The following is a 230,686-nucleotide window of genomic DNA, read 5'->3' on the forward strand; positions in this document are numbered from 1 at the left end:
GCCTTCGGGTGGCGTGTCCCTTGTCTTTTCTCCTCTCCTGTCTCTTCTCCCCACCTGTCGATTTTCTGCCAGTCGCATTGTTACCGATCTTGCGCTCGCGCATTTCTTTGGCCCCCTCTCCCGCTGGCGTTTTCGGTCGGCAGAGCCGAGGCCGTGCTACGGCACTCGCACACCTAAGTACGCTTAGCCAAGGGCGCCGACTTCGGCCCAAAGTGGAACAATAAGTTGCAGGTAAATTGCCTATGATCAGCTGCAGGGGCAAAGCCTCGACCGTGACACGCCAAGGCAACGGCAAACATGGCGACAACGACCAGTGCGGCGCCAGTGAAGAGCGCAGCGATATCGCAAGCGCATCGACACTAAAGAGCGCAGCGCCAACAAAGAGCACAGCGCCAACAAAGAGCGCATCGACAACAACAAGCACCAGGAGGTGAACGGTGATAACCCTGACGATCAACGACCAGCAGCATGAACTGGACGTGCCCGAGCAGATGCCGCTGCTGTGGGCGCTGCGCGATGTGGCAAATCTGACCGGCACCAAGTTTGGCTGCGGCATGGGGCTGTGTGGCGCCTGCACCGTTCACCTGGACGGCGCCGCCGTGCGCTCCTGCGTCACGCCGGTAGCGGCGGCAGCGGGCAAGCGAGTGACCACCATCGAGGCCATGGCCACCGACGCTGTCGGCAGCAAGGTGCAGGAGGCATGGCTGGATGTCGGCGTGGCCCAGTGCGGCTACTGCCAGGCCGGCCAGATCATGAGCGCGACCGCCTTCCTCAAGGACAACGCCAACCCCAGCGACGATGACATCGCCAGCGCCATGGGGGGCAACATCTGCCGCTGCGGCACCTACAACCGGATCCGTACCGCGATCCATCGTGCAGCCGGACAGGAGGAGCAGGCATGAACCGTACCGTCGATACGCTGCTGCTGGCCAACGTCAGCCGCAGACGCTTTCTCCAGGGACTGGCCGCCGGCAGCGCGCTGGTAGTGGCCGCCCGCTGGGACCTGGCCGCCGCCGCCGAGGACAAGCAGTACGGCGCCGCCGGTATGGCCTACGGCTGGGTCGACAATCCCAACGTGTTCATCCAGATCGACGAGGACGGCAGCGTCACCGTGACCAACCATCGCGCCGAGATGGGCCAGGGCATCCGTACCAGCCTGGTGATGGTGGCCGCCGATGAGCTGGGTGCCGACTGGAGCAAGGTCAAGGCTACCCAGGCACCGGGGGATTCCGACACCTACGGCAACCAGGACACCGACGGCTCGCGCAGCATGCGCCACTGGTTCGATCCCATGCGGCGGGCCGCCGCGTCGGCCCGTCGGATGCTGGAACAGGCCGCCGCCCAGCGCTGGGACGTACCTGTGGACGAATGCCAGGCCGGCGTCCACGTCATCGTCCACACGCCTAGCGGGCGCGAACTCGGCTTCGGCGAGCTGGCGGCGGCGGCCAGGGAGCTCGATATCCCCTCCCGGGACACCCTCTCGCTCAAGTCCGAAAGCGAATGGCGACTGATCGGCAAGTCCTTCGGCCCCAGCCACGACAGTGATAACGGCAACCTCGAGCGCGCCCCTGCGGTGGACGGTGAGGATATTGTCAGCGGCAAGGCCATCTACGGCGGCGACATGCGCCTGCCGGACATGGCCTACGCGGTGATCGCGCGCCCCGATGTGCTGGGTGCAAGCGTCGCCAGCGTCGATGACAGCGAGACGCTCAAGATTCCCGGGGTGATCAAGACCGTCAGGCTCGAGGGCACCTCCCAGCCGTCGTCGTTCCACCCGCTCGGCGGCGTGGGGGTGATCGCCGACAACACCTGGGCGGCCATCGAAGGACGCAAGGCGCTCAAGATCCAGTGGAATACCGAAGGGCTTGACGCCAACGCCGGCTACGACACCAAAAGCTACCGCGAGATGCTCGAGCAGCGCGCCGATTCCCCCGGCAAGGTGCTCAGAGCCAGCGGCGATATCGAGGCGGCGCTGGCCGACGCCGAGTCCCGCCACAGCGCCACCTACTACATGCCGCACCTGGCCCATGCCACCATGGAACCACCGGTGGCCATCGCCCGGGTGAGCGCAGACGGTGCCGAGACCTGGGCGCCGGTGCAGGACCCGCAGAGCGCCCGCGACCAGGTCGCCGAGCAGCTCGGCATCGACGGCGCCAGCGTCAAGGTCAACCAGACGCTGCTGGGCGGCGGCTTCGGGCGCAAGGCCAAGCCTGACTTCGTGGTGGAGGCGGCGCACTTGAGTCGCGCCCTCGACGGCCGCCCGGTACAGCTTCAGTGGACCCGCGAGGACGACCTTCACCACACCTACTTCCACGCGCTGTCGGTGGACCGCCTGGAAGCCGGTCTTGGCAGCGACGGCAAGGTCCAGGGCTGGCGTCATCGCACCCTGGCGCCGACCATCATGTCGATCTTCCAGGACGACCCCAGGTACAAGGCGACCTACGAACTCGGCATGGGCCTGACGCCCCTGCCCTTCGACATTCCCGCGCTATCGCTGGAAAACGGCGAGGCGCCGGCGCACAAGCGCATCGGCTGGTTCCGCTCGGTGGTCAACCTGCCCCACGCCTTTGCCATCCAGAGCTTCGTTGCCGAGCTCGCCGCAGCCGCCGGACGCGATCATCGCGACTACCTGCTGGAACTTCTGGGGCCGGCGCGCGAGATCGACCCGCTGGCCGTCGGCGCCACCTGGAACTACGGCGAGGACCCGGAGCGCTATACCATCGATGTCGGACGCCTGCGTGGCGTCGTCGAGCGGGCGACCGAGGAAGCCGACTGGGGCAAGTCGTTGCCCGAAGGCCGCGGCCAGGGCCTGGCGGTGCATCACAGCTTCTGCTCCTACACCGCCATCGTGCTGGACGTGGAGGTCAACGATCAGGGCAGTGTGATCGTCCACCAGGCGGACGTGGCCTTCGACTGCGGCCCCAGGGTCAACCCCGAGCGCATCCGTGCCCAGATGGAGGGCTCGGTGGTGATGGGCATCGGCATCGGCCTGCTGAACGAGATCAGCGCAAGCGGCGGTCGTATCGAACAGGACAACTTCCACCAGTACCTGCTGCCACGCCAGGCCAACGCCCCGCGTGAGGTGCGTGTCCATCTGGTCGACAATCCCGATGCGCCGATGGGCGGCGTGGGTGAGCCAGGGCTTCCCCCGGTGGCGCCGGCCCTGACCAACGCCATCTTCGCCGCCACCGGCAAGCGCATCCGGGAGCTGCCGGTGGGCAACCAGCTGAAGGGCTGACGTCCACCGAGGTGAGCCCCCTTGCGCGGTGACGTCCGCGCAAAAACGAGCGGCCAGGCTACCCTGAAAGGGTCGCCTGGCCGCTTTTTTACCGCCATTCCTTGACCGGACGGCTACCTCAACGTGAACGCACCTCGGTCCATAGCTGCTGCAGCATGGTCAGCGATTCCCCCTCGATCAGCGGCGTGGTCACCAGGTGACCGCTGGTCTCGGGATCGAGCCTGGAGGCCTCTCGCAGCGCCTCGTCGACCATCGGCAGGGCGGCCTCATTGGGGGTTCTGTAGTAGGCATAGTTCGCCGCCTTGGCGGCATTTTCCGGACGCATCATGAAGCTGATGAAGTCCTGGGCCAGTTGGGGATGGGGGGCTCTCGCCGGAACCACGAAGGTATCCATGCCGAGCTGGGCGCCTTCCTCGGGGGCGAAGAAGGCCAGATCACCATAGATCTCGGGGGAATCGGCCTTGCGGTAGTCCACGTCGCCGCTGTAGGTCACCGCCACTGCACTGACGCCTCGTGCCACCTGCTCCACCGCCGCGGTACTGTCGACGAAGCCGGTGAAGTTGCCCCGCTCCAGGGTCTGGCTGACCCGCTTGGCGGCGTTGATCCAGGCCTCCTGACCGACGCAGTCGAACCCAGCTCCCTGGTAGGCGCAGGCCATGCCGAGTGATACCTGGGGATCGCCACCCAGCAGCGCGAAGGGCTGGTCGGGATTGATCTCGGGGTCGAACAGCACGCTCCAGGAGTGCGGCAGCTCGGCGAAGGTGTTGGTGTCGTAGACGATACCGGTAACGCCCCACAGGTAGGGCACGCTGTAGCGCTCTTCGGGGTCATAGGGCGGCTGGCGGAAGGCTTCCATCAGATCCTCTCGCCCCTGCTGGATGCGCGGGTCGTCGAGTTCCCTCACCAGGCCGGCGTCGATCAGCCGGGTGACGTAGTAGTCGGTGGGCACCACCACGTCGTATTGAGCGTCACCACCGGCGGCCAGCTTGGAGAACATCTCGGCGTTTGAGGTGAAGTAGTTCTGCACCACCTCCACCCCGAACTCCTGCTCGAAGGCCTCGACCAGCGCCGGATCCATGTACTCGGTCCAGTTGAACAGAAACAGCTTGTCGTCATCCTGCGCCCAGACACCGGTACTGACCATGCCCAGTGCTGCCACCGCCATCCATCGTTGCATGACTTCGCCTCATTCCATGTCGTTGTTGTTTGATCTTGTCTGAAAAGCGCTTGGTTCGCAGGCAAATAATGCGCCAGCCAGACAGCGTTGTACAACGCGAAACTGACAGGCCCGCCCCTCCCCCTCACAAGGCACGACGCCGCTTGCGAGAGCGGCGTCGTGGATACTCCAGGCCTGTTACAGGATGACGGGGGCATCCAGCGCCGTTACCACCGCCTGGTCGCGGTCGTAGATATCGGGACGGAAGGCCAGGTGGCCGTCGGTCTCGGGTTGCACCGTCCAGTAGTTGAGCACCACCGGAATGCGCCGATCCAGACGCACGTTGCGGGTCTTGCCGTCGTTGATCAGGCGGCCGACGTTGGCGGAGGTGTCCGAGTCGTCGAACAACAGCTGGGCCAGCTCCGCCACCCCTTCCACGCGGATACAGCCTGAGCTCAGCGCACGCTGAGTACGGTTGAACAGCCCTCGCGACGGGGTGTCGTGCAGGTAGACCAGGTGGTCATTGGGAAAACGGATCACGACCCTCCCCAAGGGGTTGCGAGGCCCGGCCCCCTGGCGCAGCATCACCCCGCCGGGGCTCGACCAGTTGACCGAATAGGGATCAACGCGCTTGCCGGAGGGTGATAACGCCACCATGTCACGGCTGGCCAGATACCCCGGATCGCGCTTCACTCGAGGCAGAATGTCCTCACGATAGATCGTGGGTGGCACCGTCCAGGTGGGGTTGAGGGTCAGGTGGGTAATCTCCGAACGCAATGTCGGCGTGCGCCGGTAGGGTTGGCCGACGACGATACGTGAGCGCCAGACGTCGCCGTCGGGGCGGAAGTAGCTGAGCCGATAACCGGCGATATCGACCAGCACGAAAGAGTCCGGCAGGCCATGCAGCAGCCAGCGGGCACGCTCCAGGTTGGCGCGGATCTGATCGATGCGAAAGCCCACCGGAAGATTGAGGGCGGTCTGGGTATTGGGTCCGACCACCCCATCGTCGGCGAGCAGGTGGCGGCGCTGAAAACGGCGTACCGCCTCGGCCAGGGTGCTGTCGTACACCTCAGCTTCGGGGGCCTCGAGTTCCACGTGCGGGTAGTGGCCGGTGTCGGCGGACATCACTTCCAGTTCACCGATCATCGCCAGGCGCTGGCGCAACAGCGCGACGTCGGTGTCCTGATCGCCGGGACGCAGCGGCGTCTCGCGACTCGGCAGCAGTGGCCAGCCCCCCAGACGTTCGATGTTGCGATAGCGTGCCAGGGCGGCCCTTAGCTGACGATACGGCTCGAAAGGAGGCCGTGCCAGCGCCAGCGCAGCCTCGACATCGCCGTCGTCCAAGGCACGCGACAACGCCACCAGATCGAACGTCGGTGGCGCAATATCGACCTCCCAGTCACTGTCGATGCGGTGTGGATCCACCTTGCCACGTTGCAGGTGGGCCATGGCGGTCAGCAGCGTTTCGGTGGCCTCGAGCTCGAAGCCTCCGGGGGTCTCGAGATCGGCCCCCCTGGCCTGGCCAAGCAGCGCGTCGGGCGCATAGTCCGAGGGTGAGAGCCCATCGTCCTCGAGCGTCCTGAGTCCGTCGGCAAGGGCCTCCACGCGGCCCATGTCGGTCCACACCGGACGCTGGCCACGCAGACTGTAGAATCGCTGCGCCATCTCGGAGGCGCCGACCAACTCGTTGGCCAGGGGACCCGGCACGACCCCGTCGAGATCCTGAAGGTTCTGCTCGACGCTGGCATCGCTGGCAAGCCCCTGGCCGTTGGCGACCTCGCCACTGACGTCGCCTCCGTCGCTTGCCGTTGCCCCCCAGACCGGGGTAACCAGCAGACCATAACAAAGCGCTACAGCGACGCCCCTCCTTGGCATGAGTCGCAATAGAACATTTGGGCTAAACATGGCATCTACTCCCTGCAACATGACGTCAATACTGGCCATCCTGGGCGGTATTGTCATAATAGAGTCGTCGGTATCGGGTTCCGCCGAGCCGACCTGATTTTTCTAGCGTGCGCGAAGATCATGTTTCTCCGCTCTGTGTATTAGCGTATCGCGTTATTTGATCTTGCGTAACGCCTGTTCGCGTATCCGCGACATCACCGACAGGAAGCCTAGAGATGTCACGAAGCTCCTCTCATGACAATGCATCACCTCGTCTCTCGATTTTTCGTTACCTCTTATTATTGACCCTAAGTGCCTTTTTTGCGGCGCCTGTGCTCGCTCAGGACTTTCTCAGGACATCCGTCAGGGCGAATGCGCCGTCAGCCACATCGCTCGAACAGACCCTGGCCCGCCTCGCCCCCAAGGCCAACCCGGGGGTACTGCGCCTGGCCGCACGGGCGCTCAACTGCGCCGACCCCGGCGCCGAGCGCCTGGCGGTCATCGACTTTTCCCTGCCTTCAACCGAACGCCGCCTGTGGGTCTTCGACCTGCGCCAGCCCAGGCTGATGTTTCGCGAATGGGTGAGCCACGGCAAGAACTCCGGCGACGCCATGGCCACGCTGTTCTCCAACGTGCCCGAGAGCTACCAGTCGAGCATCGGACTGTTTCGCACCAAGAACAGCTATGTAGGCAGCAACGGCTATTCCCTGCGACTCGAGGGTCTTGAGCCGGGGGTCAACGACAACGCCTTCGATCGCGCCATCGTGATGCACGGTGCGGACTACGTCAGCCAGGAGTTCATCGACCGTACCGGACGCATCGGCCGCAGCCACGGCTGTCCGGCGGTACGTACCGAGGTGGCGGTACCCTTGATCAACAGCATTCGCGACAATCAGTACCTGTTCACCTACTACCCGGACCAGCGTTGGCTCAACAATTCGGCCTTTCTGCGCTGTCCGAACAGCAGTGAGCGCCTGGCCCTCAACGACTGAGTCCGTCGCTTGAGGTTCCAGCGTCGGCGTCACCCGCCAGCGGCGGGTGACCGCTCCTCCTTGTTCTCTTTTTGTTCGCATCTCTGTTCGCAGTTCTGTTCGCACATCTTCTTGAGTCGTTCTCCTTTCTCTTTCTCTCCCTTCTCTCTTCCTGTTCCTTCTCTCTTCCTGCTCCTTCTCTCTTCGCTGCGCTCCTCTACCTTCTCCCTTTGGCACCAAGTCGGCGCACTGGGGCGGTGTCGAGTGCACAATGATGCAGCGCAATGATGCGATCCTGCTGAAGTGCCATTCCGAATAAAAACCACAAGATGTTGATATAACGAGGTTTCAATAAAAACAGGCATCCCGCTTGCTTAGTAGTGGTTAGCGAGAGCCAGACGTAGACCAGGCCCCAGCGGTACGAGTGCGTCGGACCCGACCTTCAATGGCGAAGGCCACACAAGTTCGAGTGTTCGTCCACCCAGCGAGGGCTGTGTTCATGAATCTGCGCAACAAGGCCAACAGGATTCGCCTGTTTTCCTTCTCGACTCCCCAGATGCGAGCCTTTCACTTCTCCTGGTTCGCCTTCCACCTGTGCTTCTTCGGCTGGTTCGGCATCGCGCCATTGATGGCCGTGGTCAGAGATGACCTCGGACTAACCAAGACCCAGATCGGCAACACCATCATCGCCTCGGTGGCCATCACGGTAATCGTGCGCCTGGCCATCGGCGTCCTGTGTGACCGTATCGGGCCGCGCCTGGCCTACACCTGGCTGCTGTGCCTGGGCGCCATCCCGGTGATGAGCATCGGTTTCGCCGACAGCTTCGAGTCCTTTCTGATGGCCCGCCTGGCCATCGGCGCGATCGGCGCCTCCTTCGTCATCACCCAGTACCACACCTCGGTGATGTTCGCGCCCAATGTGGTGGGTACAGCCAACGCCACCTCCGCCGGCTGGGGCAACCTGGGCGGTGGCACTACCCAGATCCTGATGCCGTTGATCTTTTCTGGCCTTTTGATGCTGGGCGTCAGCGAGACCCTGGGCTGGCGCCTGGCCATGGTGGTCCCAGGTGTGGTGATGTTCATCGCCGGTCTGTGCTACTACCGCTTCACCCAGGACGCGCCCGACGGCAACTTCAAGGACCTGCGCGCACGCGGCGAGCTGCCGGAAGCCTCCGGCGAAGGCTCCATGTCCAGCACCTTCGGCGCCGCCGCCCGGGATATCCGCGTGTGGGCGCTGTTCGTGGTCTATGCCGCCTGTTTCGGCGTCGAACTCACCATCAACAACATCGCCGCCATCTACTTCTTCGACAACTTCGACCTGACCCTGGCCACCGCCGGCATGATCGCCGGACTGTTCGGCCTGATGAACCTGTTCGCTCGCACCATGGGCGGGGTCTTCTCTGACCTGTTCGCCCGCAACGCCGGGCTCAAGGGTCGCGTACGCTGGCTGTTCATCGCCATGCTGTGTGAGGGCGTGGCACTGATGTTCTTCTCCCAGATGCACGTACTGGCGCTGGCCATCGGCCTGATGCTGGTGTTCAGTCTGTTCGTGCAAATGGCCGAAGGCGCCACCTTCGGCGTGGTGCCCTTCATCAACCGTCGCGCCCTCGGCGCGGTGGCCGGTATCGTCGGCGCCGGCGGCAACGCCGGTGCGGTGGCGGCGGGATTCCTGTTCCGTTCCGAATCGATCAGCTACCAGCAGGGGCTGTTCTACCTGGGCGCGGCGGTGATCCTGGCCTCGCTGTGCGCGCTGCTGGTGCGCTTCAGCCCCGAGGTCGAAGCCGAAGAAGCCGCCGCCTACGAACAGGCTGCCTCAGGCGAGACAAGGGGCGCGCTGTCGCTGCGCTGAGTCCGCTGTTGCGACCCCTGGCAAGACGACCTGGGCCCGGCATCCTGCCGGGCCTTCTCGTATCGGGCCCAGCCTGACGAGCCCCTCCCGTGCAGGTCCGTCCGCCAATATCCGACAGGACTCATCCTTTTCTGCTACCCGATATCCGGGAAAAGATGCCCCTTGAAAGTCGCAGACGCCGCCCGAAGGATTGCAACAAAGGCAATGGACGAGCATGCTGAATCAATCATACAGAGATAGCCCGTCAAGCCCCGTCACCGAGAGACCAGGAGGAAGCGATGCGAGAACGAGTGTTGCTGATCACCGGAGCGTCAAGCGGCATCGGGGCCGCCACGGCCAGGGCGGCCGCTCGAGAGGGCTATCACCTCGTCCTGGCGGCCCGTTCGAAGGACGGACTCGAGGCCCTGGCTCAGGAGCTGGGACCGGAGAACGTGCTGACGGTCGGCGTCGACGTGACCGACATCGAGGCCCAGAAGACCATGGTGGACGAGACCCTCGAGCGCTTTGGTCGTCTCGACGCGGTGTTCGCCAACGCCGGACGTGGTGGCTCTCCCGGCGGCTTCAGCGAGGCCGACCCGGAAAGCTGGAAGTCGATGCTGATGACCAACGTGTACGGGTTGGGGCTGACCATCCAGGCCTGCCTGCCAGAGCTCAGGCGTAGCCACGGACACATCCTGCTGACCGGCTCGGCAGCGGGGCGCACCACCATCCCCGGCTCCATGTACGGTGCCACCAAGTGGGCGGTCTCCGGCATCGGCTACAACCTGCGCGAGGAACTGCGCGGCAGCGGGATCCGAGTCACGCTCATCGAGCCCGGCATGGTCAACACCCCCTTCTTCGATGAACCACCGGAACATGCTCTGGAAGATCGCGACGTCGCCAACGCCGTGATGTACGCCATCTCCCAGCCTCACCATGTCGACGTCAACGAGATTCTGGTGCGTCCCACGCCACCGCTGGAAGAGTGAGCGTCTTCACTCTTCGGACACCACCATCACCGACGCGATTTCACCACACCCTGATGGAGACCTCATGACCATTGCTACCGGCGAACGCCTGCCCGACGTGACCCTCTTTACCAACGGCGACAAGGGTCCAGAGTCACTGACCACCGACGCCTTCTTTTCGGGACGCAAGGTGGTGCTGTTCGCTGTCCCCGGCGCCTTCACTCCAGGCTGTTCCAACACCCATATGCCCGGCTTCGTGGTCAACGCCGACAAGCTGCTGGAAAAGGCTGACGCGGTCGCCTGTCTGGCGGTCAACGACGCCTTCGTCATGGGCGCCTGGCAGAAGGACCAGAACGCCGAAGCGATCACCATGCTGGCCGACGGTAACGCCGATTTCACCCGAGCCATCGGCATGGACAAGGATGCCAGTACCGCAGGCATGGGCGTGCGCAGCCTGCGCTACGCGATGATCGTCAACGACGGCGTGGTCGAGTATCTGGGCGTCGACACCGAACGCGGCGTGATCGAGGCGTCCAGTGCCGAGACGGTACTGGCCAGGCTCTAAGGCTTGTACGAAAAGTGCCTGCGCTCGGTAATACGGCGTTAAAAACCGGCTGGTGCGCCAGCCCGGTCAACATGCTCATTTACACCCGGTAAACTGCGCTTTCTCACCGATTTTTGCCTTGTCTAACCATCGCTCGCTGGCTCTTCGTATAAAGCCTGGCACTGCAAGCGGGGGCTGACGCCCCCGCCTTCAAGCCCCCGCCTTCACCCCCTTCTTCAAGGCGGTCATCCAGCACAGTTCTGCTAGCCTTGGGGAGTAGCCCCCACTGACGAGAGCACGGTCCATGAACGCGACAGCAGACCAAGCCATGCGCCTGAGCGGTACCTGCCTGTGCGGTGCGGTGACACTCAAGGTAGCACTTGAACAGCAGAGCGTCGGCGCCTGCCACTGCCAGATGTGTCGAACCTGGGGCGGCGGCCCGCTGTTGGCACTGGAGTCGGTCAGTCAGCTGACGCTCGAAGGCGAAGAGGCTGTCACCTTCTATTCATCGTCCGACTGGGCCGAGCGTGCCTTCTGTCGCCACTGCGGCACCCACCTGTTCTACCGATTGAAGAACGGCGAGCACACTTCGGTGCCCGTTGGCCTGATCGACAGCGGAGAAGCCTGGCGGTTCGACCTCCAGATCTTCATCGACGAGAAGCCCCACTGGTACCACTTCGGCAACGACACCCGCAATCTGACAGGCCAGGAACTGTTCGAGGCGTTTTCCAAGGACACCTGAGACTGGCTCCTGCCAGGCCCTTGGCCAGCGTTGGTGACTTTCGCCACTTGCGTCAGAGCCCGTCCTGTTCCCCCAGATAACACCAGGACGGCCAGCGCAATGCTGGCCGTCCTGTCTTTGTATCGAGCCGTGTCGAGCCGAGTCTTGTCCTGGCATCTCGGCACTTGCCGCTCGGGACGCTAAAGCATCCACTCCACCGGCAGCACCGAGATCAAGGTTACCGCCGCCCGGCGGAAGATGCCCACGTTGGGCTCGCCGTCGTACTGCACTACCCCTTGCGGCGTGCGCTCCAGCCAGATCATGCTGCCGTCTTCGTCCAGCTTGACCTCGTAGGCGTTGTCGAGCACGTCGGTATTGAACACCCGCTGCATTTCCTGAGCGAGCTCCGGACTCTCGATGATAAAGCCGAGTTCGGTATTCAGTCGCGCCGAGCGTGGGTCGAAATTGAACGAGCCGACGAACAGCCGATCGCCGTCCACGGCGAAGGTCTTGGCGTGCAGGCTGGCACCCGAGCTGCCGAAGGGGCCGGCAGATTCGCTGCGCCCCGGCGCATCTGGCGCCCGCTTGAGCTCGAACAACCGGACGCCAGCCTCCAACAGCTCGCGTCGCCGCTTGGCGTAGCCGGCGTGCACCGCGGCCACATCGGTCGCCTCCAGTGCGTTGGTCAGAATGGTCACCTCCACGCCGCGCGCCTCTAGATCGGCGAACATGCGAGTGCCCTTCTCTACCGGCACAAAATACGGCGACACCAGATGCACGCTGTCCCGGGGCGGCCCCAGCAGGCCACGTATGCGTCCGGTCAGCAGGTCTTCATCGGCGGCCAGCCCCAGGCCCTTGGCCGGATCGTCGCTGACCATTCTGGTGTTGGCCCAGACCAGCTCAAGGCTACCGTCCTCGATCGACTCGATGAACTGGCTTTCGTCCAGCGCCTGCCGGTACTCCAGCGAATCAGGGGTACGGACGATTTCCGCCGAGGCCTGCTCGAAGCGTGCCAGCCCCTGGCGCCCCGCCGAGTCGAGCACCCGACTGGCCGGGTAGGAGGACTGGCTGGCCCAGTACAGATCGAAGTCTTCAGAGACCTGCTCGACCACCGGCCCCACGGCGACGACATCGAGATCGGCGAACATCACGTTGTCGCCGGCGCCGAAATACTCGTCGCCGATATTGCGCCCGCCGATGATGGTGGCCTGGTTGTCCACCGTCAGTGACTTGTTGTGCATGCGCCGATTGGCCCGGGAAAAGTCGGTCAGGTAGCCGATAAACCGCGGTGAGCGCACCACGAAGGGATTGAACAGGCGTATCTCGATATTGGGGTGAGCATCCAGCGCTGCCAGCTTGTCATCGAGCCCTGCAGTGTTGGTGTCATCGAGCAGCATGCGGACGCGCACGCCACGATTGGCGGCGTCCAGCATGGCCTGATACAGCATCGAGCCGGTGATGTCGTCGTGCCAGATGTAATACTGGACATCGAGGGTCCGCTCTGCCGCTTCCGCCAGCAACAGTCGTGCGGCAAAGGCGTCGTGGGGATTGCGCAGGGTATGGATACCACTCTTGCCGGGATGGGCATCCACATAGGGTGCCAGCATCTCGCCGAGCGCCGTGTCGCGGGCCTGCTCCAGCGTCAGATGCTGTGTCTGGCTACGCCCTTCCAGGGAGGGCAGGCCGCTGCATCCAGTTAACAACACGGCCACCGATAGCCACAGGGCAAGCATCAGCGGTTTTCCGATAACGGGCATTCGAGAGTTCCATTCGTCGCTGGGTTGGCCGTTACAGCATAGCGAAGTTGAAGAAGAACCACCGCAAGGCTTTTTCTCATCGCCGGCCCCCTCGACCGCCCCCTCGATCAACCTCTCGATCAACCTCTCGATCAACCTCTCGATTGCCCTCTCGATGCCCCCCCAACGCCGCCACCGTTGCCACCCGAACGACGTATTGTCCACAACGGGCACCCGCAGCCTTCGTTCGTCGCTGCACTGATTTACGTCAAATCTAATTTTACTTTTTCTAATAGCCTTTCCCCGATCCCCTCACGCAGGCCTTCTCCACCGCCGTGAAAAGCCGACTGCCCCGAACAAGAGGAAACCACGATGCCCGTCCGTCACTTCTCCATCGCCCGGCTGAGCCTTGTCGCTCTGTTGCTTGCCGGCACCTCGGCCCAGGCCGCCGACGGTACCATCAGTTTCACCGGCGAAATCGTCGCGGCCAACTGCACCATACCGACGGCGGCCACTACCGTGACGCTACCCAAGGTGTCCACCAGCGCCTTCGGTGCCTCCGGCACCCGAGCTGGCCAGAAGGCCTTCCAGCTCGTGCTGAAATGCGCCGCCGGCACCACTGGCCGCAACAAGGTCTCGGTGCGCTTTACCGGAGATGACACCCAGGTGGATCCGGTCACCGGGCTGTTCCTGCTCACCAGCGACAGCACCGCCAAGGACGTGGGGATCGCCGTCTACGATGCCAACGACGATTGGGTCAAGGCGGCCGACAACGACAGCACCCCGCCGGTGGACATCGTGGCAGGCGATGACACGACGGTCATTTCCCTGAGCGCCTGGTACCAGTCCACCGCCGCCACGGTAACCGCCGGCACCGTCAAGGCCAGCGGCAATATCGAGATTGTCTACCAATGACCGCGATAGAAGGCCCCGGCGCCTCGCCCTTTGCCATGCGGGCGTGGCAGCGACTGGTGATACACGCCCTCGGCCTGGGTCTGAGTCTGTGTCTTGCGCTCATGATCGCGGCGTTGCCAGGCCACAAGGCCGAGGCCAGCATCACCATCAATGGCACCCGCGTCATCTATCAGGAGGCCCAGCGGGAGCAGACGCTCCGGCTGGAAAACCAGGATAGTGTCCCGGTGCTGGTCCAGGCCTGGGCCGACCGCCACGCCGGAGGGCGCCCGGCGCGGGACGCCGAGTCGCCATTTCTGGTGACGCCATCGGTATTCCGTCTCGACCCCGGTGAGAGTCAGACCCTGCGTATCCTGCGCATTCGCGACGTGGAAAGGTCCGACCAGGAGTCGCTCTACTGGCTCAACATCAAGGAGGTGCCACCGCTACCCCAGGGGACCACCAACCGACTGCAGCTAGGCATCCTGACACGCCTGAAACTGTTCTATCGTCCGACGGGCCTCGCCGGTGAACCCGGCGACGCCATCGCCAATCTTCAGTGGCATCTGGCGCCTGGCCCCGACCTGCGCCTGGTGTGCGACAACCCCTCGAACTACCACGTGTCGTTGATCGGCGGTGCCTGGCGGCAGTTCAGCGACCACGATGATCTTTCCCTCGACATGCTGGCTCCGCACAGCGAGGCAAGCTGGTCACTGCAGACGAGGCCTGCGCCAGGGTCATCACTGTGGTACCGGGCGATCAACGACTACGGCGCCGTCGTGGTGCGCGAGGCCATCCCGGACACCGAATGAACCGACGACATGGCACTACCGTCTACCGAGTCGACGCCGCTGGCCGCTACCAGACATCCTCCCCCCTGCCGGTGGTGCTTCACCGCCGGGCGCTACCGGTGGCGAGCGGCATTGGTGGTCGCGGCTGCTGTGGTGGCGACGGTAACTGGGCCACGGCCGGTCCAGGCCGACGAGGTGACCTTCGACCCAGCCTTCCTCGAAGACGCCAGTCTCGACATGCGTCGCTTCTCCCGACCGGACTACGTGCTACCAGGCGACTATCTGGTCGATCTGACCCTCAACCAGACGCCGCTGGGACGCTATCCGCTACGTGTCGAGGACATCCCGGACGGAACACAGCGACTTACCCTGCCCTTGGACGCCTGGTTGGCCGCACGCCTTGAGCCGGCCCTCGAACAGGAAGTGCGACATAGCTGCCGGCTGGACGCCAACTGCTTTCTGGGGGTGGACGCCGCCCTGCCCGGCGCCAGCCTGGATCTCGCCATCGGTGACCTGCGTGCCCACCTCAGCGTGCCCCAGGCGTTGCTTCATCGGCTGCCTCGTGGCCAGGTCGACAGCGCGCGCTGGGAGCCCGGCACCACCGCCCTGCTGGCCAACTATCAAGTGAACGGTTATCGCTCGAGCACCGACGAAGGGCACTATCAAAGTGCCTTTCTCGGCACGACGCTCGGCGCCAACCTTGGCCTGTGGCAGTTTCGCAGCAGCCTCAACGTTTCCCGCAGCGATGACGGCGACGTCGACTGGGACAGCCTTCATCACTACGTTCAGCGGCCCCTGCCGGACCAGGGCTTGCTGCTGCGGGCCGGCGAGATCAACACCCGAGGGGACTTCTTCGATTCGCTGGCGCTGCGCGGGGTTACGCTACGCACAGAGACCCGCATGCTGCCCGACAGTCGACGTGGCTACGCTCCCGTGGTCCGCGGCAGCGCCAGAACCCAGGCGCATGTCACCATCTCCCAGCAGGGACGGCGTCTGCTCGAGACCAGCGTGCCTCCCGGCCCCTTCGAGATCGACGACCTCTATCCCACCGGCTACGGGGGCGATCTTGAGGTGAAAGTCACCGAGGCCGATGGACGCGTCGAGCGTTACAGCGTGCCCTACGCTGCCGTCCCGGGCCTGCTGAGACCGGGGCAATCGCGCCTCTCGCTGGCCGCCGGTCAGTACCATGCCAAAGGCCTCGATGACCCTCCCTCACTGCTGGAGGCCGGCTATCGACGGGGGCTCGGCAACGCCATCACCGCCTACGGCGGCGCCCAGCTCAGTGAACACTATTGGTCTCCACTGATCGGCGCCGCCTTCAATACCCCCGCGGGGGCCATTGCTGTCGATGCCCAGTACGCCCATGCCGACCTTCCCCAGGGAGGGCGCAACGGCTGGAGTCTCGAGGCCTCCTACAGCCGCCACCTGCAATCCACCGATACCGACATCAATCTGGCGGCATATCGCTACTCGACCACGGGGTTCGTGTCGCTGGCCGACGCCGCCTGGATTGCCGACGCTGACGACGACGGCACTCAGGCAGACGAAGGATACGTAGACAACAGCACGACCATCGATCAACGCAGTCGTCTGCAGCTCAATCTGAGCCAGCCCCTCGGGCCACGTACACGCATCTCCGCAACCGGCAGCCTGGCGGACTACTGGCATCGCGGCGGCACCGAGTCGTCCTACCAGCTGAGTCTGAGTCACCGCATCGGGCGCGTCAGCCTGGCCCTCAACCTGTCGCGCACCGACAACCGCGAAGGAGAGGCCGAGCACCGGGCGCTGGTATCGCTGACGCTGCCACTGTCCAACGCGTCCTTCGCCCCACGTCTGGGTGTCTCCGCCAGTCGTGACAGCCGCCATCATGACGATGCCCACCTCGACCTCACCGGCACCCTGGGCGACGAACGCGAGCTGTCCTACGGGCTATTCGCCAATCAGACCCGCGGCCCGAAGGAGCGCTACCGCTCCTATGGGCTCAACCTGTCGAGCGGAACCTCCGTCGGCCGCTTCACCGCGGCAGGCTCGAAAAGCGACGACTACCGGCAACTTTCCATCGGCGCCAGCGGCGCCGTGCTGGTACACCGCCACGGCGTGACCTTCGGCCAGAGCACCGGCGATACCGTAGGCCTGGTCAGCGCCCCGGGGGGCGCCGGCGCTCGCGTCACCAACGCCGCCAACCTGACCCTCGACGATGACGGCGAGGCATTGGTCCCCTATTTGACGGCCTACCACGACAACGAGGTCCAGCTGGACCCGCGCGGCGCCGCCACCTCGGTGGAATTTCAGCGGACTTCGATCGATGTCGCGCCCTATGCCGGCGCGGTGGTGCCACTGCGCTTCGCCACTCGAACCGGGCTGCCGGTGGTGATCGTGCTGGAGCAGAACGGCCGGGGCGTACCGCTGGGCGCCGAAGTCAGCGCCACCGACGGACGCAAGCTGGGGGTGGTCGGCGCCGGCGGCATGCTGCTGCTGCGCGATCTGACGCCCGGTACCTCGCTCCAGGTGACGCTGGGGGGCGAACGACGTTGCTGGGCACGTCCTGTCTGGACGCCTCCGACGGACAGCGACGAGATACCGATCGTCACCAGCCCCTGCCAGCCGACACCACCGAAAGACCTGCTGGAGACAACGTGAATGCGCACCATCGGCTTGAAGACCCGCAGCGCGAGCGCTCCGCTGCGTTTCGCCGTCAGACTTCTCGGCTTGCTGCTGTCGATCGCCGCACTGCTGTCGGTGACCTCGGTGGAGGCCAACTGCGGACGTATCAACCCACCATGGAGTGACAAGCCTCTGACGGTAAATTTTGGCGCCGAGATCGTGCTCGACGAAAACGTGGCCGTCGGCACGCCCATCGCCACGGCGGTCATCCCCGGCAGCCAGCTCTATGCGATCAAAGGAGGCTGGGTCGCTACCTGCAACAATCAGGACGACGCGATCAAGTACTGGTGGCTCGAGCAGCACTACTCCCAGTCCAGCGGCTACTTCCCGGACCCCGGCATCAGCGTGGACAGCGCCGACGGGCGCGTCTACATCATGCAGGACAGCGGTAGCCGCAATCCCTACGGCGGCGGGGGCAGCGGCAGCGTCGGCTATACCACCGAATTGCTGGTCAACGGCAACGCCCATGCGTTCTCCTGGGTCTCCGCTTCCCCCAACAAGAACCTTCCGCCGATCGGCGAGGAGATCCACGGCATCCCCTGCCGCGACGCCCTGCTGGGGACGGGTGCCGCCGAGGGTTACCCCCCCTTGATAGAAATCAACTGCCCCATCGGCGACTACGCCGTCAACTGGCGCCAGCTTCCTCCCTTCCAGATCAAGGTCACGCTCTACCGCATGGCCGGTTCCCCCGGCACCAGCGGTGTACAGCTTCAGAACAACAACAACGCCGGCTTCAGCCTGTTCTCGTTGCTGAACAGCCAGGGCACGCCCTCCGGGGCCAACCACGAACTATTCAATCTGGTCAGGCTGCAGCTGGCCCAGAGTACACGGGTTAGAATCAATCCCTGCCATGGCATCAACAATGTCTCGGTGTCACTGGGAGAGGTGGGCAGCCATCGCTTCACCACCCTGGGCCAGCCCGCCACGGGCGTCGCCGACACCCCGGTGCACGTCACCGCCTGGTGTCACACCGACGGCGACATCAAGTGGGCCGTGCTGGGCAAGGCGGCGGCCTACGATCCCGGCGGGAATCAGGGCATTCTGGCCTTGGACAACGAAGAGCAAAGCGCCAGCGGCGTGGGTATCCAGCTGATCCACACAGGTAGCCTGGCGCCACTGCCGATCACCCCCGAAGGCAGCGCCTTCGATGCCTACCGCTGGATCGACACCAACCTTCATGCGCAGGGCGGCAACATCTTGATGCTCGACTTTCTGGCCCGCTACGTGAAGACCGGCACCGTCACGCCAGGTACCGCCAATGGCCATGCCACCCTGGTGCTGTCGCCTAAATGAGTTTCCACCGTCTTCGCTCTACGACAGGCAGGCAGCCGGTTCAGCAACGCTCGCCCGGCTGCCGGCGACCCGCGACACTACGCCGCCGACGATGATCAGGCAGGGGGATGGCAAGGGGCTCTCCGCCAGGCGCTGGTCGATATTGCCAAGGGTGCCCACCAACGAGGCCATCTCGGGAAGACTGGCGTTGGCCACCAGCATCACCGGCCAGTCCTGTGGCAGGCCTGCGCCACGCAGGCCGCGGGTAATCGCGCCGAGCTTGTTGAGCCCCATGTAGAACACCAGGGTCTCGTCGCGTCGGGCCAGTGATGCCCAGTCCGGTTCGCCCCCCTCACGACACTGCTGGGCGGTGATCAGGCGAAGGCTCTGGGCGTGGCCGCGATCGGTCAGCGGAATCCCCATGGCGGCGCAGGCGCTGGCCGCCGCCGAGATGCCGGGCACGATCTCACGCGCTATGCCGGCCTCGTCGAGGGCGTCGAGTTCTTCCCCCAGGCGTCCAAAGATGCCCGGATCGCCGCCCTTGAGGCGCACCACCGCCTTGCCCTGGCGCGCCAGCGCCACCAGCAGGGTGCCGATCTGCGCCTGATCGACGCTGTGGTGGCCCCTGGCCTTGCCGACATAGTGGCGCTCGACGCCGGCCGGAATCATCGCCAGCACCTCGGGCCCCACCAGGCGGTCGTAGACCACCGCGTCGGCGTGTTCGATCCGGTCCAGCGCCTTGAGCGTCAGCAACTCCCCCGCGCCGCTGCCCGCCCCCACCAGCGCGACCCGGCCAACAGCGCCGCCTGACCGATGGCCAGCGCCGCTGGCAGCGGACCGGGACGCCAGCCGGTCGGCCCAATGCTGGCTTTGCCATGCCAGTCGCCCCAGCAGCATCGACAGCCCGCCCAGACGACGTGCCAGCCAAGGCTTCGTCCCCGCTTCAGCAAGGTGACCCAGCCGGTCTCTAGGCCGACTGGGGTTGTGCGCGCTCGATGCGACCACGGCTCTTCTCCTCTTCCACCAGACTCTTCAATTCGGGAATACAACTGCCGCACTGGGTGCCACAGGCCAATCGCGCACCGAGCGCCTCGACGCTGTCGTCGCCGGCACGAATCGCCCGCTGGATCGGGGTACGCCCCACCTGATGGCAGCTACACACGATCGGCCCCTGGTCGGCGGCGCCGTCATGACAGGCCGCCAGCACTCGCCGCCGATGCTGCTGCCCCATGGCCTCGCCACGCGCGGCTTCGTCGAAGCGCTCGCACAGCCAGCCAAGCCCCGGCAGTTCGCTGACCGGGCCAACCATCAGCCACCAGCACAGGCGTCCTTGCTCGAACCCCGCCAGGCGCCAGCGACCGCTGGCCGGGTCCTGGGCCACCGGGCCCAGCTCCCCCGGCAACTGGCGTGCGGCCCAGTCGAGCCAGTCGCGTTCGACGCCCGCTTTCTCTACACCCTCTTGCTCAACGGGCTCACCGGCCAGTTGCCAACGCTCTGCCGAGGCTAGCGGGACCCGCGTCCAGTAGTTCGTCCCCTCGACCACCCGCGCGGCCAGGCCCGAACCCTCGGGCGGTCCCTGCTGGGCCAGTGCCCGGGAAACCACCAGTGTCGCCTCCCAGGCGTGCTGCAGCGGCGTGACCGCCACCGCGCCATGCTTGGTCTCCGGCTGGCCAGAAAGCGGATCGACTTCCGGGGCGAACAGGCTCCCCGCCAGTGGCGAGTGACTGAAGCGCGGTGTCCAGTGGATGGGCACGAACACTTCCCCACGGCGCTGGGCGGCAGAGACCCTGACGCGGGCGCGCATCTCGCCGCTGCGCGAGCGGATCCTGGCGAGCCCCTGGTCACACAGCCCCAGGGCCTCGGCGTCATCCCGATGGACCTCGACGAAGGGCTCGGAGCGGTGATTCATCAGTCGGCTGGCCCTGGCGGTACGGGTCATGGTGTGCCACTGATCGCGCACCCGCCCCGAATTCAGCCGCAGCGGAAAGTCGGCGTCAGGCGCCTGGCGCGGCGCCCGCGCGCTCACCGGCCACAACCGTGCCCGGCCGCTATCGGTGTAGAAGCGACCGTTTTCGAACAGCCGCGCGGTGCCTCGTGGTGCGCTTGCCGTCACCGGCCACTGGATCGGAGCCAGATCGTCGTACTCGACCCGGGACAGCCCCACCAGCCCGGAAATATCGAAGGCCCGCCGTCCCTGGTTGTCGAGGCCCGACAAGCGCGCATGCTCGTCGAAGATCTCGCCGGGGTGGCTGTAGGCGAAGGCCTCGCCGAAGCCCAGGCGCTCGGCCACCCGGCACAGGATCCACCAGTCGTGGCGGGCCTCGCCCGGCGGCGGCAGGAGACCGCGCTGGCGAGAGATACGCCGCTCGGAGTTGGTGACGGTACCGTCCTTTTCCGACCAGCCGCTGGCCGGCAGCACGATATCGGCAAGTTCCACCAGGTCGGTGTCGGCCATGCATTCCGACACGATCACCAGCGGACAGCGCTCGATGGCGCGGCGCACCCGGTCGGCATCCGGCAGGCTCACCAGAGGGTTGGTGGCCATGATCCACAGCGCCTGGATGTCGCCGCGCTCGACGGCCTGAAACAGCTCGACCGCCTTGTGGCCCGGCTCCCGGGGCAGCGTCGGCACCAGCGCCTCGGCGGTCCAGAAGCGCGTCAGCCGTTCGATGGCGCCCGGGGTGTGGTAGTCCATATGGGCGGCCAGCTGGTTGGCCAGCCCACCGACATCGCGCCCGCCCATGGCGTTGGGCTGGCCGGTGATGGAAAAGGGGCCGGCGCCGGGCAGGCCAATCTTGCCACCGGCCAGGTGGCAGTTGAGGATGGCCTGGCACTTGTCGGTTCCGCTGGTCGACTGGTTCACGCCCTGAGAGTAAAGCGTGACCACGTGCAGCTGGGTGGCAAACCAGTAGTAGAAGGTCTCGAGGCGCTCGGCGTCGAGATCGCAGGCCGCCGCCACCGCCTCGATGTCCGAGGCCTCGTCCAGGGCGGCGGCAATTGTCTCTTCGGCGCCGTCCACATGGCGCTTCAGATAGACCTCATCGAGCCGTTGGCGACGGGCCATCCAGGCCAGCAGGCCATTGAACAGCAAAGCGTCGCTGCCGGGACGCAGCCCCAGGTACAGATCGGCGATCTCGCAGCTGTCGGTGACCCGAGGGTCGATGACCACGACCCGCATCAGCGGATTGCGGGTCTTGGCCAGACGCAGCCGCTGATACAGCACCGGATGGTTCCAGGCCAGATTGGACCCCACCAGAACCACCAGTTCGGCCTCTTCCAGGTCCTCGTAGTTGCAGGGGACGGCGTCGGCGCCCAGGGTGCGCTTGTAGGCCGCCACCGCTGACGCCATGCACAGCCGCGAGTTGGTATCCAGGTGCGGTGTCCCGAGAAACCCCTTGAACAGCTTGTTGGCGACGTAGTAGTCCTCGGTCAATAGCTGCCCGGACAGGTAGCCGGCGATGGCATCTGGACCGCTGCCCTCGGCAATCGCTCCCAGACGCTCGGCGACGGCGTCCAGCGCGCTGTCCCAGTCGGTTTCGCGACCGTCGACCCAGGGCCGCGTCAAGCGCCCCTGGCCGCCCAGAGTCTCCGCCAGGGCCGAACCCTTGACGCACAGGCGCCCGAAGTTGGCCGGGTGATCCCGATCGCCCTGGAGGGTAACCGACTCGCCATCGCGACGAAGCTCGACGCCGCAGCCGACCCCGCAGTAGGGACAGGTGGTGCCTGTGGCCTCGCCGCCTGCACCGCTGTCGTTCTCCGTGCTGTCGCTATCCGTCCGGGTCATCGCGCTCTCCTGTCGGCCATCTTGCTGCTCTGGCATATCGGCGGTCTCTCATCGGCAGATCATCGCTCCGCTAGCGGCCGGGCCTTGATCGGTCGGGCCTTGCTGCGGCCCAAACGCACGACGCCCATCCCGTCGAGCGAGGCTCGAGGAGATGGGCGTCGTTGCCGGATGAAATCCCGCGCTGGATTTCGTGTGTGCTAGCGCCCGTTGCGGACGAGTTGTCGAACCGGCCCACGCCGCCACCAGCGTCGGGACCCTTCCTGGCTCGGCTTAGTGATGCCCATGGCACCAACAACGGCACTAGCTTTGACAGTAACCAAAGCAAACCCTGTGCCAGAACACCACAATCGCCCCATGCAGTGTGGAATGCCGGTGCCAGCCAATTGAAGCCACGACGTTTTTTTCTGACGTTTACCCAGGCGATGGTGGCGAGAAGACGTCTGACAGATCCCAGGCTCGCACCACAACGAACGATGGAGGCCACCGTTTACGCACCCTTTCGGTGCGCGAGCGCCTGCCCGGTAAATCTGCTGGGGCACGGCGGCGGCTTTGCAGGGGGTTATCTCCCTGACAAAAAACGACAAGATCGAAAATGGAATGCCTTTTGCGCTGACAGGTGCAGAGGCACCCAAGGTGCACCCCTCATCACGTCGACTCGAGCTCTATCGAGCGACAGCATCATCGAGCCACGCCCATGCCCGAACACGACACCTTGAAGGTCCTGCTGGTCGACGACGAGATAGTGCGCGCCGCCATGGTCGAAGAGGCGCTTGCGCTGGACGGACACCAGGTGGTCTGCCGACTGTCAAGCCCGGCCAGTCTCAACGACATGGTGCAGCAGCATCAACCCGACGTGGTCATCATCGACATGGAATCGCCTGACCGGGACACCCTGGAGAGCATGGCGCTGCTGCAGCGGGAAAACCCTCGACCGGTGGTGTTCTTCGCCGACCAGCATGACCCCGAATCGCTCAAGGCGGCGGTGAAGGCCGGCGTCAGCGCCTATGTGGTGGACGGTCTGGCGGCCAACCGCGTCAAGGCGGTCATCGATGTCGCCATCGCCCGCTTCGAAGCCTTTCAGGGAATGCGCCGCGACCTCGACAAGGCACGCAACCAGCTCGCCGACCGCAAGCGCATCGAACAGGCCAAGGGCCTGTTGATGAAGCATCAGAGCTGCGATGAGGAACAGGCCTACCGCATGCTGCGCAAGCTGGCCATGGACCGCGGCCAGCGCATCGCACAGGTCGCCCAGAACGTCATCGACATCCTCAAGCCACTGGAGAAGGGATCATGAGTCCATCGCTGTCTTCTGACGCGGCCAGCACGTCCAGAACTGGCGCGCCGCATCCACCCGAGCTCGCCAGCCTGACCCTGGGATTCGTGCCGCTGCTGGATGCTGCGCTGTTGATCATCGCCCGGGAAGGCGGCTTCTTCGCCGCCCAGGGGGTCGAGGTCAGCCTGTCACGCGAGAACGCCTGGTCCACCCTGCGCGACAAGGTCGCCGCCGGCCTGCTTGACGGCGCCCAGATGCTGGCGCCGATGCCGCTGGCCATGAGCCTGGGGTTGTCCCGCGCGCCTTGTGACACCCTGGCCGCCGCGGTGCTGAGCCGCCAGGGCAACACGCTGGTGCTGTCTCGCCGCCTGGCCGATGCGGTCGGCGCTTCGGTCGACAGCGGGGAGCCCGGCGCCTTCGGCGCGGCCAGCGAACTGGCCCGACGCTTCAAGGCCTCGCTGAAAGAAGGCACCCGGCCACGCCTGGCCATGGTCTACCCCTACTCCTGCCAGCACCTGTTGCTGCGTGACTGGCTGGCCCGCGGCGACATCGACGTCGACAACGAGGTCGAACTGGTCGCGCTGCCGCCCCCGCGCATGGTGGACGCCCTGCGCGAAGGCGAGATCGATGGCTTCTGCGTCGGCGAGCCCTGGGGCAGCCTGGCCCAGCATCGTCAGGTGGGTCGAGTGGTGGCCAGCGGTGCGGAACTGGTGCCGGCGCATCCCGAGAAGGTGCTGGGGGTGACGGCCTCCTGGGCGCGGCGCTACCCGAATACCCTGTCCGCGCTGCTGCGCGCCCTCCAGGCCGCCGCCCTGTGGCTGGACAAGGCGCCTGAGGCCAGACGCCAGACCCTGGCCTGGCTGGCGCTGCCCCCCTACCTCGATGAAGCCGTAGGCCATCTCGACGAGCTGCCGCTGGAAGCCGCCCCGGGCTACCCCTGCATCGGTGAGCGACTGCGCCCCCTGACGGCCGACTTCGAGGGGCTGATCCAGCGGTTGTCGCCGCTGCTCGAGGCTCGCGGGCGACAGCTCGACACCGCCACCCTGGAGGAGTGCTACAGCGCTGTGCATTACGACGCCGCCACGCACCAGTACGGTGCCGACACGCCCTGAGCCCTGCCTGACCGGTGCTGCAGCCCGCCACCATGGCCTGCACCAACAGGCTGTTTTACCTGCACAAAACGTAAAACAGGCATGAAACTTGGATAGCCTGTAGCAAGTGCCGGCGAATGCCGGCGGCGGTCAACGGCGATCGCACCGACACTAGACAAAGACGTCTCTTCACCCTCCGACGCCGGAGGTGTGAGAGACGTCTTTGGCGTTTTTGGAGCCCATGCGATGCCTTATTCCACTGGTCCTTCTGACTCCAGGCCCCGTTCCTCTGGCCTGCCTGACTCAAGGTCCCGTTCCGAAATGACCCAGGCCGGCTCGTCTTCGCCGGCGAGGTCTGATGACGCACGTCTTCCCCACCTGGTGATCGTCGGCAACGGCATGGCCGCGCATCGATTGATCGAGACCCTGGCGGCCCAGAGTGGTGCCCCACGACACATCACCGTGATCGGCGCCGAACCGCACGCGGCCTACAACCGCATTCTGCTGTCGAGCTGGCTGGCCGGCGATGTCGAGCAGGATGGGTTGACGCTGACACCGCCGCATGACCCTGACGTCACGGTCGATCAGCGCCTGGGCGCGCGGGTGGAACGGATCGATCGTACCCGGCGCCTGGTCGAGTGCGACGACGGCGAGGTGATCCCCTACGACCATCTGGTGCTGGCGCTGGGTTCGCGCAGCGCCATGCCACAGATCCCCGGCATCACGCTGACGGGCGTATCAGGCTTCCGCGACCTGGACGATGCGGCGCGCCTGGCCGAAGCAGCAAAGGCTGGCGGCGCGGCGGTGGTGGTCGGTGGAGGCCTGCTGGGCCTGGAGGCCGCCGCCGGCCTCGCCGCCAGAGGCATGCAGGTATGCGTGCTGCAACGCTCACCGCGCCTGATGAACCGGCAGCTGGACGCCACCGCCAGCACCATGCTGGCAAGCGAAATCGAAGGCCGCGGCATCCGTCTGAAGACCGGGGCGCGGCTGGCCGAGATCGTCGGCGATGAGCACGGCCAGGTAGTCGGCGTACGCCTGGAAGACGACGAGCGCCTGCTGCCGGCGAACTGCGTGGTGATCGCCGCCGGCATCACCCCCAACGCCGAGCTGGGCAGGGATGCGGGGCTCGATTGCGATCGCGCCATCGTCGTCGACGACACCCTGGCCACCTCGGACCCCGACATTTCTGCCCTCGGCGAATGCTGCCAGTTCGAGGACACCACCTACGGTCTGGTGGAGCCGATCTGGCATCAGGTCGAGGTACTGGCCAGTCGCCTGTGCGGCGAGCCCTCGGCGCCTTACCACGAACGCGCCTGCGCCACCAAGCTCAAGGTTTCCGGCGTCTCGCTGTACGCCTTCGGCCCCACCGAGGCCGAGGACGGACATGAGGTCCTCAGCTACCGCGACCAGGGGGAATACCGCCGACTGCTGCTGCGCGACGGCCGACTCGAGGGCGCCGTGCTCTACGGCGATACCCGCATGGGCCCCTGGTTATTCCGGCTCGCCGAGCAAGGCCAGCGACTGGACCGAGTGCGCCACTCGCTGCTGCTGGGCCAGGCCGATACCGAGGCCCTGCTGGCGGACGACGCCACCACCGACACCGACTCATCGACCACCGAACAGGATGCCGCCTGATGTCCAGCACAAAGCACAATCTCGCCGCACACAATGCTCTCGACAGCAACGCCGCGGATACCCGCCCCACCCTAGTCGTGGTAGGCAACGGCATGGTCGGTCACCACCTGGTCGAGCAGCTGGTCGAACGTGATCAGCACCGCCGCTACCGCATCGTGGTGTTCGGCGAGGAACGTCATCTGGCCTACGACCGAGTGCACCTGTCGGAGTACTTCAGCGGCCGCGACGCCCAGTCCCTGGCGCTCTCCACCGCCGACTACTACGCCGAGCACGGCATCGAGCTCAAGTTGCACCAGGCGGTCACCGCCATCGATCGCGATGCACGGCGCGTTCACACCGACGCTGGCTACCTCGACTTCGACCGTCTGGTGCTGGCCACCGGCTCCTTCCCCTTCGTCCCGCCGATTCCCGGCAATGATCGCGAGGGCTGCCTGGTCTACCGCACCCTGGACGATCTCGACGCCATTCGCGCCGCCGCCACCACCGCCAATACCGGCGTGGTGGTGGGGGGCGGACTGCTCGGACTGGAGGCCGCCAACGCCCTGCGCGGCCTCGACCTGGACACCGCGGTGGTCGAATTTGCCCCGCGTCTGATGCCGATGCAGGTGGACGAGCAAGGCGGTGAACTGCTCAAGGAAAAGATCGAGGGCCTGGGCGTCCAGGTGCTGACCGAAAGAGCGACCCGCGAGATCGTCCCCGGTGAAGCCAGCCGCCTGCGCATGGTATTTCAGGACGACAAGGTGCTGGAGACCGATCTGATCGTGTTCTCCGCCGGTATCCGCCCCCGGGACGAGCTGGCCCGCGAGTGCGGGCTCGAGATCGGCGAACGTGGCGGCGTGGTGATCGATGACCGCTGCCTGACCAGCGATCCCGCCATCCTCGCGGTGGGCGAGGTCGCGCTGTACAACAACAGCATCTTCGGCCTGGTCGCCCCCGGTTATCAGATGGCCAAGGCCGCGGCCGACACGCTGTGCGGTGGCGATTCGACCTTCACTGGGGCCGACATGAGCACCAAGCTCAAGCTGATGGGGGTCGACGTGGGGGCCATCGGCGACGCCCACGCCAACCGCCATCCAGGCGCCAAGCAGTACCGATACTTCGACCAGATCCAGCAGGTCTATCGCAAGCTGGTGGTCTCCGGTGACGGCAAACGGCTGCTCGGCGCCATGCTGGTGGGCGACAACTCCGCCTACGACAGCCTGATGCAGTACTACGCCAATGGCCTGGATCTGCCGGCGGACCCCGCCTCGTTGATCGTGCCCTCCAGCGAACCGGCGCCGGCGCTGGGCCCGGACGCCCTGCCGGACAGTGCCATCATCTGCTCGTGCCACAACGTCACCAAGGGCGCCATCAGCGCCGCCATCGACGCCGGCTGCGAGGACCTCGGCGCGGTCAAGGGGACGACCAAGGCCAGTACCGGCTGCGGCGGCTGTGCGGCGCTGCTCAAGAACGTCTTCGACCATGAACTGGCGGCCCGCGGCATGGAGGTCGACACCTCCCTGTGCGAGCACTTTGCCCACACCCGCCAGCAGCTCTTCGATATCGTCCGGGTCGAAGGCATCAAGACCTTCAGCGAGTTGATGACCCGACACGGCACCATCCTGGACGATGGGGCCCCGAGTCTCGGCTGTGACATCTGCAAGCCGGCGGTGGCCTCGATCCTGGCCTCCTGCTTCAACGAGCCGATCACCGACGCGGCGCATATCCCGCTGCAGGATACCAATGACACCTTCATGGCCAACATGCAGAAGAACGGCACCTTTTCCGTGGTGCCGCGTATCGCCGGCGGTGAGATCACCCCGGACAAGCTGATCGTGCTGGGCCAGGTGGGCAAGAAGTACGGCCTCTACACCAAGATCACCGGTGGCCAGCGCATCGACCTGTTTGGCGCGCGCCTGGAAGACCTGCCGGCCATCTGGGAGGAACTGATCGACGCTGGCTTCGAAACCGGACACGCCTACGGCAAGTCGCTGCGCACGGTGAAATCCTGTGTCGGCAGCAGCTGGTGCCGCTACGGCGTCCAGGACAGCGTCGGCATGGCGCTGCGACTCGAGCATCGCTACAAGGGACTGCGCTCGCCGCACAAGCTCAAGTTTGCGGTGTCCGGCTGCACCCGCGAGTGCGCCGAGGCCCAGAGCAAGGACATCGGCGTCATCGCCACCGAGCATGGCTGGAACCTGTACGTCTGCGGCAACGGCGGCATGCGTCCGCGTCATGCGGAGCTGTTCGCCACCGACCTGGATGACCAGGCCCTGATCCAGGCCATCGACCGTCTGTTGATGTTCTACGTACGCACCGCCGATCGACTGCAGCGGACTTCTGTGTGGCGCGAAAACCTCGAGGGAGGCCTCGACTACCTCAAGGCGGTGGTGCTCGACGACAGTCTAGGCATCGGCGAGGAGCTCGAACGCCAGATGCAGCACGTCATCGATACCTACGAGTGCGAGTGGGCGGGCGCCCTGGCCGATCCGGACAAGCTCAAGCGCTTTCGCAGCTACGTCAACGACAGCCGCCCCGACCCGGACATCATCGTCACCGAGGAGCGCGGTCAGCTCCGCCCAGCCTGAGCCAACCACCGTTTCCGCCCTCGTGACCGACACCACGTCACGAGACGGGCTGCCAACAACGCCACAAGGAGTTTTCCATGACCGCTTCTTCCATCAGCCGTTCGCTGGATTGGATACCGCTGTGCCAGCGCAGCGACCTGGTGCCCTTCTCCGGTGTCGCCGCCTGGATCGACAGCGCCGAGGGCCCCGCCCAGGTGGCGCTGTTCTACTTGCCCGGGCATAGCCCGGAACTGTTCGCCATCGACCACCACGACCCCATCGCCAAGGCCAATGTGCTGGCCAGAGGCATCGTCGGCGACATCCAGGGAGAGCCGGTGGTGGCCTCTCCCCTGTACAAGCAGCACTTTCGCCTCAAGGACGGCAGTTGCGTGGAAGACGACAGCGTCTCGCTGCGCACCTGGGCGGTGGCCTTCGACCAGGACAGGGTAATGATCGCACCCTGAGCGCCGCAGCATTTCGGCCCGGGCCTGTGCGGCACGAAAGCTGGCGGGCTCGGTCCTGACCGTCATCTCGGGGGATAAGTCCGTCGCGGCCGAATCGCAGAGGACCGGCCTGGCGTGAGCGGGAAGGTTGACCGAAGAATTGACCTGATAGCGCAGCGTTGACACTTCGCCCTTGCAGCATTTTTGTCATCGTCCATGCTTGACTCAAGGGCACCGCTGGACCGAATCAGGGTCCAATGTAAAGAAGCGCCGTTGGCAGCACGTCTTGCGCCACAGCGGGACAAGCTGCAAGGAACGGCCAACCCGCCCAAGGGTTCGAGAATCGATTGAGAACCAGTTGAGAATCGGTTGAGAACCGTTTCATGGCCACAGGAGGAGCCTATCGTGTGCAATCCGACACCTTGGCGGCTGTCACATTCCTGACATCGCGCGCTGAGAGTGTCGACATCAAGGCGTCATGTTGACGCCCAAGGTGACAATCAGGAGAGCTGTGCCGATGGTACGCATCGACAAGAAGGCCACCCGACTGTACGTGCTGGACACCAACGTACTGATCCATGATCCCAGCGCCCTCTACCAGTTCGAAGAGCACGAAGTGGTTATCCCCATGACCGTGCTCGAGGAGCTCGACAAGCACAAGAATGGCATCCGCGAAATCGCCCGCACCGCCCGGCAAGTCAGCCGGACCCTCTCTGACCTGACCGCCAACGTCGACATCGACCAGATACGCCAAGGTATTCCCATCACCCGCGTCAGCGGACCAGATGGCCGACTGAGACTGCTCTGCTACTCCGACCTCACCCTGCCCGACAACCTGGAAGACAGCCCCGACAATCGTCTGCTCGGCGAGACCTGCCGACTGCGTCAGGAGCGCCCCGACGCCTCGGTGATCCTGGTCACCAAGGACATCAACCTGCGGGTCAAGGCCGCCGCCCTCGGCGTGCCGGTCGAGGACTACCTGACCGATCGCGCCTTCGATGACTCCGACGCCATGACCGACGGTGTCGCTGTGTATGAGGACGCCGGCCGTGGCTTGTGGGACGCCATGGCGCTGGACGTCAAGGTCGAGCGCGACCATGACCGTGTCATCTATCGCCTGAGCGGCGAGATTCCCCAGCACTGGCACCTGGGCATGCTGGTGTCCGACGCCGACAGCGAGGCCAGCTTCGAAGCCATCGTGCGCGAACTCGCCCCCCACCAGGCCACCCTGGAGCTTCTGACCAACTATCGCCACGGCGCCAGCGTCTGGGGGGTACACGCCCACGACAGCCGGCAGAACTTCACCTTGAACCTGCTGATGGACGACGCCGTGGACCTGGTCACGGTGGCCGGTAGTGCCGGTACCGGCAAGACCTTCATGACCCTGGCCGCGGCCTTCCAGCAGACCCTCGATACCAAGCGCTTCGAACGGGTGGTGTTCACCCGAGCGCCGATCTCCATGAGCGAGGACATCGGCTTTCTGCCCGGCACCGAAGAGGAAAAGATGTCGCCCTGGATGGGCGCCTTCCACGACAACATGGACAACCTGCTGCGCGACGAGCATGACGGAAGCTCAACCTGGAACCAGGACGCCACGCGCCAACTGCTGGGCTCACGCGTACAGATCCGGGCGCCGGGCTTCATGCGTGGACGCACCCTCAACGACACCTTCCTGATCATCGACGAGGCCCAGAACTTTACGCCAAAGCAGTTGAAGAGCCTGATCACCCGAGCGGGACGCAACACCAAGATCGTCTGTCTGGGCAACGTCGGCCAGATCGACACCCCTTACCTCACCGCCAATACCTGCGGCATGGCCGCAGTGGTTCAGAACTTCAAGAACTGGCCCCATGCCGGCCATGTGACCTTGAAGAGCGTCGAGCGCTCGCGCCTGGCCCTGGCCGGCGAAGAGCTGTTGTAAGCGCCCCCAGCGGAACGAAAGCGCCCCCCAACGAAACCAAAGCGCCCCCGCCCGAAAAGGCGGGGGCGCTGGCGTCTAGAGAGCCGACATGGCATGGCGGCGGTGGTACGCTCCCTACAACACCGTCACTACAGTACCGTCAAGAGCTGGCCCCATGCCGGCCAGCTCTTCATAAGACACCTTGAAGAGCGTCGAGCGCTCGCGCCTGGCCCTGGCCGGCGAAGAGCTGTTGTAGCACCTCCCCCCAAACGAAACCAAAGCGCCCCCGCCTGCAAGGCGGGGGCGCTGGCGTTCGGCCCGGAGCTGACACGTTCACTTGTCCCGCTCACTTGTCCCGGTTCATGGCCTTCTCGATCAGTTCCTCGGACTCGCTCTTGGGTGTCTTCTCGATCATCTCCTCCGCTTCGGCGTAAAGGCAGACGTAGGTCTGGCAGGAAGCGCAGTGCACCTTTTCATCGGGATTCTTGGTGCTGGGGACTCGCATGTTGTAGCTGCCGCAGTTCGGGCAGGGCTTAGGGATCCGCAGATCTTCGCTCAACGCCATCTCGATCTCCTTGTAGATGGTGGATGATGCCAGGGCCTTGCCCAACGCGAGGTTATCGCGTTCATACTCAGGAAGGAGGCCCTTCAATTGGTTGCGACCGGCACGCTTGGCATCGTAGAGCGCTCCGTCCACACGCCGCATGGCCATGTCGAGACTTTCGTCCTGCCCGACACAGATGGCTCCCATGCTCACCGTTACCTTGAGGGCACGACGGTCGACCTTCAAGGTCGATGCTTCCACGTTGCTTCGAAGACGCTCCAGTATGTCCCAGGCGTCTTCGGCATGAACGTCACCGAGCAGTACCAGAAATTCTTCGCCCCCGATACGCGCCAGCAGGTCATAGGGGCGCAGGCTTAGACGACAGGTATCGGCGAAAGCCTTCAGCACCATATCCCCGGCGGCGTGGCCGTAGGCATCGTTCAGTGACTTGAAATGGTCAAGATCCAGCATCGCCAGCACCGCTGGCTCGCCACGGCGCCGCAATCGGGCGAGTACCCGCGCTCCTGCCTCGAGGAAGGCACGGCGATTCATCACGCCGGTGAGGACATCGGTGCTGACCAGCTTGGCGACACGCGACTCCGCCTGCTTGCGCTGGGTCACATCCAGCAGCAGGCCATCCCAGACCACGGTGCCGTCATCGAATCGCTGGGGCGTCCCCCTGGCCTCGAACCAGCGCTGTCCTTCCGCGACGGTCTCCTGAGCATCACCCAGGGTGATGTCCAGGTGCCAGGGTGTGAGGCTGACCAGCGACTGGGCGAGCGCCAGCGTCAACTGCTCACGCGCGTCCTCGTCCAGCCTGGAAAGCACGACCTCGACGTCTTCAAGGGCTCTTTGACGAGACAGCCCCGTCTGGGATTCGAAGCCAGGTCCCAGGTAGTCAAACGACAAGCCTCCCCCGGGCGACTGGCGCAGCCGGAACACCACTCCCGGGAGCCTCGCCATGCGGCTTTCAATGGTGCGGCTCAGTCGCTGAGCTGACGCCGCCTGCAGTTGCAGTCGGCTGACGTCGTGCTTCATCAGCATCCAGCGGGCAGCGCACCACGACACCGGGTGGATGCTGGTACCAAGGTGACGTAGACGACCAACCCCGTCACAGGCCACCACGCCTTCCCAGCTCCCGCCTCCCTCGCGACAACGCGCAAGGGCCAGCTCCAGTGTCTCGGCTGCCGTACTGCAATGAACATCGGTCAGGCGCAGCCCCCTGATGTCTGCCAGAGACTTGCCCAGTTCATTGCACTGACGAGCGTTCGCCCAGACGATGGTTCCTTCATGGTCAAGCAACAAGGCGGACCCCGGCGCGGCGCCCAGCAGGGCCTCGGCCCCCGACTCCCCGTCACTGACCGTCATGGTCTGTGGGGGTGCGCCACTCTCAGCCTTTGTCTTGTCGCGACGGAAAAACCTCCATACAGACATCACCCTGCATCCCGTAAGCTTTTTCTTAATTTTTTGTACGAAAAAAGCTTAGAAGAACCAGACTTCCTTCGCAGGATGAAAAGTCTCATGTTCGCAGGCTGAGCAAAGCAGCCTCAGGACTCACTGTCCCAGCAGCTCACTCATCCACTCGCCGATATCCCCGATCTGCTGCGGGCAGACCGCGTGAGCCATGGGATACTGACGATAGACGGTGTGATAGCCAAGCTCCTCCAGACGAGCGAAGGCGGCTCGGCCCAGGGATTCGGGTACCACCGGATCCATGCTGCCGTGATGGATTTCCACCCTCAGATCGCGATTGGCCTCGTTCAGCTCGATCGAGTTCGCGGTGGCAAAGTAGGTGGACATCGCCAGTAGACCGCCCAGCGGCTTGTCAAAGCTGAAGGCGGCCTCGTAGGCAACGGCCCCACCCTGGGAAAACCCGGCCAGCAGGATACGTCGGCTGTCGATGCCGGCATCGATCTGGGACTGTATGACGCCCTTGATCCGCTCGGCCGACAGCCGCAGCTGCATCTCGTCCACCCGACGGTCCAGGCTCATCTCGAGAATGTCGTACCAGGCGGGCATGACCATGCCACCATTGATGGTGACCGGCAGTCGCGGTGCATGGGGCAGGATAAATCGGATCTGAGCGTAACCGGGCCTTGGCAGCATGGGCACCACCGGCTCGAAGTCACGTCCATCCGCTCCCAGGCCGTGAAGAATGATCATGCAGGCGTCCGCTTCGCCGCGGGGCTCGATGACCAGCTGGTCGTTGTCGCTCATGGGCAGATCTCAGTCTATGTTGCAAAGCACAACCTCCTAGCCTACCGCAATGCGCCAGAGGGGACGAGCCAAACAGGTGAAGTCACCCGGCTACCGAGAAGCACACAGGGCTTTTTAGAACGGCCAGAAAAAGGGTGTCAGCACCAGCACTACCACCGCGGTCAGTAGATTCAGGGGGCCGCCGAGCTTGAGGTAATCCTGTACCCGGTAGCCACCGGGGCCCATCACCATCAGATTGGTCTGATAGCCAATCGGGGTGAGAAAACTGGCCGATGCGGCAAACATCACCACGACCACGTAGGGCAAGGGATTGACGCCGAGACTCTCGGCCCCTGCCATGGCGATGGGGAAGGTAATGACCGCTGCGGCGTTGTTGGTCACCAGCGAGGTCAGCAGCGCCACCACACAGTAGGTGCCCACCAGCAGCGCCCAGGGACTGTCGCCGACGACACTCAGCAGCCCACGGGCCACCACATCTGCTGCCCCGGACGTCTGCAGTGCGGCGCCCAGGCCAAAGGATGCAGCGATGGTCAGTAACACCTGGGTGTCCATGCCGCGACGGGCACTGCGGACGCTGACACAGCCGCTCAACAGGGCTGCCGTGGCGCCCAGCATGGCGGCGTTCATCATGCTCATCAGCCCGGTGGAGGCCAGCACCACTACCGTCGCCAGGATCGCCCAGGCGCGCAGCGCTCGGTCGAAGGCGGGCCTGGCCTGACCATTGACCTGGCTGATCAACAGGAAGTCCTGAGACTGTCGATGACGTTCAATAAAGGCCGGGCGCGCCTCGAGCAACAGCACATCGGAGGGTTGCAGACGAATCTGCCCGAGGCTACCCGCCACCCTGCGCCCGCCACGACAAACCGCCAGCACAGCGGCGCCATAGAGCGTGCGAAAATGGCCATCGCGAATCTTCTGCCCGATGAACTGGCACTGGTCGGAGACTACCGCTTCCACCAGGCGGCGCTCGCGAAACTCCTTCTCAAGATGCGACTCCCCCAGACGAGATGGCCTCAGACCGCGCATCTGCTGCAATTCCACTGCCCCCTCAGTGGTGCCGGCAAAGACCAGGTGATCCCCGCCCTTGAGACGTTCACCCGGCCCCACCACGCTGACCACATTGCCACCGCGTTCGATTTCCACCAGGAAGAGCCCGGAAAGATGCCGCAGCCCGGCCTCTTCGACGGTACGGTCGACCAGCGGCCCCTGCGGATCCACTTCCATCTCGATGGTGAACTCGCGCAGGTTGGCGAAGGCCTCCTCACTGCCGGGGCGCCTGGACAGCAGACGAGGCGTTACTACCAGCAGGTAGACGACCCCGACCAGCGCCATGGGCACGCCCACCCAGGCGATTTCGAACAGCCCCAGGTGGAGATCCGGGAAGCGCTCCTGCATCAGCGAATGCACCACCAGATTGGTACTGGTACCCATCAGGGTGACGGTGCCCCCGAGGATCGAAGCGAAGCTCAGCGGCATCAGCAACAACTGCGGGGCAATCGAGAAGCGACGCCCCCAGCTGATCACCGCAGGGATGAAGGTGGCCACCACCGGCGTGTTGTTGAGCAGCCCGCTGACGGCGGTGACTGGCCACACCAGGCGTGACAAGGCGTGACGTTCGCCGGAGGGGCGTCCCAGCACGTGACGAATGATCAGATCGATACCACCGGTATCACGCAGGCTGGCGACCAGGATGTAGAGGAAGGCGACCGTGAACAGGCCACTGTTGGAAAAGCCGCCCAACGCCTGCTCGGCGTCGATGACCCCAAGGCTCAGAAGCACCACAAGAGCCCCCATCAGCACCATGTCGGGGCCGAGGCGGGTCAGCGCCATCAACGGGAAGACGGCACAGGCAACGGAAAGGGCGATCCAGGCATCCAGCGACATGAGGTGGCCTTGCTGAAGAGAATCAGCCTATTGTGCCTCCCTCACCTTATTCTAAATAGTTACAATGTATTATTTTTTTATCTCTTTCAGGCATATAGGCCCTTCACCCTATACCTCAGCGCCTTTGCGAGAGATTCACCTCGTTTACGGGTGTCCTTCACCGGCACCCACCCGGGGCGCAGAACGACACATCAGAAACGCAAAAAGGCCCGCCGTAGCGAGCCTTTTCCATGCATCAAGTGCGATGCATCATGCCGCCTGAGCGGCCATCAAGCGATCGACTTAGTCGATGACCTTGATGTTGGAAGCCTGGAGGCCTTTCTTGCCCTGAGTCACCTCGAAGGAGACCTTCTGGCCATCCTGCAGGGACTTGAAGCCGTCGGCTTGAATCTCGGAGAAGTGAGCGAACAGGTCGTCACCGTTGTCGTCCGGAGAGATGAAGCCGTAGCCCTTAGTGTCGTTGAACCACTTGACGGTACCAGTTGCCATGATCGAATCCTCGACTAGCGTATATACATTACCGGGAGATACCCGAGTTGCAGTGGGTAAAACAAGAAACCTTCCCCCGGAACATCGTCGCCAGGATGCTTCGATGACCTCTGAGACGTTCAACTTGCTAACCAACTGCGAGCAGCATGCGCCGTCTTGGCGCTCAGGTCAAACACTATTTGCACTTGGTTACGAGACGATGACCCTTTGCAGTCACCTGCAGCAGCACCTCACGACTTGCCGGCTGCCGCCTTTAGCGCGGCCTCTCTCCCGAGCCATGCCTCCGCCTTTTGCTCCACTGTGCCTGGTCGTCACCCGGTGCCGCGTGCTCTATGCCGGTGACAGGTAATGTGCTTGCATGAGTAAAGAACACAAGAAAACCGTGACTCAGGGAGAACGACATGGCCTCGTACCTTTCACGCCACGCCTCGACCCGCTTCGGCGCCTACTACATCGCCGTCGCCGGCCTGATCGTCAGCCTGCTCGGGCTACTGGCGTCACTATGGTGGCTGACGGGGGTGCTGGCGTTTGGCGCGCTGACCGCGCTGGGCACCTATGACATCGTCCAGCGTCGCCGCACGGTCAGTCGCAACTACCCGATCCTGGCGCATATTCGCTACTTCCTGGAATCCATCGGGCCCGAGTTCCGCCAGTACTTCATCGAGGCGGACACCTTCGAGTCGCCCTTCTCCCGCGAGCAGCGCTCGCTGGTCTATCGACGGGCCAAGAGCACCATCGACAAGAAGCCCTTCGGCTCGCTCCGGGACATGAACGCCCCCGGCTACGAGTGGATGGGGCCATCGCTGTCACCGGTGGAGATCACCGATCATGACTTCCGCGTGGTCGTCGGCGAGCATCGCGCCAAGCCCTACAAGGCCAGCGTGCTCAATATTTCCGCCATGAGCTTCGGTGCCCTGTCGCCCAATGCCATCAGCGCCCTCAACGAAGGTGCCAAGCTCGGGGGCTTCTACCACACCACCGGGGAAGGGGCGATATCGCCCTACCACCTGCGCGGCGGCGACCTGGTGTGGCAGATCGGTTCCGGCTACTTCGGCTGTCGTCGCGACGACGGTGGATTCGATCGCGACAAGTTCAAGGAGAATGCCCGTCGTGACGAAGTGAAGATGATCGAGATCAAGCTGTCCCAGGGCGCCAAGCCTGGCCATGGCGGCATCCTGCCGGGGGCCAAGGTGACCGCCGAGATAGCCTCGACCCGCGGCGTGCCCGAAGGCCAGGACGTACTTTCGCCGTCCAAGCACTCCGCCTTCTCCACCCCCTGCGAGATGATCCACTTCATCCAGGAGCTGCGCACCCTGTCCGGCGACAAGCCGGTGGGCATCAAGCTGGCCCTGGGCCATCCCTGGGAATGGTTCGCCATGGTCAAGGCCATGCTGGAATGCGGCGACCGCCCCGACTATATCGTGGTCGACGGTGGCCAGGGCGGCACCGGCGCCGCACCGCTGGAATTCATCAACCGCCTCGGCATGCCGCTCAATGACGCCCTGATCCTGGTCCACAACACCCTGGTCGGCGCCGGACTGCGCGACGAGATTCGCATCGGCGCCAGCGGCAAGATCATCAGCGCCTTCGACATCGCCCGCACGCTGGCGCTGGGCGCCGACTGGGTCAACATGGCCCGTGGTTTCATGTTCTCGCTGGGCTGCATCCAGGCCCAGAGCTGCCACAACGACCAGTGCCCCAGCGGGGTCGCCACCCAGGACAAGGCCCGCGGCAACCGCCTGGACGTCGAGGACAAGTCGGTGCGGGTGAAGAACTTCCACGCCAATACCAAGTTCGCCCTGTGCGAGATGCTGGAGGCGGCGGGGCTGCATCATCCCAGCGAACTTGGCCCCGAACACATCATCAGGCGCCTCTCCAATGGCAAGGCGCTGCCCTACATCAGCCTGATCGACAGCCTGGCACCCAAGGAGTTGCTGGAGGGCGGCGCCAAGAACCATCCGCTGTATCGTGAGTTCTGGGATCTGGCGGATGCGAACAGCTTCGATGCCCCCTGCGCCCTGCACAGTCTGCGACAGACCAAGCTTCTCTAGTCGCCGGCCATCCTCGCCCTCCCTGCCTCCAGGGGGGGCGGCCACCCGCTCTTCCCTTTCGGCTTACCTTGCCCCTGCCTGACCCCACGCAGTGGTGTTGCTCAGCGATGGTCGACGCAGTCCCCCACCTCTTCCAGTTGCATCGTGACATGCTCGATATCGAACCCTTGGGTCAGCACCTCCCGCACTGCCACCAGAGTTGTCTGGTGGTCTTCTCCCGAGCGCACCCCGACGTGCATCGACACCAGATGCCGTCCGGGTGTCAGCGACCAGGCGTGAACATGATGAACGTCGCATACCGCCGGTACCGCCTCGACGACGGCCCGCTTCATGGCATCGATGTCCAGGGATTCCGGAACGCCTTCCAGCAGGATGTGCCCACTCTGGCGCGTCAGTGTCCAGGCATTCCTGAGGATCAGCAGCGCCACCAGCACCGACAGCAGCGGGTCGATCGGCGTCCATCCGGTCGCCATGATCACCAGCGAGGCAACGATCGCCGCAACGGAACCGAGCAGATCGCCCAGCACGTGCAGTGCAGCACCGCGAATATTCAGATTGTCGCGATCGCCGCCGTGAAGAATCACGAAGACCACGATGTTGACCAGCAGTCCCGCCACCGCCACCGTCAGCATGACAGGCCCCAGCACCTCGACCGGACTCAGCAGGCGGCGGACCGCTTCGATCGAGATCCAGACGACGATGGCGATCAGGGTCAAGCCGTTGACGAAGGCGGCGAGGATCTGCACCCGGTCATAGCCAAAACTGCGGGCGTCGTCGGCAGGTCGCTTGCTGAGGCGGGCGGCAAACCAGGCCAGCACCAGGGCAGCGCTGTCGGTGAGCATATGGCCGGCGTCGGCCAGCAGCGCCAGCGATCCGGAGACAACACCTCCGATCACCTCGGCCACCATGAAGGACGCTGTCAGCAGGATGCCCCAGGCCAGCCGACGCTGGCTGTCGGTGTGTACATGGCCGATGCCATGGCCATGGCGGTGCGCGTCATGGCCGTGGGGATCGTGCCGATGCTTGTCACGCTCAGCGTGCTGGTGAGCAGGGCCGCCCGCTGTGGCGCTTTCGGTCGTTCGATGTTCATGAGCCATGGGAGTCTCCCGGAAGACGCGTTCCTCATCCTTGATGCTAGCATTTGCCAGGTGCTGACCCGGACCACTCGCGCAGCCAGGTCAAGACCAGCGCTACCAGACCAGTCAGCGCAACGGCCACCTCGGGAACAGTCTGCAAGGCATACGCCGGCGCTCTGGCCTCCTTGCCGCTTACCGTTGATACTCTTGATGTATTCGCCATGCGCGAGGTCTCCCCCCGTAAAGGGGCTTACCGACAGCGAACCGACACAGGACCGCCATGACCGACACCGGAACGTCTCCCGACGACCTTCCCGCTATCCTCGCCGGCCCCATCCTGCGACGCTTGAGTCCCGAACGTCTGCGCATCTGGCTGGTGGCGAGCCGTCCGCTCAGCTTGACCCTCGAGCTGTCACCCAGCGGCGAGTCACCGCGCCGACAGCCGCTTGGTGAGGACGATTACCGGCTGGTGCCACTGGGCCGCCATGCCCTGCTCTACCTGATCGATGCGCCGCTGGATGAGCCTCTGCCCCAGGACACCCGGATCGACTACGACCTCAAGGTGACGGACGAGCGCGAAACCTCACTCGGCGAGCTGGCGCCCCATCTGTGCCATGAAGGGCACGAGACGCCGGCATTCGTGCTGGCATCGAGCCACCGACGCCTGCTGCATGGCTCCTGCCGTCGTCCTCACTACGATGGCCCGGACGGCCTGGCCCATCTGGACAGCTGGCTCGCCCAGCGTCTCGACTGTCCCGAACAGTGGCCGGCCTGGCTGTTGATGACCGGCGACCAGATCTACGCCGATGACGTCGCCGGCCCCTTGCTGGTGGCGATACACGCGCTGATCGAGCGCCTGGGGCTGTTCGACGAGACCCTCGAGGGCTCAACCATCGACGACAGCCAATCGCTCTACGCAAGCCCCTTCAGCTACTATCGACGCGAAGAATTGCTGCCCGACGTCAAGAGCTCGGCTGCCCTCAAGGATCGCTTCTTCGGGGGCGTTCGCAAGCCGGTGTTCACGTCGGCCAGCGCCGCCAATCACCTGATGACCTTCGCCGAGATGGTGGCCATGTACCTGCTGGTCTGGTCGCCGACGCCGTGGCGCCTCATCGAGTGCCAGCCTCCTGCACTTGAAGAAGAGCGACGAGAGACCTACGACGACCAGGCCCGGATCATCGACGACTTCGTCGCTACCCTGCCTGCCGCCGCCCGCGTCATGGCCCAGTTGCCGAGCCTGATGATCTTCGATGACCACGACGTCACCGACGACTGGAACCTTACCGCGCAGTGGGAAAGCACGGCTTACGGCCACCCCTTCTCCAAGCGCATCATCGGCAATGCCCTGCTGGCCTATCTGCTGTGTCAGGGCTGGGGCAACGCCCCCGAGCGGTTGAAGGCACCGCTGGACGAAGCCCAGGCGCTGTTGAGCGACGCCAACGATAACCAAGGCTGGCTCGACAAGGATCAGCAGGATGCCTGTCTCGAGCGCCTCTTTCGCTTCGAGGGCTGGGAATTTCAGGTGGAGGGCAGTCCACGTCTGGTGGTGCTGGATACCCGCACCCGACGCTGGCGCAACGGGCGCAAGCCCGAACGGCCATCCGGCCTGATGGACTGGGAGGCGTTATCGGAATTTCAGCAGGAGTTGATCGACGCGCCGTCGGCGGTCATCGTCTCTCCGGCGCCGATGTTCGGGGTCAAGCTGATCGAGACCATCCAGAAATTGTTCACCCTGGCGGGCAAACCGCTGCTGGTGGATGCCGAGAACTGGATGGCCCATCGTGGCGCCGCCAGCGTGATGCTCAACATCTTCCGCCACTCGCGGACCCCGGGGCACTACGTCATCCTGTCTGGCGACGTGCACTACTCCTTCGTCTACGACGTGCGTATCCGTCACCGGCACCAGGGCCCGATGATCTGGCAGATCACCTCCAGCGGCCTCAAGAACTGCTTTCCCGACACCCTGCTGGATACCTTCGACCGGCTCAATCGCTGGCTTTACTCGCCACGCTCGCCGCTCAACTGGTTTACCCAGCGCCGGCCCATGGCAGTGGAGCCCAGGGACCCGGACCGCGCCAAGGCCGGAGAACGCCTGTGGAACGGGCCCGGCATCGGTCTGGTCACCCTGGCCGAGGACGGTAGCCCCGAGGACATCCGTCAGCTCGACGCCCGCGGCATGGAGGTGGTATTCCCTCCGCCCGAGAAGGCGCCATAACCCCGTCCTTGGCTCGCTTGCGCTACAGCAGCCGACCCTGGCCAGGTTGGCTCAACCTTTTGTTGGGTTTGCCCAGCTTACTAGCGCTGGCTTCTGCGCCCGGTCGGTTTACTTGCGCTGGACCGATTCGACCTTTCGTTCAGGTGGTCCATATCGCTGGCTCATGCGCCCGGTCGGTTTACTTGCGCTGGACCGATTCGACCTTGCGTTTCAGCTTGCTCATACGAGCACGCTCGGCCAGTGGCCGGCTGGCGTCCTCCACCGGGCCACCCTTGGCCGGTCCCAGCAGGTGGGCCATCCAGCGGGTCTGGGGGTGGCTGTCGAGGGCGATCTTCAACGTCATCGTCAGCACCACCGACAGCAACATGCCGGTGACCCCGAAGATCCAGCCCCATACCACCAGCGACAGAAAGGCGACGAAGGTGGACAACCCCAGCGCCCGCCCCATGACCCGCGGTTCGACCAGATTGCCCATGACGAAGTTGATCGACAGATAGGCAAGGCTCAGCAGCAGAGCATCGCCCATGCCCCCGTCCGGAGACACCAGCACCAGCAGCACCGCCGGCACCGCGGCGATGGCCGAACCGATGTTGGGGATATAGTTGAGCGCAAAGGCCAGCACCGCCCACAGCAGCGGGAAGTCGACCCCCACCAGCAGACAGGCCACCCACACCAGGGCCCCGGTGACCAGGCTGATCACGGTCTTGACCGCCAGGTAACGCTTGAGGGTGTGGCTGAACTCGTTGAAGCGCTCGAGGCTCGGGGCGGGGTTGGCCAGCGCCCGGGATATCTTGTCGCGGAAGTTCAGGGTCTCGAACAACATGAACATCACCAGCAGCGCCACCACGACACTCTGCATCATCAGATTGCCGAGCTGGCTGAGCAGTGCCGGAAGCCATTCGCCAAGCTTCTGGGTGTCGAGAAACCCGGCCAGCCGCTGGGTGTCGATGGCAAGCCCCATGCTGGCCAGTCCATCGAGCAGGCGCAGGTAGTATTCGTATAGCTTTTCCTCGATCCCGGGCAAGGCCTCGGCAAAGGTACCGACACTATTGGCCAGCAACAGCGCCAGCAGGATCAGCATGCCGCCGATCACCACCAGCGTGACCCATACCGATAGTTTCAAGCCCAGCCCCCGCTCGTGCAGCCACTGCACCGGGGCGGTACACACCACCGCGATGAACAGCGACAGCAGCACCGGCACCAGCAGGTCTGCCCCCGCGCGCATGCCGGCGACGATGACCACCAGTGCAGCCAGGGCCAGCGTCAGGTTCAAGGGGAGCCTGCGCTCCTGCGCCTCGACTTCATCTTCCATGGACGGTAGCTCCTCTCGTTAACCAGCCGTCGGCTCGACGGCGTTATCGGCGCCATCATGCCCCGCCAATCGTTTCAGCACAAAGAATCATGGCACATGGCGCAACATTGCCAATGTTCCGTGTATCACTCCGGCGACATTGGCCGGCCCAGGCTCAACCATGCAAGGATCGTGGAGACGCTTGAGATCCGGGAACGTCTCGCCAGGGACACCGTCCCAGTCAGTAGGCCCTGGCCGGTGCTGGACCCTGTCAGACTTGTCTGCGACGCGCCCCCTGTTGTTCGCCCTGTCGTTCATCCCCCACGTTACAAGGAGAATCCGATGTCACTCGCCACTCCCTCCGCCCGGTCACGGGCGATGCCGAGCCTTCGCCTGCGCCACCTCAACCGGCTGGCGACAGTGGGGCTCGGCCTGGCGCTGGCTTCTCTGGCCGCCACGCCCTCCCTGGCCGCCGAGTCACCCACGCCACGCTATCTGGATATCCAGGCCCAGTCCGAGCTCAAGGTCGCTCCGGACGAGGCGACCTTGAACGCCCGACTGTGGGAGCTGACACCGGCCATCGCCCAGGAAAAGGACAGTGGTGACCACGGCCAGGCCCTGGCTGAGGCCCGCCAACGCCTGGAGGATCGTGCCGCCGAGCTGATCTCGGCGCTGGAAGACGCGGGTCTTTCCCGCGAGGCGATCAACGCCGGATCGCTGCGGGTACAGCAGGAGATGCTGCATCAAACACGCCAGGGCAACGACAACCCCATCCCCATGGTACGTACTCGCCTGGAGCGTCCGGTGACCCTGGCGATCAGCGATCTCGATAGCCTTCCGACCCTGCTCGACGCCCTGACCGAAGCCGGCGTCAATGCACTGGACGGCGTCAGCTACGATCTTGCCGACCGCGACGCGGCCAGCGACCGCGCACTGACCCAGGCGCTCGAGCGCGCCAGGGCCAAGGCCGAACTGATGGCGGACGCCCTGGGAGTGGAGCTCGGTGAGGTGATCCATGTCAGCGAGACCAACGCCCCGGTGTTTCAGCCACGCATGATGGCGATGCGCGCCGACATGGCCGAAAGCGGCGGCAACGCCGACTACAGCCCCGGCAGCATCACCATCGACGCCGGTGTCCAGGTCCGCTGGGGGCTGGCCGAGGCAACCGCGGATATCGATCAGGATCGCCAGCAGGTCCCGGCTGCGCCGCAATGACGATAGCGGCGACGTCAGCCCGACGGCCATGGCATCGGTGGCCAACGAGTCGCACCCGCCCAACGGAAAGCGGCCGGGGTCCGGTGCCATATCGCCTAAGCCCGTGACGTAAAAAGCCCGTGACGCAAAAGCCCCGGTGGTCGCGACCACCGGGGCTTTTGCTTTTGCTTGTGCTTAAGCAAGGGCAAGCGCGCCCGCCCCTCTCAAGGACGGATCAGACGTTGATGCACTCGACCCCGCCCATATAGGGACGCAGCACCTCGGGAACGGTGATGGAGCCATCCTCGTTCTGGTGGTTTTCCATCACCGCGATCAGGCAGCGGCCCACCGCCAGGCCGGAGCCGTTGAGGGTGTGCAGAAGCTGCGGCTTCTTTTCACCCTTGGCGCGGAAGCGCGCCTGCAGGCGGCGTGCCTGGAAGTCCTCGCAGTTGGACACCGAGGAGATCTCGCGGTAGGTGTCCTGGCTCGGCAGCCAGACCTCGAGATCGTAGGTCTTGGCGGCGGAGAAGCCCATGTCACCGGTGCACAGGGTCACCACCCGGTAAGGCAGCTCGAGCGCCTGAAGGATCGCCTCGGCGTGGCCGCGCATTTCCTCCAGCGCCTCGTAGCTCTTGGCCGGATCGACCAGCTGCACCATCTCGACCTTGTCGAACTGGTGCTGGCGGATCATCCCGCGGGTATCGCGACCGTGGGAGCCCGCCTCGCTGCGAAAGCAGGGAGTATGGGCGGTCAGCTTCAACGGCAAGGCGCCAGCGTCGACGATCTCGCCGCGCAGCAGGTTGGTCAGCGGCACCTCGGCAGTCGGGATCAGGTGGAACTCGCGCTCGTCGTCGAGCTTGAACAGGTCCTCGCCGAACTTGGGCAACTGGCCGGTGCCGTAGAGCGAGTCCCGGTTGACCATGTAGGGCACGTAGCACTCTTCGTAGCCGTGCTCCAGGGTCTGCTTGTCGAGCATGAACTGGGTCAGGGCGCGGTGCAGGCGAGCGATCGGCCCGCGCATCACGGCGAAGCGAGCGCCGGTCAGCTTGGCGGCAACTTCGAAGTCCAGATCGCCCTTCTTGGCTCCCAGATCGACGTGATCCTTGACCTCGAAGGCGTACTCGCCGGGGTTGCCCCAGCGCGACACCTCGACGTTGTCGTCTTCGCTTGCGCCTTCGGGCACGCTGGCGTGGGGCAGATTGGGGATCCCCGCAGCGATGTCTTCCCACTGGCCCTGCACCTCGGCCAGCGCCACCTTGGCAGCGTCCAGGCGCTCGCCCAGGTCACTGACCTCGTCGAGCAGCGGCTGGATGTCCTCGCCGGCGGCCTTGGCCTTGCCGATCGCCTTGGAGCGAGTGTTGCGCTCGTTCTGCAAACGCTCGGTCTCGGTCTGCAGCTCGCGACGGCGGGATTCCAGCGAGCCAAGCGCCTCGCTGTCGAGAGAGTAACCGCGGGTGGCCAGTCGTTGGGCGAGCGTATCGAGGTCGCCGCGCAGCAGTTTCGGATCGAGCATGGAGTCTGGTCCGTCGCCTGAGTGGAAAGAACATGTCGGATGCGGAAGGCGTCACCTGGGGCCGTGCGTCACCATCGCCAGCGTCGGACGCTGCTCTCGGGCCCCACTGTGAGGACTGCCGAAAAGCGCCCCGCTGGTGTGCCCTGGGACCACCCTCCGCGCAGGCGACACATTGTAGGCAAAAGCGAGAGGCGGCGCCATCGACCGGGGGCGAGCGCCCGCTTCTCTCGCGATCGGGATGCACCCACCCCCCGAGACGCGGTAAAGTGGACGCCCTCCCATTCTCCTGCCCTGTCGATAGCGCCAGCCGCGCCGCCGCGGGGCCTGTATCGACCGAGACCATGATCGCACCACTGCCCCTAGCTGATGCCGCGACCCCACTGGACCAGCACTATGTCGACTTTCTCAAGGCCCTGAAGGCGGAAGGTTTCGAGGGTGAAATCGCCCCGGACTACGCCAGCCGCACGGTACTGGCCACCGACAACTCGCTCTACCAGCGTCTGCCCCAGGCGGCGGTGTTTCCGCGCCATGCAGGCGACCTCGAGCTGCTCGGCCGGCTCGCCGGGCGGGAAACCTTCCGCAAGGTGGCCCTGACACCACGTGGTGGCGGCACCGGCACCAACGGCCAGTCGCTGAGCGACGGCCTGGTGGTGGACGTCTCCCGGCACATGAACCAGATCCTCGAGATCGACGTCGACAACCGCCGGGTACGGGTCCAGGCCGGGGTGGTCAAGGACCAGCTCAACGCCGCCTTGAGGCCCCATGGGCTGTTCTTCGCACCGGAATTGTCCACCTCCAACCGGGCGACCATCGGCGGCATGATCGCCACCGACGCCAGCGGCCAGGGCAGCTGCGAATACGGCAAGACCCGCCACCATGTGCTCGAGCTCGACAGCGTACTGATCGGCGGCGAGCGCCTGATCAGCGCCGCGGTCGACGAGGACGAACTCGAGACCCTGTGCGCCGAGGACTCGGCCCGGGGCCGCGCCTATCGCGCCGCCCGCAAGATCATCGAGCAGGAGCGCGAGCGCATCGAGGAAATCTTCCCGCCGCTCAACCGCTGCCTGACCGGCTACGATCTGGCCCACCTTCGCGACGACGACGGCCGCTTCAACCTCAACAGCGTGCTGTGCGGCGCCGAGGGCTCGCTGGCGCTGACCAACGAGGCGGTGCTCAACGTGCTGCCGATCCCGCGCCACTCGATCCTGGTCAATGTGCGCTACCCGAGCTTCATGGCGGCCCTCGCCGACGCCAAGGCGCTGATGGCCGGCGGCTCGTCACCAGAAAAGCCGCAGGCGCTTCGCCCCACCTCCATCGAGACCGTGGACGACAAGGTGTTGAAGCTCGCCATGGAGGACTTCGTGTGGGACTCGGTGGCCGAGTTCTTCCCGGTGGATGGCGGCCCGGCCATCGAGGGCATCAACCTGGTGGAGTTCAACGACGACGACCCCGAGCGCCTCGAGGCCCGGGTCGACGCCTTCTGCCGGGGACTCGAAAGCGACACCAGCGTCACCCGCCTGGGCTTCACCCAGGCCATCGGCCGTGACGCCATCGGTCGGGTCTACGCCATGCGCAAGCGCTCGGTGGGCCTGCTCGGCAACGTCAAGGGCGAGAAGCGCCCGCTGCCCTTCGTCGAGGATACCGCGGTACCCCCCGAGCACCTGGCCGACTACATCGCCGAGTTCCGCGCCCTGCTCGATGCCCGAGGGCTCGAGTACGGCATGTTCGGCCACGTCGACGCCGGAGTGTTGCATGTGCGCCCGGCGCTGGACATGAAGGACCCGCGCCAGCAGGCGATGATCCGCGAGATATCCGATGAGGTGGCGGCGCTGACCCAGCGCTACCACGGCCTGCTGTGGGGGGAGCACGGCAAGGGCGTGCGCTCGGAGTACGCCCCAGCCTTCTTCGGTGAGCTCTACCCCAGCCTGCGACGCCTCAAGGGTGCCTTCGACCCGCACAACCAGCTCAATCCCGGCAAGATCGCCACGCCGCTGGTGGAGACCGACGAAGCGGCCGACAGCCAGCCCAAGTCCGGCGCCAGCCAGCCCAAGCCCGGCGCCAGCCTCAGCGACCCAGGCCTGCTGGCCATCGACGCGGTGCCCATGCGCGGCGACTTCGACCGTCAGATCGACGAGCGGGTATGGCAGGCCCACGCCGACGCCGTCTACTGCAACGGCAACGGCGCCTGCTACAACTATGATCCCGACGACGCCATGTGCCCGTCGTGGAAGGCCACCCGGGATCGTGTGCACTCGCCCAAGGGCCGCGCCAGCCTGATGCGCGAATGGCTGCGCCTACAGGGGAAGGCCGGCATCGACGTGGTCGAGGAGTCACAGCGCAAGAAGGATGAGACCGCGCTCGGCTGGCTCGCCCACCTGCCCCGCCGCGCGCTCAACAGCCTGCGCGGCAAGGACGACTTTTCCCACGAGGTCTACGACGCCATGGCCGGCTGCCTGGCGTGCAAGTCCTGCGCCGGCCAGTGCCCGATCAAGGTCAATGTCCCGGCCTTCCGCTCCCAGTTCCTCGAGGTCTACCACGGACGCTACCTGCGACCGCTGCGCGACTACCTGATCGGCGGGCTCGAATTCCTGCTGCCGGCGCTGGCGCCACTGGCCCCGGCCTACAACGCGGCACTCGACAACCGCCTGGTGGACCGGCTGATGGCCCGCGGCCTCGGCATGGTCGACAGCCCCCGGCTGTCACGCGCCCGGCTCAAGAAGCAGCTCAAGGCCTGGGGCGTGGCCGAGGCAACTCCGCTGACGCTGGGACGCCTCAGCGAGCGCCAGAAGGCGCGCAGCGTGATCCTGGTGCAGGACGCCTTCACCAGCCACTTCGAAGCCAGACTGGTCGCCGACGTGGTGGAGCTGCTGTCGCGCCTCGATATCCGCGTCTTCGTCGCGCCCTACAAGCCCAACGGCAAGCCGCTCAACGTCCAGGGCTTTCTCGGCGCCTTCGAGCGCACCGCCCGCAAGCGTGCCCGAGAGCTCTCCACCCTGGCCGCCAGCGGCGTGCCGCTGGTGGGCATCGACCCGGCGATGACCCTGACCTATCGCCAGGAGTACGTGAAGGCACTGGGTGAGCAGGCGGTGCCTGAGGTGCTGATGCTGCAGGAGTGGCTTTTGAGTCTGGGCGCCTCGCTGGTGCCCTCGGGACTCGACCTGAGCGAGGAAGCCCCCTTCCAGCTGCTGTCCCACTGCACCGAGAAGACCCAGGCGCCGGGCAGCCCCAAGGCCTGGCAGCAATTGTTCGAACGTTTCGGGCTGCGCCTGGCGCCCCTGCCCTCGGGCTGCTGCGGCATGTCCGGCACCTACGGCCACGAGGCACGCAACCTTACGACCTCGCGCACCATCTACGCCCAGTCCTGGGAACCGGTGGTGCAGGAGCACGGCGGCAGCGATCGCCTGCTGGCCACCGGCTACTCCTGTCGCAGCCAGGCCCGACGCTTCTCCGACAGCCGGCTGCCGCATCCGCTGCAGGCGCTGCTCGGCGCACTTCGTCGGGCGAGCTGAGTCAGACCATCGTTGACGCCTATGATGGCGATGGTTTGCATGATCGACGCCGCGTCAGTACGCTGCGCGGCTTTTCCCGTTTCGGAGTCGACCGACCATGGAGCATGCCGGACTCACCCTGGCGGCCGTTGGCCTGCTGGCGCTGGGCTCACAGTGGCTAGCCTGGCGCCTCAAGGTCCCCGCCATCCTGACGCTGTTGATCGCCGGCATTGCCGCAGGCCCGGTGACCGGCCTGCTCGACCCCGACGCCCTGTTCGGCGAACTTCTGTTCCCGCTGGTGTCGCTGGCGGTGGCGGTGATCCTGTTCGAGGGTAGCCTCACCCTGAACTTTCGCGAGCTGGGAGGGCATGGCCGCACGGTGCGCCGCCTGGTCACCTGGGGCGCCCTGATCACCGCCCTGTGCGGAGCACTGGCCGCCCGCTGGCTGCTGGGCCTGAGCTGGGAGATGGCGAGCCTGCTGGGGGCGCTGCTGGTGGTCACCGGCCCGACGGTGATCCTGCCGCTGCTGCAGACCCTGCGCGCCCGCGAGCACCTGACCCAGATCCTGCGCTGGGAAGGCATCCTGATCGACCCGGTGGGCGCCATCGGCGCGGTACTGGTCTATGAATTCGTCGCCCTGGGCTCCGGCACCCAGGCACTGCCGCATACCCTGATGCTGTTCGCCCAGACCGCGTTGATCGGCTTCGGCTTCGGCGTCGCCGGCGGCTATCTATGGGGCCAGGTACTGCGCCAGCACCTGCTGCCGCAACGGCTGCACAGCTTCGGCACCCTGATGACCATGCTCGGTCTGTTCACCCTGTCCAACACCCTGTTTCACGAGTCCGGCCTGTTGACGGTGACGGTAATGGGCGCCTGGCTCGCCAATATGCGTGGCGTGCCCACCCGACCGATCATCGAGTTCAAGGAGACCCTGTCGATCCTTCTGATCTCGGGTCTGTTCATCCTGCTGGCGGCACGTCTGACGGTCGAGCAACTGGCACTGCTGGGCTGGCCGGCCTGGGCCTTTCTGGCGGTACTGTTGTTGCTGGTGCGTCCTCTGGCGGTGTGGCTGTGCACCCTGGGCAGTGGCCTGGACTGGCGCGAGAAGAGCCTGCTGGCGTTCATCTCGCCCCGCGGCATCGTCGCCGCCGCGGTGGCCTCGCTGTTCGCGCTGCGGCTGGAAGAGATCGGAGTGCCCGGCGCCGACCGGCTGGTACCGGTGACCTTTCTGGTGATCATCGCCACGGTCGTATCCCAGAGTCTGCTGGCCCGCCCGCTGGGCGACTGGCTGAAGGTGCGCCGTCCCTCGGCCCACGGCGTGCTGATCATCGGCGCCAATCCGGTGGCCCGGCAGATGGCCCACTGTCTGCGCCAGGCCCGACTCGGCGTGCTGCTGACCGACTCGAGCTGGGACGCGGTGCAGGCCGCCCGCGCCGAGGGGCTCTCGGCCTACTACGGTGACCCGCTGTCCGAACACGCCGCCCAGCACATGGAGCTGAGCGGTATCGGCTACCTGATGCCGCTGTCGCCCTACCGAGAGCTCAATGATCTGGCCGCGCTGCACTTCGAGCATCTGCTGGGCCAGGGCCAGGTGTTCCGCCTGGCGGTCAACCTGGGGCGCCAGGCCCGGCGCCAGCACGCCACCGCCATCGAGCATGTTCCCTACCTGTTCGGCCGCGAGATGACCTTTGCCCAGCTCTCGAGCCTGGTCGAGCGTGGGGCTCGCTTCGAGGTCGAAAGGCTCGACGAAGCCCCCCGCTCACGGGCGCTGCTGCGCGCGAGCGGCGACAAGCGTGCGAGTGGAGAAAGGGGTGAAAGACGCCCAAGTCACGTCCACAGCACAGACACCCGGCAAGCGCCCCTCCAGGCCAAGGACGTCGCCAGCGCGAGACGTCAGGGGGCTTTCCCCGGCGACACCGACTCGGCGCCGCTGATCTGTGTCGGCACTTCAGGGCGGCCGCGCATCGCCACCGCCGACGCGCCGCTGACACCACGCAAGGGCGATCATGTGATCCGCCTGGTCATGCCAGACCGGCAAAGTAGTCGGAAATAAAAACACCTCGGGCCGGTCGATGACCGGCCCGAGGTGTCTTCAGGCGAGTACAGGACTTAGAAGAACAGTCGCCGCAGGGCCTCGCCCGGATCTTCTTCGCGCATGAAGGCCTCGCCCACCAGGAAGCCGTGGACGTCGTTCTCGCGCATGCGCAGCACATCGTCTCGGCTGTGGATGCCGGACTCGGTGATCACCGTGACCTCGGGCGGAATCCGCGGCAGCAGTTCCAGGGTGGTCTCGAGTCGGGTATTGAAGGTATGCAGGTCGCGGTTGTTGATCCCGACCAGATCCAGATCGAGCGCCAGCGCCCGCTCCAGTTCCTGGGCGTCGTGGACCTCCACCAGCACGTCCATGCCAAGCTCGCCAGCCTGCTGGTGCAGGTCGCGCATCTGGGCGTCCTCCAGGGCGGCGACGATCAGCAGGATGCAGTCGGCGCCGATGGCCCGCGCCTCGCTGACCTGGTAGCCGTGGACGATGAAGTCCTTGCGGATCACCGGCAGGCTGCACGCCTCGCGGGCGGCAATCAGGTAGTCCTCATGGCCCTGGAAGAAGTCAGCGTCGGTCAGCACCGAGAGGCAGGCCGCCCCACCCCGGGCGTACTGAGCGGCGATCTCGGCCGGGCGAAAGTCCTCACGGATCAGCCCCTTCGAGGGTGACGCCTTCTTGACCTCGGCGATCACCGCGGCGTCGCCGTCGCGGATCCGCTCGGCCAGCGAGATGACGAAACCGCGCGGTGCATCCTGCTCTCGCGCACGCGCGAGCAGCGCCTGCTCGCTGACCTGGCGGCGTCGGCTGGCGACCTCCTCGTCCTTGCGCTCGAGGATTCGCTCGAGGATCGTCGGGGTGGCATTGGCCATGTTGTGATTCTCCTTGCGGCCCGTCGGGCTCTTTTCAGAAAGGTCCTACTGAGCGAACACCCGGGTAAAGTGGGCCAGTTCCTTCATCTTTTCCAGCGCCAGCCTGGTTCCCTGGGCGTCCTGGGCCATCAGCACGCCTTCCTTGAGGGAATCGGCCACGTCGGCGGCGTAGAGGGCAGCGCCGGCGTTGAGGGCGACGATATCCGCCGCAGGCCCCTCGCCGGAAAGCGCCTTCTCGACCAGGCGCAGGCTGTCTTCGGCGGTCTTGACCTTGAGCGGAGCGAGCGACTGACGCTCGATACCGACATCCTCGGGGGTCAGGGTATAGCGGTGGATCTCGCCATCCTTGAGTTCGGCGATGCGGGTCGGCGCCGCCAGCGAGATTTCGTCCAGGCCGTCTTCGGCGTGGGCCACCAGCACATGCCGACTGCCGAGCTGACGCAGCACCTCCACCATCAACTCCAGCAGGTCGGCGTGGTAGACGCCGAGCAGCTGATTGGGCGCACTGGCAGGGTTGGTCAACGGCCCCAGAATATTGAACAGGGTGCGCACACCCATCTCGCGGCGCGGACCGATGGCGTGACGCATGGCCGGGTGGTGATTGGGCGCGAACATGAAGCCGACGCCGACCTCCTCGATGCAGCGGCCTACCTGTTCGGCGTCCAGATCCAGGCCGATGCCGGCCACCTGGAACAGATCGGCGCTGCCCGAGGACGACGACACCCCTCTGTTGCCGTGCTTGGCCACATGGGCGCCGGCGGCGGCGGCGACAAAGCTCGAGGCGGTGGATACGTTAAACAGGTTGGCGCCGTCCCCACCGGTGCCGACGATATCCACGACGTTGTCGCAGGACAGCGTTACCGGCGTCATCAGGTCGCGCATCACCTGGGCGCAGCCACTGATTTCCTCGGCGGTCTCGCCCTTCATCGCCATCCCCATCAGAAAGGCGGCGACCTGGGCGTCACTGGCCTCGCCGGTCATGATGGTGCGCATCACCGCATAGGCCTGCTCTCGGCCCAGGTTCTCCCGGCGCATCACCGCCGCGATGGCATTGGTCATCTGCATGCAAGTCTCCTGATGGTAGTCAGTGGCGCTCGAGGAAATTGGCCAGCATCTCGTGTCCCTGTCGCGACAGGATCGATTCCGGGTGGAACTGCACCCCTTCGATGGGCAGCTCCTTGTGGCGCAGGCCCATGATCAGGCCGGGGGTGACGTCGTCGTCATCGGTCCAGGCGGTGATCTCGAGACACTCCGGCAGACTCTCGCGCTCCACCACCAGCGAATGGTAGCGGGTCACCGAGAGCGGATCATCGAGGCCCTTGAACACGCCCTGTCCGGCATGGCGAATGTCGGAGGTCTTGCCGTGCATGACCTGGGGCGCGCGGACCACCTTGCCGCCGAACACCTGGCCGATGGCCTGGTGGCCGAGGCACACACCGAGCAGCGGCAGCTTGCCGGCGAAGTGGCGAATCAGCTCCAGCGAGATGCCGGCCTCGTTGGGCGTGCAGGGCCCCGGCGACACCACGATGTGGCTGGGCGCCATGGCCTCGATCTCGTCGAGGCTGATGGTGTCGTTGCGTCGGGTTACCACCTCGGCGCCCAGTTCGCCTAGGTACTGGACGATGTTGTAGGTGAAGCTGTCGTAGTTATCGAGCATCAAGATCATGGTGGCTCCAGGATTCAATATTGGGCTTCACCCAGCGAGACGACCCACACACAAAAATGCCGCCTCGCGGGCGGCACTTTCGCTGTCCTGACCGTCGTTGTCCAGACCGTGGTCCGCGACACCCCGGCGCTCAGGGTTCCTCCGCCCGCTTCAGTCGAAGGGGCGCCACCACTGCTGGCGATCACGGGACGGTGCGGAGGTCATATTCATCATGGGCTTATAGTGTGTGTCGTGGTCATGGCTGTCAAGCGGATGTCAGGCCGAACTCAGCGCAGTCCCTGCTCGGCCATGGCCACGGCACGAAACAGCGCACGCCCCTTGTTCAGGGTCTCGTCCCACTCGGACTGGGGCACCGAGTCCGCCACCACGCCGGCGCCACACTGGACGTGCAGCTGACCGTCCTTGATCACCGCGGTGCGGATGGCGATGGCGGTGTCCATGTTGCCATGCCAGGACAGGTAGCCGACGGCCCCGGAGTAGACGCCGCGCTTGACCGGTTCGACCTCGTCGATGATCTCCATCGCGCGGATCTTGGGCGCTCCGGACAGGGTGCCCGCCGGGAAGGTGGCGCGCAGCACGTCCATGGCGCTGTAGCCCGGCTTCAGCTTGCCGGTGACGTTGGAGACGATGTGCATGACGTGGGAGTAGCGCTCGATGGCCATCTGATCGGTCACCTCGACGCTGCCGGTCTCGGAAATGCGGCCGACGTCGTTGCGGCCCAGGTCGATCAGCATCAGGTGCTCGGCGACCTCCTTGGGGTCGGCCAGCAGGTCCTCCTCCAGCGCCTTGTCCTCGGCCTCGGTCTTGCCGCGCACCCGGGTGCCGGCGATCGGACGCACCGTCACCATGCCATCCTCCAGGCGGGTCAGGATCTCCGGCGAGGCACCCACCACATGGTGGTCGTCAAGGTTGAAGAAGAACATGTAGGGCGACGGATTGAGGCTGCGAAGAGCCCGATACAGGTCCAGCGGCTCGGCCTGGAACTCGATCGACATGCGCTGGGACGGCACGCACTGCATCACGTCGCCCGCCAGCACGTACTCCTTGATCCTTTCCACCGCCGACTTGAAGCCCTCTTCGGTGAAGCCGGAGGTGAAGTGTCCCTCCTCCACCGCCGGGCGCGCGTCACCGGGCACTCGCGAGGCCACCGACAGCGGGCTGCGCAGGGCGTCTTCCAGGGCGCTCAGCCGGGCCTGGGCGGCGCTGAAGGCCGAGGGCGTGGAAGGATCGGCGTGGGTCCACAGGGTCAGACGCCCATAAAGGTTGTCGAACACCACCAGCTCATCGCACACCATCAACAGGATGTCCGGCACCCCGATGGGGTCGTCCTTCTCCACACCGGCCAGGCGCGGCTCGATATAGCGGATGGTGTCGTAGCCGAAGTAGCCCACCAGTCCGCCGTCGAAGATCGGCTGGTTGTCGAGCACCGGCACCTTGAAGCGACGCTGGAACTCCTCGATCCAGGCCAGCGGATCTTCCACTTCGGTGGCGCCGGTCACGTCACCATCGACAATATGCTGAACCTGATAGCCCCGCACCTCGATGCGTTCGCGACAGGGCAGACCGATGATCGAGTAACGCCCCCACTTCTCGCCGCCGGTCACCGACTCGAGCAGAAAGGTCCAGGGTTGATCGGCCAGTTTCAGATAGGTGGACAGCGGCGTGTCCAGGTCGGCCATCATCTCGCGGGTGATGGGAATACGGTTGTAGCCGGCCTGGGCCAGCTCATCGAAACGCTCGGGGGTCATCATGCCCAGATCCTCAATTCAAGAGACGAAAGTGACAACGACAAGAACGGAGAAACGGTCACCATCGCCAACCGCAGGACGTCGTAGGCAGCGACGCAGACAGATGCGGACAGGACATCGAGGAGAAGCAAGGCTGGGCCATGGGCAGTCCACCAGCGAAACGAATGAATGAAGCCAACGAGTGACAGACCGCTACCGCGAGACCCGTGCGCCGCGCTCGCGGATTCCACACGACGGGATTCCCTGTGACGGGCGCCTGGCAAGGCCTGCAATAGCGAGGATTTATCGGCATGACGCTAACGACAGTGTCATGCCAAAAAACCCTAAACGAGTTGTTCCAGCGATTCAACCACCAGATCCGGCTCGCTCAGGCTGATCGGTTCACCGTGATTGTAGCCGTAAGGCACCGCCACGGTACGGAAACCGGCGGCCTTGCCCGCCGCGACATCGTGACGGGAGTCGCCCACCATAAGACAGTACGAGGGACAGACGTCGAACTGCTGGGACAGGTGTCGCAGCGGCATGGGGTCAGGCTTGCGACGAGGCAGGGTGTCGCCACCGAGGCAGGCGGAAAAGAAGCCATCGATACCCAGATGCTCGAGGATCGGGTGGATGAAGGCCTCGGGCTTGTTGGTGACCAGACACAGGATCAGACCCCGCCCGAACAGCCGCTTCAAGGTCTCCGTCACCCCCGGATAGAGCCTCGTCCTGTCGCAGGGACGGCGATGGTAGTGCTCGAGGAAGCGCTCGTGGGCGGTCTTCAACAGCACCTCGCTGGGGGCCTCGCCCAGTGCATCGGTCAGGGCACGTTCCAGCAGCACCCAGGCACCATTGCCGACCCAGTCGCGCACCCTGGCTTCGCCTGCCGGCGCCAGTTCGACGTCGATCAAGGCGGAATCCACCGCCGCTGCCAGGTCCGGGACCGAATCGATCAGGGTGCCATCCAGATCGAAGGCCACCAACAGCACCCCCTCCAGGGCGTCACCCATAGGCCGTCTCCTCGACTATGCCGAAATTGGAATATCTATGCGCGGCGCACATTCTGGCGCAAGCGCCGTGGTCAGCCAAGCACTTATCTGTCTATGATGGCGCTCCACCTTTTTTCTGGAGCTCATCATGAGCAAACCCACCATCGTGGTTGTCGGCGGCGGCGCCGGCGGCCTTGAGCTGGTCACGCGCCTGGGACGACGGCTCGGCAAGAAGGACAAGGCCGACATCGTGCTGGTCGATCGCAATTCGACCCACATCTGGAAACCGCTGTTGCATGAGGTCGCCACCGGCGTCCTCGACTCGGGCCTCGACGAGATTTCCTATCAGGCCCACTCGGCGGCCAATGGCTACCGCTTCCAGCGCGGCACCCTGTGCGATCTGGATCGTGAGTCCCGCCAACTGACCCTGGCCCCCATCGTCGATGACGAGGGCAACGAGATCCTGCCGGCGCGGCGTCTCGACTACGATCACCTGGTACTGGCGGTCGGCAGCGTCAGCAACGACTTCGGCACGAAAGGCGTGGCGGACCACTGCCACTTCCTCGACAGTCCTGCCCAGGCCGAAGGCTTTCGACAGGCACTGCTCAATACCTTCATGCGCTACAGCACCCGGCTCGAGGATCAGGATCCCTGCATTACCGTGGGCATCATCGGGGCCGGGGCCACCGGCGTCGAACTGGCCGCCGAGTTGCACGACGCCTCGCGCATGCTCAAGAGCTACGGCTTTACCGCGCTGGGCCGCGAGCACCTGCGGGTCCACCTGATCGAGGCCGCGCCCAAGGTGCTGCCGGCGCTGCCGGACCGCATCAGCGGCGCGGTGCACAAGGAACTCGAGAACCTGGGGGTCAAGGTCCATGTGGACACCCGGGTGACCATGGTCGACGAGCGCGCCATCCACACCACCGACGATGACGCCATCGAAATCGACCTGGGGGTGTGGGCCGCCGGCATCAAGGCTCCGGCCTTCCTGGCAGAACTGGGGCTGGAGGTGGAGCGCAACAACAGGGTCAAGGTGGCCGCCACCATGCAGAGCATCGATGACCCGCACATCTTCGCCTTCGGCGACTGCGCCAGCTGCCCCCAGGAAGACGGCACGGTGGTGCCGCCCAGGGCCCAGGCCGCCCACCAGCAGGCCGGCGTGCTCTACCGTAACCTGTGTGCCGTGGTCGACGGCAAGCCGCTCAAGGAATTTGTCTTCCGCGACCGAGGCTCGCTGATTTCGCTGGCCCACTTCGACGCCATCGGCAGCCTGATGCGCGCCGCCTCGGCCCGTAGCCTGTTCATCGAGGGTAACCTGGCGCGCTTCTTCTACGCCTCGCTCTACCGCATGCACCAGCGCGCCATCCACGGCACGGTCAAGACCGCGATGATGGTGGTGGTCGATGGGCTTAACCGCTTCCTCAAGCCCAGGCTAAAGCTGCACTAGGGCTCGTCTGAAAAGTGCCTGCACTCGTCGACTTTTCGGACAGAGCCTAGTCCCTGCCCGCACTCCCCTGGCAGACATCGCACGCACGTTCACAGCTAGAGAGGCTGCCCCAGGGCAGCTTCTCTCGTTTGTCGTCATCGACAGCACCACATCCTGCTCAGGCGTTGGCCTGGGGCTCGTCCTTGGCGTGGTGATAGAGATGCACGTCGCGCTGGGGAAAGGGAATGCTGATACCTTCGCGATCGAAGCGACGCTTGATCTCCTCGGTCATCTCCCAGTAGACGTCCCAGTAGTCGGATGCCTGCACCCAGGGCCGCACGATCCATGTGATGGAGGAGTCGCCCATGGCATTCATGCGGATATTCGGCGCCGGTTCGCTGAGCACGCGAGGGTCGTCGGCGACCACGCTCTCCAGCACCCGACGCACGGTATCGATGTCGTCGTCATAGCCGACCCCCACCGTCAGATCGACCCGACGAGTGGCGTGGGCAGAATAGTTGACCACGGCACCGCTCATCATCTGGCCGTTGGGCACGATGATCTTGCGATTGTCCGGCGTGCTCAGCTCGGTGCTGATGATCTGCACATCCTCGACGGTGCCGCTGACCCCACCTGCCTCCACGTAGTCGCCGATCCGGTAGGGGCGGAAGATGATGACCATGACCCCGGCGGCGAAGTTGGCAAGCGACCCCTGCAGGGCCAGACCCACCGCCAGACCGGCGGCACCGATCACCGCGATCAACGAGGCGGTCTGGATACCGATCCGGCTGATGGCGGCCAGGATCACGAAGGTCAGCAGCAAGGCATACAGGATGTTGCCGAGGAACTTGACCAGCAGGGGTTCGACGTCGGCACGCTGCATGCCCTTGACCACCACCCGGTGTACCGCCTTGGCCACCCAGCGACCGATGATGAAGATCGCCGCCGCGGCGACCAGATTGATCAGAAACTGCAGCCCGGTGGTCGAGGCAAACTCGATCAGGGCCTCCACGTCCAGCTTTTGCAGGAACTCCATCTACCTCTCCTTGTATGTCGTTTTCGTTATCGAAGTACGATCCTGCTCGACCACCGCCCTCGCTTCGTCAGTGCTGATGCGCGCTGCCAGCCACTGGCGCTTGCGACGCACCGACATGCGCTTGACGGCGATTTCCAGCCGGCTGGCGTCACCTCGCGTGCCGACCGGCTCCTGATGGCGAAGCGTCAGCGGGCCCTTGCCACGCAGCGCCTTGGCGCCCTTGCCGCTGCGGTGTTGCTCGACACGTCTGGCGACATCGGTGGTAATGCCGGTATAAAGCGCCCCGGCCGCCGTCTCGACGATATACAGGTACCACGTCGTCGTTGCCGCCGCCGGCAGCTCGGGTACTGGCTCGCCTGAGACAGGCTCATCTGAGACAGGCTCGACTAAGCCCGGCTCATCCAAGCCCGGCTCGCCTAAGCCCGGCTTGCCTGAGCCAGCATAGTCCGAATCGCCAATCACCGCGTAGAGGCCAGGCGCGAGCGAAAGTCGGCGATGATGCTGTCATAGCCGTGGGGGTCCTCGTCGCGACGCGCGCCGAACACCGCGGAGCCCGCGACGAAGGTGTCCGCCCCGGCGCGCGCGATCTCGGCGATATTGTCTACCTTCACGCCACCATCCACCTGCAGACGAATGTCCCGTCCGCTGGCGTCGATGCGCGCACGCGCCTGGCGCAGCTTGTCGAGCGTCGCCGGGATGAACGACTGCCCGCCGAACCCCGGATTGACGCTCATCAGCAGCACCATGTCGACCTTGTCCATCACGTAGTCCAGGTAGGACAGTGGCGTCGCCGGGTTGAACACCAGTCCCGCCTTGCAGCCGCCGTCACGAATCAGCTGCAGCGAGCGATCGATATGTTCGGAGGCCTCGGGGTGGAAGGTGATGTAGCTGGCACCGGCATCGATGAAGTCACCGATCAGTCGATCCACGGGCTTGACCATCAGGTGGGCATCGATGGGCGCGGTGACGCCATGCTTGCGCAGCGCCTCACAGACCATCGGCCCGATGGTCAGGTTAGGCACGTAGTGATTGTCCATCACGTCGAAGTGGACGATATCGGCACCCGATGCCAGCACGTTGTCGACCTCTTCTCCCAGGCGGGCGAAGTCAGCGGACAGGATCGAAGGCGCGATCAGGAAGTCGTTCATGGAGTCATCCGAGGAGAGAGTCATGGTGGAGGCCACAAGGGCTCGACGAAAAGCGGCATTCTAGCAGTTGGTCCCGCCCGCATCAGCGATCTTCCTCCACATCTTCTGCCGATTCGTCCGGTTGCAGTCGTCTATAGTATGCGCGTTGCGACATCTTATATTCCAAACAGTTTTAACAAACAGGATTGTAATTCCTTAAAATTAGCCTTAGCCTTCGTTGCGATCCGCCGATTTCCCCGGCCCACCCCCGACGTCAAGGAACCCCGACATGAAGCTGCCCCCGATCCTGCGCCGTACCGCCCTGTCCCTGTCCCTGGCCGCCGGCCTCGGCGGTGCCATGGCCTCGCCGGTAATGGCCGAGGACAAGGAGCTGCTCAACTCGTCCTATGACATCGCCCGCGAGCTGTTCGCCGCCATCAACCCGGCGTTTCAGCAGCACTGGCAGGCAGAGAATGACGGTGAGCTGACCATCAAGCAGTCCCACGGCGGCTCTTCCGCCCAGGCCCGCGCCATCCTGCAGGGCCTGAAGGCCGACGTGGTGACCTACAACCAGGTCACCGACGTCCAGGTACTGGCCGATGCCGGCCTGGTCGCGGAAGACTGGCAGAGCCAGTTGCCCAACAATGCCTCGCCCTACTACTCCACCACCGCCTTCCTGGTGCGCAAGGGCAACCCCCAGGGCATCGAGAGCTGGGAAGACCTGGCCGCCGAGGGCGTCGAACTGGTGTTCCCCAACCCCAAGACCTCCGGTAACGGCCGCTATACCTACCTGGCCGCCTGGGGTGCCGCCGAGCGCAACTTCGACGGCGACAAGGACCAGGTGCGCGAGTTCATGAGCGACTTCCTCGGCAATGTGAAGGTGTTTGACACCGGCGGTCGCGGCGCCACCACCAGCTTCATCGAACGTGGCATCGGCGACGTGCTGATCAGCTTCGAGTCCGAGGTCAACAATATCCGTGACGAGTACGGCAGCGACGAATACGACGTCATCGTGCCGCCGGTCAGCATCCTCGCCGAGTTCCCGGTGGCGGTGGTCGAGGAAAACGCTGAGCGCAACGGCAACCTCGAGCTCGCCCGTGCCTACCTCGACTACCTCTACACCGAGGAGGCCCAGCGCCAGCTGGCAGGCTTCAACTACCGCGTCCACAACGAAGCGGTGAAGGAAGAGTTCGCCGATAGCTTCCCCGAGACCGAGCTGTTCGAGGTCCAGGACGTGTTCGGTGGCTGGGACAGCGCCATGGACACCCACTTCAAGAGCGGCGGCGAGCTGGACCAGCTGCAGCGTCGCTGATCGTCAAGGCAAGCGACCTATCCCATGCACAAGGCCATCTCCCTGCCCTTTGCCCGATCCGCCCGGCGCCGCGTGCTGCCGGGCTTCGGCCTGTCTCTGGGCATCAGCCTCACCTTCGTCTCGCTGGTACTGCTGCTGCCGCTGACCGGCCTGGTCGGCCAGCTCAAGGGGCTGTCGCTGTCCGAGTACTGGTTCATCATCAGTGAACCCCGCGTGGTGGCAAGCTACGTCACCACCATCGGTGGCGCCCTGGTGGCGGCGCTGGTCAACGCCGTGTTCGGGCTGTTGATGGCCTGGGTGCTGGTGCGCTACGACTTCCCCGGCAAGCGCCTGCTCGATGCCCTGATGGACCTGCCCTTCGCGCTGCCCACGGCGGTCGCCGGCATCACCCTGGCAACGCTCTACTCGTCCAAGGGCTGGATGGGACAGCTGCTGGAGCCGTTGGGCTGGCAGGTGTCCTACACCTGGGTCGGCATCGCCCTGGCCATGGCCTTCACCAGCATCCCCTTCGTCGTGCGCACGGTGCAGCCGGTGCTCGAGGACCTGCCCGCGGAAATCGACGAAGCCGCCATGAGTCTGGGCGCCCGCGACGGTGTGGCCTTTCGTCGGGTCATCCTGCCCCACCTGTGGCCGGCCCTGGTCACCGGCACCGGGCTCGCCTTCGTGCGCTCCCTGGGCGAATTCGGTGCGGTGATCTTCATCGCCGGCAACATGCCCTACGAGACCGAGATCACCTCGCTGATGATCTTCGTCAAGCTGCAGGAGTACGACTACGTGGGGGCCTCGGCCATCGCGTCGGTGGTGCTGGCGACCTCGCTGGCGCTGCTGCTGGCGATCAACCTGTGGCAGGGACGCTTTATTCGCCGACTGCACGGAGGACGCGGCTGATGCAACGAATCGGTGACGCCCCCTGGCTCAGGCGCAGCCTGATCGCGCTGGCGGTAACGCTCTCGGCACTGTTTCTGCTGCTGCCGCTGCTGGCCATCTTCGCCCAGGCCCTGGCCGAGGGTGTCGGGCCCTTCATCGCCAATGTCACGGATCACTTCACCCTGGCGGCGATCGGCCTGACCCTGTTCATCACCCTGCTGACGATCCCGGTCAACCTGGTCTTCGGAGTCATGCTGGCCTGGCTGGTGACCCGCTTCGCCTTCCCCGGACGGCGCCTGCTGCAGACACTGATCGACATCCCCTTCGCCATCTCGCCGGTGGTGGCGGGCCTGGTTTACCTGCTGCTCTACGGCCGCAACGGCTGGATCGGCGGCTGGCTGGATGCCCACGACATCCAGCTGATGTTCGCCTGGCCCGGCATCTTGATGGTGACCATCTTCGTCACCTGCCCCTTCGTCGCCAGGGAGCTGATCCCGCTGATGCAGGCCCAGGGCTCCCGCGAGGAAGAAGCGGCGGTAACCCTCGGCGCACGCGGCTTTACGCTGTTTCGCCGGGTGACCCTGCCCAATATCCGCTGGGCCCTGCTCTACGGCGTGATCCTGACCAACGCCCGGGCGGTGGGTGAATTCGGCGCGGTCTCGGTGGTCTCCGGGGCCATCCGCGGCGAGACCAACACCCTGCCGCTGCACGTGGAGCTTCTGTATCAGGACTACAACACCGTCGGCGCCTTCGCCAGCGCCGCCCTGCTGGCGCTGATCGCCCTGCTTACCCTGGCCGCCAAGGCCACGCTCGAATGGCGCGCGACGCGCCGGGAGGCCCTGACATGAGCATTCGTCTCGACCATATCCAGAAGCACTTCGGACGCTCCCAGGCGCTGTCTCCCATCGACCTGGACATCAACAGCGGCGAGCTGATCGGCCTGCTGGGCCCGTCCGGTTCCGGCAAGACCACCCTGTTGCGGATCATCGCCGGGCTCGAGACACCGGACGACCACCCCGACTGCCGCATTCTGTTCGGCGAACGCGACGTGACCCATGTCCACGTACGTGACCGGCGTATCGGCTTCGTGTTCCAGCACTACGCGCTGTTCCGCCATATGAGCGTGTTCGACAATGTCGCCTTCGGCCTGACTGTGCTGCCCCGCCGCGAGCGTCCGTCCAGCGGTGAGATCCGCTCCCGGGTCATGCAGCTACTGGAGATGGTGCAGCTGTCTCACCTGGCCGAACGCTTCCCGGCGCAGCTCTCCGGCGGGCAGCAGCAGCGTGTCTCGCTGGCACGCGCCCTGGCCCTCAAGCCAGAGGTGCTGCTGCTCGATGAACCCTTCGGGGCGCTCGATGCCAAGGTCCGCCAGGAGCTGCGTCGCTGGCTCAGGCACCTGCACGACGAGCTGGGCTTCACCAGCGTGTTCGTGACCCACGACCAGGAGGAAGCGCTGGAGCTGTCTGACCGTGTGGTGGTGATGAGCAACGGCCGTATCGAGCAGATCGACACCCCGGAGACGCTGTACCGTCAACCGCGCAATCGCTTCGTGTTCGAATTCCTCGGCGACGTCAATCATCTGGAAGGCGAGGTTCGCGGCGGCGTGCTGACCTGCGGTGAGGCGCGCCTGACACTGGACCTGGACGACGGCCCTCAGGAAATCCTGCTGCGCCCCCACGAGGTACAGGTGGCCGCCGCCCCCAGTGCCGACGCTCACCTGCCCGCGGTGGTCACCGCGGTGGTCCCGGTGGGCGCCGAAGTGCGCATCGAGCTGAACGCCGACTGGATGGACGAGCCCTGGATGGCGACCCTGAGCCATGGCGACGCCGAACGCCTGGCACTTGGCCGTGGCTCCCGGGTCTACGCCCTGCCCCGCCGCTGGCACCACTATCCAGACAGTCGGCCCGATAGCCAGCAACCGGACGTGTCGGGTGATAGATCCGCCAAGAGTGGTGCCAAGCGCCGAGAATCCGGCGCAACTGTCTAAGCGCCGAGAATCCGGCGCAACTGTCTAAGCGCCGAGAATCCGGCGCCACCGTCTAAGCGCCGCCAAGGGTGGCGCCACTGTCCAAGCGCCGCTAATCCGGCGCAGACGCCCGCCTGGCGGGCCTTGTCCGCTTCGATCAGCCCAGGAACTTTTGCTGCACGCCCCCCTCTGATAGACGTACTATCGCCCGTCCAGGCAAAGCCTCGTCCGACGAGTGCGCACTACGGTGCGATTTCTACCGATAACACGACAAGGAGTTCCCCTATGCTTCGTCGCCTTCTGTTGGGCGCCGCTGGAGTGACCGCGCTGCTCGCGCTCAGCGCCTGCTCGAGCCCCCACCATCTGCAGCCCGACCCCAAGCGCAGCGTGGCCGTGCCGGCCTCCGGCTCTGGCCAGGCGGTCACCGTCATCGCCGCCGATGACCGCCCCTCGGACGTGCTCGGTACCCGCAGCGGCAGCGCAAGCTCCACCGCCACCATCAGCGTCAGCCCCCACGAGATCGTGCCGAGGCTTCAGGCCGAGGTGGAGCGGGCAGTGCGCGAGATGGGCTTCAGCCCCACCGCCGAACCGGCTCCGGGCCGCCCCAGCCTGACGCTGACGCTGAAGAAGCTGAGCTATGAACGCGGCCAGAGTCAGCCGCTGGTGGACGAGGCCAGACTGGAAAGCGTCATCGAGGCCGAAGCCAGCAATGACGGCCAGACCTACACCGGCACCTACACCTCGCGCCGCGTGCAGAGTTATGCGGTGAAGCCGGACAAGGCAACCAATCAGCGCATGGTCACCGACCTGCTCACCGACGGTCTGAACCGGGCCTTCGCCGACCCGGAGCTGGGCCAATTGCTGGCCCGCTGACGCTCGCCCGCCCCGCGGGGCGGGCCAGGCAGGCACACGACAGCGCGCCGCCCCTTGTGGGTGGCGCACTTTGGTTGGATGCACTCAATCACTCGTCGGTGGTGGGACCACGCCGTACCAGCGCCCAGACCGACTCACGAAAGCCATTGGCTTCGGGCTCGCCGTCTTCCAGGTGGGTGACGATGAAGTTGGGGTCGAACAACCGCCTCACCTCGGCGCCGTCCACATGGAACGGCGGACCTTCGTCGCCGCTCCGACTCAGACTGACCAGCAGCCCCCGCGCGCCAGGCGGTATCAGCTGGGCCAGGTGAAAGGCGTAGCGCTGGCGGGTGGCCTCGGGCAAGGCGATCAGGGCGGCGCGATCATAGAAGGCGCCGATCTCCGAGGCCTGGGCGATATGGAAGTGAAAGAAGTCACCGCACCATAGCTCGATACTGCCCTGACGCAGAATCGCGAAACCGTCCTGCTGGTAGCGCGACACCTCCCCTCGGCCATCTTCCACAAACTGTTCGAGCGCGCGCTCCGACAGCTCGATGCCGAGCACCGGATGTTGATGCTCGGCCAGCCAGCGCATGTCCAGACTCTTGCCGCACAGCGGCACCAGTACCTTGGTCCCGGGAACCGCCCCGAGCATCGGCCAGTGGCGGATCAGTGCAGGATGAACGCTATCGCGATGAAAGCCGATGCGCCCCTCTTCCCAGCGTTTCAACCAGTGTTCGTGCATCGAATTCTCTGTCCCGGGTGCTAGAACCAGCGGTCGCGCTTGCGCCGACGCCGCGGCAGGTGCGGCACGATCAGGCCGACGATCAGGCCCGCCCCGGCGACGCCCCCGCCGTACATGAAGTAGCGCATCAGCAGGTCTTCCTTGCGGGTCTCCAGGCGAGCCTCGAGGTCCTTGTTGGTCTCGCTGATATCGCTGAAGGCGCTCTCCAGCTCATGATTGCGTGCTTCCAGTTCGGCGATGCGGCTCTCGCGCACCTCGAGGGTCTCGGTCATGGTCCGAGTGCGCTCTTCCCAGCTTTCGTTGATGCCGTCGAGCTCCTCGGTGAGTTCTTCCACCCTTGCCTCGAGCTTGGGCAGCTGGTCGCTGGCGCTGGGGGTCTGTTGCAGTTCGCTGCTGGGGACCCAGACCACGTCTCCGCTGTCGCTTCGGACCTGGGAATAGTCGCCGGAGGTGTCCAGCAGGGTCACCGGCTGGCCGGCGGTCAAGGTGCCGACGATGCGGTAGCCGTCGGTGGGACCACTACGCACATAGGTGGTGAGTTCGTCCGACACCCACCGTGAGGTGCCGTCGTCCTGAGCCATCGCCGGCAGGGCGGCGCCGGTCAGGGCGAGGCCCAGGGTCACTGTCTTGAGAAATTGCGTTTTCATGCCGTCTTTCCTGGCTAATCTGGGCTCGGTTGCGACTCGAGTGACGCTGCGCCGGCTTCCTGCCAAGCCGCAACGTGCGATGAGACCAAGGAGGGTGACAAACGTTCCACAGCTCCTGTGGACAAGTGTCGGGAAAACCGCTGGACATCGCTGTCCTGCGGGCGAGACACCTGGGGTTGGCACAAAATGGTCATAAAATAGCCAGCCCGCGTTCCCATCCGCCCGCAAGACTATCACATTGGCTCACCGGGATACCCCGGCCGGTGGACCAAGATCCACCGGGATCTCCGCGCGCCCTGCCCTGGTCCCTGGCCGGTACTTCGGCAAACTGGCCCCACCCGGGCCGGGTGCGTATAATGCGCCACCATGCGCCACGGTCGTTCGACCGCCAGTCTCGCGCCCATTCACCACCACTCACGTGACCAGGCACCCCTGGTGCCCATCGGGCCGGGAGCCCGACATATTGCTATGACGAAGAAACTCTTCATCAAGACCCACGGCTGCCAGATGAACGAGTACGACTCTGCCCGCATGGCGGATCTGCTCGGCGACTCCCATCAGATGGAACTGACCGACAACGAACAGGACGCGGACGTGATCCTGCTCAACACCTGTTCGATTCGGGAAAAGGCCCAGGAGAAGGTTTTCCACCAGCTCGGTCGCTGGAAGAAGCTCAAGCAGTCCAACCCCGATCTGGTGATCGGCGTCGGTGGCTGCGTGGCCAGTCAGGAAGGCGAGGCCATTCGCAAGCGCGCCCCCCACGTCGACATGGTGTTCGGTCCCCAGACCCTGCACCGGGTGCCGAGCATGCTCGACGCCAGCCGTGACAACCAGATCTCGGTGGTGGACGTCACCTTCCCCGAGATCGAGAAGTTCGATCACCTGCCCAAGCCCAGCTCCGACGGCGCCAGCGCCTTCGTCTCGGTGATGGAAGGCTGCTCCAAGTACTGCACCTTCTGCGTGGTGCCCTACACCCGTGGCGAGGAAGTCTCGCGGCCGTTCGAGGCGGTCATGGACGAGGTTTTCCACCTGGCCGACCAGGGCGTTCGCGAGATCAATCTGCTGGGCCAGAACGTCAACGCCTACCGCGGGCTCAACGACGACGGCGACGAAATCGATCTGGCCGAACTGATCGCCTGCGTGGCGGCGGTCGACGGCATCGACCGTATCCGCTTCACCACCTCGCACCCGGTGGAATTCAGTGACAGCCTGATCGAGGCCTACGCCGAGATTCCGGAGCTGGTCAGCCACCTTCACCTGCCGGTGCAGGCCGGTTCCGACCGCATCCTGGCGGCGATGAAGCGCGGTCACACGGTCGAAGAGTACGTCGACAAGATGGAGCGCATCCGCGCCCTGCGCCCGGACATCAGCTTCTCCTCGGACTTCATCATCGGCTTCCCGGGCGAGACCGAGGAGGACTTCGAGGCGACCATGGACCTGATCCATCGCATCGGCTTCGACGTGTCCTTCAGTTTCGTCTACTCCGCTCGCCCGGGCACGCCGGCGGCGGCGCTTGACGACGAGACCCCGGAGGAGATCAAGAAGCAGCGCCTGGCGATCCTGCAGGAGCGCATCAACCAGCAGGCGATGCAGATCAGTCGGCGCATGGTGGGCACTACCCAGCGTGTGCTGGTCAGCGGCTTCTCGCCCCGCGACCCGGGCCAGCTGTCCGGACGCACCGAGAACAACCGGGTGGTCAACTTCCGCGCGGCCAACCCCACCGAGCTGATCGGCTACTTCGTCGACGTCGAGATCACCGAGGCCCTGCCCAACTCGCTGCGTGGCGAACTGGCTTCCGGCGAGCGCTACTGAGGCTCGCCCTGCTCCGGGACGGGCGGCTTGGCCGTTTCACCATGACGATCGCCAACGCACAGGACCCGGAGCATTGCCCTGGCCCACGCCGGGGCAGTAAGCTGAACCTTCAAAGCCACCCAAACACGGATTCTTCACGCCTTGAGCCAGCCATCGACCCAGGCCAACCGCATCATCACGCTCAACCTCGAACCCAACGAGCCCCGCCGTCTTGCCAACCTGTGTGGCCAGCGCGACGAGCATCTGAAACTGATCGAAAGCCGGCTCGGCGTCACCCTGCGCAACCGCGGCAACATGTTCCAGCTGGCCGGCCCCGGCGCTCGCGTCAAGGCGGCCGCGAACCTGGTGGAACACCTCTATCGTGAGGCCGAGGCCACCGAGCTGACCCCGGACACCGTGCACCTGTTCCTGCAGGAAGCCGGCATCGAGGCCCTCGACGAGGACGCCGAAGAAGACGCCGGCGAGGGCGAGGTGCTGATTCGTACTCCGCGCACCCTGATCAAGCCGCGCGGCCTCAATCAGCAGGGCTACGTCACCAGCATCCGCAACCACGACATCAACTTCGGCATCGGCCCCGCCGGCACCGGCAAGACCTACCTGGCGGTGGCGGCTGCGGTGGAAGCGCTCAACCAGCAGCAGGTGCGACGCATCCTGCTGGTGCGCCCGGCGGTGGAAGCCGGCGAGAAGCTCGGTTTTCTGCCCGGTGACCTTGCCCAGAAGATCGATCCCTACCTGCGCCCACTGTATGACGCCCTGTACGAGATGATCGGCTTCGAGCAAGTCGCCAAGCTGATCGAGCGCCAGGTGATCGAGATCGCGCCGCTGGCCTACATGCGCGGGCGCACCCTGAACAATGCCTTCATCATTCTCGACGAGAGCCAGAACACCACTCGCGAGCAGATGAAGATGTTCCTGACCCGCATCGGCTTCGGCTCCACCGCGGTGATCACCGGCGACGTGACCCAGGTCGACCTGCCCAAGGGCCAGAGCTCCGGCCTGATCCAGGTGCTCGATGTGCTCAAGGACACCGCCGGTATCGGGGTGACCCACTTCGCCGCCAAGGACGTGGTTCGCCACCCGCTGGTGCAGCGTATCATCGAGGCCTACGACCTGTTCGAGGCCAACCAGGAAGCCGAGGAGCGCGCTCGCCGCGAGGCGCGTGCCGAAGAGCGTCGGCTGGAGCGTGCCGAGCGTCTACAGTCCATGAACGGTGACGGAGACGCCCACCGATGAGCGCCTGCGTGGACCGTCAGGTGGCCAGCGAGGCCAGCGACCTGCCAGAGGTCGATGACCTCGAGCGCTGGGTCGACGCCGTGCTGGCCCACTTCCCCGAACGGGCGGAGTCGGAACTCACGATTCGCCTGGTCGACGCCGACGAGAGCCAGACCCTCAACCGTGACTACCGTGGCAAGGATGCCCCGACCAATGTCCTGTCATTCCCCTTCGAGGCCCCGCCAGGCCTCGAGCTTCCGCTGCTTGGCGATCTGGTGATCTGCCATCCGGTGGTCGTGCGCGAAGCACGCGAGCAGGACAAGTCGCTGATCGATCACTACGCTCATATGGTCGTGCACGGCACCTTGCATTTGCTGGGCCATGACCATATCGAGGATGAGGAGGCCGACCTCATGGAAGGCCTCGAGCGCAGTATCCTTGCCGGCCTGGGCATTGACGACCCTTACGCCCCGCCGGCCCCATCTCCGGATCCCGGTAGCGAGGACGAGAGAGCCGACGCATGAGCGAAGACCGATCGAGTAGCCAGGCCCCCAACAAATCCTGGTTCGACAAACTCTTCAGTGCCCTGTCCAGCGACAGTGACGAACCCAGTTCGCGAGAAGAGTTGCGCGAATTCCTGCGCCAGGCGGGCAGCCGCCTGAAGCTTGAGCAGGATGCCATGACCATCATCGAAGGCGCCCTGAACATCAGCGACCAGCAGGTCAGGGAGGTGCTTATCCCGCGCTCCCAGGTCACCGCCCTGGAGCTCGATCAGCCGCTGGAGGACTACCTGCCGATCATTCTCGAGACCGGTCACTCACGCTACCCGGTGATCGGCGAGAACCTCGACGAGGTTAAGGGCATCCTGCTGGTAAAGGACCTGCTGCCGTTGCTGCAGGGGTCCAGCGACGACCGCCCCTTCCAGCTTGAAGAAGTCCTGCGCCCTGCCATGTTCGTACCCGAGTCGAAGCGCCTCAACAGCCTGTTGAAGGAGTTCCGCGACACCCACAGCCATATGGCGGTGGTGGTGGACGAGTACGGCGGCACCGCCGGGATCGTCACCATCGAGGACATCCTCGAGGAGATCGTCGGCGACATCGAAGACGAGCACGATACCGACGAGGAAGAGGACATCCGCCAGCTGGGCGATGACCGCTACGCGGTGCGTGCCCTGACCCCCATCGAGGACTTCAACGAGCGCTTCGGCACGCGCTTCTCCGACGACGAGTTCGATACCCTGGGAGGACTGGTGATGCAGCGTTTCGGCCACCTGCCGGCGCGCGGCGAACATACTCTGATCGGGGGCTGGCGCTTCACCGTGCTCAACGCCGACAATCGGCGTATCCGGCTGCTCGAGGTCGAACCCGAAAGCCGTACCGACGACTGAACCCGTGCGTCCCCGCCCGGGGACGCCTTGCCTTTCTCGCCCACACCAAGGATGGACCCCATGCTCGAGCGAGTGCTCGGCGGCAGGGCCGGCTACCTTGCCGCCCTGATCGCCGGAGGGCTGACGACCCTCGCCGCCGCCCCCTTTTCCTGGTGGTGGCTGGCCCCGCTGGCCGCCGCCCTGGTCTACGCCGGTCTCTATCGGCGGGGCGCACGCCAGGCGCTGCTGCGCGGCTGGTGTTACGGCCTCGGACTGTTCGGAAGCGGCGCCTCCTGGGTCTACGTATCGATCCACGACTATGGCTACACCAGCGCACCGCTGGCGTTCTTCCTGACCGCCCTGTTCGTGGCCAGCATGGCGCTATTCGTCGCCTTGCCGATGGGGCTGTTCCGTCGCCTGATGCCGGCCCGCCCCACCGCGCTGGCGGGCGGGCTCGGCTTCGTCGGCTTCTGGGTACTGATGGAGTGGATCAGGACCTGGCTGTTCACCGGCTTTCCCTGGCTGCTGCTCGGCAGCACCCAGGTCGACTCACCGCTGTCGGCGCTGGCGCCCCTGGGCGGCGTCTACCTGCTGTCGCTGGTGGTGGCGGCCAGCGGTGTGCTGCTGACGGAGCTCGCGCGGCCACGACCGCTGGCCGCCCTGCCGCTGGTGGCGCTGTGGGGCCTGCCCTGGCTGCTGCCGAACCAGTGGACCTCGCCCACCGGTGATCCGCTGAACGTGGCTCTGTTGCAGGGCAACCTGCCCCAGGAGATCAAGTGGCTGCCAGAAGGCCAGCGCCAGGCGGTCAATACCTATCTGGGCATGACCGGTGACCTGGAGGCGACCGTCCCGGTGGAGCCGGACATCGTTATCTGGCCCGAGGCCGCCCTGCCGATGTTCGAGGACCAGGCCCAGCCGATCATGGCCCGCGCCCAGGCGGCGCTGGCCCCCGAGACGGCGCTGCTGACCGGCATCCTTCAGCGCGACGCCGACGGGCGTTTCTTCAACGCCGTGAGCGCCTACGGCAACGCCAGTGGCGCCTATCGCAAGGCCCACCTGGTGCCCTTCGGCGAGTACCTGCCACTGGAAAGCCTGCTCAGGGGCGCCATCGCCTTCTTCGACCTGCCGATGCCGGCCATGACGCCGGGACCGGATACGCAGCCGCCGATGACCGCCGCCGGTCACACCCTCGGCAACGCCATCTGCTACGAGATCATCTACGCCGACCTGGTGGCCGAGCGTGCCCGTGATTCGGAACTGCTGCTCACCGTCTCCAACGACAGCTGGTTTGGCGATTCGATCGGCCCCCACCAGCACCTGGAAATGGCCCGGCTGCGCGCCCTGGAAAACGGCCGCTACGTGATGCGAGCCACCAGCAATGGCATCACCGCCATCATCGACGATCAGGGCCGCCTGCTCGACCAGCTGCCCCAGTTCGAGACGGCGCGCCTGGACGGTCAGGTACAGCCGATGCAGGGGCTGACGCCCTTCACCCGCACCGGTAGCTGGCCCACCTGGCTCGTCGCCGGGCTGATGCTGCTGGCGGGCGCACTGTGGCGCCGGCGGGACTGAGCCAACGCAAGCCGACGCAAGCCGACGCAAGCCAACGACCGTCGACGGCGCTCTGGCCGCGAACGACATTCACCACAAACGACAACGCCGCGAGGGCTCGCCCTCGCGGCGTTGTTGTGTTGCAACCGTGTTACAACAGTGGGGATCAGTGTACGAGCGTCAGGCGGGTATCAAGGGCCAGATGCGTTCCTCGGATACCCTCCTGCCTGTCACGCTGACGAACGTTACTCGGCGGCCTCGTCGTCCTCCGCCTCGCCCAGCACTTCAGGGATGCTGGTCTTGACGAAACGCCCCGGCGCGGGCTCCAGCAGCGGCAGCTCACCGCCACCAGGCTCGCGGGCATCGACCATCTTGTCGGCGTCCACGTAGCCACCCTTGACCATCCACTCCTGCCAGTGGGGCCACCAGGAGCCTTCATTGGCCTTGGCCCCGGCCAGCCACTCTTCGTGGTTGTCGGGTAGCTCGTCGTTGGTCCAGTAGCCGTACTTGTTCTTGTGCGGCGGGTTGACCACGCCAGCGATATGGCCGGAGCCCCCCAGCACGAAGGTCACCGGGCCCTTGGGCAACAGCGCGCCGTAGTAGCTGCTGTTCCACTTGGCGATATGGTCTTCCTTGGTGGCGATGAAGTAGCTCGGCGTCGACACCTTGCGCAGGTCGATCTTGACGCCGTCGAGCTCGACACCGCCTGGCTCGACCAGCTGGTTCTCCTGATACAGGTGGCGCAGGTACCAGCCGTGGGTGCCCGCCGGCAGGTTGGTGCCGTCGGTATTCCAGTACAGCAGGTCGAAGGCCGCAGGATCCTCGCCCTTCAGGTAGTTGTTGACGTAGAACGACCAGAACAGATCGTTCTCCCGCAGCAGGTTGAACGAGTAGGCCATGACGCGGCCATCCAGGTAACCGTCCTGCTCGAGCTTGGCTTCGATGCCCTGAAGTACCGGTTCGCTCAGGAAGACGCCGATCTCGCCGGGGTCACGGAAGTCCTGCAGGGTCGCCATGTAGGTCACCGACTTGGCCTTGCGCCCGCGCCGGGTACTGGTCAGGTAGGCCATGGTCGAGGCCGTCAGGGTGCCGCCGATGCAGTAGGACAGGAAGTTGGCCGACTTCTCGCCAGTGGCCTGCTCGATACCGTCCAGCGCCGCGATCGGGCCAAGCTGCATGTAGTCCGCCCAGGTCAGATCGCGCTGCTCCGGTCCGGGGTTGCGCCAGGAGATCAGGAACACGGTGTGGCCCTGGTCCACCAGCCACTTCACCAGCGAGTTTTCCGGGCGCAGGTCGAGCACGTAAAACTTGTTGATCCAGGGTGGCACGATCAACAGCGGCGTCTTGAACACCTTCTCGGTGGTGGGCGCGTACTGGATCAGCTGGATCAGCTCGTTTTCCATCACCACCGCGCCTTGTGACACCGCGATGTTTTCACCGACCTCGAAGGCGCTGCGATCGGTCATGGTGACGTTGAGACCCTCGGCCGAGTTGGCCAGGTCTTGGCGCAGACGCGACAGACCGTCGACCAGGTTCTGGCCCCGGGTCTCGAGGGTCTTGCGCATGACTTCGGGATTGGTGGAGACGAAGTTGGTCGGCGACATGGCGTTGACCATCTGACGCGCGTAGAAGGACAGATTGCGCTTCTCGCCGGGGCTCAGATCGTCGAGCTTGTCCACCAGAGTCTCGACGGTGTTCGAGAACAGCAGATACTGCTGCATGATGGCGTTGTAGCCAGGATCGCTGGTCCAGGCCTCGTCCTTGAAGCGGCGATCGCCGCGGGACGGCGTCACCAAGGGCTCGAAAGCGCCACCGCTGGCCGCCGCCATGGCCTGTTGCCACAGCGCCATCTGATCCTGCATCAGCTTGGCCTGGGTCTCCCATAGCAGGGTGGGATTGCGCATCAGCGATTCGGCACCGGCCTGGAAGCTGTTGCGAATGTCCTCCATCACCGAATCCGCTGCGTCATTGGGCACCATGCGCGAAAGGAAATCTTCCATCAACGCCTGGTACTCGGCGCCCAGCACCGATAGCTGGTTGCCCCATTCCTCCGGGTTGTCCGCCGCCTGATCACCTGCCGCCATTGCGTTCTCCTCTGGCCTGCCCTGCAAAAAAGGGTGGACCACCGTCGGCCTCGCGGCGTCACAGCTATCCACCCTCGTTTCGTCATCGTTGTTGGGGGGCGAGTCGGCCGCCGCTGTCTATACCGTCGTGCGGCAGGCGCTTCACACCAATGCCTGCACTCGCCTGCGGCCGCTCACTCATTGGCACGTCCAACAGTACTCTTGTCTCAGATCCGCTTGCCTCAGACCCGCTTGGCTCAGGTGCGCTTGCGGCTGGAGGTCGCCTTGGCGGTTCCGCCGGTCGACTTGCTGGCGCTGCTGGTCTGAGACGAGGCCTGGGAGGCAGCCTGTGAAGTCGCCTGGCTGGCCTGCTGGGTGGCCTTTTCGGCTGCCTCGGTGACCTGCTGGGTGGCCTTCTCGACCGCCTCGGTCGCCTGGTCGCGGGCCTGGGTCGCCTGATCGGCAAGCTGCTGGCCGGACTCGGCAAACAGCGACTCCAGTTCGCTCTTGAACTCGAGGCTCATTTCGCTCATGGCGCGGGCATCTTCGAGCATCTGCGCCGACAGTTCGTTGAGCATCTCGGCCTGACGGGTAGAGAAGTCGCGCAGCCCCTCGGCGTCGTTGATCGCGGTGGCTTCACGCATGCGCTCGGTACCCATCTGGCTGTAGCGCTTCATCGACTCCATCTGGTACTGGGACATCTTCTGCATGTTGTCCAGCATCAGGGAGTTGAGTTTGCGCATCGGCTCGAAGAACTGACGAGTCTGCTCGTTGAAGTTGTCGAACATCTTGTCTTGCATGACCGAACCTCCTGGAATCGTGTCGATGGTGTCTGTCCACTCGGCAATCCGCTGCCACTGTCCGCAGGGCGCCTCCGTCCAGGAAGCATGCTGAGGACAGCGTTGTTGCAGCGCAACAAACTCAGTCTGGCACACCCTCGGTGACAACGCCATGACAGGCGTCGCCTCCTGCGCGATTGTGCATCAAGACGCCCCGCACCCTCGCTATCGGCGAATCTGCCCTCCCCGTCATACCCGAGGCCGCTTTCCTGCGGGCCCCTGGCAGGCACTTGACGAGCACCTGGCTAGCTCTTGCCGCCCTTGGCGCTGCGCGAGCTGGCCTTGGCCGCCCCACTGGACCGCGGCGCCGTGGAGCTTGACGCCTCCTCGGCCTTGTCATCCTTGGCAGAAGACCCCTTGGCGCTCTGGGCGGCCTGGGTCAGCATATCCATCATCATCTTCTGATAGTTGCCGAAACTGGCAAGCCCCTGGGACAGTCCCTGCTGCAGCGCCGGCTGTTGCAGGAACGGCTGCATCAGGCTCATCGGATCGTAGCCTTCGACACCGGACTCCATCTGCCGATGAATGCGATCGAGCAGGTCCTGCTGGAAGGCCTCGATATTGGGAAGCCCCAATGCCTGGCGTAACTCTTCCGGGGTCAGATCGAATTCGACGTTGATCTTCATGCTGGCCTCGTGATCCTTGTATGGCGGTGTGTGGCGCCGGTAGCCCGCGCTATCGGGCGCAAAGATGCCTGCATCCTGCACCTTCCCTGCCACCGTTACTTGAGTGTAGCAGTCCTGTCATGCTCTGCGATTCAGCGTAGCCGTGGTGTGCTGACTCGCACATCACTGTTCTGTGCGCGATGACGCAGCAGGTGGTCCATCAGGGTCAGCGCCATCATCGCTTCGGCGATGGGCGTGGCACGAATCCCCACGCAGGGATCGTGGCGTCCCTTGGTCACCACCTCCACCGGGTTGCCATCCACGTCGATGGAGCGCCCAGGAATGGTGATGCTGGAGGTCGGCTTGAGCGCCAGGTGAGCGATCAGCGTCTGGCCGCTGGAGATGCCTCCCAGTACGCCACCGGCATGATTCGACAGAAAACCCTCCGGGGTCATCTCGTCACGGTGCTGGCTGCCACGCTGGGCCACGCTGGCAAAGCCGTCACCGATCTCGACGCCCTTGACCGCGTTGATGCTCATCAGGCCGTGGGCCAGTTCGGCATCGAGGCGGTCGAACACCGGCTCGCCAAGCCCGGGCGGCAGCCCTTCGGCGGTGACGGTGATCTTCGCCCCCACCGAGTCCTGGTCACGGCGAAGCTGGTCCATGTAGGCCTCGAGTTCCGGCACCCGTTCGGGGTCGGGACAGAAGAAGGGGTTGTCGTTGACCGCTTCCCAGTCACGAAACTCGATGGCCAGCTCGCCCAGCTGACTCATGTAGCCACGCACCACGATGCCCTGGCTCGCCAGGTACTTCTTGGCGATGGCCCCGGCGGCCACCCGCATGGCGGTCTCGCGGGCACTGGAACGTCCGCCACCGCGATAGTCGCGCTCGCCGTACTTGTGGTGATAGGTGTAGTCGGCGTGGGCCGGCCGGAACTGGTCCTTGATCTTCGAATAGTCCTTGGAGCGCTGGTCGGTGTTCTCGATCAACAGGCCAATCGAGGTACCGGTGGTGCGCCCCTCGAACACGCCCGACAGGATCTTCACCTGATCAGGCTCACGACGCTGGGTGGTATGGCGCGACGTGCCTGGACGGCGACGATCCAGGTCGGCCTGCAGATCGGCCTCGCTGAGCTCGATGCCAGGCGGGCAGCCATCGACGATGGCGCCGAGCGCAAGCCCGTGACTCTCGCCGAAGGTGGTGACGGTAAACAGCTTGCCGAAGGTATTGCCGGACATGGGCGCTCCTCTATTGTTGTGCAAAGGACGCCGCATGGGCGTCGAGTTCTTCGGCGGTGAGGGCAAACACGCCCTGACCGCCGCGCTCGAATTCGAGCCACAGGAAGGGAACCTCGGGGAAGGCCGCTTCCAGATGATGATCGGAGTTGCCGACCTCGACGATCAGCACGCCGTGGTCGCTGAGGTGCGCTCTTGCCTCGCGCAGGATACGTCTGACGATATCAAGGCCATCGCTGCCCGCCCCCAGCGCCAGCGCCGGCTCATGACGGAACTCCTCCGGCATGGTGGTCAGGTCGCGGATATCGACGTAGGGCGGGTTGGACACGATCAAGTCGTAACGCTGCCCTTCCAGGCCATCGAAGACGTCGCTGTGCACCGCGCGCACGCGCCGGCCTACGTCGTGGCGATTGATGTTCTCACGGGCCACCGCCAGGGCGTCCTGGCTGATATCGGACAGGTCCACCTCGACGGTAGGCAGATACTCGGCGCAGGCGATGCCGATACAGCCCGAGCCGGTGCACAGGTCGAGGATGCGCCGAGGCGGCTCCTCGGGGAACCAGGCCTGAAAGCCCGACTCGATCAACTCGGCAATCGGCGAGCGCGGAATCAACACCCGCTCGTCCACACTGAACACAAGCCCGGCGAAGAAGGCCTCGCCGAGCAGGTAGGGCAAGGGCCGCCTGTCGCTGATCCTGGCGCGCACCAGGCCGACGATGCGCTCGCGTTCCATCGGCAGCAGCCGCGCATCCAGCACGCCGGGGTCCACGTTCCAGGGCAGATGCAAGGCGCCAAGCACCAGGGCCACCGCCTCGTCCCAGGCGCTGTCTGTGCCGTGGCTATAGGTCAGCCCCGCCAGGTGAAACTCGCTGGTTGCCCAACGCAGACAGTCGCGCAGGGTGAAAAGGCCGTCGGCCAATTCAGCGTCGGGGAGCGCCAGCGTCGAAGACCTGGAAGTGGACGGAGAGGAGGAAGAGTCGGCCAAGAGGGCATCCTGTCGATCGGGTTCAAGAAGAGGCGTGCGCCAGGATCGCATGGACCATCACCGCCTTCGACGACCTTCACGCGAAGGTCCCTTCCGTTCCAGGGGCGAAGGCAGATGCAAGATCCTGGATAGCGATATAGATAGAGATCGAGATAGCGATATAGATGGCTATCTGACTCGCAAGGCATTGTATCCGTGCCGGCGGTTCACTGCCACGGCCACCACGGTATACTGGGCCTCCCTTTTACCGGACCCGAGGACCCCATGAGCCAGCGCCAGCCACCGCCCGACGACGAGATCAGCGCGTTTCGCCAGGCCCTGGAGCAGGCAGGTGTCCGTCGTATCCGCCACAACCGCGCCGACACCGGCAAGCCGCGCCCGACCACCCGTGCCCAGCGAGATCAGGCCGCCGCCGCGCGCCGCGCTGCCGCCGTCAGCGCGGGTGATGACGTGGCCACCGGGCGCACCTCGGATGGCCGAGTCGAGCCGGTACGCCCATCGGAGTATCTGGACTTTGCCCTTCCCGACCTGCCCTATCGCACCCGTAGCCAGTTGAAGCGCGGGATGATCGGCTGGGAAGGCGGTCTGGACTTGCACGGCTACAGCCTCGAGGAGGCTCGCTCGGAACTCGAGAGCTTTCTGCGTGACTCGGTGGCCAGTGGCCATCGCTGCGTGATCGTGGTCCACGGCAAGGCCTGGGGCGCCACCGCCGACTATCCGGTGATCAAGAGTCACGTCAATGCGTGGTTGAGAGAATGGCCGAGCGTGCTGGCCTTCTGTTCGGCCACCGACGCCGAAGGCGGCACCGGTGCGGTTTACGTGCTGCTGAGACGGCGCGGACAAACGCCCTGAGCCCCGGTCAGACAGACACCCTGCCCCCCTGTCAGAAGGTGCATCGGTGCGACCCAGATGCTGCTGAGGCGGCGCAGTCGATATGGGCCTGGAAGTCGCGGCCGATGCCCTGGGTCAGCCTGCTGGCTTTTCGGTCTGCTCGACGATACCACAGGTCTCGATGCGATCCAGCGCCTGGCAGGTCAGGTGACGCCCCAGACGGATCAGATCCCTGGCACGGTGGAATTCGAAGGAACCGCAGACGGTCTTGGGTATCTCCACCAGGATGTCCGGCGGATAGCCCGCCTCCTTGTAGCGCGCCAACGCGGCCTGGGTGATGTCGAAGGAGGTCAGGATGGTGGCCAGCCGCCCCCAGTCCTTGCGCCCCAGCGCGGCATTACCGCGCTCGGCACGGTCGGCTTCGGCCTCCGATTCGGCGCTTTCCTGAAAACGCCGCGCCATCAGCGCACCGCGTCGATCGCCCCTGCGGCGCTCTCCGTTGGTACCTTTACCGCCCCGGGCCTCATCGCAGCTCGGGCACTCCACCGGCAGCAACTCCTCGAGAGAGACAAGGTTGGGGCTGTTGGCGGTGACGTTGACCGCCATCACCAGGTCCGCGTGGACCGACACGTTGGAGATGATCGGCAGCGGATTGAGCAGACCGCCATCGACCAGCAGCCGAGGCCCATCCTCGACCGGCGTGAAGACCCCGGGTATGGCGATGGAGGCACGGATAGCCTTGAGCAGGGACCCCCGCTGAAACCACACTTCTCGCTGGCGCATCAGGTCGGTCGCCACCGCGGTGAAGGGAATGGGCAGGTCCTCGATGGCGACGTCACCGATAAACGACTCGATCTTGCTCATCACCTTCCTGCCCTGCATGGCACCCATGGAGGTGAACGACATGTCGAGCAGGCGAAGTACGCCGAAGGAGCCCAGCTCCTCGACCCACTGACGGTAGGGCTCGAGCTTCCCCGCAGCAAAGATGCCCCCGACCAGGGCGCCCATGGAGCACCCCGAGATAGCCACCACTTCATAGTCGCGGGCGACCAATTCCTGCAGCACACCGATGTGGGCATAGCCTCGGGCACCACCACTACCCAATGTCAGCGCAATGCGCTTGCCGCTCGATCCCGGGGGACAATCGTGGCGATAGACGGTCATGGCAATGCCCTCCTGCTGCGGATTGGCCGCGCGGGCAGCGCTTGAACAGCGCATGCCTCGCACTCGCAGGCCTGTCTATAAGCTTAGACTAACCCACCGTGGAAAAGCTTACGCGGCCTGTCACGGCGCAGCGGCCAAGACTCATCCACCGACTGGCTGCCAAGATCGTCTTTTCGATCAAGGTGTTGCGGACAACACCTCGACGATGGCATCGGCCACCGCGGGGGCGTGCTGCGGCGAGGCATGAAGATGGTGTCCGCCCTCCAGCACGCGACGGGTCAGGCGGCGAACGCGTGCTCGCGAAGCCACCCCTCGTGGACGTTCCCCGAGAATACCGTCACGCCCTTCGACCAGCAGTACCTCGCAGGCAATAGCCTCGAGCAGATTCGCGACCTGGTCATCGGTCAGCCGCACGGGGGAGGGGCGCAGCAGGCGCGGGTCTGTGCGCAGCCGCAGGCCGCCCTCGTCGCAGGGGGTCAGGTTCCTGGCCACGATGTCGCGCACCGTCTCGGCATCCACCGGGGTGGCGCCACCGGCGACCCGCGCCGCCACCGCGGTATCCAGATCGGCATAATGAGGAATCCGCGAGCGACGGCGACGCTGGGCCCGCAACGAACGCCCCAACTGGCCAGCGGTATCTTCAGGTGGGGTGGTCAAGGCCCCCAGACCGTCGATCAGCACCAGGCGCTCGATGCGTTCGGGCCAGGCCGCGGCGACCAGGCAGGCCACCCCGGCGCCGAGGGAGTGAGCCAGCACCGGGGCACTATCCAGTCCGAGATCATCCAGTGCATCGAGCAGGTCGTGGCAGTAGTCCCAGATGGCGTAGTCGTAGTCACCGGGCAGCCGCTCGGAGTGACCATGGCCGGCCATGTCGATGGCCACCAGGCGTATATCGAGCCGTTCGGCCAGCACCGGCGCTAAACGCGCAAAGCTTGCGGCGTTGTCGAGCCAGCCGTGCAGCGCCAGCCACACCGGCGCCTCCGTGCTTCCCCAGGCCAGTGCGGCCAGGCGCCCCTGTGCCAGGCGAAGCGCTTCTCCCGCTGGCTTCATTGCGTTGCCCCTTCGCCCAGCAGACGGTCGATCATGGCAAGCAAGGCGCGTCGCGTTGCCTCGGGCTGCTCCATCGGAAACATATGACTGCCGGGCACCCTGTCCAGGGCGATACCGCGCCGGCTGAGACGTCGGCAACGTGCCTCGGTCAGCAAGTCAGACGTCTCCCCTGCCAGCACACCCAGAGGTACTCGTACCTCCGTGGGCAGACGATCCAGATGGTGGGGCAGATGACGGAAGATCTCGACCTCGATATCCGGGTCATAGCTCAACACCACCGCGCCGTCCTCCAGGGTCGTGGTGCCGGCATCGATGTAGTCGTCCAGCGCCTCCTCGGTGAAGCTGCGAAACAGACCCTTGCGCCGAAGTTGAGCGCGCATCGCATCACGGCTTTCCCAACGGGTACGGCGCCCCTTGCTCTTGCCTGCCGGCGTCACTCGATCCACCATGCCGAGCCACTTGCTGACGCGCATGGCCAAGGCGTCGATGCCCAGCATCAGCGGCGGGTCGAGCATCACCACCGCCAGGAACCGCTCCGGCTCCTGGCGCGCCGCCATGGCGGTGATCACCCCGCCCATGGAGTGGCCGACACCGATAAAGGGTCCGGCCAGGTGGCGGGTGCTCTCGAGGTATTCATCACGCAATGCCAACCAGTTGTGGCCCACGGGAAAATCGGGATGGTGGCCGAGGCGATCGAGCGGCTGGACGTCGAAGCGCTCTGCGAGTGGTGCCAGCAGGCTTCTGTAACTGCCGCCGGGAAAGCCATTGGCGTGGGCGAACAGCAAGGTTGGGGTATCTGGCATGATTCTGTCTCATCCGATGAGAGGCGGCGACCCGCCGCTGTAGCCTTGGCAGGCTAACGGCATTACCCTAGGCCGCCAAGTGAACCAAAGCCTAGATTCCCCGGAATTCCCCCTGACTCCCCGCTACCAAGGAGCAACGCGTGTCCCGTAAACCCGCCCGCGATACCCGCCTGCGCAACCGTCTGTTCTTCACCACCGTGGCCGTGGCGGTGGTCATCGGACTCTGGCTGGCGCGCTGAACTCTCTTGACAAGGGCGCACCAGAAGCCCCGACGTGCGCCCTCTTCAGTCGTTCTCTTCACCTCATCTCCACGTCCTCTTCACCTCCTCTTCTTCGACCGGCCCTCTCTCTGGTCGAACCGCACCTCGATTGGCCCTCAGATTCCTGAATCCAGCCACCATCGAAGTCCCGCGCTCCCGGTCATACCAGGAACCTCACCCGACGCCGTCCACCCAAAGGCTTCCCAATTATAAATCATACATAGTATATTAGGTCCTTTAGCGTGCTATCCGAGCAGGAGGGTCTCCCCATCGATATCAGCATCCTTGCCAGCACCCTCGGCGTCAGTCTGCCCGTTTTCGCCATGGTCTTCATCGGCGCCGTTCTGAAGCGTCTGGGCTGGATCGATCAAGCCTTCGTCGACACCGCCTCGAGCCTGGTGTTTCGCCTGACCATGCCAACGCTGTTGTTCCTGAGCCTGCTGCGCGCCGATCCCGGCCAGGACCTGAAGCTCGGACTGGTCGGTTTCTATCTGGTCGTCTCGGTGGCCATCTTTCTTGTCATCTGGGGCTGGGCCCTGTGGCGCTGCCCGCGAGTGGATCGCGGCGTCTTTGTGCAAGGCGCCTTTCGCGGCAACTGCGGTATCGTCGGGCTGGCCCTGTCGGCCAACATGTACGGCGACTTTGGCCTGTCGCTCGGCAGTGTCATGGCCGGCGGCATCATCATCGTCAACCTGGTAATGTCGGCCATTGTACTGTCGGTCTACAGTCCGGTGGTCAGCTCACGTCCCATGGCGATCCTCAAGGACGTCGCCACCAACCCATTGATCATCGGTATCGTCGCCGCCCTGCCGCTGACCTACCTTCACCTCGACTTGCCGCCCTGGCTGATGACATCCGGCGACTACCTGGCCTCGCTGTCGCTACCGCTGGCGCTGATCTGCATAGGTGGCAGCCTGAGCCTGCAGGCCGCCCGTGAGAGCGGAACCCTGGCGCTGTCGGCCAGCCTGTGGAAAGTTGCCGTCATGCCGGCCATCGGTGTTGCACTGGCACTGGCGGTGGGCTTTCGGGGCGCCGAACTCGGCATGCTGTTCCTGTTTCTCGGTAGCCCCACCGCCGCCGTAGCCTACGTCATGGCCAGGGGGGCCGGCGCCAATCAACGCCTCGCCGCCAGCATCATCATGCTCAGCACCTTGCTTAGCCTGGTCTCCATCAGTGTGGGGATCATGGTGTTGACGGCTGCCGAACTGGTGTAAGAAAAGGGTCCAGCACACCCCATGCGTCCAGCAATCTCGGTACGTTTTGACCTCAATTCATCGACGTCACGTCGATAGCTCGTTCTCTAGCGCAGTCGTCATCAACTGATTCAGGCTGATGCCGCGGGCCTTGGCTGCATCAACCGCCTGCTTGTGCATCGATTCGGGAACGCGGACCTGGAACTTTCCAGAGTACGCTCTGACAGGATCGATCCCCATCTCGCGGCAAGTATCCAAGAAGACACGCAGCGATATCTCCCCTTCCTTGCGCAAGGCACAGACACTATCGGCATAGAAATCGGCGCCCCCATTGAGTCCCGTGAATTCTCCGCGAAACATCTCGAATTCGGGGTCATACTGAATAATGGCGCGATAACCATTGATCATCATGACATTGTTCATGGCATCAATCCGTTTGCTTCCAGCCATTTACGAAGGCTTGCGACGGCCCCCTTATCCGTATCCGGTGTCGGGTGTGGACGATGAAACACGCGCACTTCTCGAAACTTGCGTGTTTTCGTTTCACGCACCGACAGTACCAAAGCTTAGGCGCTGTCCGAAAAGTCGACGAGCGAAGGTTAGACAAGGCAAAAATCGGTGAGAAAGCGCAGTTTACGGGGTGTAAATGAGCATGTTGATCCGATTTTTAACGCCGTATTACCGAGCGCAGGCACTTTTCAGACAAGCCCTAGTACCACCTCGAGTCAAATGAACGCTCCTGCGCAACCTGAAAAGTGCGAGCGTCAATGCAATACCAGCAAGGCCCGGTGATCGACTCACCGGGCCTTGCTGTTTTCACGTCAGCGGTGTCACCACCGAGCGCGTCTGGCGCTGTCCATCAGTCCCTTCACCTGTCCCGTTTGCCGTCCACCAGGCGGCTGACGTTCAGCGGGTTGCCATCCTTGAGCGCCTGCGGCAGCAAGGCGTCCGGCAGGTTCTGATAGCACACCGGGCGCAGGAAGCGGTGGATGGCGGCGCTGCCGACCGAGGTGGTGCGCGAGTCAGAGGTGGCCGGATAGGGGCCACCGTGGACCATGGCGTGGCACACCTCGACCCCGGTGGGCCAGCCGTTGGCCATGACCCGACCGGCACGCCGCTCGAGGATCGGCAGCAGGCCACGGGCCGCGTCGATGTCGCCGTCGTCCATCTGCAGGGTCGCGGTCAGCTGGCCCTCGAGCCCCTCGGCCAGTGCCTTGACCTCGTCCAGGTCGGCACACTCGACCACCAGCGAGGTCGAACCGAATACCTCGGCCTTGAGCGCCTCATCATTGAGGAAGTCGCTGGCCTTGGCCACGAACAGGCCGGCCTGGCACTGGTTGGGTCCGTCGCCCTGTGGGCCACGCGCCACTTCACGGGCCTTGTCGCTGCCGCCAAGGGTGTTGACGCCCTGGGTGTAGGCGTCGTGGATGCCCGGCGTCAGCATGGTCTGGGCGCCTGCGCCCTTGACCGCTTCGGCGGCAGCCTCGACGAAGCCGTCGAGCGCCTCGCCCTTGACCGCGATCACCAGCCCCGGGTTGGTGCAGAACTGGCCGGCCCCCATGGTCAGCGAGCCGACGAAGGCCTCGCCCAGCGCCTTGCCACGGGCCTTGAGCGCCTCGGGCAGCAGGAACACCGGATTGATCGAGCTCATCTCGGCGTACACCGGGATCGGCTCGGGACGCGCCTGAGCGGTCTTCATCAGGGCGGTGCCACCGCTGCGCGAGCCGGTGAAGCCCACCGCCTTGATCCGCGGGTCGCTGACCAGGCCTTGGCCGACCTCGCGACCGGAACCGAACAACAGCGAGAACACGCCTTCCGGCAGTTCACAGCGGGCCACCGCCTTCTGCAGCGCGCGGCCGACCAGCTCCGAGGTGCCGGGGTGGGCCGAGTGGGCCTTGACCACCACCGGACAGCCGGCGGCCAGGGCGGAGGCGGTGTCGCCGCCGGCCACCGAGAACGCCAGCGGGAAGTTGGAGGCGCCGAACACCGCCACCGGACCCAGGGCGATATGGCGCTGGCGCAGGTCGACCCGCGGCATCGGTTCGCGGTCCGGCAGCGCCGGATCGTGACGCACGTCGAGCCATTCGCCGGCGCGTACCACCGAGGCGAACAGGCGCAGCTGGCCGCAGGTACGGCCACGCTCGCCCTCAAGACGTGCCTGGGGCAAGCCGGACTCCTGCATGGCCCGCTCGATCAGGGCGTCACCGAGCGCCTCGATCTCCTCGGCGATGGTCTCGAGAAAGGTCGCACGGGCCTCGAGGCCGGTCTCGCGGTAGCTATCGAAGGCCGCCCAGGCCAGTTCGCAGGCGCGCTCGACCTCGGCCTTCGCGCCTGCCTTGTAGCCAGGCTCGAGGGTCTCGCCGGTGGCCGGATTGACGGCGTGGATGGGCTCGCCCTTGGCCTCGACGGCCTGGCTGCCGATCAGCTGCTTTCCTTCCAGTTTCATGAATCTTCTCCTGTCGTGTGACGTTCGACGGGGTGAGCGTCGGTAAAGGCCGTCGGCTTTCGTCCTCACCGGGGCTTTCGCACCTGAGCCATCGAGTCGAGGCTAACGCACCAGGGCAGGACGCTTGGGATCGAACTCCCAGCCGTCGATCAGGTACTGCATGGCCATGGCGTCGTTGCGGCTGGTGACATCGAGGCCCTGGTACTTCCGATGGGCCTCCATCAGCTTGTCGTCGTCGAGCTCGACGCCAAGGCCTGGCGTGGTCGGCACCTTCAGCTTGCCGCCTTCGATCTTGAACGGTTCCTTGGTGATGCGCTGACCGTCCTGCCAGATCCAGTGGGTATCGATGGCGGTGATCTCGCCAGGACAGGCAGCGGCGACGTGAGTCATCATCGCCAGCGAGATGTCGAAGTGGTTGTTGCTGTGCGAGCCCCAGGTCATGCCCCATTCGTTGCACAGCTCGCCCACCGCCACGGCCCCTTGCATGGTCCAGAAGTGGCAGTCCGCCAAGGGGATGTCCACGGAGTTAAGCTGGACCGCCAGCTTCAGCTGACGATAGTCGGTGGCGATCATGTTGGTGGCGGTGGCAAGGCCGGTACGACGCTTGAACTCGGCCATGGTCTCGCGACCGGAGTAGCCGCCTTCCTGGCCGCAGGGATCCTCGGCATAGCTCAACAGTTCCTTGATCGGCTCGAGCACTCGCACCGCCTCATCCAGCGACCAGGCACCGTTGGGATCCAGCGTCAGACGTGCCTCGGGGAAGGCCTCGTGCAGGGCGCGGATGCAGTCGGCCTCCTCTTCGCCGCGCAGCACGCCCCCCTTGAGCTTGAAGTCCTTGAAGCCGTAGCGCGCGTAGGCGGCCTTGGCCAGGTTGGCCACCGCCTCCGGAGTCATCGCCTTCTGGTACCGCACCTCGTCCCAGGCGTCTATCGGGTCGCTGACCTTGGGATAGGGAAGGTCGGTCTTGTCCGGATCGCCGAGCAAGAACAGGTAGCCCAGTGCCTCTACCTCGTCACGCTGACGTCCGTACTGGCCGAGCAGGTCGGCCACTGGCATGCCCAGCGCCTGGCCGAACAGGTCATAAAGTGCCGACTCGATGGCGGTAACCACGTGTACCGCCACGCGCAGATCAAAGGTCTGCCGACCGCGCTCCTCCGGGCCGTTTTGCGACAGCGCCTGGCGAGCCTGGCTCAGCACCTGCTTGACCTCGTTGACCCGTGCGCCCTCGACCAGCGAACGACACTGCTCAAGCCCCTTGAGGATGCCGTCACTGGAGGGAATCTCGCCGACGCCGCGATTGCCGGACTCGTCTTCCAGCACCAGCACACAGCGGATGAACCAGGGGGCATGGCCACCGCTCAGGTTGAGCAGAAAACCGTCTTCGCCGGCCACCGGCACGATGTTCATCTTGGTGATCTTGGGGAACATGGAATCTTGCCTCTTGGTAGTTCGGTTAAGGATGATGAAGCGCTCAGGTGACCGGCGCCGGGTTGAACAGCACCAGGTCGTTGTAGAGACCCAGGCGGTCGGCGGCGACCTGGTGACGGCCGCTTGCCACCTCGAGAATCAGCTCGAACAACTCCCAGCCGATGTCCTCGATGCTGGCCTCGCCGGTGGCGATGCGCCCCGCGTCCAGGTCGATCAGATCGTGCCAGCGACGTCCCAGGGTCGAGTTGGTGGAAACCTTGATCACTGGCGTCATCGCCAGGTTGTAGGGGGTACCGCGCCCGGTGGTGAAGACCTGCAGGTTCATGCCCGCCGCCGCCTGCAGGGTGCCGCAGATAAAGTCGCTGGCCGGGGTGGCGGCAAAGGTCAGCCCGCGCTTGCGCAGGCGCTCGCCGGGTCCTATGACGTCGACGATCGGTGAATTGCCAGACTTGATCACCGAACCGAGCGCCTTCTCGACAATATTGCTGAGCCCGCCCTTCTTGTTGCCCGGCGACGGATTGGCGCTGCGATCGGCCTGGCCCTGGGCCAGATAGTCGTCGTACCAGGCCATCTGCTCGATCAGCGCCCGAGCGACCTCCTCGTCTACCGCTCGAGGCGTCAGCAGATGGATAGCGTCGCGCACCTCGGTGACTTCGGAAAACATCACGCTGCCGCCGGCACGCACGATCAGGTCGGTGGCAAATCCCACCGCCGGATTGGCGGTTACCCCAGAAAAGGCGTCGCTGCCGCCGCACTGCATGCCCACCGTCAGCTCCGACACCGGACAGGTCTCCCGGCGGCGACGATTCAGCCGCTCAAGGTGGCGCTCGGCCATGGCCATGATGCCGTCGACCATCTCGCCGAAACCTTCGAAGGACTCGTGCTGCAGGCTCAATACGTTGGCGTCGTCGTTGGCGGAACCTGTGGCGGCATCCTCGCTGCGCTCAAAAATCTTGACCGGGCGGTCCTCGATAAGAGTCGAGGGCTGCAGTTTCTCGCAGCCAAGGCCGATGACCATGACCTCGCCACCGAAGTTGGGGTTCAGCGCCAGGTTCCTGAGCGTGCGGATGGGCACGATCGCCGCCGGTGCGCCGATCGCCACCCCGCAGCCGTAGCTGTGGTTGAGCCCGACCACGTCATCGACGTTGGGGAAGCGCGGCAATAGCTCTCGCTTGATCTTCGCCACCACGTGATCGACGGTACCGGCCACGCACTGCACGCTGGTGGTGATGCCGAGCACATTCCTGGTGCCGACGCTGCCGTCAGGGTTGCGAAAGCCCTCGAAGGTGTAGCCCTCGAGTGGCTCGACCACCGGCGCCTTGCGGGTCGCCAGAGGCAGCTCGTCGAGCTTCGGTGGTATCGGCAGCCTGACGTTGTTCTCGTTGACGTGGCCACCGCGCGGGATGGCCGACAGCGCCGTGCCGATCACCTCGTTGTAGCGCAGGATGCGCTCACCTTCGGCGATATCCGCCAGGGCCACCTTGTGGCCCTGGGGAATGTCGCTCACCAGCGCCACGCCATCATCCAGTTGGGTACCCCGTGGCAGTCCACCCTGGCCCACCACGATGGCGACATTATCGCCGGGATGGACGCGGATCACGCGGCTCTCGTTGGTCCTGGGTTCAGCCGTCATGACGTTCTCCCGATCCAGAAGTGGTGCCACCGGAAGTACTGCCGGACACCTGGCTCAATTCCATCTTCTGGCGCGCACGGGTCTTGATGCCCAGCACGATGGAGAAGGCGATGGACGCGGCGATCAGCCCCCACAGCACCAGCGCGATGGGGCTCTTGGTAAAGAAGATCGAGAAGGTGCCGAAGGATTCCAGGCTCTTGACGAAGTACACCTCGGCGGAGCTGCCCAGAATGAAGCCGATGATCAAAGGCGCGACCTCGAGCCCGATCTTCTCGATCAGGTAACCGAAGATGCCGAAAATCAGCAGCGTCCAGACGTCGAACATGATGCCGTAGTTGATGGCGTAGGCGCCGACCACGCACATCATCACGATGATCGGATAGAGCACGTACTTGGGCACCAGCACCACCCGGGCGATGTACTTGATGGCGTAGAACATCAGGAAGAACATCACGATGTTGGCGAACACCAGAGCGATCATCATCACCGTCCAGGTGTCCTGATTTTCCGGGATGAACAACGGCCCCACCTGGATGCCCTGAAGGGTGAAGGCACCGATCAACACCGCCGTGGTGGAGTCCCCGGGGATCCCCAGCGACAACAGCGGGATCAGGGCGCCACCGGTCAAGGCGTTGTTGGCCGACTCGGAGGCGATCAGCCCCTGGGGCGCCCCCTTGCCCATCTGGCTGGAATCCCGCGACAGGTTCTTTTCCTGGGTGTAGGCAAGCACCGAGGCGGCGCTGCCGCCGACGCCCGGCAGCATGCCGACGAAGGTGCCGATAAAAGACGAGCGCATCAGGTTGGTCAGTCGGCCCTTGAACAGGCCGAAGGTGAAACCACCGCCCTTGCCCATCTCGATCTTGGCGCCGGACAGGCCGCTCTTCACACCCTTCTCTGCCTCCAGCAGGATGGTCGAGATGCCGAAGATCCCGATCAACACCGGCAGCAGTGCAAAGCCGTCCACCAGATAGGGCTGCATGAAGTCGAACATCAGCCGCGTCTTGCCGTTGCCGCCGTCGGACAGGCTGTAGGTGCCGATCAGACTCAGCCAGATGCCCAGTACACCGCTGAAGATACCGATCAACATGTTGCTGGACATGGAGGCGATGACCGTCAGCGCCAGCAAGATGATCAGAAACTTCTCCACGTAGGAGAACTTGATCGAAAACTCGGCCAGCAAGGGAGCGAAGAAGAACAGCACCAGGGCGCTGACAAGTCCACCCACCAGCGACGCCACGACGCATACGCGCAGGGCCTTTTCGCCCTGGCCCTTCTGCGCCATGGGGTAGCCGTCGAAGGTGGTGGTGATCGACGAGGGCGTGCCGGGAATATTGAGCAGCACCGCCGGCACCATACCGCCGGAGATGCCGCCGACATAGAGGCCAAGCAGCAGTGCCAGGCCATGCTCGAGGCCGAGGGCGTAGGTCAGCGGCAGACACACGGCCACCGCCATGGTGGCGGTCATGCCGGGAATAGCGCCGAAGATGATGCCGATCAGCGCACCGATCGCGGCCAGCAGGAAGAAGGTGATATCGAGGTAGGACAGAAGTTCCATGGGTCAACTCTCCCCTACGGCAAGGTGATGTAAAAAAGCTTGGCGAAGATCAGCCAGGCCAGTGAGGGTGCCACCACGGCATTGATCGCGGCGGTGATCACCTTGCGGCGGGTGCGGGTGTGCATGTACATCATCGACATCAAAAACAGAAAGACGATGGACACGAACAGAAAGCCGTAGCCGGTATAGGGGAACAGGTTCCCCACCACCGACATGAGCACGAAATAGGCGGTGATCAGCACCAGGGTGCCGAAGAAACGAAATCCGTCCATGGACTCGCCGATGATCGGCAACGTTTTCTCGCCGCGTTTGACCGCAGCAAAGAAAGGAACAAGGCGAAACACCACGATCAGGGCGAACAGCAACGCCAGTACCCAGTGAATGATCGTGGGGAAGAACAGATGAGAGCTGTCGAAGTCGATCGACACACTCAACGGTGAGGTTTCCATAGCGGCTCCGGGGCAGGCCTGACGGGAGAGCCTTGCGAGTTGTGTGGACGGACAAGAACAGGGATGCCGGCGGGCCAAGCCGCCGGCAGCGGTCCCTTACTTGATGCTGTCGATGATGTCGGCGTAGCGGTCGGCCTTCTCGCGCAGGTGGGCCTGGGCTTCGTCGGAGGGCATGAAGTCAGGAATAAAGAACGACGTCTTCTGGGTCTCCTGGATCTCGCCTTCGGCGTAGATCTCTTCCAGGGTGGCGTCGATCTGCTCGACGATCTCTGGATTCATGTCCTTGTTGTAGAGGAAGAAGAATTCCTTATCGAAGGCGAAGTTCTCGCCCTCTCCCATGGTCACCTCGACGTTGGGCTCGACGAACTGCAGCAGTGTCTCGCGGTCGGTCTGACCCAGACCTTCCTCGTTCGCCTGCTGCAGGGTGTCATGGCGTGCGGTCAGCCAGACGAAGCGCATGGCCTTCTGGTCATCCTCAGGCAGACGGGTGTACTGCTCGTTGGCCTGCACCGAGCCGTTGATCAAGTCCGCCTGGTCATCGAACAGCAGCTGGTTCTTGTCGGCCTGGGAGCCGGTATTGACCGCCACCAGGTTGTCTTCCGTACCGGGGTGCTCGATGCGGATGGCGTTCTTGAGTGCGGTGTAGCCAATCTCGGAGACGCCACCAGGCTGGATCGCCACGCGCACGGTCTCACCGCTGCCGACCGCTTCGATGATGTCGTCCAGGGTCTGGTAGGGCGAGTCCTTGGGCACCAGGTAGGCATTGCCCGGATTGATCGCAATGGTCGGACCGATGATGTAATTCTCGAACGGGTCCTTGTAGCCCTCGACCCCGTACTGATTCCCCAGGTAGGCCTGGTCATGGAAGATCATCAGAGTGTTGCCGCGAGGATCACGATCCAGGGCGCGATAGGCAGCGCTGACGCCCACCGCGTCGACCTTCATGTTCAGGTCCAGCGCCTCGGACAGCTGGTCCACCACGATGGCCGAGTTCTGGTAGGTGTCGCCACCGGTGGAACTGGAGCCGATGACCACACGGATGTTACCGCGCAGGGGCCCGTCGGCGGCCAGCGCCGCAGCGCTACCCAGGGCCAGCGAGGTCGCCAGGGCGGTAGCGGTCAGGGTCAGGGGCAGAGAGAGTCTTGGCATGCTCATGAAGTCACCTCATTGAAATGGTTGTTGGTGGCTGGACGAGTGGTGCCCTTCGATACGGGAGGATCGTGACGAAGGGCCAGATCGAGGAGCGGTCTACACCGTAGCGCTAGCGACCGCCCTCGGTCAGAAGGAACGGGCGCGCTCGATCAGCTGCTCGAGCTGCTTGCGCTCATCATCGCTTGGCATTTCCAGCGGGGCACGCACCGCGCCGGACGGACGGCCGATCAGGTCGGTGCCGGCCTTGATCAGGCTGACGGCGTAGCCTGCCTTGTGGTCACGCAGGGCGACGAAGGGCAGGAAGAACTCGCGGGAGATCTTGCGCACGGTATCGCTGTCACCGGCACGCAGGGCCTTGTAGAAGGTCACCGCCATGTCCGGCACGAAGTTGAACACCGCGCTGGAGTAGGTGTTTACGCCCACCGCCAGGTAAGCCTCGGCGATGATCTCGGCGGTGGGCACGCCACCGACGTAAGCCAGTCGATCGCCGACGGTCTTGATCACGCGGTTGAGCGCCTGCATGTCGCCCTTGCCGTCCTTGAGCCCCACCAGGTTGGGGTTGGCGTCGGCCAGCCGCTTGGCGGACTGAGCGTTGAGCACGCCGTTGCCACGGTTGTAGTAGATCACGCTGACGCTGGTGGACTGACAGATCCGGCTGGCGTATTCCACCAGGCCGTCCTGGGGACACTCTGTCAGGTAAGGCGGCATCAGCAAGATACCGTCGGCGCCCTCTTCCTCGGCGATGCGGGCGAACTCGGAACCGGTGGCCACGCTCAGACCGGCGCTGGCGATCACCGGCAGCTTGCCATCGACGACTTCCACGGCCAGACGGACGATCGCACGGAATTCTTCCAGCGACAGGCTGAAGAACTCGCCGGTGCCACCGGCGACGAACACCGCCGAAATCTCGTGACTGATGAACCACTCGAGACGCGCGCGATAACTCTCGGCGTCGAAACGTCCTTCGGCGTCGAAGTCCGTGACCGGAAAGGACAGCAGACCATCGCTGATCGCCTGCTTGACCTGTGCATGGGAAAATTTCACCGAAACGTCCTCCTGTCTTCGTCGTGAACGGACATGAGGGTTTCGATTCCCCGTCATGTCATACATCATACAAAGTACAAGTTAGCGACTTGTTTCAGGACTGACAAGGGACGCTATGGTAAATTGAGACCAAAGTTCAAGGCGCACCTCTCTGATCCCTTGTGGACGACCCGGCGCCACCATCAAGAGGCTTCACAGCGCGCCCATGTCATTGATCGATGTCTTCCTGTCGACGCTCAACATCAGCCTGCCGGTGTTTGCCATGGTGTTTATCGGCATTGCGCTCAAGCGACTCGGCTGGATCGATCAGGCCTTCGTCAATACGGCGTCGCGACTGGTGTTTCGCGCCACCCTGCCGGCCATGCTCTTTCTCAGCCTGATCCGCGCCGATCTGGAACGCACCCTGAACCCCTGGATGCTGGCCTTCTTCGCACTGGCCACCATTGCAAGCTTCGTGCTCGCCTGGGGCTACGCTGCGCTTCGGGTCAAGCGTCACCAGCGCGGGGTCTATGTACAGGGCGCCTTTCGCGGCAACTGCGGAGTGGTCGGCCTGGCACTCGCCCACGGCATGTACGGCGAGGTAGGGCTATCGCTGGGGAGTCTGCTGCTGGGGGTGGTAATCCTCTGCTACAACGTGCTGTCGGTGGTGGTGCTGGCGGCATACCAACTGGACGAGGACGGCCGGCGCAAGGCCATCGACTGGAACAGCATCTTCCGCCATATCCTGACCAATCCGCTGATCCTGGCGGTTGTGGTCGCCACGCCCCTGGCGGCGCTGCAGGTCAGCCTGCCCGAGTGGATCGAGACCACCGGTGACTACTTTGCCTCCTTGACCCTGCCGCTGGCGCTGATCTGCATCGGCGCCACCATCTCCACCCGGGCGCTCAAGACCAGCTATCGCACCGCCGTCAGCGCAAGCTTCGCCAAGATGGTGGTGATCCCGCTGGTGGCCACCCTGGCGGCGCTGGGGCTTGGCTTTCGTGGTGCCGAGCTGGGCGTGCTGTTTCTGTTCTTCGCAAGCCCCACCGCGGCGGCGGCCTTTGTCATGGCCAAGGCCATGGGCGGCGATGAGATCCTGACGGCCAATATCATCGCCCTCACCACTCTGGTGGCCAGTATCAGCGTGACGGTGGGTGTCTTCGCCCTGCGGCTCAACGGGCTGATCTAGTTCAGCCCTTGGCTTCAGTCCCCTCGACCACCTCAAACTGCTCGATACCGCCGCCCTCGCGGGTGGCCTCTGCCGGCAGCGGGTTGGCGTGGGCACGCTTGAAGTCGTCGCTGCCGACCCAGGCACGAAACGCCGCCTGGCTCTCCCACTGGGTCTCCACCACGTAGGGCGCCTGGTTGCCCAGCGGCCTCAGCACACGCATGGCGACAAAGCCCGGCTGCTTGTCGATCTCTCCGGCGCGACGGCGAAAGCGCTCTTCGAACTCGTCCTCGAAGCCCGGATTGACGAAGATGCGGTTGTTGACGAAAAAGCTCATGGGCGTCCCTTCAGGTGAAAGCCCGCCAGTGACGGGCCCGTTCTATCGAGTGCGAAATATGTCAGACACGTCGCTTACACCACGCCAACCACTGCGGTCAGGGTCAGCGAAGTGACGATGGCGTGGTCATGCCCACCAGCCGCGCACAACCAGCGGCTCTGACGTCGGCCTCCAGTTCGGCGATAGCCGCGGTGACAAAGCCCACCCCGGCCCCTGCCCTGCCCTCCGCCAGCAGCCCGGTCAGGGCCGCGACCAGCGGCATATGGCTGACCAGCAGCAGCGGGCCCTCGTCACTTTCCAGCGTCAGCCAGTCCACCACGGCCTCGGGGGAATCGTCGGGGGTGATGATGTCCAGGGTATCGAGGCTCACCTCGTCCGGCAGAGCGTCGAGCACCAGGGCGGCGGTCTGCTGGGCACGCACGTAGGGACTGGCCAGCACCTTGAGCCGGCCCCAGTCGATGTCGTCACGACTCGCCAGCCAGCGGCCCATGGCGCGAACTTCGTCCTCGCCGCGGGTGGTCAGCCTGCGCGCCTCGTCGGGAAAGCCCGGAGTGGCCTCGCCGTGACGCATGATCCAGAGTCTATCCGCCATTCTTGGCCTCCGTCTGCCGCCGGTCCTGCTTGACGTCCTCGCGGGGGAGCACGAACTCGACATCGCTGCTCTGCTCGCCGCGCATCAGCAGCTTGGCCATGTCACGGGCCGGCACGCCGCGAAACAACACCTGATAAAGCCCTTCCGCCAACGGCATGTAGACGCCTTCGGCGTCGGCCTTGTCGCGCACCAGCTTGACGGTATTGACCCCTTCGGCCACCTGTCCGAGAGACGCCACCGCCTCGTCCAGGCTCTGCCCCTTGCCCATCGCGAAGCCGACGCGATAGTTGCGCGACAGTTCCGACGAGCAGGTCACGATCAGGTCGCCGACGCCGGCCAGCCCAAGGAAGGTCATCGGATTGGCGCCCTGGGAGACGGCGAAGCGGCTCATCTCGGCCAGTGCACGGGTCATCAGCATGCTGCGAGTATTCTCGCCCATGCCCAGCGCCGCTGCCATGCCGGCGGCGATGGCGTAGATGTTCTTGAGCGCACCGCCAAGCTCGACCCCGTAGCGGTCATTGCTGGCGTAGACGCGGAAATAGTCACAACCCAGCGCCGCCTGCACCCGCGATCGCGTCTCGGCGTCGTGGCTGGCGATCACCGTGGCGGTGAGCTGCTTCTGGGCCACCTCGGAGGCCAGGTTGGGCCCGGACAGCACGCCCACGTGGGCAAACCCCGTCTCGTCCTCGAGGATCTGGCTCATCAGCTTGAAGCCATCCTCCTGGATACCCTTGGTGGTGCTGACCAGAATCTGCTCGGGCTTGAGCCAGGGACGTGCCTGGCGCACCACCTCGGCGAAGGCCTTGGAGGGAATCGCCACCAGCACCAGGATGGCCTCCTCGAGCACCCACTCAAGTTCGGTGGACGCCTCGACCCTGGGGTTGATGGCGTAGTCGGGCAAGTAGCGCGGATTGCGATGATCACGATTGATGCTTTCCACCAGCGCGCCGTCCCTGAGCCATTGGCGCACGTGGAAGCCGTTATCGGCGGCGATGCTGGCCAGAGCGGTGCCGAAGCTCCCGCCCCCCAGCACCGCCACCCTGGTGTCCATGTCGGTCATGCTTGCTCCGCAGTCGATGAGTCTTGGTGGATTGTACCGAATCTGACGTCACGACGAGGGATCTCGTCGCCACTTTGACTGACCTGGTGCCACAACGAGCAACGCCCCTCGAAAGGGGCGTCGTCGGGCCCCTGTGAAGAGGGGCGTCTATTCGCCCCCTTGAAGAGGGGCGTCTTCGGGCCCCTACAAGGAGGGGCGTCTTCGGGCCCCTTTAAACAGGGGCGTTGTCGGGCCCCTCTAAAGAGGAGCCCTGTACTACACGCGGCTCAGTTCAGTCGATCAGCGGAATCAGCGAATCGATACTGGCCCGGGCATCGCCGTAGAACATCCGGGTGTTCTCCTTGAAGAACAGCGGGTTCTCGATGCCCGAGTAGCCGGTTCCCTGACCACGCTTGCACACGAACACCTGCTTGGACTCCCACACCTTGAGCACCGGCATGCCGGCGATGGGGCTGTTGGGGTCTTCCTGGGCGGCCGGGTTCACGATGTCGTTGGAGCCGATGATGATGACCACGTCGGTGGAAGCGAAGTCATCATTGATCTCGTCCATCTCCAGCACGATATCGTAGGGTACCTTGGCCTCGGCCAACAGCACGTTCATGTGACCCGGCAGACGACCTGCCACCGGGTGGATGCCGAAGCGCACCTCCTTGCCGGCGGAGCGCAGCTTGCGCACCAGTTCGCTGACCGCGTTCTGGGCCTGGGCCACCGCCATGCCGTACCCCGGCACGATAATCACGCTGTCGGCGTCGTTGAGGGCGCTGCTGACGCCACCGGCGTCGATCGACACCTGCTCGCCCTCGATCTCCTGGGCCGGCCCCTGGGTACCGCCGAAGCCACCGAGGATGACGCTGACGAAGTTGCGGTTCATCGCCTTGCACATGATGTACGACAGGATGGCACCGGAGGAGCCCACCAGCGCACCGGTGACGATCAGCAGGTCATTGGACAGGGTGAAGCCGATAGCGGCCGCGGCCCAGCCCGAGTAGCTGTTGAGCATCGACACCACCACCGGCATGTCGGCGCCGCCGATGCCGAGGATCAGGTGCCAGCCGATGAAGAAGGCGAGCAGAGCGATCAGCAACAGTGTCCAGAAGCCGGCACCGTTGAGGTAGGCGATGGCCAGCACCAGCGAGAGAATCGCCGCACCGGCGTTCAGGGCATGACCGCCGGGGTACTTCTTCGGCTTGCCGTCGATCTTGCCGGCCAGCTTGCCGAAGGCGATCACCGAGCCGGTGAAGGTCACCGCACCGATGAACACGCCCAGCACCACCTCGACCTGCAGGAAGGTCAGCTCGGCAGGTGTCTTGTAGGCCAGAGTAGCGGCGAACGCCGACAGGCCGTCGAGGGACTCACCGGCCGCCTTCAGCGCCAGCACCCGGGCACGTTCCATCTCGGCGTTCCAGCCGACGAACACCGCCGCCAGACCGACGAAGGAGTGCAGCGCCGCCACCAGCTGCGGCATCTGGGTCATCTCGACCCGCTTGGCCACCATGGTGCCGACCACGGCACCGACGATCATCAAGGGGATCATCAGCCAGTAGTTGCCGATGTTCGGGCCGAGCATGACGGAGAACACCGCCAGGCCCATACCGACGATGCCGTACCACACCGCGCGCTTGGCCTTTTCCTGATTGCTCAGTCCCCCCAGCGAGAGGATGAACAGCACACTCGCCGCGATCGCCGCGGCGGTTACGAATTGTTGTCCTAGCATTTCGTCTCTCCGCGGTTCAGGACTTCTGGAACATGGCCAGCATCCGGCGTGTCACCAGGAAGCCACCCACGACGTTGATGGAAGCGATCAGCACCGAGATGCCCGCCAGCAAGGCGACCAACCAGCTACCCGAGCCCACCTGGAGCACGGCACCGAGGATGATGATCCCGGAAATCGCATTGGTCACCGCCATCAGCGGCGTGTGCAGAGAGTGACTGACGTTCCAGATGACCTGAAAACCGACGAAGCAGGCCAGCGCGAAGACGATAAGGTGCTGCATGAAGGACGCCGGCGCCACCAGACCGAGCAGCCCCATGACGATGCCGCCGACCGCCAGCATGGTGACCTGGCTCTTGGTCTGCTTCATGAAGGCAGCGTGTTCGGCAGCCTTGCGCTCCTCCGGTGTCGGCTCCTTCTCCTTGGGCTTCGGCTTGGCCGCGGCGATGGCCTTGACCTTGGGCGGAGGCGGCGGAAAGGTGACCTCACCCTGGTGGGTGACGGTAGCGCCACGGATCACATCGTCTTCCATGTCGTGAACGATCTTGCCGTCCTTCTCCGGCGTCAGATCGGTCAGCATGTGACGGATATTGGTCGAGTACAGCAGCGACGACTGGGTAGCCATGCGCGACGGGAAGTCGGTATAGCCGACCACGATGACGCCGTTGTCGGTGACCACGCGCTCATCAGGCTTGGTCAGGTCGCAGTTGCCGCCCTTCTCGGCGGCCAGGTCGACCACCACAGAGCCAGGCTTCATCGCCTTGACCATGTCCTCGAGCCACAGCTTGGGAGCCGGGCGTCCGGGGATCAGGGCGGTGGTGATGACGATATCCACCTCGGGGGCCTGCTGACGGAACAGCTCGAGCTGCTTTTCGCGGAACTCGGGGCTGGAGGGCGCCGCATAGCCACCGCTTTCGGAGCCGTCCTGGGAGTCCTCGAAATCGAGGAACAGGAACTCGGCGCCCATGGACTCGATCTGCTCGGAAACCTCGGGGCGCACGTCGAAGGCACGCACCACCGCACCAAGGCTGGTGGCGGTACCGATGGCGGCAAGACCGGCAACGCCGGCACCGATGATCAGCACCTTGGCCGGCGGCACCTTGCCCGCGGCGGTGACCTGACCGGTGAAGAAGCGCCCGAACTGGTTGCCTGCCTCGATCACCGCGCGATAGCCGGCGATGTTGGCGGTGGAGGACAGCGCATCCATCTTCTGGGCGCGGGAAATCCGCGGCACCATGTCCATGGCGACGACGCTGGCACCCTTGTCCTTGCAGGTCTCGAGCATCTCCTCGTTCTGGGCCGGCCAGAAGAAGCTGATCAGGGTCTGGCCCTGGCGCAGCAGGTCGGACTCTTCCTTCTGTGGCTCGCGCACCTTGACGACCACATCGGCCTGCTCGAATACCGCCTCCATGCTGTCGACGATAGTGACACCGGCCTCTTCATAGGCGGCGTCGGTAAAGCCGGCAAGCTCACCTGCGCCCGTCTCGATCAGGCACTCGTGACCCAGCTTCTGAATGTGTCCGGCGCTCTCGGGCGTCAGCGCGACACGCGCCTCGCCCTTATGCCGTTCCCTTGGTGCTCCTATCTTCACGATGGATCTCCCATGTGGCCAACGTTATTACGATTGCTTGTTATGGTTTCTTGTTGTCATTCCTACCAGTGTTACCTCTTGTGGCTAGTCTGCACAAGAGGGGATCGCCAGTAATTTGTGCACTGCAATGTGAGAGCAACCACCTGAATCCATTAAGAGAACCGGCACGAAGCGGGGTGTAACCTTATGCCCTTCCGAGCCTCCCAGGCCCGGCGTGCCCGGCCTGGCGGCGTGATCACACCCTGAAGGCAACCTCCAGCGAACAACAACGGAAAATTCAGCCTGAGGTCGACCTCCCTTTCGCGATTGAACAAGCGCTCACTCAGCTATCTATTCGCTCAGAAAAATCGTCGAACATCTGCGCCACCTTGCCGACAGGATGAACCCAGAAGATAGCCGGAAGGATGACGGATAGCGCTGGCGACAGGACTGGCGAAAGGATGACAGATAGCGCTGGCAAAAGCGCTGGTGAAGCAACAGGCGACGCCAAGAGTGTCCACTCGACATCGCCTGTTCAAAGCGCTGCTCGGTGCCAACGCGGCCCTTACGGATACAGAATGACCTTGGCGGCGGCGCTGCGCCCGCTTGCCAGCTCCTCGAAGGCGGCCGGCCCCTCGGCCAGAGGCCGCTTCTCGACCCAGGACAGCTCCCCCAGCGCACCGGCGTCGAGCAGTGCGACGGCAGCGCGAAGATCACCGAAGCTGTAGGTGTAGGCACCAAGAAAACTCAGCTCCTTCAAGGTGATGGCGCGGGTATCCGTGACCCCATCGTTGTCCTGCAGACCAAGGTGCATGATGGCGCCACCAGGACTAGCCGAGGCCACCGCCATCTTGCGCGTGGGGCCAGCTCCCACACAGTCGAACACCGCTTCCACCGAGTCGGCCCGGGGCGGCGCTTCGCGCGGGTCGAAGGCCTCGAGCCCGACCCTGAGCGCCGCCTCCCGGCGCAGCGGGTTGAGATCGGCGATACGCAGCGAGCGCACCCCGCGCTGGCGCAGGATCAAGGCGGTCATCAGGCCAATGGCGCCGGCACCGATCACCAGCACCCGGGACTCCGCCAGCGGGCGATCGAGCACCCGCTCCAGGCGGTGAATACCATGCACTGCAGTCGCCACCGGCTCGGTCATGGCGGCGACCTCGGCGCTAAGCGTCTGTGGCAGCTCGATCAGGCTGTGATCGGCGATGTTGACCGTCTCGGCGAAGCTGCCGGGGCGATTCATGCCGATCATGCTGCGGTTCTCGCACAGATTCTGGCGCCCGGCCTGGCAGTACTCGCAGTGGCCGCAGACGATCAGCGGGTTCATGGTGACCCGCTTGCCCTTCCAGGCGCCCTCGACCACCCGTCCCGCGACCTCGTGGCCCAGGATCATCGGCGGCACCCGCCGGGGATCATGGCCATGGTAGGCATGCAGGTCGGAACCGCAGATGCCGGTGGCCTCCACCTGCACCCGCGACTCCCCCGGCTTGAGCGGCTCGGGTTCGGTGCCACGCATCTCCATCTGCTCGCGACCGACGTAGAACAAGGCTTGCATGGTGAGTCTCCTGAATCACTTGGCGGTAAAGCCGCCATCGACGTGAAGGATCTGGCCGGTGACGTAGGCCGAGGCCGGGGACGCCAGGAATACCGCCGGTCCCGCGATATCCTCAAGCCTTCCGTTACGGCCGATGGCGGTCTGGCGCGCCAGCGCCTCGGACCTGGCCGCATCGTCGAACACCGGTGAGGTCAGCTCGGTAGGAAAGAATCCCGGCGCCAGCGCATTGGCGTTGATACCGTGGCGCGACCAGGCCTCGGCCATGGCGCGGGTCAGCTGGGCGATGCCACCCTTGCCGGCGCCATAAGGGGCGCTGTCGGGAAAGGCACGACTGGACTGCAGCGAGGCCAGGTTGATGATGCGACCGTAGCCCGCCGCGCGCATCCCAGGCACCAGCGCCCGTGACAGAAAGAACGGCGTGCCCAGGTGGAGCTGCAGGGTCAGCTCCCACGAGGCCAGATCGACCTCTTCTGCCGGCTGGCGCAGGTTCACCCCGGCGGCGTTGACCACAATCTGGGGATCGCCAAACGCCTCGGTGGCGCGATGTGCCACCTCTTCGAGGCCCCTGGCGTCGGCCAGGTCGGCGCTGAGGGCGGCCGCCTGGCCGCCCATGCTCCGAATCCGCTCCACTCCCGCATCCAGCGCGTCCTGACGCCTGGCGGCGAGCAACACCCGGGCGCCGCTCGCCGCCAGTGCCTCGCCGATGGCAAGACCCAGCCCGCTGCTGCCCCCGGTGACCAGCGCCACCCGTCCGTCGAGGTCAAAATCGGGGCGCATGGTCATACGTCCTCTTCCACCGCCAGCACAAAGCGCTCATCGGGATAGTACTTGGCCAGACGGATATCGCCGGTTCGGGCATGGCCTTCCATGCCCTCGCAGCGCGACAGCCTGGCGGCGGTAGCGGCTACGGTGCGGGTGGCCTCGCGGCTCTGGCGCTGGTAGGTCACGATCTTGAGGAACTTCTGGGCGCACAGCCCGCCGGTGTAACGCGCCGCCCCCTTGGTCGGGAGGATATGATTGGTGCCCGAACACTTGTCGCCGAACGCCACCGAGGCTTCCTCGCCGACGAACAGCGAGCCGTAGCTGTTGAGGCGCTCCATCCACCAGTCCAGATCCTCCACCTGCAGTTCCAGATGTTCGGAGGCATAACGATCGCTGACCTCGACGGCTTCCTCCCGGGTATCGCAGACGATGATCTCGCCGTAGTCGCGCCAGGCGGCGTCGGCGGCCTTGCGCTGGGTTTCCGGCAGATCATCGATACGCGCCTGGATGCGCTGATCTACCGATTCGGCCAATTCACGCGAGGTGGTGAACAGCCAGGCCGGCGAATCCGGGCCGTGCTCGGCCTGGCCGACCAGGTCCTCGACCACGATATCGGGATCGGCGCTGTGATCGGCGATGATGCCGATCTCGGTGGGCCCGGCGAACATGTCGATGCCGCAGCGTCCGAACAACTGACGCTTGGACTCGGCGACGAAGCGGTTGCCCGGGCCGACCAGAATGTCGGCGGGCTTGCCGGTGAACAGTCCAAAGGCCATGGAGGCGATGCCCTGAACCCCGCCCATCTGCAGGATGACGTCGGCACCGGCGAGATCCATCGCATAGAGGATGGCCGGGTGGATGCCGTTCTCGTCCCGCGGCACCGAACAGGCCACCACGTTCTTGACCCCGGCCACCTTGGCGGTGGCCACGCTCATGATCGCCGAGGCAATATGCGCGTAGCGGCCACCGGGCACGTAGCAACCGGCGGTCTCCATCGGGATCAGCTTCTGCCCGGCGAACAGGCCCGGAGACAGCTCGGTCTCGAAGCCCTGGATGCTGTCGCGCTGGGCAGCGGCAAACCGGCTGACGCGCTCATAGGCGAAGTGGATATCCTGCTTGAGCTGCTCGGGGACCTTCTCCCTGGCCGCCTCGATCTGGTCACGGCTGACGATGACGTCGCCTTCCCAGCCGTCGAGTTCGCGACAGTACTCCCGCGCCTTGGCCTCTCCCCCGGCCTCGATCTCGGCGAGCATACGCGAGACGACTTCATGGGTCTGGGTGTCGTTGCTGGAGGCATTCTTGTCGGCTTGCTTGTAGTAGTGAATCGCCATGTTGAGTCTCCTTGAGGTCATCGGCCGGTATCGGTCGCCACACATGCTTGAGTCTTGAGCATGCGCAGTGCCTAGGGTGTGCCGTCGACTCGGCCGTGATGCGCCGACGGCGTCGTTGTTTTGGTGAGCGTTGCTCTGGCGAGGCGTGGACCAGCCAGTCGCCAAGCGTCGCCCTCGCCCTCGCTTCGTACCTTTACGCCTTCACTTTTGTAAGCGCTTACAAATCCGTTGAAAAAAAGGGGGAAGACAGCTCTCCCCCAACCTCTCCTTACCCTATCGCCCAAATCGACAACCAAGGGGTGTAAACGAGCATTTTTACCGGGCTGGCGCACCAGCCAATCTTTAACGCCGTATTACCGAGCGCAGGCACTTTTCAGACGAGCCCTACCCTATCGCCCAGGTCGACAACCAAGGCAAATAAGCGATCATCAACACCACGATCAGCATCCCCAGCACGAACGGCAGCGCGTAGCGAGCGATCGACAGCACCGAACAGCGGGTCAAGCCGGACACCACGAACAGGTTGAGTCCCAGCGGTGGCGTGATGAAGCCCAGGCCCAGGGTGGTGACCATCAGGATCGCGAAGTGGAACTCGTTCATCCCCGCCTCCAGCGCCAGCGGCAGCAGCAGCGGTGCCAGGATGACGATGTTGGGGGTGGTTTCCATCACGCAGCCAGCCAGCACCAGAATGCCGATCATCATCAGGATCATCAGCCAGGGGGCGTCGGTGACACCGCTGATTCCGCTGACCAGGGTCTGGGGGATATCGAGGCTGGCCAGGCTCTGCGCCAGCGGCAGGGACACCGCGATGATCGGCACGATGACGCCGCACACCCGCGCCGAGCTCTCCAGCATGCGCGGAATGTCACCCAGCGTCAGGCGCCCCTGGCGCAGGCCGATGATGACCACCACCACCACGGCCACCGATGCCGCCTCGGTAGGAGTGAAGATGCCGGTGTAGATGCCGCCCAGGATCACCACCGGTACGAACAGCGCCCAGCGGGCGTCCCATACGGTGTCGATCCAGCGTCGCCAGGAGAAACGCTCGCGATCGCCTTCGAAGCCGTAGATGCGATTGAGCACCATATTGGTGGCCATGACCGAGATCATCACCATCACCCCGGGGATCGCCGCCGCCAGAAACAGCGTCGAGGCGGACATGCCGAGCACCAGGCCCATCACGATATAGGCGATCGATGGCGGGATCAGGATGCCGGTGCAGGCACCGGAGGCCACCAGCGCACAGGCCGCCGGCAACGGATAGCCGCGCTCCACCAGCCGGGGAATGGTCATGCGCCCCACCGCCGCGGCACCCGCCGCGTCCGAGCCGGAGATGCAGGCAAAGAAGCCGCAGCCCAGCGTCGTCGAGCTGCCAAGGCCGGTCTTGAGCCCGCCGACGCTGGCCTCGGCCACATCCAGCAACTTGCCGGAAAGCCCCGAGCGCACCAGGGCATCGCCGGTCAGGATAAACAGCGGCACCGCGATCAGCGCAAAGGCGTTGATGCCCTCGAACAGCGACTCGCCGAACACCGACAGCGGCAAGGTCTCGGTAAAGGTCAGCATGCCCAGGGTGCCGAGACCGATGGCGACCCACACCGGCACCCCGACCAGGATCATCACGATCAGCGCCGCCAGCGGCGCATAGAAGGTCCAGTCCAGGGAGGCCGCGGCCTGTTGAAGTTCCATGAATTCCATGACGGTCCCCCTCAGTCGAAGAGCTTCTGGCCATCGAAGACCGGATCACCACGCTGCATGCGCCGGATATCCGCCAGCATGCTCTGCACCACTCGCCAGGCGATCAGCAGAAAGCCCACCGGGATGGCGGCCAGAAAGAACGCCTGGGAAACCCGCAGTCCCGCGGTGACCGAACCGAAGTTGATCGATGTCAGCACCGGTGCGATTGACAGGTACAGTGCCCACACCGCCAGCACCAGGGTGGCGATATCCGAGATCCACCAGCCCAGGCGCTTCATGCGAGGCCCGCCCAGGTTGATCAGCACATCGATGCGGATATGGGCGCGGTCCCTGACCGCCGCGGCAGCGGCGAGCCAGGCCAGGTAGATAAAGGCATAGCGCGCCAGCTCCTCGCCCCAGACAGAGGAGTAGTTGAGGGCAAAGCGGCGGATGACTTCCACCGCCACCGTCAGGATGATCAGCGCGTAGAAGGTCAGCAGCAGCCAGCGCTCGGTGCGGCGATCGACGTCGTCACAGCGCAGGCGCAGGGCGCGCCAGCGCGTGTCCTTAGGCGTTGCTGTCGACGAAATAGCCATTTTGCACCTCCGTGGCGGCCAGCAGTTTGTCGAATGCCTCCAGCGACCCCGCCAGTTCACGCTTGGTCTCGTCCCAGGCGGGCAGCTGATGGCCGCAACGCTCGACCCACTGGGCCTTTTCCTCGTCGCTCAGGGAGTAGACCTCGACGCCGGCCAGGCGCATCTGGTCATGGGCGTAGGCTCGCGCCGCCGGGACCTTGGCGAGGTTTTCGCGGAAGGTGACATCAGACGCCTGCATGACAGCGTCCTGAAGCGCGCCATCCAGGCTGTCGAACCAGGCCTTGTTGCAGGTGTAGACCTGGGCATCCGGCACCGACTGGATGGTGGAGATGCTCGACAGCACGTCGGTGAAGCCGAACACCAGCAGGGCCTGGACACTGGGGTCGAGGGCATCGGCCACGCCCTGCTTGATCGCCGACGAGGTCTCGCCCCAGGCCACCGGCGTCGGGTTGGCACCGGCCAGTCGATAGACCTGCTGCAGGATCTGCGAGGACGGCACCCGGAACTTGATGCCGGAGATGTCATCGGGGACCCGCACCGGGCCATCGAGCAGCCCCTCGCGCACGGCGACGGTCCTCGGGTCGATGCAGATATAGGACAGCACCTTGAAGCCGCGCTCCTCGACCTTGTGGTGAACGGTGTCGCGCCAGGCGTCCGAGGTCACCAGATTGATCAGACGCTGGTTCTCGCCACACCAGTAGGGAATGTTCACCAGGTCGGCTTCCGGGGCGAAGGACGACAGGTTGGACAGCGAATGCTGGGCGATGGCGATGGAACCGTTCTGGACCATCGAGATCAGCGCCCCGCCGGTGGCGAGCTGACCACCGGGCGCCAGCTTCACGTAGAGCCGACCGCCGGAGAAGTTCTGCAGGTTCTCCTTGAAGTTGAGCTGCATGATCGGATAGGCCCGCGAGGCGCCCAGGGTATAGCCAGTGGCGAGCACGATGGTGCTCTCGGCCGCGTTCTCTCGCTCGGACTCTTCCTTGGCGGTGGCCGCCATGGCGCTTTCCGAGAACAACGCACCGCCGACCGCACCGACCACCGCGGCGGTAAAACCGAACTTCGCCACGGTGCCCATGAACAGCCGTCTTTCCGGCTGACTGGGAGCACCGCTGTCATTGGTGATGAAATCTCGCATGGTCATTGTCCTTGTTGTGTGGTTGGCGTGCCCGGCTCGGCGCCAGACGGCGCCTTGCCCTCGAACTTGAGGCAGGCAGAGACGAAGAAGGCGGTAGCGAGCGTCAACAGCACCGCCTCGTAGGCGGCTTCCAGCGCCCACATTCCCGGTACATAGCGCTGGATGGCGACGTTGACGAAAAAGGCGGCGAACAGACATATCGACAGCCATAACATCAACTTGGCTGAGGACGAAGACGACCTGGACATGGGTGGCGACTCCCGACTCTCGTTGTATTTGGTGGTACGCGTCGTTGTCGATCTTGCTGAGCCTGGACCGGCTCCGCTCGAAGCCGTGGTCAGGCTAACGAGGCAAAAATGCAGCAGTGAACTACGATCAACGCTGTCTGCTGCTATAATTGTAAGCGCTTACATGGCGCACTATTCAAGGTAGATTCCTCTATAGGACTTGTCCAGCCAGAATCCTGTAAAGGACCTTCGACTTTAGCCGCAACCGTGGCGCCGATCGGATCACACCGGTGGCGCCACCCAGGAGAGGCCAGATGAACGATCGTCCCACCAGAGCGTTGCTGGAAGATGTGGCCCGGGAGGCCGGGGTCTCGACGGCGTCTGTCTCGCGGGTGCTCAACGGCGCACCCCACGTCAGCGACCGCCTGCGAAAGAAAGTGGAGGCTGCCGTCGGCCGCCTCGGCTACGTGCCGGATGGTTCGGCCCGTGCACTGGCCTCACGCCGCATCGGCGCCATCGGTCTGCTGGTACCGACCCTCGACAACCCGATCTTCGGCACCATGGCCAACAGCCTGGAGCGGCGCCTCAAGGAGCATGACTGTCGTCTGCTGCTGGCCACCTACCGCTACGACCTCGAGGACGAACTGCAGGCGTTGCGGACGCTGGTCCAGCATGGCGTGGACGGCGTCGTGTTGATCGGCCATGAACACCTTGCCGACGCCTACCGTCTGCTTCACCAGCGTCAACTGCCCTTCCTCACCAGCTGGCAGACCCATGACAAGGCCGAAGCCCCCTGTATCGGCTTCGACAATCGCGGCGCCGCCAGACAGCTGGCGAGCCACCTGATCGACCTGGGCCACCGCCACCTCGCCATCGTCACCGCACCCTATGAACACAATGACCGTGCCCGGGCCCGCTTCGAGGGGTTCAGCGATGCGATTGCCGCTGCCGGTTGCCCGGCGCCAGACGTCGAGGTGGTGGAGTATGGTGTCGCCGAGGGCGCCGACGCCTGCGCCCGACTGCTGGAGATGCCCTCCCCGCCCACGGCGCTGCTCTGCGGCAATGACACCCTGGCCTTCGGCGCCCTGCTCGAGGCCCAGCGACGCGGGCTCGACCTGCCTCGGGAACTGTCGATTACCGGCTTCGACGACCTGCCCCAGGCGGCCTACATGTCGCCATCGCTGACCACCGTCTCGGTGCCCGCCAGTGACATCGGAGTGCATGCCGCCGACGCCCTGATGACGTGGATTCGCCATCGCGAGCGGCCCAGCGACCTGCACCTGGATGCCAGCGTCCAGCTACGGGGATCGACGGCGCCGCCACCTGCCGGAATCGGCCAGTAGGGTGGCTGAGCTGGCTGATAAAGCCATTCAGCAAAGCTATTCGAGAAAGTCGTTCTAGGCGCTGTCCGCGAACTGTATCCGCGAACGCTATCCAGGAAACCGCACGTCTAGGAAGCCGCAATGGCCGTCAGGTCATCCACCACCGCCGTCGGCAGCGTCAACCGATCATGGCTCTGGCGTCGCAGCTGGTGGCGCCGGTCGCCGGGCAGGCGTACGCCCGGCTGCTCGAGCATCGCGGCGAACAGCACTTCACAGCGCGCGAGTACATCGGGCGCGAAGCGATCGACGTCGAACAGCAGCATCAAATGACCGACCCCGGGTGGCTCTCCCTGCGCCTCGAAGAAAGACCCCGCCTCGAAACCGAAGCGACTACCGGAAAGCCCCGCGCACAACAGCTCCACCATCATCGCCAGCGCCGCCCCCTTGGCGTCTCCTGCCGGCACCATGCTGCCCTGGATGGCGGCCTCCGGATCGGTGGTAGGCGCCCCATCCGGCCCCACCGCCCAGCCCTCGGGAATCGGCTTGCCGGCCTTGCGCGCCAGCATCACCTTGCCCCTGGCCACCTTGGACAGCGACAGGTCCAGCAGCATGGGTTCGCCCTCGGGTCGCGGACAGGCGAAGGCGATGGGGTTGGTGCCGTAGAGCGGCTTGTGACCACCCCAGGGCGCCATGGCCGACGGTGCATTGCTGAATGCCAGCGCCATGAAGCCCTCCCGAGCCGCTCGCTCCACCGGCGCACCGGCCACACCAAAGTGGTGAGAGCGTCCGATGGAAACCGCGCATAGCCCCTGCTGCCGCGCCACCTCGAAGCCGGCTTCCAGCCCGCTGGCGATGGCCGGAAAGGCCAGTCCATGGTCGGCGTCGACCCGCACCACCGCGCCATCGGCTTCGGCCCTGGGTATGGCACCGGCGTTGACCTTGCCGCTGGCGGCCTGGTCCAGATAGAACGGCAGGCGCGAGAGCCCGTGGGACGGCAGACCGTCACGCTCGGCGTCGAGCAGCGCCTCCACCGTGATGGCGGCCTCGCGCTCGGGGAAGCCTCTGGCACGCATCGCCTCCATGGCGAGTTCCCGCGCCTGTTCGCGGGCAAGTGTTGTCGTCTGGCTCATGCCACCCCCTCCGGCGTCAGTACCGCAACCACGTTCTCGGCGGTCATCTGGCTGATACGCGCGTTGGACTCCTCGGTCACCCCGGCGATATGCGGGGTCAGTACCAGATGGGGCACCCCTTCGAGCACCGAGCCTGCGCCAAGTGGCTCCTGCTCGAACACATCGAGCATGGCCCCCGCCAGGCGTCCACTGGTGAGCGCCTCGGCCAGTGCCGGCTCGTCCACCACCCCACCGCGGGCGGCGTTGATGACCACTGCGCCGGGCTTCATGACGGCCAGGCGATCGGCGTCCAGCAGGTGTCGGGTCTGGTCATTGAGCGGCACGTGGAGACTGACCACGTCGGCCTCGGCCAACAGCGCTTCCAGCGTCTCGCAGCGCTGGGTCTGGCCCCAGGCCGCAGACTCGGCCGGCAGGTGGGGATCAAACGCCAGCACCTCCATACCGAGGGCCCGGGCGAGCCCGGCGGTGACCTGGGCGATGGCACCAAAGCCCACCAGACCCAACCTCGCGCCGCTGACCTCACGCCCCATCAGCGCCTGGCGGGGCCACTCCCCTGCCAACATGGCCGGGGTCGAGGCGTAGGCACCTCGGCGCAGCATCAGCGCCCCGGCGATCACGTACTCGGCCACCGAGCCGGCGTTGCCACCCTGGGCCGGCTTGACCTCGACGTCGCGCTCGGCGCAGGCTCCGAGGTCGATATTGTCGAGTCCGACACCAAGACGCCCCACCACCTTGAGGCGCGGCGCCCTTGTCAGCAGTTCGCTATCGACCTGGGTCCGATTGCGCACGATCAGCGCATCGGCGTCGGCCACCGCGTCCAGAAGGCGTCCTCGATCCTCGACCAGACGGGTGTCACACAGCACTTCGTGGTGCTCACCGAGCCAGGCCACCGCCTGCTCGTCCATGAATTCCGAGATAACTATCCTGGCCATCGTTTTACTCCCTCGATAATGGCGTCGAATCGGCCTCACAGCGTGAACCAGCGACCCGCGGGCAGCGGAACATTGAGTACCAGCGCAAACAGGGCATAGAAGAAGGCCACCAGCACGGCGCCGGTTGCCAGGTGTCCGGCCAGGCGACGTGGATGCCAGCGCCGGTACTGCGCCACCACCATCAGCCCGACGAAGCTTGCAAGGCCGGTCAACAGGAAGCCGAGCCAGGGCAGCGCCAGGGCCCAGGCCAGCATGATTCCGACCAACGCCAGACGCCGCGGGGTCGAGCCGGAGCCCGAGTCCGAGCTCGCATCAGAGCTTGAATCAGAACTTGGATCAGAACTCGAATCAGAGCCCCGCTCATGGTTGGCCACCACCCCGCGCAGCCCAAGCTGCCCCAGGCGCAGCAGTCCCGCGACGATTACCACCAGCGAGATCACCGCAGGGAATACCGCCCCGAGCTGACTCATCTCACGGGTCTCCCACAGGCATAGAGCGGCGCCGGCGACGAATAGCGTCGGCAGCAGATACTCGCTTGCTCGGGAGCAGGAGGCCTGGATGGCGTGCTTCTTCTTGCTGGCAGCGCTGGCGTTGTGGCCAGTGCTCGTGTCGTGACCAGTGCTTCTGTTGTGAACAGCGCTCATGGCGACGCCTCCCCATTGATCGTCTTGTCCTGACGTCTTGCCTCACGCCGTGCCTTGACCATCGGGTAGAAGACGCTCAGCAACGACAACGCAATGATCGTCAGGCTGATCGGACCACCGAAGAAGGTAGCGAACAGCGATCCGCTGGCCCGCCCCATCAGGAAGCCCTGGACGAAGCCCTGCTCGGCGATGGGTCCGAGGATCAGCCCCAGCACGATGGGCGAGGGCCGAAAGCCGTAGCGATTGAGCACCCAGCCCAGCACCCCCAGGCACAGCATGATCACCACGTCGCTGGCGCTGTTGCGGATGGCGTAGGTGCCGATCACCGTCATGAAGGCGATGGTCGGTACCAGCAGCGCCTTGGGAATGGAGATGATCGACTTGAAGGCGTAGCGCCCGATCAACAGACCCAGCGGCAGCAGCAGGCAGGTGGCCAGAAACAGCCCGGCGACGAAGGTGTAGGTGATACCGGCGTTGGTGGTGAAGAGCTCCGGTCCGGTACGAAAGCCCTGCACCAGCAAGGCCCCGAGGATCACTGCATCCGGCGGCGTGCCCGGGATGCCCAGCACCAGGGTCGGAATGAAGCCGCCGCCCACGGTGGCATTGTTGGCGGCCTCGGTCGCCAGCACCCCCTGAGGATTGCCCTTGCCGAAGCTCGCCGGTTCGTCGGCCACCCGGCGTGCCTCCGAATAGGACACCAGGCTTGCAATCGAGCCGCCCGCCCCGGGCAGGATGGCGACACCGGTGCCGATGGTCGCCGAGCGCAGCAGGTTCAGCTTGCCCTTGATGGCGATCGCCATGCCCTCGCGAAAGCGCACCCCGCGCGACACGCCATCCACCTTGAGGTGAGCGGCGGGTGTTGCCACCAGATCGATCAGCACCGGAATGCAGTACAGGCCGATCAGTGCCGAGACCGTTTCGATGCCACCAAGCAGCACCGGCGAGCCGTAGGTGTAGCGGATATCGCCGCCGATCACCGCGACGCCCACGGTGGACAGCAACAGGCCGAAGCCCGCCCCCATGAACCCCTTGAGGGTCGAGTCCTCGGACAGCGCCGAGATCAGCGTCAGCCCGAAGATCGCCAGCCAGAAGTACTCCACCGGCCCGAAGCTGAGCGCGACCTGGGCCAGCAGCGGCGCCAGCAGCAGCAGCGCCAGCACCCCGACCAGCCCACCGACCACCGAGGCGATGGTCGACAGGGTGACGGCCAGATCACCGTCACCGCGGCGGGCCATGGGATAGCCGTCGAAGGTGGTGGCGATGGCCGAGGGCGTACCTGGCGTATTGACCAGTATCGCCGAGTAGGAGCCGCCGTAGATGGCCCCGGTATAGATGGCGCCGAGCATGATCAGGGCCGACTCCGGCGCCATGCCGAAGGTCACCGGGACCAGCACCGCCACCGCCATGGTGGCGGACAGCCCCGGCAGGGCACCGATGACGATGCCCGCCGTTACCCCGAGCAGGGCCAGCGCAAGATTGAGCGGCGACAGAGCGCCGAGCGCGTGAACGATAAGATCCATGGCGTTGACCTCAGTCGATCAGGCCGAGTTCTCGCGCGCTGGTCTCATACTGCTGGCTCTGTTCGGCCAGAAAGTCGGCAACGTCATCATTGCCGACGTCCATCAACACGAAACCCAGATCCTCCATCTCCTGGCGGAACTGGGGATTCTGGTTGATCTGATCGAAGATCTCGGACAACCGCGCCTGAACGTCTGCCGGCGTCTCGCTGGGCACCGCCATGCCACGATAGGCGCCGCCCACCATGTCATAGCCGAGTTCCTGGAAGGTCGGCACGTCGGGGAACAGCGGATGGCGCTCCTCGGCGGCCACCGCCAGCATGCGCACCTTGTCCTGATGGTTGGCAGCCACGGTGGTATAGCCCCACTCGGCCTGGACCTGGCCACCCAGCAGAGCGGTGACCGCCGCGCCGGTGCCCTTGAAAGGGATGTAGGTGGTGGTGACGTCGGCCAACTGCTGGAAGCGCGTATTGGCCACGTCATTGGCACTGTAGGTACCGCTACCGGAGAAGGTCACCACACCGGGCGCCTGGCGCGCCGCCTCGACCAGATCTTCCAGGGTCTGGTAGGGGCTGTCCTCGCGGACCAGGATGGCGTCCGGCGAGTAGTGGAAGAAGTAGAAGTTGTTGACGTCCTCGGTGGCAAAACCGGCGTCCTTGCCCATCGGCTTGAGCACGATATGGGGCAGATTGGAGCCCATGATGGTATGGCCATCGGCGGTCATGTCGTTGAGCTGGGACCAGCCCACCGCGCCGCCGCCACCGGGCATGTACTGGATGATCAGCTGCTGGCCGGTGATCTCCTCGAAGTACTTCTGCTGCAGTCGGGCACTGATATCGGACTCGCCGCCCGGACCGAAGGGGATCACGTACTGCACGTCCTTGGCGGGAAAGTCCTCGGCGTCGGCGAGAGCCAGTGGGGCCACGAGGGTTGACGCCGCCAGCATCGCGGTCAGGGTCAAGGTGTGGGAAAGGCGCATGACGTTACTCCTGATGTTGTCGTTATGGGGTGGTCAGGATCTTCGCTACGAGCAACACGCTTTCATTGCTCGCCGTTCTTGCACAACCTTCTTTACTACAACGGCCTGCCCCTCCCGACGAACGGCGGGAGGAGCCGGTTTTTTTGCCAGATCGCCGCCTCGGGCGTTGGCTTAGGCGCTTTCGTACAGACGGGTCAACACAAACTCCCGATGCCCCAGCGCCTCGGCGGCGGTATTGCGGCCATTGGCGGTGCGCAGCATCATTTCAAGCAGCTGATCACCGGCCTCTTCCATGTTGATCTCGCGCTTGAGGATCGAGGACACATCGACGTCGATGTGCTCGCTCATGGTGCGCACGGTGCGCGGGTTGGCGCAGATCTTCACCACCGGCAGGATCGGGTTGCCGATGACGTTGCCCTGCCCCGTCGGGAAGAAGTGCACCACGTAGCCGGCGGCGGCGCACAGGGTCACCATCTCGGCGGCGGCGGAAGACGAGTCCATGAACCACAGGCCCGGCTTGTCCGGCGTTTCGGCCTTGTCCAGTACGCCATCCACCTTGCAGCGACGGCCGATCTTCTGGATGTTGCCCAGCGCCTTCTCCTCGATGGTGGTCAGGCCACCTTCGATGTTGCCCTTGGTCGGCTGGGACTCGGACAGGTCGCTGGTCTTGTGGCGGTCGATCATGTCGCTGTAGCGATCGAACATCGCCTGGAACTGTTCGCGCACCTCGGGGGTGGCGCAGCGCTCGGCCACCAGGTGTTCACCGCCGGTCAGCTCTGAGGTCTCGCCGAATACTAGGGTGCAGCCGGCGTCGTACAGCTTGTCGAAGGCGTCGCCCACGGTAGGGTTGGCGCCGCAGCCGGAGGTGGTGTCCGACTCGCCGCACTTGGTGGATACCCACAGCTCGCTGACGTCGCACTCCTCGCGCTGGATCTCGCTGGCGTACTGGACGAATTCCTTGGCCTTCTTGGAGGCGGCACAGATGGTGTTGTGATCACCATTCTGTTCGATCCAGAAGCCTTCGACCGGCTTGCCGGTGGCCTTGATGCCGTCCACCACCTTGTTGGTCCAGCCTGGCTCGATACCGATCACCACCACCGCCGCCACGTTGGGATTGCAGCCGGTGCCGATCAGCGTGCGGAAGTGCAGGTCCAGATCGGCGCCGAACTGCAGGCGGCCGTAGGGATGCGGCAGCGCCAGTGCGCCCTTGATGTTGTTGGCAACCGCTTCGGCGGCAGCATTGGAAATGTCGTCCACCGGCAGCACGATCACGTGATTACGGACCCCTACACGGCCGTTTTCACGCCGATACCCCTGGAACTTGCGACCCTTGATTTCCATGCTTACCACCTCTTTGTCTTGACGTTGTGTACGTGCAGGTGCTCGCCCTGCTTGATCGGCTGGACGACGCGCCCGATATCGACGCCGTACTTCATCACGGTGTCGCCCTCATCGAGGTCACGAATGGCCAGCTTGTGACCGATGGGAATGGCGTCGCTCACCTCGAAGGTGACCGTCTGGTCCTGATGCATGACCCAGCCTGTCAGGGTCTGCCCCGCCTCGACGCCTTCGACCACCACGACCCCGACACTGTCGTCGGCATCGTGCACTACGAAATCGATGCTCATGCTGCCCCTCTCCTGAACGAATGTTGTTGACGTTGTGATATCGCCGGTTGGCCCTGGGCAGGTCTCGTTTGCTGCCCTCACAACTCATGTATAGGACATAGGATATAGGTTAGTCAAGTATCAACTAGATTTCCCTCGAGCTATACTGGCGGCGAAGAAACGGGCCTCGCCCAACGCAAAGAAGGAACCCGCATGGATCAGCCAAGCCTCAGCTACCGACCGCTCTACCAGCAGATCAAGGAGGTGCTGCTTCAGCGCATCGTCTCGGGAGAGTGGGCACCCGGCACCTTTATCCCCAGCGAGTCGGCGTTGGCCAAGGAGTATCAGGTCAGTGTCGGCACCCTGAGAAAGGCGCTGGACTCCCTGGCCAGCGACAACGTGGTGATCCGCTACCAGGGCAAGGGCACCGTGGTCGCCACCCACGATCAGGACAGCTCGCTGTTTCGCTTCTTCCACCTGACCCGGCTCGATGGCACCCGCTCGCTACCGACGTCACGCATCCTGGTGCGCGAAAGGCGTCCGGCCAACGAAGAGGAAATGGAGGTGCTGGGATTGGAGGATGCAGACGACGTCATCCATATTCGCCGTGTCAGGGAGCTCGACGAACGCCCCGCCCTGCTCGAGGACGTGGTGGTCGCGGCGACACGCTTTCCGACGCTGGAAAGCCTGCCGGAGACCCTGCCAAACACCCTCTATCAGCTGTATCAGCAGCGTTTCGGCTGCAACGTCAGCCACGCCGAGGAACGCCTGTTCGCGGTGGCGGCGGGCAAGGACGAAGCCCACCACCTGGAGATCGACGAAGGCAGTCCGATCCTCGAGATCCGGCGGGTAGCAAGAGATATTCAGGAGCAGGCGCTGGAGTACCGAGTGTCCCGTTGCGAGACCCGGCATCACTGTTACTTCAACGAGTTGTAGCGCCCCGACCCAGCCAGGCTTGCTCGATTGATGGCCAGGCAGCGTGCCCGATGTGGGCAGCCACTACTGGCCTTGAAGGGTCGATCATTCTCTCCCCCGTGGACGATATCCTGGCCACGGGGGAGCCTCTCTCGTCAGCGGCTCTCCTCATCTGCGCCAACGCAGCGCCCCGCCTTGAGCCGCCACGTCCCCGCCAGAGATACCGCGCGAGCCACTTCGTCACTCCCGGTTAGTTTGTACTGATCTTCTTACAAATCCACCGCTTCCATTCATCCATCCATATCACCGATTCCCCCAGACAACCGATGATGCCTAATGTAGCGATAACCATTAGATAACGGTTCGCCGTCGCTCGCCCCGTACAAGTCCGACCCGAAGTTCGACACACCTGAAGAGCGTTCCCGGACACGTTCTGGCGGAAGCGTGGGCATGGACACGCACAGGGAGCGCAAAGCAATGGAGAATGGCTCGGGCCGCTGGCTGGGATCACTGTTCGATACGGAACTCACGCAGGACGAACGACTGCTGAAACTCAGCGTCGGCAAGCATCCACTGATTCCCCATCGACTGGTGGGCAATGAGCGAATGTCCCACCCCTTCCGCTACACCCTCGACTGCATTTGCCAACGCGGAGATATCGAGCTCAAGGCCGGATTCAAAATTAGAGTATAAAAATGCCTTCTATCAACAAAGTCCTATCATTCATCCTGACATTATTTTTAACAACAACACTACATGGCTGCGACAACTTATCGAACATCCATAAAAATGACGAACAAAGCACAGCCTTTATAGAAATGGAAAATTCTCCATATTTTATTGCCAATGCGCCCAGTCGATACGCACTGTCGGATAGACTTGAAAATATCGACATGACGCAACTAACAGAAGATAGCAAAAAAACGACGGAGAGGCCAAACTTATCCTTGGATTGATATATTTAGATATGGTCACAGGGATTGAAGAACCCGTGGACAAAGCATACGGGTTAACACTGCTTCAGGAAGCATGGCAGCTTGGCGTGGTGGATGCGGGCCATATCTTATTCAAAGTTTACTTCTACGGACATGGCGTCCGCGTCAATCACCCCCTTGCATTGGCCTATCTCGAAGCATCGGCAGAAAAAGGCTACATACGTTCGCAAAAAAACCTTGCTTATGCTTATAGGGGAAATAGCCAAGGTCCTCAACCACGAGGCATCGTCGAGCTGGATATCGAGAAGGCACGATACTGGTTTACCAAAGCGGCGGAACAGGGCGATGCCGAGTCTGCCACTCAGTTAGCACAAATTTACTATAAGGGATTAGGAGTACCTAAGGACGACAAAGTCGCTTTTGAATGGCTAAAGCGAGCAGAGAACATGCCATTTGAAGGACGCATGAGCCATAGTGGTCTTGCCATGTGTTACGAGCAGGGTATCGGCACCGAGGTAGATCTGGTTCAGGCATATAAGTACTACGATCTTCAGGGCACCGCTGGCGTACCCGACAAACGCCGACTGGAGGCCCAGATGACGTCGGAACAAGTGCAGCAGGCCATTACCCTATCCCGAGTTTGGCAGGAAGAGAATCGCGCGTTTTTCCCGAGCTACTATGGCCTGAAGCACCAGCCGGATGGTAGCTACAAGTAGCAAGAATGCTATGTCTTCGTTTTATATGTTCGTTTCCCTACCCCAGTACTACCACACATCCAGTTTTTGGGGACGCTTCGACACTTTATATAGACGTATGCTGTCACCTTACATATGTGAAATTCACTCAGGAAAAAAGGAGCTTTGATAAACCAGCCGTAACTTATTGCAGGAAGTAAACTACACAAAGGAGTGTGTAATGCCTAAACGCCCTATTTCCATATCAATCATCTGCTGCGCCTTGATGATACTTTCCACAGTACAATTTGTATTAATGATGAGAGGCTATGAAAGCATCGACTTTACCATAAAAATGCACATGATTGGGCTGCCTAGGGGAATGCAGTCATTATTACTAACCGTTAATGCTACTATGCTACTATATGCAGCAATGATGATATTCGCTCGTCTAAAAAGAGGGAGAAATATCTTTATATTTTGGCACGGCTTCACTCTTCTGTTTTTGTTTTTCATTAACTTCGACAAATCAATAACAAATTTATTATTGTTGTTTTTTATAATATCCACCTTTTTCCTATATCGTCAGAAAGCCAATATCTATTTTAATTCTCTCGTCTCATGACGGTATCATCATGAGAAAATTATTTGTTATTCTCTTTCTAACGATCTGCGCCTTTTTCGTATATACAGTGGGCCTGCTGGCCTTCTTCGATGTCCCAGAAACCGGGAATGTAAAATTTGAAGTAATGGGGGAATATTGCATACCTCTGGCAGGATTCCTGTTACTTGGCCTGGTGGTATACCCTGGGTCAAATTGGATGACATTGTCAGGCATCACGCTACTATCAGGGCAGGCAGTCAATGTCTTGATTACTTTTCTATTGATATCGTTCAAGCGATCGGAAGAGCTTTCTAACGTTATGGACACAAGCGCTTTCGATTATTTCAGCGACTATCTCTCCGGCTTCTCGATCATGATCGGCGTCGCTTTGCTTGGCGTCATTCTGCTTGCTTTGGGGCGCGTATACAGAAAATCACACGAGGCTCTCGATGGAGTGCCGCCGTAAATTCACCAGCAAAGGGAATCGGTGAGGGTTATCGATAGAGGGCGAAAGGCCGGCATCACTGCCGGCCTTTTCTGTTGCGCCCGTCGCTTGGGTCAGGCGACCTGACGATCAGTCACCGAAGGGATTGCGCAGGACGATAGTCTCGTTGCGGTCCGGGCCGGTGGAGATGATGTCGATGGAGGTGCCGACCTGCTCCTCGAGGAAGCTGATGTAGGCGCGGGCGGCGTTGGGCAGGTCCTCGACGCGCTTGACGCCCAGAGTCGACTCGCTCCAGCCCGGCAGGTCCTGGTAGACCGGCTCGATGGCCTCGTAGCCTTCGGAATCCACCGGGTTGTCGAGCACTTCACCGTCCTTGCTGCGATAGCCCACGCAGACACGGATGTTCTCGAGGCCGTCCAGTACGTCGAGCTTAGTCAGGCAGATGCCGGATACCGAGTTGATCTGCACCGCGTGACGCAGCGCCACGGCATCGAACCAGCCACAACGACGGGCGCGACCGGTGGTGGCACCGAACTCGTGGCCCTTCTCTGCCAGGTGACGGCCGTGCTCGTCGAACAGCTCGGTGGGGAACGGACCAGAGCCGACACGGGTGGTGTAGGCCTTGGTGATACCCAGCACGTAGTCCAGATACAGCGGGCCGACGCCTGAACCGGTAGCGGTGCCGCCGGCGGTGGTGTTGGAGCTGGTGACGTAGGGGTAGGTACCGTGGTCGATGTCCAGCAGCGAGCCCTGGGCGCCTTCGAACAGGATGTTCTCGCCACCCTTGCGCAGGTCGTGGACCAGGCTCACGGTGTCGGTGACCATCGGACGCAGCTCTTCGGCCATCTCCATGGCGCTTTCCAGGGTCGCCTGGAAGTCCACCGGCTCTTCGCCGTGGTACTTGGTCAGCACGAAGTTGTGGTAGTCCAGCACCTCGCCCAGCTTGGAGGCGAAGCGCTCACGATGGAGCATATCGCCCAGACGCAAGCCACGGCGGGCAACCTTGTCTTCGTAGGCCGGACCGATGCCGCGACCGGTGGTGCCGATCTTGGCGATGCCACGAGCCTTCTCGCGAGCCTGATCCAGACGCACGTGGTAGTCGAGGATCAGCGGACAGGCCGGCGACAGACGCAGGCGCTGGCGCACCGGTACGCCCTTGCTCTCGAGCTCGCGGATTTCCTTGATCAGTGCCTCCGGCGACAGCACCACGCCGTTGCCGATGACGCAGGTCTTGTCCTCGCGCAGCACGCCGGACGGAATCAGGTGCAGGACGGTCTTTTCACCGTCGATGACCAGGGTGTGGCCGGCATTGTGACCGCCCTGAAAACGCACCACGGCGGAGGCGGACTCGGTCAGCAGGTCGACGACCTTGCCCTTGCCCTCATCGCCCCATTGGGTACCCAGTACGACTACGTTCTTGCCCATTGCAGTTCTCGTCTCTTCTTGGTTGCGCCTTGGCGCCACAGTCGATTAAAGCGCCACGCCCCGGCGCCCCGGTATTGCTTGCCAGACAGTGCCAGGCACTGCCGGCAGGATCATGTCGCCAGCGGTTCGAGCACCCAGCGCTGGTCTCGGGCCACCAGCTGCTCGCTGCAGCCGTGTCCCGCAGCGCGCTGGCCGGGCAGCCCCTGGATCACCCGGCGCCCCTGACGCCTCAAGGCCTGAACCGCCTCGTCGAGGCCCTCGGCGTCACCTTCCGCCGGCGCCCAGACGCTGTCGCTGGCGGCTTCGCTGGAGGCCAGCGTCGCCAACAGCTTCAGATCCATCGAGAAGCCGGTAGCAGGCCTGGCGCGACCGAAGGCACGGCCGGTGTCGTCGTAGCGCCCGCCCTTGGCCAGGGCTTGACCGTACCCCGGCACGTAGGCGGCGAACATCATGCCGGTGTGGTACTGATAGCCGCGCAGCTCGGCCAGGTCAAAGTAGCAGGCCACCTCGGGGTGTTCGCGATGCACGCCCTGATACAGCTCGCACAGCTTGTCGAGGGCGTCGTTGACCGCCTGGGGCGCCTCGGCAAAGGCTTCGCGGGCCTGGTCGAGCACCTCGGGGCCGCCGTGCAGCTCGCCCAGGGTGCGGAACATGGCCGCCAGAGCGGGATCGCTTACCGCCCTGGACACCTCTGCCTCGAGCTGCCCCGGCGACTTCAGCGCCAGCGCCGCGGAGATGGCGTATTCGGCCTCGGCGTCGAGCTCGGCGACCTCGACCAGGTTGCGGTAGATGCCGACGTGGCCAAGCGCCAGGTGCACCTCGCCGGCGCCGGAGGCAGAGAGGCTCTCCAGCGCCAGGCGCAGGATCTCGAGATCCGCCGCCAGGCTGGCGCTGCCGAACAGCTCGACACCGACCTGGACCGGGCTGCGCCCGCCCTGATGCTTGTCGGCCTTGGCCCGCAGCACGTTGGTGCAGTAGCACAGACGCACCGGCCCTTCGCGCTTGAGCGAGTGGGCATCGATGCGCGCCACCTGCGGCGTGACGTCGGCGGTCACCCCCATCATGCGCCCGGTGAGCTGGTCGGTGAGCTTGAAGGTCTGAAGGTCGAGATCGGTGCCGGTGCCGGTCAGCAGGGAGTCGAGAAACTCCACCGGGGGCGGCATCACCTGGTCGTAACCCCAGAGATGGAAGAGGTCGAGCAGCGCCCGGCGCAGCTCCTCCATACGACTGGCCTGAGGTGGCAGCACCTCGTCCATGCCGTCGGGCAGGAGCCAGCGGTCAGCGATGGTCATGTCGATATCCTGCTTGGTCGATATCTTGCTTAGACGGTGGGCCTGGTCCGCGCGCACGCAAAACCTCGCGCACTGGTGAAATCCGGGAACTCATCTCGGAGCGGTCTCGGAACTTCTGGCGTGCTGGCGAATGCGTCGGACGGAACGATGTCGGGAATGACGGCCACAAAAAAACCGGGCCACGCCCGGTTTACCGATTCTATCACGTTTGGCCGCCAGTTGAACCCCGCAAGGGCGGCATTCGCCCTTGCGGTCGGCGGCCAGGGGCCACCGCTAGCCCTGGGGCTGGCTGCCAGCTCCCTGGGGATCGGCGCTCTTGAGGTAACGGAAGAAGTCGCTGGAGGGATCCAGCACCATCATGTTGCCCTCGCCGGCACCGAAGGAGTCGCGATAGGCGTTGAGGCTACGCCAGAAGCGATAGAACTCGGTATCGCCCTCGTAGGCGTCGGAGTAGATACCGGCGGCCTCGGCGTCACCCTCACCACGCAGGGTCTCGGCACGCTCGTTGGCCTGGGCCAGCAGCACCTGACGGCGGCGATCGGCGTTGGCACGAATCCGCTCGGACTCCTCCTGACCCTGGGCACGCCACTCGCGGGCCTCACGCTCACGCTCGGAGCGCATGCGATCGTACACCGCCGAGGACACGTCCTCGGGCAGGTCGATACGCTTGACCCGCACGTCGAGGATGGCCACCCCGATCTCTTCGCGCATCAGCTTGTCGAGCTCCTCGGTGGGGCCGGACATCAGCTCGTCACGCTTCTCGGAGATGATCTGCTGCAGGTTCAACTGGCCGAACTCGTTACGCAGGCTCTCGTCGACCCGCGGCTGGATCAGGCGAACCGCCATCAGTTCGTCGCCGGCCGTGGCCTCGTAGTAGCGAGTGGGGTTGACCACCTGCCACTTGACGTAGGAGTCCACGATCACCGCCTTCTGCTCCTGGGTCAGGTAGCGGCTGGCGTCGGTATCCAGTGTCAGCACCCGGGTGTCGAACTTGCGAATGGTCTGGGTGATCGGCACCTTGACGTGCAGGCCCGGCTGGATATTTTCCTCGATGATCTCACCGAAGCGCAGCTTGACCGCACGCTCGGTCTCGTCGACCACGTAGAGGCTGTTGCTGGCCAGCCAGGCGGCGGCGGCCAGGCCGCCGACGATGAGCAGGGATCGATTATTGATCATTTAGCGACCCTCCCGCTGAATACCGGTGTCACGACCGTTGCGGTTCGAGCTTGAATTGGAGGCCGCGTTGGCGGACTCGGCACGGATGCGCTCCAGCACCTGCGGATCGAGCTGATTCTCGGCGTCGGCAGCGGTGGACGTGCCCAGACCACGGCCGATACGGTCCATCGGCAGCACCATCAAGGGGCCATCCTGATCGACGTCCACCAGTACCTTGTTGGTCTGGCCGAGCACCTCGGAGATGGCGTCGAGGTAGAGACGCTCGCGCATCACCTCGGGGGCATTGCGATACTGGGTCAGCAGTGCGGTGAAGCGGTTGGCCTGACCACGCGCCTCGGCGACCACTGATTCGCGGTAACCCTGGCCCTGCTCGACGATACGCTGCGCCTGACCCTGAGCCGCCGGGATGATGGCGTTGGCGTAGGCCATGGCCTGGTTGATCGTGCGCTGACGATCCTCGCGGGCACGGATGACGTCATCGAAGGCATCCTGCACCGCATCGGGCGGCGAGGTGGACTCGACGTTCAGGGTCACCAGACGGATACCGGTACCGTAGTTGTCCAGGTAGGTCTGCAGACGGCTGGTCACGGCACTGCCGAGGATCTCACGACCCGAGGTCAGGATGTCGATCATGTCGGTGCCACCGACCACGTGACGCAGCGCCGAGTCGAGGGCGTTTTCCAGCGACAGCTCGGGATCACGCACGTTGAGCACGTAGTCACGCGGCGCTGCCACCTGGTACTGGGCCGAGATCTCGACCGAGACGATGTTCTCGTCCTGGGTCAGCATCGACTGGGTCTGGCTGACCGAGCGCACGCGGGTAACGTTGACCATGCGCACGTCGTCGATCAGCGGCGGATTCCACTGCAGACCCGGGGTGACGACTTCCTGGAACTTGCCGAAGCGCAGCACGACGCCCCGCTCCGACTGGTCGACCAGATAGAAGCCACTGGCCGCCCATACGGCGAGACCGATGATGATCAACAGTCCCGGCAAGGCGAAGGTATTGCGCGGGCGATTGCCGCCGCCCTTGCCGCCATCCTTGCCACCGCCGCGCTTGCCGCCGCGGCCGCCGAGCATGCCATTGAGCTTGTCCTGAAACTTCTTCAGGGCCTCATCGAGGTCGGGGGGACCCTGATTGTCGCCACCGCGGTTGCCACCGCCCCCATTACCGCCACGGCGCCCCCCGCCACTCCAGGGGTCGTGCTGGTTGCCGTTGCCGCCACCAGGCTCATTCCAGGCCATACGTCGTCTCCACTCTGTGCCCCCGCCTAGACGAGGCGCATCGATTGCGATCCTTGGAAAACACTGCATACATTGCTGCGCTCGGCATCTCGGCCGCCGGCGGTGCTCAAGGTTCTCATTTAACCCTGTGTCAACTCCGACCTTTGCGCTCCGGCGGCGACCAACCTGTCGTCGCTCGCGACATTTCTTCAGTGCTTTCCTTGTGGCGTCACCATCCGGGCGACGCTCTTGCCGACCCGTCAGGCGGGTCGGTTCAGGCTTCCCAGACGTCGCGTTCCTGCAGCGCGACGGGAAGGTAATCGGCGGCACGCTCGCCAAGGCGTGCCATCAACTGATTGAAGTCACGACGCGGCAGACGCACATCCAGCTGCGTCTGGCCGTCCTCGTCGAAGGACTCGTCGCGCACGGCATTCAGCTCATGCAGCGCCGCGCGCAGCTTGCCCTGCTCCGGCGTCAGGGTCAGCGAGAAGTCGATGATGTCTTCCGCCAGCCGCTCGGTCAGGGCCTGGGTCAGCAGGTCCAGCCCCAGCCCCTTCTGCGCCGACAGCCACACCGTCTGCGGTACCCCGTGCTCGTCGCGCTCGATGCGTGGCGAACTGTCGAACAGGTCGATCTTGTTCATCACCTTGAGCGTCGGCACGTCCAGCGCGCCGATCTCGTCGAGCACCGCCTCCACCTGGGTGACGTTGAGCTCACGATCAGGATCCGCTGAGTCGATCACATGCACCAGCAGGCTGGCCTCGGCGGCCTCCTGCAGGGTGGCACGGAACGCCTCGACCAGCTTGTGCGGCAGGTGGCGGATAAAGCCCACCGTGTCCGCCAGCACCACCGGCCCCACGTCCTCGACCTCAAGACGCCGCAGCGTAGGGTCGAGAGTAGCGAAGAGCTGGTCCGCCGCATAGACCTCAGACGCCGTCAAGCTGTTGAAAAGCGTTGACTTGCCGGCGTTGGTGTAGCCCACCAGCGAGACGCTGGGGATCTCGGCACGCGAGCGGGCGCGGCGATTCTGACTGCGCTGGCTACGCACCTTGTCCAGGCGCTTGTGGATCGACTTGATGCGCGCACGCAGCAGGCGGCGGTCGGTCTCGAGCTGGGTTTCACCCGGACCGCGCAGGCCGATACCGCCCTTCTGGCGTTCCAGGTGGGTCCAGCCTCGCACCAGCCGCGTGGACATGTACTCGAGCTGGGCCAGCTCCACCTGCAGCTTGCCCTCGTGAGTCCGCGCCCGCTGGGCGAAGATATCCAGAATCAGGCCCGTACGATCGAGCACACGACACTTCAGCGTCTGCTCGACGTTGCGTTCCTGGGAAGGACTGAGCGCGTGGTTGAAGATCACCAGCTCGGCCTTGTGTACCGCCAGGGCCTCGCCGATTTCCTCGAGCTTGCCCGACCCCACGAAACTCCTGGGGTCGGGTCGTTGCCGCGAGCCGGTCACGAGGGTTGCGGGTTCGGCACCCGCCGACCTCACCAGCTCGTGGAACTCACCGGGATCTTCGCGCTCCTTCTCGTCCTGAAAGTCGATATGGACGAGTACCGCCGTTTCACCGGCGTCGGGACGTTCAAAAAACAATCAATACCTCACGAAATATCAGCTCTCCGGCTGCGCAGCTGGATCCTGGGCCGGCAGACGCACATTGCGTGACGGCACCACCGTGGAGATGGCGTGCTTGTAGACCATCTGGCTGACGGTGTTGCGCAGCAGGATGACAAATTGGTCAAAGGATTCGATCTGGCCCTGCAGCTTGATGCCGTTGACCAGGAAAATCGATACCGGAATGCGCTCCTTGCGCAGAATGTTCAGGTACGGGTCTTGAAGGGACTGCCCTTTGGACATGTTGCTCTCCCTGAAGTGTCTTAGGGTTTTAGGTTATGGTGCCGCCCGCCGAGGTCTTCAAGACGGCGGGCGACAGGTATTCGGTTGTTCGGCGGGACCCTGCAAGTGGTCGCACGAACTCGTTATCTTACGCTAAGTCCCCGCTTCGCGCACGAGTTTCACGAGGCGCTCGGCGGGGTCGGCCGCCAACGGGTCCACCCAGGTCAGCGCAGGCCAGCTACGCATCCAGGTCAGCTGCCGCTTGGCCAACTGACGCGTCGCCACCACGCCACGATGAATGAACGTCTCACGATCAAACTCGCCATCCAGGTACTGCCATGCCTGACGATAGCCCACGCTCTTCATCGATGGCAGCGACAGCGTCAAATCGCCACGCGCCTTGAGCGCCGCCACTTCATCGAGAAATCCGCCGTCCAGCATGGCGGTGAAGCGCCTGGCGATTCTCTCGTGCAGCACGGAGCGCTCGGCGGGAGCGAGCCCTATGGACAGCAGACGAAAGGGAAAGGTTTCACGACGCTGCTCATTCCACAGCTCGCTCATCGGCCGCCCGGACAGCTCGAACACTTCCAGCGCCCGCATCAGGCGCTGAGGATCATTGGGGTGAATGCGCGCGGCCGACTCGGGATCGACCTCGCCCAGGCGCCGATGCAACGCCTCGAGGCCGTCCTGCTCGGCCTGGCGGGACAGGCGTTCACGCACGGCGCTGTCCGCCGAGGGCAGGTTGGCGACCCCCTCGACCAGGCGCTTGTAGTACATCATGGTGCCACCGACCAGCAGCGGCAGCCGACCACTGGCGGCGATATCGTGCATCTCGGCCAGGGCATCGTCGCGAAACTCTGCCGCCGAGTAGGCCTGGGCCGGATCACGGATATCGATCAGTCGATGGGGCGCCCGGGCGAGTTCCTCGGCCGAGGGCTTGGCCGAGCCGATGTCCATGCCGCGATAGATCATCGCCGAATCGACGCTGATGATCTCGCCACCCAGGCGCTCGCGGATCTCGATGGCAAGATCGGTCTTGCCCGCCGCCGTGGGGCCCATCAGCAGCAGCGCCAGCGGTCGGTCGTCCTGCGCAGGCGGCGTGGCCGCGGCCGGAGCGTCTGTCGGCGCCATCATTGCCCTCGCAGAAACAGCCGGTCCAGATCCTTGAGGCTCATCTGGGTCCAGGTGGGGCGGCCATGGTTGCACTGGCCGCTGCGCTCGGTGCGCTCCATGTCGCGCAGCAACGCGTTCATCTCGGCAATGGTCAACTGGCGATTGGCGCGTACGCTGCCGTGGCAGGCCATGGTCGACAGCAACTCGTTGATGTGGGCCTCGATGCGATCGGAGCGGCCGTAGCGCTCCAGGTCCGAGAGCATCTCGCGCACCAGCGGTTCCACATCGGCATCGGCCAGCAGCGCCGGCACCTGGCGCACCAGCAGGGTCTCTGGACCGGCGGCATCGAGTTCGACACCAAGCCGGGTGAAGGCTTCGCGCTCGCGCTCGGCGGTCTCGACCTCGGCGGCGCTGACCGCCAGCGACACCGGTACCAGCAGCGGCTGGGCGTCCAGCGCGCCACCGTGGACCTGGGTCTTCATGCGCTCGTAGACGATCCGTTCGTGGGCCGCGTGCATGTCCACCAGCACCAGCCCCTGGGCGCTCTGGGCCAGAATGTAGATGCCGTGCAACTGGGCGATGGCGTAGCCCAGTGGCGGCGCCTGGGTGGCGTCGTCTTCCGGCATCACCTCAGGCGTCGACGAGGTGAGCGATGCGCCGCCGACCCCGGCAGGGGACTCACTAGCCGCGCCAGCGGCGCCGGGCCAGGTTCTCGGCGTGGGGCTATGGCGCTCGGCCTGGGCCGTGCCGGCGGCCAGACCGCCGGCGCCAGGGCCTCCTGGCTGCGGCGTCAGCAGGCTGTCTTCGTGGTCCGGGTGCAGCTTGCGGTAGCCGTCCATGAAGGCGCGCACCCGGTCCGGGGTGACACCGCCCTCGCCCTCGTCGCGGCGCGGGTGCAGCGCCATCGGCTGCTGCTGCCAGGAAGGCTGTTGCCGGGACGGGTGTTGGCCGGGATTCCCGCCCTGGGGGGGCGGTTCGCGGATCTCGCCGGTCTCGGGGTCGACGTCGAGGCCATCACTCTGGATGCTCGCCTGCTGCTGCGAAGACTGACCATCCTGATGCCCTGCGCGGGCCTCGCCCAGCGCCCGGTGCAGGCTCGAGAACAGGAAGTCGTGGACCATGCGCCCGTCGCGAAAGCGCACCTCGTGCTTGGTCGGGTGAACATTGACGTCCACCACCGTGGGGTCCACGTCCAGATAGAGCACGAATACCGGGTGGCGACCATTGAACAGCACATCGCGGTAGGCCTGGCGGATGGCGTGGGCCACCAGCCGGTCGCGCACCACCCTGCCATTGACGAAGAAGTACTGCTGGTCGGCCTGGGCGCGGGAGTGGGTCGGTAGTCCCACCCAGCCCCACAGGCGCAGGCTGCCGGTGGCGATGTCCAGGGTCAGGGCATTGTCCAGGAAGTTCTTGCCCAGCAGCGAGGCGAGACGTCGCTCCACCGCGTGGTCATCCCGTGCCACCGGCAACTGGTGAATGGTCTTCTGGTTGTGGCGAAGGGTCCAGCCGATGTCGAAGCGCGACAGCGCCTGGCGCCGAAAGGCCTCCTCGACATGGTTGAACTCGGTCTTTTCGGTACGCAGGAACTTGCGCCGGGCCGGAGTGTTGAAAAACAGATCACGCACCGCCACCGAGGTGCCACGAGGATGGGGTGCCGGCGTGACGCGGGGCTCCATGCGCCGCCCTTCGGCCACCACCCGCCAGCCGCCCTGAGGGTCCTGCTCGACGTTGGAGGTCAGTTCCAGTCGCGACACCGAGCTGATCGAGGCCAGCGCCTCGCCGCGAAAGCCGAGGCTGGCGACGCCCTCGAGCTCCTCCAGCGACAGGATCTTGCTGGTGGCGTGTCGTGACAGCGCCAGCGGCAGGTCCTCCTCGCCAATGCCGGAGCCATCGTCACGGATCCGGATCAACCGGGCACCGCCGGACTCGATGTCCACCTCGATGCGGGTGCTGCCGGCGTCGATGGCGTTCTCGATCAGCTCCTTGACCACCGAGGCCGGGCGCTCCACCACCTCGCCGGCGGCGATCTGGTTGGCCAGCCGGGGGTCGAGAATCTTGATCGAGCGGCGCTGTGACACCTGGACGCCAGGCTCGCTCTCACACGGGATATCACTCATGAACTGGGAATCCTCAACACCTGGCCGACGCGAATGACGTCCCCCGACAGCTCGTTGACCTGCTTGAGCGCGCTGAGCGCCACGCCGTGACGCGAGGCGATGGCGGACAGGGTGTCGCCTGGCTGGATGCGATACTCGTTGGTAGCGGTGGACCGCCCCTGATCGCGCTGCCAGGCCAGCAGGCTTGCCGGTGGCGGGTTGCGCTCGAAGTGCGAGCGGATGCCGCCGAACACGGCGCTCATCATCCGCTGCTGGTAGCCGCCGTCCTTGAGTCGTCGCTCTTCCTCGGGGTTGGAGATAAAGCCCGTCTCCACCAGCAGGGAAGGAATGTCCGGAGACTTCAACACCACGAAGCCGGCCTGCTCGACCCTGGGTTTATGCAGATCATTGATGCGCCCGATGCGACTGAGCACCTCGTCGCCGATGGTCAGGGAGTCATTGAGGGTCGCGGTCATGGTCAGGTCCAGCAGCACGCCCCTGAGCACCTGGTCCTTGTCATCCAGCGACAGGTTGCCATCGACCCCGCCGATCAGATCCGAGCGGTTCTCGCTGGCCGCCAGCCACTTGGCGGTCTCCGAGGTCGCTCCGCTCTGGGACAGCGCGAACACCGAGCTGCCGTGGGGACGCGGACTATTGAAGGCGTCGGCGTGAATGGAGACGAAGAAGTCGGCCTTCTGCTCGCGGGCGATCAGGGTGCGCTGACGCAGCCCGACGTAGTAGTCGCCGTCGCGGATCAGCACCGCCTTGAAGCCGGGGGAGTCGTTGATCATGCGCGCCAGGCGATCGGCCATCTGCAGCACCACGTCCTTCTCGCGGGTCCCGCTCGGGCCCAGCGCGCCGGGGTCCTCGCCACCGTGCCCGGCATCCACGGCGATGATGATGTCGCGCTTGGGATGGGGCTGAGCGGTGTCGATCACCGGTGCTGCCTCCACCGGGTCACGGCCCTCGGCCACCGCCACGGTCTTGGCCCGCTCGGCGGCGATCTCCTGCTCACGGATCATCGACTCGATGGGATCGATGGGGTCTTCCACCGCGCTCTCGCCGGGGTACTCCAGATCCACCACCAGACGATCGCCGTACTGGTTGTTGGGCGCCAACGAGAAGTGACGCGGCTCGATGGCGCGGCTGAGCTCGAGCACCACGCGCAGATCGCCGCCATCGCGCACGCCTGTGCGCACCGAGCTGATGGCGCTGTTGGACAGGTCCATGCTGGCAGGATCGGCGGCCAGGCTGGTGCCACTGAGATCGATGACCAACCGGCGCGGGTTGTCGAGCTCGAACACGTTGGCGGTGGCCGGCGCCGACAGGTCGAACACCAGCCGCGAGTGATCCGGCGCGGCCCACAGGCGCATGTTGTCGACGCTGGCGGCCTGGGCAAGGCTCGAAAGCGTAAGGCCCAGTGTGGCCACCAACGTCAATAGACCAGCACCCATACGGGCCGGAAGGCGACGCCTCATGCCTTGCCTCCCGCCAGTCGTTGATCGCGGGAGACTTCGTCTTTCAGGCGCGTCAGCAGCGCTTCGCCCAGGGTCGTGGCGGCGCTGATGCGCGCCTCGCGCCCTTCTGTCTCGGCGTGGCTTAGCGCCACCTCGAGATCCGGCGGCGTCAGCCAGCCCTCGCCGCGCTCGGCCCACTCCACCAGGCACAGATGCCCCTCGGCGAGCAGATCGCGCCCACCGATGAACTCGAGCTCCTCGGGATCGCCCAGGCGGTAGAGGTCGAAGTGGTGCAGCGTGACCGGCTCCCCGTCCAGCGAAAGCTCGTAGGGCTCCACCAGGGTATAGGTAGGACTCTTCACCGCACCTTGATGGCCGTAGGCGCGCAACACACCGCGAGCCAGGGTGGTCTTGCCGGCCCCCAGCTCTCCCGACAGGTGGACGCGTCCTCGTCCTTGCAAGGCCCGTCCCAGGCACTCCCCCAGTGCGACCTGGCGGTCTTCATCATCGAGTCGCAGCTGCATCTTCCTCGCCCATCGTCGGATTGACCAATTTTCGTGCACAGGATGCCAGATCGCTGGCCAACAGACCACGCTCACCGCCCTCTCTCGCCGCCATGTCACCGGCCAGGGCGTGTACCAGCACGCCCAGCCGCGCGGTGCGTTCCAGTGACCAGCCCGGGGCCTGGCCCTGGGCCATCAGGCCCGCCAGCACACCGGTCAGGGTATCGCCCATGCCGCCGCTGGCCATGCCCGGGTTGCCGAAAGGACACAGCGCCAGGCCCTCGGGACCCGCGATCAACGTTCCGGCCCCCTTGAGCACGATCACCCCGCCCCAGCGTTGCTGCAGGGCGCGCGCGGCACCGGGGCGGTCCGCCTCGACCTCGGCCACGCTGGTCTCGAGCAGGCGTGCCGCTTCTCCCGGGTGGGGGGTCAGGATCCAGTCGTCACGTCGCTGATCGGCAAAACGGCTGACCAGCAGGTTGAGGGCATCGGCGTCCAGCACCAGCGGAATCGAGCGCTTCAGCGCGGTCTGCAATACCGACTGGCCCCAGCTCCCCTGGCCAAGCCCTGGCCCCACGGCGAGCACACTAAGGCGATCGAGCAGCTCATCGAGTTCGCTGGCATGGGTCACCCCACGCGCCATGACCTCGGGGCAGCGCACCAGACTGGCGCCGACGTGTTCCGGCGCGGTGGCCAGCAGCACTCGGCCAGCGCCCACCCTGGCGCAGGCCTCTGCCGCCAGCAGCGCCGCCCCGCCGAACCCGGGTGCGCCACCGAAGATGCCGGCGAATCCGGCGGCGCCCTTGTGCATGTCGCGCTCACGCGGAGGCAACGCCAGGTTCACCAGGCTCGACTGCAGGCGCCAGGCGGTGGGCGTGATATCGTCATGGGCCAGGGCGTCCACCCCCAGTGATTCCACCACCACCTCGCCGGCCAGGGCGGCGCCACGCCCGGTGTGCAGTCCCAGCTTGTCGGCGATGAAGGTCACCGTCATCACCGCCCTGACCGCCATGCTGGGCTCGGCGCCGCCGTCGGCGGTGATGCCCGAGGGAATATCCACTGCCAGCACCGGACACCGGCTTTCATTGATGGCGGCGATGGCCGCGGCGTAGGTCGGACGCAGGTCGCCGGCAAAGCCGGTGCCGAGCATGGCATCGACCACCACGTCTCCCTCCACGCGCAATCCTTCTCGCCATTCGATAAAGCCGACCCCGGCGTCATCGGCCATCTCGGCCGCGCGCAAGGCGTCACCCTTCAAGCGTTCACGCGGGGTCAGGGAAATGCGCTGCACCTGGCGCCCTTCGGTCGCGGCCAGCGCTGCCAGCACATGGCCGTCGCCGCCGTTGTTGCCGCCACCGCAGAACACCGTCAGCGACTTGGTCGCCGGCCAGCGCGCCTTCAGCCAGCGCCAGGCGACGCCGGAGGCCCGGTGCATCAGGGCGAAGCCGTCGCTCTCGCCGGCGATCGCCCGTCGGTCCAGCTCGCGCACCTGCTCGGCGGTGTACAACGGAGTCTGTCCTGGCTCAATCACGCCGCCGTCCAAGATGTCCATGCGGTTCTCCCTTCGATCGTGATGGTCTACCATGGCGGTCACTTCCTTCCCTATGAAGTCTAAGCCCTTCTCCTCTCGCGCCAAGCGCAGAGCCGGGCTGTCTTGCCATTTGCCGGGTATGTCCTCATTTATGTCTGCATCGTCCCCGTCCACCGACGTCGACTTCAACGACCTGGCGGCGCGCATCCGCACCTGGGGGCGGGAGCTCGGCTTCCAGCAGGTCGGCATCACTGACGTCGACTTGAGCGACGATGAGGCCCATCTCGAGCGCTGGCTGGAGGCAGGTTTCCACGGCGAGATGGGCTTCATGGCCAAGCACGGCACCAAACGCACCCGTCCGGCCGAGCTCGAACCCGGCACCATCAGGGTCATCAGTGTGCGCCTGGACTATCTGCCGCCGGAGGTGGAGACCACCAAGGTGCTGGGACAGCCCAGCCGCGCCTATGTGTCACGCTATGCCACCGGGCGTGACTACCACAAGCTGATGCGCAAGCGGCTACAGCGCCTGGCAAAGACCATCGAGGCGGAAGTCGGGGACTTCGGCTACCGCGCCTTCGTCGACTCGGCCCCGGTGATGGAGCGCGGCCTGGCGCGCAAGGCCGGTATCGGCTGGTTCGGCAAGAACGCCATGCTGCTCAACCCCAGAGCCGGCTCGATGTTCTTTCTCGGTGAGCTTTACACCGACCTGCCGCTGCCGGTGGACGAGCCATTCGAGCAGGAACACTGTGGCAGCTGCAGCGCCTGCCGCACCGCCTGCCCCACCGGCGCCATCGTCGAGGACAAGGTGGTCGACGCCCGCGCCTGCATTTCCTACCTGACCATCGAGCTGTTCGGCGCCATTCCCGAGCGCTATCGCGAGGCCATGGGCAATCGGGTGTTCGGCTGCGACGATTGCCAGTTGGTGTGCCCCTTCACCCGCTTCACACGGGCAAGCAGCGAACCTGACTTCGCGCCGCGCCACGATCTCGACCGGGTAGAGCTGCTGACCCTGTTCGGCTGGAGCGAGGAGGAGTTTCTCGAGCGCACCGCCGGCAGCCCGATTCGGCGTATCGGCTACGAACGCTGGCTGCGCAACCTGGCGGTGGGGCTCGGTAACGCCCCCTGGAGCGCCGCCATCGAACGCGCCCTGCTCACCCGCCTGGCCTATCCCTCCGAGCTGGTGCGCGAGCACGTACGCTGGGCGCTCGCCCGCCAGCGCCAGCGGCGCGCCGAGCTGATCACCTCTGCTTGAGCGTGTCGAGCCGAGCGCCTCAAGCTGAACGCGCCCCTCGCCTCGAACCTGGCGTCAACTGCTGACTATTCCCCAGCCTTGAGGAACGTCTTGCGATAGTGCGCGAGTTCGGCGATGGATTCCTTGATGTCGTCCATGGCCAGGTGCACGTTGCGCTTGGAAAAGCCCTCCAGCGCCTGGGGATTCCAGCGCTTGGCCAGCTCCTTCAAGGTCGAGACGTCGAGATTGCGGTAGTGGAAAAACGCCCACAGCTCGGGCATCTCGCGCTCCAGAAAGCGCCGGTCCTGGTGGATCGAGTTGCCGCACATCGGCGAGGTTCCCCGGGCCACATGGGCTGAGAGAAACTCGAGCGTCCTGCGCTCGGCCTCGCGGGTATCGATCTGGCTCTTGCGCACCCGCTCGACCAGCCCGGAATTGCCGTGGGTACGGGTATTCCACTCATCCATGCCGGACAACAATGCGTCGCTCTGGTGAACCGCGATCACCGGCCCCTCGGCGATGACATTGAGCTCGCCGTCGGTGACCAGGGTGGCCACCTCGATGATGCGTTCACGCTCCGGGTCGAGCCCGGTCATCTCCAGGTCGATCCAGATCAGGGCGTCGTTTCGCGGGCCGGTCTTGGCATCGTCAGGACGCGGGTTGAGGGTATCGTCGGGGCTGGCGCTGGCATCGGACATCGTCGCTTCCTTGATCAGGCGGTGGCCCTTGTCGGGACAGGGGCCGTGCGTGTAGGTACAATGCCGACCATTGTACCGACCATCGGGTGCTCATGAGCAAACGCAAGTTGAGCCGCCAGCAGCGCTGGCGCATCGAGAAGATCCAGGCCGAACGCGCCGAGCGCGCCGCCAGAAAGGCCGGCCAGGACGACGAAAAGCTTGCCGCCGGCGAATACGGCGCCGAGCGAGACGGCCGAGTGATCGCTCACTTCGGACGGACCCTGGACGTCGCCAGCCGTGCCGGCGAGACGCCCACCCGCTGCCATCTGCGCGCCAACCTCGAGGGCCTGGTCACCGGAGACCGCGTCATCTGGCGGGCCGGCGAGGACGGCAGCGGCGTGGTGGTGGCCCGAGGCGAGCGCGACAATGTGCTCGAACGCCCGGATATGCGCGGGCTACTCAAGCCCGTGGCGGCCAATATCGACCAGATACTGATCGTCTTCGCGGTGGAACCCGAGCCCCACGCCGGCCTGATCGATCGCTACCTGGTGGCGGCCGAGGCCACCGGCATCACCCCGGTGCTGGTACTCAACAAGACCGACCTGCTGCCCGACGAGGGCGGCGAACTGCGCGGGCTGCTCGATCGCTACCGCGGCATCGGCTACCAGGTGGTGGCCACCTCCACCGAGGTCGACGGCGGACTCGACGCCCTCTACGCCCAGCTCGCCGACCGCACCTCGGTGTTCGTCGGCCAGTCCGGGGTCGGCAAGTCCTCACTGATCGACCGCCTGCTGCCCGACGAACAGTTGCGCATCGGCGCGCTGTCGGAGGACTCGCGCAAGGGTCGCCACACCACCACCACCGCCCAGCTCTACCACCTGCCCGCACCGGACGAGAGTCTGGCCTCGGGCGAGCTGATCGACTCCCCCGGCATCCGCGAGTTTGGCCTCACTCACCTGACAGAGCGCGAGGTCACCGAGGGCTTTATCGAATTCGCCCCTTACCTCGGCCTGTGTCGCTTCCGCGACTGCCGCCACCGGCAGGAGCCGGGCTGCGCCATTCTCGACGCCATCGACGAGGGGGCGATTCACCCGGAACGCTTTGCCAGTTATCGTCGTATCGTCGATAGTCTGGATAGCCAATAGGGAAACGCCAGTAGCGTCCCCTCGCGAAGTGCCAGGCGCCAGACACAGCGCCCGCCCCTTTCATCCGTGTGGATCCGCCAGGAGAGAACCATGAGCTCAGAAGACAATCTGTTGCCCTTGATCGCCGAGCCCGAGGAACTCGCCGGCGTGCTGGATCACGAGGACATCCTGGTGATCGACGTGCCGCTGAAGGCGGAAAGCTACGCCGAGGGCCATGTGCCCGGCGCGATCTTTCTCGACCATCGTCGTCTGCTGAAAGGTTCCGGCGACGTCCCCAACGACGTCCCCGATGAAGAGGCCCTGTCACAGCTGTTCTCGTCGCTGGGCCTGACCCGGGACACCCACGTGGTCGCCTACGATGATGAGGGCGGCGGCTGGGCCGGGCGCCTGCTGTGGACGCTGGAGTTGATTGGCCACAAGCGCTATTCCTACCTGAATGGCGGCATTCACGCCTGGCGTGACGAGGGGCTGCCCCAGTCCACCGAAGACCATGCGCCGAAGCCCTCGGACTACCAGGCCGAGGTCCTCAATCCCGAGGTCGCGATCGACCGACTCGAGCTTGAAGAGCGCCTGGGCAGCGACAACTTCGCCATCTGGGATGCCCGCTCCGTCGACGAGTTCGATGGCAACAAGGGCCAGAACCGGCACCTCGGCCACCTGCCCGGAGCGGTCAACATGGAGTGGACCGACGCCATGGACCGTGAACGCTCACTTCGCCTGCGTGACTACGCCGAGCTGATCACCGAGCTGGGTGCCATGGGTATCACCCCGGATATGGAAGTGGTCACTCACTGCCAGACCCATCATCGCAGCGGCTTCACCTGGCTGGTAGGCAAGGCACTGGGGTTCGAACGCATGCGTGCCTACCCGGGCTCGTGGAAGGAGTGGGGCAATCGCGACGATACCCCCATCGAACACTGACCCCCTTGTCCCTCTGCCCATCTAGGGCTTGTCTGAAAAGTATCTGCGCTCGTCGACTTTTCGGACTGAGCCTAGGGCACTTGATTGCACCAGCGGCGCGGCCGTGAGGCCGCGTGCGCGTCATTGACCACCCGGAGATCGTCCCTTCGTGACCCTCGCCAAGCTGTTTTCCCTGATCCAGTACCCCATCCCCCACCACCTGCTGTCGCGCCTGGTCGGCCTGCTTGCCGACTGCCGTATCGGCTGGCTCAAGAACCTGTTGATCCGCGCCTTCATCAAGCGCTTCAAGGTCGATATGAGCCAGGCGGTGGAATCGGACCCCAGGGTCTACCCGAGCTTCAACGCCTTCTTCACTCGGGCGCTGGCGGCCGGCGCCCGTCCGCTGGAAGACGGCCTGTTGTGCCCCGCCGACGGCACCCTGTCCCAATGGGGCGCCATCGACCATGGCCGGCTGGTCCAGGCCAAGGGCCATCGCTTCAGCATGACCGAGCTGCTCGGCGGCGACCCCAGGGCGGCCACCCGCTACCAGAGCGGCAGCTTCGCCACCGTCTACCTGTCGCCCAAGGACTACCACCGGGTGCATATGCCGCTTGCCGGCACCCTGACCGAGATGGTCTACGTGCCCGGGCGCCTGTTCTCGGTCAACGACGCCACCACCCGCCACGTCCCGGGCCTGTTCGCCCGCAACGAGCGGCTGGTGTGCCACTTCGAGACCGAACACGGCCCCATGGTGCTGGTGCTGGTGGGCGCGATGATCGTCGCCGCCATTGAAACGGTGTGGGCCGGCCAGGTGACACCGCAGTCCGGTCGGGTCGAGCGTGTCCGCTTCGATCGCCCGATTCACCTCGCCAAGGGCGCAGAGATGGGCCGCTTCAAGCTCGGCTCCACCGTGGTCATGGCCTTCGCCGAAAAGGTCGACTTCGATGCCTTGAGCGGCAAGGCCGGCAGCCCCGTCGCGGTGAGCATGGGCCAACGCCTGGGCGGCGAGCCGAGAACTAGCGCAGCGCCGGCGACGGCAGACGGCGAAGCGACCGCCAGCGCTGACTGAAGCGCCAAGGCGTATTGGTAGCACCTTTGACAGGAGCGGCTATGGCCGCCCTTCTTGGCGCAGCTGTCAGGTCCCGGATGATTGCATGATCCGGACGCTGTCTGGATCACCACCCCACGAGGTGCCCAGCCCCCTCAACAGCGCGGTGTGGGAAAGGCGATCACCTCTTCAAGACGCGACTTGCACAGCGCCAGCTGGATCAGCCGGTCGAGTCCCAGGGCGACCCCGCTGCCCTCGGGCATACCGGCGTCCAGAGCCGCCAGCAGGCGCTCGTCGACGTCGACCTCGGCAAGGCCGGCCTCACGCCTGGCACGATTGTCACCGGCGAAGCGTGCGCACTGTTCGTCCACATCAGTCAGCTCGTCGTAGCCGTTGGCAAGCTCGAGCCCGTTTAGATAGACCTCGAAGCGCGAGGCCACCCAGGCGCCGTCGCGGGGGTCCTGGTGACGCCTGGCCAACGCCGCCTGGCTGGCCGGGTAATCCAGCACCACGTCGATGCCGTCGCGGCCTAGCTCGGGCTCGATGACGAGGCTCATCAGCAGGTCGAGACACTCATCCCGCGGCGCCTCGGCCATGTCGAGGCCGCCGCGTTCACCGGCAATATGGCGAAGTGATGCGATTTCCACCTCAAAAGGATCGATACCCAGCACCTCGCCAAACAGCTCGCGATAGCGACACTTTCGCGTCGGGCCGGGATTAAACGGCAGCACCTCGCGGATCAGCGCCTGGGTTTCCTCGATCAGCGCGTCGAGACTCCAGCCCGGGCGATACCACTCCAGCATGCTGAACTCGATATTGTGACGACGACCCACCTCGCCGTCGCGAAAGCTGCGGGCGATCTGGAAGATCGGCCCACTGCCGGCCGCCAGCAGGCGCTTCATGTGAAATTCCGGCGACGTCTGCAACCACAGGGTCTCGCTGCCCGCCGGGGTGACGGCTTGGCAAGACAGCGACGCCAGGTGCACGTCGGTGCTGCCGCCGTGACCGAGACAGGGGGTCTCCACCTCGAGCACGCCGCGCTCGACAAAGTAACCGCGCACCCGCTGCATCAGCACGGCGCGGCGGCGCAGGGTGTCCAGCGAGGCCGTGGGTTGCCAGTCTGTCATCGTTCGTTCCTTACCACTTGCCCAAACGACAAAGGCCACGCGATCGCGTGGCCTTTGTCTGTATCTCGATCTGCCGATCCGGGGATATCGCCCTCGCCTCAGGCGCGGGAGACGTAATCACCGCTACGGGTGTCGATCTTGAGCACTTCGCCCTGGTTGATGAACAGGGGAACGCGCACCACCGCACCGGAAGACAGGGTCGCCGGCTTGGAGCCGCCCTGGGCGGTGTCGCCCTTGAGGCCCGGGTCGGTCTCGACCACTTCCAGCTCGATGAAGTTGGGCGGGGAGACCGAGATGGCGTTGTCGTTCCACAGGGTCACGGTGTACACCACCTGCTCCTTGAGCCACTTGTCGCTGTCGCCCAGGGCTTTCTTCTCGACGGCGTACTGCTCGAAGGAACCGTCGGTCTTCATGAAGTACCACATGTCACCGTCGGTGTAGAGGTACTCCATGTCCAGATCCATGACGTCGGCGCCTTCCAGCGACTCGCCGGACTTGAAGGTACGCTCCCACACGCGGCCGGTCATCAGGTTGCGCAGCTTCACGCGGTTGAAGGCCTGGCCCTTGCCGGGCTTGACGAATTCGTTCTCGACGATGGCACAGGGGTCACCGTCGAGCATCACCTTCAGACCGCCCTTGAATTCGTTGGTAGAATAGTTCGCCATGAGATCTCGTTCCTTTCGGTGCCCGGCCCGGCCATCGGCTCAGAGCGGCACTCAACTGACATTTTGCGAGGACAAGCCCCTCGCACGCATCGATGGATGGCCCGCATGATAACCCGAAGCTCGACGCTTTTGCATTGCTCTGCCCCGGATGAGCCGGGACTTCCCGCCCCCGGTGGCTGGCAGCGACAGCTGGCCGGCGCCATTCGTGACCCGCGCGAGCTGTGCCGCCGCCTGGGGCTCGACGCCTCCCTGATCCCCGGCGCCGAGGCCGGCCACTCCCTGTTCGAGGTGCGTGTGCCCGAGGCCTTTGCCGCGCGCATGAGCCACGCAGACCCGGACGACCCCTTGCTGCGCCAGGTGCTGCCCCTGGATGCCGAGCAGACAAACCCCGAAGGCTACGTCACCGATCCGCTGCAAGAGGCCCAGCACACCGCCCGTCGCGGCCTGATCCACAAGTACGCCGGGCGGGTACTGCTGATCACCAGCCCCGCCTGCGCGATCAATTGCCGCTACTGCTTCCGTCGCCACTTCCCCTACCAGGAAAACGCGCCCTCACGCAGCCAGTGGGACGACACCCTGGACTACCTGCGCGAGGACGACACCCTGCGCGAGGCGATCCTGTCCGGTGGCGATCCGCTGGCCGCCAGCGATCGCCAGCTGGCCTGGCTGGTCGAGCGGCTCGACGCCATCCCCCATCTCAAGCGACTACGCCTGCATACCCGGCTGCCGGTGGTGATCCCCGATCGCGTCGACGGCCCCCTGCTCGAGTGGCTCACCGGCACCCGCCTGCAGAAGGTCCTGGTGCTGCATATCAACCACGCCAAGGAGATCGACGAGGCCGTAGCCGGCGCCTGCGCGCGGCTCAAGCAGGCCGGCGTGACCCTGCTCAACCAGAGCGTGATCCTCAAGGGAGTAAACGACTCGGTAGATGCACTGGAAGCGCTCTCGGAGCGGCTGTTCGAGGCCGGCGTACTGCCCTACTACCTGCACGCCTTCGACCCGGTGTCCGGGGCAGCCCACTTCGATGTGGCCGACGCCCGCGCCAACGCCCTGGTCGACGAGTTGCGCACCCGCCTGCCCGGCTTCCTGATGCCGACCCTGGTCCGCGAGGTCCCCGGCGAAGCCAGCAAGACGCCGTTGTAGCTGTGACGCAATCGTCAAAGTACGCTGGTTATCAGGCCCGTCGTGGGGCGAGGGAAGCTGCAACAGCCTCTCGTCCTCTTTTGTGATATCGACCGATGCCACAAGGAAAGGTGAAACATGAAGTCTGCCATCAAGGTTTTCCGACCGAAGCAGGCCGACCACAAAAGTGACCTCTGGCACGCCATTGGGCTTCCCCGGCGAGGCCCGCAACTGCACGAAGCGTTAAGAAATGGTGTCGCCTACGAGGTGTACTCCATGCTCGCCTCCTTCACGGGGTTAGGAAAGCAGGACCTGAGACGCTTTGTCGCCATCTCCCCCACCACACTGAGGCGTCGAGCGACGACTGGCCGCTTCACCGTGGACGAGGGCGACCGGCTTTATCGTGTTGCCGAGGTATACCACTGCGCCATTGATCTGTTCGAGGGTGACACGCAGCAGACTAACCAGTGGCTGCTTACCCCTGCCCCTGGTCTTGGAAACACGCGGCCGGTGGATATGGTGGTGACATCGGCTGGTACAGCTGCCGTGCTGAACCTGATTGGACGGCTCGAGCACGGCGTCTGCGTGTGAGTATCGCTCATGACAGACACTCGCCTTGCGAAAGCAGTTAATCCACAACGTCGGTGACGAATCTCGCGGTGCCAAGCGTCATCGTGCCGAGGGAAACGAACTACCTGATCAACCCGGCGCATTTCAGCTTCAAGGCGATGGTCGATAAAGCCCGAGAGATGCCCTTCGCTCCCGATAAACGTCTTTAGTAACGACTGCTGGTGACCCACTCCGCAGAACGCCCCTCCCTGGACCACACCAAGCTTGCTGCAAAAAAACCGCCCCCGGGGTTTCCCCCGGGGGCGGTGCGTTTACGCCATTTGCCAGCGGCGCGGATCAGGCCACGCTATCGGCGGTGACGTTGGGCGCCACCTCTTCGGTGGACAGGCAGCGGTTGATCGCGCTCATCACACCCTTGATCGAGGCGCTGGTGATGCTCTCGTCGGTACCGACGCCGAACACCGCCTCTCCCTTGACCCGGACCTCGACGTAGGCGATCGCCTCGGCGTCGGCGCCCTGACCACGGGAGTGCTCGTGGTAGTCGATGATCTCGATGTCGTGGTCTTCACTACGCAGCGCCTTGACGAAGGCCGCCAGCGGGCCGTTGCCTTCGCCGCTGATGGTGTGGCGCTCACCGTCCTTGGCGATGCAGGCTTCCAGCGTCACCGTCGGGCTGTCCGGCTCGGACGACAGACGGTGGCTGACCAGGCTGTAGGGCTCGGTCTTGGCCAGGTACTCGTCGACGAAGGTCTGGTAGATCATCGCCGAGGTGATTTCCTTGCCGACCCGATCGGCCACCTCCTGCACCACCAGGCTGAACTCCATGGACAGCCGGCGCGGCAGTTCGATGCCGTGCTCCTGCTCCAGCAGGTAGCTGACGCCGCCCTTGCCGGACTGGCTGTTGACGCGGATCACCGCCTCGTAGCTGCGGCCAACGTCGAGCGGGTCGATGGGCAGGTAAGGCACCGCCCAGACGCTGTCCGGGTCTTCCTTGCGCAGCGCCATGCCCTTCTTGATGGCGTCCTGGTGGGAGCCGGAGAAGGCGGTGAACACCAGATCGCCGACGTAGGGATGACGCGGGTGGACCGGCAGCTGGTTGCAGTGCTCGACCTCACGCATGATCGGGGTGATGTTGGAAAAGTCGAGGCCCGGATGGACGCCCTGGGTGTAGAGGTTCATCGCCAGGGTGACGATGTCGACGTTGCCGGTGCGCTCGCCGTTGCCGAACAGGGTGCCCTCGACTCGGTCGGCGCCGGCCATCACCGTCAGTTCGGCGGCGGCCACACCGGTACCACGGTCATTGTGGGGGTGGACGCTGACGATCAAGTGATCGCGGTGCTCGACGTTGCGGCAGAACCACTCGATCTGGTCGGCGTAGTTGTTGGGGGTGGCGCACTCCACCGTGGCTGGCAGGTTGACGATCATCTTATTGTCGGCGCTGGCCCCGAAGGTCTCGCGCACGGCATTGACGATCTCCACCGCAAAGTCCATCTCGGTGGTGGTGAACAGCTCCGGAGAATACTGGAAGGTCCAGTTGGTCTCGGGGGCCGCCTTCATCAGGTCACGGATCTGGGTGGTGGCATCGACCGCGATCTGGATGCACTGGGGCTTGTCGACATTGAATACCACGCGACGGAACACCGGATCGGTGGCGTTGTAGACGTGAACGATGGCGTTCTTGGCGCCCTTGAGCGATTCAAAGGTGCGCTCGATCAGGTGCGGGCGGGCCTGGGTCAGCACCTGGATGGTCACGTCGTCCGGGACCTTGTCTTCCTCGATCAGGCTGCGCACGAAGTCGAAGTCGGTCTGGGAGGCGGAGGGGAAGCCCACCTCGATCTGCTTGAAGCCAATCTTGACCAGCAGATCGAAGAAGCGCTGCTTGCGCTCCTGGTCCATCGGATCGATCAGCGCCTGGTTACCGTCGCGCAGATCGACGCTGCACCACTGGGGCGGGGTCTCGATGCGCTGGCTGGGCCACTGCCGATCAGGCAGGTCCACGGCCACGAAGGGGCGGTACTTGGTCGAAGGGTCCTTGAGCATCATGGCGTTTTCTCCGGAATAGGGTGTGTCGAGCGAAGAGTTATTGGAAGGCCTGTTGGGCGGCCCGGCCAGCGCCTTGTGAGCAAAGGCCAGGTGAAAACGGCGACGCCCCGCTCGCCAGAGGCGAGCGGGGCGTCATAAGTCGTTCCAGGACCGAGACGATAGCGACCACGACAATTCGCGCACCAGCCATCCGTACATCGTCACAACGACGAGAGCGGACACCACAGGTGGCGTGACGGGACGGGTTCATGGTGGGGCACTGGGTACTGACGGACATCTTGCAACCTCGACTCAACCTGACTGGTGGCGATCCTGCCGGCGACGCAAGCACAAAGGGCGTCGCCACGCGCATTCAAACGCGTAGTAGTAGTCGTAGGTCGAGGTGGCGAGATGTCATGTTCATGCGCTCTAGAAAATCAGTCTTCAGCGACGTTGTCAACTGCGGCGCGCCAGCGCGGGCGCCACGAGCGCTCGCTGTCATGTGAATGTCCTCGAGCCGGACTAGGGTAATAGAGCGATTCCGGCGCCCCGGAACCACCGTAATCTCTGACAACACCACCAGACTCGTGCTGATGGTTCAGCATGGCTGACACAAAGGAGACGCTCCATGGATGCCCATCACCACCGCCGCCCCGCTCCCCTCGCCGCGTTACTGTCATGCGCGATCACTGCCATCGCGCTCTGCGGGGCCAGTGTCGCGCCCGCCATGGCCGAGGACAACGCCTCCAACGCCAGCGCTTCTTCCTCCCTGCCGGTCAGTCTGGGCCCCCGCCCCTACTTCCTGATCGACGACATGGACGAGGACAATGCCCAGTCCGCGGAGCTCAAGGCGACCCTTGAGCAGTGCGCGGCCAACCTTGAGCAGCCCACCCGGAGCGACTTTTCCATCGGCCACCGCGGCGCCCCCCTGATGTTCCCCGAGCACACCCGGGAATCCTACCTGGCCGCCGCGCGCATGGGCGCTGGCGTGCTCGAGTGCGACGTGGCCTTTACCGAAGACAAGGAACTGGTCTGCCGCCACTCCCAGTGCGACCTGCACGGCACCACCAATATCCTCGAGACCGAGCTTGCCGAGCAGTGCAGCGTGCCACCGACCTTCGATGCCGATGGCAAGTTGACCAACGCCGCCGACGTCCAGTGCTGCACCAGCGACATCACCCTGGCCGAGTTCAAGACCCTGGAAGGCCGCATGGACGGCGTCGACACCAGCGCCGACACCCTGGAGGCCTACCTGGCCGGCAACCCGCGCTGGCGCACCGAGCTCTATGCCGATCGCGGTACCCTGATGAGTCACGCCGAAAGCATCGCGCTGTTTCAGGACCTGGGCGTCAAGATGACCCCGGAGCTGAAGACACCGAGCGTCGAGATGCCCTTCGACGGCATGAGCCAGCAGGACTATGCCCAGAAGCTGATCGACGAGTACGTCGAGGCCGGCGTGCCCCCGGAAGACGTCTTTCCCCAGTCGTTTCTGCTCGATGACGTGCGTTACTGGGTCGACAACACCGAGTTCGCCGACCAGGCGGTGTACCTGGACGATCGCTATGACGTGGAAGGCTTCGACGTGACCGACCCCGCAAGCTGGGAGCCGTCGATGCAGGAGCTGGCCGACATGGGGGTGAAGATTCTGGCCCCGCCGATGTGGATGCTGCTGGCCGAGGGGGACAGCGAAGACCGGCCCATCGTGCCATCGGTCTACGCCGAGAAGGCCAAGGAGGCAGGACTGGAGCTGATCGCCTGGTCCTTCGAGCGCTCGGCGCCGCTGACCCGTGACGGTGCCTGGTACCACCAGACCATCGACAATGTCGTCGACAACGATGGCGACAAGATGGTGGCGCTTGACGTGATGGCCCGCGATATCGGGGTAAAGGCGGTGTTCTCTGACTGGCCGGCGGCGGTCACCTTCTACGCCAACTGCATGGCCGACGAGCTGGCAAAATAAGCGGCAATGACCACCAGCGAACCTGGTCGGAACGCATAAAAACGGCCGGGTGGATAACCACCCGGCCAGAACGCCTTCCGTGGCGTTGGCGCCCCTAACGCCATTCCGAGGGCTCCATCCTAACGATCGTCAACCTGGAGAGCGCTCCCCCATCGGCGGTAGCCAGCCGCCTCCAGACGAGGGCAGGCAACCAGGCATGTCCCGCTCCTCCTTCAAGGAGTCGTCGTCTCCTGGGCGAAGCTTATGCCGGTGGCCCTGACACTCACCCGAGTGCCGGCGTGGCCGGCGACGATAGCCTCGATATCGGCCAGCGCCCCGATAACTGCAGTCTTGCCGCTTGAACGAGCAAACTCACAGGCCGCCTGCACCTTGGGCCCCATGGATCCTGCGGCAAAACCCTGGGCTTCCAGGCTATCGGGATCAGCCATCGCCACCCGACGGCTATGCGGGGTCCCCCAGTCCAGATAGACCCCGTCCACATCGGTGGCGATGATCAAAAGATCGCTGGCGAGTTGCTGTGACAACAGCGATGAGCACAGGTCCTTGTCGATCACCGCCTCGATGCCCTCGAGCTTGCCATCCTCCCCGTAGACCGTGGGGATGCCGCCACCGCCGGCACAGATCACCACGGTGCCCTTCTCCAGAAGCCAGCGCAGCGGGCGAATCTCGAAGATCCGCTTGGGTCGAGGGCTCGGCACCACCCGGCGGTAGTGATCGCCGTCTCGCGCCATGGTCCAGCCCTTGAGCTCCGCCAGCCGGCAGGCCTCGTCACGCTGGTAGATGGGGCCGATGGGCTTGCTCGGCTGCTGGAAGGCCGGGTCGTCGGCGTCCACCTCGACCTGGGTCAACAGCGACGCAAAGGGCACCTCCGGCGGCAACAGATTGCCGAGTTCCTGCTCGATCATGTAACCGATCATGCCTTCGGTCTCGGCACCCAGCACATCCAGAGGAAAGGCATTGTCCTCATCGTAGGCCGCCCCTTGCAGGGCCAAAAGGCCCACCTGGGGCCCATTGCCGTGGGCAATCACCAGCTCGTTGCCCGATGCGATGCGCGCGATCTGCTCGCAGGCGATACGAATGTTGGCGCGCTGGGCCTCGCCGTTCATGACCTCGCCACGCCGCAACAGGGCGTTGCCACCAAGGGCAATCGTGATACGCATAACAGTGTCCTTCCCGTTCGGGGTTGCTGGCGGCCCAGGGGCCGCCAGGCTATCTTGCCGATCCGTTGGTGCGTGGCTTACACATCGCCGAGGGTCGAGACCATCACCGCCTTGATCGTATGCATGCGGTTCTCGGCCTGTTCGAAGGCGATACAGGCCGGCGACTCGAACACCTCCTCGGTGACCTCGATGCCGTCCTTCAGCATCGGGTACTGCTCGGCGACCTGGCGCCCCACCTTGGTGTCACAGTTGTGGAAGGCCGGCAGGCAGTGCATGAACTTGACCCTGGGGTTGCCGGCGGCCTCCATCAGCGCCTTGTTGACCTGGTAGGGCAGCAACTGGTCGATGCGCTCGGCCCAGGCCTCCACCGGCTCGCCCATGGACACCCAGACGTCGGTGTGGATGAAGTCAACGCCCCTGACCGCCTCGCGGGGGTCCTCGGTCAGGCAGATGCGCGCGCCGCTGTCCTCGGCGAAGCGCCGGCAGTTGGCCAGATGCTCCTCGTCCGGCCACAGCGAACGTGGCGCGGCGATCCGCACGTCCATGCCCAGCTTGGCGCCGATCAGCAGAAGCGAGTTGCCCATGTTGTTGCGGGCATCGCCCAGGTAGGCGAAGGAGATCTGGTGCAACGGCTTCTCGGCGTGCTCGCGCATGGTCAGGACGTCGGCGATCATCTGGGTCGGGTGGTACTCGTCGGTCAGGCCGTTGTAGACCGGCACCCCGGAGAACGCCGCCAGCTCCTCGACCACCTCCTGACTGAAGCCGCGGTACTCGATGGCGTCGTACATGCGCCCCAGTACCCGGGCGGTGTCACGCATGGACTCCTTGTGCCCGATCTGGGACGAGGTGGGATCGATGTAGGTGACGTTGGCGCCCTGGTCATAGGCGGCCACCTCGAAGGCGCAGCGGGTCCGGGTGGAAGTCTTCTCGAAGATCAGGGCGATGTTCTTACCCTTGAGTCGCTGGGCCTCGCAGCCGCTGTACTTGGCCCGCTTGAGGTCCCGCGACAGGTCCAGCAGGTAGCGCAGCTCGCGCTCGGAGTGATGCATCAGCGACAGCAGGTGACGGTTGTGGATATTGAAGGACATGAGGGTCTCCTTGACGGCCACCAGGGCAGCCGTCGATTCACAGTTAAAGAAGCGAAGTAACGCGTAACGACGTCGTCAGAAGTCGACGGGATCTCGCTGAATCGGACAGGTCATGCAGTGACCGCCGCCTCGCCCACGGCCCAGTTCACTGGCGCTGATGGTGATCACCTCGACCCCGGCCTTGCGCAGCAGGGTGTTGGTGTAGGTGTTGCGGTCATAGCCGACTACCACGCCTGGCTCCAGGGCGACCACATTGTTGCCGTCGTCCCACTGTTCGCGCTCGGCCTCGAAGCTGTCGCCACCGGTCTCCACCACTCGCAGTTTCGGCAGCCCAAGCGCCTCGGCTACCACCTCGATGAAGCTCCCCTTCTCGCGGCGCACGTCGATGCCACTGGGCTTGCTCTCGTCGGGGCGCAGACTGAAGGGGACGATGTCCTTGACCACGTCAGGGAAGACCGTCACCAGGTCGCGATCGCAGAAGCTGAAGACGGTGTCCAGGTGCATGGCGGCACGCGACCGGGGCAGTCCCGCCACGATCACCCGTTCGGCCTCGCCGGCCCTGAACAACGCGCTTGCCACCTGGCCGATAGCCTGGTGCGAGGTGCGCTCACCCATACCGATCAACACCACGCCATTGCCCACCGGCATCACGTCGCCGCCCTCCAGGGTGGCCGAACCATGGTCCTGGTCGGGATTGCCGTACCACACCTTGAAGTCGGCACCGGCGAAGCGCGGGTTGAAGCGATAGATCGCCGAGGTCAGCAGCGTCTCCTGGCGACGGGCCGGCCAGAACATCGGATTGAGTGTCACCCCGCCGTAGATCCAGCAGGTGGTGTCGCGGGTAAACAGGGTGTTGGGAAGCGGAGGCAGCACGAAGCTGGACTGTCCCAGATAGTCACGGAAGGTCTTTAGGGTCTCGCCTCCGTGGCTATCGGTGATGTCGGCCCAGGACACCCCGCCGATCAGGAACTCGGCCAGACGCCGTGGCTCCAGTTCACTGAGCCAGGCGCGGACCTCATCGGCAAGGTCGAAACCGACCAGGTTGGAGGTCACCTTGCGCTCGAGAATCCAGCGCATGGCGTCGCGATTTTCGAGGGTTTCGGTGAGCAGGTTGTGCATCTCGAGCACTTCGATGTCACGCTCGCGCATCTTGGTCACGAAGTCGAAGTGGTCGCGCTTGGCCTGGTTGGTCCACAGCACATCATCGAACAGAAGGTCATCACAGTTGCTGGGGGTCAGCCGCTGATGAGCAAGCCCTGGCGAGCACACCATGACCTTGCGAAGCTTGCCTACCTCGGAATAGACGCCCAATCGTGAAGATCCACTTTTCATTCTGTTTCTCCTTCCCTATTGCGGGACTGTCACTACCGCATCATCAATGAACCTGACCGCTGTAACATGTTGAACATCGAGGTCTAGCTACAGACTCAACCACCCCTGATAGAGCCCCAGCGTGGCCGCCAGCGCCGAGGCGATAGTGACCGCGAAGATAATCTTCTCGATGGGGGTAAAGACCTTTTCATCACGCTCGCTCTTGGCCTTGTAGAAGAACACGGCACCAGGGGCGTAAAGCAGCGCCGACAGCAACAGATAGTCGATACCGCCAGCAAACAGCAGCCAGATCGCGTAGAGAGTAGCCAGGCCGCCGATAAACAGATCCTTGCGGCGTACCTCGGGCTCCTTCTCGTAGGTTTCTCCCTTTACCGCGAGCAACAGGGCGTAGGCCGCCGACCACAGATAAGGCACCAGGATCATCGAGCTTGCGAGGTAAAGAAGGCTCAGGTAGGTGGACTCGTTGACCAGTGTCAGCAGCAGAAAGAGCTGGATCAGGCCGTTGGAAAGCCACAGGGCGTTGACCGGCACCTTGTTGGCGTTTTCCTTGCTCAACAGTTCAGGCATGGTGCCGTCGCTGGAGGCCGCGTGAAGAATCTCGGCGCACAGAAGTGTCCAGGACAGCAAGGCGCCGAGCAGCGAGATCACCAGGCCCAGGCTGATCAGATGACCGCCCCAGGGGCCGACCACCTGGCTCAGCACCAGCGCCATGGACGGGTTCTTGAGCTCGGCGAGTTCCGGCTGGCTCATGATGCCCATGGACAGCACATTGACCATCACCAACAGCAGAAGCACACCGACAAAGCCGATCACGGTGGCGCGCCCGACATCGCGACGATCGCGAGCCTTGGCGGAATAGATGCTGGCGCCCTCGATACCGATAAATACCCAGACGGTGACCAGCATCATGTTGCGAACCTGGTCCATCACGCTGCCAAGATCGGCGTTGCCGGTACCCCAGAAGTCCATGGTGAAGACGTCCAGGTGAAACCCGATGGCGGCCAGCACGATGAACATGATCAGCGGGACGATCTTGGCGATGGTGGTCACTAGATTGATGAAGGCCGCCTGCTGGATTCCCCTGGCCACCAGGAAGTGAACCGCCCACAACAGGATCGATGCACAGCCGATGGCCGCCGGCGTATTACCCTCGCCGAAGATGGGGAAGAAGAAGCCCAGGGTGCTGAACAACAGAACGAAGTAGCTGACATTACCGAGCCAGGCGCTGATCCAGTAACCCCAGGCGGAAGAGAAGCCAAGATAGTCGCCGAAACCGGCCTTGGCGTAGGCATAGATGCCGGCGTCGAGTTCCGGCTTGCGATTGGCCAACGTCTGGAAGACGAACACCAGTGCCAGCATGCCGACCGCGGTAATTCCCCAGCCGATCAGCACCGCCCCTGGTGCGGCGCTCGCCGCCATATTCTGCGGAAGCGAAAAGATACCGCCCCCGATCATCGAGCCGACGACCAGCGCGAGCAAGGCGCCGAGTCTCAGCTTTCCTGTGTCATTTTCCATGGGAAGGGTTTCCTCGTGGGGACCAAAAGTTTGCCAATTCAGGCTACTCTCTTTTTGGCCCCTTGAGGCTACCGAAACCGCCGTACACACCTCTCTGCTGACTCGTGTCAACTACGCCTTTCGACGTACATAATAACGACCCCGATCAGGTTATATCGCTCCACCACCACTGTTTGATCTCGGCCGCTTGCAACGACCTTTCCCTCGGACTTGCGGTCAGTGGCTCGTCCCGAACGAGGGAACTTTGCTTCGCGGGTGCCTGCAGCGCCATGTCGCTACCAGGCTCGCGACAGCGTCCAGGCTCGCTGGCACCGTGCGGGAATGGGAGACACAAAAAAAGGGAGCCCTGGGCTCCCTTGCAGTAGAAGTGAACATCGCGTCCGAGCGGCGATGACGTCCGGGCTAGTCGTGGCCCGGCGCCTGGCAGGACAGATCCGCCTGGCGATAGCCGATCAGATAGAGCACGGCGTCAAGCCCCAGGGTCGAGATGCTCTGACGGGCCTGGGCACGCACCAGCGGCTTGGCCCGAAAGGCGATACCGAGTCCGGCGGCGGCCAGCATCTTGAGATCGTTGGCGCCATCGCCCACGGCGATGGTCTGTTCCATGGCGATCCCCTCGCGCTGGGCGATCTGGTGCAACAACGCGGCCTTGCGATCGGCATCGACGATCGGCTCGCGCACCTCGCCGGTGACCTTGCCGTTCTCGATCACCAGCTCGTTGGCGTGGATCTCGTCGAAGCCCAGCCGCTGTTGCAGATGGCGGGCGAAGTAGGTGAAGCCGCCGGACAGGATGGCGGTGCGGTAGCCCAGCCGCTTGAGCTGGGCCATCAACTGTTCCACCCCGTCCATCAGCGGCAGCTCTTCGGCGATCTCGGCCAGCACCGACTCGTCCAGGCCCTTCAGCTTGGCCATGCGCTCACGGAAGCTCTGCTGGAAGTCGAGCTCACCGCGCATGGCCCGCTCGGTAACCTCGGCCACTTCGTCGTAGACCCCGTGGCGGCGCGCCAGCTCGTCTATGACCTCGGCCTTGATCAAGGTCGAGTCCATGTCGAAGCACACCAGGCGACGGTGGGTGCGCCAGATGGAGTCTTCCTGCAGGGCGATATCGACCCCGTGGGTCGCACCCAGCGCCAGCGCCTTCTCGCGCAGCGACTCAAGGTCGACGTCCTCGCCGCGCAGCCAGCACTCGACGCAGCTGCCTTGGGCCGGTGCCTCGCCGTCCAGCGGCTCGCGCCCGGACAGGCGATGGATCAACTCCACCGTCAGCCCGTGCTCGGCGGTCAGCGCCCCCACCTCGGCCAGGATGCCGGCAGGCAGTCGCGGCGCCAGCAGGGTCATGATCAGGCGCGGCTGACTCGCGGTCTCGCTCCAGCGATGGTACTCCTCGGCGCTGATCTGGATCGCCTGGACATCCAGGCCCAGCTCATCGCCGGCGCCCGACAGGGCGCCTTCCAGGTCGGCCTCGTGGTCAAGCGCTACCAGCGCCTCCAGCGAGACGATACCGAAGGTCACGCTCTGGTTGATGTCCAGAAGGCGCGCGCCGCTGCGGGCCAGGATCCGCCCCAGGCCGGCCAGCTGGCCGGGCCGGGCCCGGCCGGTGGCGCGCATCAGGATTCGTCGTGTCATGGTGTGTCTTCCTTGGGCACCCGCAGCAACCGGCGGGCGCCGTACCGTCGTAAGGGTTACGCCTCGAGGCGCTCGAGCCGGTCGACCTTCTGCAGCCCGCGTGGCAGCTTGCTGCCTCGCCGTCCGCGATCTCCCCGATAGTAGTCGAGCTCACCGTTCTTGAGCGACAGCTTGCGCTTGCCGGCGTGCACCACCAGGGTATCCCCTGGCGCCAGCACCACCAGGCCGCGCACAAACTCTTCGCGCCGGGCCGCCCGGGCGCCGGGAATATCCAGCATCTTGTTGCCCTTGCCCTTGGACATCTCCGGCAACTGGTCCAGCGGGAACAGCAGCAGTCGGCCTTCATTGGAGACCGTGGCGACGGTCAATTCCTCGGCCGCCGGCAGCTCCACCGGGGGCAGCACGTTGCAGCCCTTGGGCAGGCTCAGCACCGCCTTGCCGGAACGGTTCTTGCCGGTCAGGTCCTCGAGCCGCGCGACGAAGCCGTAGCCGCCGTCGGAGGCCAGCAGGAAGCGGGCATTCCCCGGCGCCAGCATGACGCCGGCCATGTGCGCGCCGGCCACCACGTTGACCTTGCCGGTGACCGGCTCGCCCTGGCCGCGGGCACTGGGCAGCTGGTGGGCCGGCAGGGTATAGGCCCGGCCGGTGTCATCGAGCAGTACCAGCGGCTGATTGGTCTTGCCTCGCGCGGCCAGATGGAAGGCGTCACCGGCCTTGTAGGACAACCCGGAGGGGTCGATGTCGTGGCCCTTGGCGGCACGAATCCAGCCCTTCTCGGACAGCACCACCGTCACCGGATCGGCGCCTACCAGCTCGACCTCGGACAGCGCCCTGGCTTCCTCACGCTCGACGATCGGCGAGCGGCGCTCGTCGCCGTGCTCCTCGGCGGCCTTGCGCAGCTCCTGCTCGATCAGGTCGGTCATCGCCGCCTCGTTGCCGAGCAGCTCTTCAAGACGCTTGCGCTCCGCCTCGAGCTCGTCCTGCTCGGTGCGGATCTTCATCTCCTCGAGCTTGGCCAGGTGGCGCAGGCGCAGCTCCAGGATCGCCTCGGCCTGACGGTCGGTCAGACCGAAGGCCGCCATCAGCGCGCTCTTGGGCTCATCCTCCTCGCGGATGATGCGGATCACCTCATCGATATTGAGGTAGGCGATCAACAAGCCTTCGAGCAGGTGCAGGCGATCGTTGACCTTGCCCAGCCGGTGCTCGAGGCGACGGCGCACCGTGGTGCGACGGAAGTCGAGCCATTCACCGAGCAGCTCCGGCAGCGGCATCACCCGTGGGCGGCCGTCGAGGCCGATCACGTTCAGGTTAACCCGCACGTTCTTCTCGAGGTCGGTGGTGGCGAACAGGTGCGCCATCAGCGACTCGATATCGACCCGGTTGGAGCGCGGTTCGATCACCAGACGGGTCGGCTCCTCGTGGGTCGACTCGTCGCGCAGGTCGGCCACCATGGGCAGCTTCTTGGCCTGCATCTGCGCCGCGATCTGCTCCAGCACCTTGGCCCCGCTGACCTGGTAGGGCAGCGCGGTGATCACCACCTGGCCCTCTTCCTGCTCGTAGCGGGCGCGCATCTTGACGCTGCCGCGACCGCTCTCGTAGAGCTTTCGAAGGTCCGCGCGCGGGGTGATGATCTCCGCCCGGGTGGGAAAGTCCGGGCCAGGCAGGTGCGCCATCAGGTCGGCGGTGGTGACGCCGGGATTACGCAGCACCTCGCAGGTGGCCTCGACCACCTCGCGCACATTGTGCGGCGGAATATCGGTGGCCATGCCCACGGCGATGCCGGTGCCACCATTGAGCAGCACGTGGGGCAGACGTGCCGGCAGCACCACCGGCTCGTTCATGGTGCCATCGAAGTTGGGCGCCCAGTCCACGGTGCCCTGGCCGAGTTCGCTGAGCAGTACCTCGGCGAACTTCGACAGCCGCGCTTCGGTGTAGCGCATGGCGGCGAAGGACTTGGGATCGTCCGGGCTACCCCAGTTGCCCTGGCCGTCCACCAGCGGATAGCGATAGCTGAACGACTGGGCCATCAGCACCATGGCCTCGTAGCAGGCGCTGTCGCCGTGGGGATGGAACTTGCCGAGCACGTCGCCGACGGTACGCGCCGACTTCTTGTACTTGGCGTTGGCGTTCAACGCCAGCTCGCGCATGGCGTAGATGATGCGCCGCTGCACCGGCTTCATGCCGTCGCCGATATGGGGCAGGGCCCGGTCGAGAATGACGTACATCGAATAGTCGAGGTAGGCCTTCTCGGTGTATTCGCGCAGGGACAGTCGCTCGACGTCGCCCTCCGCCACCTCAATGTCCAGAGTCATGATCCCTCGTTCTCAATCCTGGTCGCCTGAACCGACGACGTGAAATCCGGGAGCGTCACTGCGTGCAAGTCACCGCGATGGCGGCCCGTCACACTTCGATATCCGCCAGGTTGCCGTAGTCCTCGAGCCAGCTCTTGCGGTCCGAGGCGCGCTTCTTGGCCAGCAGCATGTCCATCATCTCCATGGTGCCGTCGCCCTCCTCCCGGGTCAGCTGCACCAGCCGCCGGGTCTCCACCGCCATGGTGGTCTCGCGCAGCTGCAGCGGGCTCATCTCGCCAAGGCCCTTGAAGCGCTGCACGTTGGGGGTGCCGCGCTTGCCTTCCAGCTTGCGCAGGATGGCCGCCTTCTCGCTCTCGTCCAGGGCGTAGTAGACCTCCTTGCCAAGGTCGATGCGGTAGAGCGGCGGCATGGCGACGAAGACGTGGCCGGCGTCGACCAGTGACGGAAAGTGGCGCACGAACAGCGCACACAAAAGGGTGGCGATGTGCAGCCCGTCGGAGTCGGCATCGGCGAGGATGCAGATCTTGTGATAGCGCAGCTTGGACAGGTCGGCACTGGCCGGGTCGGCGCCGATGGCCACGGCGATGTCGTGGACCTCCTGGGAGCCGTAGATATCGTGGGAGTCGACCTCCCAGGTGTTGAGGATCTTGCCGCGCAGCGGCAGGATCGCCTGGGTCTCGCGGTTGCGCGCCTGCTTGGCGCTGCCCCCGGCGCTGTCACCCTCGACCAGAAACAGCTCGCTCAAGGCCGGGTCCTGGCCACTGCAGTCGGCCAGCTTGCCGGGCAGCGCAGGGCCGGAGGTGACCTTCTTGCGCGCCACCTTCTTCGAGCTCTTCTGGCGCCGCTGGGCGGCGCTGATCACCAGCTCAGCCAGGGCCTCGGCCTGGTCGACGTGGTGGTTGAGCCACAGCGAGAAGGCGTCCTTGACGACGCCGGAGACGAAGCCCGCCACCGTGCGTGACGACAGCCGCTCCTTGGTCTGGCCGGCGAACTGCGGATCGAGCATCTTTACCGACAGCACGTAGGCGACCCGCTCCCACAGGTCCTCGGCGGTCAGCTTGACCCCGCGCGGCAGCAGGCTGCGGTACTCGCAGAATTCCTTGAGTGCCTCGAGCAGGCCGGAACGCAGGCCATTGACGTGGGTACCGCCCTGGGCGGTGGGGATCAGGTTAACGTAGCTTTCCATCAGCGAGTCGCCACCTTCGGGCAACCACTGAATCGCCCAGTCCACCCCCTGCTCGTCGTCGGCGAAGTGACCGACGAAGGGCGAGCTCGGCAGCACCTCGTAGCCGTCGGTGGTCTGGGCCAGATAGTCGCGCAGACCGTCCGCGAACTGCCAGGTGGTGGCGGTGCCGTCGGCTTCCACCAGCTCCACCTTGAGCCCGGGGCAGAGTACCGCCTTGGCCCGCAGCAGGTGCTTGAGCCGCCCTACCGCCAGGTTGGGGCTATCGAAGTAGCTGGTATCCGGCCAGAAGCGCACCAGGGTGCCCTTGGCACGCTTGGCCGCGGTGCCGATGACGTGCAGGTCCTCGACCTTGTCGCCGTGCTCGAAGGCCATGGCGTGGCGCTCGCCGTCGCGCAGGACCTCGACCTCGAGGCGTCGCGACAGGGCGTTGACCACCGACACCCCGACCCCGTGCAGACCGCCGGAGAAGCGGTAGCTCGACGAGGAGAACTTACCGCCGGCGTGCAGCCGAGTCATGATCAGCTCGATCCCCGACACCCCGTGCTCCGGGTGAACGTCGATGGGCATGCCGCGACCGTTGTCCGTCACCTCGATGCCGCCGTCGTCCCGCAGTACCACGCGGATCTCGTTGGCGTGTTCGGCGAGCGCCTCGTCGACGCTGTTGTCGATGACCTCCTGGACCAGGTGATTCGGACGGGAGGTGTCGGTGTACATGCCGGGGCGCTTGCGAACGGGCTCCAGCCCGGAAAGCACCTCGATCGAACTGGCACTGTATTGGGTCATGCGTGGTCCATCATCAGGATGACTGGGATCGTCTTTGCGCCGTCGACTGAACGGCTCACTCGGCCGGTACCGGCGCCACTCGCCCGGGCGCCAGGGCGTGACCACCGTGGGCGAACACCGCCGGCAGGTAGTCGGCCAGGGCATTGAAGCCGTGCTCGCCGCCGGGATGCAGGATCGCCTTGGCCCCACGGTAGGCGGCGAAGGCGTCGGCGCTGTCCAGCGTCTCGTCCTCGGTCACCAGCAGCAGCAGATAGCGCCCGGGTGTCACCACCTCCGGCGTCATCTCGGCGATCTGGTCGCGGTGGCCCTGCTCGACCACGAAGCGCTCACCGGTGTAGGCGTTGACGAAGCTCTCGCCGAGCATGGTGTCGACCAGCCTGGCCGGTCGCACCGCCGGATTGACCAGTACCGCCGGCAGCTCATGGCGCTCTGCCAGCACCGTGGCCAGAAAGCCGCCCATGGAGCTGCCCATCAGCATCGGGCTGGGCCCCAGCCGGGGTAACAGCGATTCGGCGAGCCGCAGGGCGTCGGCCGCCTGCGAGGACAGGTCCGGGGTCTCGCAGGGAAGCCCCAGCTCCGCACAGGCGGCCTTGATCAGCCGCGCCTTGGGCGAGGCGCCGGCACTATTGAATCCATGCAGGTAGAGCACGCCGCTCGCTGCGGCAGCACTCGACGCTGTTGATGGGCTCAGCATAACGGAAAACCTGTATAAATGGCCAGTTTTCGACCCTCCCCTGCGCCTGCAGGGGCGCTGTCGCCATCACGCATGCCAACGGCCATCAGTCCCGCGCGGCTTGCCAGGTGGCCTCGATCAGCCCACGGGTGGAGTCATCCATCGCCTCCAGGCCCTGGCGCCCCTCGATGATGTCACGGGTCTCGTTGGCGATCTTCTTGCCCAGTTCAACGCCCCACTGGTCGAAGGGATTGATGCCCCAGATGGTGGCCTGGACGAACACCTTGTGCTCGTAGAGGGCGATCAACGCGCCCAGGGTCTGCGGGGTCAACCGCTCCAGCAGCAGGGTGGTCGAGGGCTGGTTGCCACGATAGCGCTTGTGCTCGGGCCTGGGACCGTCATCGGCGATGGCGTCGTCTCCGAGCATCAATACACGGGACTGGGCGAAGCAGTTGGCCAGCGTCAGCCGGTGCTGGCCCATCAGGTGCTCGCGGGTGGCCGGATCCTCGACGTCATCGTAGCGGGCCAGCGGCGCGATAAAGTCGCACTCCACCGCCTGGGTGCCCTGGTGCAGCAACTGGTAGAAGGCGTGCTGGGCGTTGGGCCCGAGCTGGCCCCACAGCACCGGACAGGTGGAGTAGTCGACGATATCGCCGTCGTTGGTCACCGACTTGCCGTTGGACTCCATCTCGAGCTGTTCGAGGTAGGCAGCGAAGTATTCCAGGCGTCCGTCGTAGGGCAGAATCGAGTGGGCACGGATATCCAGGAAGTTGTTGTTCCAGATACCGGCCAGCGCCAGCAGCACCGGCAGATTGTCCTCGAGCGGCGCCTTCTGGAAGTGCACGTCCATGGCGTGGGCGCCGGCCAGGAAGTCGCGGAAGCCGTCCATGCCGATGACCAGGGCGATGGGCAGGCCGATGCCACCCCACAGCGAGTAGCGCCCGCCGACCCACTCCCAGAACTCGAGCTGGTGGTCGCAGGCGATGCCCCACTCGGCCATCTTGTCCGGGCTTGCCGAGACACCGATAAAGTGCTGGCGCAGCACCAGTTCGCGATCCACGCCCTCCTGGCGCGCCTCGACCAGCCGGGACAGCAGCCAGTCCCGCGCGGTGTTGGCGTTTGACAGGGTATCGATGGTGGTGAAGGACTTCGACGACAGCACGAACAACGTGGTCTCGGGGTCGAAGCGCATCAGGTAGTCGACCAACTGGGAGCCGTCCATGGTCGAGGCGAAGTGGACCTCGACCGGATGGGTATCCGCCGGGCGATAGTCGGCCAGGGCGTGGGTCACCATCAGCGGCCCCAGGTCGGAGCCCCCGACCCCCAGGTTGACCACGTCACGGATCGGCTTGCCGGTGGCGCCGCGCCACTGGCCGGAATGGAAGCGCTCGACCATGGTCGCCATCTTGTCCAGGGTGGCGTGCACCGCCGGCACCAGATCCTCGCCTTCGACCACCAGAGACGCATCCTGCGGCAGACGCAGCGCGGTATGCAGCGCAGGACGGTCCTCACTGACGTTGACCCGCTCACCGGCCAGCAGCCGACGGATGGCGTCGGGCACGCCGGCCTCGTCGGCCAGCGCCAGCAGATCCTCGAGGGTCTGCTGGTCCCAGCGCTGCTTGGACAGGTCGAGTTTCAGCCCCGCAGCCTCGTGGCTGAAGGTGGCAAATCGCCCGGCATCCTCGCGAAACATGTCGCACAGGTGGCGCTTGCCGACTTCCTGTGCCTTCTGCTTCAACGCCTGCCAGGCCGGCGTTTGATCGATCGATGGCATGATTCCTCTCCTTGGGCCCTGTCTGGTGGGCAAAGCTGGGCCGAACGGCGACGGCAAGCCTCATCGTGCAGCCTGACCGCGGGGCGCGTACAATCACTCCCCCCGAGCCCGACAACACTGGCAATCCATGAGTGACGCATCTTACCGTGACGCCATCTTTTCCACACCCCTGGACAAGGTGGCGCGCTTTTCGTTCGACGAGCGGGTCGTCGCCTGCTTCCCCGACATGATTCGCCGATCGGTCCCCGGCTACGGCCAGATCCTCGGCATGCTGGGGGTGATCGCCGAGCGCCACCTGCGCCACGGCGCCCACGTCTATGACCTTGGCTGCTCGCTTGGCGCCGTGGGCCTGGCGCTGGCCGGCCAGCTACCCAGGGACGCCTTCAGCCTGACCGGGGTCGACCTGTCCCCAGCGATGGTCGAGCGCGCCCGCCAGACCCTCGAGCACGAGTGCCCCGACCACGCCATCGAGGTGATCGAAGGCGACATCCGCCACCTCGACTACCGTCCCAGCGGCATGATCGTGTTGAACTTCACGCTGCAGTTTCTGGCCCCGGAAGACCGCGACGGTGTACTCGAGAAGCTCTACCAGGCGCTGGAGCCCGGCGGTGTATTGATCCTGTCGGAGAAGATCAAGGCCGGTGACGAACAGGACAATGCCTGGCTGGTGGAGCGCTATCACGACTTCAAGCGCGCCAATGGCTACAGCGACCTGGAGATCAGCCAGAAGCGCAACGCACTGGAGAACGTGCTGGTGCCCGACACCCTGGAGCAGCACCACCAGCGCCTGGCGCGGGTAGGCTTTGCGCGCTCGCTGACCTGGTTTCAGTATCTGAATTTCGCCTCCATGGTGGCCTTCAAATGATTCCCGAGCATCAGCGCGATGTGTACCGCGCCTTTCTCGAGCAATCCTTCCGCCACGCCGGCATGGGCGACTGGCTTGCCCGCCTGCCCGAGCAGTTCGCCCGTGGCCTCGACCGCCAGCGTCACGGCGACCTGCCGGCCTGGGAGAAGGCGGTGGCCAAGCTGCCGGCGCTGCCCGACAAGCGCCATGTCCAGCTCGATCGCGACGAGGTCACGGTCGAGCTGGAGCTTGATGACAGCCGTCGTCGCCAGAGCGAGAACCTGCTGCGCGCGCTGATGCCGTGGCGCAAGGGCCCGTACCGGCTGGCAGGCATCGCGATCGATACCGAGTGGCGTTCGGACTGGAAGTGGCAGCGGCTGGCGCCGCACCTGTCGCCGCTGCGCGGTCGACGGGTGCTCGACGTGGGTGGCGGCAACGGCTATCACGCCTGGCGCATGGCCGGCGCCGGCGCCGACTTCGTGCTGGTGATCGATCCCTCACCGCGCTTCTACTGGCAGTTCCAGGCGGTCAAGCACTTCGTCGGCGATGCCGACGGCGGGCGCACCCACTTCCTGCCGGTGGGCATCGACGATGTGCCCCAGGGCCTGGGCTTCTTCGACAGCGTGTTCTCCATGGGCGTGCTCTACCACCGCCCTTCCCCCCTCGACCACCTGATGCAGCTACGCGACGCCCTGCGTCGGGGCGGCGAACTGGTGCTCGAGACGCTGGTGGTGGAAGGCGACGAGACCCGAGTGCTGGTGCCGGGCGATCGCTACGCGGCGATGCCCAATGTCTACTTCCTGCCATCGTCGCGCGCCCTGGTGGGCTGGCTCGAGAAGGTCGGCTTTTGCGACGTTCGGGTGGTGGATGAAGCCCCCACCAGCCTGGAGGAGCAGCGCTCCACCGACTGGATGACCTTTCAGTCGCTGGGTGACTTCCTCGACCCCGAGCGCCCCCACCTGACCCGCGAGGGACACCCGGCCCCGCGTCGGGCCGTAGTGATCGCGACGCGCCCAGCCTGATTCCGCGCCCCCTCTGCCCCCCCTGCCCCCATAACGCGCGACGCCCCGCTGATCCAGTCAGCGGGGCGTCGTCGTCAGGGGCTGTGTCAGGGGCTGTGTCAGGGGCTGTGTCAGGGGCGGTGTCAGGGGCGGTGTCAGGGGCGGTGTCAGGGGCGGTGTCAGGGGCGGTGTCAGGGGCGGTGTCAGGGGCTATGTCAGTGGCGGATCCGCGTCAGACGAAGTCCAGCACCATGAAATGGGGGTTGTCGACCAGCACTTCCATGCGGGTAATGTCGTCGAGCACTATCATGCGCTCGCCGCGCTCTGTCTTCAGCGACAGACACTCCTCGCGATCCTCGTTGAAGGCGGTATCCAGTGCCTCGCCGTGCTTCTCGTCACCGTCTCGCAGCGACAGCTTGACCGGAAAATGGTACAGGCAGGCGATTTCGATATTGTCATAGAGATGGCAGGCCACCATGTTCGTGCCCTCCCTGCTTCCGTGGGGGAATGGAAGACGTCGTCATGACGTCACACGCGACGCATCCTGCCTTTGGTCTAGCCCAGGCACCAGCCCGCCACCATCTAGCTGCTCAGTTGGAGTTAAATCCATCGGAAAGCACTAGTATCCTGATTCAACCAGGCCACTGAGACGCCGCTGTTACTGTGCTCTTTCAGTGCTCATCTGACAGCGGCCCCTGCGCCGTAGCGCAGGGGCCGCTGTTGCAGCGAACCAACGATGGTGAAGCCGGTCGCGGACGTCAGCGCTTGAGCAGCTCGCGCACGTCCTTGGCCTCCCAGTGGGGGAAGTACTTGCGCACCAGGGCGTTGAGTTCCAGCTCGAAGCCGGCCCAGTCGACCTGCTCGGCAGCGCCGCCTTCGACACTGGCCGCACCGCGAATCATGCCGGCGCCCACGGTGACGTTGGTCAGCCGGTCGATGACGATAAAGCTGCCGGTGCCAGGCACCCGCGCGTAGTCATCGATGGGCACCTCTGCGGTCAGCGCCACCCGGCAGCGGGCGATGGCGTTGAGCTCGAGTCGCTCGGCGCCATGACGCTCCAGGCTGTTGACGTCGACCTGATAGTGGATGGCGTCGACGTGGCCTGCCACGGCACGCCCGGCCATGCGGATATCGTACTGACGCCCAGGCTCGAGGGCGTCGTCGTGCATCCACACGATGTCGGCGTCGAAAGCATTGGACAGGGTGATGTCCGCGTCCGCCGCCACCAGCCAGTCGCCACGCGAGATATCGATCTCGTCTTCCAGGGTTACGGTGATGGCCTGGCCCGGGTAGGCGTCGTCAAGATCGCCTTCGAAGGTGACGATGCGCTCGACCCGGCTGAGCTTGTTGGAAGGCAACGCCTTGACCGCCTGGCCGGGACGCAGGATGCCCGCCTCCAGGGTGCCGGCGTAGCCACGGAAGTCGAGATTGGGGCGATTGACATACTGCACCGGGAAGCGCAGATCGCTCAGGTTCTGGTCGTGGCTGACCTCCACGGTCTCCAGAAGCTCCAGCAGCGCCGGGCCCTGGTACCAGTCGAGGCGCTCGCCGCGATCGACCACGTTGTCACCCTTGAGCGCCGACAGCGGCACGAAGTGAATGTCGCTGGCGTCAAGCTGCTCGGCGAAGGCGCGGTAGTCGGCGACAATCTCGTCGAAGCGCGCCTGGGAGTAATCGACCAGGTCCATCTTGTTGACCGCGATGACCAGATGCTGGATGCCCAGCAGGTCGGCGATGAAGCTGTGACGACGGGTCTGGGTCTGCACGCCGTAACGGGCGTCGATCAGGATCACCGCGAGGCCGGCGGTGGAGGCACCGGTGGCCATGTTACGGGTGTACTGCTCGTGCCCCGGGGTGTCGGCGATGATGAACTTGCGCTTGTCGGTGGAGAAGAAGCGATAGGCCACATCGATGGTGATGCCCTGCTCGCGCTCCGACTGCAGACCGTCGACCAGCAGCGCCAGATCCACCTCTTCGCCGGTGGTGCCCTTGGTCTTGGAGGCCTGGGTGATGGCCGCCAGCTGGTCGTCGAAGATCATCTTGGAATCGTGCAGCAGGCGACCGATCAGGGTCGACTTGCCGTCATCGACGCTGCCGCAGGTGATGAACCGCAACAGGTCCTTGTTTTCGTGCTCGTGCAGATACTGCTCGATGTTGTCAGCAATCAGACTGGACTGGTGAGACATGCTGTACCCCTGATGGTGACCCGACGTCGTGCTGGACGCCGGGCCCTTGATCTGTCATCTGCGTCCTCGCTCCGGATCACTGTCGGCCGGAGCAAGGCGCGTGGCTGCGTGCGGTCGGTGCCGGCGTCAGAAGTAGCCTTCGCGCTTCTTCTTCTCCATGGAACCGGCCTGGTCATGATCGATGGCACGGCCGGAGCGCTCGCTGGTACGGGTCAGCAGCATCTCCTGGATGATCTCCGGCAGGGTCTGAGCCTTAGACTCCACCGCACCGGTCAGCGGATAGCAGCCCAGGGTGCGGAAGCGCACCCACTTCTGCTCGGGCTCTTCGCCCTCGGCCAGGGGCAGGCGCTCGTCATCGACCATGATCTGCATGCCGTCGCGTTCCACCACCGGGCGCGGGGCGGAGAAGTAAAGCGGCACGATGTCGATGTTCTCGAGGTAGATGTACTGCCAGATATCCAGCTCGGTCCAGTTGGACAGCGGGAAGGCACGGATCGACTCGCCCTTGTTGATGCGGGCGTTGTACAGATTCCACAGTTCCGGACGCTGGTTCTTGGGGTCCCAGCGGTGGTGGCGGTCGCGGAAGGAGAACACCCGCTCCTTGGCACGGCTGGCCTCCTCGTCGCGGCGGGCGCCACCGAAGGCGGCGTCGAAGCCGTACTGGTCCAGCGCCTGCTTGAGGGCCTGGGTCTTCATCACGTCGGTATAGCCGCTGGAGCCGTGGTCGAAGGGGTTGATGCCGGCGGCACGACCTTCCTCGTTGGTGTGGACGATCAGCTCCATGCCCGCTTCCTTGGCCATGCGGTCGCGGAAGGCGATCATCTCGCGGAACTTCCAGGTGGTATCCACGTGCATCAGCGGGAACGGCGGCGGGCCAGGATGGAAGGCCTTGCGCGCCAGGTGAAGCATCACCGAGGAGTCCTTGCCGATGGAGTAGAGCATCACCGGGTTCGAGAACTCGGCGGCCACTTCACGGATGATATGGATGGACTCCGCCTCGAGCTGCTTGAGGTGGGTCAGTCGCTTCGGCGTGAGCGACGCCTGGGCGGCGCGCTCACGGGCTGGTGCGGAAAGGCTGGTCATGGCCGGACACCTCGCATGACGGGAAAAGTGGAGATGTCAGCGAGGATACTGCGGGGCGAGTAATAACGTAAAAGAATTAATAACTATCTTTTTAGAACCAAGCGTAAGACTCCTAGATATCGACGCGCTCCACCCAGGTCTGCCACTCTCCCTCTCGTTTCAACTCCACCACCCGGTAGCCGGGGCGCGACGCCTCGTCCACGGCGAAGTCCTCGCTGCCGGGCAGGAACTGGTCAGAGGTGGAGGGACAGGCGTAGACGTCGACCCGTCCATGGGCCAGAGACATCACGCCGTGGAAGGCCTGATGCACGTGACCGCACAGCACCATCTTCACCTGAGGATAGCCGTCCAGCACCTCCCAGAAGCCGTCGGCATCTACCAGGCCCAGGGCGTCGATCCAGGCGCTGCCCACCGCCAGCGGCGGATGGTGCATGGCGATCAGGGTCGGCCGGTCGTCCTCGGCCAGACGCGCGCCGAGCGCGGCCAGGGCCTCTTCTCCGAGCTGCCCGGTGGCCTCACCGACAAGCTGGGTGTCGAGCTGCAGAAGCCGCCAGTGGCCGGCCTCGACCTCGGGCAGGATGTCCCGCTCGGCGCCCATCAACGCCACGTCGTCGTGATTGCCGGGAATCCAGAACCAGGGACAGTCGAGCTCGCTCAATCGCTCGGTGGCGAGCCGGTAGGCGGCCTCGGACTCGTCCTGGCTGATGTCACCGGTGACCAGCACCAGGTCCGGGCGGTCGGCGTCCACCGCCTTGACCACCGCCTCAAGCTGATGGGCGGGCAGGCCTCGGCGCGAGCGCGCCATCGGGTCGGCGTACAGGTGGCAATCGCTAATCTGGATCAGGCGCATGGAGATCTCTCGACGGGCGGCAACGGCGAACCGGCTCAGGGCAACTGCGGCAGATCCAGCGAGTGGCCGTGGGCCAGCCCGTGATCGAGCCATTCGCCGAGGAAGCGATTGATCTGCAGCTTCTCGTCGGGCTGGTGCATATGCGCGTTGGGATAGCGGTAGCGGCCATCGAAGTGGCGCCGGCGCTGAAAGTCGGTGACCTCGGCCATGCGCACATCGTGATAAAGGTGCACGCGCATGCGCGGGCTGTCGATGACGCCGTCGAGGATACCCTCCTGGCTGACGCGAATGATGCTGGTATAGGGCGCCAGCTCTTCGACATGCAGACGCAGGGCACCGAGTCGACGCTCGCCGTTGAGCAGTTCGACCTCGCGACTTTCGCCCTCTTCCAGCTCGCCCAGCAGGCGCGTCAGGCGGATGTAGTTGGCCGTGCACTCGCTCTGCAGGGTGCGCAGATCGGTGACGTAGGCGCTGCGTTGGGTCACGCTACCTCCTTGCTCTCAACGACGCCCGTTCGGCGGCCAGCCAGTAAAAGCCGATCAGGCACATGGCGTTATCGAGTCTCCCTTGATTGAGAAGTTCCCAGGCACGATGAAATGGCAACACATGGACGCGGATATCCTCGTGCTCTTCGTCCAGGCCATGCACCCCACCCAGTCCGCTGGTATCGACGAGACCGCAGAAAAGCGTCACACGTTCGTCGCAGGCACCCGGACTAGGATAGTAGCTATGCAGCAAGATGAGGTCCCCGACCTCGCAACCGGCCTCCTCGAGGGCCTCGCGACGGGCCACTTCCTCGGCAGACTCGTCCTTGTCGACCAGTCCGGCCACGCACTCGAGCTTCCACGGGGTGTGGGCGTCTTCCATTGCGCCGGCACGGATCTGCTCCACCAGCACCACGCTGTCGCGTTCGGGGTCATAGAGCATGACGCCCACGGCGTCGTGCCGGCTATGCACCTCGCGCACCACCGCCTCGCTCCAGCCACCTTCGAACTTGCGATGGCGGAAGGTCAGCTTGTCCAGACGAAAGAAGCCCTGGTGCAGGCAATCGCGTGACACCAGTTCGACGTCCTGGGCGGTAAAGGGGGCATCGATGTTGCTCGTTTCCGGCATGGGGACCTCCGCAGACAGATCGGCCCATTATCCGGATCGGTCAGGGGCCCCACAAGGCGAGTCCAGGTGGGGCCTCCTGTCAAGGCGGGAAACGACAGGGAAATCGGCGCGGGTCAGAGCTCGTTGAGCGCCTGATCATAGCTCGTTGAGCAGGGCGCGCGCCTCGGCCTTGAGCGCCTCATCAGAGGCTTCGCGTCCGGCGCGAACCGCGCCGGCGATGGCCTTTTCTGCGTGCTGGCGGGCCTCGGCGTCGCGGCCCTCGTCGGCCAGGTAGGCGGCGTAGTAGTAGTTGACGTCGATACCGCCGGGGCGAATCGTCAGCGCGCGCTTGAACATTTCCTCGGCCTTGTCGTCATCACCGAAGGCCACCGGCCAGCCCGGAGCACGGTCATACAGCGCCCCCAGGGTCACGTAGGCCGAGCCATCGAGGCCATTGGCGTCCAGTGCGATGGCCCGCTCCAGCGCCCGCCGCGCGGCCTTGGCGTTGTCCAGCGCGCCGAGCCCGCCCTTGGCCTTGGCCAGGGACGCCTCGATGATGCCCTCCCACACCAGCAGCTCGCTGACGTTGGGATTGGCCGAGCTCAGCTCGTGGGCCTCGGCGGCCAGCGCCGTCAACGGGGCTTCCTGGGCCGACAAGGCGCTCGAGGTGGTGACGCTTTCCCAGCGGTTCTTGAGCTGGTCGAGCTCACCCTGCCAGGCCAGCGCCACGCCGCTGGCGAGGCAGGCGGACAGGGTAACAAGCGTCAGCGCCGTCGTGGCCAGCAGCCGACGCGGGCGTCGACGCAACGCGGTAGATGGAACATCAGGCGAGGCGGAAAACAGGGTTCGTGACATTTGGCGGCTCCGGATACTGTTATTGTGATGCACCCTGATGCTGGGTGGTCATGGTGGGCGGCCGTAGTGCGCAATCAGGCCGAGCGGTCAGGCCGAGCGGTCAGGCCAAGCGATCAGGCCAAGCGATCAGCCCGAGCGATGCCGAGCACTGACCCAGGCGTTGTGACCCGATACGGAAAGCCACACGCGTTCTGGCGCCCTCCCCGAAATGTAACGAACGTTTGATTTATTCGCCAGTCGCATTCTTCATTGACCGCTCACTGCCTCGCTCCCCCTGACCTTTCCCCCACCACCCAAAGCGCTTGCGACCTGACCCAAGTCGCGGCACCCTCGTGGACCTTGTCTGATTCAACGACTCACCGAGGATCGCCATGAAAGGCCGCAACATGACTCGCTGGCGTGACCCGGCGAAGGATCCCCGTCAGGAACCCAAGAGCAACCTGATCACCCTGGAAGGTGCCGAGCGCCTGAGGGGTATTCTCGACCACCTGAGCCGGGTCAAGCGACCGCAGCTATCGGCCAAGGTCGGCGAGGCGGCGGCCCTTGGCGACCGCAGCGAGAACGCCGATTACACCTACAACAAGAAGGAACTCAACCGGGTCATCGGTCGCATTCGCTACCTGACCAAACGGCTGGATGAGTTGCAGGTGGTGGACCGCCTGCCGGCGGACACCGATCGGGTGTTCTTCGGCGCCTTCGTCACCCTGGAGGACGAAGACGGCGAAGAGATGTCACTGCGCATCGTCGGCCACGACGAGACCGACACCAGCAAGCGCTGGATCAGCGTCGACGCGCCGCTGGCCAAGGCGCTGCTGGGCAAGTCGCTGGACGACGAAGTGACGGTGGCCGCCCCCGGTGGGGAGACCACCTGGCTGATCACCGAGATCCACTACCGAAAGCCGGGTCAGAACACCTAGCCCGGCAGACGCCTAGCCCAGCAGGCACCTAGCCCCTGGCGAGGCGGGCACGGTAGACCCGAAAGCGGCCATTGTCGGCCAGAATCTCGAAGCCGCCGAAGGCCTTCTCCAGGGGATCTGCGTAGGGCAGGAAGGCGTTGGCCACCAGGATCAATTGCCCGCCTGGCGTCAGGTGCTGGGGCGCCTCCTGGATCAGACGGGCCGCCGGGCCGTAGTCGATGGAGCGCTCCTGGTGAAACGGCGGATTCGAGACGATGGCGTCGAAGCGACGACCCGCCAGCGCCGAGTAGACGTCGCTTTCCAGCGCCTCGCCGTTGAGCCCATTGGCCGCCAGCGAGCGCCGGGTCGCTTCCACCGCAAAGGCACTGACATCCACCGCGGTGACATCACGCCCCTGCTGCGCCATCCAGGCCGCAAGAATGCCGTCACCGCAGCCCATGTCGAGCACCTGGCCCCGGGGCGAGGCGGTCTCTAGCTGCTCGATCAGCAGCCCCGTGCCCTCGTCGAACTTGCCGTGTCCGAAGACGCCCGGGTGGCTTGCCAGCGTCAGGCCAGCGGCCTCGAAGCGCGTCCACACCCCTTCCGGGTCGAGGGGCTGGGGCGCCGAACGGGTCGCGAACAGCGAGCAGCGCCGGGCGCTGTCGAGCTTGCGACAGCCCATGCCCAGGGCCGCCAACACCTTGAGTACCCGCTTGATGCCGCCCTGGTGCTCGCCCACCAGCTGCATCGGCGTGCCCTCGGGCAACACCTGACACAGCCACAGCAGCCACCACTCCCCCAGGGCGTGGGACTTGGGCCAGAACAGCACCACACCCGGCGGCGGCGACGCCTCGGGCGAGAACGGAGACAGCGCCGGGCGCCCCTGGGCCTGCCACGCAGCACGCACCGACACATCGGCGCTGATCAGGGTCCCTTCGCCCTGCTCGAGCCAGCCATCCCGAGGCGGCGCCACCCACCACCAGCCGCGATAGTCGGCGTCCTGACGCTCGAGCAGTTGGCAAACCGGGGTTTCGGCACTCATGTCGGGGTCTCCTCACGGGTGTCAGCGCCGCCGTCGCGCGGCGATGGACTCCCCTCGGGGTCGGCCGGACGGCGGAAGGTATAGAGCAGATAGCGGCCCAGCCGCCAGTGGGGGTCCAGGCGGCAGTAGGCGTGCTCCAGCGCCACCAGCTTGTCGAGATCCTTGTCGTTCTGGGGCGGGTGGCGCAGGTAATCGTGGAACACCCTGATCCCCGCCACGCCCTCGCAACGAAGCCCGGCTTCTTCGGTCCAGGCCATCACCTGGTCATGGGTCAGCGGCGAGATCGGTGTCAGCCGCTGACGCTGCCCCTTGCCCTCGAGCCGATCCTCCAGCGCCTTGTCCAGGTTGCCCTTGACCACGTTGGACAGCCGCAGGGCGTCGCGGTTGAACACCATCAGCGACAGTTGAGCCCCTGGCGCCATCAGCGCGGCCAGACGATCGATGGCCGCCCTGGGGTCGCCCAGCCATTCGAGCACCGCGTGGCACACCACCAGCGGCCAGGGCCCAGGGGCCTCGCCCGCCAGGTCCTGCAGCGGCGACGTCAGATAGCGGACCCGGGACGCCTCGACACCCTGGGCGTCGATCGCCTCCCGGGCCCGGTCGAGCATTTCGCCGGCGGGCTCGGCCAGCGTCACCGCATGCCCACGCTCGAGAAACCACTGGGCCTGCTGACCGAGCCCCGCCCCCACGTCCAGCACCGGCTGGCCTTCGAGATCGAGCATCTCCGGCAGTAGGCGGTCCAGCAACGACAGGCGCAGCTCGCCGCGCAGGTGCCCGTAGAGCGACGCCGAGAACTTGTCCGCCAGTCCATCGAAGTGGCGATCGCCATGGACAGACAGCGGCGCACCGCCGGACGCATGACCAGCAACAGAAGCGGCAGCATCAGAAGCAGCGACAGAACCAGCAGCGGGAGTGACGGCAGCGTCACTCGTGGGGTGTTGAGACATCGAAAACGCCAGACAGGTGTGGATAACAAAGAGCCGTGGCGCGCATTCTACCGAGCCAGGCCAGCGCTGACACCCGCCCTCATCACCTGCCTAGCCACCATCCCTGCCACCGTCCCAGTCACCTTCCCTGCCAACTGCGGGTTTATCTTGGCGAGTCAGCCGCTTATAATGCCGCCCCAACGCCCTCTTAGCTCAGCAGGATAGAGCAGCCGCCTCCTAAGCGGCAGGTCGCAGGTTCGAATCCTGCAGAGGGCGCCATGTCGGTCCTGCCACCATTGCTCCCTCCCTTCCGTGCAATTGCCGCCCCTGGCTCCCCTCCCTGTCTGCCTGTCCACGCTGACGCATCGTCTGTCACATGTTCTCGCATGTCCTTCTGGCTGACTGTTCCCCTGACTTTGCCCCCTGACCCTCCCCCCATGCAGCAGTCCACAGCCCTGCTCGAAAATACTATGCAAAATCGGCAGTAGCCCGAAGGCGGCTTAGTGGCGGGATCTCGGGCTCTGTGCCAGCTTTCTAAATCAGAAATATTTTGAAGACGATTCTCGAGCGGTGGCGAATCAGGCGCCGCGCCGGGCGGGCTTTGTTGCGTCCTGTCGATGCGCAGTGCCCCCACACGAGGCTCGGACGCAACCAGGCACGACCGGATCGACAGCACGACGGTGCGGATTAGCGCGATGGAGGCGAACTCCGCCCGGCTCAGACCACCATCGATAACAGAAAGGGAGTTCGGGAAGATGCTTCATCACATGACCACGGCCACCGTCGCCGGGGCGCTGCTCTGCGCTTCGGGGCTCGCGCAGTCGGCCGTTCCACTCGATCAGGCAACCCTCAACGGCGACGAGGTGATCGAGACGCCCGCCGGCGAGATCGAACTGCAGGACAGCTACTTCGATGAACAGGCGTCGCAGCGACTGTTCGACACCATGGACGTGCAACGGGCCGCCCAGGCCTATATCTGGTCGACGCCGCTGGTCAGCACGACGACCTGGCGCGACAACCAGGGCGAAGCCTTCGGTACCGATGAACCCGGTGCCTTTGCTGTCCTCGAGACGCTCAAGGAAAAACGCGGCATCGTCACCGCCAACCTGACCACCCCCTACATCTTCAACTTCACCGATCTTTCCGATGGACCGGTGCAGATCGACTACCCACCCGGCCAGACCGCCGGCGGGGTGCTCGACATGTGGATGCGCCCGGTATTCGACCTCGGCCTGACCGGCCCCGACAAGGGCGAAGGCGCCACCTACATCGTGGTCGGCCCCGGTGATGATCCCGACGACTACCGCGAAGAAGATGCCCACGTCTTCCAGAGCGAGACGAACAACGTGCTGGTGGGCATCCGTATCCTCGATCCCGACCCGGCCTACTACGACACCTATGTGTCCCAGTACCAGATGGGGCCGGTGGGTGACACCTCGCCCAGCACCTTCGTCAAGGGCAAGGACGTCGAGTGGAGCGCCACCGCCCCGCGGGGCCTCGCCTACTGGGAAAAGCTCGCCTCGATCATCGACGAAGAGCCGGTACGCGAGATCGACAAGGCGTGGATGGCGATGCTCGCCCCGCTCGGCATCATCAAGGGAGAAGCCTTTGCACCGGACGAGCGCCAGCGAGAGATCCTGCTGCAGGGCGCGGCCCTGGGTGAGCTGATGACCCGCAACCTGCAGGTGAATCCGCGCTATACGGATGTCTGGTGGGAGGGCACCTCCTGGTACAAGAGCTTCGACTTCGTCGTCGCCCAGGCCACCGATACGCTGCAGCAGATCGACGAACGTGCGACCTGGTTCTACGAGGCGGTCGGCTCCAGCGAGGGCATGGTCAACCCGACGCCCGGCGCGGGACAGGTCTACATGACCACCAAGCGTGACGCCAATGGCGACATGCTGCGTGCCGATCGCAACTACGTGCTGCATGTCCCGGCGGAGGTTCCGGTGGAGCAGTTCTGGTCGCTGACGCTCTACAGCGAAGACACTCGCCGCCCCTATGACAACGGAGGAACGGAGATCTCCGATGTCAGCCTCGACAGCCGCATGGAACAGCTCCAGTACAACGAAGACGGCTCCATCGATCTCTACATCGGTCCGGATGCCCCGAGCGGCCTGGAAAGCAACCACATGAAGACGGTCGAGGATGACGGCTGGTTCGTGTACTTCCGCCTCTACGCACCAGGCCAGGCCTTCTTCGACAAGTCCTTCTCACTCCCGGACTTTGAACTCGTCGAGTAATCCCCTGTTCGACCCGCCGCCCTTGCCGGCGGGTCGCCCCTTTTCACGCCGCGGGAGCCGATCATGAAATGCCTGTCCAGACCCCTTCTGTGCGCCGGTCTTGCCCTGACCCTGCCACTGGCCCTGACACCGGTCGCATTGGCCCAGTCCGAGCGCGCGACGGAACTTGCCAACCTGCCCTTTGAACAGAACCGTCCCACCGAGCAGACCGCCCAACAGTTGATGGAGGAGCTGACCTTCCAGCGAGCGACACAGACCTATCTGTGGGCGCTGCCACTATTGAACACCATGGGAATGCGCGACGGCGCGGCGGAAGCCTTCGGCACCGGCTACAACGTCATGCCCATCTGGACCGAGCGCCTGGACGCCAGGACGCTGATCACGACGCCCAACTCGGACCTGATCTACGGCATGGTATTCGCCGACCTGGGCGAGAGCGGCCCGCTGGTCTTCGAGGCGCCACCGAAGCTGCAGGGTATCCTGCTGGATGCCTGGCAACGCCCGATTCCCGTCGATGGCGGCAACTACTTCGGTGATCTGGGCCTGCCGGGGCCAGACGGTGGCAAGGGCGGCAACTTCCTGATTGTGCCGCCGGGCTGGGAGGGCGACGTTCCCGAGGATCATTACGTCTATCGCTCGGGCACCAACAACGTCTTCTTCTTCCTGCGCTCGTTCTATCAGTCCCTCGACAACATCGCGCCGGCGACGGACCTGTTGAAACAGTCGCTGATCTATCCCCTCGGCGAGAAGGATAGCGCCAGGCCGATGGAATTCCCGGACGCCGCGGGCGGCTCCTACAACATGCTGCCGCGCTCCGATGCCACGGCATTCGACCAGCTCAAGTATCTGGTCGATACCGAAGGAGAAGCCCTGGCTGGCCCCGATTGGCTGGGCATGCTCGAGGGTATCGGCATCGCCTCCGATCGGGACTTCGCCCCGGATGAGTCGACCCGAAAGACACTGGAAGCCGCCGCCCAGACCGGCTACAAGACCAGCCGCGTCATCGGCTTCCAGCACGGTCTGAACGGCGAGGACTTCCGCGTGTACGAGGACCGCCAATGGCTGAATCCGGTCAACAACGTCTCGGCCCGCTGGCCCGACGTGCCGGTCGGGCTCGACTGGATGTCGAGCGAGGCGGGATACCGTGAACTGGACGCTCGCGCCTGGTTCTTCACCGACTACTTCTCGATCAGCCCCGGCATGGTGTCGATGACCCCCGGCAAGGGCGCCTTCTACATGATCGCCTTCGAGGATGCGGACGGCGAGCCACTGATCGGCGACCAGCACTACACCCTGACACTGCCCCCCGATATCCCGGCGGAACTGTTCTGGTCGGTGACGTTGTACGAGGCTGAGAATGCCTCGGGCCTCGACAATGGCCAACCGTTTCCCTCGCTCGGCAAGCTCGATGAACCCGCCCAGGAGGATGACGGCAGCACCCGGCTTTACCTCGGTCCCGAGGCCCCGGAGGGCCAGCAGGACAACTGGCTCGCCACCGCCCCGGGGCGCGGCTTCTTCGCCATCCTGCGCCTCTATGCCCCCGCCGAACCGGCGCTGGATGGTAGCTGGAAGCCTGGCGATATCGAGAAGGCGCAGTAGCTACCGATCCCACCCGAGAATGTGTGAGGGCACCTGGCCAGGTGGCAACGCCCTCACTCGCTATCGCCTTGATGGAGAAAAGCAGAAGGCCCGCCATAGGCGGGCCTTCTGTTTGATCAGCCATGCTGCAGGCCAAGTGGTTCGAGGGCCGTGCTTGGCTACTGGGCTTGGCACTGCAGGGCTTGAGCTCCTGGCCTAGCTTTCGCAGTTCTCGCCGACCCAGTGACCTTCCTGCTCGATGGTGACCTGCTGGCCGTTGTCCATCTCGATCATGCTGTTGAAGTGCTCGTCACTGTGCATCGTGATACTGGCATCGAAGGTGGTCGTGCGAGCGCCGGCGGGACAGGTTGCCTGGGCATCGATGATATCGCCATTGCGTCTGATCTTGATGTCTTCGCAACCTGACGATGTCCAGTCCTCGCGCAACGTGGCGATCATGTCACTGGATTCTTCCGCGGTCATGCACTGCGTCTCGGTCGTCTCCTGAGTCATCTGCTCAGGCATCTGGTCGCCTGACATGCTTTGGATAATTTCCCATTGTCCAGGCTTGAGGTCGCTGGCCATGGCGCTGGTGGATACCGCGATCAGCAGAGAGGCAAGCAAGAGGTGTCGTGACATGGATCCTTCCCGTCTTTTTTTGGTGAAAAGTCGCCGAGGTACCGGCGCCCCCAGCCTATCTCACCAATGACCGGCAAAACGGAAAAACATCCAAAAGAAAGCAATTAAACAACAGAACGTTACATCAAGGATCGTGCTGTCGATGTCGGCACGCTCGCACGCGGGAAGCCATGATCCTGCCGACCCGGGAGGTTCACACCGGGCTCGTCATACCGTCTGTCATGTCGCGCGTCATTCCTCGCGACTAGGCCAGGGCGAAGCCTGGGTAATCCGTCTGCGCATCTTCCCTTGGGCTATCGTGCAGGGGTGTAGACGCAGGGTCGATGTCTCTGCGTTCATCTGTCACGCCGGTCTGGCCCGTCAGGCGTCTCACCAGATCATCGACATAGGCGGCGACATCTTCCGGGTCCAGGGCACGGTGAATGGTGCCAAGATATTCCGCCTGATCGGCTCCGTAGTCTCGGCTACCCAGCAAGGAACTCAGTCCACCGACCGGACCCACACGATTCTCGTGCCCGTAAGACTCGCCACGGGCCAGCAGCCCCGTCAAGCCCACCTCCATCGGCACGAATCTCGCAAGGCCTCTTGCGGCAATGCGCACGTCACACGCCATGACGAGCTCGTGGCCACCATACCGGGCCATGCCTTCCACCTTGGCGATGGTGGTCTGCGGGAGGTCTTCGATTCGCGCAAGAAGACGCTTGAACTCACGTTTTCTGCTGTCGTCATCGCCGACCTGGGGGAACGAGGCACCCTTCAATATCTGGTATCCCGCCAGGCGCGAGAACACTTCAGGGAACCGAGACTGAAAGACGATGGCATCGATTCTGGCATCGCGCTCGAGATGATCCAGCAGCTTGCTCATCTCGTCGAGAAAGATGGCACCGCTCGGGTCCAGCGGGGCCTCCAGGAAGGTCACCCAGGCGGCACCTCGGCGTACCGATACGTTAAAGGTAGTGAAATTTCTGTACTGCATGACAATCCCCTCGGACAGATTCGTGAATCCGTCGCCGGCCTGGCACTGCGGATGGTCGAGCCATTCTGCGCCTTGCACGCCGGCCTCCCGTGGCTACCGTTCAGCTCGATGACACTCGGACCAACTTAGCCCAGTCGAGATGGCTTCAGAATGGCCGCTTTCCGGTTTCAGAATTCGCAAAATCCGTATAATGGGGACCAATTTTTGCCCTTTCAGGCACTTCCCTCACATTCTCTCCCCCGACAAGACGCACGGCAGTGCCAGCTCTCTGTACCAGCTCTCTCTACCAGTTCCCTCTGCTAGCTCTCTACCAGCTCTCTCTACCAGCTCTCTCTACCAGCTCTCATTACCGGTTCTCTCTGTCAGCCCTGTAGGCCGAGACGGCCTGCTCTCTGGCAGACAGCTCCTGGCAGAGCGCTTCGGCAAACGCCTTCACCCGCCGGGGTTGGTCGCGAGCGGGAGGAAACATCAGCTGCAAGGGCTTGGGGGGCGCCGCCACGTCCTCGAGCAGTGGCACCAGCCGTCCCTGTTCAAGGTCTTCCTGGACGTCCAGCTCGGACTTGAGGCAGATGCCATGACCTTCCACCGCCCACTGGCGCACCAGTGAGCCGTCGTTGGCGATCCGATTGCCCTTTACCGTCACTTGCTGCGGTGCGTCCTCAGGCCCAAAGCTCCAGACGTTGTCCAGCGCCGCACCAAAACGCATCACCAGGCAGTTGTGCTGTGCGAGTTCCGTGGGAGTGCCAGGAACGCCATGGCGCTCCAGGTAGGTAGGGGCGGCACAGACGATCCGGCGAAACGATCCCAGCTGGCGAATGCGCAGGCTGCTGTCCAGCACTTGCCCGAACCGAAGCGCCAGATCAAAGCCCTGACCGACGATATCGGTGAAACCGTCCGACAGCGACAGTTCGAGCGATACGTCCGGGTTTTCGCGGGCAAAGTTCGCCATCACCTGGGACACCACCCCGCGGCCCAGGTCGATGGGCACGCTGATGCGAATCGGCCCGGACAGGGTCTGGGCGCCATGACGAATGCGAGATTCCAGCTCCTCAAGCTCTGCCAGCACCTGCTTGCCGCCCTCGACCAGGGTACGGCCTTCTTCGGTGAGGCTGATGGAGCGGGTCGTGCGATTGATCAGCACCACGCCGAAGTACTGCTCCAGCGACGCCAGGCGCTCGGACACGGTGGTACTGGAAAGCCCCGTCTCTCTGGCCGCCGCCACCAGGCTGCCCTTTTCCACGATGGTCAGAAAGAGGCGCATGTTGTGAACGAGCATTATTCGGATTCTCCGGATTTATTTTTCGAATATAGGCGGTTTATCCCCCCAACCCCAGCCGCTACCGTTCATCGCCTCACTGCTGGGCCGGTAACCATGCTCCTCCCTGCGGTGCCTTGAACGAGGCTTCGGTTGCCGACCTCGCATTCCGAAGATCCGGCCCCTGCCGTCCGTCCAGCGTCTTCTCAGGAGTGACCCCATGCGCTTATCTGCTCTTCCCTTGCTTGCCACCAGCGTCGCGATGGCAACGCTCTCGATCGCCGGCCCGGCCACCGCCGCCACCGAGGTGGTGCTGCGCTCGGAGGTGACGCCACAGCCGCTGAACCCTGCCAGAGGCGACGCCAGTCCCCAGGCCAGCGTGCTGTGGGGCGACATCACCAAAGATGTGCCCAGTGGCGCCATCATCGAGTTCAAGGAAGGCTTTGCCTCGCCCCCACATATTCACAACATCACCTACCGTGCGGTCGTCATCGAGGGTGCCGTGCACAATGATGACCCGGATGCCGCCACCATGTGGATGGGTCCGGGGTCGTTCTGGACACAGCCGGCTGGCGAGGATCACATTACCTCCGCCATCGCCGAAGAAGGCGCCACCATCTTTCTGGAAATTCTGAAGGGCCCCTACCTGGTCCAGCCCTCGGACCAGGCCTTCGACAATGGCGAGAAACCCGTCAACCTGGAAGCCGGCAATATGGTCTGGCTAGATGCCGATGCCATCAACTGGCTCGAGGTACCCGGCCAGTCGCAGGAAAAGGGCGCCGAAGTGGCCTTTCTCTGGGGAAGCACCGCGCCCGGAGAAGCCAACGGCTCCCTGCTGAAGCTCCCGGCAGGAGCCTCGGGGACCATCAGCGGGGACGGTGATACCTTGCGCGCGGTTGTCATCCAGGGCGACGCCGAATTGAGCGGGGCCGATATTCAGGGCTCGTCACCGCTTCCCTCTGGCAGCTATTTCAGCGCGAATGACGACTCGGCTCCGCTCTTGACCTGCACCTCGGACGCCGAATGCCTGTTCTACGTGCGCACGGATGGCAGCTTCGACTTCGCGTCGCGCTGACCTCCCGACGCCTCGCGTTCGCCGTGCCCCCGGCCTCCCGGAAAGATTCGTGCAGGCTCGATACCGCGCCTCTGCCCCGGGGGCCGCTCGGTGCTGCCGCCCGGCCCGGCCGGGGGGCGTTGCGCACGGTGAAGGCATGGTTAAAGCAAGGTCGAGGCAGGGTAAGGCATCGCCGGAGCGCCACCGCGACGCGGCCCTTTCATGCCCTGCCTCGGCTCAGCAGCTAACCGCGCTATCTGCGGCGTGGCGCTTGCCTTAAGCTGGTGCCGGGGCCATCAACGTCACCGGGAGCCTAGTGAATGGACACAGATGGACTACGCCTGTTTGTACTGGCGGCCGAGACGCTGAATATTAGCGCGGCGGGACGCCAGCTCGGCATCGCGCCGGCGGTCGCCAGCGCTCGACTATCAAAGCTCGAACATCAGGTCGGCGCCGACCTGCTGCATCGCTCTACCCGCAAGGTATCGTTGTCCCAGGAAGGGGCAGCCTTTCTTCCCTTCGCCAAGGAGATGCTGGCCCAGGAGGACGCAGGGCTCGCCGCCCTCGGCAAGGACAGCGAAGAGGCGACCGGGCGCCTGCGATTCGCCGCCTCCAGCACGTTCGCCCAGCTCTATGTCGCACCGATTCTGCCGGAATTTCTCGAACGCTATCCCAGCGTCAGCCTGGAGTTGCGACTGTCGGATACCCAGACCAACCTGATCGAGGGTGGGTTTGACCTGGCCCTGCGCAACTACCCAATCGAGGACAGCAACCTCAAGGCGCGCAAGCTGGCCGACGACAAGCGCGTACTGTGTGCCTCCCCCGACTACCTGAAGCGCCACGGCGTTCCCAGGACGCCGCAGGACCTGCAAAGCCATCGGCTGGTGGTCTTTCAGGGTGGCACGCCGCGGGCATTATCAAAGAACGGGATGCGCACCCCTCACACCTTTCCCCCGGCCGGGGCCAAGCCCCGCGTCTATTGCGACGATGGCGCCAGCATGAGGGTGGCCGCGGTGGCGGGCACCGGCATCACCATGCATGCGCTGTGGAGCATCCACAAGGACCTGGAGCAGGGGACACTGGTCAGAGTTCTGCCCGACCACGAGGTCGACGATCATTCCGCCATCTGGCTGGTTTACCCGAAAGCCAACGTGCTGACCGCCAAGGTCCGGGTGTTCATCGACTTCCTGCTGGAGAAGATCGGCACACCACCGATCTGGGACAGGCACTGACAGCACTACGCCCTACTACGCCGTACTACGCAGTAGCCGGCGCGCACTGTCAGCGATTTCCAGAAACTGATTCCCGGGTCATGGCGTTTTTTTCCAAGGCGGCATCGGCAATCCTGTAGGCATTGATCCACACCCTCTACAGGAGACCGACAATGTCCACCTCATCGATGTCCGCCATGGTCCTCAACCGCTACGGCGAGGACGCGCCGTTCGAATCCGCCACACTGCCTCGCCCCCAGGTCAGCGCCGGTCAGGTGGTGGTGCGTATCGCCGCCACCAGCGTCAACACCATCGACACCATGATCCGTCAGCTGGGCCAGGAGGAGCTGCCGATCGCACCGGATCTGCCCGCCGTGCTCGGCATGGACTTTGCCGGCACCATCGAGGAAGTCGGCGAAGGCGTGACCGGCTTCGCCCCGGGCGATGAGGTCTACGGCTGCGCCGGCGGGCTCACCGACCTCAAGGGCAGTCTGGCCGAGTACATGCTCGCCGACGCCCGACTGATCGCGCACAAACCGCGTTCCCTGTCGATGCGTGACGCCGCGGCCCTGCCACTGGTCGCCATCACCGCCTACGAAGGCCTGACCCGCGCAGGCGCAGGGACCGGCGATAAAGTGCTGGTGCATGGCGGTGCTGGTGGCGTCGGCCATGTGGCGGTGCAGCTTGCCCGCCATCTGGGGTGTGAGGTCTACGCCACCGGTTCGGGAGAGCATCAGCGCGAACTGATCGAAGGCTTCGGTGCCACCGCCATCGACTTCAAGACCCAGAGCGTCGACGACTACGTCAACCAGCACACCGACGGTGCCGGCTTCGACGTCATCTTCGACAGCGTCGGCGGCCCCAACCTGATCAACTCCTTCAATGCGGTCAAGCTCAACGGCCAGGTGGCGACGACCATGTCGCTGGCCGAACTGGACATGACGCCGGCGCACTTCAAGGGCGCCTCGCTGCACGTGATCTTCATGCTGATTCCGATGATCCACAACGTCGGCCGGGAAGTGCACGGCACCATCCTGTCGACGCTCGCCGAGATCATCGATTCGGGGGCACTGACGCCGCTGGTGGACGACAACCGCTTCGCCCTGGCCGACGTCGGCAAGGCCTACGCCCACCTCACCTCGGGCAAGGCCGTCGGCAAGGTGGTCGTGGACGTCGAGGGCTGATCAGGAAAACCAGCGTTTCAAGGTAGCGCTGGCCCTGTCCTTGTGCTCGTCCTTGACGTAGGCCGCCACGGTCATCAGCGCCACCGCCAGCATGCCCATGTCGTCGGTGTAGCCGACCAGCGGGGTCAGATCCGGCAGGGCATCCAGCGGTGAGATGAAGTAGCCGAGCGCACCGTAGATGGTGGTCTTGGCCCACACGGGGGTGTCCTTGTCCCGGGCGGCGTAGTAGAGCGTCAGCGCCCGGGACAGGGTGACCTCGCCGGCGGCCTTGGCGTAGCGCCCGACCTTGGCCCAGAAGCGCTCGTCGGAATAGTGGCCCTGGTGCTCTTCGATCGGCTCTCCGGCCAGGATGACCTGCTGGGTTGTCTCGTCTTTCATTGTTTCCTCCCGTTGCGCCGTGGCATCGCCCGCTGCCCTTCCCTGAGCCGGCCCCAGTCGGCGATACTTTTATCGGCGATACCTTTATCGCCGATACCATTGTCCTAGTGAAGCAGGACTCCCGGTGTCGGTTCAATGGTGTCGCCCTGCCCCGTGCCTGCTACAGCGTCATCGGGTGCTTCGTGTCGATTGTTGCCGCAAACGAAAAAGTGATTCCGCCGCGAGCCTCTTTTTCCCCGCCTCTGACGGCGCCACACTCCATTACAACGATTAGGGCTTGTCTGAAAAGTGCCTGCGCTCGGTAATACGGCGTTAAAAATCGGCTGGTGCGCCAGCCCGGTCAAAATGCTCATTTACACCCCGTAAACTGCGCTTTCTCACCGATTTTTGCCTTGTCTAACCTTCGCTCGTCGACTTTTCGGACAGCGCCTAGCGTTCTATCGAACTGATACGCCTCCCCTCGAGGCAGGAGCCAAGATGAGCTTGCAACGACTGACCAGTGGCCCCTTGACCCTGGGTCTGGAGCTGGCGCTGGACAATGACTGGAGCCCCGCCGGTGAAGCCGCCCGCCTGCGCGATGGTCGCGCCTTCGGCGTCCCCGATCTGAGCGAACACCTTAACCGTGTCCAGCTGGCCGATCGCCTCGGCTTTCGTGCGCTGTGGCTGCGCGATGTACCGCTCTACGACCCGCACTTTGGCGACGCCGGTCAGGTGTTCGAGATGTTCACCTACCTGGGCTATCTGGCGGCGTCCACGCAGCGTGCACTGTTGGGCACCGCCGCTGCGGTGCTGCCGCTGCGTATGCCCTGGCTGGTCAGAAAGGCCGCCGCCAGCGTGCAACAGCTCAGCGGTGACCGGCTGCTGCTGGGTGTCGCCAGCGGTGACCGTCCGGTGGAATATCCGCTGTTCGGAATACCCTTCGAGCAGCGCGGTGAGGCCTTCCGCGACGCCGTCGCGGTGCTGAGGGGCGATCAGGATGCGCGGCTGGACGCCGGCCAGGCGCTGCTGCCGATGGCGACGCCACCGCCCCTGCTGGTGGCCGGTCTGGCCCAGCAGCGCCCGGACTGGGTCGGTCAGCACATGGATGCCTGGCTGGCCTACCCCGGCACGCCGGAGGACCACCGCCGTCGGGTCGGCCTGTGGCGCGAGGTGGCCGGCGACAAGCCCTACATCAGCTTCCTGCACCTGGACCTGGCCGAGCGCGCGGACGAACCGCCTCGCCGCCACCGCTTCGGGCTGAGGGTCGGCAGCCAGGGATTGATCGCCGAGCTCGAGGCCATGCAGGCCGCCGGCGTCAATCACATCGGCCTGAACCTGCGCCGCAACCAGGCGCCGGTGGAAGAGACCCTGCATCGCCTGGCCGAGGAAGTGTTGCCGGCCTTCGATGCTGGCTAGGCTCACCTTGCAGCGACGTGCGACTAACAGCCGGCTCGTCACCCTTGCCACACTCAGGACGCCAGGCCCATCCCACCAGTGCCCTTGCCGTACATTTCGGCAAAGCCGGGGATGCGTGCCTCCCACTGGGGTGGCGAGCCGACCATCTCGCGCAGAATCTCGATAAAGCGCCGGGTACGCAGCGGCATCTCGCGGTGGGGATAGAGCAGCGTGATGACGCCGAACTCCGGCAGTGCCAGGTCGGTCATCAGCGGCACGATACGTCCGTCGCTGACCTCGTTGTACATGGCGAATGCCGGCAGTACCCCGATGCCCATGCCTTCCATCACCCCACGCTTGATCACCTCGGCCTCGCTGGTGCGCACCTGGCTATTGAGCGGCAGCTTCTGCTCCCGCCCCTGGTCATCCAGGTAAGGCAGATAGTCGAGCTGGAACTGCTGTGAGCTGAAGGTCAACGCCGGCAGCCGGGCCAGGGTGGCGAGGTCTCGTGGCTCGCCATGACGCTCGATAAAGGCTGGACTGGCGCCGATCAACAGATGATTGGGCGCCAGTGGCGAGGCCACCAGATTGGAGTCCTTCAGGTCGCCGACCCGCAGCACCAGGTCGTAGCCTTCACCGATCACGTCGACCCGTCGTTCTTCCAACTGCAGGTCCACCTGCACATCGGGATAGTGCTGGCGAAAGCGTCGCATCGCCTCGAAGCCCAGGCAGCGGCCGAGGATGCCCGGGGCGCTCACCTTGAGCCGTCCGCTCGGCATCTGCTGCAGGTTCTCCGCCAGCGCCTGGGTGTGGTACATCCAGTCACGCAGCTCACGCCCCTGCTGCACCATCGCCTGCCCCGCCTGGGTCAGTGACAGCGAGCGCGTCGAGCGATTGAGCAGGCGCACCCCCAGCTCCTGCTCGAGGCGCGCGATATGCTTGGACACCACCGAGCGATCCAATTCGCGGCGCTTGGCGGCCTCGGAAAAGCTGCCAAGCTCGGCCACATCGACCAGCAGCAGCAGACGACTCGGTTGGTCCATGAAGGTCTCCACAGAAGGTACAAGCGCACAGATGCGTGCATATTTGGCATCAATAATGTGCGACCAACCGGTCTAATACAAGCCTCAATCGAGGATTACACTGGCGAACCTTTTGCTCAGGAGTCGCCAGATGTCCGACCAACGCCCCCCGTGCGACCCCCAGGTGGTGTCGCCTGCCCCCTCCCCTGCGCTTGCCGTATCGCCACCGCAGCCTGACGACCAGCCTGCTCGAGGGGGTGCCGATAGCGCTGGCCGCACTGGACATCGCAAGGCGAGTCGCACGGCACGTCGTACAGCACCGCGTAAGACACCTCGTGCAATACGTCGCCTGGCCCGTGGCCTGGGGCTCGCCGCCCTGGCGCTGTTGCTGGCAGCCTGCCAACCCGGCAAGGGCCAGGGAGGACAGGGTGACGCTGCCGATGGCGCGGGCTCTGCGCCCGCGCCTCGGGTCGAGGTGGTTCAGGCGGTGCGTCAGCCGGTCTCGAACTGGTATCGCTACACCACCCGCCTCGAGGCTCCCGAGCGTGTCACCCTGCGCCCCCGGGTCACCGGTCAGGTGGCCGAGATCCTGTTCGAGGAAGGCTCCCTGGTCGAACAGGGCCAACCGCTGGTGCGCCTGGACCTGGCGCCCTTCGAGGCGCGGGTGCGTGAGCTGGAGGCGGGGCTTGCCAGGGGCCGGGCCGAGCTGGCCCGCGCCAACGGTGAGGCCAACCGTGCCAATCAGCTGGTCGGGCGCAACCTGATGGCCCGCGAGGAAGCCGAGGCCCGGCGCGCCAGTGCCCAGGCCCAGAATGCCGAGGTCGCCTCGCTGCAGGCACAGCTCGACAGTGCTCGTCTCGATCTGGCCCACGCCGAGGTCAGCGCGCCGATCAGCGGTCGCGTCTCCCGCGCCGACCTGACGGTGGGCAACGTGGTCAGCGCCGGCCAGAGCGTGTTGACCACCATCGTCAGCACCGACCAGGTCGACGCCTACTTCGATATCGACGAGCGCAGCTGGAACCGCGACTTTGCCGAGATTACCGCCGATCAGGGCTGGCCGGTAGAACTGCAGCTCGCCGGCCAGGACGACTTCGCCTACCAGGGCGAGCTCGACTTTATCGACAACCGGGTCGATGAGGCCACCGGCACCCTGAGGGTGCGCGCTCGCTTCGACGCCGGGCATCCCTCGCTGCGCCCCGGCGCCTTCGCCCGGGTGCGAATCGCTGCCGCCCGCCATCGCGATGGGGTGCTGGTGCCCGACCGCGCCATTGGCACCGACCTCGACGCCAACTTTGTACTGGTCGCCGACGAACAGGGCAAACTCGCCTACCGCAAGGTCACCACCGGCGCCCGCTTCGGGGCCTGGCGCGAGATCAGCGAAGGGCTCGAGGGCGGTGAGTCCGTGGTCGCCGCCGGTCCTTCGAAGTTCGGCCCCGGCATGGCGATCTCTCCTGCGCTGGTCGACGGCCCCGACCGCGCCCCGCTGGAGCAACTGCGAGAGCGTACCCGTCGCCTGGCCGAACGCCTCGACGCCAAGCACCTCGATCAGGAGCCTGCGCGCACATGAACCTGTCGAACTTCTTTATCAGACGCCCGGTGTTCGCTGCGGTGCTGTCGATCCTGATCGTGGTGGCTGGCAGCCTGGCGCTGTTCAAGCTGCCGGTCTCTGAATACCCCGAGGTGGTGCCGCCCACCGTGGTGGTCAAGGCCAACTACCCCGGCGCCAATCCGGAGGTCATCGCCAAGACCGTGGCCACCCCGCTGGAGCAGGAGATCACCGGGGTCGAAGGCATGCTGTACATGGACTCCCAGTCCACCGCCGACGGCAACCTGACGCTGACCGTGACCTTCGCCCTCGGCACCGATCTGGACCAGGCCCAGGTCAACGTCCAGAACCGGGTGGCCCGCGCCACGCCTCGCCTGCCCCAGGAGGTCCAGGCGCTGGGGGTGACCACCGAGAAGTCGTCGCCCAACCTGACCATGGTGGTCCACCTGACCTCACCGGATGGGCGCTACGACCAGCTGTGGCTGTCGAACTTTGCGCGGCTGAACCTGCAGGACGATATCGCTCGCCTCGAGGGCGTAGGTGACGTCGGCCTGTTCGGGGCCGGCGAGTACGCCATGCGGGTGTGGCTCGACCCGGACGCCATCGCCTCCCGGGGCCTCGGCGCCAGCGACGTGGTGGCGGCGCTGCGTGAGCAGAACCAGCAGGTCGCCGCCGGCAGCCTGGGCGCCCAGCCAGCCCCGCGCGAAAGCCAGTTCCAGCGCCTGCTCAACGTCAAGGGACGGTTGTCCTCGCCTGAAGAATTTCGCCAGATCGTGATCCGGGTGGACGACGACGGCCGCATCACCCGCCTGGGCGACGTCGCCCGGGTGGAGCTCGGTGCCGACCAGTACGCCCTGCGCGCCCAGCTCGACGGCAAGGACGCGGTGGCCTTGCCGGTGTTCCAGCGTCCGGGCTCCAACGCCATCGCCCTGTCCGACGGCGTGCGCGACTATATGGCCGAGGCCGCCGAGACCTTCCCCGACGGCGTCGACTACGACATCGTCTACGACCCCACGGTGTTCGTGCGGGGCTCCATCGAGGCGGTAGTGCATACGCTGCTGGAGGCGGTGCTGCTGGTAGTGGTCGTGGTAGTGCTGTTCCTGCAGACCTGGCGGGCCTCGCTGATTCCGCTGATCGCGGTGCCGGTCTCGCTGATCGGCACCTTCGCGGTGATGCAACTGATCGGCGTATCGATCAATACGCTGTCACTGTTCGGCCTGGTGCTGGCGATTGGCATCGTGGTGGACGACGCCATCGTGGTGGTGGAGAACGTCGAGCGCAATATCGAACTCGGCCACTCGCCTTATGAGGCCACCCGCATAGCCATGAGCGAGGTCACCGGGCCGATCATCGCCATCGCCCTGGTACTGACCGCGGTGTTCGTGCCGACCGCCTTCATCAGCGGTCTGACCGGCCAGTTCTACCAGCAGTTCGCGCTGACCATCACCATCTCGACGCTGATCTCGGCGTTCAACTCGCTAACCCTGTCACCGGCACTGTCGGCGCTGTTGCTCAAGCCCCACGGGGCGAAGCCCGACTGGCTGACCCGGCTGATCGACGCCCTGTTCGGCCGCTGGCTGTTCAGCCCCTTCAACCGGGCCTTCGCTGCCATGTCGCGGGGCTACACCGGGCTGATTCGTCGCCTGCTGCGCTTCGGGCTGATCGTCGGTCTTGGCTACCTGGCGTTGCTGGGACTCACCGGCAAGCTGTTTCAGGAGGTCCCCGGCGGCTTCATTCCGTCCCAGGACAAGCAGTACCTGGTGGCCATGGCCCAGTTGCCCGACGCCGCGAGCCTCGAGCGCACCAGCGAGGTGCTCGCCGAGATGCAGGAGATCGCCCTGGCAACGCCGGGGGTAGCCAACACCGTGGCCTTCCCCGGTCTTTCGGTGAATGGCTTCGTCAACGCCTCCAACTCGGGCATCGTCTTTACCCCGCTTGCGCCCTTCGACGAGCGCCAGTCGCCGGAGCTTTCGGCCGGCGCCATCGCCGCCCGCCTCAATGCCCAGTTCGCCCAGATCGACGAGGCCTACGTGGCGGTGTTCCCGCCCCCGCCGATCCTTGGCCTCGGCACCACCGGGGGGTTCAAGCTGCAGCTACAGGACCGCGGCAACGTCGGCTTCGACGGGCTGTTCGAGGCGACCCAGGCGGTGGTCGGCGCCGCCAACCAGGATCCGCGGCTGGCCGGTGTCTACTCGAGCTACCGCATCCAGGTGCCGCAGTACGACGTGGAGGTGGACCGCGAGCAGGCGCTGGTGATGAATGTCTCGCTGGACGCGGTGTTCGACACCCTGCAGATCTACCTGGGGTCGCTCTACGTCAACGACATCAACCGCTTCGGGCGCACCTACCAGGTGCGCGCCCAGGCCGACGCCGAATACCGCCTGGACGCCGAGGCCATCCGCCAGCTCAAGGTGCGCAGCAACGACGGCCGGATGATCCCGCTGGGCAGCTTCGTCGAGGTCAGCCCGACCACCGGGCCGGACCGGGTCATGCACTACAACACCTTCGTCAGCGCCGACATCAACGGCTCGCCGGCACCGGGCGTGTCCAGTGACCAGGCCAAGCAGGCGATCGAGGAGGTGCTGGCCACCACCCTGCCGGCCGGCGTGGCCTACGAGTGGACCGAGGTCACCTACCAGCAGGTGCTGGCGGGCAACACCATGATCTACGTCTTCCCGCTGGTGGTGCTGCTGGTGTTCCTGGTGCTGGCGGCCCAGTACGAGAGCTGGTCGCTACCGTTCTCGATCATCCTGATCGTGCCAATGACGCTGCTGTCGGCCATGGCCGGTGTGTGGCTGACCGGCGGTGACAACAACATCTTCACCCGCATCGGCTTGATCGTGCTGGTGGCGCTGGCCTGCAAGAACGCCATCCTGCTGGTGGAGTTCGCCCGCGAGCAGCAGAGCCAGGGACAGTCGCGACTGGACGCTGTGCTGACCGCCTGCCGCCTGCGCCTGCGGCCGATCCTGATGACCTCGGTGGCCTTCACCGCGGGCGTCATCCCGCTGATGCTGGCCTCCGGTGCGGGTAGCGAAATGCGTCAGGCGATGGGCGTGGCGGTGTTCTACGGGATGATCGGGGTGACCCTGTTCGGGCTCTTGCTGACCCCGCTGTTCTATGTGGGCGTGCGTCGCCTGGTGGAACGTCGCCGGCCACGCTCAGGCGATAGCGATACCGCGTCACCCGAGGCGACATCACCCTCCGCCTCCTGAGGCCCTGCCCGCTGCCGAGTCTGGCGTTACCTGCGTCGGACTCGGCAGGCAGCCCACCATTGGCGGACGTGCATCAGAACAGGCGCGCCGCTATCAGGGAAGCCGCAGCGCTTCGATCAGAACAGGCGCGCCGCTATCAGGGAAGCCGCAGCGCTTCGATCGACCGGGCCATATCGTCGGCCAGGGCGTGCACCGCCTGGCTATCGACCTCGCGCTGGGCGTAGGCGCGAAGACCCATCACCTCGGCCTGTAGCCGCCGTCCCAGGCGCACCGGGTCGGCGCTCGGCTCAAGCTCTCCGGCGTCCTTGGCTGCGCGAAACTGCTCGACGAAGCCGGCTTCCATGGCCTCGAGCAAGGCCTCGGCCTTGCCCAGCGCCGCCTGCTCTCGCTCGCCCAACTCCAGCAGGCTCTTCACCAGCATGCAGGCCCGGCTGGGAAGCTCCTGGTCCCGCAGACAGCCCAGCTTGCGCAGGTAGGCGGCCAGCCCCGCCAAGGGCGAGTCGTACTCGGCCAGGGTACGCTCGAGCTCGACCAGCCCGAGCCGGGCATAGCGTTCCAGCGCCTCCTGAAACAACGCATCCTTGCTGCCGAAGGCGGCATAGATGCTGCCCGGCCGCATATCGAGGGTGCGTTCCAGGTCCTTGAGCGAGGTAGCGTGGAACCCCTTCTGCCAGAACAGGTGCAGGGCACGTTCAAGCGAATCCTGACGGTTGTGTAGTGTCGCGCGCGGCATGGATGGGTCCGGTGTCGTGGCCGGTACGGCCTTCAGAAAATTGAGCAACTGCTCAAATTTTAACTTGAGTGATCGCTCAGGTATAGCTAGAGTATGCCCGAACGGCTTTCAGCAGGGTCTGCTGGCGGCCAATTTTGAGCAATCGCTCAAAAAATCGGAATCAATGGCGCGTGCACCGCCCCGGTCTGCAACGGTCTGCGGCTTTACCACAGGCGCCATCACACAGGAGAACCCGATGACCGACTTTAGCCTCCACGACAAGCAAAGCGCCCCCGAAGAGAGCCAGGCACTGCTCGACAACTCGGTCAACGCCTTTGGCATGATCCCCAACCTGCACGCGGTCATGGCCGAGGCACCGGGCCTGCTGGAAGGCTACCAGCGCCTGCACCAGCTGTTTCTGGATTCCTCCTTCGATGCCGAGGAAACCACCGTGGTGTGGCAGACCATCAACGTCGAGCACAACTGCCACTACTGCGTGCCGGCCCACACCGCCATCGCCAAGCAGATGGAAGTGGATGACGCCGTCTCCGACGCCCTGCGCAACGAAGACCCGCTGCCCAACGAGCGCCTCGAAGCGCTGCGTACCTTCACCCTGTCAGTCGTGCGCGAACGTGGCAATGTCGATGACGACGCCGTGCAGGCCTTCCTCGACGCCGGCTACACTAAGCGCCAGGTGCTCGAAGTGATCCTGGCCCTGTCCCAGAAGGTCATGAGCAACTACACCAATCACCTGGCCAACACCCCGGTGGACGAACCCTTCGCCAAGTTCGACTGGAAGAAGGCCGAGTAACGACCACCCTATCGACAGGACGCTACCGTGGCGTCCTGTCGTGGTGCCTGGTCGTGGTACCTGGCCGAGGCCACCGAAGGCCCCGTCGATCGCGACGGGCTCGATCAAGGAGACGCCATGACTGCCCCAGAACGCCCCGACGTGCTGGTCTTCGACGTCAACGAGACGTTGCTCGACCTGACCCACCTTGAGCCGCTGTTCGATCGGCTGTTCGGCGACCCGGCGATGCTGCGCGAATGGTTCGCCCAACTGATCCTCTACTCCCAGTCGATGACCCTGTCGGGACTCTATACGCCCTTCGGCCAGCTCGGCGCAGGCGCCCTGCGCATGACCGCCGAGATTCACGGGGTCACCCTCGAGCAGAACGATCTCGACGAACTGGGTGAGCGCATCGGCTCCATGCCGGCGCACCCCGACGTGGCCCCGGCACTCGAGCGGCTTCGCCAGGCCGGCTTTCGCCTGGTCACCCTGACCAACTCGGCACCGGGCGCTGGCCCCACGCCGCTGGAAAAGGCAGGACTGGCCGAGTATTTCGAACGCTCATTCAGCGTCGACCAGGTCAAAAAGTTCAAGCCCGCGCCGGACACCTACGCCCAGGTCGCCGAGGCCATGCAGACACCGCCATCTAGACTGTGCCTGATTGCCTGCCACCTGTGGGATACCATCGGCGCCCAGGCCGCCGGCTGGCAGGGTGCACTGGTGCTCCGGCCCTACAACGCCATGTTGCCGGCGGACGGCGTCCCGGTACCGGACTACAGTGTCGACGATATCAGCAAGTTGGCGGATCGGTTGATTGGTTCCTGATCAAGCAGCTCCGCTACTTGATTCGGCGGCCAGTCCCGCAGGCCGGGCCTGGTACTGCCTCCCGAAGACACCTTGCGAAATCACATTCTTTGCTCTACCATGCGCAGCCTCTCGACGCCGCATCCCCTGCGGCATCTGCGCGCCCGTAGCTCAGCTGGATAGAGTACCTGACTACGAATCAGGTGGTCGGAGGTTCGAATCCTCCCGGGCGCGCCATCGATTGTCTTTCCTGCATCTTGTCTGCCTGGCTTTTCTTTCTGGCCTTTCTGTCGGGCTTTTCTGTCTAGCCTTTCTGCCTGACCTTTCTAACTGACCTTTCGTTCGACGCCCTTCCGATCTTTGTACCGACGTCGACCGCGTCATCAGAACACTTTTTTACAAAAATACGACAACCCAGCAACTCCTTGTATTTGGCGCGAAACGTCCGCCAACATCGGACTTTCTCGCCGCAATGAGACGCTTTCTCTCCTTACCCTGATTATCCTCCCCCGCCTTACCTCTTCTGTTGCACTGAATCGTCAACAACTCCTCCTATACTCGAGCGATCGGGCTCCCTCGGAGCCTCTCATCGCGTCAAATCACTGGTCATCGTGGTACGTGACCGGGTCAGGGAGACAGACGGTGTTCGCATTCAGTCCTTATCGCAACAGAGCGCAACGCTGGAGCGGTTATCTAGCGGCCAGCCTTATCATGACGATGTCCACGTCGGTGCTTGCCCAGGAGAATGACTCCCAGCAGCAGGACAATGGAAACTCGTCCAAACCCAACATTCTGGTGCTGTGGGGCGACGATATCGGGCAGTCCAACATTTCGGCCTTCACCCACGGTCTGGTGGGCTACCAGACCCCCAATATCGACCGCATCGCCGACGAAGGCATGATGTTCACCGACTACTATGGTGAACAGTCCTGCACCGCCGGCCGCTCGTCCTTCATCACCGGCCAGAGCGTGTTTCGCACAGGGCTATCCAAGGTCGGCCTGCCGGGCGCCGCTCAGGGCATCAGCGAGAAGGACCCGACCATCGCCGCCCTGCTCAAGGCCGAAGGCTACGCCACCGGCCAGTTCGGCAAGAACCACCTGGGCGATCGCGACGAACACCTGCCGACCAATCACGGATTCGATGAATTCTTCGGTAACCTCTATCACCTCAACGCCGAGGAAGAGCCCGAGCACCCGGACTATCCCGCCGATATGGAAATGCCGGGCGGGCGCACCTTCCGCGAGGCCTTCGGACCCCGTGGGGTGATCAAGTCCAGCGCCGACGGGCAGATCGAGGACACCGGACCGCTGACAAGCCAGCGAATGGAGACCATCGACGAGGAATCCTCCGCCGCGGCGCTGGACTTCATCGAGCGCAAGACCGCCGAGGGCACCCCCTGGTTTGTCTGGTGGAACGCCACCCGAATGCACTTCCGTACCCACGTCAAGGACGAGCTGCGTGGTATCTCCGGTCAGAACGAATACGCCGACGGCATGGTCGAGCACGACATGCACGTGGGCCAGTTCCTCGACAAGCTTGACGAGCTGGGCATCGCCGACAACACCATCGTGTTCTACTCCACCGACAACGGGCCGCACATGAATACCTGGCCCGACGCTGGCATGACGCCATTCCGCGGCGAGAAGAACACCAACTGGGAAGGCGGCTGGCGCGTGCCCGCCATGGTCCGCTGGCCAGGTCAGATCGAGGAAGGCGCCATCTCCAACGAGGTCATGCACCACATGGACTGGATGCCGACCTTCATGGCCGCCGTCGGCAACGATTCCATCAAGCAGGACCTGCTGGAGGGTGGCGTTCAGGCCATCGGTCGCGAGTACAACGTACATCTGGACGGCTACAACTTCCTGCCCCTGCTCACCGGGGAAAGTGAGGAAGGCCCCCGTCATGAGGTGTTCTACTTCTCCGATGACGGTGACCTGACCGCGCTGCGCTACGATGACTGGAAGCTGGTGTTCATGGAGCAGCGCATCGAGGGAACCTTCGAAGTGTGGGCGAACCCCTTCACCCCGCTGCGTGTCCCCTTGATGTTCAACCTGCGCCGCGATCCCTACGAGCGTGCTCAGCTGACCTCCAACACCTACTATGACTGGTTGCTGGATCACTCCTTCCTGGCCCTGCCCGCCCAGTCCTATGTGGCAAACTTCCTGGAGACCTTCAAGGAGTTTCCGCCACGCATGAAGGCAGCAAGTTTCAGTCTGGATCAGGTAATGGAAGCCCTGGAACAACCCGCCAGCGTTCACTGACGCCGGCTTGAACGCCACGAGCCGCTCCTCCGGGGGCGGCTCGTCGGTGAAAAAAGACGGGTCGAAGAGCCCCTTCCATTCTCTCAAGGAACCGAGTGCATGAATCCCCCTAATCCAAGCATCCTCCAACGACAGGCACTGGCAACGCTGCTGCCCGCGGTGCTGTTGTCTCTGCTTCCTGCGATGGCACTGGCCGACCCGCTGCCTTCCTGGAATGCCGGTCACAGCAAGAGCACCATCGTCGACTTTGTCGAGTCCACCAGCGATCCGGACAACGATGACTTTGTGCCACAGGAGCGACGCATCGCGGTGTTCGACAACGATGGCACCCTGTGGAGTGAACAGCCCGCCTACACCCAGTTGCTCTACGCCCTGGACCGCGCCAGCGAGGCCGACCCCGAGGCGCTCGACACGCCGCTCAAGAAGGCCGCCGCCGAAGGTGACATCGACACCCTGCTGGAAGCCGGCGAGGAAGGCATCCAGGCGCTGCTGTCGCTGTCCCACCAGGACCTGTCGCTGAGTGACTTCCAGCAGGACGTGAGCGACTGGCTGGCCAACGCCACCCACCCCGCGACCGGCCGCTTCTACACCGACATGGTCTACCAGCCGATGCTCGAACTGCTCGGCTATCTGCGCGACCACGGCTTCTCGACCTACATCGTCTCCGGTGGCGGGCTCGAGTTCATGCGCGTCTTCGCCAGCGACGTCTATGGCGTGCCGCCCCAGAACATCATCGGCAGTACCGGCGAGATGGAACTGGTCGATCTCGAGGACGATCCGCAGCTCTACAAGCAGGGCGGCGACATCTGGCTCGATGACGGCCCCGGCAAGGTGATATCGATCAACCGCCATCTGGGCCAGCGCCCGATTCTCGCCGTGGGCAACTCAGACGGCGACGTGCCGATGCTGATCTGGACCACCGAGGGCGAAGGCCCGCGCCTTGGCGTACTGGTTCACCACACCGATGGCGAGCGCGAGGTCGCCTACGACAGCGACAGCCATATCGGACGTCTGGCCGATGGCCTGGAACAGGCTGAAGCGCGCGACTGGCAGTTGATCGACATGGCCCGCGACTGGCAACGCCTTTACCCGGAGAAACCATGAGCCTCAACGACGACATCAAGGGACTCGAGGCCGCCATCGGCGAGTCGATCATCGGCCAGCGCGACGTCATTCGGCGGCTGGTGATCGGCCTGCTGGCCGGCGGCAACCTGCTGATCGAAGGCCTGCCGGGACTGGCCAAGACCCGCGCGGTCAAGGCCATGGCGCGCCACCTGGAGGCCGACTTCAGTCGTATCCAGTTCACGCCCGACCTGCTGCCTTCCGACGTGACCGGCAGCGAGGTCTACCATCAGGGCGAGGAAGGCGCGGTATTCCGCTTTCACCCGGGCCCGCTGTTCGCCAATCTGGTGCTGGCCGACGAGATCAACCGCGCCCCGGCCAAGGTGCAGTCGGCCCTGCTCGAGGCCATGGAGGAGCGCCAGGTCACGGTGGGCGGCACGACCCACAAGATGCCGGAGCTGTTCATGGTGCTGGCCACCCAGAACCCGATCGAGCAGGAAGGCACCTACCCGCTGCCCGAGGCGCAGATGGACCGCTTCATGATGCATGTGCGGGTCGACTACCCCAGCCGCGAGGAAGAGGTCCAGGTAATTCGCCTGGTGCGTCAGGAAGAGCAGGCCAAGAATCGCGAGGCAAGCCCGGCCGCCGGCGACGCTCCTGCTCAGGTCCCCGTGGCCCTGGCCCAGGAGGCGATCTTCGCCGCCCGCCGCGAGATCGCCGCCCTGCACGTGGCCGAGCCGATGGAGCAGTACATGGCAACGCTGGTGGACGCCACCCGTCACCCAGCGGACTTCAGCGACGACCTGGCCCGCTACATCGAACTCGGCGCCAGCCCGCGCGCCTCGCTGGCGCTCGACCGTTGTGCCCGCGCCCACGCCTGGCTCGAAGGCCGCGACTACGTGGATCCGGTGGACGTCCAGCAGGTGGCACCGGAGGTGCTGCGCCACCGCATCGGGCTGAGCTTCGAGGCCCAGGGCCAGGGCTTCAGCGCCGACGACGCGGTCGCCACCCTGCTTGGCTGCGTGGCGCTCCCCTGAGGTCTGGTCTCGTGCAAACCCGGTCCGTACACGCTTTCTAGCCGCCAGACTTCGCCACGGCTTGAGCCTCGCCCCGGCAAGGGACGGATCCCTGGACAAGAGGTATCGATGCGCCTGCCATTCGCCAGACACCCGGCTTCCCGGACGGTGCCCGGCTCCACGGAGCGAACCACGCTGGATCCGCGCGTGCACCTGGACCTGGCCCAGCTGACGGCGCTGGAACCCCAGGGCCGCCGCCTGCGACTGCTGCCGCGCCAGCCGGCTCGCAGCGTGCTCAATGGCCGCCATGGCTCGCACCTCCGGGGGCGCGGCCTGGACTTCCTTGAACTACGCGACTATCAGCCATCGGACGACGTGCGCAACATCGACTGGCGGGTCACCGCGCGCACCGGCACTCCCCATGTACGGGTTTTCACCGAAGAGCGCGATCGCCCTGCCCTGTTGGTGGTCGACCAGCGCATGTCGATGTTCTTCGGCAGCCGCCACGCCATGAAGTCGGTCACCGCCGCCGAAGCCGCCGCGCTGCTGGGCTTCGCGGTGCTGGAGCAGGGCGACCGGGTCGGCGGCATCGTGGTCAGCGACGAGGCCGTCGAAGAGTTCCGGCCGCGTCGCTCCCGGGCCCAGCTGATGCGCTACCTGAGCGTCCTGGCCCAGGCCAACCAGGCCTTGCATCCACAGCACAAGGCACCCGCGCCGACCTCGCTGGATCAGGTACTGACGTCGGTGGCACGCCTGGCCAGCCGTGACCACCTGATCATCCTGCTCAGCGATTTCGACGTTCCGGGCCCGCGCACCGAAGCGCTGCTCGGCGCCATCCGCCGCCACAATGACCTGATGCTGGTGGCGGTCAGCGACCCCTTGTCCGAGCGCTTGCCTGACGACCTCGCCTGCGTGGCCACCGACGGTCAGCGCCACGCCCGCTTTGATACCTCCGACGCCGATCAGCGCCGGGCGTTGGAAAGCGTGGCCAGGGAGCGCCGCCAGCAGCTCGAGCGCTGGTCACGTCAGCTTGGCGTGGGCCTGGCGTCGCTGTCTGCTGGCTCCCCCACCCTGCCCCAGCTGCGTACCTTACTTGGGCTGCCGTCCGAGGGTGCTGCTGGTTCAGACGCTGGCGATGACCGGGCGACAGGGGGGCCGCGATGAGTACCGCTGCGAGCAACGACGATATCGTGATGTTGCCCGACCTGATCGATCAGCTGTCCGAGGCACCGGTTCCCCCTGCGATCCCCTGGATACCCCAGACCTGGGGCTGGTCGCTGCTGGCCGTCGTGATAGTGGCGCTATTGGCGCTATGGGGCATCCGTCGGTATCTGCGCTGGCGTGCCGATGCCTATCGCCGCGCCGCCCTGATCGAGCTCGACCAGCGCCTGGATGACGAAGGAGCGATCGCCCTGGCGGAGATCCTCAGGCGGACCGCCCTCTCTGCCTATCCGCGAGAGCGTGTCGCCGGCCTGACCGGCCAGCGATGGTGGCGCTTTCTCGATGCAAGCCTGGGCGACAGACGCCCCCCGCATTTCGACGGCCCGCTGGGCCAGGAGCTGTCCACGGCGCCCTACCGGGCCACCCCGACAGACGGCACCACGCCCCCATCGGCGGAACTCGTGGCACTGAGCCGACGCTGGATCCGCCGCCACCGTCGCGATATTCCCCAGGAGTCGGCGTCATGATCGAACTGGCGACGCCCTGGGCGCTGGCCCTGCTGCCGCTGCCTTTACTGGCCTACTGGCTGCTGCCAGCCCACCGCCAACGGCTGGCAGCGCTGCGCCTGCCGTTCTTTCAGCGACTGGTGGAGGCCGCCGGTGTCTCGGTTCCGCGCGGCCGCCAGCGCTCGCCGCTGGCTCGGCTGACACAGCCGCTGGTGTGGGGACTGATCGTGCTGGCCCTGGCCCGTCCGGAGAAACTCAGCGAACCCATCGTCTGGCAGAGCGCCGCCCGCGACCTGATCCTGGCGGTGGACATCTCCGGCAGCATGGATGAGTCCGACCTGATCGATGCCGAGGGTGAGCCCCGCCAGCGCCTGGCGGCGGTCAAGGAGGTCATCGCCGACTTCGTCGCCGATCGCGAGGGCGAGCGTCTGGCGCTGATCGTGTTTGGCTCGCGGGCCTACGTCCAGGCGCCGCTGACCGAGGACCTCAAGACGCTGACCACGCTGCTCGACCAGACCGAGGTCGGCATGGCCGGCCCGCATACCGCGCTGGGTGACGCCATGGGTCTGGCCATCCGCCAATTCGAGGCAAGCGACGTGGAACAGCGGCTGTTGATCCTGCTGTCCGACGGCGCCGACACCGGCAGCCGCATGAGCCCCATCAACGCCGCCTCCATCGCCGCCGAGCGCGACGTGCGGGTGATCACCATCGCCATGGGTGATCCTCAGGGCAGCGGCGAAAACCGCGTCGATAGCGAAACCCTCGAGGCCATCGCCGAGACCACCGACGGCGCCTTCTTCACCGCCACCGACCAGCAGGCACTTGCCGCCATCTACGCGCGGATCGATGAACTGGCACCGCGTGAGGTCGCCACCCACAGCTATCGCGAGCACCGCTCGCTGAGTCACTGGCCGCTCGCTCTGGCGGCGGCGCTGGTGCTGCTGACCCTGGCGCTCGATCGCCGGCAGTTGGTCCGCTCGCGGACGGCTGGCGCTCCCTCTGGCGGGAAGGCAGATGCCCGGACAGACGTCGCCGAACACCCTGATACCAGCCGCGGTGACAACACGCAGGAGGGCACGCCATGAGCGAATGGCTCGACGGTCTCTCTGCGCTGCACCTGCTGCGTCCACTGTGGTGTCTGCTGCTGCCGCTGGTGGTGGTGCTGTGGTGGTGGCGCCGCCGGACTCCCTCGGCAGACATCGGCGGTGACCATTTTGCCCCCCACCTGGCCACTGCCCTGCGTGCCGATGGGCACGACCGTCGCCGACTGCGGCCGCTGGACACCCTGGCGCTGCTGGCCATCCTGCTGATCCTGGGCGTTGCCGGTCCCGCCTGGACGCGCATGCCCAACCCGCTGATCGCCCAGAGCGCCCCGCTGGTGGTGGTGCTGGAGGTCAGCGCCAGCATGGACCAGAGCGACGTGCCACCAAGCCGCATGGAGCGCGCCAAGCACAAGATCCAGACCCTGCTCGAGCGTCGCGACGGCGCCCGTACCGCCTTGATCGCCTACGCCGGCAGTGCCCACCAGGTGGTGCCGCTGACCGACGACCCGGCGCTGGTCACGCCCTACCTCGAGGGGCTTTCCAGCGACGTCATGCCGGAAGACGGCGACGCCGCCGGGCAAGCGCTGGCGCTTGCCGCCAGCGTGCTCGACGGGGCTCGACGCGACAACGCAGGGCTTCCCGGCGCGGTACTGCTGGTGAGCGACGGCGTCACCGCGCAGGGTTCCGTCACGGCCGGTCTCGGCGAGGATGACACCCTGCTGGTGCTGGACATGAACGCTCCCGGCAGCTCCGGGACAAGCACGGCGTCGGTGGCAGGCGCGACCCGCGTGGGGCTGAGCGTTGACGACGCCGACGTGGACGAGATCACCCGCCGTCTGGCCGCCACCTACCAGCAGGCGCTACGCGATGACGACCGCCTGGCCTGGGAGGATCGCGGCGTATGGCTGGCCTGGCCGGCGGCACTGCTCGCTCTACTGGGCTTTCGCCGCGGCTGGCAGCTCGGCCTGTCCGGCCTGGCGCTGCTGCCGGTGCTGTGGGCCGGGCCCGTCACGCCGGCCCTGGCCCAGGAGGCGTCCCGGGCCACCGAGACCCTCGACACCAGCCTGGCGGGAAGGCTGACCCAGGGCCTCGCGGACGCCTTTCTGACGCCGGATCAGCAGGGCCGATGGTGGGCCGAACGCAACGACTACGGCCGTGCGGCCCGCCACTTCGAGGATCCGGCCTGGCTCGGCTATGCGCTCTACCGCGATGGCCAGTACCAGGCGGCGGTCGAGGTGCTCGACCGGCTCGACAGCGCCGATGCCGCCTTCACCCAGGGGCTGGCGCTGATCAAGAATCGTCAGTACCGCCCCGCCATCGACGCCTTCGAGACGGTGCTCGCGCGCGACCCCGACTATCCCGAAGGTCAACGCAACCTGGAACTGGCCAGGGAGATTCTCACCTACGTCGAGGACACCCGTGAGCAGTCCGATACCGGCGAGGAGCTCGGCATCGGCGCCGACGACGTGGTATTCGACAATGAAGAGGCCCGGGGTGAGGACACCGAACAGCCGGTGGAGGAACCTGGCCAGCAGATCACCGCCGAGCAGTGGATCGAGACCCTGGACACCGATACCAGCGACTTCCTGCGCCAGCGCTTCGCCATCGAGGCGCAGGCTCCCGCTAGCTCTGATAGTGATAGCGACAACGACAGGGAGACGGCGCCATGAACCCACGTCGAGTCAGCCGCGCCTCGCGCCCTGGCAAGAGTGCGCCGCGTCTGGCGGGGCTCATGCTGCTGTCGTTGCTGCTGTCGTCGCTGGCGCTGACGTCGACGCTTTGCTCGGCCGCAGCGACAGCGGCGGATACCAGCTCGTCCCCGGTCCGGCTCACGGTCGAGCTCGAGCCGCAGGAGCTGGCGCCCGGCGACAGCGCCGAGCTGCGTGTCCAGGTGCTGGTACCCACCTGGATGCCTGAGCCGGTGACCTTTCCGAGCCTGGACCAGCCGGGGCTCAGGGTGACCCTGGGCGATCGCGCCACCACCCCGACCAGCCAGCGCGTCGATGGAAAGACCTGGTCCGGTGTCTCGCGCCGCTATCGCCTGACGCCACTGTCCGCCGGACGCTTCGAACTGGGCAGCGGCAGCCTCGAGGTCACCTATGCCTCTCCCGAGGACAACTCCCCGACCCAGCAACGCCTCACCCTGCCACCGGTGACCCTGACGGCCCAGCTGCCCGAGGCCGCCGAGGGACTCGAGCCCTATCTGTCGGCCCGCGACATCGAGCTGACCCAGACGCTCGAGATCGTGCGAGCGGGCAAGCACGGAGAGAACGGCAAGAACGGAGAGAATGGCAAGAACGGAGAGCAGGCGCAGGGCCAGAAGGGAGACGATGGTGATGCTGACGACACAGAAAACGCGGGCGACGACCGACAGTCACCTGAGCAAGACGATGCCGACGACGACAGCGGCCCCATCGAGCTCGAGGCCGGCGACAGCGTCACCCGCACGGTCACCGCGCGACTGAGCGGCGGCAGCGCCCTGCTGCTGCCCGACCTGCTGTCTGCAACGGCCAAGGAGGCAGGCGACGAGACAGCAATGGCCCCGCTCGGGGTCTATCCCGAGACACCACGCCTTGAAGAGTCCAGCGATGGCGGCACCCGTACCGACCGCGTGACCTATGTGGCAGAAACCGGTGGCAAGAGTTCTCTGCCCGGAGTCTCGCTGCGCTGGTACGATCCCGAGAGCGACAGCCTGGCGCAGGCAGAGCTTGCGCCGATCGAGGTCAGCGTCTCGGCGCCCCGCGCCGCTCGCAGCGCAGAGGACTGGTCGCGCCTCGTTCTCGGCGTCTTGCCCTGGCTGCTGGGACTGGTGCTGCTGGTGTCGCTCGCCACCTGGCTGTGGCGGCGCCTTGCCATCGGTGCCAAGGTGCGTGCGCATTGGCAACATCACCAGCAACAACAGCGCCAGCGTCGCGAGGCCAGCGGCGTGGCCGGGCTTCAGCGCCTGAAGCGATCCCTCGATGCCCGCGACCTGGTCGCGGTGCGCCGACACTGGGAGGCCCTGGAACCCCATCTGGACAGCAATAGCGAGGCGCGCGCCCGCTTTGCCAACCAACTCGACGCCCTGTGTCGCGCCTGCCTCGGTCCCGACCGCGAGATCGCCAAGCCAGCGGCAGGTTTTCGCGATACTGGTGGCGATGGCGGCGGCGATGGGGATGGCGGCGGCGATGGCATAGACAATAAAGAATCCCTCTGGCAACGCCTGGCACAGGCCCTGCCAAGTGCACGAGAACTTGCATCATCGCGCCCTGCAAACCGACAGCTTGCCCACGACCGCCTGACGGCGTTGAACCCGACTGCACAAGTGACCCGACGTAATGCGTGAACCTGGCCGTTTATCCTTTCTTCGATGCCTGCGTGCTCGACTTGCGACGCTCCTTCCGAGCGTCGAGTCCACAGGGCCCGCACCAGCGCTTTCGTCGACGCTGACACCAGCGCTTTCGATGGTATCGGCACCAGCGCTTGCCATGGCCCTGATGGCGGGGTTGCTGGCCGCACCGGAGAGCATTGCCCAGACGCCTCAGGGAACGCCCCAGGGAACGCCCCCGACGACGGCCACCGAAGCCAAGGGCTACGCCCCCGAAGGAAGCTGCGCCTCCTGTCACGAGGCCGAGACCCAGGCATGGCAGGATTCCGACCACGCCTGGGCGCTGCGCGACGCCACCCCCGACAACGTACTGGGCGACTTCGACGAAGCCAGCTTCGAGGATGGCGAGGTCAAGGCACGCTTTCACCGCCGAGGCGATACCTTCCTGGCGACCCTGGAAGGACCGCAGGATCCCGCCGAGACCTTCGAGATCCGCCACACCTTCGGCGTACGCCCGCTGCAGCAGTATCTGGTGGAGCAGCCAGGGGGACGACTGCAGAGTTTGACCATCGCCTGGGACTCGCGCCCCGCAGGCGAAGGTGGGCAGCGCTGGTTCTCGCTCTACCCGGGCCAGGCGTTTACCCCCGATGACCCCCTGCACTGGCGCGGGCGCTACCAGAACTGGAACGCCATGTGCGCCGACTGCCACTCGACCAACCTCGAGAAGCACTACGATCTTGAAAGCGACAGCTTCGCCACCACTTGGCACGAGCAGAGTGTCGGCTGCCAGAGTTGCCACGGCCCCGCCCAGGATCACCTGGACTGGGCGGCCCAGTGGCAGGCCGACGAAGACGCTCCCGAATCCTCTCCCGCCTCAAGCGGCGATATGGGCCTTGCCCTGGATCTCGCCGAAATGGACGCCCCCGAGCTGGTCGAGCAGTGCGCTCGCTGCCACAGTCGTCGCCAGATGCTGGGCGCGGGCCCGGTGCATGGTGCTCCGCTGACCGATGCCGCCCTGCCGAGCCTGTTGGGCGAGGGCATGTACCACGCCGACGGCCAGATACAGGGCGAGGTCTACGTCTATGGCTCGTTCACCCAGAGCCGCATGTACCAGCAGGGTGTCGGCTGCGTGGACTGTCATGACCCGCATACCAGCGAGGTAAAGATCGAGGGCAACGGCCTGTGCCTGCAGTGCCACAACCCGGCGCCTCCGCCGCGTTTCCCGACCATGCAGCGCAACAACTACGACAGTCCCGAGCACCATCACCATACCCCCGGCAGCGAAGGCGCCCAGTGCGTGAGCTGCCATATGCCCGAGACCACCTACATGGTGGTGGACCCGCGTCGCGACCACAGCTTCCGGGTGCCCCGCCCGGATCTCGCCGAGGCCACCGGTAGCCCCGACGCCTGCACCGGCTGCCACCAGGACCTGTCGCCCGCCGACGCCGCGGCGCAGATTCGTGAGTGGTTCGGTGACGACAGCCGCAGCGCCAGTCGTTCCCACTACGGTGTGGCGCTTCAGTCGGCCCGCCTGGGCCGCCCTGAAGCGCCGGACTACCTCAAGGCGCTGATCGAGGATGACGATACTCCGGACATCGTGCGCGCCACCGCGGTGGACGAGCTCACCCCCTTTGCCGGCGACGCCCTGCCGACGCTTGAGCAGGCGTTAAAGGACGAGTCCCCACTGGTCCGCGCCGCCGCAGCGCCAGTATTCGCCCAGGCCCCCGAAGGCGCCAGGGTCGAGCTGCTGCTTCCACTGATCGATGACGAACGCCTGGCGGTCCGCGACGAGGCGGTCAAGGCGCTGGCCGGCACCTCGTTGATGGTCATGCCACAAGAGCGTCGTGCAGCCTTTCTGGAGGCACGTCGCGACTACGAGCGGCGCCTGGAGCAGAACGCCGACCTGCCCGGCAACCGCCTCAACCTGGCGGTACTGCTGGCGCGCACCGGACGCGAGGACGAAGCCGAGCGACAGTATCGTGCGGCGCTGGCGATGGACCCCTACTTCCTGCCGGCCCGCGCCAACCTGGTCACCCAGCTCAGCGCCGAAGGCCGCCAACAGGACGCCCGAGCACTGCTGAAGGACGGCATCGCCCTCGATGGCATGCCCGCGCCGGATCGAGGCCACCTGGCCTACCTGCTGGCGCTGTCGCTGGCAGAGGATGGAGGGATGCAGGAGGAGGGTGGGATGGAAGAGGCCCTGTCCTGGCTTGAGAAGGCCGCCGAATGGCGCCCGGACCACGCCCGCACCCACTACAACCGCGGACTGATGCTGGACCGCCTGGGACGCAAGGACGAGGCCCTGGCGGCGCTCGAGCAGGGACGCCGGCAGGCACCCGGTGATCCCGACCTGCTCTACGCCCTGGTCTACGTCAACGCCACCAGCGGGCGCATCCCCCAGGCGCTGTCGGCCCTGGCCGAGTTGCGCCGGCTGCGCCCCGACGACCCACGGCTGGGGCAGCTGGAGCGCCAGCTACGCGGCAATCAATAGCATCCCTGAAGATGCCCTGCCCCCTTCGGCCTGGACGGAAAGTACCTGGGCACGTCGACCGACGACGCCCAGGCGCTGATGCGACAGCCAAAGAGTCGTCGGGTGGTTGGCGGTGGGGTCGTCGGTGGCGTCGTCGGTGCAGCCGGCCTTACGCCTCGCTCTCGTCCACCACCAGGCGATTGCGCCCCTGGCGCTTGGCCGCGTAGCTGGCCGCATCGGCACGTTCGATGGGGGCGTGAATATCGGCATCGCCTTCACGAAACTCGGTGATGCCGAGGCTCGTGGTGACATGGTATTCACGCCCCTCGTGGACCACACAGGTGTCATTGATCGCTGTCAGGATGTCTTCGCCGATGCGTTGCGCCTGGGCCAGCGTGCAACTTGGTAGCAGCACCGCGAATTCATCGCCGCCCTGGCGTGCCACGTGATCGCTGCTGCGCACACAGCGGCCGACTTCCCGAGCGATGCGACGCAGCATCTCGTCACCGAGCGGGTGGCCACCCTCATCGTTGATCGGCTTGAACCGATCCAGGTCGAACAGCATCAGAACGGAGGGCTTGGCCATCTTGCGCCAGTCCGCCATGGCCTCTTCGAGGCGACGCTCGAAGCCTCGTCGGTTCAAGAGGCCGGTAAGGGGATCGTGTTCGGCCTCCCACTGACGTATTGCCTCCTGCTGACGACGGGCGGTGATGTCCTTGACGGTACCGACGAAGCCAATCACCTCGGTATCGATGGCGACCTGGCTGGCGTGAACCTCCAGCCATAGAAGCTCGCCATCGGCCCGCCAGTAGCGGTATTGACGCAGAAAGTCCTTCCCTGAGGCCATGCTGTAGCGCCACAGCTCGATCGCCGCATCGCGATCCTCGGCGTGGATCGCCTGGACCCAGCCATAGCGGTCCTGCCCTTTCATGGTACGACCGGTCAACTGGGCCAGGGCGTCGTTCATGTAGGTGATGCGCCCCTGGGTGTCGGTCACGAACATGCCCACCGGCGAGGACGCCAGCACGCTGTCGAGGAACGCCTGACGTCCGCGCAGATCATTCAGCGCCCGGTTTCGCTCGACCTCCACGGCATTGAATGCCTCGGCCACCTGGGTCAATTCCTTCATCTCGGTACCCAGCGAGACGCGACCACGCAGCCCCTTGCCTACCTGGGCGATCTGCGACTGCAACTGGTAAAGCGGCCGTAGCAGCAGCCACACCATCCAGCCAAGAAGCGGCAGCAGCAATAGCGCGATACCCACCCCGACCCAGCTAAGGCGTTTCAGCAAGCCCCACAAGGGCGCCAATACCTGGCCTTCCGGTAAGAACACGCCGACGATCCAGTCCGCCGGCCACACCTGCCGGTAGGCCTGAAAGGTCATTTCGCCATTTACCGTAGGTCCATAACGCTCGCCCTCCCAGCCATCGAGGGCCAGGTCCAGGGCCGGGTTGTGCGAAAGGTCTCCCAGCGTCCCCATCACGCGCTGGCGGTCAGGGTGATAGAGCACCTGCCCTGAGGCGCTGAACACGGCTGCGTAGCCTTCGTTACCCAGCCGGACCCGGCTCAAGCGTCGGAAGATACCGCCCGAGTGAACTTCGACTACGCCTCCCAAAGCCCCCATGAAGCGACCATCGTCGCCCTTCAGCGGCACCAGTAACAGCACCAGCGGAAGCCCGGTAATACGCCCATAGATGGGGTCACTGACGTAGGGCCGCCCGACCTCGCGCAAAAAACTGAAGTACTCGCGATCGCTGATATCGAGCCCTTCGCGCCCCGGTGTCACCGGCCAATCGGTGACCACCCTGCCGTCGCCGTCGAATACCACCAGGCCGTCGAACAGCTCGAGCAATACGCTGTTTTCCTTCAACACCCCACCGCCGGGGTCGAGCAACGCGCCACTCGGGTGCCTGGACGCCACCCGCTCAAGCATCGCCAGGCGTGTCTCGATCTCTTCGGTCACCTCATCGGCGATTAGATGCGTCTCGTAACGCAGGTGAGAAAAGTTCACCTCACGCACCAGGTCCTTGCCGGTGTACCAGCCCCACGCCAGCAGGATCGTCACCACGACAACCCAGGTCATCGCCAGGCCAGTCATCATTCTCAGTTGCAGCGAGAGCGAAGCGACAAATCTGCACAGCTTGGGCACGAAGGCTTTCCTTCAGGGTCGAACCGCCGGTGGCGGTGGTGCGAAATACGTTACATGCATCGTGAATAGCATAAATAGTAACGCTAAACATCCATTTCCTATAAACGAAATAGAAAGGTTCGATTGTTCTTCGTCGACAGCGGTCTATACCTTATATCGGACCAGACCAAGAGCAGGAGACGCCACATGACCCGCAAGACAATGACCACCAGCGCCGGTGCCCCCATCGGTGACAACCAGAACAGCCTGAGTGCGGGCCCCCGTGGACCTCTGCTGCTCGAGGACTACCAGCTTCTCGAGAAACTCGCTCACCAGAACCGCGAGCGCATCCCCGAGCGCACCGTCCACGCCAAGGGCTGGGGCGCCCACGGCACCCTGACCATCACCCAGGACATCACCCGCTACTCCAGGGCCAAGGTCTTCACCCCGGGTAGCCAGACGCCGATGCTGGCCCGCTTCTCCACCGTGGCCGGCGAACAGGGTGCGGCGGACGCCGAGCGTGACGTGCGCGGCTTCGCCCTGAAGTTCTACACCGAGGAAGGCAACTGGGATGTGGTCGGCAACAATACGCCGGTGTTCTTTATCCGTGATCCGTCCAAGTTCCCGGACTTCATCCATACCCAGAAGCGCCACCCGCGCACCAACATGCGCTCGGCCACCGCGGCCTGGGACTTCTGGTCGCTGTCGCCAGAGTCACTGCATCAGGTGACCATGCTGATGTCGGACCGTGGCCTGCCCACCGACGTTCGTCACATCAATGGCTACGGTTCCCACACCTACTCATTGATCAACGCCGACAACCAGCGCGTGTGGTGCAAGTTCCACTTCCGCACCGCCCAGGGTCACAAGCACTTTACCGATGCCGAGGCCGAACAGGTGGTGGGCAAGAGCCGCGAGACCACCCAGGAAGACCTCTACAACGCCCTGGAAAACGGCGACTACCCGCGCTGGAACTTCTTTATCCAGGTGATGACCGAGGAACAGGCCAGGCAGGCGCCGTTCAATCCCTTCGACCTGACCAAGGTGTGGCCCCATGGCGACTACCCGCTGATCGAGGTCGGCTACTTCGAGCTCAACCGCAACGCCGACAACTACTTTGCCGAGATCGAGCAGGCTGCCTTCTCACCGTCCAACAAGGTGCCGGGCATCGGCTTCTCGCCGGACAAGATGCTGCAGGCACGGGTGTTCTCTTACGCCGACGCCCACCGCTACCGCCTCGGCACCCACTACGAGGCGCTGCCGGTCAACCAGCCGAAGTGTCCGGTCCACCACTACCACAAGGACGGCCCGATGCGCTTCTTCGCCAACGGAGAGCAAAACGGCGACGCCTACTACGAGCCCAACTCCTTCGATGGACCGACCGAGGACCCGAGCGTAGTGGAACCGCCGCTGCCGCTGGAAGGCGACGCCTGGCGCTACGACCATCGCGAAGGCAACGACGATTATTCGCAGCCGCGCGCCCTGTTCGAATTGATGAGCCCGGAGCAGCGGGAGCGACTGTTCGGCAATATCGCCCGGCATATGCAGGGTGTCCCGGACTTTATCAAGGAGCGTCAGCTCGGCCACTTCGAGAAGTGCCACCCGGAGTATGCTGCCGGTGTCCGTGAGGCCATCGCAAGGGTCGGTGACTGACCCATCTTGCCACCAGGCGAGAAGTGCCACCCGCTGACCAATCCCGTCACAGCACGTCCCCATGCCCCCGCCTAAAGGCGGGGGTATTTTTTTGTGTCCACCGTGGTGGCATCGTTCGGCTTGTCGGGCGACCCCACCGGCCAGAGACCAACGTCTTGCACAAAAAACGGGCCCCGAAGGGCCCGTCCTGTTGTCACCACTCGCGACGATACGTCGCTCGCGATATCAGTTGTCGAGCACGACCTTGAGCTCGTAGTTGTTGGGGCCGTCCTGCGCGTTGCCGAACTTCTGACCGGTGACCCGAATGTGGTACATACCCGGATCCAGCTGGGTGGTCAGATCGACGTTGCCGTTGAAGCCCTGACCTTCACCCTCGGCGACGATACGCCCGGAGGCATCGGCCACCTCCATGGTCAGGCGATAGGTGTCTTCGTCGCCCGGCGGGAAGGTCGAGGTGGTGATACGCACGCTGCTCGGCTCGGCCACGTTGAAGCTCAGTACCTCACCACGAGCGCGAATCTTGACGTCGGTCTTGACGCTCTGCACCTGACGCTCATCCGGGTTATCGCTGCGCGCTGCACTACCGCTGACGCTGGCTGCCGCGCCAGCGCCGGCGGCTGCACCTGCTGTGGCACCGGCCGCCGAGGAGGAACCCGCCACCCCGGCCGTGGACGCCGTGGTGGCCGCCGAGGCACCTGCGCTTGAGGCCACTTCGCCTGCTGCCGCTGCGGAGGAGGCAGACGCAGAAGTCGCTGCTGCGCTGGAGGACTGGGCTGCGGCAGACTGAGTCGCGGCGGCCCCGGAGGCACCGGATTGACTACCCAGGGTAACCACGGCGTCACGACTGGTGACAAAGGCGCTCTGGCTCCCGTCACGATCCGAGCCCACGAACTGCAAGCCGGTGCCATCATCCACCTCGATACGATTACCACGATCATCGAGACCCACCACGGCGATGCTGTAGCCGTCGCCGGCGCGACCGCGTCGACCAAAGCGGGTGCCCTTGACCTGCAACTCGTACTTGCCGGGTGTCAGGCGACTCTCCAACTGGAGACCACCATCCTGGCCGTAGCCCTCGCCCCGAGCGATCACGTTGCCGGCATCGTCCATCAGCACCGCATCGATCTGGTAGCTGTCTTCATAGCCTGCGCTGACACGGCTCTCGAAACGATAGACCCCTTCTTCCTCTACCTCGAAGTCATGGGCATGGGGGGACCCGAACATGAAGCTCTGGCTGCGGGCGTCACTCTCCGGCTTGAAGAAGCCGGTCAGATCGAGCTGGCGGTTCTCCTCACGGAAGCGCTCGGTCATGGCACTGTCAGAAGCCTGTACGGTGGTACCTGCAAGGGCAACACCAAGCGCCAGCAGCGCCGCGGGTAGGGTGACGTCTTTCATGGATCCTCACATGCTTGCCGATTGAGAGCAGAAAAAAAGCCGATCCCGGAGGATCGGCTTTCGTTTATAGCGTTCCAACGCTAGGGGGTCAAACCTGTCGGATTAGAACAGGTAGGTCAGACCCACGGCGTAGCCGTCACCCTGGTCGTTGTCACGGTCACGCACGGCGCCTTCCACGTAGGTGTACATGGCGTCGGAGATGTTGTAGGTCACGCCGGCAACAAACTCGTTGTGGTTGTCGTCGTCGTTCTCGTCATCGTTGGCGCTGTCGAAGTCGCTGAAGCCGCTGCCACCGAAGTCGATGTACTGGTAGGAGCCGTAAACGTCACCCATACCGTCCAGGTAGCCGTAACGGGCACCGATGGCGTAGTAGTCAGCGTCTTTCAGCAGGTCGTTGTCGGACTCGAAGCGCTCGTACTTGACGGCAACGCGCAGGCTGTCCCACTGGTACTGCATGGTGACACCGTACTGGTCGCCCAGGTCGCTATCGATGTCCACCGTTTCTACACTGTTAGTGACGCTATCACCATCAACATCGGTAGCGATGTAGGTGAATGACTGATCTTCGATGTCGTAGATACCCAGATCGTCGTAGACACCGGCGATGGAGAAGCCGCCGTAGGTGTACTTCAGACCACCGAAGATAGAGGCCTCACCGGAATCGGTCAGGTTCTCGGACTCGCCGTCACCCTTGTACTGGGTACCCAGAGCGAACTGGAAGCCGCCCCAGACCGGAGAGGTATAGGTGATCTTGTCGCCTTCGGGATCACCGACGATAACGTCAGCGTCGCCAGCTTCGTCACCCGGAGCACCCTTGAAGGTGTTGGAGTCGGAAACGTCGAAGTATTCGTTGTTGGAGATCGGATCCTGGATCCAGTCGTCCAGCAGGGAATCGTAGGAACCAACGCGAGCGTCACCGAAGTTGCCCTTCAGGCCGATGTAGGCGGTGTCGCCTGCATCACGACCGGCGACCTTCATTTCGTCGGCCTTGAAGTCGTCGATTTCGATCTTGGCGTAGCCGATCAGACCGTTGTAGATGACGTGCTCGGCGGCGAAGCCGAAGGTAGAACCGTTGTCGGCGATCTCGTCACGAGTTTCGCCATCGTCATCCTTGACTCCGGCGTAGACCAGCTGGACGTTGCCGTAGATGTCGAGTTTGGTGCCGTCTTGGTTGTAGACGGTGGCGGCCTGGGCACTGACGGCGGTAAAGGCGGCAGCACCGGCGATGGCAGTCGCTAACAGTGTCTTTTTCATTGCTGAGTTCCTTTTGACTAGCTTGCTGTTTCGATCGTTGCTGCGCTTGGCAGCCTTGGCTTGCCGGTCGTTGCCGGCTCGTTTTTCTGGCCTTGTGGTTCCTGGCAGGGAACCGAGGCAGCGAGCCTGACAGCGGCGAAGCCTTGTTATAGTCCAATGCTCGCAAGGGCAACCATATACCGGGATTCTCAGGAGCGCAACAAGAAAAAAACACTGTTTTCGTTCCCGCCGCCCCTCGATTCGACACCGATCCCTGCGAAGGCGCCGCCAGCGCTGGAACCGGAAAAACGACTTAACGAACATTGTTCGCTAACCTCGAACCGATTCTGCACAAAGTGCTGCGCCGGGCATAGCGACTACATCATGCCCCGCTGATGTGACGCTTTCAAGTCAGCTGGGTTGAACACTGTCGACAGTCGTCAACGGCGGCGGCCGTCCATAAGGACCGCACAATTGAGGACCGCACATCAGGACCAGGCATAAAGCGCCCAGACAACGACCACACCCAAGGAGCGCGGTCAGTGACTACCATTGTGGCGGGCCATCAGGGCGTCGAGTTTGCGCTGTAGCCGCGACTCCTCGCTGTCGTGGCCATGAGACTGGTGCCTGGACTCGTTCTGCGGCTGGTGGAGATGCGGGGGGCGCCCCTGTGACATCGCCGTGCGGCTGCTCTGTTCACTCTCGACTTCCCGATGGGGCTGCGGGTCGGCCTTTGATGCCCCCTGGGGTTGATTGCCCTTGCCTGCGCCAGCGCGCCGCCGGCCCTGGCCGCTGCGCCGCTGCGACACCTTGCCGCGCCCTTGCTGCTCCGCCTGCAGGCGGTCCAGCTTGCGCTTGGCGTGTTCGGCGGCCTGGGCATCGACCGCTCCGACCAGCGCGCCCTGCAGATCGATACGCTCGGCGCCTTCCCTGACCGACTTGAGATACCGCGGCAGGTTGACGTAGCAGGCCAGGGCCCGCCGCACCAGCTTCTCGGGCCAGGGCTCGCTGGCCGCCAGGTCCTCGTGGATGCCCACCTTCAAGGGACGGGTGTGGCCCTTGAAGAAGGTCTTGTCATAGCGCTGGTACCACTCACCCAACAGCGCCTGGGGAGACGGCGCCTTGTCGATGGCCAGATCCCCCTGGCGGCCAGCCTCGTCGGAGGCCGTCGCTTCGGATGTATCACCCTGGAGGTCAGCGTCCCTGGAAGGCGCCCCTTGGCTTTGTTGGCTTGACTGCGACCGAGAGGCGTCGGATGACACCGTCGCGTCAGTGGACGGTTCCGGGGACGCCTCGCTGGCCGTTACAGCCGATGCGACCTCGCCGGCAGGCCCGTCCACTCGCCCAGCATCCAGGTCAGAGGCTTGCTCAGGAGACTGGACAGGGGCTTGCTCACCGCTGTGCTCGGCAGATGTCTTGTCGGCTTGCTCGGTTTGCTCAGCGGCTGTGGAAGCCGCTGTCTGGTCAGAGGCCTGGTCGGCTGCTTGTTCAGTCGTCCGATCGCCTGTCTCGTCGGCTGACTGATCATCACTGGCATGACGCGGGCGATGCTGCATCAATGCAGCCAGGCCCTGGGCGCGTCGCTTGGGACGTACAAAGGCGGGGGACTGAGGCTCGGCCTCGGGATGTTCGACGCGCTCACGCAGCCTGGCGTTGTGGGCCTCGAGTTCACGATTCTGTTCGTCGAGTTCGCGATTTTCCTCGGTCAGTTCGCTGTTTTCTTCAAACAGCGCCTGGCGCTCGGCGCGCAGTGCCTCAAGCTCCGTCTCGAGCTGTCCGCTGCGTTCGACGGCGCTGCCAAGCTGCGACTCAAGCTCGCGCTGACGCTCTCGGGCGGCGGTCAATTCGGCGTTCAGCTCAGCGCTCAACCGCTCTCGCTCCGACGCCAGCCGTTCGCACTCCTCGACCAAGCGCCGGCGCTCGTCGGCCATACGCTGGTGCTCGCTGGACAGCTGCCGCTCGCGCCGACGCCCCTCACGCAGTCCGTCCAATAGCGTCGCCGTGCGTTGCTCGAGCGCCTCCAACGGGTGTTCTGCGTGTGTCTCGATCACGTCGACTCCTCCAGGCTCAGCAAAATGCCGCGTTGCAGGGGTGACTCCGGTCACGCCCCGCTGTTGTCAGGGTTGTCGCCACAGTCTGTGCCAGGGCTTGCGATGTCGCAATTGTCGCCGCTCGGCGACGCTCATCGTGTCACCTGCAAGACGCCAATTTCGTCCCGTGGCGACTACCGCAAATCCGCAACCAGGCATTAGGCGCTTCAGCTCTCGGCTGAACGCTCGTAGCGAACGAAGCGGTAGGCGGGCTGGCCTTCGCTCGGCGAGCCGGCTTCGCTGGCGACTTCCTGCCAGTCGCCTTCAAGCGCCGGGAAGTGGGCGTCACCTTCGATATCGACATCCACCTCGGTGAGATAGAGCCGCGATGCGATCGGCATGGCCTGGGCGTAGATCTGAGCCCCGCCCATGACCATGATCTCTTCGGCGGCCTCGATGGTGGCCTGACGGTCGGCCAGTTCGATCGCGCTGGCCAGGTCGTGACAGACCCTGACGCCATCGTGATGAAAGGAGGTGTCACGGGTGACCACGATATTCAGCCGGTTAGGCAGCGGACGGCCGATGGACTCGAAGGTCTTGCGTCCCATCACCAGGGGCTTGGCCTGGGTCATGCGCTTGAAGAACTTGAGGTCCTCCGGCAGGTACCAGGGCAGCTGGTTGTCGACCCCGATGACCCGGTTACGCGACATGGCGGCGATCATCGCCACCGGCACGAAGGTGTCGAGCCTCGCCAGATCCTGGCCTTCGCTCGCATTGTCGGCGCTGCTCATACCGCTACCTCGGCCTTGATATGGGGATGGGGTTCATAGTCGTGGATGCTGATGTGCTCGAAACGGAAGTCGAACAGGTTATCCACCGACGGCTCCAGCTCCAGGCGAGGCGCCCGGGTGGGCGTTCGACTCAGCTGCAACTCGGCCTGTTCGAGATGGTTCAGATAAAGGTGGGCATCCCCCAGGGTGTGAACGAAATCACCGGGGACAAGACCCGCCACCTGGGCGATCATCCGAGTGAGCAGCGCGTAGCTTGCGATATTGAAGGGAACGCCAAGGAAGATGTCGGCACTGCGCTGATAGAGCTGGCAGGACAGCTTGCCGTCGGCCACGTAAAACTGGAACAGGCAATGACAGGGAGGCAGTGCCATCTCGTCCACCAGCGCCGGGTTCCAGGCGGACACGATCAGCCGCCGTGAGCGCGGGTTGGTGGCAAGCTGGTCGAGCAGTGTCTCGATCTGATCGACGCTGCCACCGCGAGGATCCGGCCAGCTACGCCACTGATAGCCATAGACAGGGCCGAGGTCGCCGTTCTCGTCGGCCCACTCGTCCCAGATACGCACGCCGTTTTCCTTGAGGTAGGCGATATTGGTATCGCCCTTCAGAAACCACAGAAGCTCATGGATGATCGAACGCAGATGCAGCTTCTTGGTGGTCACCAGCGGAAAGCCGCGGGACAGATCGAAGCGCATCTGATGACCAAAGATCGAGCGTGTGCCCACGCCGGTGCGGTCGTCACGCTCGATACCTTCGTCCAGCACCTTGCGCATCAAATCCAGATACGGCTGCTCCAGGGCGGGAAGGTCGGTGGCTTCGGCAGCGCTATCAACAGGCATCGGGATTCACTCGCTTGGTCGTGACGGATTCGGGACGGTTTCTCGAAACCAGAAAAACCGGCAATTGTACTGCTCGGCATGCTTCGATGCCAGACGCGGCCAGCTTGGCGCGGCCAGCTTGGCGCGGCCACCGGGGCCCGGTCTGCGTGACGCAGCCTCTCGGGCGTGACCAACTGGGCCCGGCCAAGGCGGCCGCATCATGCATCGGCGGATCGTCAGCGCCTAGCCGGCCGCAGGCACCTTGCTGGCATCCACCGGCTGGCGGCGAGACCAGGCCACCAACAGCACGCCGAACAGGATCATCGGCAGGCTAAGCAGCATGCCCATGGTGACCCAGCCAAGGGCAATGAAGCCAAGCTGCGGGTCCGGCTGACGCACGAACTCCACGGCGAAACGGCTCAAGCCGTAGATCAACAGGAACAGACCAGAGACCAGGCCGCGACGTCGCGGTGTGCTCGACACCCACCACAGCACCACGAACAGTACCAGGCCTTCGAGCAGCGCCTCGTACAGCGAGGAAGGATGGCGCGGCTCGGGGCCGTAGCCAGGGAACGGCATGCCCCAGGGAAGGTCAGTGACGCGGCCTGGCAGTTCGTGATTGATGAAGTTACCGATGCGCCCGGCCCCCAGGCCGATCGGCACCAGCGGCGCGACGAAGTCGGTCAGGGTGAAGAACGCCAGGTTCTTGCGCCGGGCGAATAGCAAGGCCGCCAGCAACACCCCGAGCAGGCCGCCATGGAAGCTCATGCCGCCGTCCCACACCTTGACGATCCACAGCGGGTCCGCGAGCCACTGATCCAGCCCGTAGAACAGCGCGTAGCCAAGGCGTCCACCGAGCACCACGCCGAGGGCGGCGTAGAACAGCAGGTCGCCCACGTCGTCCCGGGTCAGGCCGATGCGGTGGGCGCGTCGACAGCCCAACCACCAGGCAGCGACAAAGCCCACCACGTACATCAGTCCATACCAGTGGACCTGGAGCGGACCCAGCGAGATGGCAACGGGATCGATCTGGGGATAAGACAGCATAGTCGGTAGATTTCCTGAAAGTGACCGAGGTGACCAGAGAGTAACGTAGCGCTATACAAGCGGATGACCGCCAGAAAAACGCCACAGCGGCAATAGGACAGCAAGCGGCGGCGACGGTTCGCTACAGCAGGAAGCCGAGCCCCACCACCGTCAGCAACAGCGCGAACGACAGCTTGAGCACCCGAGCGGGCAACCGATGCGCCAGTCGCACACCAAGCCGCGCACAGGGAACGCTGGTCAGGGCAATCCCCAAAAGCGCCGGCAGCATGACAAAACCGAAGGCGCCATCGGGCAGTCGCGGATCACCAAGGCCAACGGCGATGAAGGTCACCGCGCCGACCAGGGCGATGGGCAGTCCGCAGGCCGCCGAGGTACCGACCGCCTGGGTCATGCTGGCACCGCAGCGAATCAGCCAGGGAACGCTCAGTGTCCCCCCACCGATACCGAACAGGGCAGAGACACCTCCGATGACACCGCCGGCGACGACCATGCTGCCACGCCCGGGGGCCTGACGCCCCGCCTTGGGCGAGCGCCCCAGCACCAGCTTGGCGGCGACCAGCAGCAGAAAGACGCCGAACAGCGTGCCGAGCAGGCCGCCCGACAGGGCGCCGGCAACGAACACCCCAAGCACGGCGCCCATCACCAGCCCCGGCAGCAGCGCTACCAGCCAGTCACGCCGAATGCTGCCCCGGCGAAAGTGGCCCCAGGCGGACGAGGCGCCGGTGATCACAATGGTCGCAAGCGAGGTCCCCACCGCCAGGTGCATGGCCACCTCGCCGGACACCTGTTGCAGCGCGAATACCGTCATCAGGCTGGGCACGATGATCAGCCCGCCACCCACGCCGTAGAGACCGGCCAGGAAGCCCGCCGCGGTACCGAGCGCCAGATAGGAGACCAGGGACGCCAGCATCAGACCGACCTCGTCGGCAGCGGCAACCAGTGATCGAGCAGTTCGAGCAGCGCCTGGGGACGATAGGGCTTGGCCAGCCAGGCGTCCATGCCGGCCTGCTGAAAGCGCGCCTGGTCCTGGTCGCTGGCATTGGCGGTCAGGGCGATCACCACCGCACGCCGGCGGCCAGAGTCCGCCGCTTCCATCGCGCGTAGACGACGGCAGGTCTCGACGCCGTCGATATCCGGCAGCACGATATCCATCAGCACCAGATCGACGGCAACCGCCGCCAGCCGCTCCAGCGCTTCCTCTCCGCGGGTCGCGGTCACCACCTCGACGCCTCGGCGCTCGAGAACCTCCCGCGCCAGCATCAGGTTGACCGGACCGTCGTCGACGATCAGCACCCTGGGTGTCGCTTCGTCGGCCGATGACTCGGAAGGCTCTGCCACAGGCGCCGTGTCGGTGCCGTCCTCGAGGTTGTCGAGCAACAACCGTATATCGCTCAGTCGGCGTAACGCCTCGGGCTCGGCGCCGTCGCCGGCCCGGTTGATCAGCTGATCGAGCTCGGCGATCAAGGGCGCCAGTGCCTTGCCGACGTGGCTCAGGTAGCTCGACTTCAGACGCGACTCTTCTCTGGCGCGGGACAGCGCCGCGGCCAGGCGCCGGCTTTCGTGCTCCCAGTCGCTGGGCTCGCCCAGCGAATCCGGCGTGTTCTCTGCTCGGCTATCTACTCGGCTATCTACTCCGATATCTGCTCTGACTTCCACCTGGCTTTCGAGCCAAACCGCATCACCGCTCTCGACGTCAGGCGGACTGCCACGCCGTCTTTGGCCTGCCTTCGGTCGAGCGTCGATGGCCTCGAGCAGCCACCTGACTCGCTCCATCAGCGAGTCTTCCGGCGAGGGGGCTTCGTGCCGCCCATCGAGTTGTGGCGACAACTGGCTCTCGACCCGTTCGAGCAGGCTGTCGAAGTCACGCTGAGCGCGGGATAGGCGATGCTTGAGCAGCACCAGGAAGACGAGGATGTTGAGCGTGGTGCCCACCAGCAGACCCATGACGATCCACAGGGTGGTGCTCCAGCCGGCGGCGGCGGGCATCAGCCAGTGCAGCGAGGCGCCCAGCACCAGACACAGCGCCAGCAGCACCCCCTGGGCGGCTACCACCGGCCACAGGATGGGAATCACCAGCCTGCGCCAAAAGCGATCCCTGCTATCGTCGCCTTCCATCTTCCATCCTGTTGAATGAAGAAGCCAAGAGTGTACGTTGCCGGCCGCAGCCTGTCATGGTGGCACAGTTGCAGGCTCTCCCCGGATTCCCCTGGGCAGAAAATCCGGCTACGCTGCGCCCATGTGCCTGATTGCCTTTCACTTCGCCCCGGACAGTGCGCGGCCGATCACCTTGATCGCCAACCGCGACGAGGTCCACGCGCGCCCCACCGCGCCCCTGGCCGCCTGGCCGGACGCCCCGGGACTGGTCGCCGGTCGCGACCTCGAGGCCGGCGGGACCTGGCTCGGCATCCATCGTCGCGGCCGCTTCGCCGCCATCACCAATGTTCGCGACCCGGAACTGATACCACCGCAACCGAGCGAAAGCCGCGGCCTGCTGGTGCGCCGTGGCCTTGAAACCGATGACCTCGAAGCCTGGCTCGAATGCCAGAGTGCGGGCGAGGCATTGCGCTACGGTGGCTTCAATCTGCTGATCGGCGACGGCAAGCGGCTTTGGCACCTCGAGCGGCATCGCCACGGCTGCGCACTGCAGGCGGTCGAGGCCGGAGTGCACGGCCTGTCCAACGCCTCTCTGGATACCCCCTGGCCCAAGCTGGTCCAGGTGCGCAACGCCCTGGCCGAAGACATCGCCGAGGCCAGACACGCCTCCCTGGCAAACGCCCGCCAGGGCTTCCTCGACCGCCACCCGGCGCCGGACGCTAGCCTGCCGGACACCGGCGTGGGGCTGGAGCTCGAACGCTTCCTGTCACCGGCCTTTATCGTCGGCGACGACTACGGCACCCGTGCCACCAGCGAGTTGACGCTGCACCGCGACGTGAACGGCGAGCGTTTCGACATCTCTGAACGGCGCTTCGGCCCGGGCGGGCGGCCTCAGGGCGAGACTCGGCTGGCGCTGACCATCGAACGAGACGGCTGAAGCGTCGCTGGCCACGCTGCGAGATGCCAAGGCGCGCGGCCTTCCTTGACGGCCGCTGCCTCGCTCAATCCCTGGGCGGCAGCAGATGGGCCAGCTGCCAGGCCTGCATGCGGTTCGCCAGGTGGGCGCGCACCTCCGCTGGCGTATCCAGCGCAAGGGTCTGCTCCACCAGCTCGGCTGCCGCCTCCCGCGATATCCGGCGAATGGCCGCCCGCACACGGGGCAGGTTGGGGCCATTCATCGACAGCACCCGGAAGCCCATGCCCATCAGCAGCAGCGCGCCAGCCGGGTCGCCGGCGAGTTCGCCACACACCGAGGTCGGCACGTTCAGCTCGCTGCTCTCGGCGGCCAGGCGATGCAGCGCCGACAGCACCGCCGGGTGACAGGAATCGTAGAGGTCGGCGACCCGCGGGTTGTTGCGATCCACCGCCAGAAGGTACTGGGTCAGGTCGTTGCTGCCCACGGAGAAAAAGTCGACCCGCGCCGCCAGTGCCTTGAGCTGGTAGAGCGTCGCCGGCACCTCGAGCATCACCCCGAGGCGCGGCCGGCGCACGTCCACCCCCTCTTCACCCAGCTCGATGATCGCCCGCTCGATCAGCTTCAGGGTGTCATCGACTTCATCGACATTGGTCACCATGGGCAGCAGCAGCTCGAGGTTGTCGAGCCCCTGGGAGGCCCGGAGCATGGCGCGCAGCTGTACCATCAGCACTTCGGGGTGGTCCAGGGTGACGCGAATACCGCGCCAGCCGAGGAAGGGGTTGGCCTCTTCGATGGGGAAGTACGGCAGGTCCTTGTCGCCACCGATATCCAGGGTCCGCATCACCACCGGAAGCGGTGCAAAGCTCTCGAGCTGCTCCCTGTACAGCCGGGTCTGCTCCTGCTCGCCGGGGAAACGTTCGGTGATCATGAACGGCACTTCGGTGCGATACAGGCCAACCCCGCCGATACGCGTCTTGAGCGATGCGACCGTATCGACGGTCAGTCCGGTATTGACCATCAGCGTCATGGCGTGACCGTCCGGGGTCACGCTGGGCAGGTCCTGCTCGTGTTCGAGCAGCGCCGCCAGGGCCTTCTCCTCGTCGATCTGGCTCTGGTAATGGGCCACCAGCTCCGGACCAGGACGCACGAACACGCGCCCTCGGTGACCATCCAGCACCAGCGGGGCGCCGTCGAGTCGCGGCAACGGCAGGTCGATCATCCCCGACACCAGCGGAATACCCATGGCCCGGGCGATGATGGCCACATGGGAGTTGCTCGACCCTCGTACCGAGATCAGTCCGCCCAGTCGGTCCCGGGGCACCTCGCCAAGCAGCGCGACGCTGATCTCGTCACCGATCAGGATGGCCCCCTGGGGGTAGTGTTCGGGCAACCGCGGCGACTCTTCCTGCAGATGGGCCAGCACTCGACGTCCGAGATCGCGCACGTCGGCGGCACGCTCTCTCAGGTAATCGTCGTCCACCCGCTCCAGATACTGCACATGGCGGCGCACCACGTCGGCCAGGGCGCCGGGCGCCCACTGGCCCTCGCGGATGCGCTTTTCGACTTCCTGGGACAGCGCCGCCTCACCGAGCATCTGCTGATAGACGTCGAACAGCGCCAGTTCCTGGGCCGAGATACGATTGGCCAGCCGCTCGCCGGCGGCACGAATCTCTTCGCGCACCCGAGCGATGGCGTCCTTGAGCCGTGCGATCTCGAACTCGACGTCGGTGGGCACCAGATCCGGCACGCTGTCGAGATCGGCCGGCGGTGACAGCACCACCGCCTCGCCGATGGCCATGCCGGGTGAGGCGGCGACCCCGATGAAGGTCGCCTGGACGCCGGGAAAGGCCGGGCAGGTCAACCCACCAGTGGCCAGCGCATGGGCCAGCACGCCGGCAAGCTGGGCGCCCATGGTGACCAGGAAGGCCTCGTCGGATTCATCGTAACGACGACGCTCTGCCTGTTGCACCACCAGTACACCGAGCATGCGGCGCTGATGGATGATGGGCACACCGAGAAAGCTCGAGTAGCGCTCTTCACCGGTGGCCTCGAAGTAACGGAAACTGGGGTGAGCCTGGGCGTCCTCCAGGTTGAGCGGTTCCTCGCGGCGAGCCACGGTGCCGACCAGCCCCTCCCCTACCGGCAGCGCCACCTGGCCCACCGCCTGGGTTCTCAGGCCGATGGTCTCCATCAGCACCAGCGCATCGCGTTCGCCGTCAAACAGGTAGAACGAACAGACATCGGTCTGCATCGCCTTGCGTGTCCGGCGCACCAGGGTCGCCAGCGCCGCGTCCAGGCTGCGCGCGCTGTTGACCTCCTGAATGATTCGTTGCAGGACCTTGAGCATGGAAAGGTCTCACCCCTGTTCTTGTACTGGTCCGGCCATGGGGCGACCGAACGATAAGTGGGAGGCAGCAACGCCACCGGCCTCTCGCCGACGTGGCTGATGTGCTGCCGCGGGCGCTGGATTCATCCCTTCTCCAGCGCCAGGCTCTGGGCGCGAGGCAATAGCTCACGTAGTGCTCGGCGGTAGACCTCCCTCTTGAACGGTACCACCTGCCCCAGCGGATACCAGTAACTGACCCAACGCCAGCCATCGAACTCGGGCTTGGGGGTGCCATCCACACAGATGCGGCTTTCCTGGCAGCGGATCCGCAGCAGGAACCACTTCTGTTTCTGTCCTATGCACACTGGGCGCGAATGTGTGCGAACCATGCGTCGCGGCAGGCGGTAGCGTAGCCACCCCCTGGTGCAGGCCAGTACCTCCACATCCTCGGCGGTCAGGCCGATTTCTTCGTGGAGCTCTCTGAACAAAGCCTGCTGGGGCGTCTCATCTGACTTGATGCCTCCCTGGGGAAATTGCCACGCGTTCTGCCCTACCCGACGCGCCCATAGCAGCTGCCCCTGGTCGTTGACGATGATGATGCCAACGTTGGGGCGAAAGCCGTCTGCGTCGATCACGGGCTTCACCTTTCCAATCGGTATTGACTGCATTCTTCCACAATGGCTCGAAGCGCATCAATACGACATCTCGAACCCCTGCCGAGGTTCTGACATAATCGCCCCCTTTGTGGCCTTCCCGGGCCAGGGGCCCATGGGCATGACGTACGCCTGTTGCTGGCCACTCCGACACAGATCGCCGGGCCGGGAGGTCGCCTCACCCAAGCGCCGGGAGACACACCTTGAGTCTGGCCATCTTCGATTTGGACAATACCCTGCTGTCGATCGACAGCGACCATGCCTGGGGCGAATTCCTGCTCGAGCAGGGCGCCGTGGACGCGGTGGCCTATCGCGAGGCCAATGACCGTTTCAAGGCCGACTACGACGCCGGTCGTCTCGACATGATGGCCTTCCTGGAGGTGGCCCTGAAGCCACTGGCGGACAATTCCATGGAACAGCTCGCCGCCTGGCATCAGCAGTTCATGGCCAGCAAGATCGAGCCCGCCATCCTGCCCCAGGCCGAGGAACTGATCGCCCGCCACCGCGCACGGGGCGACACCCTTCTGATCATCACCGCTACCAATCGCTTCATCACTGGCCCCATCGCCGAACGCCTGGGCATCGATGACCTGATCGCCGTGGAACCGGAGCTCGTCGATGGCCGCTACACCGGCCGGGTCAGCGGCGTGCCGAGCTTTCAGCAGGGCAAGGTGACCCGCCTGGAACAGTGGCTTTCTGAGCGCGACGACACCCTCGACGGCGCCTGGTTCTACAGCGACTCCCACAACGACCTGCCGCTGCTCGAGCAGGTCGATCATCCGGTCGCGGTGGACCCGGACCCGGCCCTGCGCGAAGTCGCCGAGGCCAAGGGCTGGAAGATCATCTCCCTGCGCGGTTGAGCCAAGCGCGGTTGAGACAAGCCCCTCGCACGACACCGACGCCATCCACAAAAGAACCCCGCCACATTGTGGCGGGGTTCTTCGTTGGCACGATGACCGCTGGTCGACGTGCAGGCGATGCTCTGCAAGGCCCTGTCGGGCCTTGCGAGACCGATATCAGCCCAGCAGGTGCTCGACCGCAGCGCGCTCTTCGCGCAGCTCGTCTTCGGTCGCCTTCATCTTGGTGCGGCTGAACTCGTCGACCTCGAGGCCCTGGACGATCTCGTACTTGCCGTCCTTGCACACCACCGGGTAGGAATACATGATGCCCGGCTCGACGCCGTAGCTGCCGTCGGCAGGAATGCCCATGCTGACGATGCCGTCGCTGCCCAGCGCCCAATCACGCATGTGATCGATGGCGGCGGATGCGGCGGAGGCAGCGGAGGATGCACCACGCGCCTTGATGATGGCGGCGCCACGCTGCTGCACGGTCGGGATGAAGTCGTTTTCGTACCAGTCGCGCTCGACCAGGTCGAAGGCCGGCTTGCCGTCCACCTTGCAGTGGGACAGATCCGGGTACTGGGTCGCGCTGTGGTTACCCCAGACGATCATGCTGTCGACGTCGGTGACGTGCTTGCCGGCCTTCTGCGCCAGCTGGGTCTTGGCCCGGTTGTGGTCCAGACGCATCATCGCGGTGAACTGGCCGGCGTCGAGGTCCGGCGCGTTGCAGGAGGCGATCAGGGCGTTGGTGTTGGCCGGGTTGCCCACCACCAGCACGCGAATGTCACGGCTGGCGTTGTCGTTGATGGCCTTGCCCTGGGCGGAGAAGATGGCGGCGTTGGCCTCGAGCAGGTCCTTGCGCTCCATGCCCGGACCGCGCGGACGAGCACCCACCAGCAGGGCGAAGTCGGCGTCCTTGAAGGCCACGTTGGCATCGTCGGTGGCGACGATGTCCTGAACCAGCGGGAAGGCGCAGTCGTTGAGCTCCATCACCACGCCATTCAGCGCTTCCATGGCCGGAGTGATCTCGAGCAGCTGCAGGATGACCGGCTGGTCCGGGCCCAGCATATCGCCGGCGGCGATACGGAAGGCGAGAGAGTAGCTGATCTGACCGGCGGCACCGGTGATGGCAATACGTACGGGGTCTTTCATCATGGCTCCTTGGGATTGTCGCCGTGAAGGGGCCCGGGCGGCATCATGCAGACGTCGGCCGACACCTTGGCTGCCTCGGGCGGCGTTCAGGACGCGGAAAATCTTATGCTTGCAGTGCACAAAACTCAATTGGCCCGACGCAATTGACCTGGCCTCGCACCGCCGACCTGGGCTGTCGCCAGACACGTCCGCCTGGACGACCTGACGTGGCGGCCCTCAAGAGCCAGATCCAGAAGTGTCGGATCCTCTGAGTATCGGGAGCGGGCGAAATCGGCGGCCTGGTGCGAACGACGCCACCAAAGCCTTCGGTGTTATCGAAAGCGATCAAGGCGCCGCGTTGGACTTGCGCGCTCACTCACCCTCTCACTCACTGTCCGCCCTCACGGTCCGCCCTCACTACCCTCCTTCACCGCCGGCACCCCCTGTCAGGAGATGCCTTCGGCGGGGGCGTGCTCGTCGTGGAGCCGTGCAATCAGCTGATCTTCCAGGCCGAAGCGCTCCGACAGGCCCTTCTTCAGACGCTCGAGCCAGGCCGGCAAACGCGGCAGAAAGCGTTGGCAGCGCACCGGAGTAGAGTAGTCCTCGTCAAAGGACAGCACCAGTTCGGTGGACATCTCGAGGCGTTCCAGCAGACGATCGGCGATATTCAGTGCCGACGTGTCATCGAAGGCACGCGCCTCTTCCCTCAGTTGCGGATAGACCTCGAAATGGCCGGCGCTGATGTAGTCCATCAGCGTCTCGCTGAAGGTGTCGATGCGTTCCTTGGTGATGGTTTCCAGATCCGCATCGCATGACTGTTCGAGCTCATTCAAGACAACGAGCAAACCCTCGCGCTGCTCGAGCCAGCGGTCGATCAGTCGATGGACGCCTCCCCAGCGTTCGCGAGCGGTCTTGCAATCTTCCAACATGGCGGCCTCCCTAGCACTGCCTCACCCCGAATCCAGGCGGATGAACAGACTCCCTCGTGCCGCCGCCCCTGTCAACGAATGCATGCCAAGTACCTGATTGGCCGTCATCACCGACAGCAAAACGGCGCAGAGAACGCCTCTACCGCCAAGCTTCAGCCGTTCCAGCGATAGCCGCTGGTCGTGGCCCGCAGCGTCGTGAGCATGCCCACCGGCACCGCCAGCAGTACCACAAAGCCGATCATCGTCCAGCCTGGCAGCGACAGCCCGAGCAGGGTAGCGCCGACCTCGGCGCACTCGCCGGAGCCGGACAACACCGAGGCGATGACCTTCTGCAGCGGCAGCACATCGATCATGTAGTCAAGACCGGGGCCACAGCTCGGCACCTGATCCGCCGGCAGCGACTGCAGCCACAGATGACGCCCGGCGACAGCGATCCCGGAGAACACCGCCAGGGCCGCCAGACCGCTGTAGGCCACTGTGGCGAATGCACCACGAGGTCCATGCAGCGCGGCCACGGCAAACACCAGCCCCGCCGCGATCACCGCCACCCGCTGAAACACACAAAGCGGACAGGGCTCGAGCCCGACCAGGTGTTCAAGCCCCAGGGCCACGGCCATCATTGCCACGCAAAAGCCCAGTCCCGCCAGGCTCCACTGCCGCAGGCTCCACTCGCTCATTTCAGGCTCTCTCCGCTATGGGTCGGTTGATCCGTGGGTGCCAACGCCCGGGTCTCCCGGGCTCGGCTGAAATAGTCGCTCAGGAATTGAGCAAAATCGCTGGTGTCGGATGCCTCGATCTCCCGCTGCTGCTGATGAGAGGTCTCGACCAGGTCTTCCAGCATGGACGCACGACACCGATTGAGCGGCTCGTCAGCCAGCGCAGCGGCCTGCTCACGGGCGATGGCGACCATGGCCTCGACAAACTCCTCACCGTTGTCCTCGAGGCGCGCCAGCACGCGAGCAGAAGGCGTCAGCGACGGATCATCGATGCGCGGCGCGATCGCGTCCACCGCCTGCTGGTGGGGACTGCCATCCTCGAGCTGGTCGAGCAGCGCGGCGACCTCGCGCATCTCGGCGACGATGGCACGACTCCAGTCGACCAGACCGCGGCGGTTGCCTCGGTCATTGAGCTCGAGCCCGGGCTCGCGACCGCGCTCCACCACCAGGCGCCGATTGTCGTCCAGGTGGTCACACTCCTCGTCGGAGATCCAGGGACTGTCGGACAGCAGGCACCACACCAGGAAGGTGTCGAGAAAGCGGGTCTGGGCGGCATCGATCCCCAGGGTAGCGAAGGGATCGATATCCAGACAGCGGACCTCGATGTACTCGACACCACGGGCCTCGAGGGCCTGGCTCGGTGTCTCGTCGTGACGGGTGACCCGCTTGGGACGAATATCGCTGTAGTACTCGTTCTCGATCTGCAGGATGTTGGCGTTGAGCTGACGCCAGCTATCGCCATCACGCACACCCAACGCCTCGTAGTCCGGCCAGCCGGTGGCGATGGCATGGCGCAGGGTGTTGACGTAATTCGACAACGAATTGAAGCAGATCTTGAGCTGATCCTGCACCTTGTTCTGGTAGCCCAGATCGGACATCCGCAAGCTGGTCGCATAGCGAGATACCAGGGTGCGCTCGCCGAGACGTTCCAGACCCTCGGGAATCTCGCCGTCATCCAGAAAGCTGTCATCGATGGCCGGAGAGGCACCGAACAGATACAGCAGTAGCCAGCTATGACGCCGGAAGTTGCGGATCAGTCCGAAGTAGCGCGACGAGCGGTACTCGCCCATGGACACCTGCTCCTGCTCGTCCAGGGTCTGCAGCAGCGTCCACAGGTCGTCTGGCAGCGACACGTTGTAGTGGATGCCGGCGATCGACTGCATGATCCGCCCGTAGCGAGCGTCCAGGCCGCGACGATAGACATGCTTCATGGTGCCGACGTTGGAGCTCCCGTAGTCGGCAATGGGCACGCTGTCGTTGCCATTGAGCCGGGAAGGCATGCTGGCCGGCCAGATCCACTCTCCGTCCAGATGGCGATAGGTGTAGCGATGGAGATCGGCCAGAAATTCCAGCGCCTCGTCGGGACGGCTGTAGACCGGCGTGATGTACTCCAGCAGCGCCTCGGAGTAGTCCGTGGTGATATGGGGGTGGGTCAGTTTGGAGCCCAGCGCCCGGGGATGGAAGGTCGCCGCGATCACGCCGCGGTCGTCGACCCGAAGCCCCTCCTTTTCAATGCCGCGGCGCAGGCGGCCGAAGCGTCGTGCGGCCGCCGGGCCGCGCAGGCGTTCGAGGAGCGAAGAAAGCTGAGTGGACAAGGTGAACACCCCGTGTCGTGGAAGGGCCCGGGGGCCTGCTTCGAATGGCGGCGACGGCAACGGGCGCTCAGGCGCCCGTTGTTTCAGTCGACAGATACGGTCGACAGCGAAGGTCGACAGTCGAGATCGCTGGATAAGGTCGACAGATTATGGCGTTCCATTGGCAGGTTTCAAGAACGACCCTGCTTCGCCTTGAGCAGAGCAGCACCCAGAGCGCCCATGGGAGCGGCCTCGTCGCGCCCTCCCTTGCCTGCCTGACCGCGACCCTGCTGGCTCCGAGGGCCCTTGCCCTTGCCACCGCCTTCGCGACGTCTGGGGGCCTGGCGAGCGTCACCTCCGTCGGCGCTGTCGGGAGTATCGTCCATGCGCATGGACAGCCCGATACGCGAGCGCTGCAGATCCACGTTCATCACCTTGACCTTGACGATGTCGCCCGCCTTGACCACGGTGCGTGGATCCTCGACGAAGCGGTCCGACAGCGCTGAAATGTGCACAAGACCGTCCTGATGCACACCGATATCGACGAAGGCACCGAAGTGGGTGACATTGGTCACGGTACCTTCCAGCACCATGCCCGGCTCGAGGTCCTTGAGCGTCTCGACGCCCTCGCGGAACTGCGCTGCACGGAACTCGGGACGAGGGTCGCGGCCAGGCTTGTCGAGCTCGGCGATGATATCGCTGACGGTGGGCACCCCGAAGCGCTCGTCGGCAAACTCGCTGGGCTTGAGCGCCTTCAGCGTGGCGCTGTCGCCGATCAGCCCGGACAGCTCGCGCCCGCTGCGCTCGGCGATGCGCTCGACCAGCGGATAGGCCTCCGGGTGCACGGCGCTGGCGTCCAGCGGATTGGCGCCGTTCATGATGCGCAGGAAGCCGGCGCACTGCTCGAACGTCTTGGGCCCCAGCCGGGACACCTCGAGCAGATCACGGCGATCACGGAAGGCGCCCTTGGCGTTGCGCTGGGTGACGATGTTCTCGGCCAGCCCCGGATTGAGCCCCGCCACCCGCGAAAGCAGCGCCGAGGAGGCGGTATTGAGGTCGACCCCCACCGCGTTGACGCAGTCCTCGATGACCACCTCGAGGCTGCGTGACAGCTGGACCTGGGAGACATCGTGCTGGTACTGGCCGACGCCGATGGACTTGGGTTCGATCTTGACCAGCTCGGCCAGGGGGTCCTGCAGGCGGCGCGCGATCGACACCGCGCCACGAATGGTCACGTCGAGATCAGGCAGCTCACGGGAGGCATATTCTGAGGCAGAGTACACCGAGGCCCCCGCCTCCGAGACCATGACCTTCGACAACCGGGGATCCTTCATCGCCTTGAGCAGATCCCCGGCCAGCCGATCGGTCTCCCGGCTGGCGGTGCCGTTGCCCACGGCGATCAGCTCGACGCCGTGTTTCTTGACCAGTTTCGCCAGTTCGGCAAGCGACGCATCCCACTGATTGCGCGGGGCGTGGGGAAAGATGGTGGCCTGCTCGAGGAACTGCCCGGTGGCATCGACCACCGCCACCTTGCAGCCGGTGCGCAGGCCGGGATCGATGGCCAGCGTGGCCTTGGGGCCGGCCGGCGCCGCCAGCAGCAGATCCTTGAGGTTGGCGGCGAAGACGTCGATGGCCTCGCCTTCTGCCCGCTCACGCAGACGCCCCATCAGCTCGGTCTCGAGATGGGTGTAGAGCTTGACCCGCCATGTCCAGCGCACCACCTCGGCCAGCCAGCGGTCGGCCTTGCGCCCCTCGTCGCGAATCTCGAAGTGACGCGCGATGGCGACCTGGGCTGGGTGCACCGGCGCCTCGTCTTCGCCAGGCAGGCGCAACGCCAGCGCCAGCACACCCTCGTTGCGGCCACGGAACATCGCCAGGGCGCGGTGAGAAGGCACCTTGGCAAGCCGTTCGTCGTGTTCGAAGTAGTCGGAGAACTTGGCACCTTCCTGCTCCTTGCCGGCGATCACGCGGCTGGACAGCTCGCCCTCGCTCCACAGTCTCTCGCGCAGGCGCCCGACCAGCTCGGGGTCCTCGGCGAAGCGCTCCATCAGGATCTGCTTGGCACCATCGAGCGCCGCCTTGGCGTCTTCGATCGCCGGCGTCTCGCCTTCGGCAGGCCGCAGGTAGCCCGCGGCTTCGGTGTCGGGGTCGAGGGTCGGATCGGCCAGCAGCGCGTCGGCCAGCGGCTCGAGACCCGCTTCCCGGGCGATCTGTGCCTTGGTCCGGCGCTTCTTGCGATAGGGCAGGTAGAGGTCTTCCAGGCGCTGCTTGGTATCGGCGGCCCGGATGCTGGCGGCCAGCGAGTCGCTGAGCTTGCCCTGCTCGTCGATGGCCGCAAGCACTGTGGTGCGGCGCTCTTCCAGTTCACGCAGATAGCCCAGGCGCTCTTCCAGGTTGCGCAGCTGGGTATCGTCGAGTCCTCCGGTCACTTCCTTGCGATAGCGCGCAATGAACGGCACCGTCGCGCCGCCATCCAGCAGCTCGACGGTCGCGGAGATCTGAGGGGCATTGACCGCCAGTTCTTCGGCCAGGCGGGCAATGATCTTGGCTGTAGCGTCCATGAAATCCTTGGCAATACGACGTCTGTGATCCGGCCAAGGTATCACAAAGCGCCCTTTTGCGCCGCCGCCACCCGCTGCCCGGCGTCATCCCCCGGGCAGCTTTTCGTTCAGGCCGGGACGAACTTGAGCGCGACCCCGTTGTTGCACCAGCGCAGACCGGTGGGATCGGGCCCATCCTCGAACACGTGCCCCTGATGACCACCACAGCGAGCGCAGTGGTACTCGGTACGCGGCCACAGGATCTTGTAGTCCACACTGGTCAGCAGGTGGCCCTCCACGTGCTCGTAGAAGCTCGGCCAGCCGGTGCCGGAGTCGTACTTCATGGCGCTGGTGAACAACAACAGATCACAACCTGCACAGCGAAATTCACCTTCACGCTTCTCGCCGTCGAGCGGACTGGAGCCTGCCGGCTCGGTCCCTGCCTCGCGCAGCACATCGTACTGGGCCGGGCTCAGGCGCTCACGCCACTCGCTCTCGCTCAATTCCAGCGGCTCGATATCGGGACTTGGCGAAAGCTCCAGCTCCGGGCGGGCATTGGCCACCGCCGGCACCATGCTGGCGAGGCCGCCGAGCCCGAGCAGTGCGAGGAAGTTGCGTCGTTTCATTGTAGAGTCTCCTGCGTCAAGGATTGTGCTGGGTCGGTCTGCCCCTCCCCTTCCTTACACTCGATCGTCGCTGTCCGTCCGGACCTTCGCCAACTATCGGCGGCAAGGCGCTGGAACAAGCGCAAAAAAAGAGGAGAAGGCCATCGCCTTCTCCTCTTCTCGACCCCTGCCTCGCGGCAAGGTTCAGTCGTTTACTGCCTTGGCAACCCGCAGGTTAAACCAGGCCCGGAGCCGCCTAGACCAGGCTCGGGCCTGCCTTGACGATGGCGTCGCTGACGCCGTCGAACTTCTTGAAGTTCTCTACAAACTTGCCTGCCAGTTCGCTGCGCTTGCGATCGTAGGCCGCCTGGTCTTCCCAGGTCTGACGCGGGTCCAGCAGGCTGGAGTCGACGCCGGGCACGGACACCGGCACCGACAGGTTCAGGCCGTCGATGTGGCGGGTTTCCACGTCACGCAGCACGCCGGTCTGGATCGCGTGGATGATGGCGCGGGTGGTCGGGATGGAGAAGCGTGAGCCGCCCTCGCCGTAAGCACCGCCGGTCCAGCCGGTGTTGACCAGGTAGACCTGGGCGTCCTTCTCGGCCACGCGCTTGATCAGCAGATCCGCGTACTCGCGAGCCGGGCGCGGGAAGAACGGCGCACCGAAGCAGGTGGAGAAGGTCGCTTCCAGACCGCTGGAAGAGCCCATCTCGGTGGAGCCCACCTTGGCGGTGTAGCCGGACAGGAAGTGATAGGCGGCGGCTTCCTTGGACAGCACCGACACCGGCGGCAGCACGCCACTCATGTCACAGGTCAGAAAGACGATGGCGTTGGGCTCGCCGGCGCGGTTCTCGGCCACACGCTTGTCGACGTGCTCGAGCGGATAGGCGGCGCGGGAATTCTGGGTCAGGCTGTCGTCGGCGTAGTTCGGCTCACGACGATCGTTGAGCACCACGTTCTCGAGCACGGTACCGAACTTGATGGCGTTCCAGATGACCGGCTCGTTCTTTTCCGACAGGTCGATGCACTTGGCGTAGCAGCCACCCTCGAAGTTGAACACGGTACCGACGCCCCAGCCGTGCTCGTCGTCGCCGATCAGGTAGCGACCCGGGTCCGCTGACAGGGTGGTCTTGCCGGTGCCGGACAGGCCGAAGAACAGGGTGGTCTCGCCGTCTTCGCCGACGTTGGCGCTGCAGTGCATGGGCAGCACGTCGGCCTCGGGCAGCAGGAAGTTCTGCACCGAGAACATGGCCTTCTTCATCTCGCCGGCGTAACGCATGCCGGCGATCAGCACCCGGCGCTTGGCGAAGTTGATGATCACGCAGCCATCGGAGTTGGTGCCGTCACGGCTCGGCTCACACACGAAGTGCGGGGCATTCTGGATTTCCCACTCGTCCTTGCGTGACGCATTGTAGGCCTCGGGACGCACGAACATGGTGCGGCCAAAGAGGTTGTGCCAGGCGGTCTCGGTGGTCACACGAACCGGCAGGTAGTGGGTCGGATCGCTTCCCACGTGAAGCTCGCTGACATAGCTGTCCTTCTCGCCCAGGTAGCCTTCCACTCGCTCCCACAATGCATCGAAACGCTCGGCGTCGAAGGGACGGTTGACGCTGCCCCAGTCGATCTGTGCGCTGGTGGACGGTTCGTCGACGATGAACCGGTCCTTGGGGGAGCGCCCGGTACGTTCACCCGTCTTGACCACGAGGGCGCCGTGGGAGGCCAGTCGGCCCTCGCCCTGGGCCACCGCACGCTCGATGAGCTCGGCAGTGCTGAGGTTGACGTGAACGGTAGAAGACTGCGTGGTGGTGGTCATAGGATTCCTGGGCCTTCGGCTTCTCTCTCGTGGACTGGCGCCATCCGACAGGGCGAACGGCGCAAGGGATCCGGCGAGTCGACTACGCGGTTCGACCGTCTTCTTCGACTGACGACGCGTCCGGGATCGGCGGGGATTATGGCAAAAAACCCCGAGACAGGAAATGCCCATTTTTCAAGACGTTATTGTAGTTTAATTACAACATTTCGGCCTTTTTGGTGCATTTCCTGTCATTCCACTACAAACCTGCAACCGCCACCGCAGTCCCGATAACCTCGAGCCTGCCATTCATGCCAGCGAAACGGCTCGGGCCTGGACGCTGCAACCGCTCAATGCACCGTTGGGCTGCCGTCGCTGGGGTCCTCGATCAAGGCTTCGACATCGGCCGCGGTGAAGGCGTAGCGGGTGTTGCAGAAGTGACACTGGGTCTCGATCGTACCTTGCTCCGCGACGATCTGACGCAATTCCTCGTGCCCCAGCGACATCAGTCCCCCGGCGATGCGCGAACGAGAACAAGTACAACCAAAACGCAACGCCTTGGATTCGAAGGTACGCAATGGCTCCTCATGGAACAGCCGCACCAGCAAAGTTGCCGCATCCAGTTCCAGCAATTCCTGTTCGCTGAGGGTGGCAGCCAAGTGATAGGCGCGATCCCAGGCGTCGTCATCCTGATTGAGCGACTCGTCGGGCAGTCGCTGCAGCAGCAGGCCACCGGCGCTGACACCGTCCGCCGCCAGCCACAGCCGCGTGGGCAGCTGCTCGGACTGGGTGAAGTAGGCTTCCAGGCAGCCGGCCAGGCGATCGTGCTCGATGCCGACGATACCCTGATAGCGCCGCCCTTCCTTGGGGTCGAGGGTGATCACGATCTGGCCTTCTCCCACCAGCTCGCGAAAGCCGGCCTCATCGCCGGGCAGTGCCGCATCTTCGGCGAGGCGGGCGATGGCGCGAAGCTCACCGCCAGGATTGGACTCCGCCATCATCAGGGAGACGTCACCACTGCCGCGCACCTCGAGGGTCATGGTGCCGTCAAGCTTCACGGTGTCGGTCAACAGAGCCACCGCCGCCAGCAGTTCACCGAGCTGACGATTGACGGCGGCCGGATACTCGTGACGCTTGAGCACCTCGTCGTAGGCCTCGGACAGGCGGGTGACTTCGCCGCGGACGTTGGTGTCATCGATAATGAATCGCTGTATCTGATCAGCCATGAAAAACGATCTCTGCTGGGCGCGCCCCGGCGGGCGCGCGTCTGACGAAAAGAAGGGTGTTCGACGAGGGCGCTGGGATGAGCGCGACGCGCGCCGTCAGGAGCCGCCCTCGCGCTGGAAGCGCTTGATATCGCGGCGCGCCCGCTTGTCGGGGCGCTTGAGCGGATGCTTGAAGACCTCGTTGGCCTGGCGGCGCTGATCGGCCTCGCGCTCGCGACGTTCGCGACTCTGCTCGGTCTCCTGGTACAGCCGCCGCGCCTCCGGCGCCCCACGACGCTGCTCGCTGACCTCGAGCACCTCGACCTCCCACACATCCCAGCCCTGAGGCGCACGTATCAACATGCCGGGGCTCACCGACTTGCTGGTCTTGGCCCTGGCCCCGTCGACCTCGACCTTGCCACCCTCGATGGCCTTCTTGGCCAGGGCGCGGGTCTTGAAGAATCGTGCCGCCCACA

General features: G+C 64.8%; 190 protein-coding genes and 2 tRNA genes (1 of these 192 running past the window's edge). 76 read left to right on the forward strand and 116 right to left on the reverse strand.

The features are described 5' to 3' along the window. Window positions 1-437: 437 nt before the first annotated feature. Window positions 438-902: a (2Fe-2S)-binding protein gene (locus tag NFH97_RS03035; protein WP_349624416.1), complete on the forward strand. Its 465-nt coding sequence runs from the start codon at window positions 438-440 to the stop codon at window positions 900-902. Beyond that, window positions 899-3,238 carry a xanthine dehydrogenase family protein molybdopterin-binding subunit gene (locus tag NFH97_RS03040; protein ID WP_349624417.1) on the forward strand — a complete coding sequence of 780 codons (2,340 nt, stop codon included), beginning with the start codon at window positions 899-901 and terminating at the stop codon, window positions 3,236-3,238. The genes NFH97_RS03035 and NFH97_RS03040 overlap by 4 nt, the downstream gene beginning before the upstream one ends. Before the next feature lie 118 nt (window positions 3,239-3,356). Here NFH97_RS03040 and NFH97_RS03045 read toward each other — a convergent pair whose 3' ends face one another. Both NFH97_RS03045 and NFH97_RS03050 read right to left on the reverse strand, forming a co-directional pair. Beyond that, window positions 3,357-4,415 (reverse strand): polyamine ABC transporter substrate-binding protein, encoded by a 1,059-nt coding sequence (locus NFH97_RS03045; RefSeq protein WP_349624418.1) that lies wholly within the window; start codon window positions 4,413-4,415, stop codon window positions 3,357-3,359. A 177-nt stretch (window positions 4,416-4,592) separates the two neighbouring features. Next, window positions 4,593-6,299, reverse strand: a complete 1,707-nt coding sequence (locus NFH97_RS03050; RefSeq protein WP_045992597.1) for a L,D-transpeptidase family protein — start codon at window positions 6,297-6,299, stop codon at window positions 4,593-4,595. A 311-nt stretch (window positions 6,300-6,610) separates the two neighbouring features. Here NFH97_RS03050 and NFH97_RS03055 point away from each other — a divergent pair, with 311 nt between their 5' ends. The 5 genes from NFH97_RS03055 to NFH97_RS03075 all read left to right on the forward strand — a co-directional run bounded on the left by NFH97_RS03055 (window position 6,611) and on the right by NFH97_RS03075 (window position 11,331). Then, complete coding sequence (locus NFH97_RS03055; RefSeq protein ID WP_342586432.1) at window positions 6,611-7,270, forward strand: murein L,D-transpeptidase catalytic domain family protein; 660 nt, start codon at window positions 6,611-6,613, stop codon at window positions 7,268-7,270. A gap of 478 nt (window positions 7,271-7,748) precedes the next feature. Next, window positions 7,749-9,098 carry an MFS transporter gene (locus NFH97_RS03060; protein ID WP_045992599.1) on the forward strand — a complete coding sequence of 450 codons (1,350 nt, stop codon included), beginning with the start codon at window positions 7,749-7,751 and terminating at the stop codon, window positions 9,096-9,098. Between the two features lie 278 nt (window positions 9,099-9,376). Continuing rightward, the gene (locus NFH97_RS03065; protein WP_045992600.1) at window positions 9,377-10,066 is read left to right on the forward strand and encodes an SDR family oxidoreductase; all 690 of its coding nucleotides are present in this window, start codon (window positions 9,377-9,379) and stop codon (window positions 10,064-10,066) included. 64 nt (window positions 10,067-10,130) lie between these two features. After that, window positions 10,131-10,610: a peroxiredoxin gene (locus NFH97_RS03070; protein ID WP_108131510.1), complete on the forward strand. Its 480-nt coding sequence runs from the start codon at window positions 10,131-10,133 to the stop codon at window positions 10,608-10,610. Between the two features lie 283 nt (window positions 10,611-10,893). Further along, entirely contained in the window at window positions 10,894-11,331 is a 438-nt protein-coding gene (locus NFH97_RS03075; protein ID WP_045994383.1) for a GFA family protein, read from the forward strand. A gap of 179 nt (window positions 11,332-11,510) precedes the next feature. Here the strand turns inward: NFH97_RS03075 and NFH97_RS03080 are convergent, their stop codons facing one another. Further along, window positions 11,511-13,067, reverse strand: coding sequence for a phospholipase D family protein (locus tag NFH97_RS03080; protein WP_249743055.1), 1,557 nt, complete (start codon window positions 13,065-13,067; stop codon window positions 11,511-11,513). 351 nt (window positions 13,068-13,418) lie between these two features. Between NFH97_RS03080 and NFH97_RS03085 the strand changes: the two genes are divergently transcribed. Genes NFH97_RS03085 through NFH97_RS03100 form a run of 4 tightly spaced genes read left to right on the forward strand, consistent with a single transcriptional unit; the run spans window position 13,419 to window position 18,685 of the window. Next, entirely contained in the window at window positions 13,419-13,961 is a 543-nt protein-coding gene (locus tag NFH97_RS03085) for a fimbrial protein (protein ID WP_045994382.1), read from the forward strand. Then, window positions 13,958-14,749: a fimbrial biogenesis chaperone gene (locus NFH97_RS03090; RefSeq protein ID WP_052704486.1), complete on the forward strand. Its 792-nt coding sequence runs from the start codon at window positions 13,958-13,960 to the stop codon at window positions 14,747-14,749. The genes NFH97_RS03085 and NFH97_RS03090 overlap by 4 nt, the downstream gene beginning before the upstream one ends. 9 nt (window positions 14,750-14,758) lie before the next feature. Further along, window positions 14,759-17,368 (forward strand): fimbria/pilus outer membrane usher protein, encoded by a 2,610-nt coding sequence (locus tag NFH97_RS03095; protein WP_349624419.1) that lies wholly within the window; start codon window positions 14,759-14,761, stop codon window positions 17,366-17,368. Beyond that, a complete protein-coding gene (locus NFH97_RS03100; RefSeq protein WP_349624420.1) occupies window positions 17,369-18,685 on the forward strand; it encodes a fimbrial protein in 1,317 nt (438 codons plus the stop codon). It abuts the gene before it with no gap. 18 nt (window positions 18,686-18,703) lie between these two features. Here the strand turns inward: NFH97_RS03100 and cobA are convergent, their stop codons facing one another. Both cobA and NFH97_RS03110 read right to left on the reverse strand, forming a co-directional pair. Then, window positions 18,704-19,669 (reverse strand): uroporphyrinogen-III C-methyltransferase, encoded by a 966-nt coding sequence (cobA, locus tag NFH97_RS03105; protein ID WP_349624421.1) that lies wholly within the window; start codon window positions 19,667-19,669, stop codon window positions 18,704-18,706. After that, window positions 19,632-22,448: a nitrate reductase gene (locus NFH97_RS03110; protein WP_349624422.1), complete on the reverse strand. Its 2,817-nt coding sequence runs from the start codon at window positions 22,446-22,448 to the stop codon at window positions 19,632-19,634. Before NFH97_RS03110 ends, cobA begins: the two co-directional genes overlap by 38 nt. Before the next feature lie 694 nt (window positions 22,449-23,142). Between NFH97_RS03110 and NFH97_RS03115 the strand changes: the two genes are divergently transcribed. From NFH97_RS03115 to NFH97_RS03140, 6 genes are all read left to right on the forward strand, one after another. Beyond that, window positions 23,143-23,742: an ANTAR domain-containing response regulator gene (locus NFH97_RS03115; RefSeq protein WP_045994380.1), complete on the forward strand. Its 600-nt coding sequence runs from the start codon at window positions 23,143-23,145 to the stop codon at window positions 23,740-23,742. After that, window positions 23,739-24,833, forward strand: a complete 1,095-nt coding sequence (locus NFH97_RS03120) for a CmpA/NrtA family ABC transporter substrate-binding protein (RefSeq protein ID WP_349624423.1) — start codon at window positions 23,739-23,741, stop codon at window positions 24,831-24,833. The genes NFH97_RS03115 and NFH97_RS03120 overlap by 4 nt, the downstream gene beginning before the upstream one ends. Window positions 24,834-25,133: 300 nt before the next feature. Then, on the forward strand, window positions 25,134-26,447 hold the full coding sequence (locus tag NFH97_RS03125) for an NAD(P)/FAD-dependent oxidoreductase (protein WP_222515460.1): 1,314 nt from the start codon (window positions 25,134-25,136) through the stop codon (window positions 26,445-26,447). Then, window positions 26,447-29,014, forward strand: coding sequence for a nitrite reductase large subunit NirB (gene nirB / locus NFH97_RS03130; protein WP_222515461.1), 2,568 nt, complete (start codon window positions 26,447-26,449; stop codon window positions 29,012-29,014). Before NFH97_RS03125 ends, nirB begins: the two co-directional genes overlap by 1 nt. 77 nt (window positions 29,015-29,091) lie before the next feature. After that, window positions 29,092-29,457, forward strand: a complete 366-nt coding sequence (gene nirD, locus NFH97_RS03135) for a nitrite reductase small subunit NirD (RefSeq protein WP_108450113.1) — start codon at window positions 29,092-29,094, stop codon at window positions 29,455-29,457. Window positions 29,458-29,953: 496 nt separating this feature from the next. After that, complete coding sequence (locus tag NFH97_RS03140) at window positions 29,954-31,357, forward strand: PhoH family protein (protein ID WP_124802560.1); 1,404 nt, start codon at window positions 29,954-29,956, stop codon at window positions 31,355-31,357. A gap of 325 nt (window positions 31,358-31,682) precedes the next feature. On the opposite strand, the gene NFH97_RS03145 is transcribed toward NFH97_RS03140, so the two are convergent. The 4 genes from NFH97_RS03145 to NFH97_RS03160 all read right to left on the reverse strand — a co-directional run bounded on the left by NFH97_RS03145 (window position 31,683) and on the right by NFH97_RS03160 (window position 36,470). Next, window positions 31,683-33,248 carry a sensor domain-containing diguanylate cyclase gene (locus tag NFH97_RS03145; protein WP_222515462.1) on the reverse strand — a complete coding sequence of 522 codons (1,566 nt, stop codon included), beginning with the start codon at window positions 33,246-33,248 and terminating at the stop codon, window positions 31,683-31,685. 186 nt (window positions 33,249-33,434) lie between these two features. Continuing rightward, window positions 33,435-34,097: an alpha/beta hydrolase gene (locus tag NFH97_RS03150; RefSeq protein WP_108131499.1), complete on the reverse strand. Its 663-nt coding sequence runs from the start codon at window positions 34,095-34,097 to the stop codon at window positions 33,435-33,437. 114 nt (window positions 34,098-34,211) lie between these two features. Beyond that, window positions 34,212-35,981 carry an SLC13 family permease gene (locus NFH97_RS03155; protein WP_045994374.1) on the reverse strand — a complete coding sequence of 590 codons (1,770 nt, stop codon included), beginning with the start codon at window positions 35,979-35,981 and terminating at the stop codon, window positions 34,212-34,214. A gap of 282 nt (window positions 35,982-36,263) precedes the next feature. Further along, the gene (locus NFH97_RS03160; RefSeq protein WP_045994373.1) at window positions 36,264-36,470 is read right to left on the reverse strand and encodes a cold-shock protein; all 207 of its coding nucleotides are present in this window, start codon (window positions 36,468-36,470) and stop codon (window positions 36,264-36,266) included. 401 nt (window positions 36,471-36,871) lie between these two features. On the opposite strand from NFH97_RS03160, the gene NFH97_RS03165 reads away from it, so the two are divergent. Further along, a complete protein-coding gene (locus NFH97_RS03165; protein WP_045994372.1) occupies window positions 36,872-38,521 on the forward strand; it encodes an FMN-binding glutamate synthase family protein in 1,650 nt (549 codons plus the stop codon). A gap of 101 nt (window positions 38,522-38,622) precedes the next feature. Here the strand turns inward: NFH97_RS03165 and NFH97_RS03170 are convergent, their stop codons facing one another. Next, on the reverse strand, window positions 38,623-39,618 hold the full coding sequence (locus NFH97_RS03170; RefSeq protein ID WP_349622317.1) for a cation diffusion facilitator family transporter: 996 nt from the start codon (window positions 39,616-39,618) through the stop codon (window positions 38,623-38,625). 259 nt (window positions 39,619-39,877) lie between these two features. Between NFH97_RS03170 and NFH97_RS03175 the strand changes: the two genes are divergently transcribed. Next, window positions 39,878-41,812, forward strand: coding sequence for an alkaline phosphatase D family protein (locus NFH97_RS03175; protein ID WP_349622316.1), 1,935 nt, complete (start codon window positions 39,878-39,880; stop codon window positions 41,810-41,812). A gap of 178 nt (window positions 41,813-41,990) precedes the next feature. On the opposite strand, the gene NFH97_RS03180 is transcribed toward NFH97_RS03175, so the two are convergent. Next, window positions 41,991-43,124, reverse strand: a complete 1,134-nt coding sequence (locus NFH97_RS03180; RefSeq protein ID WP_349622315.1) for an AI-2E family transporter — start codon at window positions 43,122-43,124, stop codon at window positions 41,991-41,993. A gap of 321 nt (window positions 43,125-43,445) precedes the next feature. Between NFH97_RS03180 and NFH97_RS03185 the strand changes: the two genes are divergently transcribed. Continuing rightward, window positions 43,446-44,318 (forward strand): SIMPL domain-containing protein, encoded by an 873-nt coding sequence (locus tag NFH97_RS03185; RefSeq protein ID WP_231498481.1) that lies wholly within the window; start codon window positions 43,446-43,448, stop codon window positions 44,316-44,318. 214 nt (window positions 44,319-44,532) lie between these two features. Here NFH97_RS03185 and serS read toward each other — a convergent pair whose 3' ends face one another. Next, entirely contained in the window at window positions 44,533-45,810 is a 1,278-nt protein-coding gene (gene serS / locus NFH97_RS03190; protein WP_108131496.1) for a serine--tRNA ligase, read from the reverse strand. Between the two features lie 341 nt (window positions 45,811-46,151). On the opposite strand from serS, the gene ydiJ reads away from it, so the two are divergent. Both ydiJ and NFH97_RS03200 read left to right on the forward strand, forming a co-directional pair. Beyond that, a complete protein-coding gene (gene ydiJ / locus NFH97_RS03195) occupies window positions 46,152-49,319 on the forward strand; it encodes a D-2-hydroxyglutarate dehydrogenase YdiJ (protein ID WP_349624424.1) in 3,168 nt (1,055 codons plus the stop codon). A gap of 97 nt (window positions 49,320-49,416) precedes the next feature. Beyond that, window positions 49,417-51,351 carry a cation:proton antiporter gene (locus tag NFH97_RS03200; protein WP_222569213.1) on the forward strand — a complete coding sequence of 645 codons (1,935 nt, stop codon included), beginning with the start codon at window positions 49,417-49,419 and terminating at the stop codon, window positions 51,349-51,351. Between the two features lie 56 nt (window positions 51,352-51,407). Here NFH97_RS03200 and trpC read toward each other — a convergent pair whose 3' ends face one another. The 5 genes from trpC to NFH97_RS03225 all read right to left on the reverse strand — a co-directional run bounded on the left by trpC (window position 51,408) and on the right by NFH97_RS03225 (window position 56,611). Next, complete coding sequence (gene trpC, locus NFH97_RS03205) at window positions 51,408-52,208, reverse strand: indole-3-glycerol phosphate synthase TrpC (RefSeq protein WP_108131493.1); 801 nt, start codon at window positions 52,206-52,208, stop codon at window positions 51,408-51,410. 45 nt (window positions 52,209-52,253) lie between these two features. Further along, on the reverse strand, window positions 52,254-53,273 hold the full coding sequence (trpD, locus tag NFH97_RS03210; RefSeq protein WP_045994365.1) for an anthranilate phosphoribosyltransferase: 1,020 nt from the start codon (window positions 53,271-53,273) through the stop codon (window positions 52,254-52,256). 19 nt (window positions 53,274-53,292) lie between these two features. After that, complete coding sequence (locus tag NFH97_RS03215; protein WP_045994387.1) at window positions 53,293-53,874, reverse strand: anthranilate synthase component II; 582 nt, start codon at window positions 53,872-53,874, stop codon at window positions 53,293-53,295. 266 nt (window positions 53,875-54,140) lie between these two features. Next, on the reverse strand, window positions 54,141-55,622 hold the full coding sequence (trpE, locus tag NFH97_RS03220; RefSeq protein WP_045993597.1) for an anthranilate synthase component I: 1,482 nt from the start codon (window positions 55,620-55,622) through the stop codon (window positions 54,141-54,143). A 323-nt stretch (window positions 55,623-55,945) separates the two neighbouring features. Further along, complete coding sequence (locus tag NFH97_RS03225) at window positions 55,946-56,611, reverse strand: phosphoglycolate phosphatase (RefSeq protein WP_045993566.1); 666 nt, start codon at window positions 56,609-56,611, stop codon at window positions 55,946-55,948. 127 nt (window positions 56,612-56,738) lie between these two features. Between NFH97_RS03225 and NFH97_RS03230 the strand changes: the two genes are divergently transcribed. Beyond that, window positions 56,739-58,037, forward strand: a complete 1,299-nt coding sequence (locus tag NFH97_RS03230) for an NAD(P)/FAD-dependent oxidoreductase (RefSeq protein ID WP_045993565.1) — start codon at window positions 56,739-56,741, stop codon at window positions 58,035-58,037. A 157-nt stretch (window positions 58,038-58,194) separates the two neighbouring features. On the opposite strand, the gene NFH97_RS03235 is transcribed toward NFH97_RS03230, so the two are convergent. From NFH97_RS03235 to rpe, 3 genes are read right to left on the reverse strand one after another with little or no spacing between them, the layout of a single operon-like run. Beyond that, complete coding sequence (locus NFH97_RS03235; RefSeq protein ID WP_045991780.1) at window positions 58,195-59,052, reverse strand: mechanosensitive ion channel family protein; 858 nt, start codon at window positions 59,050-59,052, stop codon at window positions 58,195-58,197. Next, entirely contained in the window at window positions 59,053-59,457 is a 405-nt protein-coding gene (locus NFH97_RS03240; RefSeq protein ID WP_231498480.1) for a GIY-YIG nuclease family protein, read from the reverse strand. Window positions 59,458-59,510: 53 nt separating this feature from the next. Beyond that, complete coding sequence (gene rpe, locus NFH97_RS03245; protein ID WP_083970258.1) at window positions 59,511-60,200, reverse strand: ribulose-phosphate 3-epimerase; 690 nt, start codon at window positions 60,198-60,200, stop codon at window positions 59,511-59,513. Window positions 60,201-60,537: 337 nt separating this feature from the next. Here rpe and cysP point away from each other — a divergent pair, with 337 nt between their 5' ends. From cysP to NFH97_RS03270, 5 genes are all read left to right on the forward strand, one after another. Next, a complete protein-coding gene (cysP, locus tag NFH97_RS03250; RefSeq protein WP_502878708.1) occupies window positions 60,538-61,491 on the forward strand; it encodes a thiosulfate ABC transporter substrate-binding protein CysP in 954 nt (317 codons plus the stop codon). A gap of 24 nt (window positions 61,492-61,515) precedes the next feature. After that, a complete protein-coding gene (gene cysT / locus NFH97_RS03255; protein ID WP_108131489.1) occupies window positions 61,516-62,379 on the forward strand; it encodes a sulfate ABC transporter permease subunit CysT in 864 nt (287 codons plus the stop codon). Next, entirely contained in the window at window positions 62,379-63,206 is an 828-nt protein-coding gene (cysW, locus tag NFH97_RS03260) for a sulfate ABC transporter permease subunit CysW (protein ID WP_108449783.1), read from the forward strand. Before cysT ends, cysW begins: the two co-directional genes overlap by 1 nt. Then, complete coding sequence (locus tag NFH97_RS03265; protein WP_108131487.1) at window positions 63,203-64,345, forward strand: sulfate/molybdate ABC transporter ATP-binding protein; 1,143 nt, start codon at window positions 63,203-63,205, stop codon at window positions 64,343-64,345. Before cysW ends, NFH97_RS03265 begins: the two co-directional genes overlap by 4 nt. Window positions 64,346-64,609: 264 nt before the next feature. Continuing rightward, window positions 64,610-65,197 (forward strand): YajG family lipoprotein, encoded by a 588-nt coding sequence (locus tag NFH97_RS03270; protein ID WP_045991784.1) that lies wholly within the window; start codon window positions 64,610-64,612, stop codon window positions 65,195-65,197. Window positions 65,198-65,285: 88 nt separating this feature from the next. On the opposite strand, the gene NFH97_RS03275 is transcribed toward NFH97_RS03270, so the two are convergent. Together NFH97_RS03275 and NFH97_RS03280 are read right to left on the reverse strand one after the other, a co-directional pair. After that, complete coding sequence (locus NFH97_RS03275) at window positions 65,286-65,921, reverse strand: class I SAM-dependent methyltransferase (protein WP_108131486.1); 636 nt, start codon at window positions 65,919-65,921, stop codon at window positions 65,286-65,288. A gap of 20 nt (window positions 65,922-65,941) precedes the next feature. Then, a complete protein-coding gene (locus NFH97_RS03280) occupies window positions 65,942-66,568 on the reverse strand; it encodes a TIGR04211 family SH3 domain-containing protein (RefSeq protein WP_108131485.1) in 627 nt (208 codons plus the stop codon). Between the two features lie 468 nt (window positions 66,569-67,036). On the opposite strand from NFH97_RS03280, the gene miaB reads away from it, so the two are divergent. The 5 genes from miaB to lnt all read left to right on the forward strand — a co-directional run bounded on the left by miaB (window position 67,037) and on the right by lnt (window position 72,530). Then, complete coding sequence (gene miaB / locus NFH97_RS03285) at window positions 67,037-68,380, forward strand: tRNA (N6-isopentenyl adenosine(37)-C2)-methylthiotransferase MiaB (RefSeq protein WP_045991787.1); 1,344 nt, start codon at window positions 67,037-67,039, stop codon at window positions 68,378-68,380. Between the two features lie 141 nt (window positions 68,381-68,521). Next, window positions 68,522-69,613, forward strand: a complete 1,092-nt coding sequence (locus tag NFH97_RS03290) for a PhoH family protein (RefSeq protein ID WP_045991788.1) — start codon at window positions 68,522-68,524, stop codon at window positions 69,611-69,613. Next, window positions 69,610-70,116 (forward strand): rRNA maturation RNase YbeY, encoded by a 507-nt coding sequence (ybeY, locus tag NFH97_RS03295; RefSeq protein ID WP_222515513.1) that lies wholly within the window; start codon window positions 69,610-69,612, stop codon window positions 70,114-70,116. Before NFH97_RS03290 ends, ybeY begins: the two co-directional genes overlap by 4 nt. Continuing rightward, window positions 70,113-70,979 (forward strand): CorC family transporter, encoded by an 867-nt coding sequence (locus NFH97_RS03300; protein WP_045991790.1) that lies wholly within the window; start codon window positions 70,113-70,115, stop codon window positions 70,977-70,979. Before ybeY ends, NFH97_RS03300 begins: the two co-directional genes overlap by 4 nt. Before the next feature lie 60 nt (window positions 70,980-71,039). Beyond that, a complete protein-coding gene (gene lnt / locus NFH97_RS03305; RefSeq protein WP_222515514.1) occupies window positions 71,040-72,530 on the forward strand; it encodes an apolipoprotein N-acyltransferase in 1,491 nt (496 codons plus the stop codon). 224 nt (window positions 72,531-72,754) lie between these two features. Here lnt and phaC read toward each other — a convergent pair whose 3' ends face one another. The 5 genes from phaC to prmB all read right to left on the reverse strand — a co-directional run bounded on the left by phaC (window position 72,755) and on the right by prmB (window position 78,236). Continuing rightward, a complete protein-coding gene (gene phaC, locus NFH97_RS03310) occupies window positions 72,755-74,593 on the reverse strand; it encodes a class I poly(R)-hydroxyalkanoic acid synthase (RefSeq protein WP_222515515.1) in 1,839 nt (612 codons plus the stop codon). Window positions 74,594-74,829: 236 nt separating this feature from the next. Further along, the gene (locus NFH97_RS03315) at window positions 74,830-75,372 is read right to left on the reverse strand and encodes a phasin family protein (protein ID WP_045991793.1); all 543 of its coding nucleotides are present in this window, start codon (window positions 75,370-75,372) and stop codon (window positions 74,830-74,832) included. A gap of 284 nt (window positions 75,373-75,656) precedes the next feature. Then, window positions 75,657-76,037, reverse strand: a complete 381-nt coding sequence (locus NFH97_RS03320; RefSeq protein WP_045991794.1) for a hypothetical protein — start codon at window positions 76,035-76,037, stop codon at window positions 75,657-75,659. 131 nt (window positions 76,038-76,168) lie between these two features. Next, window positions 76,169-77,254, reverse strand: coding sequence for a chorismate synthase (gene aroC / locus NFH97_RS03325; protein ID WP_108131481.1), 1,086 nt, complete (start codon window positions 77,252-77,254; stop codon window positions 76,169-76,171). Window positions 77,255-77,264: 10 nt separating this feature from the next. Further along, entirely contained in the window at window positions 77,265-78,236 is a 972-nt protein-coding gene (prmB, locus tag NFH97_RS03330) for a 50S ribosomal protein L3 N(5)-glutamine methyltransferase (protein WP_231498478.1), read from the reverse strand. 264 nt (window positions 78,237-78,500) lie between these two features. On the opposite strand from prmB, the gene NFH97_RS03335 reads away from it, so the two are divergent. After that, the gene (locus NFH97_RS03335) at window positions 78,501-79,088 is read left to right on the forward strand and encodes a Smr/MutS family protein (protein WP_045991797.1); all 588 of its coding nucleotides are present in this window, start codon (window positions 78,501-78,503) and stop codon (window positions 79,086-79,088) included. 114 nt (window positions 79,089-79,202) lie between these two features. Here the strand turns inward: NFH97_RS03335 and NFH97_RS03340 are convergent, their stop codons facing one another. The 3 genes from NFH97_RS03340 to NFH97_RS03350 all read right to left on the reverse strand — a co-directional run bounded on the left by NFH97_RS03340 (window position 79,203) and on the right by NFH97_RS03350 (window position 82,084). After that, a complete protein-coding gene (locus tag NFH97_RS03340) occupies window positions 79,203-80,231 on the reverse strand; it encodes a patatin-like phospholipase family protein (protein ID WP_045991798.1) in 1,029 nt (342 codons plus the stop codon). 177 nt (window positions 80,232-80,408) lie between these two features. Next, complete coding sequence (locus NFH97_RS03345) at window positions 80,409-81,281, reverse strand: alpha/beta fold hydrolase (protein WP_349624426.1); 873 nt, start codon at window positions 81,279-81,281, stop codon at window positions 80,409-80,411. Then, the gene (locus NFH97_RS03350) at window positions 81,278-82,084 is read right to left on the reverse strand and encodes an alpha/beta fold hydrolase (RefSeq protein WP_349624427.1); all 807 of its coding nucleotides are present in this window, start codon (window positions 82,082-82,084) and stop codon (window positions 81,278-81,280) included. The genes NFH97_RS03345 and NFH97_RS03350 overlap by 4 nt, the downstream gene beginning before the upstream one ends. Before the next feature lie 502 nt (window positions 82,085-82,586). Between NFH97_RS03350 and NFH97_RS03355 the strand changes: the two genes are divergently transcribed. Next, window positions 82,587-83,558: an AEC family transporter gene (locus tag NFH97_RS03355; protein ID WP_301271179.1), complete on the forward strand. Its 972-nt coding sequence runs from the start codon at window positions 82,587-82,589 to the stop codon at window positions 83,556-83,558. A gap of 66 nt (window positions 83,559-83,624) precedes the next feature. On the opposite strand, the gene NFH97_RS03360 is transcribed toward NFH97_RS03355, so the two are convergent. The 8 genes from NFH97_RS03360 to kdgD all read right to left on the reverse strand — a co-directional run bounded on the left by NFH97_RS03360 (window position 83,625) and on the right by kdgD (window position 93,244). After that, entirely contained in the window at window positions 83,625-83,960 is a 336-nt protein-coding gene (locus tag NFH97_RS03360; protein ID WP_253555581.1) for a type II toxin-antitoxin system HicB family antitoxin, read from the reverse strand. Window positions 83,961-84,405: 445 nt separating this feature from the next. Further along, window positions 84,406-85,983 carry an aldehyde dehydrogenase (NADP(+)) gene (locus tag NFH97_RS03365; protein ID WP_349624428.1) on the reverse strand — a complete coding sequence of 526 codons (1,578 nt, stop codon included), beginning with the start codon at window positions 85,981-85,983 and terminating at the stop codon, window positions 84,406-84,408. A gap of 102 nt (window positions 85,984-86,085) precedes the next feature. Next, entirely contained in the window at window positions 86,086-87,411 is a 1,326-nt protein-coding gene (locus NFH97_RS03370; protein WP_348827701.1) for an enolase C-terminal domain-like protein, read from the reverse strand. A 43-nt stretch (window positions 87,412-87,454) separates the two neighbouring features. Then, window positions 87,455-89,044: a galactarate dehydratase gene (gene garD / locus NFH97_RS03375; protein ID WP_349624429.1), complete on the reverse strand. Its 1,590-nt coding sequence runs from the start codon at window positions 89,042-89,044 to the stop codon at window positions 87,455-87,457. Continuing rightward, a complete protein-coding gene (locus tag NFH97_RS03380) occupies window positions 89,034-90,599 on the reverse strand; it encodes a tripartite tricarboxylate transporter permease (RefSeq protein ID WP_349624430.1) in 1,566 nt (521 codons plus the stop codon). Before NFH97_RS03380 ends, garD begins: the two co-directional genes overlap by 11 nt. A gap of 14 nt (window positions 90,600-90,613) precedes the next feature. Beyond that, entirely contained in the window at window positions 90,614-91,048 is a 435-nt protein-coding gene (locus NFH97_RS03385; RefSeq protein ID WP_213231548.1) for a tripartite tricarboxylate transporter TctB family protein, read from the reverse strand. Between the two features lie 96 nt (window positions 91,049-91,144). Then, on the reverse strand, window positions 91,145-92,203 hold the full coding sequence (locus NFH97_RS03390; protein ID WP_213231550.1) for a type 2 periplasmic-binding domain-containing protein: 1,059 nt from the start codon (window positions 92,201-92,203) through the stop codon (window positions 91,145-91,147). 123 nt (window positions 92,204-92,326) lie between these two features. Further along, on the reverse strand, window positions 92,327-93,244 hold the full coding sequence (kdgD, locus tag NFH97_RS03395; protein WP_045991809.1) for a 5-dehydro-4-deoxyglucarate dehydratase: 918 nt from the start codon (window positions 93,242-93,244) through the stop codon (window positions 92,327-92,329). Window positions 93,245-93,449: 205 nt separating this feature from the next. Between kdgD and NFH97_RS03400 the strand changes: the two genes are divergently transcribed. After that, window positions 93,450-94,412, forward strand: a complete 963-nt coding sequence (locus NFH97_RS03400) for an AEC family transporter (protein ID WP_045991810.1) — start codon at window positions 93,450-93,452, stop codon at window positions 94,410-94,412. A 1-nt stretch (window position 94,413) separates the two neighbouring features. Here NFH97_RS03400 and NFH97_RS03405 read toward each other — a convergent pair whose 3' ends face one another. The 12 genes from NFH97_RS03405 to NFH97_RS03460 form a co-directional block, all read right to left on the reverse strand. Next, on the reverse strand, window positions 94,414-94,728 hold the full coding sequence (locus NFH97_RS03405) for an antibiotic biosynthesis monooxygenase family protein (protein ID WP_045991811.1): 315 nt from the start codon (window positions 94,726-94,728) through the stop codon (window positions 94,414-94,416). Between the two features lie 103 nt (window positions 94,729-94,831). Then, the gene (gene sixA, locus NFH97_RS03410; RefSeq protein WP_349624431.1) at window positions 94,832-95,320 is read right to left on the reverse strand and encodes a phosphohistidine phosphatase SixA; all 489 of its coding nucleotides are present in this window, start codon (window positions 95,318-95,320) and stop codon (window positions 94,832-94,834) included. Continuing rightward, window positions 95,310-96,380: an NAD(P)H-dependent glycerol-3-phosphate dehydrogenase gene (locus tag NFH97_RS03415; protein ID WP_045991813.1), complete on the reverse strand. Its 1,071-nt coding sequence runs from the start codon at window positions 96,378-96,380 to the stop codon at window positions 95,310-95,312. Before NFH97_RS03415 ends, sixA begins: the two co-directional genes overlap by 11 nt. A 271-nt stretch (window positions 96,381-96,651) precedes the next feature. Beyond that, the gene (locus tag NFH97_RS03420; RefSeq protein ID WP_045991814.1) at window positions 96,652-98,094 is read right to left on the reverse strand and encodes an NAD(P)(+) transhydrogenase (Re/Si-specific) subunit beta; all 1,443 of its coding nucleotides are present in this window, start codon (window positions 98,092-98,094) and stop codon (window positions 96,652-96,654) included. A gap of 16 nt (window positions 98,095-98,110) precedes the next feature. Then, on the reverse strand, window positions 98,111-99,682 hold the full coding sequence (locus NFH97_RS03425) for a Re/Si-specific NAD(P)(+) transhydrogenase subunit alpha (RefSeq protein WP_108131474.1): 1,572 nt from the start codon (window positions 99,680-99,682) through the stop codon (window positions 98,111-98,113). A gap of 544 nt (window positions 99,683-100,226) precedes the next feature. Continuing rightward, on the reverse strand, window positions 100,227-101,213 hold the full coding sequence (locus NFH97_RS03430; protein ID WP_348815532.1) for an alcohol dehydrogenase catalytic domain-containing protein: 987 nt from the start codon (window positions 101,211-101,213) through the stop codon (window positions 100,227-100,229). Between the two features lie 15 nt (window positions 101,214-101,228). Continuing rightward, complete coding sequence (locus NFH97_RS03435) at window positions 101,229-101,990, reverse strand: SDR family NAD(P)-dependent oxidoreductase (RefSeq protein ID WP_349624432.1); 762 nt, start codon at window positions 101,988-101,990, stop codon at window positions 101,229-101,231. A 2-nt stretch (window positions 101,991-101,992) separates the two neighbouring features. Further along, the gene (gene hisD, locus NFH97_RS03440; protein WP_348815531.1) at window positions 101,993-103,306 is read right to left on the reverse strand and encodes a histidinol dehydrogenase; all 1,314 of its coding nucleotides are present in this window, start codon (window positions 103,304-103,306) and stop codon (window positions 101,993-101,995) included. 384 nt (window positions 103,307-103,690) lie between these two features. Further along, a complete protein-coding gene (locus tag NFH97_RS03445) occupies window positions 103,691-104,992 on the reverse strand; it encodes a TRAP transporter large permease (protein WP_231498473.1) in 1,302 nt (433 codons plus the stop codon). 20 nt (window positions 104,993-105,012) lie between these two features. Further along, complete coding sequence (locus NFH97_RS03450) at window positions 105,013-105,576, reverse strand: TRAP transporter small permease (RefSeq protein WP_083970439.1); 564 nt, start codon at window positions 105,574-105,576, stop codon at window positions 105,013-105,015. After that, window positions 105,548-106,714, reverse strand: a complete 1,167-nt coding sequence (locus tag NFH97_RS03455; RefSeq protein ID WP_045993115.1) for a TRAP transporter substrate-binding protein — start codon at window positions 106,712-106,714, stop codon at window positions 105,548-105,550. Before NFH97_RS03455 ends, NFH97_RS03450 begins: the two co-directional genes overlap by 29 nt. A 2-nt stretch (window positions 106,715-106,716) precedes the next feature. Next, a complete protein-coding gene (locus NFH97_RS03460) occupies window positions 106,717-106,962 on the reverse strand; it encodes a hypothetical protein (RefSeq protein ID WP_045993114.1) in 246 nt (81 codons plus the stop codon). A gap of 293 nt (window positions 106,963-107,255) precedes the next feature. Here NFH97_RS03460 and NFH97_RS03465 point away from each other — a divergent pair, with 293 nt between their 5' ends. Continuing rightward, window positions 107,256-108,284, forward strand: coding sequence for a LacI family DNA-binding transcriptional regulator (locus tag NFH97_RS03465; protein WP_348827691.1), 1,029 nt, complete (start codon window positions 107,256-107,258; stop codon window positions 108,282-108,284). 107 nt (window positions 108,285-108,391) lie between these two features. On the opposite strand, the gene NFH97_RS03470 is transcribed toward NFH97_RS03465, so the two are convergent. From NFH97_RS03470 to NFH97_RS03500, 7 genes are all read right to left on the reverse strand, one after another. Further along, window positions 108,392-109,393, reverse strand: a complete 1,002-nt coding sequence (locus NFH97_RS03470; RefSeq protein WP_348827690.1) for an Ldh family oxidoreductase — start codon at window positions 109,391-109,393, stop codon at window positions 108,392-108,394. Further along, window positions 109,390-110,325 carry a hydroxyacid dehydrogenase gene (locus tag NFH97_RS03475; RefSeq protein WP_349624433.1) on the reverse strand — a complete coding sequence of 312 codons (936 nt, stop codon included), beginning with the start codon at window positions 110,323-110,325 and terminating at the stop codon, window positions 109,390-109,392. The genes NFH97_RS03470 and NFH97_RS03475 overlap by 4 nt, the downstream gene beginning before the upstream one ends. A gap of 35 nt (window positions 110,326-110,360) precedes the next feature. Then, window positions 110,361-110,969, reverse strand: coding sequence for a tripartite tricarboxylate transporter TctB family protein (locus tag NFH97_RS03480; RefSeq protein ID WP_349624434.1), 609 nt, complete (start codon window positions 110,967-110,969; stop codon window positions 110,361-110,363). After that, window positions 110,966-112,489, reverse strand: coding sequence for a tripartite tricarboxylate transporter permease (locus NFH97_RS03485; RefSeq protein WP_045993110.1), 1,524 nt, complete (start codon window positions 112,487-112,489; stop codon window positions 110,966-110,968). The genes NFH97_RS03480 and NFH97_RS03485 overlap by 4 nt, the downstream gene beginning before the upstream one ends. Before the next feature lie 10 nt (window positions 112,490-112,499). After that, a complete protein-coding gene (locus NFH97_RS03490; RefSeq protein WP_045993109.1) occupies window positions 112,500-113,465 on the reverse strand; it encodes a tripartite tricarboxylate transporter substrate binding protein in 966 nt (321 codons plus the stop codon). Window positions 113,466-113,636: 171 nt separating this feature from the next. Then, a complete protein-coding gene (locus NFH97_RS03495) occupies window positions 113,637-114,806 on the reverse strand; it encodes a UxaA family hydrolase (protein WP_045993108.1) in 1,170 nt (389 codons plus the stop codon). 2 nt (window positions 114,807-114,808) lie between these two features. Further along, window positions 114,809-115,093 carry a UxaA family hydrolase gene (locus tag NFH97_RS03500; RefSeq protein ID WP_045993107.1) on the reverse strand — a complete coding sequence of 95 codons (285 nt, stop codon included), beginning with the start codon at window positions 115,091-115,093 and terminating at the stop codon, window positions 114,809-114,811. 192 nt (window positions 115,094-115,285) lie between these two features. Here NFH97_RS03500 and NFH97_RS03505 point away from each other — a divergent pair, with 192 nt between their 5' ends. The 5 genes from NFH97_RS03505 to NFH97_RS03525 all read left to right on the forward strand — a co-directional run bounded on the left by NFH97_RS03505 (window position 115,286) and on the right by NFH97_RS03525 (window position 118,666). After that, window positions 115,286-116,008, forward strand: coding sequence for a GntR family transcriptional regulator (locus tag NFH97_RS03505; RefSeq protein ID WP_108131464.1), 723 nt, complete (start codon window positions 115,286-115,288; stop codon window positions 116,006-116,008). 456 nt (window positions 116,009-116,464) lie between these two features. After that, window positions 116,465-116,680, forward strand: a complete 216-nt coding sequence (locus NFH97_RS03510) for a hypothetical protein (RefSeq protein ID WP_348827687.1) — start codon at window positions 116,465-116,467, stop codon at window positions 116,678-116,680. Between the two features lie 2 nt (window positions 116,681-116,682). Further along, window positions 116,683-116,943 (forward strand): hypothetical protein, encoded by a 261-nt coding sequence (locus tag NFH97_RS03515; protein WP_348827686.1) that lies wholly within the window; start codon window positions 116,683-116,685, stop codon window positions 116,941-116,943. Window positions 116,944-116,978: 35 nt separating this feature from the next. Further along, window positions 116,979-117,638 carry a tetratricopeptide repeat protein gene (locus tag NFH97_RS03520; RefSeq protein WP_348827685.1) on the forward strand — a complete coding sequence of 220 codons (660 nt, stop codon included), beginning with the start codon at window positions 116,979-116,981 and terminating at the stop codon, window positions 117,636-117,638. Window positions 117,639-118,231: 593 nt separating this feature from the next. Next, on the forward strand, window positions 118,232-118,666 hold the full coding sequence (locus NFH97_RS03525; protein WP_286985161.1) for a hypothetical protein: 435 nt from the start codon (window positions 118,232-118,234) through the stop codon (window positions 118,664-118,666). Between the two features lie 108 nt (window positions 118,667-118,774). Here the strand turns inward: NFH97_RS03525 and NFH97_RS03530 are convergent, their stop codons facing one another. The 11 genes from NFH97_RS03530 to NFH97_RS03580 form a co-directional block, all read right to left on the reverse strand. After that, entirely contained in the window at window positions 118,775-120,070 is a 1,296-nt protein-coding gene (locus NFH97_RS03530) for an adenylosuccinate synthase (protein ID WP_045993100.1), read from the reverse strand. A gap of 110 nt (window positions 120,071-120,180) precedes the next feature. Beyond that, window positions 120,181-121,362: an ATP phosphoribosyltransferase regulatory subunit gene (locus tag NFH97_RS03535; protein WP_045993099.1), complete on the reverse strand. Its 1,182-nt coding sequence runs from the start codon at window positions 121,360-121,362 to the stop codon at window positions 120,181-120,183. A 273-nt stretch (window positions 121,363-121,635) separates the two neighbouring features. Beyond that, window positions 121,636-122,538 (reverse strand): protease modulator HflC, encoded by a 903-nt coding sequence (gene hflC / locus NFH97_RS03540; RefSeq protein WP_045993098.1) that lies wholly within the window; start codon window positions 122,536-122,538, stop codon window positions 121,636-121,638. Then, window positions 122,539-123,783, reverse strand: a complete 1,245-nt coding sequence (gene hflK, locus NFH97_RS03545) for an FtsH protease activity modulator HflK (RefSeq protein ID WP_045993097.1) — start codon at window positions 123,781-123,783, stop codon at window positions 122,539-122,541. Window positions 123,784-124,036: 253 nt separating this feature from the next. Further along, complete coding sequence (gene hflX, locus NFH97_RS03550) at window positions 124,037-125,353, reverse strand: ribosome rescue GTPase HflX (protein ID WP_045993096.1); 1,317 nt, start codon at window positions 125,351-125,353, stop codon at window positions 124,037-124,039. Between the two features lie 18 nt (window positions 125,354-125,371). Continuing rightward, window positions 125,372-125,617, reverse strand: coding sequence for an RNA chaperone Hfq (gene hfq, locus NFH97_RS03555; protein WP_045993095.1), 246 nt, complete (start codon window positions 125,615-125,617; stop codon window positions 125,372-125,374). Between the two features lie 132 nt (window positions 125,618-125,749). Then, window positions 125,750-126,727 (reverse strand): tRNA (adenosine(37)-N6)-dimethylallyltransferase MiaA, encoded by a 978-nt coding sequence (gene miaA, locus NFH97_RS03560; RefSeq protein WP_045993120.1) that lies wholly within the window; start codon window positions 126,725-126,727, stop codon window positions 125,750-125,752. Next, a complete protein-coding gene (gene mutL, locus NFH97_RS03565; protein ID WP_349624435.1) occupies window positions 126,727-128,829 on the reverse strand; it encodes a DNA mismatch repair endonuclease MutL in 2,103 nt (700 codons plus the stop codon). The genes miaA and mutL overlap by 1 nt, the downstream gene beginning before the upstream one ends. Further along, window positions 128,826-130,262: an N-acetylmuramoyl-L-alanine amidase gene (locus NFH97_RS03570; RefSeq protein ID WP_108131638.1), complete on the reverse strand. Its 1,437-nt coding sequence runs from the start codon at window positions 130,260-130,262 to the stop codon at window positions 128,826-128,828. The genes mutL and NFH97_RS03570 overlap by 4 nt, the downstream gene beginning before the upstream one ends. A gap of 20 nt (window positions 130,263-130,282) precedes the next feature. Beyond that, the gene (tsaE, locus tag NFH97_RS03575; protein WP_348827683.1) at window positions 130,283-130,789 is read right to left on the reverse strand and encodes a tRNA (adenosine(37)-N6)-threonylcarbamoyltransferase complex ATPase subunit type 1 TsaE; all 507 of its coding nucleotides are present in this window, start codon (window positions 130,787-130,789) and stop codon (window positions 130,283-130,285) included. Next, window positions 130,770-132,320, reverse strand: coding sequence for an NAD(P)H-hydrate dehydratase (locus NFH97_RS03580; RefSeq protein WP_306168859.1), 1,551 nt, complete (start codon window positions 132,318-132,320; stop codon window positions 130,770-130,772). Before NFH97_RS03580 ends, tsaE begins: the two co-directional genes overlap by 20 nt. Window positions 132,321-132,450: 130 nt before the next feature. On the opposite strand from NFH97_RS03580, the gene queG reads away from it, so the two are divergent. Continuing rightward, window positions 132,451-133,551 (forward strand): tRNA epoxyqueuosine(34) reductase QueG, encoded by a 1,101-nt coding sequence (gene queG, locus NFH97_RS03585; RefSeq protein ID WP_045993091.1) that lies wholly within the window; start codon window positions 132,451-132,453, stop codon window positions 133,549-133,551. 65 nt (window positions 133,552-133,616) lie between these two features. Here the strand turns inward: queG and orn are convergent, their stop codons facing one another. After that, window positions 133,617-134,228, reverse strand: coding sequence for an oligoribonuclease (gene orn / locus NFH97_RS03590; RefSeq protein WP_348827681.1), 612 nt, complete (start codon window positions 134,226-134,228; stop codon window positions 133,617-133,619). 92 nt (window positions 134,229-134,320) lie between these two features. On the opposite strand from orn, the gene rsgA reads away from it, so the two are divergent. The 3 genes from rsgA (at window position 134,321) to asd (ending at window position 137,321) form a co-directional block, all read left to right on the forward strand. Then, on the forward strand, window positions 134,321-135,352 hold the full coding sequence (gene rsgA / locus NFH97_RS03595; protein ID WP_213227717.1) for a small ribosomal subunit biogenesis GTPase RsgA: 1,032 nt from the start codon (window positions 134,321-134,323) through the stop codon (window positions 135,350-135,352). A gap of 90 nt (window positions 135,353-135,442) precedes the next feature. Then, complete coding sequence (locus tag NFH97_RS03600) at window positions 135,443-136,273, forward strand: sulfurtransferase (RefSeq protein WP_045993089.1); 831 nt, start codon at window positions 135,443-135,445, stop codon at window positions 136,271-136,273. Between the two features lie 148 nt (window positions 136,274-136,421). After that, window positions 136,422-137,321 (forward strand): archaetidylserine decarboxylase, encoded by a 900-nt coding sequence (gene asd, locus NFH97_RS03605; protein WP_349624436.1) that lies wholly within the window; start codon window positions 136,422-136,424, stop codon window positions 137,319-137,321. Between the two features lie 134 nt (window positions 137,322-137,455). Here asd and epmA read toward each other — a convergent pair whose 3' ends face one another. Both epmA and efp read right to left on the reverse strand, forming a co-directional pair. Then, window positions 137,456-138,427 (reverse strand): EF-P lysine aminoacylase EpmA, encoded by a 972-nt coding sequence (gene epmA, locus NFH97_RS03610; RefSeq protein ID WP_349624437.1) that lies wholly within the window; start codon window positions 138,425-138,427, stop codon window positions 137,456-137,458. Between the two features lie 98 nt (window positions 138,428-138,525). Continuing rightward, window positions 138,526-139,092 carry an elongation factor P gene (gene efp / locus NFH97_RS03615; protein ID WP_045994506.1) on the reverse strand — a complete coding sequence of 189 codons (567 nt, stop codon included), beginning with the start codon at window positions 139,090-139,092 and terminating at the stop codon, window positions 138,526-138,528. 105 nt (window positions 139,093-139,197) lie between these two features. Between efp and epmB the strand changes: the two genes are divergently transcribed. Together epmB and NFH97_RS03625 are read left to right on the forward strand one after the other, a co-directional pair. Continuing rightward, on the forward strand, window positions 139,198-140,235 hold the full coding sequence (gene epmB / locus NFH97_RS03620; protein WP_349624438.1) for an EF-P beta-lysylation protein EpmB: 1,038 nt from the start codon (window positions 139,198-139,200) through the stop codon (window positions 140,233-140,235). Between the two features lie 117 nt (window positions 140,236-140,352). Then, complete coding sequence (locus NFH97_RS03625) at window positions 140,353-140,805, forward strand: Xre family toxin-antitoxin system antitoxin (RefSeq protein WP_108449818.1); 453 nt, start codon at window positions 140,353-140,355, stop codon at window positions 140,803-140,805. A gap of 315 nt (window positions 140,806-141,120) precedes the next feature. Here NFH97_RS03625 and leuA read toward each other — a convergent pair whose 3' ends face one another. After that, window positions 141,121-142,827 carry a 2-isopropylmalate synthase gene (gene leuA, locus NFH97_RS03630; protein ID WP_349624439.1) on the reverse strand — a complete coding sequence of 569 codons (1,707 nt, stop codon included), beginning with the start codon at window positions 142,825-142,827 and terminating at the stop codon, window positions 141,121-141,123. Window positions 142,828-143,434: 607 nt separating this feature from the next. On the opposite strand from leuA, the gene NFH97_RS03635 reads away from it, so the two are divergent. Next, on the forward strand, window positions 143,435-144,766 hold the full coding sequence (locus NFH97_RS03635) for a glycerophosphodiester phosphodiesterase family protein (protein ID WP_349624440.1): 1,332 nt from the start codon (window positions 143,435-143,437) through the stop codon (window positions 144,764-144,766). Window positions 144,767-144,978: 212 nt separating this feature from the next. Here NFH97_RS03635 and arcC read toward each other — a convergent pair whose 3' ends face one another. From arcC to pgi, 9 genes are all read right to left on the reverse strand, one after another. Continuing rightward, complete coding sequence (arcC, locus tag NFH97_RS03640; RefSeq protein WP_349624441.1) at window positions 144,979-145,926, reverse strand: carbamate kinase; 948 nt, start codon at window positions 145,924-145,926, stop codon at window positions 144,979-144,981. Between the two features lie 77 nt (window positions 145,927-146,003). Beyond that, on the reverse strand, window positions 146,004-147,014 hold the full coding sequence (locus NFH97_RS03645; protein ID WP_045994511.1) for an ornithine carbamoyltransferase: 1,011 nt from the start codon (window positions 147,012-147,014) through the stop codon (window positions 146,004-146,006). Between the two features lie 75 nt (window positions 147,015-147,089). Continuing rightward, window positions 147,090-148,346 (reverse strand): arginine deiminase, encoded by a 1,257-nt coding sequence (gene arcA, locus NFH97_RS03650; protein WP_349624442.1) that lies wholly within the window; start codon window positions 148,344-148,346, stop codon window positions 147,090-147,092. Between the two features lie 87 nt (window positions 148,347-148,433). Continuing rightward, window positions 148,434-149,861 carry an arginine-ornithine antiporter gene (gene arcD, locus NFH97_RS03655; RefSeq protein ID WP_222568121.1) on the reverse strand — a complete coding sequence of 476 codons (1,428 nt, stop codon included), beginning with the start codon at window positions 149,859-149,861 and terminating at the stop codon, window positions 148,434-148,436. A gap of 402 nt (window positions 149,862-150,263) precedes the next feature. After that, window positions 150,264-151,487: a phosphoserine phosphatase SerB gene (gene serB, locus NFH97_RS03660; RefSeq protein ID WP_348827673.1), complete on the reverse strand. Its 1,224-nt coding sequence runs from the start codon at window positions 151,485-151,487 to the stop codon at window positions 150,264-150,266. 56 nt (window positions 151,488-151,543) lie between these two features. Next, window positions 151,544-153,799 carry a DNA topoisomerase IV subunit A gene (gene parC, locus NFH97_RS03665; protein WP_349624443.1) on the reverse strand — a complete coding sequence of 752 codons (2,256 nt, stop codon included), beginning with the start codon at window positions 153,797-153,799 and terminating at the stop codon, window positions 151,544-151,546. An 88-nt stretch (window positions 153,800-153,887) separates the two neighbouring features. Further along, window positions 153,888-155,768 carry a DNA topoisomerase IV subunit B gene (parE, locus tag NFH97_RS03670; protein ID WP_045994516.1) on the reverse strand — a complete coding sequence of 627 codons (1,881 nt, stop codon included), beginning with the start codon at window positions 155,766-155,768 and terminating at the stop codon, window positions 153,888-153,890. A gap of 55 nt (window positions 155,769-155,823) precedes the next feature. Then, on the reverse strand, window positions 155,824-156,462 hold the full coding sequence (locus NFH97_RS03675; RefSeq protein ID WP_108131440.1) for a YqiA/YcfP family alpha/beta fold hydrolase: 639 nt from the start codon (window positions 156,460-156,462) through the stop codon (window positions 155,824-155,826). An 85-nt stretch (window positions 156,463-156,547) separates the two neighbouring features. Beyond that, window positions 156,548-158,215 carry a glucose-6-phosphate isomerase gene (pgi, locus tag NFH97_RS03680; protein WP_045994518.1) on the reverse strand — a complete coding sequence of 556 codons (1,668 nt, stop codon included), beginning with the start codon at window positions 158,213-158,215 and terminating at the stop codon, window positions 156,548-156,550. Window positions 158,216-158,342: 127 nt separating this feature from the next. On the opposite strand from pgi, the gene cmoA reads away from it, so the two are divergent. Next, window positions 158,343-159,080, forward strand: coding sequence for a carboxy-S-adenosyl-L-methionine synthase CmoA (cmoA, locus tag NFH97_RS03685; protein WP_108131439.1), 738 nt, complete (start codon window positions 158,343-158,345; stop codon window positions 159,078-159,080). After that, window positions 159,077-160,081: a tRNA 5-methoxyuridine(34)/uridine 5-oxyacetic acid(34) synthase CmoB gene (cmoB, locus tag NFH97_RS03690; RefSeq protein ID WP_045994520.1), complete on the forward strand. Its 1,005-nt coding sequence runs from the start codon at window positions 159,077-159,079 to the stop codon at window positions 160,079-160,081. The genes cmoA and cmoB overlap by 4 nt, the downstream gene beginning before the upstream one ends. Before the next feature lie 211 nt (window positions 160,082-160,292). Here the strand turns inward: cmoB and NFH97_RS03695 are convergent, their stop codons facing one another. From NFH97_RS03695 to NFH97_RS03725, 7 genes are all read right to left on the reverse strand, one after another. After that, a complete protein-coding gene (locus NFH97_RS03695) occupies window positions 160,293-160,538 on the reverse strand; it encodes a Rho-binding antiterminator (RefSeq protein WP_045994521.1) in 246 nt (81 codons plus the stop codon). A 280-nt stretch (window positions 160,539-160,818) separates the two neighbouring features. Continuing rightward, window positions 160,819-162,246: a sulfate adenylyltransferase subunit CysN gene (gene cysN / locus NFH97_RS03700; protein ID WP_349624444.1), complete on the reverse strand. Its 1,428-nt coding sequence runs from the start codon at window positions 162,244-162,246 to the stop codon at window positions 160,819-160,821. Window positions 162,247-162,372: 126 nt separating this feature from the next. Then, window positions 162,373-163,329, reverse strand: coding sequence for a sulfate adenylyltransferase subunit CysD (cysD, locus tag NFH97_RS03705; protein ID WP_045994523.1), 957 nt, complete (start codon window positions 163,327-163,329; stop codon window positions 162,373-162,375). A 112-nt stretch (window positions 163,330-163,441) separates the two neighbouring features. Next, complete coding sequence (locus tag NFH97_RS03710; protein ID WP_222515553.1) at window positions 163,442-164,179, reverse strand: metallophosphoesterase; 738 nt, start codon at window positions 164,177-164,179, stop codon at window positions 163,442-163,444. A 35-nt stretch (window positions 164,180-164,214) separates the two neighbouring features. Next, a complete protein-coding gene (locus NFH97_RS03715) occupies window positions 164,215-164,664 on the reverse strand; it encodes a DUF1249 domain-containing protein (protein WP_045994525.1) in 450 nt (149 codons plus the stop codon). A 1-nt stretch (window position 164,665) separates the two neighbouring features. Continuing rightward, entirely contained in the window at window positions 164,666-165,292 is a 627-nt protein-coding gene (locus NFH97_RS03720; protein ID WP_108131435.1) for an NUDIX domain-containing protein, read from the reverse strand. A 135-nt stretch (window positions 165,293-165,427) separates the two neighbouring features. Further along, complete coding sequence (locus tag NFH97_RS03725; protein ID WP_287162919.1) at window positions 165,428-166,126, reverse strand: hypothetical protein; 699 nt, start codon at window positions 166,124-166,126, stop codon at window positions 165,428-165,430. Window positions 166,127-166,497: 371 nt separating this feature from the next. Here NFH97_RS03725 and greB point away from each other — a divergent pair, with 371 nt between their 5' ends. Beyond that, on the forward strand, window positions 166,498-167,043 hold the full coding sequence (greB, locus tag NFH97_RS03730; RefSeq protein WP_349624445.1) for a transcription elongation factor GreB: 546 nt from the start codon (window positions 166,498-166,500) through the stop codon (window positions 167,041-167,043). A gap of 28 nt (window positions 167,044-167,071) precedes the next feature. On the opposite strand, the gene NFH97_RS03735 is transcribed toward greB, so the two are convergent. Both NFH97_RS03735 and NFH97_RS03740 read right to left on the reverse strand, forming a co-directional pair. Continuing rightward, on the reverse strand, window positions 167,072-168,064 hold the full coding sequence (locus NFH97_RS03735; RefSeq protein ID WP_349624446.1) for a methyltransferase: 993 nt from the start codon (window positions 168,062-168,064) through the stop codon (window positions 167,072-167,074). Further along, window positions 168,061-169,011: a methyltransferase domain-containing protein gene (locus NFH97_RS03740; RefSeq protein ID WP_349624447.1), complete on the reverse strand. Its 951-nt coding sequence runs from the start codon at window positions 169,009-169,011 to the stop codon at window positions 168,061-168,063. Before NFH97_RS03740 ends, NFH97_RS03735 begins: the two co-directional genes overlap by 4 nt. A 181-nt stretch (window positions 169,012-169,192) precedes the next feature. Between NFH97_RS03740 and NFH97_RS03745 the strand changes: the two genes are divergently transcribed. The 3 genes from NFH97_RS03745 to NFH97_RS03755 all read left to right on the forward strand — a co-directional run bounded on the left by NFH97_RS03745 (window position 169,193) and on the right by NFH97_RS03755 (window position 172,832). Further along, window positions 169,193-169,269: transfer RNA gene (locus NFH97_RS03745), tRNA-Arg, on the forward strand. A gap of 476 nt (window positions 169,270-169,745) precedes the next feature. Beyond that, the gene (locus NFH97_RS03750; RefSeq protein ID WP_349624448.1) at window positions 169,746-171,233 is read left to right on the forward strand and encodes a DUF1254 domain-containing protein; all 1,488 of its coding nucleotides are present in this window, start codon (window positions 169,746-169,748) and stop codon (window positions 171,231-171,233) included. A gap of 63 nt (window positions 171,234-171,296) precedes the next feature. After that, a complete protein-coding gene (locus NFH97_RS03755) occupies window positions 171,297-172,832 on the forward strand; it encodes a DUF1254 domain-containing protein (protein ID WP_349624449.1) in 1,536 nt (511 codons plus the stop codon). A 195-nt stretch (window positions 172,833-173,027) separates the two neighbouring features. On the opposite strand, the gene NFH97_RS03760 is transcribed toward NFH97_RS03755, so the two are convergent. The 3 genes from NFH97_RS03760 to NFH97_RS03770 all read right to left on the reverse strand — a co-directional run bounded on the left by NFH97_RS03760 (window position 173,028) and on the right by NFH97_RS03770 (window position 175,702). Beyond that, window positions 173,028-173,450: a DUF3617 domain-containing protein gene (locus NFH97_RS03760; protein ID WP_349624450.1), complete on the reverse strand. Its 423-nt coding sequence runs from the start codon at window positions 173,448-173,450 to the stop codon at window positions 173,028-173,030. A gap of 244 nt (window positions 173,451-173,694) precedes the next feature. Further along, a complete protein-coding gene (locus NFH97_RS03765) occupies window positions 173,695-174,426 on the reverse strand; it encodes an enoyl-CoA hydratase/isomerase family protein (protein WP_348827650.1) in 732 nt (243 codons plus the stop codon). A 346-nt stretch (window positions 174,427-174,772) separates the two neighbouring features. Beyond that, complete coding sequence (locus tag NFH97_RS03770) at window positions 174,773-175,702, reverse strand: LysR family transcriptional regulator (protein ID WP_349624451.1); 930 nt, start codon at window positions 175,700-175,702, stop codon at window positions 174,773-174,775. A gap of 199 nt (window positions 175,703-175,901) precedes the next feature. On the opposite strand from NFH97_RS03770, the gene NFH97_RS03775 reads away from it, so the two are divergent. The 3 genes from NFH97_RS03775 (at window position 175,902) to NFH97_RS03785 (ending at window position 179,130) form a co-directional block, all read left to right on the forward strand. After that, the gene (locus tag NFH97_RS03775) at window positions 175,902-176,756 is read left to right on the forward strand and encodes a DUF4437 domain-containing protein (RefSeq protein WP_349624452.1); all 855 of its coding nucleotides are present in this window, start codon (window positions 175,902-175,904) and stop codon (window positions 176,754-176,756) included. A 299-nt stretch (window positions 176,757-177,055) separates the two neighbouring features. Further along, window positions 177,056-177,967: a LysR family transcriptional regulator gene (locus tag NFH97_RS03780; RefSeq protein WP_108131427.1), complete on the forward strand. Its 912-nt coding sequence runs from the start codon at window positions 177,056-177,058 to the stop codon at window positions 177,965-177,967. A 152-nt stretch (window positions 177,968-178,119) separates the two neighbouring features. Further along, window positions 178,120-179,130, forward strand: coding sequence for a zinc-dependent alcohol dehydrogenase family protein (locus NFH97_RS03785; RefSeq protein ID WP_349624453.1), 1,011 nt, complete (start codon window positions 178,120-178,122; stop codon window positions 179,128-179,130). Here NFH97_RS03785 and NFH97_RS03790 read toward each other — a convergent pair whose 3' ends face one another. Next, window positions 179,131-179,508, reverse strand: coding sequence for a YkvA family protein (locus tag NFH97_RS03790; RefSeq protein ID WP_045994728.1), 378 nt, complete (start codon window positions 179,506-179,508; stop codon window positions 179,131-179,133). It lies immediately after the preceding gene. Between the two features lie 477 nt (window positions 179,509-179,985). On the opposite strand from NFH97_RS03790, the gene NFH97_RS03795 reads away from it, so the two are divergent. Continuing rightward, window positions 179,986-180,903, forward strand: coding sequence for a TIGR03571 family LLM class oxidoreductase (locus tag NFH97_RS03795; protein WP_124802638.1), 918 nt, complete (start codon window positions 179,986-179,988; stop codon window positions 180,901-180,903). A gap of 53 nt (window positions 180,904-180,956) precedes the next feature. Here NFH97_RS03795 and NFH97_RS03800 read toward each other — a convergent pair whose 3' ends face one another. Beyond that, entirely contained in the window at window positions 180,957-181,925 is a 969-nt protein-coding gene (locus NFH97_RS03800) for a LysR family transcriptional regulator (RefSeq protein ID WP_349624454.1), read from the reverse strand. 130 nt (window positions 181,926-182,055) lie between these two features. Between NFH97_RS03800 and NFH97_RS03805 the strand changes: the two genes are divergently transcribed. Further along, window positions 182,056-183,471: an efflux RND transporter periplasmic adaptor subunit gene (locus NFH97_RS03805; protein ID WP_349624455.1), complete on the forward strand. Its 1,416-nt coding sequence runs from the start codon at window positions 182,056-182,058 to the stop codon at window positions 183,469-183,471. Beyond that, complete coding sequence (locus NFH97_RS03810) at window positions 183,468-186,662, forward strand: efflux RND transporter permease subunit (protein WP_348827642.1); 3,195 nt, start codon at window positions 183,468-183,470, stop codon at window positions 186,660-186,662. The genes NFH97_RS03805 and NFH97_RS03810 overlap by 4 nt, the downstream gene beginning before the upstream one ends. Before the next feature lie 136 nt (window positions 186,663-186,798). Here NFH97_RS03810 and NFH97_RS03815 read toward each other — a convergent pair whose 3' ends face one another. Further along, window positions 186,799-187,395 (reverse strand): TetR/AcrR family transcriptional regulator, encoded by a 597-nt coding sequence (locus NFH97_RS03815; protein ID WP_286986177.1) that lies wholly within the window; start codon window positions 187,393-187,395, stop codon window positions 186,799-186,801. A gap of 235 nt (window positions 187,396-187,630) precedes the next feature. On the opposite strand from NFH97_RS03815, the gene NFH97_RS03820 reads away from it, so the two are divergent. The 12 genes from NFH97_RS03820 to NFH97_RS03875 all read left to right on the forward strand — a co-directional run bounded on the left by NFH97_RS03820 (window position 187,631) and on the right by NFH97_RS03875 (window position 201,819). Beyond that, window positions 187,631-188,185, forward strand: a complete 555-nt coding sequence (locus tag NFH97_RS03820) for a carboxymuconolactone decarboxylase family protein (RefSeq protein ID WP_108131421.1) — start codon at window positions 187,631-187,633, stop codon at window positions 188,183-188,185. A gap of 27 nt (window positions 188,186-188,212) precedes the next feature. Further along, window positions 188,213-188,989, forward strand: a complete 777-nt coding sequence (locus NFH97_RS03825) for a haloacid dehalogenase type II (protein ID WP_349624456.1) — start codon at window positions 188,213-188,215, stop codon at window positions 188,987-188,989. A gap of 139 nt (window positions 188,990-189,128) precedes the next feature. Further along, window positions 189,129-189,205: transfer RNA gene (locus tag NFH97_RS03830), tRNA-Arg, on the forward strand. A 474-nt stretch (window positions 189,206-189,679) separates the two neighbouring features. After that, entirely contained in the window at window positions 189,680-191,233 is a 1,554-nt protein-coding gene (locus NFH97_RS03835) for an arylsulfatase (RefSeq protein ID WP_349624457.1), read from the forward strand. A 99-nt stretch (window positions 191,234-191,332) separates the two neighbouring features. Further along, on the forward strand, window positions 191,333-192,337 hold the full coding sequence (locus NFH97_RS03840; RefSeq protein ID WP_349624458.1) for an HAD family hydrolase: 1,005 nt from the start codon (window positions 191,333-191,335) through the stop codon (window positions 192,335-192,337). Next, window positions 192,334-193,332 carry an AAA family ATPase gene (locus NFH97_RS03845; protein WP_213227631.1) on the forward strand — a complete coding sequence of 333 codons (999 nt, stop codon included), beginning with the start codon at window positions 192,334-192,336 and terminating at the stop codon, window positions 193,330-193,332. Before NFH97_RS03840 ends, NFH97_RS03845 begins: the two co-directional genes overlap by 4 nt. Window positions 193,333-193,440: 108 nt before the next feature. Further along, entirely contained in the window at window positions 193,441-194,475 is a 1,035-nt protein-coding gene (locus tag NFH97_RS03850; RefSeq protein WP_349624459.1) for a DUF58 domain-containing protein, read from the forward strand. Further along, the gene (locus NFH97_RS03855; RefSeq protein WP_349624460.1) at window positions 194,472-194,999 is read left to right on the forward strand and encodes a DUF4381 domain-containing protein; all 528 of its coding nucleotides are present in this window, start codon (window positions 194,472-194,474) and stop codon (window positions 194,997-194,999) included. The genes NFH97_RS03850 and NFH97_RS03855 overlap by 4 nt, the downstream gene beginning before the upstream one ends. Next, the gene (locus tag NFH97_RS03860; RefSeq protein WP_306169187.1) at window positions 194,996-196,063 is read left to right on the forward strand and encodes a VWA domain-containing protein; all 1,068 of its coding nucleotides are present in this window, start codon (window positions 194,996-194,998) and stop codon (window positions 196,061-196,063) included. Before NFH97_RS03855 ends, NFH97_RS03860 begins: the two co-directional genes overlap by 4 nt. Then, window positions 196,060-197,691: a VWA domain-containing protein gene (locus NFH97_RS03865; RefSeq protein ID WP_349624461.1), complete on the forward strand. Its 1,632-nt coding sequence runs from the start codon at window positions 196,060-196,062 to the stop codon at window positions 197,689-197,691. Before NFH97_RS03860 ends, NFH97_RS03865 begins: the two co-directional genes overlap by 4 nt. After that, window positions 197,688-199,346 carry a hypothetical protein gene (locus tag NFH97_RS03870; RefSeq protein WP_349624462.1) on the forward strand — a complete coding sequence of 553 codons (1,659 nt, stop codon included), beginning with the start codon at window positions 197,688-197,690 and terminating at the stop codon, window positions 199,344-199,346. The genes NFH97_RS03865 and NFH97_RS03870 overlap by 4 nt, the downstream gene beginning before the upstream one ends. A gap of 118 nt (window positions 199,347-199,464) precedes the next feature. Then, window positions 199,465-201,819: a tetratricopeptide repeat protein gene (locus NFH97_RS03875; RefSeq protein ID WP_349624463.1), complete on the forward strand. Its 2,355-nt coding sequence runs from the start codon at window positions 199,465-199,467 to the stop codon at window positions 201,817-201,819. 148 nt (window positions 201,820-201,967) lie between these two features. Here the strand turns inward: NFH97_RS03875 and NFH97_RS03880 are convergent, their stop codons facing one another. Then, complete coding sequence (locus tag NFH97_RS03880; protein ID WP_349624464.1) at window positions 201,968-203,947, reverse strand: sensor domain-containing diguanylate cyclase; 1,980 nt, start codon at window positions 203,945-203,947, stop codon at window positions 201,968-201,970. A gap of 186 nt (window positions 203,948-204,133) precedes the next feature. Between NFH97_RS03880 and NFH97_RS03885 the strand changes: the two genes are divergently transcribed. Next, window positions 204,134-205,579, forward strand: a complete 1,446-nt coding sequence (locus NFH97_RS03885; RefSeq protein WP_108131411.1) for a catalase — start codon at window positions 204,134-204,136, stop codon at window positions 205,577-205,579. Window positions 205,580-205,804: 225 nt separating this feature from the next. Here the strand turns inward: NFH97_RS03885 and NFH97_RS03890 are convergent, their stop codons facing one another. The 8 genes from NFH97_RS03890 to NFH97_RS03925 all read right to left on the reverse strand — a co-directional run bounded on the left by NFH97_RS03890 (window position 205,805) and on the right by NFH97_RS03925 (window position 215,005). Further along, window positions 205,805-206,974, reverse strand: a complete 1,170-nt coding sequence (locus NFH97_RS03890) for a hypothetical protein (protein ID WP_108131410.1) — start codon at window positions 206,972-206,974, stop codon at window positions 205,805-205,807. A 102-nt stretch (window positions 206,975-207,076) separates the two neighbouring features. After that, window positions 207,077-208,228 carry a porin gene (locus tag NFH97_RS03895; protein WP_108131409.1) on the reverse strand — a complete coding sequence of 384 codons (1,152 nt, stop codon included), beginning with the start codon at window positions 208,226-208,228 and terminating at the stop codon, window positions 207,077-207,079. 518 nt (window positions 208,229-208,746) lie between these two features. Next, on the reverse strand, window positions 208,747-210,258 hold the full coding sequence (locus NFH97_RS03900) for a ProQ/FINO family protein (protein WP_349624465.1): 1,512 nt from the start codon (window positions 210,256-210,258) through the stop codon (window positions 208,747-208,749). A 206-nt stretch (window positions 210,259-210,464) separates the two neighbouring features. Beyond that, on the reverse strand, window positions 210,465-211,028 hold the full coding sequence (locus tag NFH97_RS03905; protein ID WP_222515572.1) for a dihydrofolate reductase: 564 nt from the start codon (window positions 211,026-211,028) through the stop codon (window positions 210,465-210,467). Continuing rightward, entirely contained in the window at window positions 211,025-211,864 is an 840-nt protein-coding gene (locus NFH97_RS03910; RefSeq protein WP_349624466.1) for a thymidylate synthase, read from the reverse strand. The genes NFH97_RS03905 and NFH97_RS03910 overlap by 4 nt, the downstream gene beginning before the upstream one ends. Before the next feature lie 222 nt (window positions 211,865-212,086). Then, window positions 212,087-212,890: a prolipoprotein diacylglyceryl transferase gene (gene lgt / locus NFH97_RS03915; RefSeq protein WP_108448163.1), complete on the reverse strand. Its 804-nt coding sequence runs from the start codon at window positions 212,888-212,890 to the stop codon at window positions 212,087-212,089. Between the two features lie 121 nt (window positions 212,891-213,011). Further along, window positions 213,012-213,800 carry a sulfite exporter TauE/SafE family protein gene (locus tag NFH97_RS03920; protein ID WP_045994147.1) on the reverse strand — a complete coding sequence of 263 codons (789 nt, stop codon included), beginning with the start codon at window positions 213,798-213,800 and terminating at the stop codon, window positions 213,012-213,014. Then, window positions 213,800-215,005, reverse strand: coding sequence for a response regulator (locus tag NFH97_RS03925; RefSeq protein WP_349624467.1), 1,206 nt, complete (start codon window positions 215,003-215,005; stop codon window positions 213,800-213,802). The genes NFH97_RS03920 and NFH97_RS03925 overlap by 1 nt, the downstream gene beginning before the upstream one ends. Before the next feature lie 121 nt (window positions 215,006-215,126). On the opposite strand from NFH97_RS03925, the gene NFH97_RS03930 reads away from it, so the two are divergent. Continuing rightward, the gene (locus NFH97_RS03930; RefSeq protein ID WP_349624468.1) at window positions 215,127-215,921 is read left to right on the forward strand and encodes an NRDE family protein; all 795 of its coding nucleotides are present in this window, start codon (window positions 215,127-215,129) and stop codon (window positions 215,919-215,921) included. Between the two features lie 64 nt (window positions 215,922-215,985). Here NFH97_RS03930 and ptsP read toward each other — a convergent pair whose 3' ends face one another. Both ptsP and NFH97_RS03940 read right to left on the reverse strand, forming a co-directional pair. Further along, window positions 215,986-218,247, reverse strand: a complete 2,262-nt coding sequence (ptsP, locus tag NFH97_RS03935; RefSeq protein WP_349624469.1) for a phosphoenolpyruvate--protein phosphotransferase — start codon at window positions 218,245-218,247, stop codon at window positions 215,986-215,988. 122 nt (window positions 218,248-218,369) lie between these two features. After that, window positions 218,370-218,861 (reverse strand): RNA pyrophosphohydrolase, encoded by a 492-nt coding sequence (locus tag NFH97_RS03940; RefSeq protein ID WP_045994143.1) that lies wholly within the window; start codon window positions 218,859-218,861, stop codon window positions 218,370-218,372. 221 nt (window positions 218,862-219,082) lie between these two features. Between NFH97_RS03940 and NFH97_RS03945 the strand changes: the two genes are divergently transcribed. Next, window positions 219,083-219,739, forward strand: coding sequence for a histidinol-phosphatase (locus tag NFH97_RS03945; protein WP_045994142.1), 657 nt, complete (start codon window positions 219,083-219,085; stop codon window positions 219,737-219,739). A gap of 156 nt (window positions 219,740-219,895) precedes the next feature. Here NFH97_RS03945 and NFH97_RS03950 read toward each other — a convergent pair whose 3' ends face one another. The 9 genes from NFH97_RS03950 to NFH97_RS03990 form a co-directional block, all read right to left on the reverse strand. Further along, window positions 219,896-220,870 (reverse strand): malate dehydrogenase, encoded by a 975-nt coding sequence (locus NFH97_RS03950; protein ID WP_045994141.1) that lies wholly within the window; start codon window positions 220,868-220,870, stop codon window positions 219,896-219,898. Between the two features lie 425 nt (window positions 220,871-221,295). Continuing rightward, window positions 221,296-221,778: a sigma D regulator gene (gene rsd / locus NFH97_RS03955; RefSeq protein ID WP_045994140.1), complete on the reverse strand. Its 483-nt coding sequence runs from the start codon at window positions 221,776-221,778 to the stop codon at window positions 221,296-221,298. A 152-nt stretch (window positions 221,779-221,930) separates the two neighbouring features. Next, window positions 221,931-222,455, reverse strand: a complete 525-nt coding sequence (locus NFH97_RS03960) for a disulfide bond formation protein B (RefSeq protein WP_124802660.1) — start codon at window positions 222,453-222,455, stop codon at window positions 221,931-221,933. Continuing rightward, window positions 222,452-224,098, reverse strand: coding sequence for a glutamate--cysteine ligase (gene gshA / locus NFH97_RS03965; RefSeq protein ID WP_375037771.1), 1,647 nt, complete (start codon window positions 224,096-224,098; stop codon window positions 222,452-222,454). The genes NFH97_RS03960 and gshA overlap by 4 nt, the downstream gene beginning before the upstream one ends. Before the next feature lie 161 nt (window positions 224,099-224,259). After that, window positions 224,260-226,629: a Tex family protein gene (locus NFH97_RS03970; RefSeq protein ID WP_349624470.1), complete on the reverse strand. Its 2,370-nt coding sequence runs from the start codon at window positions 226,627-226,629 to the stop codon at window positions 224,260-224,262. Between the two features lie 107 nt (window positions 226,630-226,736). Beyond that, complete coding sequence (msrB, locus tag NFH97_RS03975; protein ID WP_045994136.1) at window positions 226,737-227,234, reverse strand: peptide-methionine (R)-S-oxide reductase MsrB; 498 nt, start codon at window positions 227,232-227,234, stop codon at window positions 226,737-226,739. Between the two features lie 235 nt (window positions 227,235-227,469). Then, window positions 227,470-229,026, reverse strand: a complete 1,557-nt coding sequence (locus NFH97_RS03980) for a phosphoenolpyruvate carboxykinase (protein ID WP_045994135.1) — start codon at window positions 229,024-229,026, stop codon at window positions 227,470-227,472. A 329-nt stretch (window positions 229,027-229,355) separates the two neighbouring features. Next, window positions 229,356-230,231 (reverse strand): Hsp33 family molecular chaperone HslO, encoded by an 876-nt coding sequence (gene hslO / locus NFH97_RS03985; protein WP_108131400.1) that lies wholly within the window; start codon window positions 230,229-230,231, stop codon window positions 229,356-229,358. 96 nt (window positions 230,232-230,327) lie between these two features. After that, window positions 230,328-230,686, reverse strand: partial view of an RNA-binding S4 domain-containing protein gene (locus NFH97_RS03990; protein WP_108131399.1) — the 3' portion only. The gene runs 28 nt beyond the window's last position; only the last 359 of its 387 coding nucleotides appear in the window; its start codon lies beyond the right edge, outside the window — the gene reads right to left on this strand; it ends in the stop codon at window positions 230,328-230,330.

The organism is Halomonas sp. SCS19, assembly GCF_040147015.1.
GTDB lineage: Bacteria > Pseudomonadota > Gammaproteobacteria > Pseudomonadales > Halomonadaceae > Halomonas > Halomonas litopenaei.

What these genes read in the sequence shown, in the direction of transcription:
- serS (WP_108131496.1), bottom strand. Translation starts at nt 45,810, where the DNA reads ATGCTCGATCCGAAACTGCTGCGCGGCGACCTCGATACGCTCGCCCAA.
- NFH97_RS03215 (WP_045994387.1), bottom strand. Translation starts at nt 53,874, where the DNA reads ATGATCTTGATGCTCGATAACTACGACAGCTTCACCTACAACATCGTC.
- NFH97_RS03200 (WP_222569213.1), top strand. Translation starts at nt 49,417, where the DNA reads ATGGAGCATGCCGGACTCACCCTGGCGGCCGTTGGCCTGCTGGCGCTG.
- NFH97_RS03820 (WP_108131421.1), top strand. Translation starts at nt 187,631, where the DNA reads ATGACCGACTTTAGCCTCCACGACAAGCAAAGCGCCCCCGAAGAGAGC.
- NFH97_RS03370 (WP_348827701.1), bottom strand. Translation starts at nt 87,411, where the DNA reads ATGTTCCCCAAGATCACCAAGATGAACATCGTGCCGGTGGCCGGCGAA.
- NFH97_RS03695 (WP_045994521.1), bottom strand. Translation starts at nt 160,538, where the DNA reads ATGGTGGCCTGCCATCTCTATGACAATATCGAAATCGCCTGCCTGTAC.
- NFH97_RS03065 (WP_045992600.1), top strand. Translation starts at nt 9,377, where the DNA reads ATGCGAGAACGAGTGTTGCTGATCACCGGAGCGTCAAGCGGCATCGGG.
- NFH97_RS03060 (WP_045992599.1), top strand. Translation starts at nt 7,749, where the DNA reads ATGAATCTGCGCAACAAGGCCAACAGGATTCGCCTGTTTTCCTTCTCG.
- NFH97_RS03850 (WP_349624459.1), top strand. Translation starts at nt 193,441, where the DNA reads ATGCGCCTGCCATTCGCCAGACACCCGGCTTCCCGGACGGTGCCCGGC.
- NFH97_RS03455 (WP_045993115.1), bottom strand. Translation starts at nt 106,714, where the DNA reads ATGCGAGATTTCATCACCAATGACAGCGGTGCTCCCAGTCAGCCGGAA.
- NFH97_RS03470 (WP_348827690.1), bottom strand. Translation starts at nt 109,393, where the DNA reads ATGAGCCAGACGACAACACTTGCCCGCGAACAGGCGCGGGAACTCGCC.
- NFH97_RS03385 (WP_213231548.1), bottom strand. Translation starts at nt 91,048, where the DNA reads ATGGAAACCTCACCGTTGAGTGTGTCGATCGACTTCGACAGCTCTCAT.
- NFH97_RS03280 (WP_108131485.1), bottom strand. Translation starts at nt 66,568, where the DNA reads ATGAAAACGCAATTTCTCAAGACAGTGACCCTGGGCCTCGCCCTGACC.
- NFH97_RS03765 (WP_348827650.1), bottom strand. Translation starts at nt 174,426, where the DNA reads ATGCAGTACAGAAATTTCACTACCTTTAACGTATCGGTACGCCGAGGT.
- NFH97_RS03275 (WP_108131486.1), bottom strand. Translation starts at nt 65,921, where the DNA reads ATGCACGAACACTGGTTGAAACGCTGGGAAGAGGGGCGCATCGGCTTT.
- NFH97_RS03890 (WP_108131410.1), bottom strand. Translation starts at nt 206,974, where the DNA reads ATGAAAGACGTCACCCTACCCGCGGCGCTGCTGGCGCTTGGTGTTGCC.
- NFH97_RS03515 (WP_348827686.1), top strand. Translation starts at nt 116,683, where the DNA reads ATGCCTTCTATCAACAAAGTCCTATCATTCATCCTGACATTATTTTTA.
- NFH97_RS03475 (WP_349624433.1), bottom strand. Translation starts at nt 110,325, where the DNA reads ATGGCCAGGATAGTTATCTCGGAATTCATGGACGAGCAGGCGGTGGCC.
- NFH97_RS03860 (WP_306169187.1), top strand. Translation starts at nt 194,996, where the DNA reads ATGATCGAACTGGCGACGCCCTGGGCGCTGGCCCTGCTGCCGCTGCCT.
- NFH97_RS03530 (WP_045993100.1), bottom strand. Translation starts at nt 120,070, where the DNA reads ATGGGCAAGAACGTAGTCGTACTGGGTACCCAATGGGGCGATGAGGGC.
- cysT (WP_108131489.1), top strand. Translation starts at nt 61,516, where the DNA reads ATGCACAAGGCCATCTCCCTGCCCTTTGCCCGATCCGCCCGGCGCCGC.
- NFH97_RS03510 (WP_348827687.1), top strand. Translation starts at nt 116,465, where the DNA reads ATGGAGAATGGCTCGGGCCGCTGGCTGGGATCACTGTTCGATACGGAA.
- NFH97_RS03080 (WP_249743055.1), bottom strand. Translation starts at nt 13,067, where the DNA reads ATGCCCGTTATCGGAAAACCGCTGATGCTTGCCCTGTGGCTATCGGTG.
- NFH97_RS03165 (WP_045994372.1), top strand. Translation starts at nt 36,872, where the DNA reads ATGGCCTCGTACCTTTCACGCCACGCCTCGACCCGCTTCGGCGCCTAC.
- NFH97_RS03150 (WP_108131499.1), bottom strand. Translation starts at nt 34,097, where the DNA reads ATGAGCGACAACGACCAGCTGGTCATCGAGCCCCGCGGCGAAGCGGAC.
- NFH97_RS03845 (WP_213227631.1), top strand. Translation starts at nt 192,334, where the DNA reads ATGAGCCTCAACGACGACATCAAGGGACTCGAGGCCGCCATCGGCGAG.
- hisD (WP_348815531.1), bottom strand. Translation starts at nt 103,306, where the DNA reads ATGGCGATTCACTACTACAAGCAAGCCGACAAGAATGCCTCCAGCAAC.
- parC (WP_349624443.1), bottom strand. Translation starts at nt 153,799, where the DNA reads ATGACTCTGGACATTGAGGTGGCGGAGGGCGACGTCGAGCGACTGTCC.
- NFH97_RS03040 (WP_349624417.1), top strand. Translation starts at nt 899, where the DNA reads ATGAACCGTACCGTCGATACGCTGCTGCTGGCCAACGTCAGCCGCAGA.
- ydiJ (WP_349624424.1), top strand. Translation starts at nt 46,152, where the DNA reads ATGATCGCACCACTGCCCCTAGCTGATGCCGCGACCCCACTGGACCAG.
- NFH97_RS03100 (WP_349624420.1), top strand. Translation starts at nt 17,369, where the DNA reads ATGCGCACCATCGGCTTGAAGACCCGCAGCGCGAGCGCTCCGCTGCGT.
- NFH97_RS03360 (WP_253555581.1), bottom strand. Translation starts at nt 83,960, where the DNA reads ATGAACAATGTCATGATGATCAATGGTTATCGCGCCATTATTCAGTAT.
- cmoA (WP_108131439.1), top strand. Translation starts at nt 158,343, where the DNA reads ATGAGTGACGCATCTTACCGTGACGCCATCTTTTCCACACCCCTGGAC.
- cysN (WP_349624444.1), bottom strand. Translation starts at nt 162,246, where the DNA reads ATGTCTCACCAGTCCAGTCTGATTGCTGACAACATCGAGCAGTATCTG.
- NFH97_RS03780 (WP_108131427.1), top strand. Translation starts at nt 177,056, where the DNA reads ATGGACACAGATGGACTACGCCTGTTTGTACTGGCGGCCGAGACGCTG.
- cmoB (WP_045994520.1), top strand. Translation starts at nt 159,077, where the DNA reads ATGATTCCCGAGCATCAGCGCGATGTGTACCGCGCCTTTCTCGAGCAA.
- NFH97_RS03740 (WP_349624447.1), bottom strand. Translation starts at nt 169,011, where the DNA reads ATGTCTCAACACCCCACGAGTGACGCTGCCGTCACTCCCGCTGCTGGT.
- NFH97_RS03445 (WP_231498473.1), bottom strand. Translation starts at nt 104,992, where the DNA reads ATGGAACTTCAACAGGCCGCGGCCTCCCTGGACTGGACCTTCTATGCG.
- miaA (WP_045993120.1), bottom strand. Translation starts at nt 126,727, where the DNA reads ATGGCGCCGACAGACGCTCCGGCCGCGGCCACGCCGCCTGCGCAGGAC.
- NFH97_RS03145 (WP_222515462.1), bottom strand. Translation starts at nt 33,248, where the DNA reads ATGACGGTCAGTGACGGGGAGTCGGGGGCCGAGGCCCTGCTGGGCGCC.
- NFH97_RS03235 (WP_045991780.1), bottom strand. Translation starts at nt 59,052, where the DNA reads ATGGAGTTCCTGCAAAAGCTGGACGTGGAGGCCCTGATCGAGTTTGCC.
- hfq (WP_045993095.1), bottom strand. Translation starts at nt 125,617, where the DNA reads ATGTCCAAAGGGCAGTCCCTTCAAGACCCGTACCTGAACATTCTGCGC.
- NFH97_RS03485 (WP_045993110.1), bottom strand. Translation starts at nt 112,489, where the DNA reads ATGGATCTTATCGTTCACGCGCTCGGCGCTCTGTCGCCGCTCAATCTT.
- NFH97_RS03405 (WP_045991811.1), bottom strand. Translation starts at nt 94,728, where the DNA reads ATGAGCTTTTTCGTCAACAACCGCATCTTCGTCAATCCGGGCTTCGAG.
- NFH97_RS03750 (WP_349624448.1), top strand. Translation starts at nt 169,746, where the DNA reads ATGCTTCATCACATGACCACGGCCACCGTCGCCGGGGCGCTGCTCTGC.
- efp (WP_045994506.1), bottom strand. Translation starts at nt 139,092, where the DNA reads ATGGCGAACTATTCTACCAACGAATTCAAGGGCGGTCTGAAGGTGATG.
- hflK (WP_045993097.1), bottom strand. Translation starts at nt 123,783, where the DNA reads ATGGCCTGGAATGAGCCTGGTGGCGGCAACGGCAACCAGCACGACCCC.
- NFH97_RS03970 (WP_349624470.1), bottom strand. Translation starts at nt 226,629, where the DNA reads ATGGACGCTACAGCCAAGATCATTGCCCGCCTGGCCGAAGAACTGGCG.
- NFH97_RS03335 (WP_045991797.1), top strand. Translation starts at nt 78,501, where the DNA reads ATGAGCCAGCGCCAGCCACCGCCCGACGACGAGATCAGCGCGTTTCGC.
- msrB (WP_045994136.1), bottom strand. Translation starts at nt 227,234, where the DNA reads ATGAAACGACGCAACTTCCTCGCACTGCTCGGGCTCGGCGGCCTCGCC.
- arcC (WP_349624441.1), bottom strand. Translation starts at nt 145,926, where the DNA reads ATGCGTATCACGATTGCCCTTGGTGGCAACGCCCTGTTGCGGCGTGGC.
- NFH97_RS03160 (WP_045994373.1), bottom strand. Translation starts at nt 36,470, where the DNA reads ATGGCAACTGGTACCGTCAAGTGGTTCAACGACACTAAGGGCTACGGC.
- NFH97_RS03110 (WP_349624422.1), bottom strand. Translation starts at nt 22,448, where the DNA reads ATGACCCGGACGGATAGCGACAGCACGGAGAACGACAGCGGTGCAGGC.
- NFH97_RS03085 (WP_045994382.1), top strand. Translation starts at nt 13,419, where the DNA reads ATGCCCGTCCGTCACTTCTCCATCGCCCGGCTGAGCCTTGTCGCTCTG.
- serB (WP_348827673.1), bottom strand. Translation starts at nt 151,487, where the DNA reads ATGACACGACGAATCCTGATGCGCGCCACCGGCCGGGCCCGGCCCGGC.
- NFH97_RS03070 (WP_108131510.1), top strand. Translation starts at nt 10,131, where the DNA reads ATGACCATTGCTACCGGCGAACGCCTGCCCGACGTGACCCTCTTTACC.
- lnt (WP_222515514.1), top strand. Translation starts at nt 71,040, where the DNA reads ATGCTCGAGCGAGTGCTCGGCGGCAGGGCCGGCTACCTTGCCGCCCTG.
- NFH97_RS03420 (WP_045991814.1), bottom strand. Translation starts at nt 98,094, where the DNA reads ATGCTAGGACAACAATTCGTAACCGCCGCGGCGATCGCGGCGAGTGTG.
- NFH97_RS03495 (WP_045993108.1), bottom strand. Translation starts at nt 114,806, where the DNA reads ATGGAAATCAAGGGTCGCAAGTTCCAGGGGTATCGGCGTGAAAACGGC.
- NFH97_RS03570 (WP_108131638.1), bottom strand. Translation starts at nt 130,262, where the DNA reads ATGGGTGCTGGTCTATTGACGTTGGTGGCCACACTGGGCCTTACGCTT.
- nirD (WP_108450113.1), top strand. Translation starts at nt 29,092, where the DNA reads ATGACCGCTTCTTCCATCAGCCGTTCGCTGGATTGGATACCGCTGTGC.
- NFH97_RS03790 (WP_045994728.1), bottom strand. Translation starts at nt 179,508, where the DNA reads ATGAAAGACGAGACAACCCAGCAGGTCATCCTGGCCGGAGAGCCGATC.
- hflC (WP_045993098.1), bottom strand. Translation starts at nt 122,538, where the DNA reads ATGATCAATAATCGATCCCTGCTCATCGTCGGCGGCCTGGCCGCCGCC.
- ybeY (WP_222515513.1), top strand. Translation starts at nt 69,610, where the DNA reads ATGAGCGCCTGCGTGGACCGTCAGGTGGCCAGCGAGGCCAGCGACCTG.
- NFH97_RS03645 (WP_045994511.1), bottom strand. Translation starts at nt 147,014, where the DNA reads ATGTCCTTCAATATCCACAACCGTCACCTGCTGTCGCTGATGCATCAC.
- NFH97_RS03875 (WP_349624463.1), top strand. Translation starts at nt 199,465, where the DNA reads ATGGTATCGGCACCAGCGCTTGCCATGGCCCTGATGGCGGGGTTGCTG.
- NFH97_RS03230 (WP_045993565.1), top strand. Translation starts at nt 56,739, where the DNA reads ATGAGCAAACCCACCATCGTGGTTGTCGGCGGCGGCGCCGGCGGCCTT.
- NFH97_RS03600 (WP_045993089.1), top strand. Translation starts at nt 135,443, where the DNA reads ATGAGCTCAGAAGACAATCTGTTGCCCTTGATCGCCGAGCCCGAGGAA.
- NFH97_RS03905 (WP_222515572.1), bottom strand. Translation starts at nt 211,028, where the DNA reads ATGAGCAGCGCCGACAATGCGAGCGAAGGCCAGGATCTGGCGAGGCTC.
- NFH97_RS03380 (WP_349624430.1), bottom strand. Translation starts at nt 90,599, where the DNA reads ATGGAACTTCTGTCCTACCTCGATATCACCTTCTTCCTGCTGGCCGCG.
- NFH97_RS03735 (WP_349624446.1), bottom strand. Translation starts at nt 168,064, where the DNA reads ATGAGTGCCGAAACCCCGGTTTGCCAACTGCTCGAGCGTCAGGACGCC.
- NFH97_RS03125 (WP_222515460.1), top strand. Translation starts at nt 25,134, where the DNA reads ATGACCCAGGCCGGCTCGTCTTCGCCGGCGAGGTCTGATGACGCACGT.
- NFH97_RS03430 (WP_348815532.1), bottom strand. Translation starts at nt 101,213, where the DNA reads ATGCAAGCCTTGTTCTACGTCGGTCGCGAGCAGATGGAGATGCGTGGC.
- trpE (WP_045993597.1), bottom strand. Translation starts at nt 55,622, where the DNA reads ATGACCCCCGAGCGTTTCGATGAGCTGGCCCAGGCCGGCTACAACCGT.
- epmB (WP_349624438.1), top strand. Translation starts at nt 139,198, where the DNA reads ATGATAACCCGAAGCTCGACGCTTTTGCATTGCTCTGCCCCGGATGAG.
- NFH97_RS03390 (WP_213231550.1), bottom strand. Translation starts at nt 92,203, where the DNA reads ATGAGCATGCCAAGACTCTCTCTGCCCCTGACCCTGACCGCTACCGCC.
- NFH97_RS03865 (WP_349624461.1), top strand. Translation starts at nt 196,060, where the DNA reads ATGAGCGAATGGCTCGACGGTCTCTCTGCGCTGCACCTGCTGCGTCCA.
- NFH97_RS03270 (WP_045991784.1), top strand. Translation starts at nt 64,610, where the DNA reads ATGCTTCGTCGCCTTCTGTTGGGCGCCGCTGGAGTGACCGCGCTGCTC.
- NFH97_RS03785 (WP_349624453.1), top strand. Translation starts at nt 178,120, where the DNA reads ATGTCCACCTCATCGATGTCCGCCATGGTCCTCAACCGCTACGGCGAG.
- NFH97_RS03140 (WP_124802560.1), top strand. Translation starts at nt 29,954, where the DNA reads ATGGTACGCATCGACAAGAAGGCCACCCGACTGTACGTGCTGGACACC.
- NFH97_RS03090 (WP_052704486.1), top strand. Translation starts at nt 13,958, where the DNA reads ATGACCGCGATAGAAGGCCCCGGCGCCTCGCCCTTTGCCATGCGGGCG.
- garD (WP_349624429.1), bottom strand. Translation starts at nt 89,044, where the DNA reads ATGACGGCTGAACCCAGGACCAACGAGAGCCGCGTGATCCGCGTCCAT.
- epmA (WP_349624437.1), bottom strand. Translation starts at nt 138,427, where the DNA reads ATGACAGACTGGCAACCCACGGCCTCGCTGGACACCCTGCGCCGCCGC.
- NFH97_RS03400 (WP_045991810.1), top strand. Translation starts at nt 93,450, where the DNA reads ATGTCATTGATCGATGTCTTCCTGTCGACGCTCAACATCAGCCTGCCG.
- NFH97_RS03480 (WP_349624434.1), bottom strand. Translation starts at nt 110,969, where the DNA reads ATGAGCGCTGTTCACAACAGAAGCACTGGTCACGACACGAGCACTGGC.
- NFH97_RS03725 (WP_287162919.1), bottom strand. Translation starts at nt 166,126, where the DNA reads ATGTCACGAACCCTGTTTTCCGCCTCGCCTGATGTTCCATCTACCGCG.
- NFH97_RS03490 (WP_045993109.1), bottom strand. Translation starts at nt 113,465, where the DNA reads ATGCGCCTTTCCCACACCTTGACCCTGACCGCGATGCTGGCGGCGTCA.
- aroC (WP_108131481.1), bottom strand. Translation starts at nt 77,254, where the DNA reads ATGTCCGGCAATACCTTCGGCAAGCTGTTTACCGTCACCACCTTCGGC.
- NFH97_RS03870 (WP_349624462.1), top strand. Translation starts at nt 197,688, where the DNA reads ATGAACCCACGTCGAGTCAGCCGCGCCTCGCGCCCTGGCAAGAGTGCG.
- NFH97_RS03760 (WP_349624450.1), bottom strand. Translation starts at nt 173,450, where the DNA reads ATGTCACGACACCTCTTGCTTGCCTCTCTGCTGATCGCGGTATCCACC.
- parE (WP_045994516.1), bottom strand. Translation starts at nt 155,768, where the DNA reads ATGACCCAATACAGTGCCAGTTCGATCGAGGTGCTTTCCGGGCTGGAG.
- NFH97_RS03320 (WP_045991794.1), bottom strand. Translation starts at nt 76,037, where the DNA reads ATGAAGATCAACGTCGAATTCGATCTGACCCCGGAAGAGTTACGCCAG.
- NFH97_RS03720 (WP_108131435.1), bottom strand. Translation starts at nt 165,292, where the DNA reads ATGCCGGAAACGAGCAACATCGATGCCCCCTTTACCGCCCAGGACGTC.
- NFH97_RS03315 (WP_045991793.1), bottom strand. Translation starts at nt 75,372, where the DNA reads ATGCAAGACAAGATGTTCGACAACTTCAACGAGCAGACTCGTCAGTTC.
- NFH97_RS03635 (WP_349624440.1), top strand. Translation starts at nt 143,435, where the DNA reads ATGGATGCCCATCACCACCGCCGCCCCGCTCCCCTCGCCGCGTTACTG.
- NFH97_RS03910 (WP_349624466.1), bottom strand. Translation starts at nt 211,864, where the DNA reads ATGCCTGTTGATAGCGCTGCCGAAGCCACCGACCTTCCCGCCCTGGAG.
- NFH97_RS03775 (WP_349624452.1), top strand. Translation starts at nt 175,902, where the DNA reads ATGCGCTTATCTGCTCTTCCCTTGCTTGCCACCAGCGTCGCGATGGCA.
- nirB (WP_222515461.1), top strand. Translation starts at nt 26,447, where the DNA reads ATGTCCAGCACAAAGCACAATCTCGCCGCACACAATGCTCTCGACAGC.
- NFH97_RS03185 (WP_231498481.1), top strand. Translation starts at nt 43,446, where the DNA reads ATGTCACTCGCCACTCCCTCCGCCCGGTCACGGGCGATGCCGAGCCTT.
- NFH97_RS03950 (WP_045994141.1), bottom strand. Translation starts at nt 220,870, where the DNA reads ATGAAAGACCCCGTACGTATTGCCATCACCGGTGCCGCCGGTCAGATC.
- orn (WP_348827681.1), bottom strand. Translation starts at nt 134,228, where the DNA reads ATGTCCGATGCCAGCGCCAGCCCCGACGATACCCTCAACCCGCGTCCT.
- NFH97_RS03345 (WP_349624426.1), bottom strand. Translation starts at nt 81,281, where the DNA reads ATGAAGCCAGCGGGAGAAGCGCTTCGCCTGGCACAGGGGCGCCTGGCC.
- cysW (WP_108449783.1), top strand. Translation starts at nt 62,379, where the DNA reads ATGCAACGAATCGGTGACGCCCCCTGGCTCAGGCGCAGCCTGATCGCG.
- NFH97_RS03500 (WP_045993107.1), bottom strand. Translation starts at nt 115,093, where the DNA reads ATGAGCATCGATTTCGTAGTGCACGATGCCGACGACAGTGTCGGGGTC.
- NFH97_RS03625 (WP_108449818.1), top strand. Translation starts at nt 140,353, where the DNA reads ATGAAGTCTGCCATCAAGGTTTTCCGACCGAAGCAGGCCGACCACAAA.
- NFH97_RS03365 (WP_349624428.1), bottom strand. Translation starts at nt 85,983, where the DNA reads ATGAAACTGGAAGGAAAGCAGCTGATCGGCAGCCAGGCCGTCGAGGCC.
- NFH97_RS03175 (WP_349622316.1), top strand. Translation starts at nt 39,878, where the DNA reads ATGACCGACACCGGAACGTCTCCCGACGACCTTCCCGCTATCCTCGCC.
- NFH97_RS03465 (WP_348827691.1), top strand. Translation starts at nt 107,256, where the DNA reads ATGAACGATCGTCCCACCAGAGCGTTGCTGGAAGATGTGGCCCGGGAG.
- hslO (WP_108131400.1), bottom strand. Translation starts at nt 230,231, where the DNA reads ATGGCTGATCAGATACAGCGATTCATTATCGATGACACCAACGTCCGC.
- lgt (WP_108448163.1), bottom strand. Translation starts at nt 212,890, where the DNA reads ATGCTGTCTTATCCCCAGATCGATCCCGTTGCCATCTCGCTGGGTCCG.
- NFH97_RS03095 (WP_349624419.1), top strand. Translation starts at nt 14,759, where the DNA reads ATGGCACTACCGTCTACCGAGTCGACGCCGCTGGCCGCTACCAGACAT.
- NFH97_RS03710 (WP_222515553.1), bottom strand. Translation starts at nt 164,179, where the DNA reads ATGCGCCTGATCCAGATTAGCGATTGCCACCTGTACGCCGACCCGATG.
- NFH97_RS03855 (WP_349624460.1), top strand. Translation starts at nt 194,472, where the DNA reads ATGAGTACCGCTGCGAGCAACGACGATATCGTGATGTTGCCCGACCTG.
- rsd (WP_045994140.1), bottom strand. Translation starts at nt 221,778, where the DNA reads ATGTTGGAAGATTGCAAGACCGCTCGCGAACGCTGGGGAGGCGTCCAT.
- tsaE (WP_348827683.1), bottom strand. Translation starts at nt 130,789, where the DNA reads ATGCAGCTGCGACTCGATGATGAAGACCGCCAGGTCGCACTGGGGGAG.
- NFH97_RS03770 (WP_349624451.1), bottom strand. Translation starts at nt 175,702, where the DNA reads ATGCTCGTTCACAACATGCGCCTCTTTCTGACCATCGTGGAAAAGGGC.
- NFH97_RS03050 (WP_045992597.1), bottom strand. Translation starts at nt 6,299, where the DNA reads ATGTTTAGCCCAAATGTTCTATTGCGACTCATGCCAAGGAGGGGCGTC.
- rpe (WP_083970258.1), bottom strand. Translation starts at nt 60,200, where the DNA reads ATGAACGACTTCCTGATCGCGCCTTCGATCCTGTCCGCTGACTTCGCC.
- NFH97_RS03180 (WP_349622315.1), bottom strand. Translation starts at nt 43,124, where the DNA reads ATGGAAGATGAAGTCGAGGCGCAGGAGCGCAGGCTCCCCTTGAACCTG.
- NFH97_RS03930 (WP_349624468.1), top strand. Translation starts at nt 215,127, where the DNA reads ATGTGCCTGATTGCCTTTCACTTCGCCCCGGACAGTGCGCGGCCGATC.
- NFH97_RS03350 (WP_349624427.1), bottom strand. Translation starts at nt 82,084, where the DNA reads ATGCCAGATACCCCAACCTTGCTGTTCGCCCACGCCAATGGCTTTCCC.
- NFH97_RS03045 (WP_349624418.1), bottom strand. Translation starts at nt 4,415, where the DNA reads ATGCAACGATGGATGGCGGTGGCAGCACTGGGCATGGTCAGTACCGGT.
- arcD (WP_222568121.1), bottom strand. Translation starts at nt 149,861, where the DNA reads ATGGAAAATGACACAGGAAAGCTGAGACTCGGCGCCTTGCTCGCGCTG.
- NFH97_RS03800 (WP_349624454.1), bottom strand. Translation starts at nt 181,925, where the DNA reads ATGGACCAACCGAGTCGTCTGCTGCTGCTGGTCGATGTGGCCGAGCTT.
- NFH97_RS03450 (WP_083970439.1), bottom strand. Translation starts at nt 105,576, where the DNA reads ATGGCTATTTCGTCGACAGCAACGCCTAAGGACACGCGCTGGCGCGCC.
- NFH97_RS03920 (WP_045994147.1), bottom strand. Translation starts at nt 213,800, where the DNA reads ATGCTGGCGTCCCTGGTCTCCTATCTGGCGCTCGGTACCGCGGCGGGC.
- NFH97_RS03435 (WP_349624432.1), bottom strand. Translation starts at nt 101,990, where the DNA reads ATGCGCCCCGATTTTGACCTCGACGGACGGGTGGCGCTGGTCACCGGG.
- NFH97_RS03340 (WP_045991798.1), bottom strand. Translation starts at nt 80,231, where the DNA reads ATGACCGTCTATCGCCACGATTGTCCCCCGGGATCGAGCGGCAAGCGC.
- NFH97_RS03115 (WP_045994380.1), top strand. Translation starts at nt 23,143, where the DNA reads ATGCCCGAACACGACACCTTGAAGGTCCTGCTGGTCGACGACGAGATA.
- trpC (WP_108131493.1), bottom strand. Translation starts at nt 52,208, where the DNA reads ATGGCCAATGCCACCCCGACGATCCTCGAGCGAATCCTCGAGCGCAAG.
- NFH97_RS03580 (WP_306168859.1), bottom strand. Translation starts at nt 132,320, where the DNA reads ATGGACATCTTGGACGGCGGCGTGATTGAGCCAGGACAGACTCCGTTG.
- mutL (WP_349624435.1), bottom strand. Translation starts at nt 128,829, where the DNA reads ATGAGTGATATCCCGTGTGAGAGCGAGCCTGGCGTCCAGGTGTCACAG.
- rsgA (WP_213227717.1), top strand. Translation starts at nt 134,321, where the DNA reads ATGAGCAAACGCAAGTTGAGCCGCCAGCAGCGCTGGCGCATCGAGAAG.
- queG (WP_045993091.1), top strand. Translation starts at nt 132,451, where the DNA reads ATGTCTGCATCGTCCCCGTCCACCGACGTCGACTTCAACGACCTGGCG.
- NFH97_RS03525 (WP_286985161.1), top strand. Translation starts at nt 118,232, where the DNA reads ATGAGAAAATTATTTGTTATTCTCTTTCTAACGATCTGCGCCTTTTTC.
- NFH97_RS03535 (WP_045993099.1), bottom strand. Translation starts at nt 121,362, where the DNA reads ATGACCATCGCTGACCGCTGGCTCCTGCCCGACGGCATGGACGAGGTG.
- NFH97_RS03120 (WP_349624423.1), top strand. Translation starts at nt 23,739, where the DNA reads ATGAGTCCATCGCTGTCTTCTGACGCGGCCAGCACGTCCAGAACTGGC.
- NFH97_RS03075 (WP_045994383.1), top strand. Translation starts at nt 10,894, where the DNA reads ATGAACGCGACAGCAGACCAAGCCATGCGCCTGAGCGGTACCTGCCTG.
- NFH97_RS03840 (WP_349624458.1), top strand. Translation starts at nt 191,333, where the DNA reads ATGAATCCCCCTAATCCAAGCATCCTCCAACGACAGGCACTGGCAACG.
- greB (WP_349624445.1), top strand. Translation starts at nt 166,498, where the DNA reads ATGAAAGGCCGCAACATGACTCGCTGGCGTGACCCGGCGAAGGATCCC.
- NFH97_RS03925 (WP_349624467.1), bottom strand. Translation starts at nt 215,005, where the DNA reads ATGGAAGGCGACGATAGCAGGGATCGCTTTTGGCGCAGGCTGGTGATT.
- phaC (WP_222515515.1), bottom strand. Translation starts at nt 74,593, where the DNA reads ATGGCGGCAGGTGATCAGGCGGCGGACAACCCGGAGGAATGGGGCAAC.
- NFH97_RS03675 (WP_108131440.1), bottom strand. Translation starts at nt 156,462, where the DNA reads ATGCTGAGCCCATCAACAGCGTCGAGTGCTGCCGCAGCGAGCGGCGTG.
- leuA (WP_349624439.1), bottom strand. Translation starts at nt 142,827, where the DNA reads ATGATGCTCAAGGACCCTTCGACCAAGTACCGCCCCTTCGTGGCCGTG.
- NFH97_RS03170 (WP_349622317.1), bottom strand. Translation starts at nt 39,618, where the DNA reads ATGGCTCATGAACATCGAACGACCGAAAGCGCCACAGCGGGCGGCCCT.
- NFH97_RS03805 (WP_349624455.1), top strand. Translation starts at nt 182,056, where the DNA reads ATGTCCGACCAACGCCCCCCGTGCGACCCCCAGGTGGTGTCGCCTGCC.
- NFH97_RS03835 (WP_349624457.1), top strand. Translation starts at nt 189,680, where the DNA reads ATGACGATGTCCACGTCGGTGCTTGCCCAGGAGAATGACTCCCAGCAG.
- NFH97_RS03505 (WP_108131464.1), top strand. Translation starts at nt 115,286, where the DNA reads ATGGATCAGCCAAGCCTCAGCTACCGACCGCTCTACCAGCAGATCAAG.
- NFH97_RS03895 (WP_108131409.1), bottom strand. Translation starts at nt 208,228, where the DNA reads ATGAAAAAGACACTGTTAGCGACTGCCATCGCCGGTGCTGCCGCCTTT.
- pgi (WP_045994518.1), bottom strand. Translation starts at nt 158,215, where the DNA reads ATGCCATCGATCGATCAAACGCCGGCCTGGCAGGCGTTGAAGCAGAAG.
- NFH97_RS03810 (WP_348827642.1), top strand. Translation starts at nt 183,468, where the DNA reads ATGAACCTGTCGAACTTCTTTATCAGACGCCCGGTGTTCGCTGCGGTG.
- NFH97_RS03415 (WP_045991813.1), bottom strand. Translation starts at nt 96,380, where the DNA reads ATGACCGACATGGACACCAGGGTGGCGGTGCTGGGGGGCGGGAGCTTC.
- NFH97_RS03815 (WP_286986177.1), bottom strand. Translation starts at nt 187,395, where the DNA reads ATGCCGCGCGCGACACTACACAACCGTCAGGATTCGCTTGAACGTGCC.
- cysP (WP_502878708.1), top strand. Translation starts at nt 60,538, where the DNA reads ATGGCCTCGCCGGTAATGGCCGAGGACAAGGAGCTGCTCAACTCGTCC.
- NFH97_RS03980 (WP_045994135.1), bottom strand. Translation starts at nt 229,026, where the DNA reads ATGACCACCACCACGCAGTCTTCTACCGTTCACGTCAACCTCAGCACT.
- cysD (WP_045994523.1), bottom strand. Translation starts at nt 163,329, where the DNA reads ATGACCAGCCTTTCCGCACCAGCCCGTGAGCGCGCCGCCCAGGCGTCG.
- sixA (WP_349624431.1), bottom strand. Translation starts at nt 95,320, where the DNA reads ATGGCGGATAGACTCTGGATCATGCGTCACGGCGAGGCCACTCCGGGC.
- NFH97_RS03755 (WP_349624449.1), top strand. Translation starts at nt 171,297, where the DNA reads ATGAAATGCCTGTCCAGACCCCTTCTGTGCGCCGGTCTTGCCCTGACC.
- trpD (WP_045994365.1), bottom strand. Translation starts at nt 53,273, where the DNA reads ATGCAGATGACCAATGCCATCGCGGCGGTGATGCGCCGGGAGAACCTG.
- miaB (WP_045991787.1), top strand. Translation starts at nt 67,037, where the DNA reads ATGACGAAGAAACTCTTCATCAAGACCCACGGCTGCCAGATGAACGAG.
- NFH97_RS03225 (WP_045993566.1), bottom strand. Translation starts at nt 56,611, where the DNA reads ATGGGTGACGCCCTGGAGGGGGTGCTGTTGGTGGCCTTCGATCTGGAT.
- NFH97_RS03885 (WP_108131411.1), top strand. Translation starts at nt 204,134, where the DNA reads ATGACCCGCAAGACAATGACCACCAGCGCCGGTGCCCCCATCGGTGAC.
- NFH97_RS03155 (WP_045994374.1), bottom strand. Translation starts at nt 35,981, where the DNA reads ATGTCGCTGGATGCCTGGATCGCCCTTTCCGTTGCCTGTGCCGTCTTC.
- ptsP (WP_349624469.1), bottom strand. Translation starts at nt 218,247, where the DNA reads ATGCTCAAGGTCCTGCAACGAATCATTCAGGAGGTCAACAGCGCGCGC.
- NFH97_RS03300 (WP_045991790.1), top strand. Translation starts at nt 70,113, where the DNA reads ATGAGCGAAGACCGATCGAGTAGCCAGGCCCCCAACAAATCCTGGTTC.
- NFH97_RS03795 (WP_124802638.1), top strand. Translation starts at nt 179,986, where the DNA reads ATGAGCTTGCAACGACTGACCAGTGGCCCCTTGACCCTGGGTCTGGAG.
- NFH97_RS03460 (WP_045993114.1), bottom strand. Translation starts at nt 106,962, where the DNA reads ATGTCCAGGTCGTCTTCGTCCTCAGCCAAGTTGATGTTATGGCTGTCG.
- NFH97_RS03960 (WP_124802660.1), bottom strand. Translation starts at nt 222,455, where the DNA reads ATGAGCGAGTGGAGCCTGCGGCAGTGGAGCCTGGCGGGACTGGGCTTT.
- arcA (WP_349624442.1), bottom strand. Translation starts at nt 148,346, where the DNA reads ATGAAAAGTGGATCTTCACGATTGGGCGTCTATTCCGAGGTAGGCAAG.
- NFH97_RS03265 (WP_108131487.1), top strand. Translation starts at nt 63,203, where the DNA reads ATGAGCATTCGTCTCGACCATATCCAGAAGCACTTCGGACGCTCCCAG.